The organism is Massilia putida (genome assembly GCF_001941825.1).
Classification (GTDB): domain Bacteria; phylum Pseudomonadota; class Gammaproteobacteria; order Burkholderiales; family Burkholderiaceae_D; genus Telluria; species Telluria putida.
On record NZ_CP019038.1, the window covers coordinates 2,520,956 to 2,749,867 of the forward strand.

At 63.7% G+C, this 228,912-nt stretch carries 218 protein-coding genes, 1 tRNA gene and 1 pseudogene (2 of these 220 only partly in view); 106 read left to right on the forward strand and 114 right to left on the reverse strand.

The genetic code is table 11. From position 1 onward, the window contains the following. Positions 1–306, reverse strand: the beginning of a protein-coding gene (rpiA, locus tag BVG12_RS13430; RefSeq protein ID WP_075792825.1) for a ribose-5-phosphate isomerase RpiA. The gene continues 372 nt to the left of window position 1, outside the view; only the first 306 of its 678 coding nucleotides appear in the window; the start codon lies at positions 304–306; its stop codon lies off the left edge, out of view. A gap of 116 nt (positions 307–422) precedes the next feature. On the opposite strand from rpiA, the gene BVG12_RS13435 reads away from it, so the two are divergent. From BVG12_RS13435 to BVG12_RS13445, 3 genes are read left to right on the forward strand one after another with little or no spacing between them, the layout of a single operon-like run. Continuing rightward, positions 423–1,913, forward strand: a complete 1,491-nt coding sequence (locus tag BVG12_RS13435) for a poly(ethylene terephthalate) hydrolase family protein (protein ID WP_075792826.1) — start codon at positions 423–425, stop codon at positions 1,911–1,913. A 42-nt stretch (positions 1,914–1,955) separates the two neighbouring features. Continuing rightward, complete coding sequence (locus tag BVG12_RS13440; protein WP_075792827.1) at positions 1,956–2,339, forward strand: VOC family protein; 384 nt, start codon at positions 1,956–1,958, stop codon at positions 2,337–2,339. Between the two features lie 49 nt (positions 2,340–2,388). Then, positions 2,389–2,943 carry a gamma carbonic anhydrase family protein gene (locus tag BVG12_RS13445; protein ID WP_075792828.1) on the forward strand — a complete coding sequence of 185 codons (555 nt, stop codon included), beginning with the start codon at positions 2,389–2,391 and terminating at the stop codon, positions 2,941–2,943. Here the strand turns inward: BVG12_RS13445 and BVG12_RS13450 are convergent. Beyond that, the gene (locus BVG12_RS13450) at positions 2,933–3,499 is read right to left on the reverse strand and encodes a DUF308 domain-containing protein (RefSeq protein ID WP_075792829.1); all 567 of its coding nucleotides are present in this window, start codon (positions 3,497–3,499) and stop codon (positions 2,933–2,935) included. The two genes, BVG12_RS13445 and BVG12_RS13450, sit on opposite strands and share 11 nt — an antisense overlap. A gap of 71 nt (positions 3,500–3,570) precedes the next feature. Next, positions 3,571–4,155 (reverse strand): TetR/AcrR family transcriptional regulator, encoded by a 585-nt coding sequence (locus BVG12_RS13455; RefSeq protein WP_075792830.1) that lies wholly within the window; start codon positions 4,153–4,155, stop codon positions 3,571–3,573. Positions 4,156–4,282: 127 nt separating this feature from the next. Between BVG12_RS13455 and BVG12_RS13460 the strand changes: the two genes are divergently transcribed. Further along, positions 4,283–4,666 (forward strand): hypothetical protein, encoded by a 384-nt coding sequence (locus tag BVG12_RS13460; RefSeq protein WP_075792831.1) that lies wholly within the window; start codon positions 4,283–4,285, stop codon positions 4,664–4,666. Positions 4,667–4,695: 29 nt separating this feature from the next. Here the strand turns inward: BVG12_RS13460 and BVG12_RS13465 are convergent, their stop codons facing one another. The 4 genes from BVG12_RS13465 to edd all read right to left on the reverse strand — a co-directional run bounded on the left by BVG12_RS13465 (position 4,696) and on the right by edd (position 8,403). Further along, positions 4,696–5,193 (reverse strand): hypothetical protein, encoded by a 498-nt coding sequence (locus BVG12_RS13465; protein ID WP_156895628.1) that lies wholly within the window; start codon positions 5,191–5,193, stop codon positions 4,696–4,698. Between the two features lie 75 nt (positions 5,194–5,268). After that, complete coding sequence (locus BVG12_RS13470; RefSeq protein ID WP_218921056.1) at positions 5,269–5,832, reverse strand: Rhs element Vgr protein; 564 nt, start codon at positions 5,830–5,832, stop codon at positions 5,269–5,271. A gap of 10 nt (positions 5,833–5,842) precedes the next feature. Then, on the reverse strand, positions 5,843–6,466 hold the full coding sequence (gene eda, locus BVG12_RS13475; protein WP_075792833.1) for a bifunctional 4-hydroxy-2-oxoglutarate aldolase/2-dehydro-3-deoxy-phosphogluconate aldolase: 624 nt from the start codon (positions 6,464–6,466) through the stop codon (positions 5,843–5,845). 20 nt (positions 6,467–6,486) lie between these two features. Then, a complete protein-coding gene (gene edd, locus BVG12_RS13480) occupies positions 6,487–8,403 on the reverse strand; it encodes a phosphogluconate dehydratase (protein WP_075792834.1) in 1,917 nt (638 codons plus the stop codon). A 350-nt stretch (positions 8,404–8,753) separates the two neighbouring features. Between edd and pgi the strand changes: the two genes are divergently transcribed. From pgi to BVG12_RS13510, 6 genes are all read left to right on the forward strand, one after another. Continuing rightward, the gene (pgi, locus tag BVG12_RS13485; protein WP_075792835.1) at positions 8,754–10,394 is read left to right on the forward strand and encodes a glucose-6-phosphate isomerase; all 1,641 of its coding nucleotides are present in this window, start codon (positions 8,754–8,756) and stop codon (positions 10,392–10,394) included. Positions 10,395–10,404: 10 nt separating this feature from the next. Next, positions 10,405–11,301, forward strand: coding sequence for an SMP-30/gluconolactonase/LRE family protein (locus BVG12_RS13490; protein ID WP_229503874.1), 897 nt, complete (start codon positions 10,405–10,407; stop codon positions 11,299–11,301). A 306-nt stretch (positions 11,302–11,607) separates the two neighbouring features. Further along, the gene (gene zwf / locus BVG12_RS13495; RefSeq protein WP_075792836.1) at positions 11,608–13,077 is read left to right on the forward strand and encodes a glucose-6-phosphate dehydrogenase; all 1,470 of its coding nucleotides are present in this window, start codon (positions 11,608–11,610) and stop codon (positions 13,075–13,077) included. Between the two features lie 10 nt (positions 13,078–13,087). Further along, positions 13,088–13,942 carry an SIS domain-containing protein gene (locus BVG12_RS13500; protein WP_075792837.1) on the forward strand — a complete coding sequence of 285 codons (855 nt, stop codon included), beginning with the start codon at positions 13,088–13,090 and terminating at the stop codon, positions 13,940–13,942. Then, positions 13,939–14,526 carry a YdeI/OmpD-associated family protein gene (locus BVG12_RS13505; protein WP_075792838.1) on the forward strand — a complete coding sequence of 196 codons (588 nt, stop codon included), beginning with the start codon at positions 13,939–13,941 and terminating at the stop codon, positions 14,524–14,526. The genes BVG12_RS13500 and BVG12_RS13505 overlap by 4 nt, the downstream gene beginning before the upstream one ends. Before the next feature lie 132 nt (positions 14,527–14,658). Then, entirely contained in the window at positions 14,659–14,928 is a 270-nt protein-coding gene (locus tag BVG12_RS13510; RefSeq protein ID WP_075792839.1) for a hypothetical protein, read from the forward strand. On the opposite strand, the gene BVG12_RS13515 is transcribed toward BVG12_RS13510, so the two are convergent. Then, on the reverse strand, positions 14,929–15,540 hold the full coding sequence (locus BVG12_RS13515; RefSeq protein ID WP_075792840.1) for an NAD(P)-dependent oxidoreductase: 612 nt from the start codon (positions 15,538–15,540) through the stop codon (positions 14,929–14,931). 151 nt (positions 15,541–15,691) lie between these two features. Between BVG12_RS13515 and BVG12_RS13520 the strand changes: the two genes are divergently transcribed. Beyond that, positions 15,692–16,084 (forward strand): winged helix-turn-helix transcriptional regulator, encoded by a 393-nt coding sequence (locus tag BVG12_RS13520; RefSeq protein ID WP_075796354.1) that lies wholly within the window; start codon positions 15,692–15,694, stop codon positions 16,082–16,084. 48 nt (positions 16,085–16,132) lie between these two features. Next, positions 16,133–16,324 (forward strand): hypothetical protein, encoded by a 192-nt coding sequence (locus BVG12_RS34030; protein WP_156895629.1) that lies wholly within the window; start codon positions 16,133–16,135, stop codon positions 16,322–16,324. On the opposite strand, the gene BVG12_RS13525 is transcribed toward BVG12_RS34030, so the two are convergent. Together BVG12_RS13525 and BVG12_RS13530 are read right to left on the reverse strand one after the other, a co-directional pair. After that, positions 16,317–17,615, reverse strand: a complete 1,299-nt coding sequence (locus tag BVG12_RS13525; protein WP_075792841.1) for an MFS transporter — start codon at positions 17,613–17,615, stop codon at positions 16,317–16,319. The genes BVG12_RS34030 and BVG12_RS13525 overlap by 8 nt on opposite strands. A gap of 16 nt (positions 17,616–17,631) precedes the next feature. Continuing rightward, positions 17,632–18,198, reverse strand: a complete 567-nt coding sequence (locus tag BVG12_RS13530; protein WP_075792842.1) for a TetR family transcriptional regulator — start codon at positions 18,196–18,198, stop codon at positions 17,632–17,634. A 147-nt stretch (positions 18,199–18,345) separates the two neighbouring features. Here BVG12_RS13530 and msrC point away from each other — a divergent pair, with 147 nt between their 5' ends. Together msrC and tal are read left to right on the forward strand one after the other, a co-directional pair. Continuing rightward, a complete protein-coding gene (gene msrC, locus BVG12_RS13535; RefSeq protein WP_075792843.1) occupies positions 18,346–18,843 on the forward strand; it encodes a free L-methionine (R)-S-oxide reductase MsrC in 498 nt (165 codons plus the stop codon). 184 nt (positions 18,844–19,027) lie between these two features. Next, positions 19,028–19,957 (forward strand): transaldolase, encoded by a 930-nt coding sequence (gene tal, locus BVG12_RS13540; RefSeq protein WP_075792844.1) that lies wholly within the window; start codon positions 19,028–19,030, stop codon positions 19,955–19,957. Positions 19,958–20,022: 65 nt separating this feature from the next. On the opposite strand, the gene BVG12_RS35660 is transcribed toward tal, so the two are convergent. Beyond that, positions 20,023–21,648 (reverse strand): methyl-accepting chemotaxis protein, encoded by a 1,626-nt coding sequence (locus BVG12_RS35660; RefSeq protein WP_156895630.1) that lies wholly within the window; start codon positions 21,646–21,648, stop codon positions 20,023–20,025. Between the two features lie 388 nt (positions 21,649–22,036). Here BVG12_RS35660 and BVG12_RS13550 point away from each other — a divergent pair, with 388 nt between their 5' ends. Together BVG12_RS13550 and BVG12_RS13555 are read left to right on the forward strand one after the other, a co-directional pair. Continuing rightward, the gene (locus BVG12_RS13550) at positions 22,037–22,879 is read left to right on the forward strand and encodes a TauD/TfdA family dioxygenase (RefSeq protein ID WP_169926815.1); all 843 of its coding nucleotides are present in this window, start codon (positions 22,037–22,039) and stop codon (positions 22,877–22,879) included. Between the two features lies 1 nt (position 22,880). Beyond that, positions 22,881–24,296 (forward strand): MFS transporter, encoded by a 1,416-nt coding sequence (locus tag BVG12_RS13555; RefSeq protein ID WP_075792846.1) that lies wholly within the window; start codon positions 22,881–22,883, stop codon positions 24,294–24,296. 13 nt (positions 24,297–24,309) lie between these two features. Here BVG12_RS13555 and tssK read toward each other — a convergent pair whose 3' ends face one another. Beyond that, positions 24,310–25,644 carry a type VI secretion system baseplate subunit TssK gene (tssK, locus tag BVG12_RS13560; protein ID WP_075792847.1) on the reverse strand — a complete coding sequence of 445 codons (1,335 nt, stop codon included), beginning with the start codon at positions 25,642–25,644 and terminating at the stop codon, positions 24,310–24,312. Between the two features lie 142 nt (positions 25,645–25,786). Here tssK and tssE point away from each other — a divergent pair, with 142 nt between their 5' ends. The 8 genes from tssE (at position 25,787) to BVG12_RS13595 (ending at position 35,147) form a co-directional block, all read left to right on the forward strand. Next, positions 25,787–26,266, forward strand: coding sequence for a type VI secretion system baseplate subunit TssE (gene tssE, locus BVG12_RS13565; RefSeq protein WP_075792848.1), 480 nt, complete (start codon positions 25,787–25,789; stop codon positions 26,264–26,266). A gap of 9 nt (positions 26,267–26,275) precedes the next feature. Continuing rightward, positions 26,276–28,096: a type VI secretion system baseplate subunit TssF gene (gene tssF, locus BVG12_RS13570; RefSeq protein ID WP_075792849.1), complete on the forward strand. Its 1,821-nt coding sequence runs from the start codon at positions 26,276–26,278 to the stop codon at positions 28,094–28,096. Further along, entirely contained in the window at positions 28,060–29,106 is a 1,047-nt protein-coding gene (gene tssG, locus BVG12_RS13575) for a type VI secretion system baseplate subunit TssG (RefSeq protein ID WP_083685022.1), read from the forward strand. The genes tssF and tssG overlap by 37 nt, the downstream gene beginning before the upstream one ends. A gap of 128 nt (positions 29,107–29,234) precedes the next feature. Beyond that, the gene (locus BVG12_RS13580) at positions 29,235–31,871 is read left to right on the forward strand and encodes a type VI secretion system Vgr family protein (protein WP_075792850.1); all 2,637 of its coding nucleotides are present in this window, start codon (positions 29,235–29,237) and stop codon (positions 31,869–31,871) included. Beyond that, positions 31,868–33,700 (forward strand): alpha/beta hydrolase, encoded by a 1,833-nt coding sequence (locus BVG12_RS13585; RefSeq protein WP_075792851.1) that lies wholly within the window; start codon positions 31,868–31,870, stop codon positions 33,698–33,700. Before BVG12_RS13580 ends, BVG12_RS13585 begins: the two co-directional genes overlap by 4 nt. A 2-nt stretch (positions 33,701–33,702) precedes the next feature. Continuing rightward, positions 33,703–34,170 (forward strand): Tli4 family immunity protein, encoded by a 468-nt coding sequence (locus BVG12_RS35110; RefSeq protein WP_156895631.1) that lies wholly within the window; start codon positions 33,703–33,705, stop codon positions 34,168–34,170. Positions 34,171–34,238: 68 nt separating this feature from the next. Then, positions 34,239–34,850, forward strand: coding sequence for a T6SS immunity protein Tli4 family protein (locus tag BVG12_RS35115; RefSeq protein ID WP_229503876.1), 612 nt, complete (start codon positions 34,239–34,241; stop codon positions 34,848–34,850). A 39-nt stretch (positions 34,851–34,889) separates the two neighbouring features. Continuing rightward, entirely contained in the window at positions 34,890–35,147 is a 258-nt protein-coding gene (locus BVG12_RS13595) for a PAAR domain-containing protein (RefSeq protein WP_075792852.1), read from the forward strand. A gap of 46 nt (positions 35,148–35,193) precedes the next feature. Here BVG12_RS13595 and BVG12_RS13600 read toward each other — a convergent pair whose 3' ends face one another. Then, the gene (locus tag BVG12_RS13600; RefSeq protein ID WP_075792853.1) at positions 35,194–35,817 is read right to left on the reverse strand and encodes a TetR family transcriptional regulator; all 624 of its coding nucleotides are present in this window, start codon (positions 35,815–35,817) and stop codon (positions 35,194–35,196) included. A gap of 217 nt (positions 35,818–36,034) precedes the next feature. Between BVG12_RS13600 and BVG12_RS13605 the strand changes: the two genes are divergently transcribed. The 4 genes from BVG12_RS13605 (at position 36,035) to BVG12_RS13620 (ending at position 43,078) form a co-directional block, all read left to right on the forward strand. Continuing rightward, complete coding sequence (locus BVG12_RS13605; RefSeq protein ID WP_075792854.1) at positions 36,035–37,261, forward strand: efflux RND transporter periplasmic adaptor subunit; 1,227 nt, start codon at positions 36,035–36,037, stop codon at positions 37,259–37,261. Between the two features lie 30 nt (positions 37,262–37,291). Beyond that, positions 37,292–40,447, forward strand: a complete 3,156-nt coding sequence (locus BVG12_RS13610; RefSeq protein WP_075792855.1) for an efflux RND transporter permease subunit — start codon at positions 37,292–37,294, stop codon at positions 40,445–40,447. A gap of 8 nt (positions 40,448–40,455) precedes the next feature. Continuing rightward, positions 40,456–41,871: an efflux transporter outer membrane subunit gene (locus BVG12_RS13615; RefSeq protein ID WP_075796357.1), complete on the forward strand. Its 1,416-nt coding sequence runs from the start codon at positions 40,456–40,458 to the stop codon at positions 41,869–41,871. 346 nt (positions 41,872–42,217) lie between these two features. Beyond that, positions 42,218–43,078, forward strand: a complete 861-nt coding sequence (locus BVG12_RS13620; protein WP_075792856.1) for a zinc-binding metallopeptidase family protein — start codon at positions 42,218–42,220, stop codon at positions 43,076–43,078. Between the two features lie 140 nt (positions 43,079–43,218). On the opposite strand, the gene BVG12_RS13625 is transcribed toward BVG12_RS13620, so the two are convergent. The 10 genes from BVG12_RS13625 to BVG12_RS13670 all read right to left on the reverse strand — a co-directional run bounded on the left by BVG12_RS13625 (position 43,219) and on the right by BVG12_RS13670 (position 51,843). Beyond that, a complete protein-coding gene (locus BVG12_RS13625; RefSeq protein WP_075792857.1) occupies positions 43,219–43,953 on the reverse strand; it encodes an aquaporin in 735 nt (244 codons plus the stop codon). Between the two features lie 57 nt (positions 43,954–44,010). Next, complete coding sequence (locus BVG12_RS13630) at positions 44,011–44,385, reverse strand: response regulator (protein ID WP_075792858.1); 375 nt, start codon at positions 44,383–44,385, stop codon at positions 44,011–44,013. An 85-nt stretch (positions 44,386–44,470) separates the two neighbouring features. Further along, entirely contained in the window at positions 44,471–44,863 is a 393-nt protein-coding gene (locus tag BVG12_RS13635; protein ID WP_075792859.1) for a VOC family protein, read from the reverse strand. 31 nt (positions 44,864–44,894) lie between these two features. After that, a complete protein-coding gene (locus BVG12_RS13640; RefSeq protein ID WP_075792860.1) occupies positions 44,895–45,473 on the reverse strand; it encodes a transglutaminase-like domain-containing protein in 579 nt (192 codons plus the stop codon). 4 nt (positions 45,474–45,477) lie between these two features. Further along, entirely contained in the window at positions 45,478–46,713 is a 1,236-nt protein-coding gene (hemW, locus tag BVG12_RS13645; RefSeq protein WP_075792861.1) for a radical SAM family heme chaperone HemW, read from the reverse strand. Then, positions 46,710–47,303: an RdgB/HAM1 family non-canonical purine NTP pyrophosphatase gene (rdgB, locus tag BVG12_RS13650; protein ID WP_075792862.1), complete on the reverse strand. Its 594-nt coding sequence runs from the start codon at positions 47,301–47,303 to the stop codon at positions 46,710–46,712. Before rdgB ends, hemW begins: the two co-directional genes overlap by 4 nt. A 33-nt stretch (positions 47,304–47,336) precedes the next feature. Next, entirely contained in the window at positions 47,337–48,536 is a 1,200-nt protein-coding gene (locus BVG12_RS13655) for an MFS transporter (protein ID WP_075792863.1), read from the reverse strand. Between the two features lie 13 nt (positions 48,537–48,549). Beyond that, positions 48,550–49,932 (reverse strand): sensor histidine kinase, encoded by a 1,383-nt coding sequence (locus BVG12_RS13660; protein ID WP_075792864.1) that lies wholly within the window; start codon positions 49,930–49,932, stop codon positions 48,550–48,552. Continuing rightward, positions 49,913–50,617, reverse strand: a complete 705-nt coding sequence (locus BVG12_RS13665; RefSeq protein ID WP_075792865.1) for a response regulator transcription factor — start codon at positions 50,615–50,617, stop codon at positions 49,913–49,915. The genes BVG12_RS13660 and BVG12_RS13665 overlap by 20 nt, the downstream gene beginning before the upstream one ends. A 26-nt stretch (positions 50,618–50,643) precedes the next feature. Beyond that, positions 50,644–51,843 carry an aminotransferase class I/II-fold pyridoxal phosphate-dependent enzyme gene (locus BVG12_RS13670; protein WP_075792866.1) on the reverse strand — a complete coding sequence of 400 codons (1,200 nt, stop codon included), beginning with the start codon at positions 51,841–51,843 and terminating at the stop codon, positions 50,644–50,646. A 553-nt stretch (positions 51,844–52,396) separates the two neighbouring features. Here BVG12_RS13670 and BVG12_RS13675 point away from each other — a divergent pair. Genes BVG12_RS13675 through BVG12_RS13690 form a run of 4 tightly spaced genes read left to right on the forward strand, consistent with a single transcriptional unit; the run spans position 52,397 to position 57,341 of the window. After that, the gene (locus BVG12_RS13675) at positions 52,397–53,713 is read left to right on the forward strand and encodes a carbohydrate porin (protein WP_075792867.1); all 1,317 of its coding nucleotides are present in this window, start codon (positions 52,397–52,399) and stop codon (positions 53,711–53,713) included. Positions 53,714–53,725: 12 nt separating this feature from the next. Continuing rightward, a complete protein-coding gene (locus BVG12_RS13680; protein WP_075792868.1) occupies positions 53,726–55,453 on the forward strand; it encodes an ABC transporter permease in 1,728 nt (575 codons plus the stop codon). 17 nt (positions 55,454–55,470) lie between these two features. Next, a complete protein-coding gene (locus tag BVG12_RS13685; protein WP_075792869.1) occupies positions 55,471–56,769 on the forward strand; it encodes an ABC transporter ATP-binding protein in 1,299 nt (432 codons plus the stop codon). A 5-nt stretch (positions 56,770–56,774) separates the two neighbouring features. Then, complete coding sequence (locus BVG12_RS13690; RefSeq protein WP_075792870.1) at positions 56,775–57,341, forward strand: DUF4337 domain-containing protein; 567 nt, start codon at positions 56,775–56,777, stop codon at positions 57,339–57,341. Positions 57,342–57,345: 4 nt separating this feature from the next. Here BVG12_RS13690 and rph read toward each other — a convergent pair whose 3' ends face one another. The 3 genes from rph to BVG12_RS13705 are packed head-to-tail and all read right to left on the reverse strand — an operon-like array spanning position 57,346 to position 60,028. Then, positions 57,346–58,080: a ribonuclease PH gene (rph, locus tag BVG12_RS13695; RefSeq protein ID WP_075792871.1), complete on the reverse strand. Its 735-nt coding sequence runs from the start codon at positions 58,078–58,080 to the stop codon at positions 57,346–57,348. Between the two features lie 25 nt (positions 58,081–58,105). Beyond that, positions 58,106–59,032, reverse strand: coding sequence for a PP2C family protein-serine/threonine phosphatase (locus BVG12_RS13700; RefSeq protein ID WP_075792872.1), 927 nt, complete (start codon positions 59,030–59,032; stop codon positions 58,106–58,108). 9 nt (positions 59,033–59,041) lie between these two features. Continuing rightward, positions 59,042–60,028: a serine/threonine protein kinase gene (locus tag BVG12_RS13705; protein WP_075792873.1), complete on the reverse strand. Its 987-nt coding sequence runs from the start codon at positions 60,026–60,028 to the stop codon at positions 59,042–59,044. Between the two features lie 176 nt (positions 60,029–60,204). On the opposite strand from BVG12_RS13705, the gene BVG12_RS13710 reads away from it, so the two are divergent. From BVG12_RS13710 to BVG12_RS13725, 4 genes are all read left to right on the forward strand, one after another. After that, positions 60,205–61,092: a YicC/YloC family endoribonuclease gene (locus BVG12_RS13710; RefSeq protein WP_075792874.1), complete on the forward strand. Its 888-nt coding sequence runs from the start codon at positions 60,205–60,207 to the stop codon at positions 61,090–61,092. A gap of 143 nt (positions 61,093–61,235) precedes the next feature. Further along, positions 61,236–61,883 carry a guanylate kinase gene (gmk, locus tag BVG12_RS13715; protein WP_075792875.1) on the forward strand — a complete coding sequence of 216 codons (648 nt, stop codon included), beginning with the start codon at positions 61,236–61,238 and terminating at the stop codon, positions 61,881–61,883. 123 nt (positions 61,884–62,006) lie between these two features. Then, the gene (gene rpoZ / locus BVG12_RS13720) at positions 62,007–62,210 is read left to right on the forward strand and encodes a DNA-directed RNA polymerase subunit omega (protein ID WP_056443456.1); all 204 of its coding nucleotides are present in this window, start codon (positions 62,007–62,009) and stop codon (positions 62,208–62,210) included. 99 nt (positions 62,211–62,309) lie between these two features. Beyond that, positions 62,310–64,559 (forward strand): RelA/SpoT family protein, encoded by a 2,250-nt coding sequence (locus BVG12_RS13725; protein ID WP_075792876.1) that lies wholly within the window; start codon positions 62,310–62,312, stop codon positions 64,557–64,559. Positions 64,560–64,768: 209 nt separating this feature from the next. Here BVG12_RS13725 and BVG12_RS13730 read toward each other — a convergent pair whose 3' ends face one another. The 6 genes from BVG12_RS13730 to greB all read right to left on the reverse strand — a co-directional run bounded on the left by BVG12_RS13730 (position 64,769) and on the right by greB (position 70,357). After that, positions 64,769–65,506 (reverse strand): hypothetical protein, encoded by a 738-nt coding sequence (locus BVG12_RS13730; RefSeq protein WP_156895632.1) that lies wholly within the window; start codon positions 65,504–65,506, stop codon positions 64,769–64,771. A 12-nt stretch (positions 65,507–65,518) separates the two neighbouring features. Continuing rightward, positions 65,519–65,875: a hypothetical protein gene (locus BVG12_RS13735; protein ID WP_075792877.1), complete on the reverse strand. Its 357-nt coding sequence runs from the start codon at positions 65,873–65,875 to the stop codon at positions 65,519–65,521. Further along, complete coding sequence (locus BVG12_RS13740; protein WP_075792878.1) at positions 65,862–67,724, reverse strand: carbamoyltransferase family protein; 1,863 nt, start codon at positions 67,722–67,724, stop codon at positions 65,862–65,864. The genes BVG12_RS13735 and BVG12_RS13740 overlap by 14 nt, the downstream gene beginning before the upstream one ends. A gap of 9 nt (positions 67,725–67,733) precedes the next feature. Continuing rightward, a complete protein-coding gene (locus tag BVG12_RS13745) occupies positions 67,734–68,654 on the reverse strand; it encodes an SGNH/GDSL hydrolase family protein (RefSeq protein ID WP_075792879.1) in 921 nt (306 codons plus the stop codon). A gap of 466 nt (positions 68,655–69,120) precedes the next feature. Next, on the reverse strand, positions 69,121–69,717 hold the full coding sequence (locus BVG12_RS13750) for a biliverdin-producing heme oxygenase (RefSeq protein WP_075792880.1): 597 nt from the start codon (positions 69,715–69,717) through the stop codon (positions 69,121–69,123). Positions 69,718–69,790: 73 nt separating this feature from the next. Beyond that, on the reverse strand, positions 69,791–70,357 hold the full coding sequence (gene greB / locus BVG12_RS13755) for a transcription elongation factor GreB (RefSeq protein ID WP_075792881.1): 567 nt from the start codon (positions 70,355–70,357) through the stop codon (positions 69,791–69,793). Positions 70,358–70,427: 70 nt separating this feature from the next. Between greB and BVG12_RS13760 the strand changes: the two genes are divergently transcribed. From BVG12_RS13760 to BVG12_RS13835, 17 genes are all read left to right on the forward strand, one after another. After that, entirely contained in the window at positions 70,428–71,024 is a 597-nt protein-coding gene (locus BVG12_RS13760) for a hypothetical protein (protein ID WP_075792882.1), read from the forward strand. A 62-nt stretch (positions 71,025–71,086) separates the two neighbouring features. Then, positions 71,087–72,544: a PAS domain-containing sensor histidine kinase gene (locus BVG12_RS13765; RefSeq protein WP_229503877.1), complete on the forward strand. Its 1,458-nt coding sequence runs from the start codon at positions 71,087–71,089 to the stop codon at positions 72,542–72,544. Then, positions 72,541–73,188, forward strand: coding sequence for a response regulator (locus BVG12_RS13770; protein WP_075792884.1), 648 nt, complete (start codon positions 72,541–72,543; stop codon positions 73,186–73,188). Before BVG12_RS13765 ends, BVG12_RS13770 begins: the two co-directional genes overlap by 4 nt. Positions 73,189–73,320: 132 nt before the next feature. After that, complete coding sequence (locus BVG12_RS13775; protein WP_075792885.1) at positions 73,321–74,901, forward strand: GGDEF domain-containing protein; 1,581 nt, start codon at positions 73,321–73,323, stop codon at positions 74,899–74,901. A 132-nt stretch (positions 74,902–75,033) separates the two neighbouring features. Next, complete coding sequence (locus BVG12_RS35530) at positions 75,034–75,165, forward strand: hypothetical protein (RefSeq protein WP_267877483.1); 132 nt, start codon at positions 75,034–75,036, stop codon at positions 75,163–75,165. A gap of 7 nt (positions 75,166–75,172) precedes the next feature. Then, positions 75,173–76,411 (forward strand): flagellin lysine-N-methylase, encoded by a 1,239-nt coding sequence (gene fliB, locus BVG12_RS13780; protein ID WP_075792886.1) that lies wholly within the window; start codon positions 75,173–75,175, stop codon positions 76,409–76,411. Between the two features lie 190 nt (positions 76,412–76,601). Beyond that, positions 76,602–78,059: a flagellin N-terminal helical domain-containing protein gene (locus BVG12_RS13785; RefSeq protein ID WP_075792887.1), complete on the forward strand. Its 1,458-nt coding sequence runs from the start codon at positions 76,602–76,604 to the stop codon at positions 78,057–78,059. Between the two features lie 87 nt (positions 78,060–78,146). Beyond that, entirely contained in the window at positions 78,147–78,512 is a 366-nt protein-coding gene (locus BVG12_RS13790) for a flagellar protein FlaG (protein ID WP_075792888.1), read from the forward strand. A gap of 185 nt (positions 78,513–78,697) precedes the next feature. After that, entirely contained in the window at positions 78,698–81,367 is a 2,670-nt protein-coding gene (fliD, locus tag BVG12_RS13795) for a flagellar filament capping protein FliD (protein ID WP_075792889.1), read from the forward strand. A gap of 34 nt (positions 81,368–81,401) precedes the next feature. Then, positions 81,402–81,857: a flagellar export chaperone FliS gene (fliS, locus tag BVG12_RS13800; RefSeq protein ID WP_075792890.1), complete on the forward strand. Its 456-nt coding sequence runs from the start codon at positions 81,402–81,404 to the stop codon at positions 81,855–81,857. Between the two features lie 15 nt (positions 81,858–81,872). Next, on the forward strand, positions 81,873–82,196 hold the full coding sequence (locus tag BVG12_RS13805; RefSeq protein ID WP_075796359.1) for a flagellar protein FliT: 324 nt from the start codon (positions 81,873–81,875) through the stop codon (positions 82,194–82,196). A 10-nt stretch (positions 82,197–82,206) separates the two neighbouring features. Next, a complete protein-coding gene (fliK, locus tag BVG12_RS13810) occupies positions 82,207–83,343 on the forward strand; it encodes a flagellar hook-length control protein FliK (protein ID WP_075792891.1) in 1,137 nt (378 codons plus the stop codon). Then, positions 83,330–83,695, forward strand: coding sequence for an EscU/YscU/HrcU family type III secretion system export apparatus switch protein (locus BVG12_RS13815; protein WP_075792892.1), 366 nt, complete (start codon positions 83,330–83,332; stop codon positions 83,693–83,695). The genes fliK and BVG12_RS13815 overlap by 14 nt, the downstream gene beginning before the upstream one ends. Beyond that, on the forward strand, positions 83,679–84,437 hold the full coding sequence (locus BVG12_RS13820; RefSeq protein WP_075792893.1) for a flagellar brake protein: 759 nt from the start codon (positions 83,679–83,681) through the stop codon (positions 84,435–84,437). The genes BVG12_RS13815 and BVG12_RS13820 overlap by 17 nt, the downstream gene beginning before the upstream one ends. A gap of 117 nt (positions 84,438–84,554) precedes the next feature. Continuing rightward, positions 84,555–85,256 (forward strand): RNA polymerase sigma factor, encoded by a 702-nt coding sequence (locus BVG12_RS13825; RefSeq protein ID WP_075792894.1) that lies wholly within the window; start codon positions 84,555–84,557, stop codon positions 85,254–85,256. A 79-nt stretch (positions 85,257–85,335) separates the two neighbouring features. After that, complete coding sequence (locus tag BVG12_RS13830) at positions 85,336–85,857, forward strand: DUF4142 domain-containing protein (RefSeq protein ID WP_075792895.1); 522 nt, start codon at positions 85,336–85,338, stop codon at positions 85,855–85,857. Beyond that, entirely contained in the window at positions 85,854–86,165 is a 312-nt protein-coding gene (locus tag BVG12_RS13835; protein ID WP_083685028.1) for a cupredoxin domain-containing protein, read from the forward strand. The genes BVG12_RS13830 and BVG12_RS13835 overlap by 4 nt, the downstream gene beginning before the upstream one ends. Positions 86,166–86,294: 129 nt before the next feature. Here the strand turns inward: BVG12_RS13835 and fliE are convergent, their stop codons facing one another. After that, positions 86,295–86,690 carry a flagellar hook-basal body complex protein FliE gene (fliE, locus tag BVG12_RS13840; protein WP_075792896.1) on the reverse strand — a complete coding sequence of 132 codons (396 nt, stop codon included), beginning with the start codon at positions 86,688–86,690 and terminating at the stop codon, positions 86,295–86,297. Positions 86,691–86,857: 167 nt separating this feature from the next. Between fliE and fliF the strand changes: the two genes are divergently transcribed. From fliF to fliR, 13 genes are all read left to right on the forward strand, one after another. Then, positions 86,858–88,543, forward strand: coding sequence for a flagellar basal-body MS-ring/collar protein FliF (fliF, locus tag BVG12_RS13845; protein ID WP_075792897.1), 1,686 nt, complete (start codon positions 86,858–86,860; stop codon positions 88,541–88,543). Continuing rightward, positions 88,543–89,547 carry a flagellar motor switch protein FliG gene (gene fliG / locus BVG12_RS13850; RefSeq protein WP_075792898.1) on the forward strand — a complete coding sequence of 335 codons (1,005 nt, stop codon included), beginning with the start codon at positions 88,543–88,545 and terminating at the stop codon, positions 89,545–89,547. Before fliF ends, fliG begins: the two co-directional genes overlap by 1 nt. Next, the gene (gene fliH / locus BVG12_RS13855) at positions 89,547–90,272 is read left to right on the forward strand and encodes a flagellar assembly protein FliH (protein ID WP_075792899.1); all 726 of its coding nucleotides are present in this window, start codon (positions 89,547–89,549) and stop codon (positions 90,270–90,272) included. Before fliG ends, fliH begins: the two co-directional genes overlap by 1 nt. Further along, complete coding sequence (gene fliI / locus BVG12_RS13860) at positions 90,269–91,657, forward strand: flagellar protein export ATPase FliI (RefSeq protein ID WP_075792900.1); 1,389 nt, start codon at positions 90,269–90,271, stop codon at positions 91,655–91,657. Before fliH ends, fliI begins: the two co-directional genes overlap by 4 nt. Before the next feature lie 35 nt (positions 91,658–91,692). Then, on the forward strand, positions 91,693–92,133 hold the full coding sequence (gene fliJ / locus BVG12_RS13865; RefSeq protein ID WP_075792901.1) for a flagellar export protein FliJ: 441 nt from the start codon (positions 91,693–91,695) through the stop codon (positions 92,131–92,133). A gap of 33 nt (positions 92,134–92,166) precedes the next feature. Continuing rightward, positions 92,167–93,459 carry a flagellar hook-length control protein FliK gene (locus BVG12_RS13870; RefSeq protein ID WP_075792902.1) on the forward strand — a complete coding sequence of 431 codons (1,293 nt, stop codon included), beginning with the start codon at positions 92,167–92,169 and terminating at the stop codon, positions 93,457–93,459. A gap of 227 nt (positions 93,460–93,686) precedes the next feature. After that, complete coding sequence (gene fliL, locus BVG12_RS13875) at positions 93,687–94,214, forward strand: flagellar basal body-associated protein FliL (RefSeq protein ID WP_075796361.1); 528 nt, start codon at positions 93,687–93,689, stop codon at positions 94,212–94,214. A 29-nt stretch (positions 94,215–94,243) separates the two neighbouring features. Beyond that, positions 94,244–95,227, forward strand: a complete 984-nt coding sequence (gene fliM / locus BVG12_RS13880; RefSeq protein WP_075792903.1) for a flagellar motor switch protein FliM — start codon at positions 94,244–94,246, stop codon at positions 95,225–95,227. Between the two features lie 18 nt (positions 95,228–95,245). After that, complete coding sequence (fliN, locus tag BVG12_RS13885; RefSeq protein WP_056136274.1) at positions 95,246–95,671, forward strand: flagellar motor switch protein FliN; 426 nt, start codon at positions 95,246–95,248, stop codon at positions 95,669–95,671. Beyond that, positions 95,668–96,480, forward strand: coding sequence for a flagellar biosynthetic protein FliO (gene fliO, locus BVG12_RS13890; RefSeq protein WP_083685031.1), 813 nt, complete (start codon positions 95,668–95,670; stop codon positions 96,478–96,480). The genes fliN and fliO overlap by 4 nt, the downstream gene beginning before the upstream one ends. Next, positions 96,480–97,232, forward strand: a complete 753-nt coding sequence (gene fliP / locus BVG12_RS13895) for a flagellar type III secretion system pore protein FliP (RefSeq protein ID WP_075792904.1) — start codon at positions 96,480–96,482, stop codon at positions 97,230–97,232. Before fliO ends, fliP begins: the two co-directional genes overlap by 1 nt. Positions 97,233–97,242: 10 nt before the next feature. Further along, positions 97,243–97,512 carry a flagellar biosynthesis protein FliQ gene (gene fliQ, locus BVG12_RS13900; RefSeq protein ID WP_075792905.1) on the forward strand — a complete coding sequence of 90 codons (270 nt, stop codon included), beginning with the start codon at positions 97,243–97,245 and terminating at the stop codon, positions 97,510–97,512. Between the two features lie 19 nt (positions 97,513–97,531). Then, positions 97,532–98,353 carry a flagellar biosynthetic protein FliR gene (gene fliR / locus BVG12_RS13905; protein ID WP_075792906.1) on the forward strand — a complete coding sequence of 274 codons (822 nt, stop codon included), beginning with the start codon at positions 97,532–97,534 and terminating at the stop codon, positions 98,351–98,353. Between the two features lie 99 nt (positions 98,354–98,452). Here fliR and flgL read toward each other — a convergent pair whose 3' ends face one another. The 12 genes from flgL to flgB form a co-directional block, all read right to left on the reverse strand. Beyond that, complete coding sequence (gene flgL, locus BVG12_RS13910; protein WP_075792907.1) at positions 98,453–99,682, reverse strand: flagellar hook-associated protein FlgL; 1,230 nt, start codon at positions 99,680–99,682, stop codon at positions 98,453–98,455. Between the two features lie 45 nt (positions 99,683–99,727). Then, complete coding sequence (gene flgK / locus BVG12_RS13915) at positions 99,728–101,521, reverse strand: flagellar hook-associated protein FlgK (protein ID WP_307189123.1); 1,794 nt, start codon at positions 101,519–101,521, stop codon at positions 99,728–99,730. Next, positions 101,467–101,676 (reverse strand): flagellar basal body protein, encoded by a 210-nt coding sequence (locus tag BVG12_RS35665; protein WP_307189124.1) that lies wholly within the window; start codon positions 101,674–101,676, stop codon positions 101,467–101,469. Before BVG12_RS35665 ends, flgK begins: the two co-directional genes overlap by 55 nt. A gap of 77 nt (positions 101,677–101,753) precedes the next feature. Then, a complete protein-coding gene (gene flgJ, locus BVG12_RS13920; protein ID WP_075792908.1) occupies positions 101,754–102,713 on the reverse strand; it encodes a flagellar assembly peptidoglycan hydrolase FlgJ in 960 nt (319 codons plus the stop codon). 21 nt (positions 102,714–102,734) lie between these two features. Then, positions 102,735–103,841: a flagellar basal body P-ring protein FlgI gene (locus tag BVG12_RS13925; protein ID WP_075792909.1), complete on the reverse strand. Its 1,107-nt coding sequence runs from the start codon at positions 103,839–103,841 to the stop codon at positions 102,735–102,737. A 2-nt stretch (positions 103,842–103,843) separates the two neighbouring features. After that, a complete protein-coding gene (locus tag BVG12_RS13930; RefSeq protein ID WP_075792910.1) occupies positions 103,844–104,491 on the reverse strand; it encodes a flagellar basal body L-ring protein FlgH in 648 nt (215 codons plus the stop codon). Continuing rightward, on the reverse strand, positions 104,488–105,270 hold the full coding sequence (flgG, locus tag BVG12_RS13935; protein WP_075792911.1) for a flagellar basal-body rod protein FlgG: 783 nt from the start codon (positions 105,268–105,270) through the stop codon (positions 104,488–104,490). Before flgG ends, BVG12_RS13930 begins: the two co-directional genes overlap by 4 nt. A 181-nt stretch (positions 105,271–105,451) precedes the next feature. Beyond that, complete coding sequence (flgF, locus tag BVG12_RS13940) at positions 105,452–106,192, reverse strand: flagellar basal-body rod protein FlgF (RefSeq protein WP_075792912.1); 741 nt, start codon at positions 106,190–106,192, stop codon at positions 105,452–105,454. Positions 106,193–106,350: 158 nt separating this feature from the next. Next, on the reverse strand, positions 106,351–107,877 hold the full coding sequence (locus BVG12_RS13945) for a flagellar hook protein FlgE (RefSeq protein WP_075792913.1): 1,527 nt from the start codon (positions 107,875–107,877) through the stop codon (positions 106,351–106,353). A gap of 49 nt (positions 107,878–107,926) precedes the next feature. Beyond that, complete coding sequence (locus BVG12_RS13950) at positions 107,927–108,634, reverse strand: flagellar hook assembly protein FlgD (protein ID WP_075792914.1); 708 nt, start codon at positions 108,632–108,634, stop codon at positions 107,927–107,929. Between the two features lie 30 nt (positions 108,635–108,664). Next, entirely contained in the window at positions 108,665–109,063 is a 399-nt protein-coding gene (gene flgC / locus BVG12_RS13955; RefSeq protein ID WP_036233823.1) for a flagellar basal body rod protein FlgC, read from the reverse strand. A gap of 2 nt (positions 109,064–109,065) precedes the next feature. After that, positions 109,066–109,494, reverse strand: a complete 429-nt coding sequence (flgB, locus tag BVG12_RS13960) for a flagellar basal body rod protein FlgB (RefSeq protein ID WP_075792915.1) — start codon at positions 109,492–109,494, stop codon at positions 109,066–109,068. Between the two features lie 171 nt (positions 109,495–109,665). Between flgB and flgA the strand changes: the two genes are divergently transcribed. The 3 genes from flgA (at position 109,666) to BVG12_RS13975 (ending at position 111,306) form a co-directional block, all read left to right on the forward strand. Then, on the forward strand, positions 109,666–110,364 hold the full coding sequence (gene flgA, locus BVG12_RS13965; RefSeq protein WP_075792916.1) for a flagellar basal body P-ring formation chaperone FlgA: 699 nt from the start codon (positions 109,666–109,668) through the stop codon (positions 110,362–110,364). Positions 110,365–110,525: 161 nt separating this feature from the next. Then, positions 110,526–110,828 carry a flagellar biosynthesis anti-sigma factor FlgM gene (flgM, locus tag BVG12_RS13970; RefSeq protein ID WP_075792917.1) on the forward strand — a complete coding sequence of 101 codons (303 nt, stop codon included), beginning with the start codon at positions 110,526–110,528 and terminating at the stop codon, positions 110,826–110,828. Positions 110,829–110,835: 7 nt separating this feature from the next. After that, on the forward strand, positions 110,836–111,306 hold the full coding sequence (locus tag BVG12_RS13975; protein WP_075792918.1) for a flagella synthesis protein FlgN: 471 nt from the start codon (positions 110,836–110,838) through the stop codon (positions 111,304–111,306). A gap of 7 nt (positions 111,307–111,313) precedes the next feature. On the opposite strand, the gene BVG12_RS13980 is transcribed toward BVG12_RS13975, so the two are convergent. Continuing rightward, the gene (locus tag BVG12_RS13980) at positions 111,314–113,770 is read right to left on the reverse strand and encodes a putative bifunctional diguanylate cyclase/phosphodiesterase (RefSeq protein ID WP_075792919.1); all 2,457 of its coding nucleotides are present in this window, start codon (positions 113,768–113,770) and stop codon (positions 111,314–111,316) included. A 320-nt stretch (positions 113,771–114,090) separates the two neighbouring features. On the opposite strand from BVG12_RS13980, the gene BVG12_RS13985 reads away from it, so the two are divergent. After that, a complete protein-coding gene (locus tag BVG12_RS13985) occupies positions 114,091–115,176 on the forward strand; it encodes a M35 family metallo-endopeptidase (protein WP_075792920.1) in 1,086 nt (361 codons plus the stop codon). On the opposite strand, the gene BVG12_RS13990 is transcribed toward BVG12_RS13985, so the two are convergent. The 9 genes from BVG12_RS13990 to flhB form a co-directional block, all read right to left on the reverse strand. Continuing rightward, positions 115,173–115,574: a hypothetical protein gene (locus BVG12_RS13990; RefSeq protein WP_075792921.1), complete on the reverse strand. Its 402-nt coding sequence runs from the start codon at positions 115,572–115,574 to the stop codon at positions 115,173–115,175. The genes BVG12_RS13985 and BVG12_RS13990 overlap by 4 nt on opposite strands. An 86-nt stretch (positions 115,575–115,660) precedes the next feature. Further along, entirely contained in the window at positions 115,661–116,395 is a 735-nt protein-coding gene (gene motD / locus BVG12_RS13995) for a flagellar motor protein MotD (protein ID WP_075792922.1), read from the reverse strand. 13 nt (positions 116,396–116,408) lie between these two features. Beyond that, complete coding sequence (locus BVG12_RS14000; protein ID WP_075792923.1) at positions 116,409–117,152, reverse strand: flagellar motor protein; 744 nt, start codon at positions 117,150–117,152, stop codon at positions 116,409–116,411. Beyond that, on the reverse strand, positions 117,143–117,862 hold the full coding sequence (locus BVG12_RS14005; protein ID WP_075792924.1) for an RNA polymerase sigma factor FliA: 720 nt from the start codon (positions 117,860–117,862) through the stop codon (positions 117,143–117,145). Before BVG12_RS14005 ends, BVG12_RS14000 begins: the two co-directional genes overlap by 10 nt. Positions 117,863–117,892: 30 nt before the next feature. Further along, positions 117,893–118,789, reverse strand: a complete 897-nt coding sequence (locus tag BVG12_RS14010; RefSeq protein ID WP_075796363.1) for a MinD/ParA family ATP-binding protein — start codon at positions 118,787–118,789, stop codon at positions 117,893–117,895. Beyond that, positions 118,782–120,257, reverse strand: coding sequence for a flagellar biosynthesis GTPase FlhF (gene flhF / locus BVG12_RS14015; protein ID WP_075792925.1), 1,476 nt, complete (start codon positions 120,255–120,257; stop codon positions 118,782–118,784). The genes BVG12_RS14010 and flhF overlap by 8 nt, the downstream gene beginning before the upstream one ends. 212 nt (positions 120,258–120,469) lie before the next feature. After that, on the reverse strand, positions 120,470–120,706 hold the full coding sequence (locus BVG12_RS34040) for a hypothetical protein (RefSeq protein ID WP_156895633.1): 237 nt from the start codon (positions 120,704–120,706) through the stop codon (positions 120,470–120,472). Positions 120,707–120,854: 148 nt separating this feature from the next. Continuing rightward, the gene (flhA, locus tag BVG12_RS14020; RefSeq protein ID WP_075792926.1) at positions 120,855–122,981 is read right to left on the reverse strand and encodes a flagellar biosynthesis protein FlhA; all 2,127 of its coding nucleotides are present in this window, start codon (positions 122,979–122,981) and stop codon (positions 120,855–120,857) included. A 121-nt stretch (positions 122,982–123,102) separates the two neighbouring features. Next, complete coding sequence (flhB, locus tag BVG12_RS14025; RefSeq protein ID WP_075792927.1) at positions 123,103–124,284, reverse strand: flagellar biosynthesis protein FlhB; 1,182 nt, start codon at positions 124,282–124,284, stop codon at positions 123,103–123,105. A 333-nt stretch (positions 124,285–124,617) separates the two neighbouring features. On the opposite strand from flhB, the gene BVG12_RS14030 reads away from it, so the two are divergent. Continuing rightward, entirely contained in the window at positions 124,618–124,926 is a 309-nt protein-coding gene (locus BVG12_RS14030; RefSeq protein ID WP_075792928.1) for a hypothetical protein, read from the forward strand. Positions 124,927–125,034: 108 nt separating this feature from the next. Here the strand turns inward: BVG12_RS14030 and rfbC are convergent, their stop codons facing one another. The 5 genes from rfbC to BVG12_RS14055 all read right to left on the reverse strand — a co-directional run bounded on the left by rfbC (position 125,035) and on the right by BVG12_RS14055 (position 131,326). Continuing rightward, complete coding sequence (gene rfbC, locus BVG12_RS14035) at positions 125,035–125,586, reverse strand: dTDP-4-dehydrorhamnose 3,5-epimerase (protein WP_075792929.1); 552 nt, start codon at positions 125,584–125,586, stop codon at positions 125,035–125,037. 9 nt (positions 125,587–125,595) lie between these two features. Continuing rightward, entirely contained in the window at positions 125,596–126,474 is an 879-nt protein-coding gene (gene rfbA / locus BVG12_RS14040) for a glucose-1-phosphate thymidylyltransferase RfbA (RefSeq protein ID WP_075792930.1), read from the reverse strand. Positions 126,475–126,483: 9 nt separating this feature from the next. Further along, the gene (rfbD, locus tag BVG12_RS14045; RefSeq protein ID WP_075792931.1) at positions 126,484–127,371 is read right to left on the reverse strand and encodes a dTDP-4-dehydrorhamnose reductase; all 888 of its coding nucleotides are present in this window, start codon (positions 127,369–127,371) and stop codon (positions 126,484–126,486) included. Then, positions 127,372–128,430, reverse strand: a complete 1,059-nt coding sequence (gene rfbB / locus BVG12_RS14050; RefSeq protein ID WP_075792932.1) for a dTDP-glucose 4,6-dehydratase — start codon at positions 128,428–128,430, stop codon at positions 127,372–127,374. A gap of 103 nt (positions 128,431–128,533) precedes the next feature. After that, positions 128,534–131,326 (reverse strand): YjbH domain-containing protein, encoded by a 2,793-nt coding sequence (locus tag BVG12_RS14055; protein WP_075792933.1) that lies wholly within the window; start codon positions 131,324–131,326, stop codon positions 128,534–128,536. Positions 131,327–132,170: 844 nt separating this feature from the next. On the opposite strand from BVG12_RS14055, the gene wbaP reads away from it, so the two are divergent. Beyond that, positions 132,171–133,652, forward strand: a complete 1,482-nt coding sequence (wbaP, locus tag BVG12_RS14060) for an undecaprenyl-phosphate galactose phosphotransferase WbaP (RefSeq protein WP_083685034.1) — start codon at positions 132,171–132,173, stop codon at positions 133,650–133,652. A gap of 97 nt (positions 133,653–133,749) precedes the next feature. Here wbaP and BVG12_RS14065 read toward each other — a convergent pair. The 24 genes and pseudogenes from BVG12_RS14065 to BVG12_RS14175 all read right to left on the reverse strand — a co-directional run. Continuing rightward, a pseudogene (locus BVG12_RS14065) lies at positions 133,750–134,847 on the reverse strand (glycosyltransferase family 4 protein); the annotation flags it as partial. Further along, positions 134,819–135,940 carry a glycosyltransferase gene (locus BVG12_RS14070; RefSeq protein WP_267877484.1) on the reverse strand — a complete coding sequence of 374 codons (1,122 nt, stop codon included), beginning with the start codon at positions 135,938–135,940 and terminating at the stop codon, positions 134,819–134,821. The pseudogene BVG12_RS14065 and the gene BVG12_RS14070, both read right to left, overlap by 29 nt. Next, on the reverse strand, positions 135,906–137,174 hold the full coding sequence (locus BVG12_RS14075) for a hypothetical protein (protein ID WP_075792935.1): 1,269 nt from the start codon (positions 137,172–137,174) through the stop codon (positions 135,906–135,908). Before BVG12_RS14075 ends, BVG12_RS14070 begins: the two co-directional genes overlap by 35 nt. Beyond that, entirely contained in the window at positions 137,175–137,990 is an 816-nt protein-coding gene (locus BVG12_RS14080; protein ID WP_075792936.1) for a glycosyltransferase family 2 protein, read from the reverse strand. Continuing rightward, a complete protein-coding gene (locus tag BVG12_RS14085; protein ID WP_075792937.1) occupies positions 137,987–138,943 on the reverse strand; it encodes an SDR family oxidoreductase in 957 nt (318 codons plus the stop codon). The genes BVG12_RS14080 and BVG12_RS14085 overlap by 4 nt, the downstream gene beginning before the upstream one ends. Next, positions 138,940–139,389 (reverse strand): dTDP-4-dehydrorhamnose 3,5-epimerase family protein, encoded by a 450-nt coding sequence (locus tag BVG12_RS34720; RefSeq protein WP_179966265.1) that lies wholly within the window; start codon positions 139,387–139,389, stop codon positions 138,940–138,942. Before BVG12_RS34720 ends, BVG12_RS14085 begins: the two co-directional genes overlap by 4 nt. Next, positions 139,390–140,472 carry a CDP-glucose 4,6-dehydratase gene (gene rfbG / locus BVG12_RS14090; protein ID WP_179966266.1) on the reverse strand — a complete coding sequence of 361 codons (1,083 nt, stop codon included), beginning with the start codon at positions 140,470–140,472 and terminating at the stop codon, positions 139,390–139,392. Continuing rightward, complete coding sequence (gene rfbF / locus BVG12_RS14095; protein WP_075792938.1) at positions 140,457–141,239, reverse strand: glucose-1-phosphate cytidylyltransferase; 783 nt, start codon at positions 141,237–141,239, stop codon at positions 140,457–140,459. Before rfbF ends, rfbG begins: the two co-directional genes overlap by 16 nt. Before the next feature lies 1 nt (position 141,240). Next, complete coding sequence (locus tag BVG12_RS14100) at positions 141,241–142,494, reverse strand: glycosyltransferase family 4 protein (RefSeq protein WP_075792939.1); 1,254 nt, start codon at positions 142,492–142,494, stop codon at positions 141,241–141,243. Beyond that, on the reverse strand, positions 142,491–143,456 hold the full coding sequence (locus tag BVG12_RS14105) for an NAD-dependent epimerase/dehydratase family protein (protein ID WP_083685040.1): 966 nt from the start codon (positions 143,454–143,456) through the stop codon (positions 142,491–142,493). The genes BVG12_RS14100 and BVG12_RS14105 overlap by 4 nt, the downstream gene beginning before the upstream one ends. After that, positions 143,453–144,124, reverse strand: a complete 672-nt coding sequence (locus BVG12_RS35670) for an acyltransferase (protein ID WP_307189114.1) — start codon at positions 144,122–144,124, stop codon at positions 143,453–143,455. Before BVG12_RS35670 ends, BVG12_RS14105 begins: the two co-directional genes overlap by 4 nt. Beyond that, entirely contained in the window at positions 144,121–145,680 is a 1,560-nt protein-coding gene (locus BVG12_RS14115) for a lipopolysaccharide biosynthesis protein (RefSeq protein ID WP_156895635.1), read from the reverse strand. The genes BVG12_RS35670 and BVG12_RS14115 overlap by 4 nt, the downstream gene beginning before the upstream one ends. Before the next feature lie 3 nt (positions 145,681–145,683). Next, entirely contained in the window at positions 145,684–147,483 is a 1,800-nt protein-coding gene (locus tag BVG12_RS14120) for an LIC12162 family transferase (RefSeq protein ID WP_075792942.1), read from the reverse strand. A 38-nt stretch (positions 147,484–147,521) separates the two neighbouring features. Next, a complete protein-coding gene (gene pseI, locus BVG12_RS14125) occupies positions 147,522–148,580 on the reverse strand; it encodes a pseudaminic acid synthase (RefSeq protein ID WP_075792943.1) in 1,059 nt (352 codons plus the stop codon). A gap of 25 nt (positions 148,581–148,605) precedes the next feature. Then, on the reverse strand, positions 148,606–149,133 hold the full coding sequence (gene pseH / locus BVG12_RS14130; protein WP_229503879.1) for a UDP-4-amino-4,6-dideoxy-N-acetyl-beta-L-altrosamine N-acetyltransferase: 528 nt from the start codon (positions 149,131–149,133) through the stop codon (positions 148,606–148,608). Beyond that, the gene (pseG, locus tag BVG12_RS14135) at positions 149,133–150,215 is read right to left on the reverse strand and encodes a UDP-2,4-diacetamido-2,4,6-trideoxy-beta-L-altropyranose hydrolase (RefSeq protein ID WP_075792944.1); all 1,083 of its coding nucleotides are present in this window, start codon (positions 150,213–150,215) and stop codon (positions 149,133–149,135) included. Before pseG ends, pseH begins: the two co-directional genes overlap by 1 nt. A gap of 5 nt (positions 150,216–150,220) precedes the next feature. Beyond that, a complete protein-coding gene (locus BVG12_RS14140; RefSeq protein WP_075792945.1) occupies positions 150,221–152,248 on the reverse strand; it encodes an aminotransferase class III-fold pyridoxal phosphate-dependent enzyme in 2,028 nt (675 codons plus the stop codon). Between the two features lie 3 nt (positions 152,249–152,251). Continuing rightward, positions 152,252–153,208, reverse strand: coding sequence for an aldo/keto reductase (locus tag BVG12_RS14145; RefSeq protein ID WP_083685046.1), 957 nt, complete (start codon positions 153,206–153,208; stop codon positions 152,252–152,254). Between the two features lie 8 nt (positions 153,209–153,216). Next, complete coding sequence (locus BVG12_RS14150) at positions 153,217–153,861, reverse strand: cytidylyltransferase domain-containing protein (RefSeq protein ID WP_156895636.1); 645 nt, start codon at positions 153,859–153,861, stop codon at positions 153,217–153,219. Beyond that, positions 153,858–155,015 (reverse strand): UDP-4-amino-4,6-dideoxy-N-acetyl-beta-L-altrosamine transaminase, encoded by a 1,158-nt coding sequence (pseC, locus tag BVG12_RS14155; protein ID WP_075796367.1) that lies wholly within the window; start codon positions 155,013–155,015, stop codon positions 153,858–153,860. Before pseC ends, BVG12_RS14150 begins: the two co-directional genes overlap by 4 nt. Positions 155,016–155,020: 5 nt before the next feature. Beyond that, positions 155,021–156,031: a UDP-N-acetylglucosamine 4,6-dehydratase (inverting) gene (gene pseB, locus BVG12_RS14160; RefSeq protein WP_075792948.1), complete on the reverse strand. Its 1,011-nt coding sequence runs from the start codon at positions 156,029–156,031 to the stop codon at positions 155,021–155,023. A gap of 66 nt (positions 156,032–156,097) precedes the next feature. Continuing rightward, complete coding sequence (locus BVG12_RS14165; RefSeq protein ID WP_075792949.1) at positions 156,098–157,306, reverse strand: GumC family protein; 1,209 nt, start codon at positions 157,304–157,306, stop codon at positions 156,098–156,100. A gap of 86 nt (positions 157,307–157,392) precedes the next feature. Continuing rightward, positions 157,393–159,306, reverse strand: a complete 1,914-nt coding sequence (locus tag BVG12_RS14170) for an SLBB domain-containing protein (RefSeq protein WP_169926818.1) — start codon at positions 159,304–159,306, stop codon at positions 157,393–157,395. A gap of 1,293 nt (positions 159,307–160,599) precedes the next feature. Then, positions 160,600–161,316: a pseudouridine synthase gene (locus tag BVG12_RS14175; protein WP_075796368.1), complete on the reverse strand. Its 717-nt coding sequence runs from the start codon at positions 161,314–161,316 to the stop codon at positions 160,600–160,602. A gap of 220 nt (positions 161,317–161,536) precedes the next feature. On the opposite strand from BVG12_RS14175, the gene BVG12_RS14180 reads away from it, so the two are divergent. Next, positions 161,537–162,040 (forward strand): hypothetical protein, encoded by a 504-nt coding sequence (locus tag BVG12_RS14180; RefSeq protein WP_156895637.1) that lies wholly within the window; start codon positions 161,537–161,539, stop codon positions 162,038–162,040. Positions 162,041–162,264: 224 nt separating this feature from the next. On the opposite strand, the gene BVG12_RS14185 is transcribed toward BVG12_RS14180, so the two are convergent. From BVG12_RS14185 to BVG12_RS14200, 4 genes are all read right to left on the reverse strand, one after another. Beyond that, on the reverse strand, positions 162,265–163,266 hold the full coding sequence (locus BVG12_RS14185; RefSeq protein ID WP_075792952.1) for a S49 family peptidase: 1,002 nt from the start codon (positions 163,264–163,266) through the stop codon (positions 162,265–162,267). A gap of 16 nt (positions 163,267–163,282) precedes the next feature. Continuing rightward, positions 163,283–163,681: a Rieske (2Fe-2S) protein gene (locus BVG12_RS14190; protein ID WP_075792953.1), complete on the reverse strand. Its 399-nt coding sequence runs from the start codon at positions 163,679–163,681 to the stop codon at positions 163,283–163,285. Beyond that, a complete protein-coding gene (locus BVG12_RS14195; RefSeq protein WP_075792954.1) occupies positions 163,678–164,337 on the reverse strand; it encodes an HAD-IIIA family hydrolase in 660 nt (219 codons plus the stop codon). Before BVG12_RS14195 ends, BVG12_RS14190 begins: the two co-directional genes overlap by 4 nt. Before the next feature lie 100 nt (positions 164,338–164,437). After that, positions 164,438–165,454 (reverse strand): RluA family pseudouridine synthase, encoded by a 1,017-nt coding sequence (locus BVG12_RS14200; protein WP_370662843.1) that lies wholly within the window; start codon positions 165,452–165,454, stop codon positions 164,438–164,440. An 894-nt stretch (positions 165,455–166,348) separates the two neighbouring features. On the opposite strand from BVG12_RS14200, the gene BVG12_RS14205 reads away from it, so the two are divergent. The 5 genes from BVG12_RS14205 (at position 166,349) to moeA (ending at position 174,524) form a co-directional block, all read left to right on the forward strand. Then, positions 166,349–169,528 carry an Rne/Rng family ribonuclease gene (locus BVG12_RS14205; RefSeq protein ID WP_075792956.1) on the forward strand — a complete coding sequence of 1,060 codons (3,180 nt, stop codon included), beginning with the start codon at positions 166,349–166,351 and terminating at the stop codon, positions 169,526–169,528. A gap of 279 nt (positions 169,529–169,807) precedes the next feature. Beyond that, positions 169,808–170,176 carry a VOC family protein gene (locus tag BVG12_RS14210; RefSeq protein ID WP_075792957.1) on the forward strand — a complete coding sequence of 123 codons (369 nt, stop codon included), beginning with the start codon at positions 169,808–169,810 and terminating at the stop codon, positions 170,174–170,176. A gap of 44 nt (positions 170,177–170,220) precedes the next feature. Further along, complete coding sequence (gene chrA, locus BVG12_RS14215) at positions 170,221–171,537, forward strand: chromate efflux transporter (protein WP_156895639.1); 1,317 nt, start codon at positions 170,221–170,223, stop codon at positions 171,535–171,537. Next, entirely contained in the window at positions 171,530–172,648 is a 1,119-nt protein-coding gene (gene moaA, locus BVG12_RS14220) for a GTP 3',8-cyclase MoaA (RefSeq protein ID WP_075792958.1), read from the forward strand. The genes chrA and moaA overlap by 8 nt, the downstream gene beginning before the upstream one ends. 4 nt (positions 172,649–172,652) lie before the next feature. Continuing rightward, on the forward strand, positions 172,653–174,524 hold the full coding sequence (gene moeA, locus BVG12_RS14225) for a molybdopterin molybdotransferase MoeA (RefSeq protein ID WP_075792959.1): 1,872 nt from the start codon (positions 172,653–172,655) through the stop codon (positions 174,522–174,524). A 28-nt stretch (positions 174,525–174,552) separates the two neighbouring features. Here moeA and BVG12_RS14230 read toward each other — a convergent pair whose 3' ends face one another. Genes BVG12_RS14230 through BVG12_RS14245 form a run of 4 tightly spaced genes read right to left on the reverse strand, consistent with a single transcriptional unit; the run spans position 174,553 to position 179,923 of the window. After that, positions 174,553–175,878, reverse strand: coding sequence for a DNA recombination protein RmuC (locus BVG12_RS14230; RefSeq protein WP_075792960.1), 1,326 nt, complete (start codon positions 175,876–175,878; stop codon positions 174,553–174,555). A gap of 16 nt (positions 175,879–175,894) precedes the next feature. Beyond that, positions 175,895–176,332, reverse strand: coding sequence for a group II truncated hemoglobin (locus BVG12_RS14235; RefSeq protein ID WP_075792961.1), 438 nt, complete (start codon positions 176,330–176,332; stop codon positions 175,895–175,897). 37 nt (positions 176,333–176,369) lie between these two features. Continuing rightward, positions 176,370–178,901: an ABC transporter permease gene (locus BVG12_RS14240; RefSeq protein WP_075792962.1), complete on the reverse strand. Its 2,532-nt coding sequence runs from the start codon at positions 178,899–178,901 to the stop codon at positions 176,370–176,372. A gap of 5 nt (positions 178,902–178,906) precedes the next feature. Then, a complete protein-coding gene (locus tag BVG12_RS14245; protein WP_075792963.1) occupies positions 178,907–179,923 on the reverse strand; it encodes an adenosine deaminase in 1,017 nt (338 codons plus the stop codon). 612 nt (positions 179,924–180,535) lie between these two features. Between BVG12_RS14245 and BVG12_RS14250 the strand changes: the two genes are divergently transcribed. The 17 genes from BVG12_RS14250 (at position 180,536) to BVG12_RS14330 (ending at position 200,931) form a co-directional block, all read left to right on the forward strand. Then, positions 180,536–182,458 carry a PrkA family serine protein kinase gene (locus tag BVG12_RS14250; RefSeq protein WP_075792964.1) on the forward strand — a complete coding sequence of 641 codons (1,923 nt, stop codon included), beginning with the start codon at positions 180,536–180,538 and terminating at the stop codon, positions 182,456–182,458. A gap of 226 nt (positions 182,459–182,684) precedes the next feature. After that, a complete protein-coding gene (locus tag BVG12_RS14255) occupies positions 182,685–183,956 on the forward strand; it encodes a YeaH/YhbH family protein (RefSeq protein ID WP_075792965.1) in 1,272 nt (423 codons plus the stop codon). A gap of 11 nt (positions 183,957–183,967) precedes the next feature. After that, the gene (locus BVG12_RS14260; protein ID WP_075792966.1) at positions 183,968–185,494 is read left to right on the forward strand and encodes a SpoVR family protein; all 1,527 of its coding nucleotides are present in this window, start codon (positions 183,968–183,970) and stop codon (positions 185,492–185,494) included. 570 nt (positions 185,495–186,064) lie between these two features. Next, positions 186,065–186,727, forward strand: a complete 663-nt coding sequence (locus tag BVG12_RS14265) for an energy transducer TonB (protein WP_075792967.1) — start codon at positions 186,065–186,067, stop codon at positions 186,725–186,727. An 83-nt stretch (positions 186,728–186,810) separates the two neighbouring features. Beyond that, a complete protein-coding gene (locus BVG12_RS14270; RefSeq protein WP_218921057.1) occupies positions 186,811–187,746 on the forward strand; it encodes a MotA/TolQ/ExbB proton channel family protein in 936 nt (311 codons plus the stop codon). A 3-nt stretch (positions 187,747–187,749) separates the two neighbouring features. After that, positions 187,750–188,178, forward strand: a complete 429-nt coding sequence (locus BVG12_RS14275; protein WP_075792969.1) for an ExbD/TolR family protein — start codon at positions 187,750–187,752, stop codon at positions 188,176–188,178. 79 nt (positions 188,179–188,257) lie between these two features. Beyond that, on the forward strand, positions 188,258–188,689 hold the full coding sequence (locus BVG12_RS14280; protein WP_179966267.1) for an ExbD/TolR family protein: 432 nt from the start codon (positions 188,258–188,260) through the stop codon (positions 188,687–188,689). A 70-nt stretch (positions 188,690–188,759) separates the two neighbouring features. Further along, a complete protein-coding gene (locus BVG12_RS14285) occupies positions 188,760–189,992 on the forward strand; it encodes a tetratricopeptide repeat protein (protein WP_075792971.1) in 1,233 nt (410 codons plus the stop codon). A 260-nt stretch (positions 189,993–190,252) separates the two neighbouring features. Continuing rightward, positions 190,253–191,224, forward strand: coding sequence for a bifunctional riboflavin kinase/FAD synthetase (locus BVG12_RS14290; RefSeq protein WP_075792972.1), 972 nt, complete (start codon positions 190,253–190,255; stop codon positions 191,222–191,224). Between the two features lie 88 nt (positions 191,225–191,312). Beyond that, the gene (gene ileS / locus BVG12_RS14295) at positions 191,313–194,201 is read left to right on the forward strand and encodes an isoleucine--tRNA ligase (RefSeq protein WP_075792973.1); all 2,889 of its coding nucleotides are present in this window, start codon (positions 191,313–191,315) and stop codon (positions 194,199–194,201) included. A gap of 54 nt (positions 194,202–194,255) precedes the next feature. Beyond that, positions 194,256–194,777 carry a signal peptidase II gene (gene lspA / locus BVG12_RS14300; RefSeq protein WP_075792974.1) on the forward strand — a complete coding sequence of 174 codons (522 nt, stop codon included), beginning with the start codon at positions 194,256–194,258 and terminating at the stop codon, positions 194,775–194,777. Between the two features lie 25 nt (positions 194,778–194,802). Further along, positions 194,803–196,023 (forward strand): bifunctional phosphopantothenoylcysteine decarboxylase/phosphopantothenate--cysteine ligase CoaBC, encoded by a 1,221-nt coding sequence (coaBC, locus tag BVG12_RS14305; RefSeq protein WP_075796370.1) that lies wholly within the window; start codon positions 194,803–194,805, stop codon positions 196,021–196,023. A gap of 32 nt (positions 196,024–196,055) precedes the next feature. After that, positions 196,056–196,505 carry a dUTP diphosphatase gene (gene dut, locus BVG12_RS14310; protein WP_075792975.1) on the forward strand — a complete coding sequence of 150 codons (450 nt, stop codon included), beginning with the start codon at positions 196,056–196,058 and terminating at the stop codon, positions 196,503–196,505. Between the two features lie 12 nt (positions 196,506–196,517). Further along, positions 196,518–197,615, forward strand: coding sequence for a M48 family metallopeptidase (locus BVG12_RS14315; RefSeq protein WP_075792976.1), 1,098 nt, complete (start codon positions 196,518–196,520; stop codon positions 197,613–197,615). A gap of 431 nt (positions 197,616–198,046) precedes the next feature. Further along, complete coding sequence (locus tag BVG12_RS14320; protein ID WP_075792977.1) at positions 198,047–198,943, forward strand: DMT family transporter; 897 nt, start codon at positions 198,047–198,049, stop codon at positions 198,941–198,943. After that, positions 198,940–199,818: a DNA-3-methyladenine glycosylase family protein gene (locus BVG12_RS14325; protein ID WP_075792978.1), complete on the forward strand. Its 879-nt coding sequence runs from the start codon at positions 198,940–198,942 to the stop codon at positions 199,816–199,818. Before BVG12_RS14320 ends, BVG12_RS14325 begins: the two co-directional genes overlap by 4 nt. Before the next feature lie 90 nt (positions 199,819–199,908). Further along, the gene (locus BVG12_RS14330; protein ID WP_075792979.1) at positions 199,909–200,931 is read left to right on the forward strand and encodes a hypothetical protein; all 1,023 of its coding nucleotides are present in this window, start codon (positions 199,909–199,911) and stop codon (positions 200,929–200,931) included. Positions 200,932–200,933: 2 nt separating this feature from the next. On the opposite strand, the gene BVG12_RS14335 is transcribed toward BVG12_RS14330, so the two are convergent. Both BVG12_RS14335 and BVG12_RS14340 read right to left on the reverse strand, forming a co-directional pair. Beyond that, complete coding sequence (locus tag BVG12_RS14335; RefSeq protein WP_075792980.1) at positions 200,934–201,350, reverse strand: T6SS immunity protein Tdi1 domain-containing protein; 417 nt, start codon at positions 201,348–201,350, stop codon at positions 200,934–200,936. A 160-nt stretch (positions 201,351–201,510) separates the two neighbouring features. Then, positions 201,511–201,587: transfer RNA gene (locus BVG12_RS14340), tRNA-Met, on the reverse strand. Positions 201,588–201,758: 171 nt separating this feature from the next. Between BVG12_RS14340 and BVG12_RS14345 the strand changes: the two genes are divergently transcribed. From BVG12_RS14345 to BVG12_RS14360, 4 genes are all read left to right on the forward strand, one after another. Then, positions 201,759–202,343, forward strand: coding sequence for an NUDIX hydrolase (locus BVG12_RS14345; RefSeq protein ID WP_075792981.1), 585 nt, complete (start codon positions 201,759–201,761; stop codon positions 202,341–202,343). 10 nt (positions 202,344–202,353) lie between these two features. Beyond that, positions 202,354–203,076, forward strand: a complete 723-nt coding sequence (aat, locus tag BVG12_RS14350; RefSeq protein ID WP_075792982.1) for a leucyl/phenylalanyl-tRNA--protein transferase — start codon at positions 202,354–202,356, stop codon at positions 203,074–203,076. A gap of 61 nt (positions 203,077–203,137) precedes the next feature. Further along, a complete protein-coding gene (locus BVG12_RS14355) occupies positions 203,138–203,866 on the forward strand; it encodes an arginyltransferase (RefSeq protein WP_075792983.1) in 729 nt (242 codons plus the stop codon). 67 nt (positions 203,867–203,933) lie between these two features. Then, on the forward strand, positions 203,934–204,977 hold the full coding sequence (locus tag BVG12_RS14360; protein WP_075792984.1) for a quinone-dependent dihydroorotate dehydrogenase: 1,044 nt from the start codon (positions 203,934–203,936) through the stop codon (positions 204,975–204,977). A gap of 95 nt (positions 204,978–205,072) precedes the next feature. On the opposite strand, the gene BVG12_RS14365 is transcribed toward BVG12_RS14360, so the two are convergent. The 7 genes from BVG12_RS14365 to BVG12_RS14395 all read right to left on the reverse strand — a co-directional run bounded on the left by BVG12_RS14365 (position 205,073) and on the right by BVG12_RS14395 (position 211,043). Continuing rightward, on the reverse strand, positions 205,073–206,005 hold the full coding sequence (locus BVG12_RS14365) for a CysB family HTH-type transcriptional regulator (RefSeq protein WP_075792985.1): 933 nt from the start codon (positions 206,003–206,005) through the stop codon (positions 205,073–205,075). Then, positions 206,002–207,075 (reverse strand): sulfate/molybdate ABC transporter ATP-binding protein, encoded by a 1,074-nt coding sequence (locus BVG12_RS14370; protein ID WP_075792986.1) that lies wholly within the window; start codon positions 207,073–207,075, stop codon positions 206,002–206,004. The genes BVG12_RS14365 and BVG12_RS14370 overlap by 4 nt, the downstream gene beginning before the upstream one ends. 1 nt (position 207,076) lies before the next feature. Continuing rightward, the gene (gene cysW / locus BVG12_RS14375; RefSeq protein ID WP_075792987.1) at positions 207,077–207,994 is read right to left on the reverse strand and encodes a sulfate ABC transporter permease subunit CysW; all 918 of its coding nucleotides are present in this window, start codon (positions 207,992–207,994) and stop codon (positions 207,077–207,079) included. A gap of 1 nt (position 207,995) precedes the next feature. Then, positions 207,996–208,838, reverse strand: coding sequence for a sulfate ABC transporter permease subunit CysT (cysT, locus tag BVG12_RS14380; protein ID WP_075792988.1), 843 nt, complete (start codon positions 208,836–208,838; stop codon positions 207,996–207,998). A 155-nt stretch (positions 208,839–208,993) separates the two neighbouring features. Continuing rightward, the gene (locus tag BVG12_RS14385) at positions 208,994–209,767 is read right to left on the reverse strand and encodes a sulfite exporter TauE/SafE family protein (RefSeq protein WP_075792989.1); all 774 of its coding nucleotides are present in this window, start codon (positions 209,765–209,767) and stop codon (positions 208,994–208,996) included. 221 nt (positions 209,768–209,988) lie between these two features. Next, positions 209,989–210,627, reverse strand: a complete 639-nt coding sequence (locus tag BVG12_RS14390) for a peroxiredoxin (protein ID WP_075792990.1) — start codon at positions 210,625–210,627, stop codon at positions 209,989–209,991. A 29-nt stretch (positions 210,628–210,656) separates the two neighbouring features. Continuing rightward, positions 210,657–211,043 (reverse strand): diacylglycerol kinase, encoded by a 387-nt coding sequence (locus BVG12_RS14395; RefSeq protein WP_075792991.1) that lies wholly within the window; start codon positions 211,041–211,043, stop codon positions 210,657–210,659. Positions 211,044–211,183: 140 nt separating this feature from the next. Here BVG12_RS14395 and BVG12_RS14400 point away from each other — a divergent pair, with 140 nt between their 5' ends. Then, positions 211,184–211,969, forward strand: a complete 786-nt coding sequence (locus BVG12_RS14400; protein ID WP_075792992.1) for an IclR family transcriptional regulator — start codon at positions 211,184–211,186, stop codon at positions 211,967–211,969. 129 nt (positions 211,970–212,098) lie between these two features. On the opposite strand, the gene pbpG is transcribed toward BVG12_RS14400, so the two are convergent. The 3 genes from pbpG to BVG12_RS14415 all read right to left on the reverse strand — a co-directional run bounded on the left by pbpG (position 212,099) and on the right by BVG12_RS14415 (position 215,009). Continuing rightward, positions 212,099–213,223, reverse strand: a complete 1,125-nt coding sequence (gene pbpG / locus BVG12_RS14405) for a D-alanyl-D-alanine endopeptidase (RefSeq protein ID WP_083685055.1) — start codon at positions 213,221–213,223, stop codon at positions 212,099–212,101. Between the two features lie 181 nt (positions 213,224–213,404). Further along, positions 213,405–214,100, reverse strand: a complete 696-nt coding sequence (locus BVG12_RS14410) for a nitroreductase (protein ID WP_075792993.1) — start codon at positions 214,098–214,100, stop codon at positions 213,405–213,407. Between the two features lie 9 nt (positions 214,101–214,109). Continuing rightward, positions 214,110–215,009 carry a DMT family transporter gene (locus tag BVG12_RS14415; protein ID WP_075796371.1) on the reverse strand — a complete coding sequence of 300 codons (900 nt, stop codon included), beginning with the start codon at positions 215,007–215,009 and terminating at the stop codon, positions 214,110–214,112. A 350-nt stretch (positions 215,010–215,359) separates the two neighbouring features. Between BVG12_RS14415 and phaP the strand changes: the two genes are divergently transcribed. Beyond that, positions 215,360–215,935, forward strand: a complete 576-nt coding sequence (gene phaP, locus BVG12_RS14420; RefSeq protein WP_075792994.1) for a TIGR01841 family phasin — start codon at positions 215,360–215,362, stop codon at positions 215,933–215,935. Positions 215,936–216,124: 189 nt separating this feature from the next. Here the strand turns inward: phaP and BVG12_RS14425 are convergent, their stop codons facing one another. The 10 genes from BVG12_RS14425 to BVG12_RS14470 form a co-directional block, all read right to left on the reverse strand. Beyond that, positions 216,125–216,850 (reverse strand): ABC transporter ATP-binding protein, encoded by a 726-nt coding sequence (locus BVG12_RS14425; RefSeq protein WP_075792995.1) that lies wholly within the window; start codon positions 216,848–216,850, stop codon positions 216,125–216,127. Continuing rightward, positions 216,847–217,614, reverse strand: coding sequence for an ABC transporter ATP-binding protein (locus BVG12_RS14430; protein WP_075792996.1), 768 nt, complete (start codon positions 217,612–217,614; stop codon positions 216,847–216,849). The genes BVG12_RS14425 and BVG12_RS14430 overlap by 4 nt, the downstream gene beginning before the upstream one ends. Further along, a complete protein-coding gene (locus tag BVG12_RS14435; protein WP_075792997.1) occupies positions 217,611–218,822 on the reverse strand; it encodes an ABC transporter permease subunit in 1,212 nt (403 codons plus the stop codon). The genes BVG12_RS14430 and BVG12_RS14435 overlap by 4 nt, the downstream gene beginning before the upstream one ends. A 12-nt stretch (positions 218,823–218,834) precedes the next feature. Beyond that, on the reverse strand, positions 218,835–219,764 hold the full coding sequence (locus BVG12_RS14440) for a branched-chain amino acid ABC transporter permease (RefSeq protein WP_075792998.1): 930 nt from the start codon (positions 219,762–219,764) through the stop codon (positions 218,835–218,837). A 289-nt stretch (positions 219,765–220,053) separates the two neighbouring features. After that, complete coding sequence (locus BVG12_RS14445; protein WP_083685058.1) at positions 220,054–220,596, reverse strand: adenine phosphoribosyltransferase; 543 nt, start codon at positions 220,594–220,596, stop codon at positions 220,054–220,056. Positions 220,597–220,604: 8 nt separating this feature from the next. Then, complete coding sequence (gene ispH, locus BVG12_RS14450) at positions 220,605–221,555, reverse strand: 4-hydroxy-3-methylbut-2-enyl diphosphate reductase (RefSeq protein WP_075792999.1); 951 nt, start codon at positions 221,553–221,555, stop codon at positions 220,605–220,607. A gap of 20 nt (positions 221,556–221,575) precedes the next feature. Then, positions 221,576–222,031 (reverse strand): FKBP-type peptidyl-prolyl cis-trans isomerase, encoded by a 456-nt coding sequence (locus tag BVG12_RS14455; protein WP_075793000.1) that lies wholly within the window; start codon positions 222,029–222,031, stop codon positions 221,576–221,578. A 114-nt stretch (positions 222,032–222,145) separates the two neighbouring features. Beyond that, positions 222,146–223,849, reverse strand: a complete 1,704-nt coding sequence (gene ltrA, locus BVG12_RS14460; protein ID WP_075793001.1) for a group II intron reverse transcriptase/maturase — start codon at positions 223,847–223,849, stop codon at positions 222,146–222,148. Between the two features lie 1,183 nt (positions 223,850–225,032). Then, positions 225,033–225,740, reverse strand: a complete 708-nt coding sequence (locus BVG12_RS14465) for an SDR family oxidoreductase (protein WP_075793002.1) — start codon at positions 225,738–225,740, stop codon at positions 225,033–225,035. After that, positions 225,737–226,747 carry a LysR family transcriptional regulator gene (locus BVG12_RS14470; protein WP_229503880.1) on the reverse strand — a complete coding sequence of 337 codons (1,011 nt, stop codon included), beginning with the start codon at positions 226,745–226,747 and terminating at the stop codon, positions 225,737–225,739. The genes BVG12_RS14465 and BVG12_RS14470 overlap by 4 nt, the downstream gene beginning before the upstream one ends. A gap of 78 nt (positions 226,748–226,825) precedes the next feature. On the opposite strand from BVG12_RS14470, the gene radC reads away from it, so the two are divergent. The 5 genes from radC to BVG12_RS14495 form a co-directional block, all read left to right on the forward strand. Continuing rightward, the gene (radC, locus tag BVG12_RS14475; RefSeq protein WP_075793003.1) at positions 226,826–227,500 is read left to right on the forward strand and encodes a RadC family protein; all 675 of its coding nucleotides are present in this window, start codon (positions 226,826–226,828) and stop codon (positions 227,498–227,500) included. A 35-nt stretch (positions 227,501–227,535) separates the two neighbouring features. After that, on the forward strand, positions 227,536–228,087 hold the full coding sequence (locus BVG12_RS14480) for an NADPH-dependent FMN reductase (protein ID WP_075793004.1): 552 nt from the start codon (positions 227,536–227,538) through the stop codon (positions 228,085–228,087). Positions 228,088–228,254: 167 nt separating this feature from the next. After that, positions 228,255–228,491, forward strand: a complete 237-nt coding sequence (gene rpmB / locus BVG12_RS14485) for a 50S ribosomal protein L28 (RefSeq protein WP_025511730.1) — start codon at positions 228,255–228,257, stop codon at positions 228,489–228,491. Between the two features lie 13 nt (positions 228,492–228,504). Continuing rightward, complete coding sequence (rpmG, locus tag BVG12_RS14490; protein WP_005665735.1) at positions 228,505–228,672, forward strand: 50S ribosomal protein L33; 168 nt, start codon at positions 228,505–228,507, stop codon at positions 228,670–228,672. 133 nt (positions 228,673–228,805) lie between these two features. Next, positions 228,806–228,912, forward strand: partial view of a hypothetical protein gene (locus BVG12_RS14495; RefSeq protein ID WP_075793005.1) — the 5' portion only. Its footprint extends 1,006 nt past the window's final position; the window shows 107 of its 1,113 coding nt (coding positions 1–107); it begins with the start codon at positions 228,806–228,808; its stop codon lies off the right edge, out of view.

Below are 228,912 nucleotides of genomic sequence, written 5' to 3' on the forward strand. Positions count from 1 at the left end.
GCGCGTCAGCGCTGCGCCGCCGCCCTTGATCATGGCGCCGGTGGCATTGATCTCGTCGGCGCCGTCGACGTAGACGGAAATCGATTCAACGTCGTTCAGGTCGAACACCTCGATGCCGTGACCGCGCAGGCGCGTCGCCGTCGCTTCCGACGACGCCACGGCGCCCTTGATGCGCGACTTGATCTTGCCGAGTTCGTCGATGAAGAAATTGGCGGTGGAGCCGGTGCCGACGCCGATGATTTCGCCGTCGACCACGTAATCGATGGCGGCGCGGGCTACCGCCTGCTTGAGTTCGTCCTGAGTCATGATGTTGGAAGGAGGTGAAGAAGAATCCGACATTTTAACGGATTCACATGTCGCGACAGTTTCCATGCCAATTCGGCATATAATCTTGCAACCAAAGAAACACCTGTCGACGACACATGTTCCGGATCCTGACCACCCTGCTGTTCGCCCTCGTCCTCGCCCACACCGCGACGGCCGCCGATTTCGGTCCATACCGCGTCGGCTTCCACGTCCGCCAGCAGTACGACCGGGCGCGCGTCTACCAGCATCCGCGCAATCCCGTCACGGCGCAGGCGACGAGCGGCGACCGTTCGCGGCCACTGCAGACGCTGATCTGGTATCCGGCCATCGGCACCGGCGGCGCGCTGACCTGGCGCGACTACGTGGCGACCGTGGCCACCGAGGAAGAATTCAGCCGCATGCCGGACCAGGTGCGCCGCGCCACCGACGCGCTCATCGACACGCGCGGCCCACAGCGCGACCTGCCGGGCCCCGTGCGCGCGCTGCGCGACGCGCCCGAGCGTCCGGGTAAATTCCCCGTCGTGATCTACGCGCCGAGCCACGGCGCCTACGCGATCGAGAACGCCGACCTGTGCGAATACCTCGCGAGCCACGGCTACATCGTGATCGCGACGCCGTCGCTGGGCCCGCGCGCGCACGCGATGACGGCCGACCTCGAAGGCGCCGAAGCGCAGGCCGCCGACATCGGCTTCCTCGTCGGCTACGCGCACACGCTGGCGCAGGCGGACACGAACCGCATCGCCGTCGTCGGCCACAGCTGGGGCAGCCTCGCGAGCGTGCTGGCCGCGGCCCGCGACGACCGCATCCGCGCCCTCGTCACGCTGGACGGCTCGCTGCGCGCCGCCTACGACTACGTGAACGGCGGCCCGCGCGCCGCCCGCTACGTCACGCCGGAGCGCCTGGGCATCCCGCTGCTGTACATGACGCGCCTGCAGGACGAAGGCACCATCGGCACCGAACTGCTGGCGCGCATCCGCTATGCCGACGTCTACCTCGCCACGCTGGACGCCGCCAGCCATCTGGATTTCTCGTCGTGGTCACAGCGCATGGCGCCGGACGCCGCCTTCGCCGGACGCACGCGTGCCCAAGTCGCGCAGGCGTACGGCGCGATGGCGCGGATGGTGGAACGCTTCCTCGACGCCCGCCTGAAGAACGACGCCCCCGCGCGCCGCCAGCTGGACGACGCCCTCGCCGCGAACCGTCCGCCGCCCGGCTTTATTTCGTTCGCCGTGCGCCGCGCCGCGGGCGCTCCGCCCACGCTGGACACGTTCCTCGAGCAATTGGGCCAGCAGGGTTTCGAACACATCGCCGCCATCTACGACCGCCTGCACGCGCAGAACCCGGACCTCGCCCTCGACCCGCTGCAGGCCCACGACTGGGGCATGAAGCTGCTGCGCGAACGCCGCCCGGCGGACGCCATGCAGGTGTTCCGGCTGGGCGTGAAGCTGTATCCGGAACGCTTCGACTTCCTCTACGACGGCCTGGGCCAGGCGTACGAGGCGACGGGCGAGCGCGACGCGGCCATCGCCAACTACAAGCAGGCGCTCGCGCTGGAGCCGGGGCAGGTTCACGCGCGCGAACGGCTGGGCGCGCTCGGTGCGCAGTGAGATGGGCGCAGTGAGATGGGATCAACGGGATCGGAGACCGGCATGAAACGTGTGACTGGCATCGGCGGCATCTTCTTCCAAGCAAAAGACCCGGCCGCACTGGGCGCCTGGTACAAGCGCCACCTGGGCATAGCCGTCCAGCCGTGGGGCGGCGCCGCGTTCGACTGGACGGACGACACGGGCAAACCCACGGGCGGCACGACCGCGTGGTCCGTCTTCCCGGCCGGCAGCGACCAGTTCGCGCCCGGCACCGCGCCCTTCATGATCAATTACCGCGTCCACGACCTGGCCGCCCTGCTGCGGGCGCTGCGCGACGAAGGCTGCAACGTGCTGGACAAGACGGACGACGGCGAGTACGGCAAGTTCGGCTGGGTCATCGATCCGGAAGGCAACAAGGTCGAGCTGTGGGAGCCGCCGGCCCCATGAATTGGAAACCTCCAAAGCTCGTCAAGATCACCCCTTAGCAGACTTCACCATGCCGCTCTCCAACTACCTCGACACCACCCCACAACTTGCCGAGCGCGTGTACGTGCATGCATCGGCGCAGGTCATCGGCAGCGTCCGTCTCGGCGCCGACAGCTCGATCTGGTGCAACGCCGTCCTGCGCGGCGACGTCAACGACATCGTCATCGGCCGCTGCACCAACATCCAGGACCTCACGATGGGCCACGTGTCCCACAAGACGCCCGCCAAGCCCGACGGCTCGCCACTCGTCATCGGCGACCACGTCACCGTGGGACACGCCGTGATCCTGCACGGCTGCCGGATCGGGAACGAATGCCTCATCGGCATGGGCAGCATCGTGATGGACGACGTCGTCGTCGAGGATCGCGTCATGGTCGGCGCCGGCAGCCTCGTCCCGCCCGGGAAGACGCTGGAAAGCGGATTCCTGTACGTGGGCCGGCCTGTCGTCAAGGTCCGGCCGCTGACCGAGGCCGAGATCGCGTACTTGCGCTATTCGGCCGAGCATTATGTGCGCGTCAAGGACAACTACCTGAACGGACAGGCACGCCTGGGCCCTAACGGCTGACGGCGCTCTTGCGGCGCCACGCCCCGGCCTGCAGGGTCAGCGCCGACACGAGGAAGTAGAACGCCCCGAAGCCCGCATACCCGGCGACGGTGGAAATCGACGGCACGACGGACGTCCCCGCCTGGAAGATGAAGACGGCGCCCGCCAGTGCCGACTGCGCGCCGCTCAGGATCATCGCCCATTGCGCGCCATGCGCCTTCCAGCGGCGCAGCCCCGTGCCGAGTTGCAGCACGCCGGACAGGATGGCCCAGGCGCCGAACACGGCGAGCACGCGGTTCATGCCGGGCAATGCGATGGCAACCGCGACCGCCACGGCCAGGCTGACGACGACGTTCAGGGCCTGGGTGCGGTTTGCGGCGAGGCCGCCATTCCGTGCACCGTCGGCCAGGTTCGCCAGCGCATCCCAGACGGGATAGGCCACGAGCAGCGCGGCGGCGGCACCCGGTGCATGCCGTGCCGCGCTCACGGCGGCGGCGACCCAGGCGAACGAAAACACCGCCCGGGTCAGGTAGTACAGCTTCAACCAGCGTTCCTCGGCCGCATGTGAGTCATTCATGGCTCTTCCTTCAGTTTGACTACCTACTAGTTGGTAGGCATATCGATTAAAAAAATGGGATGATCTCGGAACTAATTTTTTGCCGCCATGCGCTCCAGCTGCGGATCCATGATGACGCCGAACATGGCGGTATCGCCGTAAGCTCGTGCCGACAGCATCGCGCCATGCACCGTCGCCATGAACCCTTCCGCCTCCACGCGCGGCGCATGCGTCAGCGCGACGGTCCCTTGCTGGACGCCGCGCTCGAGCACGGACGTCAGCCATCCCGACAGGAAACGGAAATACGCCCGGATTTCCAATGCCACGTCGTCCGGCAACATCGGCAATTCGCTGGCCAGCAAGGCGCACACGCAGAAAGGCGCGCTCGCATCGCCGATGCAGCTTTTCCAGTACTGGATATATGCGCGCAACTGGTCGAGCGGCGCGGCGATGCCGTGCTCGAGGCTCCGGATACCTTCTTCGGCCGCTTCCCGGTAGCGGATGACGAGCGTCTTCACCAGGTCGACCTTGCTGGGAAAGTGGTGATGGATGCTGGCCTTGCGGATGCCCACCCTGTCCGCGATGTCGGCGTAGCTGAAACCGTGATAGCCGCCCGTCACGATCAACGAACGTGCGCAGGCCAGGATATCGTCGGAGGTGGTGGAGACTTTTTGCATGTCGAGAATCCTACCTTCTAATAGGTAGACCGTCAAGACTGGAGCGATAGACTGCTCCACGGCCGTGCGCGGTAGATGCCAGCCGACGAGTAGAATCGGGTTATCGAAACGATAACCGGAGACAACCGTGCCGAAACATCAGACACCATCGATCACATGGCTGGACGACGCCAGCCCGGACGATTACGAGGCCGCGGCCCACTACCTGGCCCTGGTCGACACGCAGAAAAACATCGACAAGGCCGTGGCCGACCTGAAGGCCGGCACGATCGTCGAATACAAGGCGACCGACCTGCTGCGCGCCGCCCAGCTCACCGTGCCCAAGGCGGACGACCGTCCGACCCGCGAGCAGATCAAGAAGATCGACCGGGGCGAGTCGGTCTCCCCGGTGCTCCTCGTGCGCGTGCCCGCGCTGAAAAAAGTGATCGTCGCGGATGGGTTCCACCGGATCTGCGCGGCATACCGCAGCGATCCCGACGTCATGCTGCACTGTAAGCTGGCCGGCGCCTGAACCGGGCCGGCCAGGACGGCACGCCCGCTTCAATCCCCCGGCGGCAAACACCCGTACATGCGCCGCCCTTCCCGCTCGCCATTCCAGATCTGGTGCACGACGGCACGCCCGTCGGGCTGGCGCGCGAGACAGAACCTGGCCTCGTAACTCGACGCCGCCCGCCCGTCGCCGCCCGGCCGCGCCTCGATGCGCAGGCTGTAGACCCGCCCCGGAGACAAGGGCGTCGATGCCGTGTGCGGCAGCGATGCCACCCTGCCGCCGTACGGCACGCACATGCCGAACGCCAGGGGGAAGGTGCGGTCCCTCGGCATCGTCATCTTCCACACCGGGCGCGCGCCCTCCCACACGACGATCGCCTGGAAATCGGGCGTGCCCAGGCGTTCTTCGCGCGGCGTGATGGTGAAGCACGGCCCGCCGCGCGGGCCTTCGCGCACCTCGGCCTCGCCCACGCGGGCATACGCCGACGGCGCCAGGACCGAGGCACACAGCAGCAACACGGGAACAGGAACGCGATAGGCAACGGACATGACCGACTCGCAGGGAGTGAGCGCAAGGCGACAGCCTACGACGGCACCGCCGTCGGATTTTGAGGCGACGCAAGCTCAGGCGGAGACGGACGTTACCATCCGTGCCAAGCGGCGTGCACTGCCGCGCGGCAGGTTGTCCGGGTCGCGCGGATCGGCGAGGAAGCGGGCCAGCACCTGTTCGTACAAGGCCAGCTGCCCCGCGTAGCGGCGCTGGCGCATGACGCGCGGGTTGCGCATGAATTTCAGTGCGAAATAATCGGCGAGCAGATCGCCCTGGGCTTCCATGTTGTAGTCGGCCAGGGTGGCGCCTTCACGCAGTTCGTAGCGGTACGCCAGGCCGATGCGGATGGCGCCGCGCAGCCGGACCGGGTAACCCAACTGGTGCTGCCACACGTGCACCATCTCGTGCATGAACCAGTGGATCGTGTGCGGGTCGCCCGCCGTGTAATCGGGCAGGAAGCAGGAGGGATGAAAATAGATGCTGCCGTTGGGCGTCATGGCGCAGTTTTTCGGCTGCACCAGCGGCAGGTAGCGGCGGCCGTGCACGCGTACGCGCGCGCAGTCGATGGCGCCGCCGAACAGCAGCGACGCCATGCGCATCTCGCCCGGGGTCAGGCCCCGGAGCAGGCGCCGCCTCATCGGATCGGGCTCAGGCGGCCTTCAGCGCGGCGGCCGATTTCGCCAGGTCGGTGATCAGGTCCCAGTCGCCGGCCTTCATCGCGTCGGCCGGGGTCAGCCAGGAGCCGCCCACGCACGCGACGTTTTTCAGTGCGAGGAATTGCGGCGCCGTCTCGATCGAGATGCCGCCCGTCGGGCAGAAGGTCACGTCCGGCAGCGGACCGCCGATCGCCTTCAGCATGCCGACACCGCCCGCCGGCACGGCCGGGAACAGTTTCAGCTGCTTGAAGCCGGCTTCGCGCGCGACCATCACTTCGGACGGGGTCATACAGCCCGGCAGCAGCGGCAGGCCGCTCTTCTTCGCGGCCTCGATCAGCGCAGGCGTGAGGCCCGGCGACACGCCGAACACGGCGCCCGCATCGCGCGACGCGGCGAATTCTTCCGGCTGGGTCAGGGTGCCGACGCCGACGATCGCGCCTTCCACCTGGGCCATCGCCCGGATCGCTTCCAGGCCGTGCTTGGTGCGCAGCGTGACTTCGAGCACGCGGATGCCGCCGGCGACGAGGGCCTTGGCGAGGGGGACCGCATGGTCCGGATCGTCGATCGCGATCACGGGGATCACGACGGCCGATTTCATGATGTCCAGCAGGGTCATATCGTTACTCATCGTTGTGCTCACTTAGATTTACGAAACAGGAAGTCTTCATCGGAACCCGGCATGATCTCACCGCTGTCGGTGCCTTCGTGCAGGGGAACGGTCGTGTCGATCGGCGACGGCAGCGGGAAGTGGGCGGCGCCCTCCTCGGCCGCGCTGACGGACTTGCGGAACACGTCGAACAGCTCGCGACCCATGCCGATGTGGTTGGAGCTCAGGTCGGCCGTCGCCATCTTGCGCGCGGCCCACACGTCTTCCGGCACCAGCGCTTCCAGCGTACCCTGCGTGGCGTCGACGCGGATGATGTCGCCGTCGCGCACGAGGCCCAGCGGACCGCCGGCCAGGATTTCCGGCGACACGTGGATCGCGGCCGGCACTTTACCGGACGCGCCCGACATGCGGCCGTCGGTGACCATCGCGACGTGGAAGCCGCTGTCCTGCAGGTTGGCCAGTGCCGGCGTCAGCGCGTGCAGTTCCGGCATGCCGTTGGCGCGCGGGCCCTGGAAGCGGATCACGGCGACGAAGTCGCGATTCAGCTTGCCGGCCTTGTAGGCGTGCATGAAATCTTCCTGCGAATCGAACGTCAGCGCCGGCGCCTCGACGATGTGGTGTTCCTTCTTGACGGCCGAGACCTTCATCACGGCGCGGCCCAGATTGCCCTGCACCAGGATCAGGCCACCGTTGTCGCTGAACGGGTTCGACGCTTTGCGCAGCACCGATTCGTCGCCGCTCTGCTCCGGCAGGTCGCGCCAGACGACCTTGTCGCCGTCCAGGAACGGTTCCTTGCAGTGGTTGCGCAGGCCGCGGCCGAGGATGGTGTTGACGTCGTCGTGCACGAGGCCCGCGTCCAGCAGTTCGCGGATGACGAAGGTCGGGCCGCCCGCGGCCTGGAAGTAGTTCACGTCGGCGTCGCCGTTCGGGTAGACACGCGTCAGCAGCGGCACGACCTTCGACAGTTCGTCGAAGTCGTTCCAGTCGATCACGATGCCGGCCGCGCGCGCGATCGCGACGAGGTGCAGCGTGTGGTTCGTGGAACCGCCCGTCGCGTGCAGCGCGGCGATGGCGTTGACGATGCATTTTTCGTCGACGATGTGACCGATCGGCATGTACTCGCCGCCCTGCTGCGAGATCTTGACGGCATGCTGGGCCGCGGCGCGGGTCAGCGCCTCGCGCAGCGGCGTGTCCGGATGGACGAAGGCCGCGCCCGGCAGGTGCAGGCCCATCATCTCCATCAGCATCTGGTTGCTGTTGGCGGTGCCGTAGAACGTGCAGGTGCCGGCGCTGTGGTAAGCCTTGGCTTCGCCTTCCAGCAGTTCTTCGCGCGTGGCTTCGCCCTTCGCGTAACGCTGGCGCACGGCGGCCTTTTCCTTGTTCGAGATACCGGTCGCCATCGGGCCGCCCGGCACGAAGATGCCCGGGATGTGGCCGAAGTGCAGCGCGCCGATCAGGAGGCCCGGCACGATCTTGTCGCAGATGCCGAGGTACAGGCTGGCGTCGAACATATTGTGCGACAGCGCGATGGCGGTCGACATGGCGATGGTGTCGCGCGAGAACAGCGACAATTCCATGCCCGGCTGGCCTTGCGTGACGCCGTCGCACATGGCGGGCACGCCGCCCGCGAACTGGGCCACGGCACCGACTTCACGCACGGCGTCCTTGATGACCTTCGGGTAGGCTTCGAACGGCTGGTGCGCCGACAGCATGTCGTTGTACGAGGAAACGATGGCGACCGACGGCTGCTTGTACTCGCGCAGCTTGAGCTTGTCGTTGGCCGGGAAGGCGGCAAACCCGTGTGCCAGGTTCGTACACGCCAGCACGCTGCGCTGCACGCCCTTTACGCGCGCGGCGTCCAGATGCGCCAGATAAGCCTGGCGCGAAGGCCGGCTACGCTTGATGATCCGGTTGGTGACCTGTTCTACTACGGGGTGCAGCGCCATGATCTGTTCCTTGTGAATTAGATTTCTGAAATTTTACTACGAAATGCGGATTGACGCTCGTCGTTCGCTCTAAATCGGGGGAGACGAACGCAGCATGTACGCACGCGTCACGGTCACGCGTGGGCACGGGTGCCCACCCTACGTTGCGGGTCGGCGCGTTGCGACAGGGTGGGCATGTGGGGCCGGGGGCCCACATGAAACGTGCCCGCGCGCCGAACCACCCGATGCGCATCGCGCCATTGGCCCCTGTGCGCAACACGACGGATTTGTGTAGTGAATTTACGCCTGCTTCCTGTATGATTCGATAACCTGCACAAAATGACATCATACCGTCCATTACGCCCATCACCATGCGCCAACCATTCCTGACCAGCACCGCCAGTTACCAGGCCCTCCAGACCCACGCCGCCGATGCGAAACAATGGCAGATGCGCGACCTGTTCGCGCAAGACCCGCAGCGCTTCGAGCGCCTGTCGAGTGAGGCGGCCGGGCTGTTCCTAGACTATTCAAAAAACCGCCTGGACGGGCGCACGCTTGCACTGCTGGCAAGCCTGGCGCGCGAGCGCGGCGTCGAGCGCCTGCGCGACGCGATGTTCGCCGGCGAGAAGATCAACCTGACGGAAAACCGCGCCGTGCTGCACACCGCCCTGCGCGCACCGAAGGACAAGCAGATCACGGTCGACGGCCAGGACATCACGGCCGACGTGCATGCCGTACTCGCACGCATCAGGACGTTCAGCGACGCCGTGCGCAACGGCCAGTGGCTGGGCCACACCGGCCGCGAAATCACCGACATCGTCAACATCGGCATCGGCGGTTCCGACCTCGGCCCGAAGATGGTCTGCCTCGCGCTGCGCCAGTTCGCGCATCCGCGCCTGACCATGCACTTCGTCTCCAACGTCGACGGCCACGACATGGACGCCGCATTGTCGCGCGTGAATCCGGAAACGACGCTGTTCATCATCGCCTCGAAGACGTTCACGACGGCCGAGACCATGATGAACGCGAACACGGCGCGCAGCTGGTTCCTCAAGCACGCGTCGGAAGAGGCGCTGGCGAAGCACTTCGTCGCGGTGTCGACCAACGTCGAAGCGATCAAGGCATTCGGCATCGATCCGGACAATATGTTCCCGTTCTGGGATTGGGTCGGCGGCCGTTATTCCGTCTGGTCGGCCATCGGCCTGCCGGTCGCGCTGTGCGTCGGCTACGGCTATTTCGCCGACTTCCTCGCGGGCGCGCATGCGCTCGACGAGCATTTCCGCACCGCGCCCATCGAGCAGAACCTGCCGATGATCCTGGCCCTCGTCGGCTTCTGGAACCGCGAATTCCTGGGCTGCCCGTCGGTGTCGATCGCGCCCTACCACCAGGACCTGAACCGCTTCCCCGCGTACCTGCAGCAGCTCGACATGGAAAGCAACGGCAAGCGCGTCACGCGCGCCGGCGACACCATCACGGACTACGCGACCGGCCCCGTGATCTGGGGCGACGTCGGCACGAACGGCCAGCACGCCTATTTCCAGTTGCTGCACCAGGGCACGGACGTGACGCCGATCGACTTCATCGCCGCGCTGCGTCCGGCGCACGAATTCCAGAACCACCACGCCGCGCTGCTCGCCAACTGCTTCGCGCAGTCGGAAGCCTTCATGAAGGGCAAGACGGCGGACGAGGTACGCCAGGACCTGGCCGGACAAGACCCGGCCGAGATCGAACGCCTCGTGCCGCACAAGACCTTCCCGGGCAACCGTCCGAGCAATACGATCCTGATGGAATACCTGACGCCCGCGACGCTGGGCGCCCTCATCGCGCTGTACGAGCACAAGACGTTCGTGCAGGGCGCGCTGTGGGACGTGAACAGCTTCGACCAGTGGGGCGTCGAATTGGGCAAGGTGCTGGCCAAGAAGATCGAGGCGGAACTGAACGGCGCATCGCATCCGGAGCAGCACGACGGTTCGACCAACGGCCTGATCGCCCGCGCCAAGGCCGCCGTCTGAGGAGGGTTTCATGAAGACCGAAAAATTCACCATCGCGCACGACGAGCCGATGCTCGTCGGCGAATCGGCGGTCTGGCATGCGGTCGAATCGGCGCTGTACTGGGTCGACATCGACGGCAAGTCCGTGCACCGCCTGCACCCGTCCAGCGGCAAGTACTCGCGCTGGAACACGGCAACGGAACCGTCGGCCATCGCGGTCGACCAGGACAACAACCTCGTGCTGGCCACGCGCGCCGGCTTCGTCTACCTGAACACGACGACGGGCGAGATCAGCGACATCGCGCCGGCACCGTACGACACGGCGATCGTGCGCTTCAACGACGGCCGCGTCGATCCTGCTGGCCGGTTCTGGGTCGGCACGATGTACGAGCCGCGCGACCAGCCGAAGGCCGAGATGTACGTGCTGGACAAGGGCCAGCTGCGGCTGGTCTGGTCCGGCGGCATGACGAACTCGAACGGCCTGTCGTTCAGCCCGGACGGCAAGACGATGTACCACTCCGACACGACGAGCCACCGCGTCGACGCGTACGACTACGACGTCAAGACGGGCACGGCGTCGAACCGCCGCAACCTCGTCACCTTCTCCGACGACAAGAAGGCGGCCGACTACGGCGGCCGTCCGGACGGCGCGGCGGTGGACAGCGAAGGCAATTACTGGTCCGCGATGTACGAAGGCGGCCGTATCGTCAAGCTGTCGCCGACGGGCGAGCTGCTGCAGGAAATCGAACTGCCGGTGCGCTGCCCGACGTCGGTCGCGTTCGGCGGACCGGACCTGCGCACTTTGTTCGTCACCAGCGCCAGCAAGGGCCGCTCGAACGACGAGCTGGCGAAGTATCCGCACAGCGGGAAGGTGCTCGCATTCGCCGTAGACGTACCCGGTATCGAACAAGCGGAATACCGAGTGTAGGATGACCGGGGCGCGCAGCCCGGGGCGCGCAGCCGGCTCCGCCGTCCACGCGTTCATGCGGCGCGTACCTGCCCGAACGCCTGATCCCTCCGACCGCGTGCGCGGCCACCCGGCCGTCGCGTATCGCCGCGTGGACGGCGCCCACGACGCGGCCATTCAGGCGCACGTGTGCAGCCGTCCACCCTACGCGCCATCCATCAAACGGATGTGGCACCATAGCCTTCACACCCTCGTGCGTAGTAAATTTTCTTGCACCTTCTATATTCGTGTAGTAAATTTACAGTATTTCACTCCTCGACAGACACCATGGCTCTTTCCGATTTCGATCTCGTTTTCTTCGGCGGCAGCGGCGACCTCGCGATGCGCAAGCTGTTGCCGGCGATGTATGCCCGTGACGTGTGCAACGACCTGCCCGCGACGGCGCGCATCATCTGCGTCGGCCGTGACGAGATGTCGCAGGAAGCGTTCATGGACATGGTGGAGACCAACGCGAAATCGCATGTGAAGGAACACGTCGACGCTAGCGCGTGGCAGACTTTCCTGAACCGCATCACGTATGTCGCCGTCGACGCGGGCAACGTGGCGACCTATGCCGCGCTGGCCGAAGCGTTGCGCAAGGATGCGTCGCTCACGCGCGTGTACTACCTCGCGACGCCGCCGCAGCTGTTCGCGACGATCTGCGAGAACCTGGCCGCGGTGGGCCTGGCCACGGCGAATTCGCGCGTCGTGCTGGAAAAGCCGCTGGGCCGCGATCTCGCGTCGGCCAAGCAGATCAACGCCGACGTCGGCAAGGTGTTCGCCGAATCGCAGATCTACCGCATCGACCACTACCTCGGCAAGGAAACCGTGCAGAACCTGCTGGCCCTGCGCTTCGGTAACATCCTGTTCGAGCCGCTGTGGCGCCGCGAGTGGATCTCGGACGTGCAGATCACCATCGCCGAAAAGATCGGCGTCGGCAACCGCCTGGGCTATTACGACAACTCGGGCGCGCTGCGCGACATGCTGCAGAACCACCTGCTGCAACTGCTGTGTATCGTCGCGATGGAACCGCCGACGTCGATCGCGCCGGACGCCGTCCGCGACGCCAAGCTGCAGGTGCTGCGCTCGCTGAAACGCTTCACGCCGACGACGCTGTCGCAGAACATCGTGCGCGGCCAGTACCGCTCGGGTTATGTCGACGGCCAGGCGGTGCCGGGCTACCGCGAGGAGCCGGGCGCGCCGAAACAATCGAAGACGGAAACCTTCGTCGCAATGAAGGCCGAAATCGACACGTGGCGCTGGGCCGGCGTGCCGTTCTACCTGCGCACCGGCAAGCGCATGGCCGACCGCCTGGCCGAGATCGTCGTGCGCTTCAAGCCGATTCCGCACTCGATCTTCAACCAACCCACGTCGAGCTTCCAGCCGAACAGCCTCGTGATCCGCCTGCAGCCGGACGAAGGCCTGTCGATGAACCTGATGGCCAAGACGCCGGGCGATTCCATGCGCCTGAAGCAGGCCGAGCTCGAACTCGATTTCCGCGAACAGTTCAAGTCCCCGCGTATGGAAGCGTACGAGCGCCTGCTGCTGGACGTCCTGCGCGGCCAGCTGACCTTGTTCATGCGCGGCGACGAGCTGGAAGCCGCGTGGGAATGGGTCGAACCCATCCTCGAATACTGGGAACAGGACGACACCACGCCGGTCCCGTACACGTCGGGCACGTGGGGTCCCGCCGCCGCTTCCGCACTGATCGGCCGCGACGGCCTGCAGTGGCGCGAAGAGGCGCTGCCGGAAGACTAAGGGAAACGCCGTGCTGCTCGATTCGATCCGTACCCAGCTCGACTCGCTGTCGAAGTCCGAACGCAAGGTGGCGCTCGCCGTGCTGGCCGCGCCCAGCGCCACCGTGAGCCAGAACATCACGGCGCTGGCGCGCAGCGCGCAGGTGTCCGAGCCGACCGTCGTGCGCTTCTGCCGCACGCTCGGTTACGACGGCTGGCATGAGTTCAAGCTGAAACTCGCGCAAGGCCTCGCGCTCGCGCTGCCCGGCGCGACCGAGCAGCCGGCGCAGGACGACCTGGCCGCGGACCTCGTCAACAAGATCTGCAGCCGCTCCATCAACACGCTGCTCGACCTGCGCAACAACCTGAAACCGGAGCTGATCCAGAAGGCGCTCGACATCCTGTCGCGCGCCAACAAGATCGAGTTCTACGGCCAGGGCACGTCCGGTTTCGTCGCGGCCGACGCGCAGCATAAATTCTTCCGTTCGGGCGTGCCGACCGTCGCTTACACCGACCCGGCGATCCACGCCATCGCGGCCGCGCTGCTGCGCGAAGGCGACGCGCTCGTCGCGATCTCCCAGCGCGGCAACAACCCGTCGCTCACGCGCTCCGCGAAACTGGCGCGCCGCGGCGGCGCGGACGTGATCGTGCTGGCGCCGTCCGGCACGCCGCTCGCGGATATGGCAAGCCTGTTGATTCCCATCGACCTCGTGTTCGCGATCGACCCGTACACGCCGATCTCCGCGCGGCTCGCCTACCTCGTCGTCATCGACGTGCTGGCGGTCGGCCTCGCGCTGCAGCGCGGTCCGGAATTCCGCAAGAAGATGCAGAACGCGCAGAAGGCCTTGCAGGAGTTCGACCTGCAGTTCGATTCGTTCATCGGATGACCTCCCCCGTCTTCTTCGAGGACGCTTCGGAATTCCGCGCCTGGCTCGCGGCCCACGCGCGCGAGGCGCGCGAGCTGCTCGTGGGCTTTCATAAGGTCGGCACCGGCAAGCCGTGCATGCGCTGGTCCGACTCGGTCGACCAGGCGCTGTGCTACGGCTGGATCGACGGCGTGCGCAAGGGCGTCGACGACGCCACGTACACCATCCGCTTCACGCCGCGCAAGGCCGGCTCGATCTGGAGCGCGGTGAACATCGACAAGGTCGCCAAGCTGCGCGAACAGGGCCTGATGACGCCGGCGGGCGAAGCGGCCTTCGCCCAGCGCTCGGAAGACCGCTCGCGCGTGTATTCGCACGAGCGCACGACGCCGGCCGAGCTGGCGCCCGAGGACCTCGCCCGCCTCCAGCGCCACAAGGCCGCGTGGACGTTTTTCGAAGCGTGCCCGCCCGGGGCCCGCAAGCGCATGCTGCATGTCGTGACGAGCGCAAAGAAGCCGGAAACGCGGGCGGCGCGGCTCGACCGGCTCATCGCGGCGTGCGCCGAAGGGCGCCGGCTCGACGAGTGGCAACCGGCGAAGAACGCCTGATACGGCCTTTTCCACCAGCGGCTGCTGCGCTTCCCATAGAACCTTATGCCATCGAGCGGGCATACACCGGTGAACTTCGTTGTTCGCCGTCGCGCCGCCGTTGGTGCGCGGTAAGCCGAAGGAGGATTCATCATGCGTACGACAATGGCAGTGACGCTCGCCCTGCTGCTGGGCGGCTGCGCAACCCAGGCGGAGCGGGCCGCGCAACAGCAGCGCGAAGTGGACGAGATGATCGCGGTGTACGGTCCGGCGTGCGAACGGCTGGGCAATGCGCGCGACTCCGAGCAGTGGCGCTCGTGCATCCTGTCGCTGGACACCCGGAACGCCTTGCGCTACCGGACCGCGCCGACGACGACCACCTGCTTCGGGCATCGCGGCTTCTTCAACTGCTCGACGTTCTGATCAATACCCGACCGTGAACCGCTGGCGCACATGCGCCGGCTTCTCGATCTCGTCGACGAGGGCGACCGCGTAGTCCTCGTACGAGATCGTGCTGCCCTTCTCGCCCACCAGCAGCTCATCCTTGGCCAGGCGGAATTTACCGGTGCGCTCGCCCGGCACGAACATCGCCGACGGCGAGATGAACGTCCAATCCAGGTCGCTCACGCCGCGCAGCGCGTCCAGGAATGCGGCGCCCTTGGTCGCCTCGTCCTTGTACGCGGCGGGGAAATCGGGTTGGTCGAGCAGGCGCTTGCCCGGTGCGACGAACAGGCTGGCCGCACCGCCCACGACGAGATAACGTTTTACGCCGGAGGCGCGCACGGCGTCGATGAGGGCTTGCGGATCGCTGTCGAGGAAGCGCACGGCGCTGACGACGGCGTCGTGGCCCTTCAGCACCCCGGCGAGGCCGGCCGGATCGGCGACGTCGCCGCGCGCCGCGGTCACGCCCGCTCGTGCCGGCACCTTCGAAGGATCGCGGACGATGGCCGTGACCTGGTGGTTGCGCGAAACGAGTTCGTTCAGGATGCGCGTGCCGACGTTGCCGGAAGCGCCGATGAGAGCGATACGTGCCATATGAGACTCCCTAAGTCTTTGGTTGAGAACAGGTCTAAAAACAAGACCGATGAGGCATCTTATGCTAGTCTTCACATGCCGCACAAGAAGTCAGCGCGGCGTGATCAGGTCAGCGCGAACTGACCGCTACCCCGGAAAAATCATGGCCAAGATGAATCTGCTGGCCGCCGACGGCGGCTTCGAACAACCCTGCCCCATCCGCGACGTGCTGGACCGCATCGGCGACCAGTGGAGCCTCCTCGTGCTCGACGCGCTCGAAGGCGGCACAAAACGCTTCAACGAATTGATGCGCGAACTGGGCGACATCTCCAAGCAGATGCTGTCGCTGACGTTGAAACGCCTGGAGGAGGACGGCTTCGTGCGCCGCACCGTGTATCCGGAAGTGCCGCCCCGCGTCGAATACGACCTCACGCCGCTCGGCCACTCGTTCCTCGTGCCGATGCGGGGTCTCGTCGCCTGGGCCGACGAACATCATCGCCTGGTGTGCGAGGCGCGTTCGCAATACCGGACCGCGGCGCCGGCCGTGCGGGCCGCCACGCGCTGATCCCGGCGGCGCGGCGCATCTTCACAAGCCCGTCTGCGAGGCCTGGCGTTGAGATTCCTTCAACTTCACCCGCCATCATGCACCTTCTCGCCGCAAGGCGCCTTCTCGCCACCGCCAGATCGTGCGCGACTCACGCTACGCGGCAAGCCGGGGCAATCCGTGAAGGTGCGGATCGGCGAACGCCTCGCGACCGTCAAGCGCGACCCGGCCGGACGCGCGCGGCTGGCCGCGCTCAGTTGACCGCACCCTCGGCCACCGGCACCGGGGCGGCCACGCGGCGCCGTCCCGCCAGCACGATCAGCGCGGCGACGCCGCACGCCGCGGCCGCCGTGTACAGGGCCGGCGAATACGAGAACGATATGGTGCGGATGCGGCCCGCGCCGTACGCCGCCACGGCCGCGCCGAGCTGGTGGCCGGCGAACACCCAGCCGAAGATCATCGGCGCGCGCTTGCCCCAGGCCTGCGCGGCCAGCTTGACGGTCGGCGGCACGGTCGCGATCCAGTCGAGGCCATAGAACATGGCGAACAGCGACAGGCCCGTGAGCGTGAAGTCGGCCGACGGCAGCCAGGCCAGCGACAGCCCGCGCACGCCGTAATACCAGCACAGCAGATAGCGGCTGTCGTAGCGGTCGGACAGCCAGCCGGACAAAATCGTGCCCACGAGGTCGAACGTGCCCATCATCGCCAGCACGGACGCGGCCGGGACGGCGCCCAGGCCCGCGTCGCCGCACAGCGAAATGAAGTGCGTCTGGATCAGGCCATTCGTCGACAGGCCGCAGATGAAAAAGCTGCCGAACAGGACCCAGAACACGCGGTCGGCGCGCACGCTGGCGAGCGTCGTGAACGGCGTGCGGATCGACACCGGTGCGCGCGCAGGGACGACGGGCGGTACGGTCGTATCGCCGCCATACGGTGCGAGGCCCAGTTCCTGCGGATGATCGCGCACGAACAGCAGCGCGAGGACCGCGACGAGCGCGCAGCTGGCCATCACGGGCAGCAGCGCCATGCGCCAGCCGCCGTGTTCGATCAACCAGGTGCCGATCGGCAGAAAGACGAGTTGCCCCGTCGCCGAGCTGGCGGTCAATAAACCCATCACGAGGCCGCGGCGCTGCTCGAACCAGCGGTTGGCCACGACGGCATTGAGCACGAGGGCCGTCATGCCGGACCCCACGCCCAGCATCACGCCGAGCAGCAGCACGAGCTGCCAGAAGTCCGTCATCTGGCGCACGAGGCCGAGGCCCGCCGCGATGACGGCGAGCGCCGTCACCATCACGTTGCGCAGGCCGAAGCGCTCCATCAACAGCGCGGAGAATGGCCCCATCAGGCCGAACAGCGCGAAGCGGACGGCCAGCGCCGTCGAGATCTGGTCGACGCTCCAGCCGAATTCGTGACTCAAGGGTTTCAGCAGCGCGCCCGGCAGGCCGAGCGCGGCGGACGACGACAGGGCCGTCAGGAAGGTGATCGCGGCGACGAGCCAGCCGTAGTGCAGGCCGCGGCGGCCCATCCAATGGGCGAGACGTGTGGAGAGCATGGGATTCCTTAATCGCTTAGTCGAGCAGGCGCGCCGTGGCGGCGTCCAGGATGTGGTGGGCATAGGCGTCGTCCTCGACGGCGCGCGCCAGCACGAGCGCGCCGACCATCGTGGCGAATGCGGCGAGCGCGTCGTCGGAAGTCGCGTCCGGATCCGCCTTGCGCATGGCGTCGCCAAGGATGTCGACGAACGTCTTGACGCCCGCCTCGAAGTGGCGCGGCAGTTCCGGGCCGTGACGGGCCGCATCCGGGCCGAGCGAGGCGATGACGCAGCCCGTCCCCGCGCGGCCGCGGTGCCCCGGCGTCAGGTAGCGGCGCACGAGGGCCGCGTAGGCGCTCTCGCCCGCTTCCGCCGCCGCGCGGCGCCAGCCGTTAATGCCGGTCTCCAGCGCACGGTCGCAGGCCTGGGCGATGAGGTCGTCCTTGTTCTTGAATTGTTTATAGAACGCGCCGTGCGTGAGGCCGGCGGCGCTCATCAGTTCCGCGAGGCCGATGCCGTCGAAGCCCCGTTCGCGGAACAGGCGGCTGGCGGCGTCGATGACCGCCTGGCGGTTTTCTTCCGCCTGGGTTCGATTGACTCGCATGGTTTCCTCCGGTGTGCGTTTCAATATGGATGTCAATCATAATCCATTTTGATGGATAGATGTCAAGCACAATCTATTTGGGAGCGCACCACCGGACGGCACGCTGCCGTAAAATACGCGCTTTCGACAACGCAGCATCCGTCCGCCATGCACATCAATCCCGAACGCAGCACCCGCCCCGACTACGACCTGCTGGTACGCCAGGTCGCCAGCGTCCTCGAAGGCGAGCGCGACCTCACCGCCAACGCGGCGCAATTCTCGGCGCTGGTCTACGACACGCTCGCGGACCTGAACTGGGCCGGCTTTTATCTGACCGTGCCGAGCAAATCGGGCGACGGCCAGGATCTGCTCGTCGGCCCGTTCCAGGGCAAGCCGGCCTGCGCCCGCATCCCGTTCGGCCGCGGCGTGTGCGGCACGACGGCCGTGCAGCGGCAGACCATCGTCGTGCCCGACGTGCACGCGTTCCCGGGCCACATCGCCTGCGATTCGGCGTCGAATTCGGAAATCGTCATCCCGCTCGTCAAGGACGGCCGGCTGGTGGGCGTGTTCGATATCGACAGCCCGTCGCTGAACCGTTTTTCCGATGAGGACAAGGCGGGGCTGGAGGCCATGGTGGCGGCGTTTTTGGACGCCACCGACTGTTAATACGCATGTGTGTGAAATAACGTCGGGTGGGTATTTGATGCTGGGGCATCAAGCATGTGCCCGCGCGTGACGTTTGCGTATCGCCGACGTTACGCCCGGGCTCGTTTAATTTGAGGCGCCGGCCTCAAATGCTCACCGTACATTTCCGGATACAATAGCTGCCTACACTTCTTTTGCGCCGATCATGAACCAACTCGAACAGCTCAAGCAGTACACCACCGTGGTGGCCGACACCGGCGACTTCCAATCGATCAAGGCCTACGCACCGCAGGATGCGACGACGAATCCGTCGCTGATCCTGAAAGCCGTCCAGAAGCCGGAATACCGTCCGCTGCTGGAAAAGACCATCGCCGACTTCCCGCAGGCGTCGACCGAGGAAATCGTCGATCGTCTCTTGATCGCGTTCGGCACCGAGATCCTGAAATTCGTGCCGGGCCGGGTGTCCACCGAAATCGACGCCGCGCTGTCGTTCGACACGCAAGCCACGGTCGCCAAGGGCCGCGAACTGATCGCCCTGTACGAAGCCGCCGACATCAAGCGCGAGCGCGTGCTGATCAAGATCGCGTCGACGTGGGAAGGCATCCGCGCCGCCGAGATCCTCGAGAAGGACGGCATCCGCTGCAACCTCACGCTGCTGTTCTCGCTGTGCCAGGCCGTCGCCTGCGCCGAAGCGGGCGTGCAACTGATCTCGCCGTTCGTCGGCCGCATCTACGACTGGTACAAGAAATCCACCGGCACCGACTACACGGGCGCGGACGATCCCGGCGTGCAGTCGGTCAAGCGCATCTACCAGTACTACCGCAAGTTCGGCTACAAGACCGAAGTGATGGGCGCGAGCTTCCGCAACACGTCGCAGATCCTGGAACTGGCCGGCTGCGACCTGCTGACCATCTCGCCGGACCTGCTGCAAAAGCTGGCCGACGCCGAAGGCACCGTCGAGCGCAAGCTGGTGGCCGACGCGAATGCCGACATCCAGAAGATCGCGCTGGACGAAAAGACGTTCCGCTTCATGCTGAACGAAGACGCGATGGCGACCGAGAAGCTGGCCGAGGGCATTCGCGCGTTCTGCGCCGATTCCGGCAAGCTGAAAAAGATGATCGGCGAAATGCGCTGAGCGCCGCCTTCGCGCAAATGAAAACGGCAGCCCGCGGGCTGCCGTTTTTCATGACCGGTCAGGAATCAGGCGCGCGCCAGCGCCGGCACCATCTCCCGCTCCGCGCGGCGCGCGGGTAGCTGCGGCGCGTCGAACGCTTCGAGGCGGAACACGCTGACCAGCTGGCCCAGCGCGGCCGCCTGTTCCTGCAGGCTCTGGGCCGTGTGGGCGGCTTGCTGCACGAGGCCCGCATTCTGCTGGGTCACCGTGTCCATCTGCGTGATGGCCTGGTTCACTTGCTCGATGCCGGCGCTCTGTTCGCGGCTCGCATGGCTGATCTCGGCCATGATCGCGTGCATCCGCTGCACGCTCTGGAGCACTTCGTTCATGGTCGCACCGGCTTCGCTGACGAGCAGATTGCCCGCCTCGACCTGCTGCACGGAGCTGCCGATCAATTCCTTGATCTCCTTGGCGGCGGCGGCCGAACGCTGCGCCAGGTTGCGCACTTCGGTGGCGACGACGGCGAAGCCGCGGCCCTGCTCGCCGGCCCGTGCCGCTTCCACGGCCGCGTTCAGCGCCAGGATATTGGTCTGGAACGCGATGCCGTCGATGACGGCGATGATGTCGACGATCTTCTGCGACGACGCGTGGATCGAACCCATCGTGTCGACGACGCGCGCCACGGCGGCACTGCCCTTCTGGGCGACGCCGGCGGCGTTGTCGGCCAGCGCGTTCGCCTGGCCCGCGTGGTCGGCGTTCTGCTTCACGGTCGACGTCAGCTGTTCCATCGACGCGGCCGTCTCTTCCAGCGAGCTGGCCTGCTGCTCGGTGCGCGACGACAGGTCCAGGTTGCCACCGGCGATTTCGTCGGAGGCGTGCGAGATCGTCTCGGTCGCGCCGCGCACGTCGCCGACGATCTTCGCCAGGTTGTCGCGCATGGATTTCATGGCATACAACAGGCTCGATGCGTCGCCGCTGCGCGTTTCCACCCGCACCGACAGATCGCCGGCGGCGATGCGCGTGACGATCTCGGTGGCGTAATCGGGCTCGCCGCCCAGGCGGCGCATCAGCCAGCCCGTGATGAACACGGCGCCGGCCGCCCCCAGCACGACGCAGCCCAGCACCAGCGACACAATCCACACGCGCGACGCGGCGTAACGTTGATTGCCTTCGACCGCCGCGGCGCGGCCGCCTTCGGTATACATGTCGACGATCTTGTCGACGTGGCCGCGGATCGCGACGATCAGCTTGTTCGACTCGCCGCGGATCAGCTTCTTGGCCAGCGCGTCATCGTCCACGCGCGCCGCCGCGCGGATCTTGACGTCCTCGATCATGTAGCGGTCCCACATCTCGAGCAGCTGCGCATACATCTGCTTTTCCTCGGGCGTTTGCTGCAGCTTCACGTAATCGCCCTGCATCTTGCGCAGGTCTTCCAGATCCTTCGCGATGACCTTGTCGTACTTATCCATTTCCGCCTGTTCGTTGGAAATGATGTATTGCAATTCACGTGTACGGATACGGGCGATCTGCGATTTGATGTCTTCGATGACGCGAATACTCGGCATCCAGTGCGCCGACAATTTCATCGAGGTGTCATTAACTTGTGCTAATTGCCAAATCGCGACAATACCGACAAGCGCAGTCAGCGCCAGCACGGCGGCAAAGGCAATTCCCAATTTCGTAGCGAGACGCAGACTTGATAAATATCTCATGTTGACCGTTCTGATATGTTGACTTGCATGTTACAATGTTTCCACCCATCAACTATGATACCCGACTCGGGATGTCTACACATCTTCATTTTCATTCCTGTCGATATTTTGCGACACGACGATCGTTAATTATCTTTTTGTAATAAGGTTATTTCAAGACACAAATACAACGATGTAAATGTCCGATATCTTTTAGAATATCTGTATTTCCATACAGCAACTTCCTGGAGCTTCCATGCTTTCGTCCATTTCCCGCCTCGGCAAAATCGCATTCGTTAAATCCGCCTTTTCATGGAACGCCGATCTCGATTCCATTTTCGAAATATTGTCGAATCGCTTCGATGGATTCAATGACAACGGTTTTTACGCCCATCCCGATGAAGTCGAATTGCGCAAGGAATTGGCGAAAGTCCCGACACTCGCCCATTTGGCCGAAAGCGTGCGCGGCCTGGATGCCCACGGCGTCGTGCTGTACAACCTCGGCCTGGCGCACCTGCCGGAAGATCGCCGCAACGCCGCGCTGTACGCGCTCACGCTGATGCTCGGCTACCCGACCTCCACCGACCAGCGCACGGGGCGCGTCGCCTGGGACGTGCGCGCCCGTCCGCTCGAGGAAATCGACGGCCGCTTCACGACGTTTTCCGAGCGCATCGGCAGCGCCGACATGCACACTGACTCCTCGTTCTATCCGATGCCGGAGGAGCAATTCATCCTGTACGTGGTGAACGCCGCCCGCTGCGAAGGCGGCCATTCGCTGCTGGTCGACGGCGAAGACATCTATCAAACGCTGCAGCAGACCGAGGAAGGCCGCAAGGCGTTCGACCTGCTCAGCACGACGCCGGTGCCGTTCCGCGTCCCGGCCATCTACGCCGCCGGCGACAACAACGTCGAGGTCAACGTGGCGCTCGTGTTCGGTCCTGCCAAACGTCCGGGCACGCGCTTCACGATGCGCTGGCGCTACGACTCCATCAAGAAGGGCCTGGCCGTGCGGCCCGACCTGGACACGCCCGAGCTGCGCGCCGCGCTCGAGTTGATGAACGACGTGGCCGAGAACCGCGCCGCGCGCTTCAAGGACCAGTTGCCCACCGACACGCTGATGCTGGCAGATAACCACCACATGCTGCACGGCCGCACGACCTACACGGACGAGCGCCGCCACCTGATCCGCATCCGCATTTCGGACGTGCCGAACGCCGAGCGCGTCGGCCCGTCGGGCGTCGTCAGGGATTGAAATGACCGAGACCGTGCTTGCCCGCGGCGCCGCCTCCGGCGCGGCGCCACAATCTGCCGCCGTCCCGGCCGACGGCCTGCCGCCCGCGCGCCGGCGCTGGGCGATGACCGCGCTGATGACGGGCGTGTCGATGGCATCGCTCGACACGGCGATCGCCAACACGGCCCTGCCCGAACTGGCCCGGCAGCTGCACGCCGGCGCCGCCGCCTCCGTCTGGATCGTCAACATCTATCAACTGGCGATGGTTGCTACCCTGCTGCCGTGCGCGGCGCTGGGCGAACGCATCGGCTACCGGCGCGTCGCGACGGCCGGACTGGGACTGTTCACGGTGGCGTCGCTGTTGTGCGCGCTGGCGTGGAACCTGCCGCTGCTCGTGGCCGCGCGCCTGCTGCAAGGCCTCGGGGCCGCCGCACTCATGGGCGTGACCACGGCCATGATGCGCGCCATTTATTCCTCCCGCCAGCAGGGCCAGGGCTTCGGCCTGAACGCGCTCGTCGTAGCGGTGGCATTCGCCGTCGGGCCCACGCTCGCGTCGCTGATCCTCGCCCTGGCCTCATGGCCGTGGCTGTTCGCCATCAACGTGCCGATCGGCGCTGCCGCCTTGATACTGGCGCGCCGCGTCCTGCCCGATAACGCCCCGGCCACGCACGGCTTCGACGCCTTTGCTGCGCTGTGCAATGCGGGCGCGTTCGGCCTGTTGATCCTGCTGCTGGGCGATGCGGCCCACGGCGCGGCGCCTGTACGCCTGGCCCTGGAAGCGGTGGGCACGCTCGCCTGCTTCGCACTGCTGCTGCGGCGCCAGCGCGGCCACGCGGCGCCGATCCTGCCGACCGACCTGCTGGCGCGGCCGCTGTTTGCGCTGTCCGCGCTGACGGCCGTGTGCACGTTCGCCGTCCAGAGCCTGGCCTTCGTCGCCCTGCCCTTCCACTTCGAGCAGGTGCTCGGCCGTTCGCCCGTCGAGACGGGCTTCCTGCTGACGCCCTGGCCCGTCCTGGTCGGCATCATGGGACCGGTTTCCGGCCGCCTGTCCGACCGCTACGCGTCCGGCCTGCTGGCCGGTATCGGCCTCCTGGTGCTGTGCGGCGGCGTGCTGGCGCTGCTGTGGATGCCGGACGCGCCGGGCACGGTCGATATCGCATGGCGCATGGCCGTGTGCGGCGCCGGGTTCGGCCTGTTCCAGGCGCCGAACATGAAAGCGATCATGGGCAGCGCGCCGCGCGAACGGGCCGGCGGCGCGAGCGGCATCGTCGCCACGGCGCGCCTGACGGGCCAGGCCTGCGGCGCCGCGCTGGTGGCCGGCTGCCTCGTCCTGTCGGAGCGCCACGGCACCACGTACGCCCTCGCGGCGGCGGCGGCCATCGCCCTGCTGGGCGCGGGCATCAGCTTCGCGCGGCTGCACAAACGCGTGCAGGGGTGACGCGCGCCCGGGGTCACTGCGTGAACGCGATCAGTTCGATGTTCAATTCACGCATCCCGGCCGGCGCATAGATCGCGATCGCTCCCGCTTTCAGCGCATTTTCGTAGAGGCCGTTCCTGGTCGACACCGAGAAGTAATAGGTGTCGGGTCGGACCGGCACCGCGGCCGGCACCTGCGGCATGTGCGTGAGCGTGATGCCGGGCAGTGCCGACGCCACGATCCGTTCGATATCGTCGGGCGATCCGATCTTGAACCGGATCGGTACGGCGGCCACCAGTTCGAGCGCCGGCATGTCCGCGCTGACGGCAAGGCACAGCTGCGTGTCCGGGGTCAGTGTCGACGCATCGAGTGCGCCCCTGTAGTGCGTGCGGCGATTGTCCTCCGCAATGAGCGGAATGGTGAAGTACTTGGCCGAGATGACGGTATCGACGAGATCCCGGATCACGGCATCGAGCTGCGCGAACGTGACGCCGGGGTCCGCATGGTCGTAGGCCGGCAGATCCGACGTCGTGTACCTGTCCGAAAAGGTCATCAAGCCACCGGCAAGCGCGAGCAGCTTTTCGTACAGCACCTCGGGATGCTGTACGCGGGAACGCGCACAGTGCTGCAGGGACGCGTTTGCGGTACTGACGATGTTCAGCATCCACCAGGACGTGATGTCGCCGGCATGGACCTCGAACGTGGACGCGTTCGTCTTCCGGTGCGAGGCGTGCAGCGACACGATCTTGGCGGCCAGTGCGCTCATCAAGCCATCGAGCAGCTGCTGGAGCGGACGGGCGGCGCTGACCGCGACGGACGGCGGGACGAACGCCGGATCCACCTCGAAACCGCCGCGCGGGGCGCGATGGATGCGCAGCACGGGAAAACCGACATGCCCATCCCGCGGCTCGGCATGCGACAGCAGCCGCACCCGTTTCTTCAGGAATGGCACCTCGATCGGGACCGCATCGCTGAACAGGTCCGCCGTCTCGGATTCGGCCAATGCATAGCGGCCGCCCTCCTCGGCATTGGCCCCATGGGGCCTGATGGTGGGAAGCGCGGCGTAAATCGTGAAGGTATTGATTTCCTGGGGCAGCCGGGTCAGGTCGAGCGGGACCGGCAACAAGTCCGTCGCGGGTGCCTCGTACACCGCGCCGTCCTGGAAGATCAGCGACATGGCCTGGGCTTCGAGCAGGTGATGGCCGAGTCCATCCATATTCCATTGCAGAAGGCGGACGCCCCAGAAATGCGGATTGAGCGCCGACGCCATCCTGAGCAGCCGGGTCTCGTGGTACAAGTCCTGTCGTTGGAAATGCTGGGGCCCCAGCGTCAGCCCTTCGGACCATAAGATCTTTGCTCCCAAGCTCATCGCTTCCTCCTCGTTCCAGGGTCAATCCACAAAGACTGCCTCGTCCCCTGCATAGGTCTGTTGAGAGGACGCAACTTTGTTTTCGACAGGACGGGAATAATGGCGCTTCCTGTGCCTCACGACGGCTTGAAAGGAAACCAGCATGCGGAATTTCACGCCAGGGTTGTTCGACCGTTTGGATGCCGATGACGACGTTCCATACCGCGAGTTCCGTGCACCCGCCAAAAAGAGCGACGAATGGAAGGAGAGCATCACCCGCGACCTGGAAGCGCTCCTCAATACCCGTTCCGCCCTGCTCCCCGACATGCTGGCCGGCTATCCCGAGGTCAGCGGCTCGGTCGTGAACTATGGCCTGATCGATTTCGCCGGCATGTGCATGACGAGCGACGTGGACCAGAAACGCATCTGCACCGCGGTCCGGCAGGCGATCGAACGACACGAACCGCGGCTGCACAAGGTGACGGCGACACTGCAGCCCCGGAAAGGCGCCATCAACCGGGTCGACTTCGTGATCACCGCCCAACTGAAGAATGCACCGGTGGCCGATCCGATGCATTTCAATGCCGTGTTCCAGCCGTCGCTCCAGCGGTACGCGATCCAAAGCGTGCGTAGCGCGCCTTAAGGCAAGACCATGGACGAATTGTTTGCGCAATACGAACGCGAGCTCGTCACCATGCGGCAGCTTTGCCGCGAATACGCCGAGCGCTACCCCAAAGTGGCGGCCAAGCTGCAGCTCGGCGGCGACGCCTGCGACGACCCGCATGTTGAGCGCCTGATCCAGTCCGTCGCCCTGCTCTGTGCCCGGGTGTCGAAGCGGCTGGACGACTCCTATCCGCAATTTACGGAGGCATTGCTCAACCTCCTGTTTCCGCACTACCTGAAGCCGTTTCCGTCCTGCGCGATCGTGCGCTTCGTTCCAACCGGCGCCGGCACGGCAAAGTTCCCGCGGGGGACACTGCTCGAGTCGGCGCCCGTCCGCGGCGTGCACTGCAAATTCCAGACCGCATATGATGTCGGGCCGTCCCCGGCCGCCATTACGTCCGCCTGGTTCGATGCGCTCATCCGCGCACCGTCTGCGACGCGGCTCCCGCCGGGCATGGCGACGGCTATCGGTATCGAATTCACGGTCTCGGCCGCATTCCCCGCCGGCACGCCCGCCCCCCTGAGGATCTATCTCGACGGTGATACCTCGTTCTGCGCAGCACTGCGCGATGCGCTATTCATGCGCGCGGCATCGGCGTACGTCCAGGCAGGAGCGGACGAGGCATGGCTGCCGCTCGCCGGGATACCGATCGCGGCGGTCGGCTTTGCCGACGACGACGCCCTCATCCCGTTCGATGCCCGCTCGCACGGCGCCTACCGGATTCTTGAGGAGTATTTCGCTTTCCCGGAGAAATTCAATTTCTTCGACATCGACCTGGCCGCGCTGTGCGCTCGGCTTCCCCCGGATTGCAGCCGTTTTACGCTGCACCTGGCGCTGGCGGGCGTCGCACCGGGCTCGGATCAGGCAAGGATGCTTGCCGGCCTGTCGGCGCAAAGCCTCCTTCCTGGCTGTACCCCGGTCACCAATCTGTTCAGGCAGCCGGGAGTGCCGATCGGATACACCCAGCGAACCGCGGACTACACCGTACTTGGTCATCCTGCTCATGCCGCGGCGTACGAGGTGTATTCGGTCGACAGGGTCCACATGGTGCAGCAGCGGGGCAAGGACATCGCACCCATCGAATTTCGCCCCTTCTATGCGCTCCGCCATGGTGAGAACGATGGGCACAAGGGACGCTACTGGATCTTGCGCCACGACGACACGCTCGCAGTCACCAGCCCGGGCCATGAAAAAGTCATCTCGCTCGTCGATACCCACGGCGAACCGCTCGCGGTCGAGCAAACAACGCTCTCGATCGATCTCACCTGCACCAACCGGGACCTGCCCTGCCTGTTGAAATGCGGGTCGCCTGACGGCGACCTGGCCATTCCCGGCGCGGCACAGGGCGCGAGGATACGTTTTCTTCGCAGGCCCACGCGTCCCCATCGTCTCGCAAATGGCCAAGGCATCCACTGGCGCCTCATCTCCCACCTGACGCTCAACCATCATTCCCTGGCACAAGAAGGGGCCGATGGCCTGCGGGAGATGCTGACGTTGTACGACGTAACCGGCTCGGCGGTATCGCGGCGGCAGATTGCCGGCATCGTTGGGCTTGAACACGCCGAGACGACCGCGTGGATCAGGCACAAGCGCGGGTCATCCCTGGCGCATGGGACCGAAGTGCGCCTGACAATCGACGAAGACGCTTTCGTCGGCGCCAGCCTGCACCTGTTCGTGCAAGTCATCGACCAGTTCTTTGCGTTGTACGTCCAGATGAACAGTTTTATCGAGCTGGTGATCCTGTCTCATCAATCCGGGGAGGAGCTGTTCCGATGCAAACCGCGAAGCGGCAGCATGCCACTGTCATGATCGAACACCTGCTCGCGGCGCCGCACCGGTACCGGTTCGCACAAATGCTGAACATCCTGCTCCGGACGCTGCGCCGACAGGGCATCCCGTACGCCCAGGCGTTCAACCGGGTACTGCGCTTCCGTAACAGCCTGTCGCTGGCTTTTCCGGCGAGCGAGATCGAGAGCGTGCAGGTCGAACTGGCCGACGCCGCCGGCACGCCTCGCATTTACATCACCTCCGCGTTCATCGGACTCCTGGGCGCAAGCGGCACCCTGCCCTTCCACGACACCGAACGGGCAGCCGCCAAGGAAGGCCGGGGTGCCGACGAAAGCTGGAAGCCGTTCATCGATCTGTTTTCGAACCGGGCCATCGGCCTGTTCTACGAGGCGTGGGGAAAATACCGTGTCGAACAGGGCCTGAATACGCGCTGCGAGGATGATCTGTTGCCGCTGCTGAATGCGCTCGGTGGCCTCCGGCCGAAGAGCTTCGGCCCCGCCAGGCCCTACGCATCCATTTCCTCGGAAATCGCCGGCTTCTACGCCGGAGCGCTCAGGACGCGGCCGATCGCTGCATCGACCGTGGAGCGTGTACTCAGCGAATATTTTGGCGTTCCTGTGCGTCTCGAAGAATTCGTCGGCGCCTGGGATCCGATACCGGCGAGGTTCCGCAGCACCCTCGGCGTCACCGCCCCCACGCTCGGCATCGGTGCCGCCTTGGGGGCACGCGCGTGGCGCAACGATTTGCGTGTCCGCCTTCATATCGGGCCCCTCGATGAGGACAAGGCGAAGGATTTTCTGCCGCATGGACGGTCTCACGCTGCATTGAAGGAGATGGTCGGTTTGTTTGCCGTGCCTTCCGTGCAGTATGAAATCAGGCTCGTGCTGGGGAAGCCGTGCCTCAAGCCGCTGACCTTGAGGACCAAAGGGCTGGATCGGAGACGCTTGGGCTGGAACTGCTTCCTGACTGGCGCGGAAGGCAAGGCGAGCCGGCCCGATGTTCGGTCTGTCCTGCGGCTGACGGGACGATAGGTCCGAGGTGCCCGTTTACGATTACAAAGCAGAGGTCGCTTTTTGCTGCTGATCAAGATTGCCCGTCGTCCTGTTGAGTACCTTAACCGACGGAAAATCAGATACCTGAAAACCATCGGAGGCACGACATGGATGGGAGCCAAGCGATCGCGGCGGGAACTGCGCTGTCGGTATTCAGTCACGATGCACAGCATGACCGCCTGATGCGCCTGGCCTTCCCCCGGGGTGACGGGCCCGACGCCGTTCTCCTGCCGAACCGGCTGACGGCGCACGAGGAAGTCTCCCGATGCTTCCGCTTCGAGGTCGAACTCCTGTCCGATGACGCACGGATTCCGTTGAAGGCGATGATGGCCAGGATGGTGACGATTTCCGTTGTGCGCGAAGACGGCTCGTTGCGCTACTTCAACGGCTACATCACCGAATTCCGGTTCCTGCGCACCGACGGCGGTTTTGCGTTCTACCACATGGTGCTGGAACCGTGGCTCGCATTCGCCAGACTCCGCAAGGACAACGTGTCTTTCCACGGCAAGAGCGTCATCGAACTGACCGAATTGACCTTCGCTCATTACCACCAGGCCGACTGGCATGTGGTCATGACCGGCGACGACCCGCGGATGACCTGCGTGAACCAGTACGACGAAACCGACTACAACCACCTGCACCGCCGCTGGGAAGACCTCGGGCTGCACTATTGGTACGAGCACCGGGCGGATGGACATACGCTCTGGCTCGGCGACAAGAGCACGCTCGCGCAGCCGATCGATCCGACCGGGATCGACGATTCCGGCGGGATCCCGTTCCGCGACAAGGCCGGTTCGCTCGAGGACGACGGCATCCGGGAATGGAGTCCGGTGCGACGCGTCGGCTCCGGACAGACGACCCTGGCCAGCTTCGACTACAAGAACCCGGTTGCGCAGCGCTCGAGCGCCGAGTCCCTGAACAACCAGGGTGACGTCTTTCCGTACGAGGTCTACGAGAACACGGGTTCATATGGCTTCCGCACTCACAGCGATGGCGAGAAGCTCGCGCAGCAGCGCATGGACGAGCACGACGCGAACACGCAATATTTTGAAGCGCGCGGCAACGATCGTACCGTCCAGCCAGGCCGGTGCTTCAAGCTCGGCGGCCACTTCAGCGCCGACCTGCAAGCCGCCAGGAACGGCGAAGCGCCGCGCGGCAGCATCGCCGACCGGGCTTACCTGATCCTCTCCGTCGACCACGAAGCCAGCAACAATTACCAGGCTGGGCCAGGCGCGCCATCGAATTACGAGAACAGCTTCCGGTGCGTGCGCAAGGATATCCAGTGGCGTCCGGGCCGCAACCATAACAGCCAGCCCTGCACCTGCCCCGCCATCCAGACGGCCATCGTGGTCGGGCCCGCCGGCTCTGACATCCACACCGATGGCTACGGGCGGGTCAAGATCCAATTTCACTGGGACAGGCTGGGCAATTACGACGAGAACAGTTCTCCCTGGCTTCGCGTCATGTCGCCGGGTGCGGGCAGCGAATTCGGGAATATTCGTCTGCCGCGGGTTGGTGAGGAAGTGGCGGTGGTTTATCTCGACGGGAATATTGATCATCCTGTGGTTCTTGGCGCGCTGTACAACTCCACCCACATGCCACCGTGGCAGTTGCCTGAGCAGCAGGCCTTGACCGGTCTGCGAAGCCGAGAACTCCAGGCGGGCGAAGGAAGCGGCAGAGGCAATCACCTGGTGCTCGACGACACGGCCGGCAAGATTCAGGCGCAGCTGAAAAGCGATCATCAGTGCAGTCAGCTGTCGCTGGGGCACATTACCCGGATCGAGGACACGACCGGCCGAACGGAACCCCGCGGCGAGGGGTGGGAACTGGCCACAAACGCGTGGGGCGTTGCACGTGCGGGCCAAGGCATGCTCATCACCACGGAAGCGCGGCCGAACGCTGTTTCCCACATCAAGAATATGGGTGAAACGATTCAGCGGCTGTCGACGGCGGCAGACCTACAAGAGCAGTTGACGGGGATGGCGCAGCACTATGGCGCTCAGGAGAAGCAGGAACCCCAGCAAGCGGACGCCGTTGAGGACCTCAAGTCCCAGAACCAGGGCATCCGGGGCGGCGGCAAAGGAGAGTTCCCGGAATTGACCGAGCCGCACCTTATCGTCGCGAGCCCGGCCGGGATCGAACTCAGCTCCGCGCAATCCACCCACATCGCCAGCAGCCGTCACACCGCCATCACCAGCGGCAAAAGCCTGTCGATCGCGAGCGTCGACGGGCTTTTCGCAAGTATTGGCAAGACCTTTCGGCTATTCGTGCACAAGGCCGGCATGAAGCTGATCGCTGCCGGAGGCAAGGTGTCCGTGCAAGCGCAAGAGGATGACGTGGAGGTCATTGCCAACAAGGTCCTTGAACTACTCAGTGAGACGGATTGGGTTGATATCCGCGGCAAAAAAGGCGTGCGGCTGCATGGCGTGAACAACATGGTCGAGATCGGTGAGCAGGTCCAATTCTTCACCTCTTCACCTGTGCTATTCCACGGCAACCTGGAAACGTTGCCTGCAAAAAGCGTATCGCAGGCTTTCAATGAACGCTCGTCCGACTATCGATTTGACCAGGAGGTCAACTTCGTCAACGCGAATATGAAACCGGAGAAGAACATCGCTTACGAACTCGTGCGCGGCGATGGAACAGTCATCGACGGAAAAACCTCAGCCAGCGGCAGCACCCAAGTTCAGAAATCAGGCAGTTTCGACTCCTACACCATCCGCTACAAGGGCGAATTACCATGAGCGACCAATCCGGACTGAATGAGCGAGGAAATCACCAGGGCGAATTCACGCAGGGTGTCGGCGGATGGGCCGAATACACGGTCTACATGACGGAAACATCTGACACAATCCGCCACGATGTCAAGCTACCGCCGCGCAAAGTTCTTCCTGTGATTTTCCTGCCAGGCGTGATGGGCAGTAACCTAAGGCTAAGCAGGGAACGGCAGAAAAAGCTGGACCGACTAGACAACCGGTCGTGGCGGCCGGACGATATGGTCGGCATCGTGAACGAGGTAGGTCTTGCGGCTTTCGACACTGACATTGGCGGATGGTACAAAAACGCCACGCCGGCGCAACGGCAACTCATGCTCGATCCGAACGAGACGGAAGTCGAGTACTACCACTATACCGAGAGCAAAGGACGTTTTGATCCCGAGGGCAAGGAAACGCTGGCGGCGGACCAGCGACATCAAAATGTTCCTGACAGTCTCCAGCCCATCCCACCCTTGATGGGGCCATCGCTACGAACGGGCCACCTGCCCAATCGCCGGTCGGCTACCGCCAAGCGCGAATCCCCGGCGCAGATAGCAAGATGGCGCGGCTGGAGCGAAGTCTTGTTCAAAGGGGCTTATGGCCAGATGTTGACAACGGCTGAAAGCTATCTTAACAACATGTTCGTTCATGACCGGATCAATCCGAATTGGCAGCGAGTCCTCGCAAACCCGAGCACCTTCGGCGCCGTCGATTTTGATACTGCGTTGACCGAGAAAGATCTGCGCAAAGTCGCCGCTTGCTGGTATCCGGTCCACGCCATGGGCTACAACTACCTGAAGAGCAACGGCGAATCTGCAAAGGTAATCGCAGACCGCATCCGCGGGCTTGCCACAGGCTACCAGAAACGGGGTTTCCAATGCGACGAGGTGATTATCGTAACGCACAGCATGGGCGGTCTTCTCGCACGCGCGCTCATCCATCCGAAGTATGGAAATCTGCTCAACGACCCCAGCGTCAAGGTACTCGGCATTTACCACAATGTGATGCCGACCATGGGCGCCGCTGCGTCCTACAAGCGCACGCGATTCGGCTTCCTTGAAGGACCTGGAACGATTGCTGAAATCGGGGCACGCGTTCTCGGAATCGATGGGCAAAATGCGACCGCCATCCTGGCCAATGCACCTGCTGCCCTAGAATTGTTTCCTGGATCGGCCTACGGCAAGGCGTGGCTCAAAGTTTTGGATGGATCAGGGCGCGAGATGTGGAGTTTGCCTAGTAACGAGGAAAGCGCCTTGGAAAGCATTTATCTGCAGCCTGCAGACAAGTGGTGGCGGCTATTCAATCCAGATTGGGTCAATCCCGGGCGCGTGAAAATAACAGCCGGCGGAGGCATTGAAGCCGTGCTGAAACGGGTTGAACTGGCTGCCAGGTTTGTCGAGGACATTAGAGCTACTTTTCACCCGACCAATTGCTATGCCAGCTTCTGTTCGTCGCCGGAACGCCCCAGCTATGGCGAGATCATTTTCAAAGTAGCCGACCGCGAAGTATGGGATGCCCGCAGCAACGACCTTCCCCCGGTCGAGAGCTGGAAGCTCTTGAGTGACGATGCCAGAGGGACGCTGAAAGTCCAGGCCGGCGCGCGCATGCTGACCCTCACGCTCCAGCCGCCAACAGCACCTGGGGACGAGACCGTACCCGCTGAGCGCTCTGCCAAACAGATCGTTGGCAAACTGTTCGTACACGGCCAAACTAAGGGCAAAAGTTACGAACATCAGAACAGCTACTCCGACCGTGACGTACTGGCGTCCCTGCTGTATTCCATCGTACAAATTGCCAAGACAGCGAAATGGGAGTGATCGTGAATACCAAGCCCTTTCTGAAGCGCAGCGCGATCTTGGTCGGCTCGCTCATCGTTCTGGGGTCGATATTTGGAAACTCCCGCAGCTACACTTACAAGGAGACTGCCGTGCCCACGCCAGTAAAGCTCAGTCCGCGTCTGCGAGCTCTATTCGAAAAAACGAAGATTCTCTGTTTTGGCCGCTATGCGATCGAGGTACCGCAAGAAGCGCAACTTGTTTGGGGGAGTACCTCTTTCCCTTCGGAAATAAAAATTATTTCCGGTGGCATCAATGAAGTAAAAGGTGTTGTTGAAAAAAGATTGCAACCCTCGAGCGCGCTGCCGATACAGCCGATGTTAAGTACAGCGGGCCCGGTCCAATCGATGATAGTTGGCAAATACGATATTATGAGGATGATTTATCGAAGAAATATAATCTTTATTTTTTCAACACATATGTCAGCAAAGGCAATCTTACATTTGTCTTAGGAGACGCGACCGAGAAAGGCGAATCCGAAAGTACGGTAATCGCGCGGCAGCTTGCGAAAGCAAAAAGCTTGAGGCTGCGCGGCGCTGAGGAAGTACCAGCCGAGTCGGGCTTCTGCATCGAACACGCATTCATGCGCGGCGATCAATATGATGAGCAAGAGATGGTAAATGTAGGTATTTACTTGCCCAGCCTTTCGGACGTGACATTCTCGATCAACTCGAACAAGGATGCCTACGCCGACATTGACAAGACCGAATTCGAGAAAACGGAACGCGATAAACTATCTCTGCTCGCCCGAATCAAAGCTGCGCAAAAGACCCAAGGCGCGTTGTACCCAAAGCGCGACGTCTTGCGCGAAGGAAAGCGCAACGTGCAGCACTGGAAAGGCGAGGAGTCCCTTATCCGCAGGCCTGACGGCGCTCACGATTTCGAATGGGCTTTCGTTGGTACGCCAACAGACGTCGCCAACCCGTCCGAGTTTCACGCCGCGATGTTCACCAAGGTTGCGGATAATACGGTCGGCGCAGCCAAGAAGGCATCCGTCAGCGACGACGAGGCTGTTGCGCTGTGGGACAAACTCCTCTCCGGCCTGAAATTCCGGGTTAAAGTGCCTGGAGCGCCGGAAGGTTCGTACTTTATACATCCAGGTAAAGCCGGAACTGCCTCCGCAAGCCATTGACCTTTGAATCACGGTCTCTGCTCAGGAACGAACGGACTCATGATGAAACATCACGGACGTAATGTAGTTCGCCTCAACGACAAAACCGATCACGGCGGCCAAGTCATCAGCGCATCCTCGGGCACAACCGTGATGGGCGTGGTCGCAGCACTTCAGGACGACATGACGCACTGTCCCAAGTGCAAGGGTGATTTTGCGATCAAGACCGACGGTACCGGGGCACGACACGAAGGCAAGTCGTATGCCTATGACGGGGACGTGACGGAATGTGGGGCGCGGCTGATAGCATCACCATGAGTTGAGTAATCGGCCGCGTGACTGCTTCCCACGACTCGTCAAAAGTTTAGCCGCGCCCGGTCCTTAAACCATCCAGATACGGATCAATCACACACTTCCCCAACGCAATCAGATCAAAGTCCTGCGGATCGAACATCCAATTGCGGATCAGCCCATCAATCATGATCCACAGCGCCAGCGCGACCCGCGTCGGATCGATCTGACGCGAAATCAGACCCTTGTCGGCGGCCAAGCCGATGCGGCGTTCCGCGCGCGTCATCCAGTTGGCCATATTGCCCTTGCGGCGCTGGCGCACCGCGTCCATCTCGCCGACGAATTCCACTTTCAGCGTCGCGATCTCGAACACGCGGCGCGCGCCCGGGTCGTTCACGGTCCGGTCCAGCACGGCCAGCATGTGGTTGCGCAGGTCGACGAGCGGGTCTTCCGATTCGGCCTGGTCCAGCACCTGCATCTCCGCTTCCAGCGGCAGGATCGCGCGCTCCATCATTGCGTTGAACAGCGCGCCCTTGTCGTCAAAATGCCAATAAATGGCTCCGCGCGTCACACCGGCTGCCGTTGCGATATGCTGCAACGTCGTGCGCGAAACACCTTGCTCTACGAACAATTTTTCCGCAGCATCCAAAATGCTGTCACGGGTCGCCGCCGCCTCTTCCTTGGTTCTGCGGGCCATCCGTCATACTCTCCGTTTTTATAGGTAAGAAACATTAAACATACACTCGTGATAGTATATCGGGGTTTTCCCAAAAGTCAGCGATAAACCCGAAGCCGTGCAAGAGGAAGCGACGAACGACCCGCGATGTGTTGCATTTTTTGAACGGTCGATCGAGCCCTGATCAACAGTGCCGCGGATCGGTTTTGTCCTTTTTTCCACAAGAAGGAAGCATTGAATGCGCTCTGCCCACTCCTCCCTCACCCTCACCAGGATCGCTGCGTGCACCCTGGTCGCCGTGGCCGCCTTGTCGGGCTGCGGGTCCAAGGATAACGCCCAGGCCGGTCCCGGCGCCGCCGGCGCCAAGATGCCGCCCCCGCAGGTCGGGGTGATCACCACCAAGTCCCAGCAGGTCGCGCTCGAGACCGAGTTGCCGGCCCGCGTCGAGGCGATCCGCACGGCCCAGGTGCGCGCCCGCGTCAACGGCGTCGTCCTCAAGCGTCTGTTCACCGAGGGCAGCTTGGTCAAGCAGGGCCAGTCGCTGTTCCAGATCGATCCAGAACCCTACCAGGCCCAGTTGAACGCCGCCCAGGCCGCGCTCGGCCGTGCCCAGGCCAACCTGACGTCGACCTCCGCCACCGTCGAGCGCTACAAGCCGCTCGTCGAGGCGCAGGCCGTCAGCAAGCAGGAATTCACGAACGCCGTCGCCGCCCAGAAGCAGGCCGAGGCGGACGTCAATTCGGCCAAGGCCCAGGTCCGCATCGCCAAGATCAATGCCGACTACGCGAACGTCTACGCCCCGATCTCGGGCCGCATCGGCCGCGCGCTCGTGACCGAAGGCGCGCTCGTCTCCGCGGCGGAAGCCACGCAGATGGCGCTGATCCAGCAGACCGACAACGTGTACCTGAACATCACCCAGTCCGCCGCCGAACTGCAGCGCCTGCGCAAGGATGCCGGCAACAAGGGCATCGGTTCGAGCGTCCCCGTGACGGTCGTGATGGACGACGGCACCGTGCTGGCGCAGAAGGGCAAGCTGCTGTTCTCGGACATCACCGTCGACCCGACGAGCGGCCAGATCACGTTGCGCGCCCAGGCCGCGAATCCGGACAACGCCCTGCTGCCGGGCCAGTACGTGCGCGTGCGCCTGGCCCAGGCCGAGCTGCCGTCGGGCATCCTGGTGCCGCAGCAGGCCGTCACCCGCGGCGGCCCGAACGGCGATACCGTCACCGTGATCGGCCCGGACAACAAGCCGGCCCCGCGCACCGTCAAGATCGGTTCGCAGAACGGCGACAACTGGGTCGTCACGGATGGCCTCAAGGAAGGCGAGAAGGTGATGGTGGACGGCTTCCAGAAGCTGCAGATGCTGCCGCCGGGTACGCCCGTGCAGCCGGTCGCGTGGACGCCGGTCGGCGCACCGGCGCCGGCAGCCCAGGCGGCCGCGGCCCCGGCCACCAGCCGCCAGTGAGCAGGCAAGGCTAGATAAACAGGAACCACAATGGCACGTTTTTTTATTGACCGCCCCATTTTCGCCTGGGTGATCGCGCTGTTCATCATGGTGCTTGGCGGCGTCGCCATCAAGCAGCTGCCGATCGCGCAGTATCCGACCGTGGCGCCGCCGTCGATCGTCGTCAGCGTCGCCTACCCGGGCGCTTCCGCGCAAACGCTGGAAGAATCCGTCATCTCCGTCATCGAACGCGAGATGAACGGTGCCGAGGGCATGATCTACATGGAGTCGACCAGCCAGGCCAACGGCACCGGCTCCATCACGATCAGCTTCGAGACCGGCACCAATCCCAACCTGGCCCAGGTGGACGTCCAGAACCGCCTGGCGCGCGCGACCCCGCGCCTGCCGGCCGCCGTGACCCAGCAGGGCGTGCGCGTCGACAAGGCGAGATCGAACTTCCTGCTGTTCACGATCCTGTCGTCCGACGACCCGGCCTGGGACACCGTCGCGCTGGGCGACTACGCGTCGCGCAACGTGCTGCCCGAGATCCAGCGGATCAAGGGCGTCGGCCAGGCCCAGCTGTTCGGTACCGAGAAGGCGATGCGCATCTGGATCGATCCGGCCAAGCTGGTCGGCTTCAACCTGTCGCCGTCCGACGTCAACACGGCGATCACCCAGCAGAACGCCCAAGTGGCGTCCGGCACGATCGGCGACCTGCCGGTGGCCAGGGGCCAGCAGATCACGGCGACCGTCGTCGTCACGGGCCAGCTGGCCACCGTCGAGCAGTTCGGCAACATCGTGCTGCGCGCCAATCCGGACGGCTCCACCGTGCGCCTGAAGGACGTGGCCCGCATCGAGATCGGCGGCCAGGCCTATACCACGTCGACGCGCCTGAACGGCAAGCCGTCGACCGGTATCGGCGTGCAGCTGTCGCCGACCGGTAACGCGCTGGAAACCGCGAAGCTGATCAAGGAACGCATGGGGCAGCTGCAGAAGTACTTCCCGAAAGGCATGAAGTACTCGATCCCTTACGACAGCACCAAGTTCATCCAGATCTCGATCAGCCAGGTGGTGGAAACGCTGATCGAAGCCGTGATCCTGGTGTTCATCGTGATGTACGTGTTCCTGCAGAACATCCGCTACACGATCATCCCGACCATCGTCGTCCCGGTCGCCCTGCTGGGCTCCTTCGCGACGCTGCTGGCGATGGGCTTCTCGATCAACGTGCTGACCATGTTCGGCATGGTGCTCGTGATCGGTATCGTCGTCGACGATGCGATCGTGGTGGTGGAGAACGTCGAGCGCATCATGTCCGAGGAAGGCCTGCCGCCGCTGCAGGCGACACGCAAGGCGATGGGCCAGATCTCCGGCGCCATCATCGGCGTGACGGTCGTGCTGATGTCCGTGTTCGTGCCGCTGGCGTTCTTCCAGGGCGCCGTCGGCAACATCTACCGCCAGTTCTCGATCGTGATGGTGTCGTCGATCGGCTTCTCGGCGTTCATGGCGCTGTCGCTCACGCCCGCGCTGTGCGCGCACCTGCTGAAACCCGTCGAGGCGGGCCACCACATGGAGAAGAAAGGCTTCTTCGGCTGGTTCAACCGCACGTTCACGACGGGCGCCAAGCGCTATGAAGGCTTCGTCGCCAAGATCCTCAAGCGGTCCGGCCGCGCGCTGGTCGTGTTCGTCCTGCTGGTCGGCATCGTCGGCCTGATGTTCGCGCGCCTGCCGAACTCGTTCCTGCCGAACGAGGACCAGGGCTACATCATCGCCAACATCCAGCTGCCGCCGGGCGCCACCGCCGAGCGCACGAACGTCGTCCTGCACGCGATGGAAGACTATGTGCTCAAGCAGCCGGAAGTCGCCGACATGGTCGCCGTGACGGGCTTCTCGTTCACCGGCCAGGGCCAGAACATGGGTCTCGCGTTCATCCCGCTCAAACCCTGGGACGAGCGCAAGGGCCAGGGCCAGGATGCGCAAGGCCTCGCGGGCCGCATCACCGGGCACATGATGGCGCTGCGCGACTCGTTCATCTTCGTGGTGAGCCCGCCGCCGATCCCGGAACTGGGCCGGGGCACGGGCTTCTCGTTCCGCCTGCAGGACCGCGGTGGCCTCGGCCACGCCGCCCTGCTCCAGGCGCGTAACCAGCTGCTGGGCATGGCCATGCAGAGCAAGGTGTTGACGGGCATCCGTCCGGAGGGCCTGGAAGACGCGCCGCAGCTGAAGCTGAACATCGACCGCGACAAGGCGCAGGCCCTGGGCGTGACGTTCGGCGCCATCAACACGGCGCTGTCGACGTCGCTCGGTTCCGCGTACGTGAACGACTTCCCGAACGCCGGCCGCCTGCAGCGCGTGATCGTGCAGGCCGACGCGCCCGAGCGCATGCAGCCGGAAGACCTCCTGCGCATCAACGCGCTGAACACGAAGGGCCAGCCGGTGCCGTTGTCCGCGTTCGCGACGACGCAGTGGATCACGGGTCCGATGCAGACGACCCGCTACAACGGCTATTCGGCGATGAGTATCACCGGCGACGCCGCGCAAGGCTATTCGACCGGCCAGGCGCTGGACGAGATGCAGGCGCTGGCCGCCAAGCTGCCGGCCGGCTTCGCGTACGAATGGACCGGCCAGTCGCGCGAGGAGATCCTCGCCGGTTCGACCGTGTTCGTGCTGATCGGCTTCGCGCTGCTGGCCGTGTTCCTGGCCCTCGCCGCGCTGTACGAGAGCTGGTCGATCCCGGTCGCCGTGCTGCTGGTCGTGCCGCTGGGCGTCCTCGGTTCGCTGCTCGCGGCGTCGATGCGCGGGCTGTCCAACGACGTGTACTTCAAGGTCGGCCTGATCACCATCATCGGCCTGGCCGCGAAGAACGCGATCCTGATCGTGGAATTCGCGAAGGACCTGCAGGCACAGGGCAAGTCGCCGTTCGACGCGGCGCTGCAGGCGGCGCACCTGCGCTTCCGTCCGATCCTCATGACGTCGCTCGCGTTCATCCTCGGCGTGCTGCCGCTGGTGGTCGCCAGCGGCGCCGGCGCCGCGTCGCAGCGCGCGATCGGTACCGGCGTGATGGGCGGCATGCTGACCGCGACGGCACTGGGCGTGTTCTTCGTGCCCGTGTTCTTCGTCGTCATCCGCGGATTCTTCAAGGGCAGCGAACGCCAGCGCAAGAAGTACGCGCACGAAGAAGAAAACACTGTCATCGACTCGAAAATCTGATGAACGACATGAAACGACTCACTCCTCTCGCGCTCGCGCTCGTGCTGACCGGCTGCGTGAACCTGGCGCCCAAGTATGAGCGGCCGCAAGCGCCGGTGGCGGGCGCCTTCCCGACCGTGGAAGGCACCGTCGGCAGCGGCAACGCCGTCGCGAACGAAGCGCCCGCCGCCATCACGTGGCAGCGCTTCTTCACCGACGCGCGCCTGCAGCAGCTGATCACGCTGGCCCTGGCCAACAACCGCGACCTGCGCGTCTCGATTCTGAATATCGAAGCGGCGCGCGCGCAATACCAGATCCAGCGCTCGAACGAGTTCCCGGCCGTGAACGCCGGCTTCACCGGCCAGCGCCAGACCACCGGCAAGGACAAGCCGATCAGCAGCGTCTACCAGGCCGGCCTGTCCGTGTCCGCGTTCGAACTGGACTTCTTCAGCCGCGTGCGCAACCTCTCGGACGCCGCGCTGGCGCAATTCCTCGCCACCGAGGAAGCGCGCAAGACGGCGCAGATCAGCCTGATCGCCCAGGTCGCCAACACCTACCTCACCTACCTGGCCGACGAGGAATTGCTGGCCCTGACGCAGCAGACCCTCAAGACGCGCGAGGAATCGCTGCGCCTGACCAATCTGCGCTTCGAGAACGGCGTCTCGTCGAAACTCGACCTGCAGCAGGCCGTGTCGCTCGTCGAGCAGGCGCGCACCACGCTGGCCCAGGCCCAGCGCCAGCGCGCGCAGGACGTCAACCTCCTGACCTTGCTGGTCGGCCAGCCGATTCCGGACAACCTGCCGGCCGGTGCCACGCTCGCGACGACGAACCTGCCCGACCTGCCGGCCGGGATGCCGTCCGACCTGCTGGCCGTGCGTCCGGACATCCGCGCCGCCGAGCAGCAGCTGATCGCGGCCAACGCCAACATCGGCGCGGCGCGCGCGAACTACTTCCCGCGCATCACGCTGACGGGCAGCGCGGGCAGCGCCAGCTCCGAGCTGTCCGGCCTGTTCAAGAGCGGCACCTTCGGCTGGACGTTCGCGCCGCAGGCGATCCTGCCGCTGTTCGACTTCGGCCGCACGCGCGCCGGCGTCGAGGGCGCCCGCGCCCAGCGCGACATCACCGTCGCGCAGTACGAGCGGTCGATCCAGACGGCGTTCCGCGAAGTGGCGGACGCGCTGGCCGGCCAGGCCACGTACAGCGAGCAGCTGCGCGCACAAAAGGCCGTGGCGGCCGCCGAGACGGAGCGCTTCAACCTGTCGGACCTGCGCTACCGCAACGGCACCGCCAGCTACCTGGACCTGCTGGATGCCCAGCGGTCGCTGTTCACCGCGCAGCAGCAAGCCATCCAGGCCAACCTGCTGCGCCTGCAGAACCAGGTCACGCTGTACCGTGTGCTGGGCGGCGGCTGGAGCGAGCCGGGGCCGGCGACGGCGGCGCGCTGACTCGCTAACCCGTCAGTTCCGGCATTGCCGAAAATGACTTTCCGGCATTGCCGACAATGACTTCCCGCGCCAGCGGGAACCCATACTGGGCCGGCTAGGACACTCTGCATGGAGTCCCGCTTTCGCGGGAACGACGTGGTGAGGGTTTATTTCCGCGCGCCATTGGCACGATCCCGACCGGGGCCGGCCGCGATTTCGGTATCATGAAATCGCAGGCCGGCCCCGGTTCTACATTGTATGCACGAGCGGCCCCGGCAGCCGTCGCCGGACGGCGTCCGCCAGGACCGCAACGCGCGCCGAGCCCGGCCTGTCCGGCACGGTCGCCTCATGCGCCGCGCCCCACGCCATGCGACATTTTTTTCGTGCACATTGGAAATCCATCGCTGCCATCGTCCTGCTCGTGCTGCTGGCGCTGGTGACGGTGAATCCCGGCACCGCCATGCCGATCCCGCCGCTGGCCACGCGCCTGCGCGCGCACGTGACCGCCCTCGCGGCCGGCACGGAGGAGGCGGCGGCACGGCGGGCGGCCGCCGCCTACATCGACGACGTGCTGCAGGCGGCCGGCTACACCGTGCAGGACCGCGCCGGCGCGGGCCATCGTCACAACATCGAAACGGTATTGTCCAACGTGGCGCCCGGCGCCAAGGCGGCACGCACGTTCATCGTCGGCGCCCGCTACGACGGGGCCCCCGGCGCCGACCCGGAGACGGCGGCCGTGCTGGAACTGGCGCGGCTGCTGGCGGACGTGCGCCCCAGCCGCGGCACCGAAATCCGCTTCGTGTTCTTCCTGGCGCCGAAAGCCGCCACGGCCGCCGCGCCCGCGAGTCTCGACGATCTCGCGCGCCTGCTTGCGGACGCGCCGGAGGAACGCCCCGGCAGCTTCATCGCCTACGTCGGCAGCCTCGCGTCGTCGCGCGACGTGCAGGACGCGCTGTCGGCCTTCCAGAGCGTCACGGGCGTGCCGCCGCACGGGCTGGCGACGCCGGCCTACATGCAGGGCGTGACGCTGCTCGACCGCGCCGCCTGGCGCCATCCCGAGGCCGGCATGCCCGCCCTCGTCCTCACGGACACGTCGTTCACGCGTTTCCCGTACCGCCAGGCCGACGCCGACGAACCGCCCGAGCAGGCCGTCTTTGCCGGCATGGCGCGCGTGGTGGACGGTCTTGCGCGCACATTGACGGCGCTGGCGGCGGGACAGCGCGGTTGAGGTTTCAGGGACTTCGAAAAACCGTCGCGAGCGGCGGCAGATTGGTCGGGGCGCACAGCCCGAGAAGCGCGGCTGTACGACGCGTACAGCGAGCATCGCAGACCAGATAAGCAACGCGCAGCAGGTTGCGCGACGTCCCTTCAGTCGGCCGTGGCGAATTCGGCCGGCGCCGCGGTGCCTGCCACCGTCGCGCCTGCCGGCGCGCGCGGATACAGCCAGCCGAAGACGAACGTCGCCGCCGCCGCGCCGGCCAGCTGGGCCAGCACATAGCCCGGCACGTCGGCGAGGCGGATGCCGGCGCAGGTGTCGGTCGCCGCGCGCGCCAGCGTGAGCGCGGGGTTCGCGAACGACGACGACGCCGTGAACCAGTAACCCGCGACGATGAACAGCGCCGCGGCATACGGCGTCACGTTCGGCCGCGTACGCGCGCAGCTGATGATGGTGGCCAGGAGCCCGAACGTGGCGACGCCCTCGCTCCACCATAGCGCGGCCCCCGTGCGGGCATGCGTCGCGGCGGCGAATGCCGGCTCGCCGAACATCCCATGCGCAATGGCCACGCCCGCGAATGCCCCGGCGACCTGCGCCGCGACATACGGCAGCGCCAGCGCGGCAGGCAGGTTGCGCTGCCAGACTTCGGACAAGGTGACGACGGGATTCATATGTGCGCCCGAGACGCCGCCGAACATGAGGATCAGCACGACGAGGCCGCAGCCGGAAGCGATCGAATTGACGAGCAGCGCGATGGCCGCGTTGCCGCCCGCCAGCCGGTCGCCCATGATGGCGGAACCGACGACGACGGCCAGCAGCAAGGCGGTCCCGAGCCCTTCGGCGACGAGGCGGCGGGCGGGGAAAAGGGTATGGTCCGAGTGCGTCATAAATGGGACCATTGTGCGCGAATGGTCCCGGGTCGGAGTACCGCCGCCGCGATATATTCAGTCGATACGCGGATGCGCGATGAGGGAAGAAACCAGCTCGAGGAGGTCGGCCATCGACACCGGCTTCGACAGGAAGTGCACTCCCTCGGGCATCGTGCCGGCCTCGATCGGATTGGCCGAGATGACGAGCGCCGGCAACGCCGGCTGCAGCCGGCGCAAGGCGTGGATCACCTCGACGCCGTTCATGCCGGGCATGCGGAAATCCGTGATGAGCAGATCGAACGGACCGGCCTCGCCGGCCCGCACTGCGTCGGCGCCGCTGCCGGCAATGACAACACGATAGCCGGCGATGCTCAGGTAGCGCTCGAATACATACAGGATGGCTTCTTCGTCATCCACGACCAGGATGCGCGGCGTTGCGGGGTCAGGCATCTGCCAACTTGCCTTTCATTGATACTCATGCAAGTTAGCTACTTTAACACATGGTTCTCAGGATACCCGACACATTTCGATCAGGCTATTTGGGACGGTACATGGCGCACAGCTTGTGGCCGTCCGGATCGCGCACATAGGCCAGGAACAGCGGCCCCAGGCTGCTCTCGCGCAGGCCCGGCGGCGCCTCGATCGACTTGCCGCCGTGGGCGACCGCCGTATCGTGGAAGGCTTGCACCTGCTCGGGCGAATCGCATTTGAAGCCGATCGTGGCGCCGTTCGCGCACGTCGCTTCCGCGCCGTCGATCGGTTCGGTGATGCCGAACGAGCTGCCATTGTGCCGGTAGAACAAGCGCAGATGGCCGGTCGGGGTACGGTTGGAGAACGGCTCGCCCGCGCCGAGGAGCCCCAGCACGGCGTCGTAAAAACGTTTGGAACGCTCGAGGTCGTTCGAACCGATCATGATGTGACTGAACATGCGTATCCTTTCGTGAGGGTGGATGCTGCGGTCAATCCAGGAGCGTGACGTCCGGCAGGTTGGCCAGCACCTGGTCCCACGTATCGTAGCATTCCAATGCCTCGATGACGACGGGTAGCGGTTCGGCCCAGACCTCCGGCAGCATGCGCTCGGCGCGCGCGCGGACCGCGAACGCCAGCCGTTCGAACGGCGGCTCGAAGCGCGCGTCGACGCCGGGCTTGTTGCCCCGCGCATCGATGCGGTACCAGCCGGCGTCCTTCAGATACACGGCGTTCAGGCCGTGCAGGCAGTATGGTGCGCCACCGTCGCCGACGGACAGGCGCTGGTAGCACAGTCCCGCCGGGATGCCGTTCGCCCGCAGCAGCGCGGCCAGCAGATGGCTCTTCGCATAGCAATAGCCCGTCTTGTGGCGCAGCACGTCGGACGCCTTGCACGTCACCGGATTCAGTTTGAAATCGACGCTGTGGCGGATGTCGTCGCGCACGAATTCGAAGCAGGCGCGCACGATGTCTCCTTCCGACGTGGCGCCTTCGGCCAGCTGGCGCGCGGTGGCCAGGACCTCGGGCGTATCGAAGTCGATGTACGTGCTTGCGGACAGGTAGCGTTGCATGAATTTACCCTTCGGGCAGGAACATCTCCTGCAGGTCGTTGAGGAAGCGCTGCCCCAGTTCCGTCGGCCGGATGACGCGGAAGTCGCGGTAGATGAGCCCCTTCGCCTCGGCCTCGTTCAACGCTTTTTCGATGGCGTTGATCGGCATGCCCGTGCGCTCGCCGAACAGGTTCGGATCGAACCCTTCCGTCAGGCGCAGCGTGTTGAGCATGAATTCGAACCCCATGTCGGCACGCGCGATCTCGTGTTCCTCGGCCACGGCATTGCCCTTCCCGGCCGCTTCCATGAACGACGCCGGCTGCTTGTAGCGGGCCTGGCGCAGCACGCGGTGCGGGAACGACAGCTTCGAATGCGCGCCCGCGCCGATACCCAGGTAGTCGCCGAACCGCCAGTAATTCAGGTTGTGGCGCGCACGGTGGCCCGGCTTGGCATAGGCCGACACTTCGTAGTGGTCGTAGCCGGCGGCGGCCGTGCGCGCGGCGATCATGTCCTGGATGTCGGCGGTGTCGTCGTCGCCCGGCAGCTCGGGCGGATACTTGGCGAAGACCGTGTTCGGCTCCATCGTCAGGTGGTACAGCGACAGGTGCGGCGGGGCGAATCCCAGCGCCATGTCGATGTCGGCCTGCGCCTCGGAAAGCAGCTGCCCCGGCAGCGCGTACATCAAGTCGAGGTTGAAGTTGTCGAAATTGGCCCGGGCGATCTCCACGGCCTTGATCGCCTCGTCGGCATCGTGGATGCGGCCCAGCGCCTGCAGGTGCCGACTGTTGAAACTCTGGATGCCGATCGACAGGCGGTTGATGCCGCTGGCGCGGAAGGCCTTGAACTTCTCGGCCTCGAACGTGCCGGGATTCGCTTCCATCGTGATCTCGGCGTCGAGATCGAGCGGCAGCAGGGTGCGCAGGTCCGACATGAGCCGGTCCAGGCCAGCCGCCGACATCAGGCTGGGCGTGCCGCCGCCGATGAACACCGTGTGGATCTTGCGGCCCCAGATCAGCGGCAGCGACTGTTCCAGGTCGGCGCGCAGCGCGTCCAGGTAGGCCTGTTCCGGAATCGGCTCCTTGCTCTCGTGCGAATTGAAGTCGCAATACGGGCATTTGCGGACGCACCACGGCCAGTGGATGTACAGCGACAGTGGCGGCAAGGCCGCCAGGTTCAGCGCGCCCGGTTGCAGGTATTGCAAGGCCGCTGTCGCCGCGTTGCGGGGCGCCGCGGCCGGGCCGACGGGCTTGATCGGAATCATGCGAGTTTCCCGAGCTTGTCGACCAGCGCGCGCAGCGCCTGGCCGCGGTGCGAAACGGCGTTCTTTTCATGCGGTTCCAGTTCGGCGGCGGTGCGGCCGAAATCGGGCAGCAGGAAATACGGGTCGTAGCCGAAGCCGTTGGCGCCGCGCGGCGTATCGATGATCTGCCCGCGCCAGACGCCGTCCGCGATCACGGGTTGCGGATCGTCTGCATGACGCACGTACACGAGCACGCAGTAGTAGTACGCCGATTTATCGGCGTGCGCCGCCAGGTCGGCGATCAGTTTTTCGTTGTTGCGCGCATCCGACTTCGGTTCGCCCGCATAGCGCGCGGAGTACACGCCGGGGGCGCCGCCGAGGGCGTTCACGCACACGCCGGAATCGTCGGCAAGGGCCGGCAGGCCGGTCAGGCGCGCCGCGTGGCGGGCTTTCTGCAGGGCGTTCTCGACGAAAGTGCCGAACGGCTCTTCCGCTTCGGGGACGTCGAACTCGCCCTGCGGATGCAGTTCGAAGCCGATCGGGCCGAGTAATTGGGCGAATTCCTTGAGCTTGCCCGCGTTGTTGGAGGCAAGGATGAGGCGTTGGGTCATTGCTGTCTCGGTCTGGACGAAGAACTGCGTATTTTACCGCTCATCCCGCGATCGGCGCATCCGGCCGGCGATCAGGACGGCGGCCAGCACGCTGAACGCCGCCCCCGCATGAAACGTCGCCGCGGCCCCCACGCGCTCCCACAGCACGCCGGCGACCACGCTGGCCGCCAGCATCGCCACGCCCGCCACCAGGTTGAACAAGCCGAAGGCCGTGCCCTTCAGGCTGGCCGGCGCCGACTGCGCCACCATCACGGCCAGCAAGCCTTGCGTCATCCCCATGTGCAGGCCCCACAGGCCGACTCCGAGCAGGACGGCCGGCCACTGGTTGCCGTGCGCGAGGACCAGGTCGGCCAGCACGAGGAAGCCGAGCCCGATGACGAGCAGGCGCATATGGCTCATCGAATCGGCCAGCTTCCCGAACGGATACGCGGACAGCATGTAGACCGCGTTCATCGCGACCATCACGAGCGGCACGAGGGCCGGCTTCATGCCGCCCTGCATGGCGCGCAGCACGAGGAAGGCCTCGCTGAACCGCGCCAGCGTGAACACGGCGCCGATCGCGACGACCCACCAGTAGGCGCCGGACAGCCGGGCAAGGCTCGCCCGGCTGATCGGATTGATGCCTTTCGACGCTGCCGCCCGCCGCGGCTCGCGCACGCCCAGCGCCAGCAACAGGACGGCCAGCACGCCCGGCACGAGGGCGATCCAGAAGATGCGGCGATAGTCGTTCGCCCACAGGAACATCAGGGCGGCGGCGAGCAGCGGTCCGGTGAACGCGCCGATCGTGTCGAGCGCCTGGCGCAGGCCGAACGCGGCGCCGCGGTCGTGCGGCGGCGCGATGTCCGCCACCAGCGCATCCCTGGGCGCGCCGCGGAGGCCCTTGCCGATGCGGTCGGCGAAGCGGGCCGCCAGGACGACCTGCGCCGACCCGGCGATGGCGAAGAACGGCTTGCTGGCGGCGCCGAGCGCGTAGCCGGCGACCGCCAGCCACTTGCGGTTGCCGAGATAATCACTGAGGCTGCCCGAGAACACCTTGACGATGAGCGCCGTCGCCTCGGCGATGCCTTCGATCAGCCCGATGGTCGTCACGCTGGCCCCGAGGCCGGCGACGAGGAACATCGGCAGCAGGCTGTGGACGATCTCGGACGAGATATCCATCAGCATGCTGACGAAGCCGAGGATCCAGATCGGGCGGGGAATGCGGCGCAGCGTCGCGAATCGTCGGCGCGCCATGTCGCGGGGGACGCTAGGCCTTCGGAAACACCATGCGCGCCTCGAACCCCGGATCGGCGCGGCGTAGCGCGAGGGTGCCCTCGTGCAGCTGGGTGATGGCGGTGACGATGGACAAGCCCAGGCCATTGCCCGGCAGGTGGCGGCTCTGGTCGACGCGGTAGAAGCGCCGCGTGATCTTGTCCATGTCTTCGGGCGGCACGCCCGGCCCGTAGTCGCGCACCGTCAGCGACGGCGCGCCGTCCACCGTGTCGACCTCGACATCGACGCGGCTGCCGCTGCGGCCGTATTTGATGGCGTTGTCGATCAGGCTCGCGAGGGCGCTGGCCAGCAGGTCGCGGTCGCCGCGGATGACCGTCTGCCGGCCGGAGAAGCGCAGCAGCACGCCCTGCTCTTCCGCGGCCGCTTCGTACAATTCCGTCATGTCGTGCGCGATGCCGGCGAGGTCCAGCTTTTCGAACGTGCCCGCGCGCACGCCGGATTCCAGCGCGGCGATCTGCAGCAGTTTGTCGAACAGCGAGATGACGCTGTCGATGTCCTCGATGGCCAGGCGCGCGTCGGCCATGAGCGCATCCGGGTCGGCCGAGGCCTGCAGCGCGCGGTCCAGGCGGGAGCGCACGCGCGACAGCGGCGTGCGCAGGTCGTGCGCGATCGAGTTCGACACGTGGCGCACGCCTTCCATCAAGGCTTCGATGCGGTCGAGCATGCGGTTAATGTCGTCGCCGAGGCGCGCGAACTCGTCGTTGCCCATCACGACGATGCGGCTGGACAGTTCGCCCGCCGCGATGCGAGCCGTCGTGCGGCGGATGCGGACGATGCGGGCTTCCAGGCGCGAACGGAAGAGCTGCGCGCCGAAGAACGCGAGCAGGATCGACACGGCGGCGCTGACGAGCAGCGCGCGCTCGACGACGTTGCGGATGGCATCGAGTTCGATCAGGTCGCGGCCGACGATCAGCCGGCTGCCGTCGTCGAGCCGCGTCGCGATCAGGCGCACGGAGACGGGCACGCCGTTGCGTTCCATCTGGCCGAACGCCAGTTCGCCGGTCGGCGGCAGCTCGCCGTACCAGCGCCCCACGTTGCCGGCCAGGACGTGGTTTTTGGCGTCGACGAGGCCTACGACTTCCGTGTCGGTGTCGATCAGGTCGTGCAGTTGGGCGTCGATCTCGCGCACGAGGCCGGGGCGGCCGGCGCGACTCCACGCATCGGCCAGGTGCGCCTCCACGTTCATGATCTTGTTGTCGATCGAGTGCTCGAACACGCCGACCGTGCCGAAATAGACGATGGCGGACAAGGTGGCCATCGAGGCGGCCACGAGCACGCCGTAGCCGACCGCCAGCCGGAAGGCGATGGAGCCACGCAGGCCCACGCCGGCGACGGGTTTAGCGTGACGTTGGGCCATACGTCGGCGCGGCGCTCAGCACATAGCCGGCGCCGCGCACCGTGTGGATCAGGGCCGGGCTGAAGTCCTTGTCGATCTTGCTGCGCAGGCGGCTGATCTGGACGTCGATCACGTTCGTCTGCGGATCGAAGTGGTATTCCCACACGCCTTCCAGCAGCATCGTGCGGGTGACGATCTGGCCTTCGTGGCGCATGAGGTATTCGAGCAGGCGGAATTCGCGCGGCTGCAGGGTGATCGTCGTGCCCTGGCGCGTGACGCGCATCGTGCGCACGTCGAGCTGCAGGTCGGCCACCTGCAGCAGGGTGACGTCGCGCGACCAGGCATTGCGCCGGCTGAGGTTTTCCACGCGCGCCAGCAGTTCCGACATAACGAACGGCTTGGTGAGATAGTCGTCGCTGCCGGCGCGCAGGCCGCGCACGCGCTCGTCGACGCTGTTCAGCGCGGACAGGATCAGCACCGGCGTGCCGTCGCCGCGGGCGCGCATCTGTTCGAGGATGCCCAGGCCGTCGACCTGGCCGGGCAGCATGCGGTCGAGCACGACGACGTCCCAGCGCGTTTCCTGCAGGCGGCGGTTGCCCGCCTCGCCGTTCGTCTCCGCCTGCACGGCGTAGCCGGCCGCGCGCAACCCGCTGCAGAGGTAGTCGCGGGTTTCGGTATCGTCTTCGATCACGAGGCAGTTCGGCATGATTCGGCTCTTGGTATCTAAATGGACTATATCATGGAGGCCAGGGACGCCATCACGGCCACGACGTGGTCGATCTGGGCGCGCGTATGCGCGGCATTCAGCATGAAACGCAGGCGCGCCTGGCCCACGGGCACGGCCGGGAACTGGATCGCGTCGACGTGGACGCCCTCGGCGCGCAGCGCGCGTTGAAACTTCTGGCAACGCTCGGCGTCGCCGATCAGCACGGGCACGATCGGCGTCTGCGTCGACGTGAGCGTGTAACCCAGCGGCTGCATGCGCTCGACGAAGTAGCGCTGGTTGTCCCACAGGCGCGCGCGGCGCTCCGGTTCTTCGTGCAGCAGGTCCAGCGCGGCCAGCAGGGCGTTGGCCTGGTCCGGCGGCGGCGGACACGTGAAGCCGTAGGCGGAACTCGTCAGGCGCAACACGTTGGCCATCTCGCGCTCCATCGCCACGAAACCGCCGATGGCGCCCAGCGCCTTGGACAGGGTCCCCATCTGCATGATCGTCGGGCTGTAGCAGCCGAAGTGCTCGGACGTGCCGCCCCCGTTCGCGCCCAGGATGCCGGTGGCGTGCGCGTCGTCGATGTACAGGATCGCGCCGTATTTCTCGGCCAGCGCGGTCAGTTCGGGCAGCGGCGCGATCGTGCCTTCCATGCTGAACACGCCGTCGCTGACGATGATCGGGCTCACGCCGTCGGCCGCCTTCAGCTGCGACTCGAGATGGTCCATGTCGGCGTGGCGGTAGGTGTGCTTGTCGGCGCCCGACATCAGGATGCCTTCGCGGATGCTGATGTGGTTGTACTCGTCCGTGAAGTAGGCGTACTTGCGGCGCTTCTTGGGCCGGTAGCCGTGGATGCGCGCCAGCAGGCCGACCTTGACGAGCGTGGACAGCACGCCGATGTTCGTCATGTAGCCCGTGACGAACAGCACGGCGTCGGTCTTGTGCTTGAGTTCACCCAGCCGGCGCTCCAGCTCGCGGTACACTGCCAGGTCCCCGCCCAGCAGGCGCGATTCGCAGTTGCCGACGCCGTAGCGCTCCAGGCCCGCCTTCGCGGCGCTCACGAGACGGGGGTGGTTCGCCAGCGCCAGGTAGTTGTTGGTGCTGAACGACACGGCCGCCTCGCCGTTCACGCGGAATACGGGGTCCGGCAACGTGTCGTGGACGGGCGTGTCGTGGTGAATGGCGTGGGTCTGCAGCCAGTCTGCAATATCGGCGAGGTCGTGCATGTTTCGGGGGCAGTGTCGGGAGTGGACGCGCTGCCGGATTGGCAAGGAGTGCGCTGCGATGCAGTATAGGCGAGCGGCGGAGCCGTAAAATTACGATCAGGTAATGTCACACACATTACCAAACGGTAATACCGCAGTAACACATACGCCGCTATCATCCGTCCCGGCCCTCCGATCTCCGCTCAACCCCGGTCCTCGCGCGCGCGCGCAGCTCCGCCCCGTCCGCACCATGTCATTGCGGTGCAATATTTAGTGTCCAGGATAGCGCACCAAAGCGCCCGGATATTTCCTTGACGCTAGAAAGGTCGGCCACGTAAAATCCGACCGTTTTCATTTCATGGAGTCCCTTTCATGGGCACTTGTTCGAGTGGCAGTTGTTGCCGGCTGAATGCCGGTCCAGCCCCGGCAAGATAACGCAGGTCTCCTCCTGCCGTCATCTCGCTTCAGGGCGAATGATGGTATCCGCGTCCCTTTGCACAGGGACACCGCATTCCACAACAAACGAATCACCAAGCGCGAATGAAAGGTATGCCGTTGACCAACGGAGATACCGATGTTTCGTTGTTTTACTTTTTACGCAGCCGCGTGGCTGCTGGCCGCGCCCGCCTGCTCGGCTGCCTCCGACCTCCCCGCGACCGAGGCCTGGAACGCGCACGTCCAGGCCACGTACGTGTGGCAGGCCAAACCCGCCTTCGACGCCGCCTACAGCGGCCCCGCCAGCCTCGCCCCGTGGCGCGAGACCGGCTATTCGTTCAGCGCCACGGCCGCCTTCGGCGTACGCCCGTGGCCGGGCGCGGAGCTCTACTTCGACCCTGAAGTCGTGCAGGGCAAGGCCATGTCCGGCCTGCACGGGCTGGGCGGCATGACCAATGGCGAGCAGCAGAAGACGAGCGGCACCAACCCGACGTTCTATCGCGCCCGGCTGTTCCTGCGCCAGACGTGGAACCTGGGCGGCGACATGCAGCCCGTCGAATCGGACATGAACCAGCTGGCCGGCAGCGTCGCGAGCCGCCGCGTCGTGCTCACGGCCGGCAACCTGGCCGTCTCCGACATGTTCGACGCCAACAGCCAGGCGCACGACGCCCGCAGCCAGTTCCTCAACTGGGCCCTCCTCGCCCACGGCGCCTGGGACTTCGCCGCCGACGCGCGCGGCTATACCTGGGGCGCCGCGCTCGAGTACTACGACGGCGACTGGGCCGTGCGCGCGGGGCGCTTCCTGCTGCCGCGGGAATCGAACGGATTGCCGCTCGACCGTCACATCTTCAGGCACTATGGCGATCAGGTCGAGCTGGAGCATCATCACACCTGGATGGGCCAGGCGGGCACCGTGCGCGTGCTGGCGTTCCGCGACCGCGCGCGCATGGGATCGTTCCGCGACGCGCTGGCGTCCGCCGCGCCGGGTGAAGCGCCCGACGTGGGCAATGTGCGGCGCGAGCGGAGCAAGACGGGCTTCGGCGTGAGCCTGGACCAGGCGGTGGGCGAGAACGCCGCCGTGTTCGCGCGCGCCAGCCGCAACGACGGGCAGTCGGAAACGTATGCGTTCGCCGAGATCGAGCGCTCGGTGTCCGTGGGCGCCACGCTGCAAGGCGCGATGTGGGGCCGCGGCGGCGACACGCTGGGCATCGCGGCGGTAGCAAACGGCTTGACGCGGGCGCACCGCGACTACCTGGCGGCCGGCGGCGTGGGCGCGTTCATCGGCGACGGCCGGCTGGACTATCATCCCGAGCACATCGCCGAGGTCTATTACAAGATCGGACTGGGCCAGCACGCGGCCCTGTCGCTGGACTGGCAGCACGTCGCCAACCCGGCCTATAACGGCGCACGCGGACCGGTCGATGTGTTCGGCCTGCGCCTGCACGGGCAATACTGACGGAGACGAGACATGTTCGAACTGTTCACCCCGGGCCGCACCGGCCGCTCGTTCCTCACGACGACCCCGAACCGCTGGGACTGGGCGCTGCTGCCGCTCGTCCTCGTCGTGCTGGCGCTGGCCGCGTATGGCGCGATGCAGATGGCGCGCCCGTTCGTGCTGGGCCAGCCGACGCCGATCTCGCTCGACCCTGCCTACCTGCCTTATTACCTGCTGCGCACGATCCTGCGCATGTTCAGCGCCCTGGGCGCCGCGCTCTTGTTCACGTTCGTGTTTGCCGTCGTCGCCACGCGCTGGAGGAGCGCCGAAAAGATCATGGTGCCCCTGCTGGACGTGCTGCAGTCGGTGCCGATCCTGGGTTTCCAGGCCATCGCCATCGCGCCGTTCATCGCCCTCTTCCCCGGCAACCTGCTGGGCGTCGAATGCGCCGCCGTGTTCGCGATCTTCACGTCGCAGGCGTGGAACATGGCGTTCAGCCTGTACCAGTCGATGAAGACGATCCCGCCCGAACTGGCGGAGGCGGCGCGCGTGTTCCGCCTGTCGCCATGGCAGCGCTTCTGGCGCCTGGACCTGCCGTTCGCGATGCCGGCCCTGCTGTGGAACATGATGATGTCGATGTCCGGCGGCTGGTTCTTCCTCGTCGCGGCCGAGGCGATCTCGGTGGCGGGCCAGGACATCAAGCTGCCCGGCATCGGCGCCTACATCGCCGTCGCCATCGAGCAGAAACAGGGCGCCGCCATCGCCTGGGCCATCGCCGCCATGTTCGCCGGCATCCTGCTGTACGACCAACTGTTCTTCCGTCCCCTGCTGGCGTGGGCCGACAAATTCCGCTTCGAGGAATCGCAGGGAGAGTATGCCCAGCAATCGTGGGTGCTCGACTGGGGGCGCCGCAGCGTGTGGATCCGCTCCCTCACCGACCGCATGTGGGCGATGCTGGCCCGCTCGCTCGGCTGGTTCGGCACGCGCGAGGCCGCCGATGCGGCGCCGCGCCAATCCCGCTTCGCGCTCTCGACCCGCACCGTCGACACGCTCCTCGTGCTGCTCGCGCTGCTGGGCGCATGGCGCTTCCTGATGTTCATCCACGCGCAGGTGGGCTGGGGAGAAGCGCTGCGCGTGGCGGGCCTCGGCTGCATCACGCTCGCGCGGGTGATGCTCCTGATCGGCCTCGCGTCGCTCGTGTGGGTGCCCGTCGCCGTGTGGATCGGCCTGCGCCCGCGCTACGCCCAGGCCGTGCAGGCGCTCGCGCAATTCCTGGCCGCGTTCCCCGTGAACCTGATGTTCCCCATCGTCGTGTACGCACTCGTGCACCTGCGCCTGAACCCGAACATCTGGCTCAGCCCGTTGATGGTGTTCGGCACGCAGTGGTACATCCTGTTCAACGTCGTCGCGGGCGCATCGACCTTGCCGAACGAACTGCGCCTCGCGGCCGACAACCTGGGGCTGACGGGCTGGCTGAAATGGAAGCGCGTGTACCTGCCGGCCGTGTTCCCGAGCTTCGTCACGGGCGCGATCACCGCGAGCGGCGGCTCGTGGAACGCGAGCATCGTGGCGGAGTACGTCACGTGGGGCAAGACGTCGCTCGTGGCCGATGGCCTGGGCAGCTACATCAAGCAGATGACGGACGCCGGCGACTTCCACCGCATCGCCCTCGGCATCGGCGTGATGTGCGTGTTCGTGATGCTGCTCAACCGCTTCTTCTGGCGCCGGCTGTATTTGCTGGCCGAAGACCGCAGCCGCTGATATCGAAGGAGAACAAAATGACCGACAAACTGATCGAACTGCAGGCCGTCAAAAAGGCCTTCCGCAGCGCCGACGGTGCTCCGCGCACCGTGCTCGAAGGCGTCGATTTCACGCTGGCGGACGGCGAGATCGTCGCGCTGCTCGGCAAATCCGGCTCCGGTAAATCCACGCTGCTGCGCATCGTCGCGGGCCTCGTGCCGGCCGACGCGGGCAAGGTCGAATACCGCGGGCGGCCGATCCGCGGGCCGCTGTCCGGCGTCGCGATGGTGTTCCAGTCCTTCGCCCTGTTTCCCTGGCTGACGGTGCAGCAGAACGTGGAGCTGGGCCTGGAAGCGCAAGGCATCGCGCCCGCCGTACGGCGCGAGCGCGCGGACGCGATGCTCGACCTGATCGGCCTCTCCGGCTTCGGCAGCGCGCTGCCGCGCGAACTCTCGGGCGGCATGCGCCAGCGCGTGGGCATCGCGCGCGCGCTCGTCACGCATCCGGACGTGCTGCTGATGGACGAAGCCTTCTCCGCGCTCGACGTGCTCACGGGCGAGACGCTGCGCGGCGACATCCTCGACCTGTGGGACGGCAAGCGGATTCCCACGCGCGGCATCCTGATCGTCTCGCACAACATCGAGGAAGCCGTCATGATGGCGGACCGCATCATCATCCTGTCGAGCGATCCGGGCCGCGTGCGCCACGAGATCCGCATCGACCTGCCGCGCCCGCGCAATGCCGACACGCCGGAAGTGCGCGCCCTCGTCGACGAGGTCTACGGCCTGATGACGATGCGCCCCGTCGCCGCCCCCGCGACGGCGCGCACGGCCACCATCGACTACCGCCTGCCGGACACGGACGTGGGCCGCATGGAGAGCGTGCTGGACCTGCTGGCCGGGGCCCCGTACGACGGCCGCGCCGACCTGCCGCAGCTGTCGGAAGACACCGAGCTGCCGGACGAGGAACTGTTCCCGACCTACGAGGCATTGGGCCTGCTGGGCCTCGCGCACGTCGAGCGCGGCGACATCGCCCTCACGGGCCTGGGCTTGCACTATGCCCAGGCCGACCAGGCGCTGCGCCAGGCGCTGTTCGGCCAGCAGCTGCTGAAAAACGTCCCGCTCGCGGCACGCATCCGCCGCCAGCTCGAAGACGAACCGGGCGGCGCGCTGCCGGAAGATCCGTTCATCGACCTGCTGGAAGACACGCTCGAGGCGGACCAGGCGAAGCGCATGCTGGAAGTGGCGATCGAATGGGGCCGTTACGGCGAATTGTACGAGTACGACTATCACACAGGCCGGCTGAAACTGCCGGGTACGGGCAACATCAAGGAGTGACACGGATGGAAGGCATCGAGATCACCGGCGACTCGAAGCTCGATCGCAAGGTCGCGCTGACCGTGGCGCTGCTGGCGTCCTTCATGGGCGTCTGCAAGATCAAGGACGACAACATCGTGCAGGCCATGCAGCAGGCACAGGCCGACAAGATCGACCACTGGGCCTTCTACCAGGCCCGCAACCTGCGCCAGGAACAGGCGCACACGACCTTGCTGCAGCTGCGCCTCGCCGCGTCCGGCCGCCCTTCGAGCGAGCAGGCGGGCTACACCGCCGCGATCGCGGAACTGGAGCAGCTGGAGCGCGACCAGGCGCAGAAGAAGAACGACGTGCAGGCGCAGGCCAAGCAGGACCAGGTGACGTACGACGCGCTGAACTACCGCGACGACCAGTTCGACCTGTCCGACGCGGCGCTGGCGCTCGCGCTGTCGCTGCTGGCCGTCACGACGCTGACGCGCCAGCGCTGGCTGTACCTCGCGGCGCTGGTGCCGACGGCGGTCGGTGTGTTTTACGGCGTGGCCGGGTTGTGCGGGTTGCCGTTTCACCCGGCGTGGTTGACGGGATTGCTGTCCTGAGTTTTTAGGCCGCCAGTCCCAACGCCCGCTTCTGTAAGGTGACCAGCTCCCGAATCCCCTGCTCCGCCAGATCGAGCAACCGGTTCATGCCCGCCCGGTCGAACGCCGCCCCCTCGGCCGTGCCCTGCACCTCGACGAAGTGCCCGGCATCCGTCATGACCACGTTCATGTCCGTATCGCAGCCGGAATCCTCGATGTAATCCAGGTCCAGCACGGGCACGCCGCCCACGACGCCCACCGAGATCGCGGCCACGAAGTGCTTCACGGGCACGGCCGGAACCAGCCCCGCTGCCACGAGGCGCGAGAACGCGTCGTAGGCCGCCACCATCGCGCCCGTGATCGACGCCGTACGCGTGCCGCCGTCGGCCTGGATCACGTCGCAGTCCAGGTGCAAGGTGCGCTCGCCGAACGCTTCCAGGTCGAATGCGGCGCGCAGCGAGCGGCCGATCAGGCGCTGGATTTCCTGCGTGCGACCGGATTGCTTGCCCCGCGCCGCCTCGCGGTCCATGCGCGTGTGCGTGGAGCGCGGCAGCATGCCGTATTCCGCCGTCAGCCAGCCCTGCCCTTTCCCCTTCAAGAAGCCCGGCACTTTTTCCTCGATGCTGGCGGTGCAGATCACCTTCGTGTCGCCGCACTCGATCAGCACGGAACCTTCGGCGTGCTTGGTGTACTGGCGGGTGATGCGGATGGCGCGCAGCTGGTCGACGGCACGGCCGCTGGGGCGGAGGGTTTGGGTCATGGATATCCTTCGTGTGAGTGGTGGGTTATTTCAGTATCTGCGACGACTTCTCGATCGCGTCGCGGATCTCGGCGATCGCCTTCTCGATGTCGTCCTCGTCGAACGGGTCGTCCGGGCCGGGCGCGGCCGGGGAATCGATGCGGCTCGCGACTTCGCCCTCGGGCACGGTCTGCGTCGAGACGATGCTCGGGTCGGCGGCAATCGCCGGCGTGTTCGTGCCCTGCCACTGGATGGCAAGCGCGGTCGTGTTGTCGCCGCGGGTGCCGGCAATGGCGGTGGCCATCGCGATCATTTCCGGCACGGCCTGCACGATGCTGTGCGCGGACATGCGGTGCGCGATCTCGGGGTCGGGCAACACCGACCACAGGCCGTCGGAGCACAGCAGCAGGATGTCACCTTGCTCCAGGCTGGCCTGGCGCGACAGCTCGACCTTCGGCGGCGTCGACGCGCCCAGGCAGTTGTACAGCTTGTTCCGGTCCGGGTGTGTGGCGCGCTCGCTCGCATCGGCCTGCCCCTTGGCGATCAGGTACTCGATGTGCGAATGGTCGCGCGTGCGCCCGAGCACCTGGCCGCGGCGCAGCCAGTACAGGCGCGAATCGCCGCAATGGGCCCAGACGGCGCTGTTGTGCTGCACGAGGCAGGCGACGATCGTCGTGCGCGGGCTGTCCGGCATGGCGTGCTCGCGGGTGTAGCGCAGGATGTCGGCGTGGGCCTGCTGCAGGGCCTCCTCGAGGAAGCGTTCGGGCTTACGCACGTACGGCGTGGCCTGGGCCTTGAAGCGCGTGGCGATGCTTTGCAGGGCGATCGTGGCCGCGACCTCGCCGCGCAGGTGGCCGCCCATGCCGTCCGCCAGCACGAGCAGCAGCGCTTCGCGCGTGTACAGATAGCCCATGCGGTCCTGGTTGAGTTTGCGGCCGCCGATATGGCTTTGCTGGTAGACGGAGAATTGCATGATGGTTCCTCAGGCACGTCCACGGCCGAAGCCGATGCGTTCGACGAAACCGCGCCAGCCGGACGACGGGGCCGCTTCCTCGGGTTCGATGGGCAGCGCCGCCGGCGCGGCGGACAGGCCGGCCTGCAGCACCTTCTGCACGGCGAATACGCTCTGCGGCCGCGCCAGCGGATCGAGGCTCAGGCAAGCCTTCACCATCGCCACCAGCCCCGGCGTGTAGGCGCCTTCCAGCCGCGCGATCTGGTCATCCATCGTGTCGGCCGCGCGGCGCTGGTCGGCCGGCTGCGGCGGCGCGCCCGCCATGCACGCGAACATGGCGGCGCCGATGCTGTAGATGTCCGTCCACGGTCCCAGCGCGTTCCCTTTCGCATACAGCTCGGGCGCCGCGAAGCCGGGCGTGTACATGGGCGCCAGGGTGGGCGAATCGGTATGGATGGTCTGGCGCGCGGCGCCGAAGTCGAGCAACAGGGGCGAGCCGTCGGTGCGCAGGTAGATGTTGGCCGGTTTCAGGTCGAGGTGCAGCAGCTTGTTCGCGTGGACTTCGCGCAGGCCCGCGCAGACGCCGTTGAAGACTTGCCGGATGAACGGTTCACCGGCGCGGCTTCCCTTGGCGACCAGGCGCGCGGCGTATTCCTGCAGCGAGTGGCCGGATTCGTAGGCCATCACCATATAGACCGTGTCATTGGCGCGGAAAAAATTTAACACCCGCACCACGTTGGGATGGACGATGCGCGCCAGCGCCCGCCCCTCCTCGAAAAAGCATTTCAGGCCGATGCGGAAGACGGGCAGGTTGGCCTTGGCGATGACGGGCGCCAGCTCGCCCGGGGGGCGCAACGTCAGGGCACTGGGCAGGTATTCCTTGATCGCGACGGCATTGCCATCGCCGTCATATGCAAGATAAACAATACTGAACCCGCCGGACGCAATTTTCTTTACAATGCGATATCCGCCAATTTCCAGCCCATCGGGCAGGGGAGCATTATTCTGGGCAGCCATTTGGGAAAGTATTCCTTGCTAAACACGGCGATTGTGTGGATAAATCACCGCTTTGTAAAGAATAAGGGAATCTCGCAAAACCACAGCGCGCGGCGCCGCCTGCACCGCGCTGCACGGACGGCCTGGGCGGCTTTGCGACATTCCGGAAATCGGGGACTCCATTGAGCATTTCTAGCATGACAGGTTATGCCGTCGCCACAAGCGAAGGCGCTGCCGGCACGCTGACGATCGAGATCAAGAGCGTCAATTCGCGCTTCCTCGACCTGCAGTTCCGCATCAACGACGATTTGCGCGCGCTGGAACCGGACCTGCGCTCAGCCATCATGGCCGCGATCACACGCGGCAAGGTCGAGGTCCGGCTGTCGTTCGGCCGCAAGGTCGCGACGGGCTCGCAAGCCCTCAACCACACGCTGCTGGCCGACCTCGCCCGGCTGCAGTCGGAGGTCACGCGCCACTTCGTGTCCGCGCCCCTGATGACGGTGGCCGAGCTGCTGCGCTGGCCGGGCGTGATCGAGGAAGCGCAGGTGGGCCAGGAATCGCTCCAGGCCGACGTTGCCGCCCTCGCCGCGAAAACGATTGCCGCCTTCGTCGACAGCCGCAAGCGCGAAGGCGCGGCGCTGGAAGCGATGCTGATCTCGCGCATCGAGGCGATGGAAGCCATCGTCAAGCGCATCACGCCGCTGATCCCGCAGGTCATTAACCAGTTCCAGCAAAAGGCCGTCGAGCGCATGCAGGACGCCCTCGGTCTCGCCGGCCACGGCAACCCGCAAGTCCTCACGCGCCAGGAAGTATTCGAACGGATCCGCCAGGAAGTCACGCTGTACGGCATCCGCATCGACGTCTCGGAAGAATTGTCGCGCCTGACCGCGCACCTGACCGAGACCCGCCACATCCTCAAAAAGGGTGGCCAGGTCGGCAAGCGCCTTGACTTCATGATGCAGGAACTGAACCGCGAAGCGAATACGCTGGGCGCCAAGGCCTCCGTCAAGGAATTGGCCGATGCGTCGATGGAGCTCAAGCTGCTTATTGAGCAGATGCGAGAACAAGTACAAAATCTCGAATAATCGCGGGCACGCCGCGGGCGTGCATGCGTCACGCGTGGGCACGGGGTGCCCACCCTACCGCGATTCGTAGGGTGGGCACCCGTGCCCACGCGGATTTAGAATTACCGATACATCAAGAATCACACGTAATAAAGGAACCCACCATGCTCACCTCCCCTTTCTCCGGCAGCCTGTTCGTCGTCGCCGCCCCGTCCGGCGCCGGCAAGTCGACCCTGGTCAATGCGCTGCTGGCTCAGGAACCGGGCATCAAGCTGTCGATCTCGACCACGACGCGCCCGCCGCGCCCGGGCGAACAGGACGGCCGCGAATACCACTTCACCACCGCCGAGGATTTCGTCGCCCGCGCCGACCGCGGGGAATTCCTGGAATGGGCCGAGGTGCATGGGAATTACTACGGCACGAGCCGCCTGACCGTGGAACAGGAAATGCGGACCGGCACCGACATCCTGCTGGAAATCGACTGGCAGGGCGCGCGCCAGGTCAAGAAGCAGTTTCCGGACGCGGCCGGCATCTTCATCCTGCCGCCGTCGATCGCGGCGCTGGAAGAGCGCCTGCACAAGCGCGGCACGGACGAGCCGCACATCATCACGCGACGCCTGCTGGCCGCGGGGGGCGAGATCGCTCACGCTCCCGAGTTCGAGTATGCTATCATCAACGAAGAGTTCAACGTCGCCCTGTCCGAGCTGCAGGCGATTGTCAAAGCGACACGTTCGCGCTTCGCCCAACAGGCTGCCCGCAACGCCTCGCTCTTTGCCCAGTTGGGAATCCACGTGCAACAGCCGCAAGCTTAGCCTTTTGGTGGGCACAGGTGCCCACCCTACGGCGGGTCATGCATTCGTAGGGTGGGCACCCGTGCCCACCAGCCGTTTGGGTGACGGAATTATCACTGAATCAATTCATCTGTAGGAGTTACCATGGCCCGCATCACCATCGAAGATTGCCTCAAAAACATCCCGAACCGCTTCCAGCTGACCCTGGCCGCCACGTACCGCGCCCGCCAGCTGCTGCAAGGCCACACCCCGAAAGTCGAAGCCAAGGACAAGCCGACCGTCGTCGCACTGCGCGAAATCGCCGCCGGCAAGGTTGGCCTGGAAATGCTGAAAAAAGTCCCGATGTAATATCGACGGTGCCTGAACGTTGATGATCCGTCGGTGGTCCATGAATCAGCCCGTGATTCTGTTATGCTGTTTCCATACTGCGGCTGATTGTCTTTACGTATGAGCTTATCCCCACCGGATTCCGTCCACTCGGGCACCAACAACACCAAGGCGAGCCGGCCCGGCCGGCCCGCCAACAAACCGCAGGAAGCCGAACCGGCGCCCGCTCCCGGCGTCGCGTCGATCACGCACTTGGCCGGCAAACTGGCCGAATACCTCACCCCCGTCGAACTCAAGCGCGTCAAGGAAGCCTACCGCTTCTCGGACGAGATGCACCTCGGCCAGGTCCGCAAGTCGGGCGAGCCGTACATCTCGCACCCGATCGCCGTCGCCGAAATCTGCGCCGACTGGAAGCTGGACGCCCAGGCCATCATGGCCGCGCTGCTGCACGACGTGATCGAGGACCAGGACGTCAAGAAGGAAGAACTGCTGGAGCGCTTCGGCCCGCAGGTGGCCGACCTCGTCGACGGCCTGTCGAAGCTGGAAAAAATCGAGTTCCAGAGCGTCGTCGAAGCGCAGGCGGAAAACTTCCGCAAGATGCTGCTGGCGATGGCCTCGGACGTGCGCGTCATCCTCATCAAACTTGCCGACCGCCTGCACAATATGCGCACGCTCGGCGTGATGGCACCGGCCAAGAAGCGCCGCATCGCGAGCGAGACGATGGAGGTCTACGTCCCGATCGCGCACCGCCTCGGCCTGAACGACATCTACCGCGAGCTGCAGGACCTGTCGTTCTCGCACCTGTATCCGCTGCGCTACCGCACGCTGTCGAAAGCGATCAAGTCGGCGCGCGGCAACCGCCGCGAAGTGGTCAAGAAGATCCTCGACGCGGTCAAGAACCAGTTGGCCGCGGCCGGCCTGCCGGCCGAAGTCTACGGCCGCGAAAAGACGCTGTACGGCATCTATAAAAAGATGCGCAGCAAGCACCTGTCGTTCTCGCAGGTGCTCGACGTGTACGGCTTCCGCGTCGTCGTCGACACGGTCCCGAACTGTTACGTGGCGCTCGGCGCCCTGCATGCGCTGTACAAGCCCATGCCCGGCAAGTTCAAGGACTACATCGCGATCCGCAAGATCAACGGCTACCAGTCGCTGCACACCACGCTGATCGGCCCGTACGGCACCCCGGTCGAATTCCAGATCCGCACGCAGGAAATGCACCGAACGGCGGAATCCGGCGTGGCCGCGCACTGGCTGTACAAGACGGGCGACCAGAACATGACCGACCTGCAGCAGCGCACGCACGCGTGGCTGCAGTCGCTGCTCGACATCCAGCAGCAGACGGGCGATTCCGCCGAATTCCTCGAGCACGTGAAGGTCGACCTGTTCCCCGACTCCGTCTACGTGTTCACGCCGAAGTCGAAGATCATCGCCCTGCCGCGCGGGGCCACGCCGCTCGACTTCGCCTACAGCATCCACACGGGCATCGGCGACCACACGGTGGCCGTCAAGATCAACCACGAACCGGCATCGCTGCGCACCGAACTGCGCAACGGCGACATCGTCGAGATCGAGACCGATCCCGATTCGCGCCCCAGCCCGACGTGGCTGAGTTTTGTACGCACCGGCAAGGCCCGCTCGGCGATCCGCCACCACCTGCGCACCATCAACCTGAACGAATCGGTCGAACTCGGCCAAGAACTGCTGAGCCAGGCACTGGGCCAGCTGGGCATCAAGGCCGAGCTGACGCCGTCGACCATCGATCGCCTGCTGGCGGAATCGTCGGCCAAGTCGATGGACGAGGTCTATGCCGACATCGGCATCGGCAAGCGCATGCCCGCCCTCGTGGCGCGCCACATCGTGAGCCTGCTGGGCGGCGACGTCACCACCGTCCCGGCCCAGCCGAGCAACGGCGGCGAGCTGGACCCGGTCACGATCTACGGCAGCGAAGGCGTCGCGGTCCAGCTGGCGCCGTGCTGCCTGCCGATCCCGGGCGACCACATCATCGGCCAGCTGCGCCGCGACCAGGGCCTCGTCGTGCACACGGCCGACTGCTCGCAGGCCAACCGCCTGCGTCTCAAGGAACCGGACCGCTGGATCCCGGCCCAGTGGGGTACCGAACTGAACCGCCGCTTCGACTGCCGCATCCGCCTGCTGATCAACAACGAAAAGGGCATCCTGGCCCGCGTCGCCGCCGAGATCGGCGAGTCCGACGCCAACATCACGTATGTCGGCATGGACGAGGACGACGAACACATGATGACCCAGCTGCGCTTCACGATCCAGGTCAAGGATCGCGTGCACCTGGCGCATCTGATCCGCAACCTGCGCCGCGTGGCCGGCGTCAATCGCGTGGAGCGCGAGCGGGCGTAAGGTGGACGGCTGCACACATGGCAGCTGAACACCGCACTGCCGACGCCGTCCACGCGGTGGTCCGCGGCGATCCCGTCGCCGCGGCCGTCAACGGCGCCGCCGCCTGACTCCGGCGCCGTTCGCGGATTCGACAGATCGGCCGGCACGTATCACTGCGTGGACGGCGCATCCGTTGTCGCCATTGCGCCGCTGGCGGTTGGACCGCCCACCTACAACGCCAACGTACACCGGAACCCGACGTATGGCCGCGCCGCGTGCGGCCGTTCGTCGATGACGGTAAATATGCCCGCGCCGTCCTGCGACGACCAGCTGCCGCCGCGCGCCAGCGCCCTGCCCCACCAGCTGCGCCCGGCCCGCGGCCACCAGCCCAGGCCCTGCTGCATCGGTGCGCCGGGCGGCGTCGCCAAGGTGGGCGAATCGGGTGCGAAGCTGTGCATGACGATGCCCTCGGCATCGCCCTGCGCGTCGTCGAACACCCAGCTGAACGCGTTGCCCGCGAAGTCGTAAATGCGTTCCCCGTTCGACAGCACATGCCAGCGCCGCTCGAGCGGATCGGGCGACACCACGCAGGCCGGCTGGGCCGCGTGGTACCGCCCGCGGTGCAGCCCCTGGAACAGCCGGCCCGCCCCGACGGCACCCCCACTCCAGTTGGCGGCTTGCGCGGCGAGATCGTGCGCGATGGCCAGCGCCTGCAATTCGGTCAGCAGCCCCAGGCCCGCCTGCGCGCAGGCGCGGCGCGCCGCGTGATAGCCGATGCGCACCCAGGGCGGCGCCGACGCGCTCAGCACGACCTCGTCATCCCGTCCGCGCGCCGCCAGCCAGCGCGCCACCGCAAACGCCGGCACGGTGACGCCGCAAGGCAAGGTGGTCGCAGGCACGGCAACAAAGCCTGCCGGCGAGGCTTGTGCGACCGCCACGGCGGCCATATCCGCATCGAGGTTGCGCATGCTTTCGGACACCTAGAACATCTGGTAGACATAGGGCGACAGCTCCGCCTGCGGCCGCGCCGCCACATACAGTGCGTGCAGTGCCCGCGCCGCCTCGGCCACCTGCGGCGCGAGCGCCGCCAACTCGGGATGGCCGTGCGCGCGCCAGTGCGCGGCGAGCCGCGCGCCGAACTCGTCGGCATCGAGGCACGACGGCGCGAGGAAACCGTCGAGGTCCATCGTCGTGCGCGTGCGCTGCGCGTAATAGCTGGTCAGGCGCGGATTCGGCCGCAGCGGGAACGGTGCCTGACCGGGCGCGCAGCCGGCGGTCAGCGCGTCGAACAGCGGCGCCGCGAGGTCCCGCACGGCCGCGTCGTCAATCGAGCTCATAGGTCTTCCTCCAGTCTTCGTCATCCGGGAGCTGCGGCTGCTCGCGGCGCCACAACACGATGTCTTCCAGCACCAGCAGATCCATCTCCGTGCGCATGAAGCAGCGGTAGGCGTCCTGCGGACTGCATACGATCGGCTCGCCGCGCACGTTGAACGACGTGTTCACGAGCAGCGGGCAGCCGGTCAACCGTTCGAACGCCTCGATCAGCGCGCGGAACTCCGGGTGACTGTCCTTGTCGACGGTCTGGATCCTGGCCGAGTAGTCGACGTGGGTGACGGCCGGCACGTCGCTGCGCGGCTGGTTGATGAGCGCCATCATGTCGTCGTCGCCGTTGTCGAACGCGCTCATGTCCATGGGCAGGCGGCGCATCCCGTTCACGGGGGCCACCATCAGCATGTAGGGGCTGTCGCCGTCGAAATCGAAATACTCGGCGCAGCGCTCGCGCAGCACGGCCGGGGCGAACGGGCGGAACGATTCGCGGAACTTGATCTTGAGGTTCATCGTGGCCTGGGTGCGCGGGTTGCGCGGGTCGCCGAGGATCGAACGCGCCCCCAGCGCGCGCGGCCCGAACTCCATCCGTCCCGACAGCCAACCCACGATCTTGCCGGCCGCGAGGTGTTCGGCCACGAGCGCCAGACGTTCGCCGCGGTCGGCGATGCGCCGGTACGGATAGCCCTTGCGGTCGAGGAAGGCGAGAATTTCGTCGCTCGAATAGCGCGGCCCGAGGTAGCTGCCGCGCTGGGCATCGCCCTCGCCGGGCGCGCGCCGGCGCGGCGCCTCGAATGCCATGTGGTGCGCCAGCAGCGCCGCGCCGAGCGCACCGCCCGCGTCGCCGGCGGCGGGCTGGATCCAGATGTCGTCGAAGATGCCGGCCGCGGCCAGCTTGCCGTTGGCCACGCAATTCAGCGCCACGCCGCCCGCCAGCACGAGCCGGCGCTCCCCGCTCAGGCGGCGCAGGTGACGCGCCGTCTTGAGCACGATGTCCTCCGTCACCTGCTGGATGCTGGCCGCGAGGTCCATCTCGCGCCGCGTGATCGGCGTCTCGGGCTGGCGCGCCGGGCCGTCGAACAGGTCGGCGAAGCGCGGGCCCGGCATCGCCATGCCGTCCAGCCAGCCGAAGTAAGCCATGTCGAGCCGGTACGACCCATCGGCGCGGACGTCGATCAGGTGTTCGCGGATCCGCCCGGCGTAGCGCGGCCGGCCGTATGGCGCCAACCCCATCAGCTTGTACTCGCCGGAATTGACCTTGAAGCCGCAAAAGCTCGTGACCGCGCTGTACAGCAGGCCCAGCGAATGCGGGTAGTCGATCTCGGCGAACAGCTCCAGCTTGCGGCCGTGGCCGATGCCGAGGGTGCTCGTGGCCCATTCGCCGACGCCGTCGATGGTCAGCACGGCGGCGCTGTCGAACGGCGACGGGTAGAACGCGCTGGCCGCGTGCGCCATATGGTGCTCGGCGAACAGCACGCGGCCGGCGCGCCCGAGCGTGCCCAGCGTCTGCCGCACGTGTTCGTTCACCCAGATCTTATCGCCCAGCACCGCGCCCGCCGCCTGCGCGAACAGGGCGCGCGCACCGGCCGCGTCGCCGTGGCGCGCGCCGGCGCAGGCGTTCTGCACGACGCGGTCGAACGTCAGCAGCGGATTGTCGTAGAAGACGATCGCATCGAGGTCGGCGGCGTCGACGAAGCCTTCCTCGAGGCAGTAGTTGATGGCGTTGACGGGGAACGACGGGTCGTGCTTGCGGCGCGTGAAGCGTTCTTCCTGCGCGGCCGCGACGATTGCGCCGTCCTGCACCAGCGCCGCCGCCGCGTCATGGTAATAGCCGGCGATGCCGAGAATGGTCTTGCCCATGATGCCTCCTCAGCTCGCGCGGGCCAGACCTGCGCCCAGCATGTCCGCGATGACGGGTGCGAGCGAACGCGCGAGGGCGTCGTGACCGGCCGGCGTGAAATGGATGTCTTTTTCCCAGCGCAGCCGGCGCCGCGCGGCGGGCGGGATGCGCAGCAGGTCGGGCAACGGATCGTGCAGGCGGCAGCCCGTTTCCGTGGCCAGCTCGGCAAAGCGGGCCTGGTAAGCCGCGGCATCGCACGTCTCGTCGAGGTGCTGCGGCAGCGGCAGCGGCATCAACAGGACGGGCCGGTCGAGCGCGCGGATCCATTGCGTCAGGATCGCGCGCATCAGGCGCCAGGACGGGCTGTCGGGCGAGTCGTAGTGCGGCAGCGGCTGATACTGGGTGAGATGCTGGACCATGTCGCGCATCCCCAGTTTCGTGACCATCTTGCGCAGCAGGAGGAAGCGCCCGCCCTGGTCGACCGCCGCGGCCTGCGCGGCATCGAGTTCGTGGTCCTCGTACGGTTCGCGCCGCGGCGGTACGTGGCACAGCTGCAGCGTATCGTTCTCCAGCCGGTAGTAGGGCTTGGCGTAGATGCGCTCCACGCCGTGCTCGTCGCGGTGCGGGCGGAATTGCGCGGCGACGCGCCGGATGTTCTCGACGAATACGGCGATCACGACGAGGTCGTGCTCGATATCGCGGGCGAATTCGCGCCAGATGAGGTATTGCTGGTCAGTCCCGGTCGACGACAGGCCGAAGTTGTAGAACTCGACGGACGGCATGCCGGCATCGGGCAGCCGCGCCTCCAGCAGGTCCGTGTAGCGCTGGCGGTTGGGCACGGCGTCGCCGGCCGTGAACGAATCGCCGAACACGAGCACCCGCCGATGCCCGGGCGTGCGCGCCCGCACGAACGGCCGGTCGGCGCGGAAACCCTGTTCGTTGACCTGCATGAGATATCCCCCGCCTTCATGCGGGATCCTGGCCCGCAGGCAGGGAATGTAGCGATAACCGACGACAGGATGGTATTCGTATAATTGCCTCATCATTTCCCCATGTGGTCTTTCGGACGAAATGATGATGCGTTATTTGAATATGACGATTTTATTCAACCTCAACTTTATCGACCGCCCCGGATTAATCGGCTCGTTTCCGCTTACATATTATTTTCAGAAAATATTTGAATATAGAAATAGAAAGAGCCGCCCATAGTCGGAACAGGCACTGACAGAGCGGCGGACGGCACGGCACAGGGTTTAATACCGGCTATTCCATTACGAAATTCCTGGTTGGAAAAAAACAGGAATGTGCCTGGAATCACCGACCTTCCGGCACCATGATCGACCATGCTTTATTTGCCATGCAAACGGGCACGGACAGCCGAACCGGTCGATTACCTGTGCCGGCGGCGCAATCGATTCAGGACTGTGGTGGACGCGATCCGGTGCGCAATTCGAGGATGCTGTCGAAGGCCGCGCACGCGCCCGCGCAGGCGTCCGCGATCTCGTCCGGCGTGCGCACGCCGGCGCGCAGCGCCTGCATGAAGGCGCGCCAGCGGGGGCCGGGACCGGCCGCGTCGCCTTTCAGGTAGCGCAGCCGGTGCGGCGCCAGGCGTTCGCGCAGGCGCTCGTACAGCACGGCGCCGCCCAGTTGCGAGCCTTCGATCACGTAGTGCACGCCCCAGCGGTAGGCGGGACTCGCTGCGGCCGGCCATGCGTCCGTGAACGTGACGACGTCGCCATGGAGCGACGCGCCCGCCTCGGCCAGATCGGTCTCGATCAGGCCGAGGCGGGCTTCGTGATCGAACGCCGGGCCATCCGCAAAGCGGGCCAGCCACGCCTGCAGCGGAGCCAGCCAGGCACGCAGCAGGGCCAGGTGGGCCGTGTAGTCGTCCAGGGAGGCGTCGGGAGAGCCGATGGGCAGGCCGCTGTCGAGCGCCGCATGGCGGCCGGCGGTGGCGGCGCGCAGGGCGGCCAGGGGATCCGCGGCATGCGCGGCATCTGGAGAGCGGTTCATGAGATCGGTGCGGTGAAACCGTCCATCTTAGCAGCGGCGGCACGATTGCGCCGCATGGCAGGGAGCGGGTCCGTCAATCTGCGGCCGGCGCCGGATACTCGACGCTCAGGATTTCCAGTTCATCATTGCCTTGCGGCGTGTGCAGCATGACGACGTCGCCTTCGCGCGCCTTGGTCAGCGCGCGCGCGACCGGCGAGACCCAGCTGATCTTGCCCTTGAGCGGATCCAGTTCGTCGATGCCGACGATGGTGACGGTATGCTCCTCGCCCGCCTTGTTGACATAGGTGACGGTGGCGCCGAAGAACACCTGGTCGTTGCCGTGATGGACGGACGGGTCCACGACGAAGGCGGAATCGAGGCGCTTGGTGAGGAAGCGGATGCGCCGGTCGATCTCGCGCAGGCGGCGCTTGCCGTAGATGTAGTCGCCGTTTTCCGAACGGTCGCCGTTGGACGCGGCCCAGTGCACGACGCGCACCACTTCCGGCCGGTCGACGTCGATCAGCTGCAGCAACTCATCCTTGATGGCCTGGTGGCCGGCCGGGGTGATGTAGTTCTTGGAGCCGGCAGGTATCGCCTGGGCAAGCGCCAGGGCGTCGTCATCGTCGTCGTTATCGGACTCTTTTACAAATGCCTTGTTCATGCGCCTATTGTAGCGCCTTCGACAACGCGCGCGCGCCTGTGCTTTGCCGGTTTTACCGTATCATGAGGCCATGACACGAGCCCTTCCACGCAGCCGGATGTTTGCGCCGCTGGTGTACCTGGCGGCGCTGGTGCTGCTCGTCGAGGAATGGTGCTGGGACACGGGCATGCGCCTGACGCGCGCCCTCGTGCGCTGGCCCGCGCTGGCGGCGCTGGAGGGCCGCGTGCGCACGCTCCCGCCGTACGGCGCCCTGTGCGCCTTCGTGCTGCCGGGCCTGCTGCTCCTGCCCGTCAAGGTGCTGGCCCTGGTCGCCATCGCCCACGGCCACGCGCTGTCCGGCATCGCGACCATCGTGGTGGCCAAGGTGGGCGGCGCGGCCGTCGTGGCCCGGCTGTACGTGCTGACGCTGCCGACCCTGCTGGCGGTCGGCTGGTTCGCGCGCTGCCACGGCTGGTTCATGGCCGCCAAGGCCCGTTGCCTCGATTATTTGCGCGCGAGCCGCGCCTACCATCTGGCGGGCCATGCTCTGCGCGGGCTGCGGGTCGGACTGAGGCGCGTGCTGCGCCGGCTCCGTCCACGGCCGGCCGATGCGCAAGGCCGCCATGCCAGCCGCACCATGCGGGTGCTGCGCCGCTTCGTGGTCCAGTGGCGCGCGCGCCGGCGCTAAGCGACAATGTTGACATGACCATGAGCCCCGACACGTCCAGACCGCTTGATCAGACGCATACGGTGAGGCCCGTTCTCGCCCCCGCCATGCAGGCGTCCACCACGGAAATCTACCTGTTCGATGCCGATACGCTGCATCTCGTCGACGTCAACCAGGCGGCGCGCCACAATCTCGGCTACGAGCTCAAGCAATTGTGCGGCATGACCCTGCTCGACCTGGCGCCGCAGCTCGACCGCGGCGAACTGGTCGCGCTGCTGGCTTCGCTGGGCCAGGAAATCGGCGACCAGGTCAGCCTGCGCACGCGCCACCGCCGGGCCGACGGCAGCACGTATCCGATCAAACTGTGCTTTTTGCGCATCGTGCGCGACGGCCGCTCGCTGATCCTCGCGATCGGCGACGATCTGTCGCTGGAACTGGCGGCGGGCATGGCGCTCGAGCAATACCAGGCGCGCTTCAACGCCGTCGTCAACCACACGCCCGGCCTCGTCTACCAGTTCGTGCTGCACGCCGACGGCACCATGGCCTACCCCTACCTGAGCGAGGGGTGCATGGCGCTGCTGGGCCTGTCGGTGTCTGAACTGCAACAAGACCCGGAGCGCTTCGTGCGGCTGATCCTGCCCGAGGACCGCAAAGGCTGGCACGACGCGATGGCGGCCTCGCAGGCGACACTGACCGCGTGGAACTGGGAAGGCCGCATCTGCGTCGAGGCCTGGAACGACGTCAAGTGGATCAGCCTGCGCGCCACGCCGCTGCCGCTGGATGGCGGCGGCGTCCAGTGGGACGGCATCATGACCAATGTCACCGCGAGCAAGCAGGAGCAGGAGGAGACGCGGCGTTCGCGCGCGCGCCTGGCCGAGCTGACGGACCATATCCAGCAGGTCAAGGAACAGGAACGGGCCCGCATCGCGCGCGAAATCCACGACGACCTGGGCGGCAACCTCACGGCGATCAAGATGGCCCTCGCCATGCTGGCGGCGCGCCTACCCGACGACGCGGCACTGCGCGACAAGGCCGATTACCTGGACGACCTCGTCGACCGCACGATCGAAGCCGTGCACCGCATCTCGCTGGACCTGCGTCCCAGCACGCTCGACCTGGGGATCGTGGCCGCCCTCGAGTGGCAGGCGCGCGAATTCGAGAAGCAGATAGGGATCGCCTGCATATTCCGCAGCGCCGACAAGGAAATCGACCTCGACCCGGACCAGGCGGCCGCGCTGTTCCGCATCGTCCAGGAAGCGCTGACGAATATCGCCAAGCATGCGCTCGCCACGCGCGTGACGATCAGCCTGCGCCGCCAGCGCCAGCACTTGACGCTCAGCATCTGCGATAATGGCCGCGGCATCACGCCCGCCGACCGCCTCAAGCCCCAATCGTTCGGCCTGCGCGGCATGAGCGAACGCGCCCGCGCGCTGGGCGGCACGCTCAGCTTGTCGCAGGCGCCCGGAGGTGGCACGATGGTCGTCGTCAAGATCAGGCTGGCCGCCCCCGCGGCCGGACGCAGCGAATCCACCCAAGCATGACAGAAAAAGCCAGCATCCGCGTTTTTATTGCAGACGATCACGCCATCGTACGTGAAGGCCTCAAGCAAATCCTAGCCGAACAGCGCGACATCGTCGTCGCCGGCGAAGCCGAGTCCGGTCTCGATGCGGTCAAGCTGTTCCGCAAATCGCGCTGTAACGTCATGCTGCTCGACATCTCCCTGCCCGACCGTAACGGCATCGAAGTGCTGAAACAGATCAAGAGCGAAAACCCGGAGCTGGCCGTGCTGATGCTGTCCATGCACCGCGAGGACCAGTACGCGATCCGTTCGCTGAAGGCCGGCGCCGCCGGCTACCTGACGAAGCAGAGCGCGCCGAAGGAGCTCGTCAACGCGATCCGCCAGGTGGCGGGCGGCCAGCGCTACGTCAGCGCCCAGCTGGCCCAGGTGCTGGCGGCCCAACTGGGCGAGAACCACGAGGCGCCCGTGCACGAGGCGCTGTCCGACCGCGAATACCAGACCCTCACCCTGATTGCCTCCGGCAAGACCGTCAGCGAGATCGCGCGCGAACTCTCCCTGTCGGTGAAGACCGTCAGCGAATACCGCTCGCGCCTGCTGGCCAAGATGAAGCTCAAGACCAGTGCCGAACTCACGCATTACGCGATCCGTAATCAGCTCATTGACTGACTTCGACTGACTTCGCGCCTTGTCAATACAGTCCGTGAGACTGAGTGGTGATTCCGCGCTTTATCGGCGATTTGATTTTGTGGCAGCGGCTTACCATGGCGACAATAAGAATTCCATATTGCAACGTCCAAAATGTCCAGCTCACAACGCCCGCCGGGGGTACCCGGCCTGAACCCGGCGGAAATCGCGCGCGAAGCGTTCCGCCGGCTTGCCACGCGGCGCATCGCGCCGACGCCGGACGCCTACCGCGAGATCTATAACGAGATCGCCGGCGTCGACGTCCTGCCGCCGGTGCCGCCGCCGCCTGACCCCGGCGCGGAGACCGTGCTGTCCGGATTTGCCCACAAGCTGGCCGACACGCCGGGCGAACTGGCCGAGTTCGGCGTCCGCTTCAACCGCGCCGTCAAGCAGCGCGACTGGGACGGCTATGCGCGCCTGCTATCGCAACTGGCCGAGAAACACCTGCGCCGCCATACCCACCCCGTCCTCGCGCTGGGCGCCGAGAGCGGCGAAGCGAAGCTGCTGCGCGACCTGCTCAGCCGCACGCTCACGTTCGCCGTCGCATCGCTGTTGTCGGGCACGCCGAACCTGTCGGGCGAGGCCGAATCGCTGGGCGCCGCCGTCAAGGTTGCGCACGGCGAGGATGCGCTGCAGGAAATCGCCGGGCGTTTGAAAGACTTGTGCTATCAGATCGAACTCAAGAGCGGCGACACGGCCGAGCAGCAGGAGTTGCTGCTGCGCCTGTTCAAGCTGCTGCTGGAGAACGTGTCCGAGCTGCTGGACGACGACAGCTGGATGCGCGGCCAGATCGCGGCCGTGCAAGACCTCATCGCCGGTCCGCTCGACCACCGCGCCCTGGAAGACGCCACGCGCAGCCTGAAGGACGTCATCTACAAGCAAGGCCAGCTGAAACACGGCATCGCGGACGTCAAGGCGACCGTCAAGAACATGATGATGACGTTCATCGACCGGCTCGGTTCGGTGGCGGCGTCGACCGGCGACTTCCACGAAAAGATCGGCGGCTTTTCCGAGCGCATCCGCGGTGCCGGCAACATCGAGGAACTCAACGAGGTACTGGAAGAAGTGCTGCGCGAGACGAAGCTCGTGCAGGCCGAGGCGATGGCGTCGCGCGACCGGATGCTGGCCGCGCACCAGGAGGTGCAGGAAGCGGAAGTCCGCATCCGCGACCTGGAAGCGAAGCTGCAGCATATGAGCGAACTGGTGCGCGAAGACCAGTTGACGGGCAGCCTCAACCGCCGCGGCCTGGACGATGTATTCGAACGCGAAAGCGCACGCGCCGACCGCCGCGGCACGCCGCTGTGCGTGGCCCTGCTCGACCTGGACAATTTCAAGAAGCTCAACGATACCTACGGCCACCTGGCCGGCGACAATGCCCTGCGCCACCTCGTGAAGGTCGTCAGGGAGACGCTGCGCTCGATGGACGTGATCGCCCGCTTCGGCGGCGAGGAATTCCTCATCCTGTTACCGGAAACGACTGTCGACGCGGCCTCCGCCGCGATGGTGCGCGTGCAGCGGGAATTGACCAAGCATTTCTTCTTGCACGAAAACGAGAAGATGCTGATCACGTTCTCGTGCGGCGTGGCCCTGCGCCATCAGAACGAGGACCAGGTCAGCCTGATGGCGCGCGCGGACCGGGCCATGTACCAGGCCAAGCAGAGCGGGAAGAATCGGGTGATCGTGGCGAGGGACTGATCTGGCACGCCTTCGTTACTACAGTCCGAGAGACTGAGTCGTGATTCCGCGTTTTATCAGCGGTTTGATTTCCTGGCGGCAGCTTACGATGGCTGCAATATGAATTCCATATTGCAACTGAAACGTCCCAAAATGTCCAGCCCACTTCGCTCGCCGGGGATTCCCGGCCTGAACCGTGCGGAAATCGCACGCGAAGCGTTCCGCCAGCTCGCCACGCGGCGCATGGCCCCGACGCCGGATGCCTGCCGCGAGATCTATAGTTAGGATTAACATGTCCATTCTGCATCCCACTAAAACCCTGCCCGCCCTGTTGCCGCGTTACGTGACGCGTTTCGCCTGCATCGGCTCCGCATGTGAAGACAACTGCTGTTCGGGCTGGCTGGTGACACTCGACAAGAAGACGTTCCATGCCTACCGCAACTCCACCCATCCGGAACTGAAACCGATATTCGCCAAGCACGTCAAACGCTCGCGCGCGACCGACAATGATGAGCTGCACTATGGCAAGATCACGCTCGATCCTGCCAGCCAAAGCTGCCCGGCCATGTCGTGCGGCCTCTGCGCCGTGCAAAAGAACCTCGACGAGAGTCATCTGTCGAACACCTGTTTTACCTACCCCCGCCAGACCCGTCGTTTCCGCGGCCAGCATGAGCAGGCCCTGAACCTGTCGTGCCCGGAAGCGGCACGCCAGGCGTTGCTGCACGCGGACGCCTTCGATTTCGTCGAAGACAGCATCACGATGCGGCAGGCGGACGTGATCGAGGGATTTGCCGGTTTCGGCCTGACCACTGCCGCAGTGAACGACGTTCGCATATTCTGTCTGCAGTTGATGCGCACGACCGATTTGGCGCTGTGGCAGCGGCTGGCGATCCTGGGCGTATTCTGCGAACGCCTGAACGCCACGCTGGCCAACGGACAACATGCCGCCGTGCCCGCCCTGCTGGACGATTTCGCCGCCCTGATCGAGCAGGGCAGCATCGTCGGCGCGCTGCACGACCTTCGCCCGAATCACGAAGCGCAGGCGATGGTGTTCTCGACCTTGCTGGCCGATCGGGGATTCTCCTCCACGTCCAGGATGCAGGCCGAGCAGGTGCACATGATCGGCGCCAACCTCGGCGCCGACGCGAGCGGCCAGACGACCGCGGACGCCCTCGTCGCCTCCTATACGCGAGGACTGGAACGCCTGGGACGCGCCCTGGAACAGGCGCCGCACCTGCTCGAGAACTACGTCCTCAACGAAATGTTCCTGACCTTGTTCCCGTGTTACGGCATCAACCCATTCGACGCCTATCTGCAACTGGTGGCGCGTTTCGGCCTGTTGCGTCTTATCCTGGCCGCGCGTTGCAACAACGATGGCGAATTGCCGGACGCGAACGCCCTGGTCAATACCGTGCACGTCTATTGCCGCCGTTTCCAGCACCAGAGCACGTTCGCGCGCCGCGTCAACGGGGCGCTGCATGCCAGCGGCTGGTCGAGCCTGGACAAGCTGTACGGTTTCCTCCGTAGCTGAACAACACGGGCGCGGAAAACAGAGCGGGCCGGCAGAAAAACAAAAAAATTCGCGTTAGGGCCTAAACTTTTTCCGTACAGCACCGTTACCTGCATCAACAGCGGTTTGATTGTCACGGAACAGCGTGGCAGACCAAAGTGAACGAGCGGCACGTCGCCGCACCACGTAAGACCAAGTTTGGAGAGACACCATGTCCTCGGCAATCAATACTAACATTGCATCCCTGAACGCTCAACGCAACCTGAGCACGTCGCAAGCCTCGCTGCAGACCTCGATCCAGCGCCTGTCGTCGGGCCTGCGCATCAACAGCGCGAGAGACGACGCCGCCGGCCTCGCGATTTCTGACCGCATGACGTCGCAGATCAACGGCATGACCCAGGCAACGCGCAACGCGAACGACGGCGTGTCGATGTCCCAGACGGCCGAAGGCGCACTCTCGAGCTCGGGCGACATCCTGCAGCGTATCCGCCAGCTGGCCGTCCAGTCATCGAACGCATCGAACACCTCGAGCGACCGCCAGGCGCTGCAGACCGAGGTGACGCAGCTGGGTTCGGAGCTGAACCGCATCGCCCAGACCACTTCGTTCAACGGCCAGAACCTGCTGGACGGCTCGATGGGCACCGCCACATTCCAGGTCGGCGCGAATGCTGGCCAGACCATCCAGGCCGCCGGCGCCAACTTCCTGACCAACGTCTACGGAAACAATAACATGGTGGCCGACGAGGTCGCCGTCAGCGGCACCGCCACCAACGCCAAAGCGAGCTCGCTGACGGTCAACGGGTCGATCGGCACCGCAACCATCACCACGGCGACTACGGACACGGCCAAGTCGATCGCCGCCAACATCAACAACAACACTGGCAGCACCGGCGTCACGGCCACGGCCAAAACCACCGCCAGCCTGGCGCTGGGCGTGAACAGCTCCTACCAGTTCACGATGCAGTCGGACAACGGTAGCCCGGTGACGATCTCGTTCTCGACGGGCGCAACCGTCAACTCGGCAACGGACTATGCCGCCGGCATCTCCGCGATCAACGCGCAGACCGCCAACACGGGTGTGACTGCCGAGTACGACCAGAAAAACAACAGCATCAAGCTGACCAATTCGACCGGTAACGACATCAACCTGGTAAACTCGGCGGCAGTCGGCACGTTCAACGTCGCGAGCTACACCGCCACCGGCTCGCTGACCACGGTGAACGACATGAAAGCTGCCGCCGCGAAGAGCTTCATCAACGGCACCGTCACGCTCGACTCGACCAACAGCTTCTCGATGACCGATGCCGGCAGTGGCTTTGCCCTGTCTGCCGGCGGTACCAGCTCGAAGCTGCAGTCGGTCGCGTCGATCGACATCTCCAGTTACAGCGGGGCGCAAACAGCGATCAAGATCGCCGACGCCGCCCTGTCGGCAGTCGACAAGCAGCGCGCGCAGTTCGGTGCCCTGGAAAACCGCTTCAGCAGCACGATCTCGAACCTGGCCAGCTCGAACGAGAACCTGTCGGCGTCGCGCAGCCGCATCACCGACACCGACTTCGCTTCGGAAACGGCGAACATGACCCGTGCGCAAATCCTGCAGCAGGCCGGTACCTCGATGCTGGCACAGGCGAACTCGCTGCCGAACGGCGTTCTGTCGCTGCTGCGCGGCTAAGCGTAAAGGCCGTAGCACTTCGATAGGTGTAGTGCAACGCCCCGGCCGGACGATGATCCGGCCGGGGATTTTCTGCTAGGGACTATCATGAACATCCAACCTCTCGGCTCGCCCTTCACCCAGAAACTCGACGACCGCACAGTTCCCGCCGCCGATTCTGCAGCCGGCACGACAGCAGCAAACCCCAGCAGGATGCAAACCGATCCAGCGGTGAAGACCGCCGCCCCGACCCGGGAGGAAGTCGACTCCGCCGTCAAGAAACTGAACGAGTCGCTCCCCGGCTCGTCGCAAACGCTGCAATTCTCGGTCGACCACGACAGCAAGGAGATCGTGGTCAAGCTGATCGACCAGAACACCCAGGAAGTCGTGCGCCAGATCCCGTCGGCCGAGGCGCTGCGGATCGCCAAGTCGATCGACAAGATGCAGGGCCTGCTGATCCACCAGAAGGCTTGACGGCGCAGACGCCGTCCCCGCCGCCATGACGCTGCCCCGCCTTGGGCGGCGTATCGGGTTGCGCCGTTCAGCGCACCCGCGCATATCCGCATCCTGCGGCGAAATTAGCACATATTTCCAGCTCTCAAGTACGCATTACTCCTGCCGATAATCACTTACATTAGTGGCTCAACAGGAGAATCGTGATGGGCATCAATTCCCCCGGCATCGGGTCCGGCCTTGACGTCAATGGGCTGGTCAGCAAGCTGATGGCGGCCGAGTCGTTACCGCTGCAAGCATATGACACGAAAACGGGCGTGCTGCAGGGCCGGATCGCGTCCTATGGCCAGCTGAGCGGTGCAATCGGCACCTTCCAGGGATCGCTTTCTTCCCTGAGCAATAGCTCGACCTTCCAGGCGCTTACCAGCAATTCGAGCGACACCACCATCCTGAGCGCCACGGCCACCAGCACCGCTGTGCCCGGCAGTTATCAGGTCAACGTACGCCAGTTGGCCAAGGCCCAAAGCCTGAACACCGCGGGCCAGACCAGCACGACCGCGACGATCGGCACGGGAGCCGCCGCCACGATCAGTTTCCAATTCGGCAGCGTCGGCGGCGGCAGCTTTGGCGTCAACGGTACCGCGCTTCCGACGACGACCGCGACCGGTGGCATCGCAAAAGGCGCGCTGTCCATCAATGGCACGACGATCGCGACCGATAGCACGACCAAGAGCGCCCTGGACCTCGCGAACGCCATCAACACCCTGACCGGCACCACCGGCGTCAGCGCCAACGTGACCGCGACCAAGACCGCCGCCGCCCTCTTCGGCAACGGTACGGCGAGCACCTTCGGCAACGTCGCCACCGGCGCCAGCAGCAGCTACGCGCTGACCGTGGGCGGCATACAGATCGCGACCCAGGGCGCAGGCGTCGCCGCGGGGTCCGGCGTGACCCCGGCGTCGATCGACGCCACCCTTGGCGGAAACAACGCGACCACGCAGGCGCTCACCGCGGCCGGCATCACCGTCAGCGGCACGGCCGCCGCCGGCACCCTGCAATTTACCGCGACAAACGGCGCCAACATCAACGTCACCGAGACGGTGAGCGGCAGCGTCACGGGGGGACTGGGCAACAGCGGCACGGCCAACAACGGCTCGAGCACGACCGCCACCGCTTCCGTCAGCCTGGTCTCGGCTGCAGGCACTCCGATCACGGTTGCAGGCTCGAATCCCGCAGCGGCAGGCTTGACCGCCGGTACCGGCGGCAGCTATACCGGTTCCAGCTTCACGCTGGACGGCACGCAGCCGCTCGGCACCGTCAACGTTGCCACGGGCAGCGGGACCCTGGCTGGCATCCGCGACGCGATCAACAATGCCAACGTCGGCGTGACCGCGAGCATCGTTTCGGACGGCAGCAATAATCCCTACCATTTGGTGCTGACCTCGAATAAAACCGGTGCCAACGCCGCCATGAAGATCACGGTCAGCGGGGCAGGCGGCGCCGCCGCGGATCCGGCACTGGCCAGCCTGCTGAACTACGACCCGTCCGGCACGCAGAGCATGCAGCAAACCAGCGCCGCCCAGGACACGCTTTTGAGCGTGAACGGCATCGCGGTCCAGGGTCACGGCACCGACGTCAGCGGCGCGATCGACGGCGTCACGATCAGCACCAAGCAGACCGGCACCTCGACGCTCACCATCGCGCGCGACACCAAGTCGGTGAGCGATGCGATCAACGGCTTCGTCAAGGCCTACAACACGCTGAACACGACCATCTCGAGCCTGAGCGGCTACGATCCGACCACCAAGAAAGCCGGCGCCCTGCAAGGCGATTTCACGGTCCGCGGCATCCGAAGCCAACTGCGCGCCCAGCTCGACACTGCAGTGCAAGGACAGAATGGCCTGACGACGCTGAGCCAGATCGGCATCAGCTTCCAGAAGGACGGTTCCCTCACGGTCGACTCGACCAAGCTGAACACAGCGATGACGAGCAACTTCAACAGTATCGCCGGCCTGTTTGCCGCCGTCGGGCAGGCCAGCGACGGCCTGGTCACGGTCACCGGGTCCTCGGCCAAGACGCAGCCCGGCAATTACGCGCTCAATATCACGCAGATGGCGACGCAGGCCACGCTCGCCAGCACCGGCGTTCTGCCCGCGACCACGACGATCGCGGCCAACACCACCTGGTCGGTAACGCTGAACCAGACCAGCCCGACGACCGCGAGCAAGGTGCAAAATATCGCGATCCCGGCCGGTAACTACAGTCCCAGCGCGCTGGCCGCGCTGCTGAGTTCCTCGATCAACGGCAACTCGGGTTTCGCCGGGACCGGCGATACCGTGGCCGCATCGATCGATTCAACCGGCCATCTCGTGCTGTCATCCACCAAATGGGGCAGCGGCTCCAACCTGACCCTGTCCGACGTTACCGGCTCCACGGTCGCCGGCGTGTTCGGCACCGCCACCCCCACCACCGGGCTGGACGTGGCCGGCACCATTGGCGGCGTCCAGGCCACCGGCAACGGCCAGACGCTGAGCGGCGCGGCCGGCTCGGTAACCGAAGGCCTGCAACTGAGCATCAACGGCGGCAGCATCGGCGCGCGCGGCACCGTCAACTTTTCACAGGGCTACGCGGTCCAGCTGACGAGCCTGACCACCGGCTTCATCGGCACGAGCGGCTTGATCACATCCAGGACGAGCGGCCTGAATGATTCGATCAAATCCATCACCGACCAAAAAGCGTCATTCCAGGCCCATCTGGACAGTATGCAAAAAATATACACCGCACAATTCACCGCACTCGACACCATGGTGGCATCGATGCAATCGACGCAGAGCTATCTGACCCAGCAGCTCGCGTCGATCGCCGCCAACCGCTAGCCGTAATCGGCTCTGATCAATTGGAGAGAATCACATGTTTGGAACCATGAAACGCGGCGTCAACGCCTACGCCAATGTCGACCTCGAGACCGGAATTGCCTCGGCCTCCCCGCACAAACTCATCGTCATGCTGTATGACGGCGCGCTGGTCGCGTTGCGGACAGCCAAGACCAACATGGTGGCTCGCAACATCCCAGCCAAGGGCGCCGCGATTTCGAAGGCCATCACGATCATCGACAACGGCTTGCGGGTCTCGCTCGACAAGGAAGCCGGCGGCGCAATCGCCGAGAACCTCGACGCGCTGTACGACTACATGAGCCGACGTCTGTTCCAGGCCAACCTGCAAAACGACGTCGCCATCCTCGACGAAGTGCACGGCCTGCTGGCCGACCTGCGCGAAGCCTGGGTCGCGATCGGGGACAAGGTCCAGCAGCCCGCGGCCGCGGCGCCCACGGCCATGCCGAAAGCCCCGACCCTGGCGAGCGCATAAATGGGAGCCGCAACGATGATGACGAATGCCGAAATCGCGTCCCTGTACGAAGCCATGGTCGGCATCACCGACGACATGCTGGCCGCCGCCACCGCGAACGACTGGGACCGCCTGGTCCAGCTCGAACACCAGTGCGCCGCCTGCGTGCGCCAGCTCAAGGACAACGGCGACAGCCCGCTGGCCGGACAGGAGCGCGTGCGCAAGGCGAACGCCATCCGCAAGATGCTCGACTCCGACCGCAAGATCCGTGACCTGACCCAGCCGTGGATGGCGAAGCTGCAAGCCATGATCAGCAACAAGACCGTCGAACGCCGCGTCGCGCGCGCCTACGGCGTCTGATCCGTGAACGATGCTGCCGCGCGATAGCGTCTCGCTGACCCAGGTCGCGCCCGCGCGTCCTGCCCTCCCGGTCGGCGACCCGCGCCAGCAAGCGTTTACCCGCGCCCTCGCCGGCCTCGTCGGCCAATCGATGGCGGCCGACGTGATGACGAAACTGCCCGACGGCAGCTTCGTCGTCCGCATCAACGACATGGCGGCGCGCATGCCGCTGCCCGCAGGTGCCCAGGTCGGCACGCAAGTCCCGTTGACCCTCGTCGCCCTCACGCCCCGTCCCACGTTCCAGCTCCAGACGGACCAGGGCACCGCGGCCTTTGCCGAAGCCGGCCCGCCGCTGCCGGAAGGCGCCAGCCCGCAATCCGCCCCGCTCGCTTATCTGGAAGGCAAGGAAGCCGCCGCGCTGACGCGCACGGCCGCCTTGCTGGCCGGCGCGCGCGGCCTTTCCCAACTGCCCGGCGGCACGGCGGACGGCGCCAACACATCGATCAGCTCGGCCGGCAAGGCGCTGGGCGACGTCATCGCCGCCGCGCAGAAAGCCGAGACGCAGGCCAGCGCCGCGATCGGCCGCACGCCGCTGCTGGGCGCGCCGACCGGCGACGCCGACGCCATCGCGAAGGCGCTGCGGGATGGCCTCGGCAACAGCGGCCTGTTCTACGAATCGCACGTGGCCGAATGGGCCGCGGGCACCCGCTCCCGCGCCGATCTCGCGGCCGAACCGCAGGCGCGCGGCATGCCGCCGCCGCTTGACCCGAACACGGCCCAGTTCATCAATCTGCAGCTGAACGCGCATGAACAGGGACGCGTCGCCTGGCAGGGCCAGCTGTGGCCGGGCCGCGACATGCACTGGGACGTCGAGCGCGATGCCTCCGGCCGCCAGGACGGCGACGGCGGGCCCGGCGCCACATGGCAAAGCAGCCTGCGCCTGCGCTTCGGCGCGCTGGGCGAGGTGGCGGCGCGCGTCGTGCTGTCCGGCGACCAGTTGCACATCCGCCTCGATGCAGCGGATGCCGGCATCAAGAGCCTGCTGGACGGCTACCGCCCGCGCCTGGCGGAGGCGCTGGACGCAGCCGGGACGCCGCTGACCACGCTGGCCATCCACGACATCGCACCGAAAGACGAACCAGGCGAACCAGGCGATGGACAAGGATAAGGCCGCGCGCCGCCAGAGCGCCGTCGCGCTGGCCTATGGCGCCGGCGATGCGGCGCCGAAAGTCGTCGCCAAGGGCAAGGGACTCGTCGCCGAACAGATCATCGTCCGCGCCCAGGAGGCCGGCGTGTTCGTGCACGAATCGAAGGAACTGGTGGCGTTGCTGATGGAAGTCGACCTCGACCGTCAGATTCCGCCCGCGCTGTACCGGGCCATTGCCGAACTCCTGGCCTGGCTCTATTATATTGAATCCGCGCAAGTTTCCGGGCAGATAGCACCGCCGGCACCCGACACGGCACGGCTCCTCCCACCCCAAGAAAGCACCCCCGTTGACACAAATGCAAGCAATCACTGACGCCGAATTAGAAGCCTGGCACGACTACGAGGTCGAGTCGTCCAGGGAGATCGTGGCCCTGCTGCGCCAGATCGCCGAAAAGAACCAGTTGATCCGCATGCTGATCAAGGGCGAGGCCGACGTCTGCGTCACGTCGCTGCTGCACGTGGATCCGGACGAGGGCACCGTCATCATCGACCGCTCCGTCAGCCCCGAACAGAACACGCGCATCGTGGCCGCCGGCACCGTGCGGTGCGATACGTCGCTGGACAAGATCCGCATCGTGTTCGGCCTGGACAACCTGCGCGAGGTGCAATTCGAAGGCGGCACGGCATTGCAGGCCGCCATCCCTGCCAGCCTGATCCGCCTGCAACGGCGCGAGTTCTACCGCATGCCGACGCCGGTGACGAACCCCGTGCGCGCGACGATTCCCCTGCCGGCCGAGCTGGGCGGCGACGTCGCCGTGTTCCCGCTGGCGGACATCAGCTGCGGCGGCATCGCGATCTACGACAACAAGATGCAGCTCGGCACGACCGTCGGCGAAACCTACGCCAACTGCCGCATCGACCTGCCGGAAATCGGCCCCGTCACTTGCTCGCTGCAAGTGCGCAATTCGATGGACATGACGCTTCTAAACAACAAGACGAGCCGCCGCCTGGGTTGCCAATTCGTCGACATCTCGCGCGGCAATCTCGCTGCCGTGCAACGCTACATCACCAAGCTCGAACGCGAGCGCAACGCGCGCCTGGCCGGGCTGGCCTGAACCGGGGTCAGAGCCCGATTTTAGGCAATTGCTTAAAATCGGGCTCTGACCCCGGTTGGCGGGAACGCCAGGCTGCTGACCGGCATCCAATCTTCAGGCATACGACCAGGAGATCCCATGCACGCCGCCGCACCGAATCCTTCATCCCTCGACGACGACGCGCTGCTGCGCCGCATCCGCGCCGGCGACCGCGACGCGTTCACGCTTCTCATGCGGCGCTACAACCGGCGGCTCTACCGCGTGGCGCGCAGCGTCCTGCGCGACGACGCCGAAGCCGAGGACGCGCTCCAGGATGCCTACCTGCAAGCCTTTCGCGCCCTGCCCGCATTCCGCGGCGAGTCCGCGCTCGGCACCTGGCTCACCCGTATCGTCGTCAACGCCGCCCTGATGCGCCAACGCAAGACCGGGCGGCTGGCCGAGGTCATCGAGCTGGGCGCCGATTTCGGCACCGACGATGCCGCCGGGCCGCATTACCCGGACGACAGCCAGGGCGAACGCGAGCAGCCGGAACTGGCCGCGCTGCGCGCCCAGACGCGGCGCCTGATCGAAACCGGCATCGACAAGCTGCCCGGCGTCTTCCGCACGGTATTCGTGCTGCGCGCCGTGGAGGAACTGACGGTGGAAGAAACGGCGGCCACACTGGACATTCCCGAGGCCACCGTGCGCAGCCGTTATTTCCGGGCCCGGGCCATGCTGCGCGAAGCGCTCGCGCGCGAGATCGATTTTGCCATCGAGGACGCGTTCGGCTTCGACGGCGAACGCTGCGACCGGATCGTGGACGCGGTACGGCGCCGGCTCGACGCGGAATGGGGCATCTGACGGGCGGCGGGAACGTGGACAGCTTGGCATGCATCCAATGGGTTGTTCCACCTTTTCCAACCCAATGAAGGATGCTGCCATGAACAAATTCACCCCGCTGCTGCTGTCTTCCCTGTTCGCCGCGAGTCTTGCCGCCCCCGCCCACGCGGCCGGGCCGAACGATGCGCAGATCGCCGCGATCGTCGTCGCCGCCAACTCGGTCGACATCGACGCCGGCAAGCTGGCCGAATCGAAGACGAAGAACAAGGACGTGCGCGCCTTCGCCGAGCGCATGGTGGCCGACCATTCCGGCGTCAACCAGCAGGCGACCGCGCTGGTGCAAAAACTGCACGTGACGCCCGAGGACAACGACACCAGCAAGAGCCTGACAAAGGACGGCGCGGCGATGCACACCAAGCTCACGGGCCTGTCCGGCAAGGCGTTCGACAAGGCCTATGTCGACAATGAAGTGACGTACCACGAGACCGTGCTCGGCGCCCTCGACAAGACGCTGATCCCGAACGCTTCCAATGCCGAGCTGAAAGCCCTGCTCGTCAAGGTCCGCCCGGCCTTCGTGGCGCACCTGGAGCACGCGAAGCATCTCCAGGCCGAACTCAAGTGAGACGGCTGCTCATCGCATTGCTATGGCTGCCCGCGCTGGCGGGCGCGGCGGAACACCATGTCGTGATCGACGCCATGAAGTTTTCGCCGCAGGTCGTCCAGGCCAGGCCCGGGGACACGATCGTCTGGGAAAACCGCGACATGTTCGCTCACAACGTGACGGCGGCCGCGGCCAAGGTGAGCTCGGGCGACCTGGCGCCCGGGAAGACGTGGCGGTATGTGGTGCGGGCAGGTGCGTCGTTTGATTACCTCTGCACCTTGCACCCGGTGATGAAGGGACGGGTGGATGTCGCGAAGCCATCACACTGAAAACCGTCGTTCCCGCGCAAGCGGGAATCCATGCTGAGTGGGCCACAGTAGCTCAGTATGGAGGGAATAGTGCCGGGGGCACTATTCCCGCTTACGCGGGAATGACGGTGTTTACGTGCTTGGTTTGTCTTACACCTGCATGTTCATGATGTCGTGATACGCCGACACCAGCTTATTGCGCACCTGCACGGTCGACTGGAAGCTGATGCTGGCTTTCTGCATCGCGATCATCGTGTCGGACAGGCTGACGGCATCGTCGCCCGCGGCGAAGCGTTTCCCCATGTCGTCGGCCTGGTTCTGGGCGTCGCTGACGTTTTGCAGCGCCCCTTTCAGTGCATCGGAGAAGCTGACCTTGCTCGATGACTCGGCCGCATCCGTGGCCGAGGGCTTGCCGATGCCGCCGATGCCGAGGCCGCCGCCCAGCGCATCCGCGGCGGACGCCGGCCCGGCCGGCTTCTGCGCGGCCGCCTTCAGTTGCGCCATCATCGCCTCGATCCGGCTGCTGTCGATGCCGCCGATATTCATGTCCGTTCTCCCGGTTCTCGCAAAACAATACGATTCAGGCTGTCAGAATATCAGCGCACGGGCAACGATTGCCCTCGAGCAGCGCCGTAAACATGGCCTTATTCCGGAGTTTGAATGTTGCCGTACGGCTCCATAATGGCGTTCATAAACCCATTCCCTCCCCCAACATGGCAACGACAGCGGAAGAACTCCTCGACAGCGACATCGCAACTCCGGCCGAAGAGAAGCCGAAGTTCTGGCAGACGACGATCGGCAAACGGGTGGTCATCGGCGGCGCCATCGCCGTCGTGGTGGCCATCGTCGCCGCCCTGTGGCTGTGGACGACGGCACCGGAATACCGCGTGCTGTTCTCCAACTACACCGACAAGGACGGCGGCGCGATCACGGCATCGCTCGACCAGATGGGGGTCAAGTACAAATTCTCGGACAGCGGCAGCGCGATCCTGGTGCCGGCCGACCGCATCCACGACCTGCGCCTGAAACTGGCCCAGCAAGGCCTGCCCCGCGCCGGCAACGTCGGCTTCGAACTGCTCGAAAACCAGAAACTGGGCACGTCGCAATTCGTCGAACAGGTCAACTACCAGCGCTCGCTGGAGGGCGAACTGGCCAATTCGATCCAGTCGCTGGCGGCCGTTTCTTCGGCCCGCGTGCACCTGGCCTTGCCGAAGCCGTCCGTGTTCGTGCGCGAACAGCAGAAGCCGACCGCGTCCGTGCTGCTGAATCTGCAGCCGGGCCGCGCGCTGGACCAGGCCCAGGTCAGCGCCATCGTCCACCTGGTCGCATCGTCGATCCCGGAACTGACGCCCGCTAACGTCACCGTCGTCGACCAGAACGGCACCCTGCTGTCGGACAACGCCAACAAGAACGGCAAGCAGCTCGACCCGAACCAGCTGAAATACGTCGAAGCGCTGCAGCAGAACATCGTCAAGCAGGTCGAATCGATCATCGCCCCGCTCGTCGGCCAGAACAATGTCCGCGCCGAAGCGACGGCCGAAGTCGACTTCGCCCAGACCGACACCGCGGCCGAGATGTACAAGCCGAACTCGCCGCCGGAACCGCAGGCGATCCGCAGCCAGCAGACGTCCGAGCAGACCGGGCCTGGCAGCACGAACCCGTCCGGCATCCCGGGCGCGCTGTCGAACCAGCCGCCGGGCGTGGCCACGGCCCCGATCGACGGCAACGCGCCGGCGCAGGCGCAGAACACGACGACCGGCCCGAGCCGCAAGGATGCGACGACGAATTACGAAGTCGACAAGACCGTGCGCTACGAACAGAAGCCGATGGGCGGCATCAAGCGCCTGACGGTGGGCGTGGTGGTGAACTACCGCCGCTCGATCGATCCGAAGACGGGCAAGGTCGTCGTCAAGCCGCTCACCGCCGCCGAAGTCGCGCAGATCAACGAACTGGTCAAGCAGGCGATGGGCTACAGCCAGGCGCGCGGCGACACGCTGAACGTGACCAACGCGCCGTTCGACGGCGTCGACAAGCCGGACGAAAAGGCGCCGGACTGGTACAAGGACCCGTCCAACCTGCCGCTGGCGAAAGACATCGCACGCTACGTCTTCATCGCCCTCGTGCTGGCCTTCCTGTGGTTCCGCTTCGTGCGGCCGCTGCTCAAGCCCGCGATCAAGAAATTCGACGAAGCGGTGGCGATCCCGCCCGAGCCGGAACCGGAAGAGCCGGAACCGGAGCCGGAACCGGATCCGAACGAGGAAGCCCGCATCCAGCGTGAAGCGGAAGAGCACCAGAAGGTCCAGGTCTACAAGAGCAACCTGGAAATGGCGAAAGACATGGCGAAGAACGATCCGCGCATCGTGGCCAATGTGATCAAGGAATGGCTGGGGACTGAGTAATGAGCGACAAGGACAAGGAAAACACGACCAAGGCAGCCATCCTGATGCTGGCCCTGGGCGAGGCCGAAGCGGCCGAGGTGATGAAGTTCCTCGGCCCGCGCGAAGTGCTCAAGCTGGGCGGCGCCATGGCGCAGATGAAGGCCGTGCAGCACGAGGAAGTCCTGAGCGTGCTGGGCGAATTCCGCGAGCGCGTCGACCTGCAGTCGACCGTCGGCCTCGATTCCGACGAGTACATCCGCCAGGTGCTGACCAAGGCGCTGGGCGACGACAAGGCGGCCGTGCTGCTGAACCGCATCCTGGGCGGCAAGGACGCTTCCGGCATCGAGAGCCTGAAGTGGATGGACTCGCCGTCCGTCGCCGAACTGATCCGCAACGAACACCCGCAGATCATCGCCACGATCCTGGTCCACCTCGAACGCGACCAGGCCTGCGAAGTGCTGGCGCACTTCACGGACCGCCTGCGCAACGACGTCGTGCTGCGTATCGCCACGTTGGACGGCGTGCAGCCTGCTGCTTTACGCGAACTGAACGACGTGCTGACCAAGCTCCTGTCCGGCAACGAGAACATCAAGAAGTCGTCGCTGGGCGGCGTGCGCACGGCGGCCGAGATCCTGAACTTCATGAGCGGCGAGCAGGAAAGTTCTGTCATGGAGAACATCAAGAACTACGACAACGACATGGCGCAGAAGATCATGGACGAGATGTTCGTGTTCGACAACATCATCGACATCGACGACCGCGGCATCCAGTTGCTGTTGCGCGAAGTGCAGTCGGAGATGCTCATCATCTCGCTGAAAGGGGCGTCGCAGGATTTGCGCGATAAAATCTTCAAAAACATGTCGCAGCGTGCGGCGGAAATGATGCGCGAAGACCTGGAATCGAAAGGTCCCGTGCGCCTGTCGGAAGTGGAAACCCAGCAGAAGCAGATCCTGCAAATCGTCCGGCGCCTCGCCGACGAAGGCCAGATCGTGCTCGGCGGCAAAGGTGAGGACTCGTTCGTCTGATGGCAATCTCGAAAGAATTCCAGTCGGCATATCAACGCTGGGAAATGACGTCGTTCGGCGACGAGCGCCCCAGCGCGCAAGCCCAGCGTGCGGCCGAAGTGGCTGCGGCCGCGGCCGCCGCGCGCGCCTACGAACCGCCTCCGCCACCGCAGCCCGCCGTCCAGCTGCCGACCGCGGAAGAGCTGGAAGCCATCCGCGCCGCCGCCCGCGAGGAAGGCTATGCCGAGGGGCTCGACGCGGGCCAGGCCGAAGGCCATGCGGCCGGCTACGAAGAGGGTCTGGCGCTCGGCCGTGCCGAGGCGGCCGAGGAACTCGAACACCTGCGCCAGCTGGCCACGACGTTCGGCGACGCCGTCACGCAGGCCGACGACGCCATCTCCAACGACGTGCTGGAACTCGCGCTGCACCTGGCGCGCGGCATGGTGCGCACGGCGTTCGACGTCAAGCCCGACCTGATCCTCCCCGTCGTGCGCGAAGCCATCGATTACCTGCCGAACCTGCAACAGCCGGCCCTCTTGATTCTGCATCCGGAAGACGCGCTGATCGTGAAAAGCGGCATCGGCCATGAGCTCGACAAGAGCGGCTGGCGCATCGTCGAGGACGAGACCATCGCGCGCGGCGGCTGCCGCGTCGACACGGCCAGCAACCAGATCGACGCCCAGATCGGCTCGCGCTGGCAGCGCCTGACGCATGCGCTGGGCAAGGACCTGGATTGGCTCGGATGAACGCACATACGGGCCGCTGGAAGTCCTACCTGAAGGACTGCGGCAACGTGGTCGATTTCGTCGAGCCGATGCAAGTGTCGGGCCGCGTCACGCGCGTCGCGGGCCTCGTGATGGAATGCGTCGGCCTCAAGCTGGCGGTCGGCAGCGCGTGCATGATCCCGGTCGCGTCCGGCGCGCGTATCGAAGCGGAAGTCGTCGGCTTCGAAGGCGATCGCCTGTTCCTGATGCCGCAGTCGGACGTCGAAGGCGTCGTGCCCGGCTCGCGCGTGTTTCCGGTCGAAGCGAGCGTGCCGAAGCCCGGCACCGTGGCGCATCCGCGCCGCCGTCCGATGGACCGCGCGCGCCACCTGCCCGTCGGCTGGGGCCTGCTGGGCCGCGTCGTCGACGGCGCCGGCCGCCCGCTGGACGGCAAGGGTCCCGTCGTCACCGAACATATGGGGCCGCTGAACGCGCGTCCCATCAACCCGCTCGACCGCGCACCGATCTCGGACACGCTGGACGTGGGCGTGCGCGCCATCAACTCGATGCTCACGGTCGGCCGCGGCCAGCGTCTCGGCCTGTTCGCCGGCACGGGTGTCGGCAAATCGGTTCTGCTCGGGATGATCGCGCGCTACACGACGGCGGACGTGATCGTCGTGGGCCTGATCGGCGAACGGGGCCGCGAGGTCAAGGAATTCATCGAACAGATCCTCGGCGAGGAAGGCCTGGCCCGCTCGGCCGTCGTGGCCGCGCCGGCCGATGCGCCGCCGCTGATGCGCCTGCAGGGCGCCGCGTACGCCACCGCCATCGCCGAGCACTTCCGCGACGAGGGCCGGAACGTCCTGTTGATCATGGATTCGCTCACGCGTTATGCGATGGCCCAGCGCGAGATCGCGCTCGCCATCGGCGAACCGCCGGCGACCAAGGGTTATCCGCCGTCGGTGTTCGCGAAACTGCCCGTGCTGGTGGAACGCGCGGGCAACGGCCAGGCGGGCGGCGGCTCGATCACGGCGTTCTACACCGTGCTGTCCGAGGGCGACGACCAGCAGGACCCGATCGCCGACGCGGCGCGCGGTATCCTGGACGGCCACATCGTGCTGAACCGGAAACTGGCCGAGGCGGGCCACTACCCCGCCATCGACATCGAACAATCGATCTCGCGGGCGATGCACGGCATCACGTCGCGCGAGCACCAGCACGCGGCGCGCACCCTGAAGCAACTGTACTCGCGCTACGAGCGCTCGCGCGACCTGATCAGCGTGGGCGCCTATGCGCCGGGCACGGATCCGGTGCTGGACAAGGCGATCGCGCTGCACGAGCGTATCGAGGCATTCCTGTGCCAGGAAATCCATGACAACGTCGGCATGTTGCAGAGCTTGGGGGAATTGACCTCGCTGTTCGGCTGATTGGCCGGAACGACCATCGGTATACTTGACCTACCATGGCCAACGCATCCGCACTCGACACCCTGATCGACCTCGCCCAGCGCGAGTCCGACGCCTGCGCAAAGCGCCTGGGCGTCGCGCTCAAGGCCGTCGAGGATGGGGAACAAAAGCTGCAGATGCTGCTCGGCTACCGCGACGACTATGCGAACAAGCTCGACGCGGCGCAGATGGCGGGCATCACACCGTTCGCGCACCAGAATTTCGTCGCCTTCCTCGGCAAGCTGGAACAGGCGATCGACGGCCAGCGCGAGGTGCTCAAGCACGCGCGCGTCAAGGCCGACATGGAAAAAAAGGGATGGCAGGAAAGCGAGCGCAAGCGCCTGTCGTATCGGACCCTGAACGAGCGCGCGGCGCTTCAAGCCCTCGCGCTGGAAAGCAAGCGCGACCAGAAAATGATGGACGACTTTGCAGCACGGACGGCGCGCGCCAAGCGTTGACCGGCGCCTTGAATAACCGAAGCGACAAGCGACATGACCACGACTTCCATTACCCAACAGCTCAACTCGACGTCCGGCGTCAACCAGCGCACCAACGGCGCGAACGCCAACGCCGCCAGCGACGGCAGCCAGTTCAGCGCCATGTTGTCCGGCGAAATGGAACGCAGCAGCGCCGCGCTCGCGTTCATGCCGGCCCCGGCGCCCGCTCCGGCCCCGAAACAGGACGCGGCCAAGCCGCAAGAAACCGACAAGCCCGCCCAGGCCGACGCAACGCCGCAGCCGCCCGCCAAGCCGGCGGACAAGGCCGAGGCGGGCGAAGCGAAAGACGACGCCGCCGACAAGTCCGACGACAAGTCCGATGACGACGCCGCCGCCAAGACCGGCGACCCGGCCAGCGCCATGCTCGCGCTGATGGCCAGCCTGCACAAGCCGGGCACGGACGCCAAGACGACGACGGCCCAGGCCTTCGATGCGCTCTCCGGCAAGGGCAAGCGCACGGACGCCGGCCAGCTGGCCGCGCTGCAGGCCGCGATGAAGTCGGTATCGAAGGAAGCCGGCACGGACGCGGCCGGCGCCAAGACCTTCTCCGCCACGTCGATCAAGAACCCGGCCCTGGCCGCGGCCGGCGCCGATCTCGGCGCGGACAAGGCCGCCGCGGCCACGGCCGACCTGCGCGGCACGGCGGGCAATATCAAGCTCGATGCCAAGCCGCAGCTGGATGCCGCCGACTTCACCCTGCAGCAGGCGCGCGACGCCGCCCTGCTCGCGCAGAAGGAACAGGCCCCGACGGCGATCGCCACCGCGGCCGCGCAGCTGCAGTCGGCGACGCTGGAAGCCGCCCAGGCCGCTGCCGCCAGCGAAGAGCTGACGGCGCACGTGGGGACGGATGCGTGGAACGACCAGGTCGGCCAGAAGGTCGTCTACATGGTCGGCGCCGAAGACCAGACCGCGTCGCTGACCCTGAACCCGCCGGACCTGGGGCCGTTGCAGGTGGTGCTGTCCGTCTCCAACGGCCAGGCCGACGTGACGTTCTCGTCGAACCAGCTGGAAGTCCGCCAGGCGCTGGAAAACGCCCTGCCCCGCTTGCAGGAAATGATGAGCGAGAGCGGCATCGCGCTGGGCAATGCCACCGTCAACGCGGGCATGTCGAACGGCGGCCAGGCGCAGCAGGACCAGGCCGCGGCATCGAGCGGTTTCGGCCGGGGCAACAATGGCCGCGGCCATGGCGGCAACGATGCGGGAACCGTGGTGGGCGAAGCCACGGTCCGGCCGGCCACGCGCACGGCGGCCATCGGCGACCGCGGGATGGTCGATACGTTCGCATAAACAATTTCAGCAATATCGGCCGTCGGGTGGGGTGATCGATGCGGGGCATCGATCACCCCACCGTACGTTTGGATAAAGCCTCGACAACAAATCCGTCAAGAAACAACGAGATACCCCAGGTTCCTCCCTCTTTTCGACCGTTGCCGCTGCTCACTTTTTCCCGATAATGACATAATGACGGCACGATCCAACAGTGGGACCGAATACTCTTGAAAGCGAATCCAAAAATCAAAGCCGATCCGAAAGCGGATGTGGCAGCCCCAGCAGTCACCGGCAAAGGCAAGCTGCTCGTCATGATCGGCGCGGCCGTGCTCGTGCTAGCCCTGGGCGGCGGCGCCGGCTGGTACTTCCTGCACAAGAGCAGCACTGAAAGTGCGGCGGCCGAGCCGGCCAAGAAAGACCACGCGGCCGGCAAGAAAGCGAAGAAAAAAGACGACGCCAAGCCCGAATACGTCGCGATCGAGCCCTTCACGGTCAATCTGCAACCGGAACACGGCGACCAGTATCTGCAGGTCGCGTTCACGCTGCAGGTCGACAGCGCGGAACAAGTCGAGCTCATCAAGGCCAATATGGCCAAGGTGCGCAGCCGCGTGCTGCTGCTGTTGTCGGGCAAGAAAGCGTCCGATATCAGCACGGTGGAAGGCAAGCAGCAGCTGGCCGGCGAGATCCTCGCGGCGGTCAACGCACCGTTCGTCGAACACGGCGACGAACAGGAAGTGTCGGACGTTCTCTTCACTTCCTTTATCATCCAGTAAAGCAGAAGTCATTACGGTAAAGCTGCATCATGGCCGATAATTTTCTCTCACAGGAAGAAGTCGATGCCCTCCTCAAAGGGGTCAACGGCGATCAGGACGACGTCGCGACGCCTGAAGACACCTCGGGAGTCCGCACGTATAACCTGGCAACGCAGGAGCGGATCGTCCGCGGCCGCATGCCGACGCTCGAGATCATCAACGAGCGTTTCGCCAGGTATCTGCGGGTCGGCCTGTTCAACTTCCTGCGCCGCTCCGCCGAGGTGTCGGTGGGGTCGGTGCGCGTGTCGAAGTACAGCGAGTTCATCCGCAACCTCGTCGTGCCGACGAACCTGAACCTGATCCACATGAAGCCGCTGCGCGGCACGGCGCTGATGGTGTTCGACCCGGGCCTCGTATTCCTGCTCGTGGACAACCTGTTCGGCGGCGACGGCCGCTTCCACACGCGCGTGGAAGGCCGCGACTTCACGCAGACCGAGCAGCGCATCATCATGCGCATCCTCGACATCGTGTTCGAGGCATACGCCAAGTCGTGGGAACCGGTGTATCCGATCGAATTCGAGTACATCCGCTCGGAGATGAACACGCAGTTCGCCAACATCGCCACCCCGAATGAAGTCGTGGTATCGTGCACTTTCACCATCGAGCTCGGCTCGGTGTCGGGCCAGATCCACTTCTGCATGCCCTATTCGATGGTCGAACCGATCCGCGACGCGCTGACGTCGAGCATCCAGGGCGAGGCGCTGGAAGTCGACAAGCGCTGGATCCGCCTGCTGACGCAGCAGATCCAGGTGGCGGAAGTGGAACTGGTTGCCGTGCTGGGCCACGGCAAGGCGAATTTCGACGAAATCCTGAACATGAAGGTCGGCGACGTGATCCCGATCTCGGTCCCGGAAACGCTCCAGGCCACCGTGGACGGCGTGCCCGTCATGGACTGCAGCTACGGCGTGTTCAACGGACAATATGCGCTGAAGGTCGAAAAACTGCTGGCGAACAGCGAAACCTTCAACAAGTAAGCAACACAGGAGAGAAACATGTCCGATACTCAAGACGACCAAAGCAGCCTCGACGACGATTGGGGCGCGGCGATCGCCGAGCAGGCCGCCGCGGAAGCTGCTGCACTGGCCAGCCAGCAGCAGGCAGCGTCGGCCGCCGTGTTCAAGGATTTCTCGAACAAGGGCCCGCGCCCGGAAACGCCGAACGACATCGACTTCATCCTCGACATCCCCGTCCAGCTGACGGTGGAACTGGGCCGCACGAAGATCGCCATCAAGAACCTGCTGCAACTGGCGCAGGGTTCGGTGGTGGAACTGGACGGCCTGGCGGGCGAACCGATGGACGTGCTCGTCAACGGCTGCCTGATCGCCCAGGGCGAGGTGGTGGTCGTGAACGACAAATTCGGTATCCGCCTCACCGACATCATTACCCCGTCCGAGCGCATCCGCAAGCTCAACAAATGACGGCGCGCCTGCTGACCATCCTTGCCCTGAGGTTGATCCTCACGCTGCCGCTGACCGCTTGCGCGGCCCAGCAGCCGGGGCCTGGGCAGGCAGCGGGGCCATCGGCGGCTGCGACGACCAGCGCCGGGCAGGATACGCGGCCGGCCGCGCCGGCGCCGGCGCCCGCCGTGACGGAACCGGCCGCGGCGCCGGCACACCAGGCGGCGCAGCCAAGCGCCCCGTCCGCAGCGCATCCCCGCGCCATGGCAGGCACGAAGACCGGCGCCGCCACGTCGCCCGCCACCGCCGCCCCGCCGGCGCCCACCGTCCAACCCGATACCGCTGCCGCGCCGTCCGGCATGGCGGCACCCGCCAACCCGGCCGCACCCGACGTCGCCGCGCCCCGTCCCGCTACGCCGGGCGTCGCTACGCCGGGCGTCGCCGTTCCGCCCGTCACGATGCCGTCCGGCTCGTCCACCGGCAGCCTGCTGCAGACGCTGTTCGCGCTGATCCTCGTGCTGGCCGTGCTGGGCGCGCTCGCCTGGTTCCTCAAGCGCTACGGACCCAAGGTCGGCGGCGGCAATGCCAATCTGCGCGTCGTCGGTTCGCTGAATCTCGGCGGCCGCGAGCGCATCGTGGTGGTCGAAGTCGGCAATGAATGGATCGTGGTCGGCGCATCACCCGGCCGCATCAACGCGCTGGCGACCATGCCGCGCCAGGACGGGCAACACGGCGACACGGGTGGCGCGAACGCGACGCTCGCGCCGCATGCTCCCGCGGCGCACAGCTTCGCCGACTGGCTCAAACAGACGATCGACAAACGCAAGTGATGCTCAATAAACGACTCCTGCTGGGATCAGCAATGCTGGGCCTGGTAGCACTGCCGCTGGCGGCGGCGGTGGCCGCGCCCGCCATCCCCGCTTTCACGACGAGCCCGGCCCCGGGCGGCGGCACCGCGTATTCTTTGCCGGTGCAGACGCTGCTCCTGATGACGGCGCTGACCTTCATCCCGGCCGCCCTGCTGATGATGACGAGTTTTACCCGCATCATCATCGTCCTCTCGCTGCTGCGCCAGGCGCTCGGCACGCAGACGGCGCCGCCGAACCAGGTGATGGTGGGCCTCGCGCTGTTCCTGACCTTGTTCGTGATGGGCCCGACGTTCGACCGCATCTACACGGAAGCCTACGTGCCGCTGCAGGAAAACCGCATCCAGATGGGCGAGGCGATGGACAAGGCCGCCGCGCCGCTGAAGGGTTTCATGCTCAAGCAGACGCGCCAGTCCGACCTCGCCCTGTTCGTCAAGATCTCACGCACGCCCGCGCTGCAGGGCCCGGAAGACGTGCCGCTGCGCGTGCTGATCCCGTCCTTCATCACGAGCGAACTCAAGACGGCGTTCCAGATCGGCTTCGCCATCTTCATCCCGTTCCTCATCATCGACATGGTCGTCGCGTCCGTGCTGATGTCGATGGGTATGATGATGATGTCGCCGGCCGTGATCTCGCTGCCGTTCAAGCTGATGCTGTTCGTGCTCGTCGACGGCTGGCAATTGCTGCTGGGCTCGCTGTCCCAGAGTTTCTACTGAAGAGGACCATATGACTCCGGAAAGCGTCATCGCAATGGGCCGCACGGCCATGGAAGTCACGCTGATGGTGTCGGCGCCACTGCTGCTGGTCGCGCTCGTCATCGGCCTCGTCGTCAGCATCTTCCAGGCCGCCACGCAGATCAACGAGCAGACCCTGTCCTTCATCCCCAAGCTGGTTGGCGTGTTCATCGCGCTCGTGCTCGCGGGGCCGTGGATGATCACGGTCATGACCGACTACATGCGCAACCTCTTCAGCGGGATTCCGCAGATGATCGGTTGACGCGCGCCTCGACTCGTCGATGATTTCGTTCACCACGACGCAGCTGTATGCGTGGATCGGCGGCCTCTTGTGGCCGTTGACGCGCATCCTCGGGCTCGTCGCGGTGGCGCCCGTGTTCGGCAACACGGCCGTGCCGATCCTCGTCAAGACGACGCTGGGCGTGCTGCTGGCCGGCATCATCGCGCCCTCGCTGCCGGCCGTGCCCGCCGTCGATCCGACGTCGTGGGCGGGGCTCATGATCGTCGCGCAGGAACTCCTGATCGGCGTGGCGATGGGCTTCGCCATGCGCCTCGTGTTCGCCGCCGTCGAATTCGCCGGCGAAGTCGCCAGCTCGACGATGGGCTTTTCCTTCGCCACCTTTTTCGATCCCAGCTCGGCCGGACGCTCGTCGGCCATCAGTCAGTTCCTCGCCCTCGTCGCGACGATGGCCTTCCTCGCCATGAACGCCCACCTCGTGCTGATCGAGGCGCTGGCGGAAAGCTTTTTCACGTTGCCGATCTCGGCCACGCCGATGTCGCTGTCCGCGCCGCTGGAGATGGTGCGCTGGGGCAGCCACGTGTTCTCGGCCGGCCTGCAGATCGCGATGCCGATCGTCGCCGCCATGCTCATCACCAACATCGCGCTGGCGATCCTGACGCGCGCGGCGCCGCAGCTGAACCTGTTCGGCATCGGCTTCCCGATCACGCTGGGCGCCGGGTTCCTCGTCATCAGCCTGACCTTGCCGTACCTCGGCACGCCGCTGCAGAACCTGTTCAACCAGGGGATCGAGGCGGGGCGCAAGATCCCCCGCGTCGGGGCGCAGCGGCCCGGGCCACGGCAGATACCGACGCCACCGCGGTAGGCGGCTCACCGAGTCCACGCGTAACGTTTGCGAAATTCGGGGTCAGAGCGAGATGCACGGTTCGGTGGACAGGACTAGGGGGAGGTCCAGCCCCCGAATTTACGAGATGTAGTTAAAGAGCGACAGGCCGGACATCGTCTTGAACGACACCTGCGCCGCCTGCAGCGTCTGCTGCTGCTGGGTGTACAGCGAAATCGCCTTCACCATGTCCAGGTCCTGCAACCCGCTCAGTGTGGTCTGGTACTGGATGTTGAGGTCGTCGCCGGTACTGTCCAGGTAGTCGACTTCCTTCAGGCGCGCGCCCACGGATGCTTGCACGGTCAACACGTTGTCCAGCGCATTCTTCATGTTCTGGCTGGCCATGCTCAGATTGTTGGCCAGCGCGGCCTTGCCGGTCGAGCCGTCGGCCGGGGCACGCAGGGTCTTGATCAGGTCGGTAACCGTCGTGAACACCGACTGCTTCTGGCTCGGCTGGACGCTGAACGTGTCGCCGTTGGCCGGATCACCCTTGATGTCGAACGAGATCCCGTCGAAGGAGATTGCGGCGCCCGCCGTGTACGGCTGGTTGCTCAGCACGGCGCTTGCCGGCGACACCGAATTGTCCGTCACCGTATAGGTCGTCACGGCCGGGGCCCCCGCGACCTTGAAGGCGATCGAATAATCGTGGCCCGTCAGCTTGCTCCGGTCGGATACCGCGCCCGGGGCGATGATGCCCGAGCCCGTGTTGGTCGCCGCGGCTTGCGCCACGAACGTGCCGTTTCCGGTGGCGTTGGCTTCGAAAATGGCGCTGCCGTTTTCGCTGATGGCCATCTTGCGCGCCGACCCCACTTGCAGGCTCCGCTGGCCCTGGTCGCCCTGGTAGGCGGCGCCCGTGGGCGTCTGGGTGAACGGCTGCGTCGTCGTCTGGTAGCCGGAGAACAGGTAGGTACCGGAACCATCCGTCGTGTTGGCCAACCCGATCATGTCGGTCAGGCGCCCTTCCAGCTCGGTCGCCAGGGCCTCGCGGTCGCTCTGGCTATAACCGCCGTTGCCGGCGGTGACGATCAGGGACTGGATGTTCTGGATCTGGGTCGTGACGTCCTGCAGCGTCTTGTCGACCATCGACAGCGACGATTTCGCATTCGTGCGGTTGGTGCCGAACTGCGTGTTCATCGACTGCGACTGGGTCAGTTCCAGCGCTTTCGCGGAACCAATCGGATCGTCGGCGGCCGTCAGCATGCGCTTGTTCGTCGACAACTGCATCTGCGTCTTTGCCATCTGGCCCTGCAGCGTGTTGATCTGCGTGGTGCCGGCCTGGAAAATCGCGTTCGTGCTGATACGTAGGGTCATGGCGTCGTTCCGCTTCGTTCGCTGGTGGTTGCTCGGTTACCGGTCTCAGTGACCGATCTGCAGCAATGCGTTGAAGATCGTGTCGGCGATCTGCATCACCTTCCCCGACGCCTGGTAGGCCTGCTGGTACTTGAGCAGGTTGGCCGCCTCCTCGTCGAGGTTCACGCCCGAGACGTCGTTGGCGGCCGACTGCGCCTGCGTCAGCTGGGCCGCGGCGGCCGCCGCATTGGCCTGCACTTCGCGCGTCTTGTTGCCGACCGTGCTGACGAGCGTGGCATAAGCCGACTGGTACGTCGCCTTGCCGCCGTCCAGGATGTTCTTCGACTGCAGGTCCCCCATCAGGCTAGCGTTGCGGGTATCGCCCAGGCCCGTGTTCGGCGCGATCGTGAAGGTGTCGCCGTTGGCCGGGGCGCCGTTCATCGTGAAGCTCATCCCGGCCACCGTGTAGCTGGCGCCGTCCTGGAACGGCACGTTCGAGCCGGCCGGATACGACGTCGTGGTGCCGTTCACCGTCATGCTGATGGCATTGCCGGCCGGGAAGCCGGACAGCGTGGCCGTAGCCTTGTTGTAGGCGAGCGTGACAGGCCCGGCCAGCGGCGCAGCCAGGTAGTTCTTGTCGATCGAACCCGCGCTGATCTTGCCCGACCCGCTGTTGGTCATCGGGACGCTCGTGGCGATCGGTGCGGCGGCCGCGATCTGCGCACCGTCCGTCAACGCCAACTTGAAGTTGGCGGCGCCGCCCAGGGTGGGACGCACGAGGAAGTTGTCGCCCGAATCGGCCGTGCCCGTGACGGAAAACGCGAGGCCGTCGACCACTTGCGGCTGGGTCTGAGGGAACGGCGAGATCACCGTCTTCTTGTTGTCCGACAAGCGGTACACGTTGTAGTTCGTGCCGTCGAAATCGACCTTGTAGTCGCTCGTCGTGAGTTGCGTGGCGTCGACGACCGCGGCCGTGATCGCTGTCGTGCTCGTCTGGTTGTTGTTGACGTTCTTCGTCACCTCGGCCGGCGCGACCGTGAAGATGTCGCCGCCCGGCTTGCCGTTGCCGTCCAGGCCCAGCCGGTTCTGGTCGTTCATCGTCGAGGCCAGCGCGATCGCGACGCGACCCAGTGAATTCTGGGCCGCATCCAGCGACTGGCTGCGGAATTGCAGCACGGCCCCCAGTTCGCCGCCCGTGAGCGCGCTCTCGGCCATCGGCGTGACTTTGCCCTGGACGACGTAACCGACCGTGACGCGCGTCTGGTCCGTCGGCGAATTCGTCGCGGCGAGCTGGAACGCGCTCCTACCGACGACGAGCGGCTGGCCATTGCCGATCGACACTGTGAGGCTGTTGTTATCGCCCGGTACGACGGTGGCCTTGACCTGTTTATTCAGGTCCATGATCAACTGGTCGCGCTTGTCCAACAGTTCGTTTGGCGGGTTCAGGCCGCGGCTGTCCGTCAGCTTGCCGATCTGGTCGTTCAGCTGGGCGATCTGCTTGGCATACGTGTTGATCGTCGTGACGCTGGCCGTCAGCTGGGTGTTGACGCCCTTGCGGATCTCGTCCAGACGGCCGTTCATGCTCTGGAAACGGGCGGCCAGCGTATCGGCCGACGTCATGAAAGAACCGCGCGACGACACGCCGGCGCCATCGCCCGTGAGGTTCTGCACGGCCGAGAAGAAATCCTGCAGCGCCGGCGACAGGCCCGACGTCGTGTCGGCCAGCAGGTTGTCGACCTGCTGGACCTGGGCCTGGTACGCCTCAAGCCCGCTGCTCGATGCCTGGGCCGTGCGCACCTGGGCGTTCAGGAAGTCGTCCGAGTAGCGCTTGACCTGGGAGATTTGGGTTCCGGTGCCGATGTAGCCGTTGGCCCCCCCATCGAGGTCGAAGCGGCTTGCACCACTGCCTCGCGGCTGTAGCCCGCGACGTTGGCGTTGGTGATGTTGTTGCCGGTCGTCGCCAGGGCTGCCTGGGCCGCGTATAAACCGGACTTGCCGATGCTGAGGAGGGACATGATGGTTTCTTTCTGCTATGTCATTGACGGCAGGTTTCGCCAAAACTTTATTCTTGCTAACCGTTCAACAACTCCTGTCATGCGAGCGAGTGTTTGATGATGCGCGACAACTTGGCCGCGTACTGCGGATCGGTCGCATAGCCGGCACGCTGCAGGCCGTGCGCGAACGTGGCCGCGTCGCCGCCGTGCGCCAGCACTTTTTCGTAGCGCGGGTTATTGCTCAGCATCTTGGCGTAATCCTTGAACGCGTCGGCGTAGGAATCGTAGGCGCGGAACTTCTCGACCCGGCTGTGCGGCTTGCCGTTGATGTATTCCGTCGTGACGGCCGTCGCGACCTTGCCCTTCCAGCCCGGGCCGGCCTTGATGCCGAACAGGTTGTTGCTCGAACTGCCGTCCGCATTGCGGATCACGCGGCGGCCCCAGCCGGTTTCGAGCGCGGCCTGGCCCATCATGAACTTGGCCGGCACACCCGTCACGTGTTCCGCTTCCTCGGCGGCGTCGGCCAGCTTTTCCTGGAACGCGCGCACGTGCGCCGGCTTGTTCGCATTGTCCGTGCCGCGCGCGCTGCCGGTGACGCCGGCCGCGCCCGCGCTTGCTGCGCCGTCGGTCGGCATCGAGTCCGGATCGCTCTGCATGCGCAGGGCGGCAGCACCGCCGGCGCCGCCTGTCTCGGTGTCGCCGCCGATGCCCAGCGCCTGCTTGTTCATGTCCTGCATCAGTTGCTGGCCCTTCTGCTGCACGGTCAGCTGGCGCACGAGCACGTCGGCCAGGCCGATGCCGCGCTTGGCCATCTTTTGGCTCATCTGCTGGTCCAGCATGGTCGTGAACGTCTTGGACTCCTGGCTGTCCAGCATGCCGTCCTGCGGTGTCGCGTCGCGCATGCTCTTCATCATCATGTTGACGAACATGGATTCGAACTGCGTCGCCGCACCCTTCAGCGCTTCCGGCGAGCCGGCCTTCGCCGACTGCTTGAGGTCGCCGAGGCTGTTGGTGTCGAGCGCGAATTTACCGGACAGGTCAGGAGTGGAACCGAGCATGATGGCCTCGCTGGTTATCGGTTAGATGATCTCGAGCTCGGCGCGCAGCGAACCGGCCGCCTTGAGCGCCTGCAGGATCGCGAGCAGGTCTTGCGGCGTGGCGCCGATCGCGTTCATCGCCTTGACGACTTCGGCCAGCGACGCGCCGCCGTTCAGCATGATGACCTTGCCGGCATCCTTCTTGACGGACACCTGCGGGGTCTTCGTGACGGCGGTGCTGCCAAACGAACCCGCGGGCGGCTGGCTGACCTGCGTGTCGGCGCCGATGCTCACGGACAGGTTGCCGTGCGCGATCGCGCAAGGCTCGAGCGTGACGGCGCGGTTCATGACGACGGAACCCGTGCGCGCGTTGAGGATGATCTTCGCGGCAGCTTCGGCCGGCTTGACGTCCAGGCTTTCCAGGATGCCGAGGAAGCTGACGCGCTGGTCGCTCGACGACGGCACGCGCACGCGGATCACGCGGCCGTCCAGCGCCGTGGCGATGCCCGGGCCGAACTTGTCGTTGACGGCTTCCACGACGCGGCTCGCGGTGGCGAAATCCGTCGTGTTCAGTTCCAGCTTGACCTGGTTGTCGGCGCCGAGGTTCGACGCGACGGCGCGCTCGACCGTGGCACTGGCCGAGATGCGGCCGACCGACAATTGATTCACCTGCACCTGCGCACCGCCGCCCGACACACCGGCGCCGCCGACGAGCACATTACCCTGGGCCATCGCATACACCTGGCCGTCCGCGCCCTGCAGCGGCGTCATCAGAAGCGTGCCGCCGCGCAGGCTTTTCGCGTTACCCATCGACGAGACGGTCACGTCGATCGTCTGGCCCGGCTGGGCGAACGCCGGCAGCGACGTGGTGACCATCACGGCCGCCACGTTCTTCAGCTGCAGCTGGGTGCCGGCCGGCAGGCTGATGCCCTTCTGCTGCAGCATCGCCATGATCGACTGCACGGTGAACGGCGTCTGCGTCGTCTGGTCGCCCGTGCCGTCGAGGCCGACGACGAGGCCGTAGCCCGACAACTGGTTCTGACGGACGCCGCCGATGCTGGCGAGGTCCTTCAGACGCTCGGCGTGGGCGGTCGTCGCCATCAGGGGACCGAGCAGCGCTGCGCAGAGTGCGATGGTTTTCAGGTTCATGATCAAAACGGGAGTAACGACTGGAAAAAGCGCGACATCATCGACGTCATCTCGGCGCGGTCGATCTGGCTGTTGGTGCGGTATTCGACGCGGGCGTCGGCGACCAGCGTCGACTGCACGACATTGCCCGGCTGGATCGAGTCCGGATTCACCATGCCCGAGAAGCGGATGAACTCGACGCCCTTGTTCATGGCAATCTGTTTTTCGCCCACGACGATCAGGTTGCCGTTCGCCAGGACTTCGGACACCGTCACGCCGATCGTGCCCGTGAAGGCGTTCGACGCGGTCTGCGTGTCGCCGTCGGCGAACTTGGTGCCGGCGCTCGTGGCGACCGTGGCGCCCAGGCGGCCCTGCAGCGGACCCGGCACGCCCACGTTGACGCTGCCCGACTTGTTGCCGGTGCTGGCGCCGCTCTTGTTGGCCGCCGTCTTCTCGACGATGGCGACCGTGAGGATGTCGCCGATGTGGCGCGCGCGCCGGTCCTCGAACATCGGACGGAACGTGTTCGCGTTGTAGATCGCACCTTCCGTCGGCGCGCCAGCGTCGGCCAGCATCGGCCGCACCGAGGTCGGGCCCTTGACGATCGACGTCGGGGTGGCTGCGCAGCCGGCCAGCGCCAGCGCGCACACGGTGAAGCTGAACGTTTTCATAACTGGGAAATCTTCTGCAGCATCTGGTCGGACGTGGTGATGGCCTTGCTGTTGATCTCGTACGCGCGCTGCGTCTGGATCATGTTGACCATCTCTTCGACGACGTTGACGTTGGACGTTTCGACATAGCCCTGCATCAGCACGCCGTTGCCGTTCGTGCCCGGGGCGCCGGCCTGCGCGGTGCCGGACGAGCCCGTCTCGGCATACAGGTTCTCGCCGAGCGATTCGAGGCCGGCCGGGTTGACGAAGTTCGACACCTGGATCGAGCCGATCTGCGTCGGCGCCACGGCGCCGGGCGTCGTGACGGACACGGTGCCGTCGCGCGCAACGGTCATCGACAGCGCGTTGCTGGGCACGGTGATGGGCGGCTGCAGCACATAGCCGCTGGAGGTGACGAGCTGGCCGTTGGAATCGGTCTGGAACGAGCCGTCGCGGGTGTAGGCCGTGGTGCCGTCCGGCATCAGGACCTGGAAGAAGCCCGAGCCGTTGATCATCACGTCCTTCGAGTTGCCGGTCTGCTGCGGATTGCCCTGCGTGTGGATGCGCTCGGTGGCGACGGCGCGCACACCGGTACCGATCTGCAGGCCGGACGGCAGCTGGGTCTGTTGCGAGGATTGCGCGCCGGGCTGGCGCACGTTTTGATACAACAAGTCCTCGAACACGGCACGCGACTTCTTGAAGCCGTTCGTGCTGACGTTGGCGAGGTTGTTGGTGACGACGTCGAGGTTGGTCTGCTGCGCTTCGAGACCGGTTTTCGCGATGTACAGCGAACGGATCATGGTGTTCTCCTATGGCGCCTGCAAACCTGCTGTGCGTCGTATCGTCGGGCTGCGATGCTCGCTGTACTTTCGTACAGCTGCGCTTCTCAACCAACGCTACTGCCGCCCGCTACGGTTTTCAGGGGCCTTACACGGCGACGGCAAACCCGTCACCCACCATGGAATTATGTCCCAGGAGAAATCAAGTCAAAGCGAGGATCTGCGTCGCTTTCGCCGCGTTATTCTCCGCGTTCTTCAACAAGCTCATTTGCGTCTCGAGAGAACGTGCCAAAGAGATCATGTTCACCATCGAGTCGACGGCCGAGACGTTGCTGCCTTCCAGCGCGCCGCTCGTGACCGTCACGGCCGGGTCGGCCTGTGCCTGGCTCCCGTCCTGCATCCGGAACAAGCCGTCGTCGCCGCGCACCAGTTGCTTCTGGTCCGGATTGACGAGCTTGAGGCGGCCGACGACGGTGGAAGTCGCCGGCACGGTGTCCGTCGTCAGCGACGACACCGAACCGTCCTTGCCGACGGAGACCGTCGTGTTCGGCGGAATCGCGATCGGACCGCCCTCGCCCATCACGGTCTGGCCGTTGGCGGTCTGCAGGATGCCGTTCGGGCTGATCTGCAGCGCACCGTTGCGCGTATAGGCTTCGGTGCCGTCCTGCATCTGCACGGCGATCCAGCCCTGGCCCTTGAGGGCCACGTCGAGATCGCGCCCCGTCACCTGCAGCGGACCGGCCGTGAAGTCGGCGCCGACCGTGTTATCGACGACGAACGCCCGCGTCGGCAAGCCTTCGCTGACGACGGGCACGGCGCGGAACGTGTCCAGCTGCGCGCGGAAACCCGTCGTGCTCAGGTTGGCCAGGTTGTTCGACGTGGTGGCCTGCTGCTCCAGGATGTGCTTGGCGCCGGTGGCGGCCGTGTAGATCAGGCGGTCCATTTATTCTTCTCCGAAATTCGCACGTCGCTCCCGCGAAGGCGGGAACCCATGCCGAGCATCGAACATCGTGACTTCCGAACCCGTCGCGACGACTCCAACCATACGGCTCCGGTACCTCGGCATGGATTCCCGTTTGCGCGGGAATGACAGTTCAGTCATTAACGCAGGTTCACCAGGGTCTGCAGCACCGAGTCCTGCGTCTTGATGGTCTGGGCGTTGGCCTGGTAGACGCGCTGGGCCGTGATCATGTTGACCAGCTCGGCCGTCAGGTCGACGTTCGAGCTTTCCGTCGCGGACGACTGCAGCACGCCGAAGCTGCCCGTGCCTGCCGTGCCCAGCAGTGGCGTGCCCGAGGCCGACGTTTCGACCCAGGAGTTGTTGCCGATCGGCTCCAGGCCGCCCGAGTTCGTGAAGTTGGCGAGGACGATCTGGCCCAGCGGTTTGGTCTGGCCGTTGCTGTACTGGCCCAGCAGCGTGCCGTCGGCGCCGGCCGAGAAGCGCTGCAGGTGGCCGGCCGTGTAGCCGTCCTGCGTGGTCAGTTTTTCGCTCGTGTCGGCGCCGTACTGCGTGCTGCCGTTGAAGCCGAGCTTGATCGACAGGGTTTCCTTGGCGCCCGTGGCCGGGTACACCGGGAACGACACGTTCAGCGGCAGGGTCTGCGGCGACATCAGGGCAGCCGACAGCGCGCCGTTCGAGTCGAATTTCAGGGTGCCGATCGGGATCGACGGCACGGACACGGCGGCGGAGACGGCCTGGTCGACCTGGTCCGGCGTCGCGCCGACCGTGTTGCCTGCACCGGTGGCGGCGGTCTGGATGGCGGTGACGGTGGCCGCGGTGGCGCCGGCCGTGCCGGCGGCGCCGCTGACGGCGGCCGATACGGCGGCGGCATAGTTGGACAGGGCCGTGGCGATGGCGGCCGGATCTTGCGGCGATGCCTTCGTGGCGGCGGTCCAGGCGCTGCGGGCGGCCACCGCCGTCGGGTCGCTCGAGCCGGCCTTGGCCACGTTGACGTTGGTGATCTCGGTGCCGTCGGCGCCGGCGTACACGTCCCAGGTGCCCGAACCGGTCTTCACGTAGTACATCGACATCGTGTGCTCGTTGCCCAGGGTGTCGTACACGCTGACCGGGACCTGCTTGTTGTACGTGGTCGCGTCGTTGGCGTTGAACGGGAAGTTGGTCGGCGCCTTCTCGCGCGAGTCGAGGTTGATCGACGTGTCGACCTTGGTGGTGGCCACCGGCTTCATGTCGACCGTGCTGATCTTCAACGGGGTCGGCGTGCTGGCCAGGATCTGGCCGTTCGCGGCGACGCCATAGCCCGTCACGTTGGCGCCCTGCGGCGTCACGACGTAACCGTTCTTGTCCAGCGAGAACTGGCCGTTGCGGGTGTACTGGACGGCGCCGCCGATCTCGGTGCGGAAGAAGCCGCCGCCGTTGATGGCGATGTCGAGCGGGTTGGCCGTCGTCTCGATATTACCCTGGGTGAACTGCTGGGCGATGGACGCAACGCTCACGCCGATCCCGGCCTGGGTCGCGCCGGCGCCGTTCAGCGAGCGCGCGTAGACGTCGGCGAATTCCGTGGTCGAGCCCTTGAAGCCCACGGTGCTCGAGTTGGCGATGTTGTTGCCGATGACGTCCAGCGATTTCGCCGCGCTGTTCAAACCGCTGAGGCCTTGTTGGAAGGACATGTTGTGCTCCTGTTGTTCGTTCGATGCGTTGTCGTTGCGTAAGCGGCGCTTACAGGACTTGCTTGATGTCGGCCAGCGTGAGCGCGCCCTTGTTGGACAGGTTCAGCTTGACGCCATCGGCATTGTTGGTGGTGACGCTCGCGACGCTGTCGAGCGACAGGCCGGTGGCGTCGGTCAGGGCGGCGCCGCCGCGCGTCGCTACGACCTTGAAGGTGTAATTTCCGTCCGCCAGGGTGATGGGCTTGCCGCTGCTGTCCAGTTTGGTCGCATCGGGCACGCCGTCCCAGGCGAGCGGCACGACGCCGGCCTTTTGCGCACCCAGATCCATCGTCTCGACCTCGTTGCCCTTCGCGTCGCTGATGACGACCTTGACGTTGTCGGCATCGCTGGCCAGGTTCACGCCCAGCACGCCCTTGCTGCTCGCCAGGGTGACGCTGTTGCCGTTCACGAGCACGCCGCGGCCGATCAGGTTCGTCGCCTGCATGGCTTCCGACGTCTTGTAGCTGGACTGCAGCGATTCCAGGGTCGTGTTCAGCTTGTTCACGCCCGTCACGGTCTGCAGCTGCGCGAGCTGGCTCGTCATCTGGGCGTTGTCCATCGGGTTCAGCGGATCCTGGTTCTGCAGCTGGGTCACCAGCAGCGTCATGAACTTGTCGGTGTCCGCGGAGACGCTGTCCTTGTTGGTCGTCTTCTTCGCGTTCATCGTCGACATCAGGTCGGTGATGGGCGTGCTGGTGGTGTCGGTTACGGTCGCCATGGGAGCGTGTCGGTGTGAGGGTTAATCTGGTTACTGGCCGAGGGTCAGCGTCTTGAGCAGCATGGTCTTGGCCGCGTTCATGGTCTCGACGTTCGTCTGGTACGAGCGCGAGGCCGACAGCATGTTGACCATCTCGTCGACCACGTTCACGTTGGGCATCGAGACATAACCCTTGTCGTCGGCGAGCGGATTCTTGGGGTCGTACACCTGCTTCAAGGGCGACGCGTCCTCGACCACCTCACGCACCTTGACGCCCGTGCCGCTGTCCATCGGGACGGCCTCGAACACGACCTGCTTGGCGCGGTAGGCCTCGCCCGTGGCGCTCGTCGCGCTGTCGGCGTTGGCGAGGTTGCTGGCCGTCGTGTTCAGGCGCTGGGCCTGGGCGCTCATGGCCGAGCCGGCCACGTTGAAGACATTAAATAAGGACATGATTACTGGCCTCCCTGGATGGCCGCGAGCATGTTGCGGATCTGCTGGTTGATCATCGTGATGCCGGCTTCGTAGCGCAGCGCGTTGTCGGCGAACTGGGTGCGTTCCGTATCCATGTCCACCGTGTTGCCGTCGACGGCGCCCTGCCTCACCGTGCGGTACAGCACGGGCGTGGCACCGTCCGCCAGCGTCTTGCCGTCGGCCGCAGCCTTGGCGCTCGGATAATGCGCGGCGGACGTCGTCGCCAGCGGCGCCGAGTTCGTCGCACGCGCCAGCGCACCTTGCAGGGCGCTGGAAAAATCGATGTCGCGCGCCTTGAAATTCGGCGTGTCCGCGTTGGCGATATTCGACGCGAGCAATTCCTGGCGCTGCGAGCGCAGGCTGAGCGCGGTTTCATTGAAACGCAGGTACTCGTCGAGTTTGCCGATCATGGTGGCTCCGTTTTTTCCAGGTATCTGGTGGTGGACAGCATGGATCATACGGACCTGTCGAGTCTTCCAATCGGGCAATAAAGAGACCCAAAACCCGGCTATTCGGCGATTCGACGGCGGCGCGCCGGACCTAAGATGGCAGCGTCGCAAAAACCCGCACACGTTCACAACATGAAACGCAAGCTCCTCACCGCCCTGCTCATCGGCGCCGCCTCGCTGGCATCCGCGCAGACGACACCCGTCGGCCGCCAGAACGTCAACACCCTGCGCACCGTCGTCGAGCAATTCCTGCAGACCCAGACGGCCGGCCTGCCCGGCACCGTGACGGTGAAGGTGGGCGCGATCGACGCGCGCACCGCCCTCGCCGCCTGCCCGGCGCCGGAAGCGTTCCTGCAGCCGGGCGCGCGTGCCTGGGGCAAGACGACGGTGGGCGTGCGCTGCACGGCGCCGTCGAACTGGACGATCTTCGTGCAGGCGCAAGTGAACGTGCAGGCTGAATATGTCGCCGCGGCACTGCCGCTGGCCCAGGGCCAGGCGATCGAGCAAAGCCAGCTCGTATTGGTGAAAGGCGACATCGCCACCATGCCGAACGGCATCATCACGGACATGGCGCAGGCGATCGGTCGCACGCCGACCGTGTCGCTGGCGGCCGGCACGCCGCTGCGCCTCGACACGCTGCGCAGCAAGCCCGTCGTGCAACAAGGCCAGGCCGTACGCTTGGTTTCGAACGGCAATGGATTTTCAGTATCGACCGAAGGCAAGGCCATCGGCAACGCCGGCGACGGGCAGATCGTGCAGGTGCGCACCCCGTCCGGCACCGTCATCAGCGGCACGGCGCGGACCGGCGGCATGGTCGAGGTGGCGTTTTAAGGCAGCAAAGGGGACACTGTCATCACGGATCGTTCGCAGGGACTTTGAAAAGTGGGGCAAGCGCCCGCACTTTGTTTGATGTCCCCTAAAGTTTTCGGCAACAAGGCCGTTACTGAAGGCAGATCCCGGGCTTTCTGCTCCGACCTGAGAAGGATGATGCTGTGAAAATCAACGATACACTCAAAAGCAACGCAGGCGTGCAGGCCAACAATTCGGCCACGACTGCGAAGAGCAGCGACGCGGCCGCCGCAAAAACGGTCTCGCCTGCGGCGACCGACACCGTACGCCTGTCCTCGCAAGGCCAGGCGCTCGCGGCCGGCGGCACCAATCAAGTGTTCGACAGCAAGAAGGTTGAACGCATCAAGGCGGCCATCGCGGATGGCCATTTTCAAGTGAATTCGGAGAAAGTGGCGGACGGCCTGTTGGACACGGTGCGCGACCTGCTGCATTCCCGCAAACAGTAGATAACCCATGGCCATTGCATCCCCTGGCGCAACCCTGCGCGAAGAACAGCAAGTGATCGGTTCCATCGTGGAACTGATGAAAACGGAGCAACAGCTCCTGATCAGTGCGGATGCGGATGGCCTCTCGACCATCACCCCCAACAAGCTGCAACTGGCGCAGCGCGCGTCGACCTTGTCGCGCGTACGCCACAAGGCCCTCGCCGCCGCCGGCTTTGCCGCAGGCGAAGCCGGGATGGAGCCGTGGCTGGCCGTGGGCGGCAACGACGCCCTGCGCGCCGAGTGGAACCGCCTGCTGGAACTGACCCGCCAAGCCAAGGAGCTCAACCGCGTGAACGGCATGCTCGTCAACCGCCAGCTGAGCCAGGCCCAGGCCGCGCTGAACGAATTGCGCGGTCCCGCCGGCAATGCGGCCGGCGTCTACGGGCCGGGCGGCCAGACCGTGTCGGCGGGGCCGTCGCGGCGGTTCGCGGTCGGCTGATCCGCTCTTACGACGCGACGGTGACGTCGGGCATACGTTCTCCGGTCAACATCCGCTCGATCTGCTCCGGCCACACCGGCGGGCTGAAGTAATAGCCCTGGATTTCGTCGCACCCGTTCTCGCGCAGGAAGGCCACCTGCTCGGCCGTCTCGACACCTTCCGCCACCGCTTCCAGGTTCAGCGTATGCGCCAGCGCGATGATGGCGCGCGCGATCGCGGCATCGTTCGTGTCGGCCGTCACGTCGCTCACGAAAGAACGGTCGATCTTCAGCACGTCGATCGGGAAACGTTTTAGATAACTGAGCGACGAATAGCCGGTGCCGAAATCGTCGATCGACAGCGCCACGCCGAGCGCCTTCAGCGAACGCAGCACGCTCGCCGCTTCGGCCGTGTCGCGCATCACCGTGCTTTCCGTGATCTCGATCTCCAGGCAAGCCGGCGGCAGGCTGCTCCGTTCCAGCGCCGCTTGCACCCGCTGCGCCAGGCCGGCCTGCTGGAACTGGCGCGCCGACAGGTTCACGGAAACGCGCAGCGGCGGCAATCCCTGCGCGCGCCACGCGGCCGCGCGCGTGCAGGCTTCGTCCAGCCCCCACATGTCCAGGTCGTCGATCAGGCCGGTCTCCTCCGCGAGTGGAATGAAACGCGCCGGCGGCACGAGGCCCAATACCGGATGACGCCAACGCACGAGCGCTTCCACGTCGCGCACGGCGCCGCTCGCCAGGTCGACGCGCGGCTGGTATTGCAAAGCGAACTGGTTGCGCTCGATGGCATGGCGCAGCAGCCCTTCCAGGTCGACGCGTTCGCGGATCGCCTGCGCCATCGCATCCGAGTGGAAGCAGTGGCGCGCCGGGCCCTCGGCGCGCGCAGCGGCCATCGCCACCTGGGCCATCTGCAACAGTTCGGGCGCGCCGCAGGCGCCATCCGGCAGCAGCGCGATGCCGACGCTGGCGGCCAGGAACACGCGCTCCCCGCCGATCGCGAACGGCTCGCGCATGGCGTCCAGCAGGCGGCCGGCCAGCGCCGCCGCCGCGTCCTGGCCGGATTGCTTTTGCACGACGATGAATTCATTGCCGCCCTGGCGCGCCAGCATGTCGCCCGGATGCAGCAGACTCGACAGCCGAACGACGCATTCGCGCAGCACGTCGTCGCCGCCGCCATAGCCGTAGCCGCTGTTGATCTTGCGGAATTCGTTCAGGTCGAACACGAGCACGGCCAGCGTATGGCCGCCCTGGCACGCGCCGGCGATCGCTTCGTCCAGGGTTTCGAGGATGCGGGCGCGGTTCGGCAGGCCGGTTAGCGCGTCGTGCGTGAGCTGTTCGACGAGGGCGCGTTCGAGCCGGCGCCGCTCGGACAGGTCGCGCACGATGGCGACTTGCTGGCCGCTCGGCATGCCGGCGCGGCGCACCTCGGCCGGGAACGCGGTGCCGTACACGCGGCGGCATTCCAGTTCGGCGTCGCCGGCGCCGGGCGGCACCAGCACGTCCAGCGGCAGGCCGGCGGCCGTCTCGCGCGCGACGCCGAACAGGTTTTCCGCGCGCGCGTTCATCATCGTGATGCGCCCTTCCGCGCCAACCAGCAGGATGGCGTCCGGCGCGCATTCCATCAGGCTGCGGAAGCTGGCCTCGCTCTCGGCCAGCGAACGTTCCGAACGCTGCAGGCGCAGATACGGCGCCTGCACGGCGGCCACCCAGATCGCGCGGTGCAGGCACAGGTAGGCGATCACTTTGTACACGTGGCCGACCATGCACATCACGTCATCCGGCCGCGCGTACAGCGTGAAGCTGACGCCGCCCAGCGCTATCACCGCCGCCGCCGCGGCCAGGTAGCGGTCGGTGCGCAGGCGGGTGACCAGCGCGCGCCGCAGCAGGAACAGCGCGGCCACGCCATTCATCGCGATCAGCACGACTTCGACACCGATCTTGAACGGCGTCAGGCCCCGCCCCGGCACATAGGTCGGGGGCAGCGCCACCGGATCGGCCAACGCCAGCCAATAGCCAAGCACGACCATGCCCAGCGCCGCCGCCAGCGCCCAGCCGCGCACGCGCCGGCCGACGATCCGCTCGCGCGGGGCAAACGCGGCGACGAGCAGCGCGCCCGCGCTGACGACCCGCGCCAGCAGCCAGAATTCGATGCCGCGCCCGGCCGAGCCCGGTCCCGCCAAGCCGGGCATGCCTTGCACGGACATCAAGTGGCCGATGTCGAGCAGCGCGACCACCAGCGCGGCCGGCGACAGCAGGGCCACGCGGATCGGCATGTCGCGGCCGATGCCGTGCCAGCCCGTGGCAAACACGAGCATCGCGACGACCACCGAGACCACTTCCATGGCGGTGTGCGCCGTCAGGTACCAGCGCGGGTCCCACGGCAACAGCGCCGCGTGGCCGAGCGCGAGCCAGGCCATGAATGCGGCCAGCAGCGCCGTCAGGATGGACAGCCGTACCGCGGACGAAATCCTGCGCGGCCTCATGCGGCCCTGCCTGCGGCGGCGCCGGTCGTGTCGTGCTCGATAGTCATGTGATTGAGGCGAATGGCGCCGTGGGCAAAGCCGCACGAGCCTGGATGAAAGAAATTCTCTGAAGAAATTTTTATGTCCAGAGAATCAATAAATGATAGCAAGTTATCAAATGTTGATCGAGCAATATCTTCTCTCAAGATCATGAATGTTGCGCAAATGCATCAAATTGCATGCACGCAACCGAGTACCGCAACGATAAATGTTGCGATGCAGCAATACAAACATCTGGAAGCCGCGTTACAAAGGCGATTTGCACCGTATCGGGAGGCACAATGAACGGTAACGCGCGCTGGACCGGTGGCATGCTCGCCGCCCTGCTGCTGAGCGGAGACGCCCGGGCGGCGGCGCCAGGCGGCATCGTCGTCGACGTGACGCCGGCCCGGCAAAACCTGACGCGCAGCGACGACGTCGTCGTGACGGTGACGCTCCGCAACACGTCGCACGCGACGCTTTACGTGCCGACGTGGCAGACACCGTTCGCGGGCGTGCAGGCGCCGCTGTTCGACGTGACCCGCGACGGCCTGCCCGTCACCTACCTGGGCATCCGGGCCAAGCGCGCCGCACCTACGCCCGGAGCGCCGGACCGCGCCGATGTCATCGCGCTCGGACCCGGGGCGGCGCGCAGCGCGCGCGTCGAACTGTCGGCCCTGTACCGCATGGACATCACGGGCGCCTACAGCGTGCGCTACCGCGCCGACCATCTGCAGGTGGTTGGCCGGCCGGATTCGGCGCGACCGCAAGGCCTGGCCGAAGCGCCGCAGCCAGCCGCCGTCTGGATCGCCGGACGCCTGCCGCGCGGGATGCCGGAACCGTCTCCTGAAGCGCGCCCTGCCGGCGGCGGCCTCGCCTACGCGCACTGCTCGAACGCGCAGCAGGAAAGCATCGCCGGCGCGGTGCAGGCCGGCCTGGCGATGGCGCAGGATGCCGACGCCTACCTGCAGGGCCAGGCGCTGGCAACGCGTTACACCGGCTGGTTCGGCCCGGTGGACAATGCACGGGCGACGACCGTCGCCCGCCACTTTGCCGCGCTCCGCGAGGCCTTCGCCACCCGGCCGATCACGGTCGACTGCGCGTGCACCCGGTCGTGGTATGCCTACGTCTATCCGAACGAGCCGTACACGATCCACGTCTGCAAGGCGTTCTGGACGGCGCCCCTGACGGGCACGGATTCGAAAGGCGGGACGCTGCTGCACGAGATGAGCCATTTCACCGTCGTGGCCGGGACCGACGACTGGGTCTATGGACAGGCCGCGGCGGCCGCGCTGGCGGGCAGCGATCCCGACCGTGCGATCGACAATGCCGATTCGCACGAATACTTCGGCGAGAACAACCCGTACCGGAACGTGCGGCCCGATTAAGGCGTGATGTGGCGGAACATCACGGGTTCGGTGACGAACGGCGTCGTGGCTTCCGGATGGTGGATGTCGGCCAGCGCCAGGCCCGAGAAGCGCAATTCATAGGTATGGTCGCCGGGACGGAAGGCATAGTCGGCCGTGATGTCGATGGTGTGCGCATGGGCGGAATGCGGCGGCAGCTCGAACCAGTCGGACGCGCCGCGCGCGGCGTTGGCGCCGACGTAGGCGATAGGCGCCCCACCCGGATGCGCGCGCACGTCGAACAGGCGGCCGGCGGGCCGGACATCGGCAGCCAGCGCCTGCGGCAGCCAGACCCGGCGCTCGCCGCGGTTCTCCGCCCGGAAGGTGATCCATACCTTGTCATGCCTCGCATCGACGCTCAGGCTTGCATGCAAATTCATCCCGCCTCCTTGTTCGTTCGACATTGCTGTCGGGCCGGAACGATTGTAACCCGCACAACGCGGTAGGGTGGGTGTTTGATGCCGTCCTACGTGGCGGTACCGGACAGGATCGTGACGGCCACCCGCCGGTTGCGCGCCCGCCCGACCGGATCATCGTTCGATGCGATCGGCCGGTTCGCCCCGCGCCCGACGGCCGCCAGGCGTTCCTCGGCCACGCCGCTCGCCGCGAACAGGCGCACGACGGTGGTGGCGCGCACGGCCGACAATTCCCAGTTCGATGCGAACGCCGGGTTGCCGATCGGCGTATTGTCCGTAAAACCTTCCACTTCGATGCCGTGCGTATCGTCCTTGAGCAGGTCGGCCACGGTACGCAGGGTTTCCCGGGCGGTCGGTGTCAGGCCGGCGTCGCCTTCGTCGAACAACACGCTGGCATTGATCTCCAGCGTGACGCCGCGCGCGGTCCGCGTGACGCGCACCTTGCCGCTGTTGACGAGGGGTTTCAGGATGCTGTCGAGCTTTTTCGCCAGCAGGTCGAGGCGTTCGCGGTCGCGTTTGGCCGCTTCCGCCCGTTTGTGCGCCAGGATGTTCGACAGCGGCAGCGCGTCCACCTCGACCATCGTATTCGACCGGTTCGACGCGCCACGGCCGCCGAAGGCGTCGCCCAGCGATTCCGACAACACCGTGTACTTGCCGATATTGACTACGGACACCGCGTACATCACGACGAAGAACGCGAACAGCAAGGTGATGAAGTCGGCGTAGGAAATCAGCCAGCGCTCGTGGTTCTCGGTGTCCTGTTCGTACGGTCTGCGGCGCGCCATGGATGTCGGGGCGTCAGTGCTGCGCCAGCAGGCACGCCACGCGCTCTTCGATCACGCGCGTGTAGTCGCCGGTAGCGATGTCGTGGAAGACGTCGGTCAGGATCTCGTACTCGGCCACGCGCTCGGCGACGATGCCCTTGATCTTGTTGCCGACCGGGTAAAAGAACAGGTTCGCGAGGCCGACGCCGTACACGGTCGACACGAACGCGACGGCGATGCCGGCGCCCAGGCGCGAGGGGTCCGACAGGTTTTCCATCACGTGGATCAGGCCCAGCACGGCGCCCAGGATGCCCACCGTCGGCGCATAGCCGGCCGCGGATTCCCAGATGCGCGCGGCCTGGCGCTCGCGGAATTCGTAGTTGTTGATTTCCGTATCCAACAAGCTGCGCAGCTTGTCGGGCTGGATGCCGTCGACGACGAGGCGCAGCCCCTTCTGGATGAACGGATCGGCCTTCGCCATGTACTGTTCCAGCGACAGGAGCCCGTCGCGTCGCGCCGACAGGCTCCACAGGTGGATTTCGCGGGCCAGCGCCTGGCGGCGGTCGGGCGGCGTGACGAACACCCAGCGCAGCATGCGCACGCCGCGCACGAAGGCGCGCGACTTCGTCTGCAGCAGCACGGCGCCGAACGTGCCGACGACCACGATGGCGAAGGCGGCCGGCTGGATCAGCGAGGAAAACTTGCCGCCGTCGAGCGTGTGCCCGACGACGATTCCGGCCAGCGCCAGTGCGAGACCGAGCAGGCTGGTCAGGTCCACGAACGCTCCCGCAGATAGGTCCGCAGGCGCGCCACGGCCTGCGTGTGCAGCTGCGAGACGCGCGATTCCGACACACCCATCACGGCGCCGATTTCCTTGAGGTTGAGTTCTTCTTCGTAGTACAGGCCCATCAACATCTTCTCGCGCGGCGGCAGCGCGTCGATGGCGTCGATGACGGTCTGGCGGAAGTCCGTGTCGAGCAGGCTCTTCAGCGGATCATCGTCGTCCACGGCATAGCGGTCGAGGAAGCTGTCGTTGCCGTCTTCGTCGTGGAAGTCCTCGTAGTAGACGAGCTGGTGGCCGCCGGAATCGCCCAGCAGATCCTGATAGTCGGCCAGGGACAGCTTGAGCGACTTCGCCACCTCGGATTCGCTCGGCGGACGGCCCAGTTGCTGCTGCAGCGAGGCCATGGCCTGCTCGACCTTGCGCATATTGGCGCGCGTGGAGCGCGGCATCCAGTCGCTGCTGCGCAGCTCGTCCAGCATGGCGCCGCGGATGCGCAGCACCGCATAGGTCTCGAACTGCGCGCCGTGGTTTTCCTCGTAGCGGTTGATCGCGTCGAGGAGGCCCATCATGCCAGCCTGTATCAGGTCATCGACTTCGACGGACGGCGGGAGCTTGGCCTTCATCTGGTGGGCGAGACGCTTCACCAACGGCATGTGCTCCGTCAGCAAAGAGTTCTTGTCCGCTTTCCCTTTGACCGTGTACATGGTTCCAGTAATTAATTATTCTTCGCCGCTTCAAGCGGCCCGTCCCTGCTGCATCCCGTTGCGCGCGAAGCGCCCGGCCAGGCGGCGGAACGCCACCGATGCGCCGGCCAGCGGGAATGCGTCGACCACGGCGCGCCCGAGGCGCGCGGCACGGTGCAGGTACTCGTCCGCCGGCACGGAGCCCATGGAGCTCAACGTTACTGCCAGGTAACGAGTTGCCGCAGATGACATATTATCGTATACCACCTTCGCCTCGGCTTCGGTAGCGCCCGTCACAAGAATACCGAACGGACGGCGGCCGAGATGCTGCGACAGCCGCTTGATCAGCGCATACGCGTTCGTGATCGACGCGGCGCTCGTCGAGACCTGCACGACGATCTCGGACGAGTCCATGATCGGCACCGGGAACGTACCGTCTTCCGAAAATTCGCCGTCGACCATGACGATGCTGCCGGACGATTGCTGGACGAGGACGTCGAAGGTTTTGGCGAGGCGCCGCATCTCGTCCGCCGCGCCTCCCGTCGCTCCCGCGAAGGGGGGAGCCCAATCTTGCTGGCGTACCCGGCTGTTCGAAGACACTTGGGTCCCCGCCTGTGCGGGAACGATGTTTTTATGCGCCATCTTTACCACCGAAAAGCCCTGCGGCACCGGATGGATCACCTGATTCAGCGCGCATTCCTGGCGCGCCACCTGCAGCAGGCTCGGGCCGCGGTCGACGCCGAGGCGCTGGGCCACGCCATACTCGCGCGTGCAGGCGTCGACGATCATCACGTCATTGCCGGACTGGGCCAGCGAGGCGCCCAGGTTGACGAGCATGGCGCCCTTGTCGTCCTGCGGGGTGGCGGAGAGGAACGTCACGATGCGGGGCTTGGGGCCCGCCAGCATCCGGCGCAGGCCCTCCGCCTGGTCGAAGTCGAAACTAGCCAACATACACCTCGCGCAGCGAACGGTCGTTGTTCAGGTTGCCGAGGCCCGACATCATCAGCGGCAGGTCGGCATCCGCGATCTGGGCGGCGGCGTCGCGCTTGGCGCGGAAGGCGCGGTCGACGAGCATCGCGCGGTCGGCCAGGTGCAGGTCTTCCGGCACGCGCTGGCCGGTGGAGATGTAATACAGGTTCAGCTTCTGGCGCACGAGCACATCCAGCACGTTGCCGATCGAGACGGCCTCGTCCAGCTTGGTCATGATGCAGCCGGCCAGGCCGGTGCCCTGGTAGGCGCGCACGACTTCGTTCAGCGTCTCGTTGGTCGACGTCGCGTTCAGGCACAGCAGGCGCTTCACGTCGGCGCCGGACTCCGTCAGCATGGCGACCTGCTCCGTCACCATCTGGTCGCGCTGCGACATGCCGATGGTGTCGATCAGCACCGTGTGCTTGTTGCGCAGTTCCTTCAGGGCGATGCGCAGGTCGGCCTCGTCCTTCACCGAGTGCACCATCACGCCGAGGATCTTGCCGTAGATGCGCAGCTGCTCGTGGCCGCCGATACGATAGGCATCCGTCGTGATCAGCGCCAGCTTTTCCGGACCGTGGCGCATCACGCAGCGGGCGGCCAGCTTGGCGGTGGTCGTCGTCTTGCCGACGCCGGTCGGGCCGACCAGCGCGAATACGCCGCCGCGGTCGAGGATGGCGTCCTCGTCGGCCATCGTCGTGATGTTGCGCGACAGGACAGTCTTGACCCAGCGCAGCGACTCGGCGGCATCCTTACCGGCCGGCAGCTTGTCGACCAGGTAGCGCGACAGGCTCGCCGAGAAGCCGGCGGCCAGCATCTCGCGCAGCACGGTGGCCTTCTGCGGCTCGCGCTGCTGGGTGCTGCCCCACGACAGCTCGGCCAGCTGGGTTTCCATCATGCCGCGCATGGCGCGGATCTCATTCATCATGCCGTGCATTTCGGCGGCGGCGGATTCTTTTGCCTGGGCGATCGCGGCCGACATCATCGCCGTCATCGCGGCCATGTCGAACGCCGGCGCCTCCGCCGCTTGCGGCGCGCGGCGGTTGGCGTACGTCGGCGGCACGGCTTGTGCGGCCGGCTCGTCCAGGTCATACAAGGAATTAAGCGACGAATTCAGCGGCTGGCGCGGCGCCGGCGCTTCCTGGAACGGACGGGCCTGCGGCGCTTCCTGGAAAGTGCGCGCGGGGCGAGCGGCCGGGCGCGGTGCCGGTGCCGGCTCCAGGTCGTCGAACGACGGTTCCTGCATATTCAGGTTCGGACGCGGCGCCGCCATCTCCGTTTCCAGCGCCGGCGCAGCCAGCGACGCGACGTCTTCATTGTCCAATGCGAGGATCTCGACCACGCCATCCACGGGACGGTTCGACAGGATGACCGCGTCCGGTCCCAACGCCTCGCGCACTTTGCGCAGGGCCTCGCGGGAAGTCGCCGCTGTAAATTTCTTCACGTTCATCGTTGTTCTCCGCTCTTCCTGGCTTGGTAGTTCGCTGTCCGTCACGTGGGCACAATGGCCCATTCACGGGGAGAATTATTGACGATGCCGGTGGGAAACGATTGGGGGAACAGGCGGGGGAAAGAGCCCTATTTCTTCAAGGCAGGCTCAGGAACAGTGCTGGGAGGGAGTTTCAACAAAGACCAGCCTGGCGGCTGGTCCGGGTACGGAGGTCAGCTCCAGCTGCGTCGATATTGCTGGGCGCGCTCTTGCTCTTCAAGCCACTCTATGGCGTGCTCGACGTTGGAACAAGGAATGTTGCCCTCTTCCAGTGCAGCGCGTATTTTCCATTCCGGCTGGCGGGCCAGAATGGCACGGAATGCCTCACGCGAATAGATCGGCGCCACTGAACGGGAAGAATGTTCGGGTTTGACACAACCGTTACCACGGCCAAAATTGAATTGAATCAACGATTCCCCCCGTAACGTATGGAATCAAATCGTAGCACTCCGCCATGTAAAAAAACGTTAAGTAACGTACCAACTCGACATAAAACAAAAAAATATCTGTATGTTGAGCAAAACTACCACGCGGTTCGTGGCTGATCCATGCGCCGGATCAAGCCGCGCCCACCAAGCTCGTTACGCGAATGGTCTTCGATTCCGGAATCTCGGAATGCGACAGCACTTTCAACTGAGGCAACGCCCGCCGCAGGAAACGCGACAACAGCGTGCGCAACGGCCCCGGCACCAGCAGCACCGGCGTCAGGCCCATCGCTTCCTGCTGCTGCGCCGCGTTGGCGGCCTGCTGGACGATGGTGTCGGCCAAGCCGGGCTCAATGCCGGTGCCGTCGCCGCCCGCGTTCAATGCCTGCACGAGCAACCGTTCGAGGCGATTGTCCAGGGTCATCACGGACAGTTCGTTCGTGCCCGGGAACAACTGCTGCACGATGGCGCGGCCCAGCGCGACGCGCACCAGCGACGTCAGGTCGTTCGGATCCTGCGTGCTGCCGCCGTGCTCGGACAGGGTCTCGATGATCGTGCGCATGTCGCGGATGTGCACGCCTTCCTGCAGCAGGTTCTGCAACACTTTCTGCAGCGTCGACAGCGACACGACCTTCGGCACCAGATCCTCGACCAGCTTCGGCGCATCTTTCGCCAGGTGGTCGAGCAGCGCCTGCACCTCCATCCGGCCCAGCAGTTCCGATGCGTGCGTCGTGATCAGGTGATTCAGGTGCGTGGCGATGACGGTGCCGGCGTCGACGACGGTATAGCCCATGCTCTGCGCGTCGTCCTTCAGGGCGGCGTCGATCCAGATGGCCGGCAGTCCGAACGCCGGATCCGTCGTCACGAGGCCCGGCAGCGTGCCGGTGGCCATGCCCGGATTAATCGCCAGAAACTGGCCGTTCATCGCCTCGCCGCTGCCCACTTCGACACCCTTGAGCGTGATGCGATAAGCCGACGGTTTCAGCTCCAGGTTGTCGCGGATGTGCACGGGCGGCGCCAGGAAGCCGACTTCCTGAGCAAACTTCTTGCGGATACCCTTGATGCGCTTCAGCAGTTCGCCGTTCTGGCCCTTGTCGACGAGCGGGATCAGGCGGTAGCCCACTTCCAGGCCGAGGGTATCGACCGGCAGGACGTCCTGCCAGCTCGCCTCTTCCTGCTCGGCCGGCGTGGTGGCCGCGGCCGCGGCACCGCCCGGCGTGCCGGCCGGTCCCGCGCCGCCCGCGCCTTGTGCTTGTTCCGACGGCATATTCTTGCGGCGCTTTTCCAGCAGATACCCGCCGCCGAACAGCGTGCTGCCCAGCAGCAGGAACACGAGGTTCGGCATGCCCGGGATCAAGCCCATGCCGCCGATGATGCCGCCCGTGATGTACATGACTTCCGGTTTCGCGAACAACTGGCCGACGACCTGCGCGCCCACGTCCTTGTCGCTGGCCACGCGCGAGACGACCATACCGGCCGCGATCGAGATGATCAGCGACGGGATCTGCGCGACGAGGCCGTCGCCGATGGCCAGCAGCGTGTAATTCTTGATGGCGTCGGCAAACCCCATATCGTGCTGGACCATACCCACAATCAGGCCGCCGACGACGTTGATGACGGTCACCAGGATGCCGGCCACGGCATCGCCGCGCACGTATTTCGACGCACCGTCCATTGCGCCGTAGAACTCGGCTTCCTGCGCCACTTCGGAACGGCGGAGCTTGGCGTCCTGTTCGCCGATCAGGCCGGCATTCAGGTCGGCGTCGATCGCCATCTGCTTGCCGGGCATCGCGTCCAGGGCGAAGCGTGCGCCCACCTCGGCGATACGGCCCGCGCCCTTGGTGACGACGGTGAAGTTGATGATGGTAAGGATGATGAAGACGACCAGACCGACCGTGTAGTTGCCGCCGATCAGGAAGTGACCGAACGCTTCGATCACCTTGCCCGCCGCGGCGCCGCCCGTATGACCCTCGGTCAGCACGACGCGGGTCGAGGCCACGTTCAGCGACAGGCGCAGCATCGTCGTCACCAGCAGCACGGCCGGAAACGCCATGAAGTCGAGCGGCTTGACCGTGTACAGCGCGGTCAGCAGCACGATCACGGACATCGCGATGTTAAAGCTGAAGAACAGGTCCAGTGCAAACGCCGGCAACGGCAGGATCATCATTGCCAGCAGCAGGATGATCAGGATCGGCGCGGCCAGCGCGTTGCCGCGGGAACCGATCTTTTGCAGCCAGGGAGGCAGTTTGAAACCGTTCATTGAAGCTCCGTCATTCAGGGATACGACATTATTGCTGATGCCTGACGGAAACTAGGCAGGAAGGAGACGGGAAAAACCGGCGCAATTCGGCAGGAAGGCGGCCGATTGCGCCGGTCCTGGGTCAATGCGGCTTGCGGCCGCCCGGTGCGCCGGGCTTCTGCGAAGCGGGGTTGAACGGGTCCATCTCGGGCGGGACCGGCAGCTTGCTCGGACGGTCCGGATACTGGTCGAGGGTACCCTTGCTGTACGCACGCAGCTGGTAGACATAGGCCAGCACTTCGGCGACGGCCGAGTACAGCGCTTCCGGGATCTCGTCGTCGATGTCGGTGTGCTTGTACAGCGCACGGGCCAGTGCCGGGGCTTCCAGCAAGGGGACCTTGTTTTCCTTGGCGATCTCGCGGATCCGCGCCGCGACCTCGTCGGTACCCTTGGCCACGACGCGCGGCGCGCCCCGCTGCCCTTCCCCATACTTGAGCGCGACGGCGAAGTGGGTCGGGTTGGTCACGACGACGTCGGCGGTCGGCACGTTGGCCATCATGCGTTTCTGCGCCATCTGGCGCTGCATCTGGCGGATCTTGCCCTTGATCTGCGGGTTGCCGTCCGATTCCTTCGATTCCTGGATGACTTCCTGGCGCGTCATCTTGAGCTTGTCGGCGTAATGCCACATCTGGTACGGACCGTCCAGGATGGCGATGGCGCCCAACGCGCCGACCATCGTCAGAAAAGCCTTGGCGAGCAGGCTGCCCAGGTGCGGCGCGGCCGTGCCGAACGGTTCGATGACGAGGCCGATCACGGCATCCTTCTGGCTCATGACGACGAACCACGCGACGGCGCCAACGAGAAGCGTTTTCGCGACGGCCTTGAGCAATTCCACGAGCGCATTGGTCGACACCATATTGCCCAGCCCGCGCATCGGATTGAGCTTGCCGAAATTGGGCATAAACGCCTGGGCGCTGAAGTTCCAGCCGCCGATCAGCATGGGCGACGCCAGCATCATCAGCATGACGGCGCCCGCCAGCGGCAGGCAGGCCAGCAGCACGCCGCCAATGTCCGCGCCGATGCGTTCGATGAGGGCGTTGGGGTTGTAAATCTGTTCGCGATCGAGCGACAGCCCGCGCTCCAGCATGGCCGACAGCTTGTTGACGATACCACCGCCCATCATCCACAGGCCGGCGCCGGCCGTCATCAGCACGGTGAACGTGGCCACTTCGCGCGAACGGGGAATGTCGCCGTCTTCGCGCGCTTGCCTCAGCCGTTTCTCTGACGCTGGTTCGGTCCGTTCTGCGTCGCTGTCTTCTGCCATGCTGTGCTCCGTTGGTTCAGGCTGGCATTATTCCAGACGTTGCCCAAGAGCTAGAGAAGAAGAAGGCGGCGAAACAGCCTGTATTTCACTTCCGAGCGGATCTCACAGGCTCACCGTATGCGGACACGCAACATAAATCGGCAAAACTGGTAGGAATGTCTTTCACTATCTGTCAAAATTGCAAATTGCTTATGTCGAAAAAAGATCACATTTTTGGCTGAGCTGGATGTCAAGTCGGCATTTGATGCGTCAAAGCAATGTCTAGTTGCTATATAATTGGCGAGCAACATTGCCTTGTGCAGGTGCCCCGTTAATTGAATAAAAGGATACGAAATGAAGAAATTCCTCGTCACGACCGCAATTCTGAGCCTGCTGTCGGCCCAGGCATTTGCTCAAGAAGCTGCTACCAGCAACGCAGGTAACACTGCCGCCGCAGGTCAGACCGGTACTGCTTCGGGCACCGCTGCCGGCACCGGCACCGCAAGCACGGGCGCTGCCGCCGGCGCCGCCTCGTCGGGTGGTTTCCTGGGTGCAGGCGCGATCGCCGGCCTGTCGACCGGCACGCTGGTCGCCGTGGGCGCCGCTGTCGCTGCCGTGGCTGTTGCCTCGTCGGACAACGGTTCGACCACCACTCACCACTGATCGCAATCGGGACGCTTGCGCGTTCCGTTGCGTCCAGTTGCAAAGAAAACGGCCGCACACGCGGCCGTTTTCTTTGCCATTGCGGCGCAATATCGCGCCACAACGCGATCAGTCGAAGAGCTCGGCCTGCGCCAGCAACTTGCCAGCATGGTCTTTGGCCGCCAACTGCGGTGGCGCATCAATGGGCCACTCGACACCGATGGCCGGGTCATTCCACAGCAGGCTACGCTCATGTTCCGGATACCAGTAATCGGTCGTCTTGTAGAGGAACTCGGCAGATTCGCTCAGCACGACGAAACCATGTGCGAAGCCGGGCGGCACCCACATCTGCCGGCAATTTTCCGCGCTCAGTTCAACCCCCACCCACCGCCCGAAGGTCGGCGACGATTTGCGCAGGTCGACGGCGACGTCGAATACCTTGCCCTGCACCACCCGCACCAGCTTACCTTGCGCATGTTGGATTTGATAATGCAGCCCGCGCAGCACACCCTTGGCCGACTTGCTGTGGTTGTCCTGCACGAACTGAGCATCGACACCGGTGGCCTGTGCAAATTCGCGCGCATTGAAGCTTTCATAAAAGAAGCCGCGCGCGTCGCCAAAGACTTTCGGCTCCAGCACCAGCACGTCGGGGATGGCGGTCGGGGTAACGGTAAGAGGCATAGGCTCGAATTATTTCAACAAATTCAAAAGATAGCTGCCGTAGCCATTCTTGGCCAGCGGCGCCGCGAGTTTCTGCAAATCGGAGGCATCAATCCAGCCCTGGCGATACGCGATCTCTTCCGGACAGGCCACCTGCAGCCCCTGTCGTTTCTGGAGGGTCGCAATGAAGCTCGCAGCCTCGAGCAGGCTATCGTGCGTGCCGGTATCGAGCCAGGCGAAGCCGCGGCCCATGATCTCGACGTTCAGCGTGCCGCGCTCGAGGTAGCAGCGGTTGACGTCCGTGATTTCCAGCTCGCCGCGCGCCGACGGCTTGATGTCCGCCGCCACATTGCAAACGTCGTTGTCGTAGAAGTAGAGCCCGGTCACCGCATATGACGACTTCGGCGTTTTCGGTTTTTCTTCGATGCTCAGGGCGCGCTGGTCCGCGCCGAACTCGACGACGCCGTAACGCTCCGGATCGTGCACGTGGTAAGCGAACACGGTGGCGCCATCGGTGCGGTCGTTTGCACTGTGTAATTGCTTGACCAGATCGTGACCATAGAAGATGTTATCGCCAAGGACGAGCGCACTCGGATCGTTGCCCACAAAATCCTTGCCGATGATGAAGGCCTGAGCCAAGCCGTCCGGCGACGGCTGGACGGCGTACTGGATGTTCATGCCCCAGCGGCTGCCGTCGCCGAGCAGATCGGCGAAGCGCGGCGTGTCCTGCGGGGTGCTGATGACGAGCACGTCGCGGATACCGCTCAACATCAACGTGCTGAGCGGGTAATAGATCATCGGTTTGTCATAGACCGGCATCAGCTGCTTGCTGACGGCCTGGGTCACGGGATACAGCCGCGTGCCGGAGCCGCCGGCCAGGATGATGCCTTTACGATTCGATTGGGACATGGCTGCCTCTCACAGAATTTGCTGGAGCACGTGACGCACACCTTCCTGCCAGGGTGGCAGGCGCAGGCCGAACGTCGTGCGGAAGCGGGTCGTGTCGAGCCGCGAATTGAGGGGGCGCTTGGCCGGGGTCGGATACTGCTCGGTGGACAACGGCGCGACCGCGTCGACCGTCGCCTTCAGGGTTTTGCCCGCGGCGAGCGCCTCGCCGATGACGAATTGCGCATAGCCGTGCCAGCTCGTCTCGCCGCCGGCAGCCACGTGGTAGGTACCGTAGGGGAAGCCGGCGCCTTTCGCACGCACGTGCTCGCGCACGAGGTGGGCGCTGAGGTCGGCCAGCAGCGCGGCCGAGGTCGGTGCGCCGAACTGGTCCGCGACGACGTTAAGCTTGTCGCGCTCGCCGGCCAGGCGCAGCATCGTCTTGGCAAAATTGCCGCCGTGCGCACCCACGACCCAGCTCGTGCGCAGGATCAGGTGACGCGGATTGGCGGCCGCCAGCCCCTGCTCGCCTTCGAGCTTGGTGCGGCCATAGACGCTCTGCGGCCCCGGCGCGTCGCTTTCCGTGTAAGCGCCCTGCTTCATGCCGTCGAACACGTAATCGGTCGAATAGTGCAGCACCAACGCTCCGAGCTTCGCGCCCTCCTCGCCCAGGATCGCCGGCGCGATCGCGTTGACGGCGCGGGCCGTCGCTTCGTCGGACTCGGCCTTGTCGACGGCCGTGTAGGCCGCCGGGTTGACGATGACGTCCGGCGCGACGCGGCGCACGAGGTCGCGCAAGGCGTCGGCGTCGGCCAGGTTGCAATCCTGCGTGCCGACCGCGACGACCTCGCCGAGCGGCGCCAGCGCGCGCTGCAGTTCGAAGCCGAGCTGGCCATTCTTGCCGGTCAGGAGGATCTTCATTCACGCACCGTATTGTTGGCCGACCCAGGCGCGGTAGCTGCCGCTCGTCACGTGCTGGACCCACTCCTGGTTGTCGAGGTACCACTGCACGGTCTTGCGGATACCGGTCTCGAACGTCTCGGCCGGCTTCCAGCCCAGCTCGCGCTCGAGCTTGGTCGCGTCGATCGCGTAACGGCGGTCATGGCCCGGACGGTCGGTCACGAAGGTGATCTGGGTCGCGTACGACTGGCCGTCCGCGCGGGGGCTCAATTCGTCGAGGATCGCGCACAGGGTGCGCACGACGTCGAGGTTCGCCTTCTCGTTCCAGCCGCCGACGTTGTAGACCTCGCCCAACTGCCCCGCCTCCAGCACGCGGCGGATGGCCGAGCAATGATCCTTCACGTACAGCCAGTCGCGGATCTGCTGACCGTCGCCGTAGATCGGCAGCGGCTTACCGGCCAGCGCATTGTGGATGCACAGCGGGATCAGTTTTTCCGGGAAGTGGTACGGGCCATAGTTATTTGAGCAATTGGTCGTCAGCACCGGCAGGCCGTACGTGTGGTGATAAGCGCGCACAAGGTGGTCGCTGGCCGCCTTGCTGGCGGAATACGGGCTGTTCGGCTCGTAGCGGTTCGTCTCGCGGAAGGCCGGGTCATCCTTGCCGAGGGAGCCATAGACCTCATCGGTCGAGACGTGCAGGAAGCGGAACGCGGCCTTGCGGTCGTCCGGCAGTGCGTCCCAGTATTCGCGCACGGCCTCGAGCAGGTGGAAGGTGCCGACGATATTCGTCTGGATGAATTCGCCCGGGCCGTGGATGCTGCGATCGACGTGGCTCTCGGCCGCGAAGTTCACGACGGCGCGCGGCTGGTGCTCCTGCAGCAGGCGGCGCACGAGATCCACGTCGCCGATATCGCCGTGCACGAAAACGTGCTGCGGATTGTCGCGCAGGCTCGCCAGGTTCTCGAGGTTGCCGGCATAGGTCAGCTTGTCGAGGTTGATGACCGGCTCGTCGTTCAGGGCGCACCAGTCCAGTACAAAATTACTGCCGATGAAGCCCGCACCGCCTGTCGTCAAAATCATGTATGCACTCTCCGGTTGACGGGTCACGCACGAACCGGCCGGGCCACGCCGAACCGGCCGGCCCGAGAATCCGGCGGTGTCGCACGATCCCCAATTTCAATAATCAATAACTGCCGTACCAAGCAACGCCGACCGATTTCGCACCTGGCGTCACCGCGACATTCGAACGCGTATCCGTGCGCTGGGCCTGCCACAGCCAGCCGCCGACCGCCATGCCGAGCACACCGCCGGCGACGACATCAGACACCCAGTGCTGGCGGCCCGCCGTACGGCCCAGCGAACCGGCGGCGGCCAGGCCGTACAGCCAGGGCGCGTCGTACTCCTGGGCGAACGGTGTCACCGCCGCGAACGCCACGGTGGCGTGATTCGACGGGAACGATGCATCCGATCGGTTCACCGCCCTGCCCCACTGGCCCTGTTCCTCGTTCGGCCGTGCGCGTCCGGCGATATGTTTTGCCCCGATCGACAGGGCTGCGGCCCCGACGACAGATTCCAGCGAGATGATACCAATGTTTTGCATTCGCGCATCGCCGAACGCGACCGCACTCGCGGCCGCGCCAGTCAGCACAAGGGGCGTCGCCTTGCCGACATTGTTCCAGGCGCGCGCAACGCTCGACCCCTGGTGCTTCTTCATGAAGCGGTCGACCGGCTTGTCGAGCAAGGCGCCGGCCAGGATCGCGCTGCCACCGATGACGGCACCATTGGCCCATTGCGGCAGCGTCGGCGTCGTTTTGACCGACTGTTCCACGCGCATACGGAACAAGGGCCACGGGTTCGGCATGACATCGACAGGCGGATTCACGGCCGGCAAGTTCTGTTCGTCGCGCCGTTCGGCGAAGTTGCCGAGGCCGTCGAACGTGTTCATGTCGCGGCGTGGTTGCTCGACCAGGTCATAGAGGTCGCCCGGGCTCGCGACCATCTGGCCGACGTCGCGGGTCCACGGCGCAAGACTCATCCCGGCTGTCGACTGGGTGTCGGCCGTGAGCATGATATTCAGCGGGACGGAAAGGAATACCCCCTTGTCGTTATAAGGGTTGGTAGGTGTTCCCGGACTGGTAATATCATGGCCGTTTGTCTTGGTGTACCACACGCCGAGTTCCATTCCTGAGGGGAAACGTCGCTTGAACTCGACGCGCACGCCTTCGTCGCGCGCCAGGAAACGCCCGGCCCGTGCGGTTGCCGTGATGTCATAGGGCAGACGATAATGTAGTGATGCCAGACCGGTGACGGTCTTGTAATCCAGCTTATCCAGCCACCCTCGATAACCTCGCTGCTGAAGCGCATCGACCGCCAAGTCCGCTGCCCAGCGGCTATCCTTGGGCAGGTACAGAACCTGCCCCCCGACGCCCCGGTACATCTCTTCATAAAAACCGGCTGAGAAACGAGCGTAAACCCGCTCGGTCGGCATCACGTATTTATTGAGCAAAAGACGGTTGAGCTTGAGCCTGTCCCCGCGCTTGTATTCGGCAATGTCGGTACGGACATGCGGAAGAAGGCTGTTGGATGCCTGTGTGACTCCCGACACGTTCTCGAATAAGTTGAGACGCAATGCGCTGTTCAGGTACAGCCCTTCATCCAGACGGCGATCGTAGGTGATACCCATCGCGAGTTCATAACGCAACGCGCCGCTCGGATCATTAAAGAAAAACCCGAGCTTGGGTGCAGCCTTGAAGCGGTTCGCTTCACGGTCTTCCGAGGCCACCTGGACAACGTTACCGTCCCTGCCCGTCTGGACCTGCAAACGCTCGCCGTCCGTGATCTCCGCCAGCAGTCCGGCATGGTCGTTATCGATGTGATCGTCGGGACGCGCTTGGCGTACAAGCACCGTCTGAAGGAAAGCCTCGCGGTCGATGAGCCCTGTCAAATAGTCGGACAGGCGCTGCAGGTCGAAAAATTCATACGTCGCAATCGGCTGTTCGAGACGGGTATACGTGATGTAAATTCCTCGCGTACCGGCTGGCGCATAGGCAAGCACGGTTCGCGCAGCGCGACCGACCGCCCGCCCCATATTGGAAATTCGCGAGTTCGTCAACGACAGCTTGATGTAATGTCCGTCAAATTCGACCCGAACATTGCGAAAATCCTGCTGCACCAGGGCCTGTATCAATGCCGTCGCATGCTGACCGTTCGCCTGCCACTCGTCCGCCGACACGCGCGGCGGCGCTGCGTCAGCCTTGATGTACGCAGGCTCAGTCAGCTTAGGAATAAATTCACGCGCGGAAAATGGAATAGCCAAGTAAGCGTTGGCGCTGAAATGGTCGCGATGACGCGACAGCTGTGCGCCAAGCCATCCCCAGCGGTATTCGAGGCCGAGAGCCGGGCCGGACGCATGGTGGCCTGCCCCTGTCTGGGCAGCATGAATTTCTTTCTGGTAGTCGATCGCGTCGTACTCTGCCACCACGGCCCATTGGGGAGCGGACAACGGCGCCCAACGCACGCCGGCGAAGACACCCTTGGGGCGCTTATGCCCGTAACCGATACTCGCTTCAATGTTGCCCGCACCAAAACTCTTCGATGCGACAATGTATTGCCCCTTGAACAACTCCGTACCTTGAAGGTCCGAAGCGCCTACCGAGACCGCAGGCAAGGATGACGTTTCGTTCCACAAGCGCAACTTGGCGTCGACCACCTTGTCTTTGTAGCGGCCGTAGTTCTTGCCGTAATTTTTATCAGGATTGCCAAAGGCGGGGATGCCGGTAATCGACACATACCGGCCAGTCACCTGAAGAAAAGGAAGGATCGTCGCGGTCGCCCAGGTGTCACCGTATGGACTGTCGTAGCTGTAGCCAACCGAAAAAGTGCCGTCAGCTTCGGTCCAGGCACTCGGCATGTTGATATAACCGGACTGCCCGGTCAGCGTGGGTGTCGCGCCAAACGCCTGGGCGGCGCCCAGCATCAAACATCCGCACCACGTGAACGTTGTGTAATTTCTAAATCCTGTCAGCACTCGATCGATCCAATGATGGTTATCGGCTGCCGCTGTTCAAGAAGTAGGGACGCCGCGTTGAAACAAACACGGAGTTTATCATTGGTAACGAACACGGCCAAGTAGCTGTGGCGCGCGAAACTGACGTTCATGCAATAATAGATGCAAATTGGCAATTATTGAAATACCGGCCAAACGAAATGAAGCGTGAAAATTTGTGAGAATTATATTCCGAACTTAAATTAGACAATCCTTTGTTTTCGTTTTAATTATTCTGTTAAAAATCGCCATTATTGAAAATAGCCGAACACGGGCCGGCGCCGGTTCATTACAAGCCAGGTCACGGTGAGAAATGGTGACTTGGCGGTATGTCAAGCATCACGAACAGAAAGACGCGCTGACCCATGTTAGACAATAAGCACGCCGGAGCTTGGGCAACGATGAGCCTAGTTCAACCCGTGCGTCTTGGTGAGATTGACTCGGGCGCCTGGGCGCTGACAAAACAAAATCGAACAAAAAACGACCACTTTTGGCCTCTACTCTGTCGTTTTTCCATTCCATGTGACAGATATAATTGCTTTGCGCTCGATCCGTTAATAAAATGTTGCATGTAGCCATGTGACTTTTGACATGGCCCATGCCGTATACTTGGCGATCTTCGGATTTCGAACATACCTCGGCTCGCAATCTTGCATTCTTCTCATCTGATCTGTTGCGCCCCGACAGGCAGTCGTTCCCTTCAGATGCTGGCGGACCGTGTTTCCGCGCCACGTGGGCTGTGAACGAGCGTGCGGTCCCATCAAGCTTTCAAACCATGAAACCCATTGAATCTATCTTCTTACAAAAAACCAAGTGGTATAGCGATCGCCGCTTTGAAAAGTGGTTACTGCTGTGGACCGACATCGTCGCAGTCGCGCTGGCGTTAGTCCTTGCGGTAGCGGCGGCAGCGGCGTTCCGTGATGCGGCGACGCGCACGGCGGTCGTCGCCAGCGCATTCAGCTCCGCCCGACTGCAAGGTTATGCTGCCCTGCTCGGCGTTATGGTCGTCGCATTCTGGTCCAAAGGACACTACTCCAAGCGTAAGCCGTTTGCTAACGAAGTCAAAGATGTACTTAAGGTTACGCTTACCTTGGCACTGGTCGATGCTGCGCTGATGTTCCTCACGAAATGGCAGTTTTCACGAGCGGTGATGCTGGTTAACTGGACCTTGGCGCCGGTGACCATCGTGCTGGCACGTTGGGCAATCAAGCGCGTCCTGATCGTTGCGGGCGGCTGGGTGCGCCCCATGGTCATCATTGGCTATGGCGAAAATGCCATTGAAACCGCTCTGGCGTTCAAGGATGAGCCGATGATGGGGCTGCGTCTCTCCGCCTTCCTCATTCCGGCTGGTAAACCGAAGCTGGAACATCAAATTCGTGACCGCAACGGCAATATCGTTCCATCGATCACGCTCGGCCGCGACCCCAGCCAGGTGCTGGCGCAACTGGGCAATCCGCATGTGGTGTTGGCGCTTGAGCAGGGCGACATCGACAGCCATCAGGAAATGATTCTTCGCCTGAATCGCTACAATCGAGAAGTCCAGATCGTTCCCGCACTGCGCGGCCTGCCCTTGTACGGCATGGAGGCAAACCACTTCTTTGCCCATGAAGTGCTGTTGCTTACGATGCGCAACAACCTGGCGCGCCGCTTCCCGCAACTGGTCAAGCGATGTTTCGATCTGGCCGTTTCGGCCTCGGTGCTGGTGCTGGGTTCGCCGATGTTCCTGTTCATTGCGCTACGGGTCGCCAGCACGGGCCGACCGATTTTCTTCGGTCATACGCGGGTCGGCCAACATAACAAGCCCTTCCAATGTTACAAGTTCCGGACAATGGCACCGAACGCGGACACGCTGCTGGCCGAACTGCTGGCTACTGATCCTGAGGCGCGTGCCGAATGGGAGCGCGACTTCAAACTGAAGAACGATCCACGGATCACCTCGATCGGACGCTTCCTCCGCAAGACCAGCTTGGACGAAATCCCGCAACTGTGGAATGTTTTGAAGGGTGATATGAGCCTGGTCGGCCCGCGGCCGGTCGTCACGGCAGAACTGGAGCGCTACGGTTCGCAAGTGGACTTTTATCTTGAAGCGAAACCGGGCATTACCGGACTATGGCAGATCAGCGGCCGCAACGACGTAACCTACGATACCCGCGTCTATCTCGACGCTTGGTACGTAAAAAACTGGTCACTGTTTAACGATATCGTCATCCTGCTCAAAACCGTCAAAGTCATCTTCCGCACGGACGGGGCATACTGAAAGGAACCGGGGCACGACCCCGGTTCCTTTTTTGTCATGCTGCGCGCTGGAAGTTAACGCCTTCCTTGCCGCTACGCTCGAAACATTCTTGCACGAATGAGGTGTACTGGCGGCAGAATTCGGCAACGCTGAAGCGCATCGCGTTCTCCCGACAATACTCGGGGCGGATTGCATGTCGTTGCGCCTCGAACCGCGTAACCGCGTCGACGATGGAGGCCGGCGTCTGCCGATCGAAGAACACCCCCGTCGGACGAGAATGCTGGCCGACGCTTCGTACTGTTTCCAAGGCGCCGCCCTTGCCGAAAGCAATCACCGGCGTGCCGCAAGCTTGGGCCTCGACCGGGGTAATGCCGAAATCCTCCTCGGCGGCGAATACAAACGCAGCCGCGCCCTGCATCAGTTCCTTCAGCTTGGCGAACGATTGGTATCCCAGGACCTCCACGTTCGCGCCCGCCGCGGCCGTCACTTTCGCCATGTCGGGACCATCGCCGACCACGACAAGCTTCTTGTCGGGCATGGCCGCGAACGCCTGAACAATCAGGTCCATCTTTTTGTACGGGACCAGACGCGATGCGGCAAGATAGTAATCCTGTTTTTTCTCGCAAAACGTGAACGCCTCGACATCGACTGGAGGATAAATTACGGTAGCTTCCCGGCGATACACTTTCCAGATACGCCGAGCAATAAACTCGGAATTCGCGATAAAGTAATCCACACCGTTGGCAGTACGGAGATCCCATAGCCTCATGTAGTGAAGAATCATGCGCGCGAGTACGCTCTTGAGCCCACGTGTCAGTCCGGATTCCTGCAAATACTGATGCTGCAAGTCCCAAGCATAACGAATCGGCGAGTGTACATAACAAATGTGCAGTTGGTCGGGCCCGGTCAGCACGCCTTTCGCAACCGCGTGCGAACTCGACAGGATGACGTCGTAGCCCGACAAATCAAGCTGCTCGGTTGCCAGAGGCATCAACGGCAGATATTGACGATACTTAGTCTTGGCAAACGGGAGTTTTTGAATAAAGGTCGTGGTTGCGGATTTTCCTTGAACAAAATTCCGCTCCTCATCGCTGAGAAAATCGACCACCGAGAAGAGATCCGAGGTCGGGAAGCAGTTGATTATCTGCTCGAGTACTCGCTCCGAGCCGGCGTAATTAACCAGCCATTCATGTACTGCGGCACTGCGCATTTTTTTCTTCCATTTTCATGTTAGTTATGAGTTCCCGATATACGCCCTCGATTCGAGTACACATAACGTTGACTGAATACAGTGAACGTGCACGCTCTTGCGCCGTCCGCATGCAACGTCCGTATAGCAAAGGTTCCGCCATTAATCGTGCAACCGCATTCGCGCCCTGCTCCGCATCATTTAGAGGAAAGAGAAAACCCGTATTCTCTGGCTCTACAATATCCTGATTACCAACGACGTCCGAAGCGACAGCAGGGAGCCCGGCAGCCATGGCTTCCAGCAAGGTCAGCGGCATGCCCTCACCATGCGAGGCAGACACGAAAATGTCTGCTCGTTGTAGCAGTTCGGGAACGTCATCGCGAAAGCCCATAAAACGCACGCGCTCCGCCAGGCCTTCGCGGGATGCCAATTCCTTTAAGGACACAGACTGATCGCCATCGCCGATAAGCCACAATTCAATGTCGAGCCCCCTTCGCGTCAGTGCCCCCGCTATTCGTATAACACCATCCACGCCCTTTTCCGTTTCGTGACGAGCAACATTGATCAATATCCAAGGTTGACCTTTCGCTCGCGGACGCGGATGCCTCTCCGGACCGAGGATGACTCCATTGGGAACGACTATATTCTTGGTCTTGCGAAGGACTCCTGCCTGTCTGCATACCGCCGCCTCTGACGCGGACACATTAAGGGCCACTGCCGTACATCGCGCAAGCAAGCGCTCAATAGCCAGATACGCGTAGCGTTTCAGTGGTGGGAGATGTTTATAGTGAAATCCATGAAATGTGTGCACGACCGGACGCCGGGTCATCCATCCAAGCAGACGACCATAGATACCCGCTCCTTTACCGTGGCTATGGATGAGCACTATGTTTTCCCGCTTGACCAGCCGCACCAATGCCAAAAGACTACCTAACGAAAAACGTCGGAATGGCAAATCATGCAAGGTTGCGTGTTCCGCGAACCGCTGTGTATAGGTCTGTCCCAACGGTGCAGCCACGACGAAGGTACGGTATTGAGCCAAGCCTTTCATCAACGATAACATATGCTCGGGCCCACCACCGTAATCAGCTCGAACAGACAATAGTAGAATTTTTTGCACGAATGTGGACTAAATACCAAAAAACAAGACTGAAATTAATCAGGTAAATGAATGTAAACTCGTAGGTGACTTTAATGCCTAAGTGAACGAAATTGGGCAACAATGCAAATCCCACCCACCCACCTTCATTCATCAGCTTCCTAAATCCGATCCGCCACCATTGGGCAATGATGAGCAGAACACTGGATGAGAAAAGTATCAACCCCAGCAGACCACCACGTTGCAAATTCGACAGAAAAGCATTCGCGGAAACATAAAAATCATCGCGGACGAAATCGTATCCTGAGCCAACAAGCAGAGTAAATCCATGCAGCAACCCTAGACCGTGCTCCAAACCAGTTGCTTCCAGTTCGATCGTACCTTGTTTCGTGCTGACGATATCGTCCAATACCCCGACACCTGACTGAAAGAAACCATACAGTACGAGGACCGCAAAGCCGCCGAGAAAAGTCTTCTTCAACAGACTGCGCTCACGGCACAACCAGAGCACAACAAATGACACCAATACAGACACCAAACCTGCGACTGATGTCGACGCAATAAGCCCGCAGATGATGATTACACACGCGACTGTGTAGGAAACCTTGTATTTAGACTGGGCACGCAGGAAAAGGGCATAAAACAAGATCGGCTCCAGAAAAAATGCAAAAGCGGCCGATTCATTAAAAAACGACGATATTCGATAAATTACAACACCGGCCAGACGCATCGGAAATCTGTAGTTGGTCGGCCACATGTATCCGAAAATCCCGAGATCGGCAAAATCAACATCAACTACTGGAACATGGACGATAACGGCATTGGGCACGCCGGACAACTGTGTTACAACATGGAACAGCACGCTGGTCACGGAGTAAAATACGGCCAACAGAATGAGCAGCCGCAAATAGATCTTGAATTGCCAGAATTTCCGAATGTTAAGAAAAAATAAAATAACAAACAATATACGGATCAGCCGAGACGAGGCAAAACCAATCGACGTCAGGCCCACTACACTGTGCACCAGAAAATAGAGGGCCCAGCTTGACCAGAAAGCGCAATAGATCAGCCTGGCGGCCCCCTTTTTAAAGGGCAGGAACAGCAAATTCAAGATCGCGTCATGATTCGCAATAAAGAGCAAGCCGATGAGGGCGAGCGCGATCTCGTTGACGAAGCCGATACGATAGATGATCAGGGACGGGTCATAAAACGAGAGCAACAACAGGCATATGATGCCAATAACGGGATTCGCCATCTAAATTGCTTTCAGCACGATACCTGCATAGACAACCCGGACTGCAGAGCGGACGACAGCGAGCAGATATCTCGGTGACACTGTCTTAAGAGTTAAGCCTCGGATTAGAACATTCAAGTGCTTGCGCGCCATCTTCACACGCGAATTACTTGCTGCCGATGGGTGCACTCGGTAAAGGAGCAGGCATTCATCGATGTAGGCAATTTCATGCTCACGCGCCAATCTCAACCACATCTCGTAATCTTCCACCGCAATGAGTTCACGCTCCTCGCGAAAGCCGCCCAGCGCGTCCCAATCGGCACGTCGCAACAGAACGGATGAATTTGGAATGAAATTTCCGATCAATAAATTACGATAGTAATCGGTGTGAACCCGTTTCATCATCCATGGGGTTGCACGCTGGCTGAGCGTAGTAAAAACGGCGGCATTACAATAGCACATTGCTACGGCCGGCCTGTTGCTAAGCAAAGTGACCTGTTTCTCCAGCTTTGTCGGCTGCCATACGTCGTCGTCGTCGCATAATGCGATATATTCGCCGCGTGCTTGCCGAATACCAAAATTCCGATTTACAGCAATAATGCCACCGTTCGGATTCCGGTAATATCGGACGCGCGGGTCGTTCAACCCGGCCACATACTCGGCAGTGCCGTCTTCCGACATGTTATCGACAATGATGAGCTCGAAGTCGCGATAGGTCTGTGCCAGGATCGAATCGACGGTTTCCTTGAGTAAGTCCTTCCGCCTGAAGGTCGGCACCACAACCGTGACTTTGGGCGTGTGCCCGCTCGCATCGGTATCCAATCCCGAATCGATCATGTCTGCTTCCCGAATGCGTCACGGCACAGCAACAAGGTTGCGTCGATCTCATCTTCGACGCCGCCCACCGGCGAAAAGCCGGCCGCCTTGAGTTTGTCGATGGCGTACAGTAAGTCTGGAGCTGTTTCGCCCGGTGCGGGCATCGGTCGTTCGACCGGCGGCAGGAAACCGAGTACAGCCTCGCAGCGGCGCGCCACGACGGAAGCGAGTTCGAACATGCTCAGCACGCATTGTCCGCCGAGGTTGAACAGGCCATCCTGCAACTGGTCGCTAGGCAAGGCAATGAAATGTTCTACACAGCGGGCAACATCGGCCAAGGTGACGAAGTCGCGGCGCTGCAGTCCGCTGGACTTGAGCACGAGCTTGCCCGTCGTCACGGCTTGACGGCACAAGTCGTTGGCGATGAGCGTCCAGCGATTTACCTCGGGATCAATCGGGGCGCCGAAGCCGTTCGACAGGCGTAACACGACACCTTCGATCTTACGCTGGTCATACGCTGCTAACACGAAATCTTCCGCCACCTTGTGCGTAATTGCATAAGGATGGATGGGGCGTGGCAAAGTCCGTTCGTTAATGTGACCCGCCAAGGGTGCGCCATACACATGTGCCGTCGAAAAATAAATGAAGCGGCGCACGCCGGCTTGTTGGGCAGCCATCAGCAGGCGGACGGTATCATTGCCGTTCACCTCGAGCGCCCTGACCGGATCGCGCGCGCTGTCGATTTCGTTAAGCGCGGCAAAATGAACAACGGTATCGATGCCCGTAAGCAGAGCCGTTGCATCATCCGCAGTGTCCCAGCCTGCTACCGCTCCGCGCGTCAACCATGCCGGCGCGCTTGCTGGAGGTGTGCGCGAGGTCAGCCGCAAGTCCAGATTCGGCGACGCTGCCAAGTGTCGTGCGACCCGGCCGCCAACATAGCCCAGGCCACCAGTAATCAATATTGCCTGAGTCATCGGTGCTTGATTTCCCAGTTGTAGGGAATGCTCGGGTCGAAGGGATCGAGGCGGTCGATTTCATCCGTGCGGTGACCGATATCGGTGCAGTTGGCGACGATCGCCATTTCCTGGCCAATTCCTTTAAACCCGTTCCAAACCATAGGCGGCACGGTCACACGGCAATAATTGTCGGGGCCCATGAAGATTTCCTGCAGTTCGCCACGGGTCGGGCTATCTGGCCTGTCGTCATACAGAACGAATTTGATATTGCCGTGCGGGACGGCGTAATTCAACACCATCTCTTTATGGATATGCCAGCCTTTGATGGCCCCCGGGTGAACGCAGGAAAAATAGATTTCACCGAAGCCGTGAAACCCCGGAGAATCCTCGCGCATCATGTGCATGATTTTGCCCCGTTCGTCGAGAATTTGTTTCAACGGGGTGATGATGACGCCTTCGATCATTTACGACTCCATGTACGCTAGGATTTGTTGAGTAGAAATACTCAGAGCGTCTCCGCCCTGATGGACTTGCCGGTACCACGAGACGGTTTCGGACACTGCACGGTCTGCATTCCATTTCGGGCGCCAGCGCATCAATTGGTGCGCCTTGTCGCAATTCAGATGAAGCAGCGTCGCCTCATGGGGCGCGTTTGCCTGCTGCGCAACCACGACTTCGCCTTCACCCCAGGTTTGCACGACCATTTTCGCCAACTCACCGACGGTGCGAATCGATTCCGAATCCGGCCCAAAATTCCATGCACCCGCAAACCGCTGCGGCTCATCCAGCAGGCGCGCTGCGGTCATCAAATATCCTGACAGGGGCTCGAGCACGTGCTGCCAGGGACGCGTGGAATGGGGATTGCGCAGATGGATCGCCTGGCCCTGGCGAAGCGCACGAATCGAGTCCGGCACAATACGGTCCAGGGCCCAGTCGCCACCGCCGATTACGTTACCGGCACGCACGGTGGCGGCCCCGAAACCCGGACGCTTGCGGAAGAAAGAATCCTGGTAGGACGAGAACACCAGTTCCGCAGCGGCCTTCGACGCGCTGTAAGGGTCATGTCCACCCAACTCGTCATTCTCGCGGTAGCCCCAGATCCACTCGTTATTCTTGTAGCACTTGTCGGAAGTAACATACACGAGCGCCTTCAGCGAGGACGATGCGCGCGCGGCCTCCAGAACGTTGACTGAACCGGCGACATTGGTATCGAAGGTCAGCTTGGGCTCATCGTACGAATAGCGCACGAGGGGCTGTGCTGCCAAATGGAACAATACCTCTGGCTGGAAACGGTCGAACACGGCATTGAGCGCTGCGGCGTCGAGGATGTTACCGTCGACGTGCTCGATGATCTTGTCCAGACCAAGCAGGTTGAAATGGTCCTCCGGGCCTTCCGGTGGTAGCGCATAGCCCAGGACTTGCGCCCCAAGTTGATGCAGCCACAGGCACAACCAGGAGCCCTTGAAACCGGTGTCGCCAGTGACGAGAACGCGCTTGCCCTTAAACGCGTGATGGAAGGCGTCTACCATGCTTACCACTTGATCCATGGAGCCTCACCCTTGGCCACGAGGCCGTTCAAGTACGTGTAATCGCGATAGGTATCCATCGGTTGCCAGAACCCGTCGTGCTCATAGGTCATCATTTGGCCGTCGGCCACCAGCCGGCGCATCGGATCAGTTTCAAACACGACGTCATCGCCCTCGTCGAGATAGTCGAAAATCTTACGGCTGCATACGAAGTAACCACCCGAAATACGCCCACCGGTCGCTTGCGGCTTCTCGTTAAACTCAGTGACGAGGCCCTCCGGAGAATGCATCAGTTCACCAAAACGGCCGGGCGGACGGACACCGCTGACCGTCAGGATGCGGCCATGGCTCATGTGGAAATCGACCAACTTGGCAATGTCGATATCGCCTACGCCATCACCGTAAGTCAACATGAAATGCTCGTCGTTGCCGATATATTTGCGGATCTTGCGCACGCGAGCGCCAGTCATGGCGTCGGCGCCGGTATCGGCCAGCGTCACGCGCCAGTCGATCTCCTCGTGTTCGGTGTGATATTCGATGCGATTGGCCGCGCCCAGCGTCAACGAGAGGTCTCGGGTATTCGATTCGTAGTTCAGGAAGAAGTCCTTGATGACCTGTCCCTTATAGCCCAAGCACAGCACGAAGTCCTTGTGACCGTACATCGAATAATATTTCATGATGTGCCACATGATCGGGAAGTTCCCCACGGGAATCATCGGCTTGGGCAGGTTTTCATTCACGTCACGGATTCGGGTGCCCTGTCCGCCACAGAGTATTACAACTTTCAATTCATTCTCCGGTTAAAAGCGTTTTATAAAGATTTAAGTAACGAGTAACTGCGACGCTGGCAGTAAATTGCTCGGCGAATTTTGTACGCGCTCGCCTGCCCAACTGGTCGAGACTTGCCCTGTTGTTGATGAATGATGCGATGCTGTGCGCCAGCATCATATGGTCATCCGGATCGACCAGCGCTCCGGTCAAGCCATCGTCGATCTGCTCCGGCGTACCGGCGATACGACTGGCAATCACGGGCTTACCGAGCCCCATTGCTTCGATAATGACGTTAGGGAAATCTTCATTTGCGACCGAGGGCAGCAGCATAACATCAAGGGCCTGAATAAAATCAAAAACGTGTTGCTCGACCCCCACGAAGCGCACCCATTTCTCGATTCCAAGTTCCCGAACCATGGCCTGTAGCTCAACACGTTCCGGGCCGTCCCCCTCAATCAGGAACAAGGGCATATTTTCCGGATCGACCAAGTCCCGCAAGACGGCTATCGCGCGAAAGAGAACGCGGTGGCCCTTGCGCCATTCAAGGAGCGCCACCATACCGAAAACCAGCGTATCGCCGCTCACGCTAAGGCGTTCACGGGTTTGTCCGCGTGTCTCGATGTTCGCGCGCGACGCGATGCCGTTATGTAAAGTCGCGAACGAGGCGGACGGCAAGCGGAGGACAGCTTGCAGTGCCCGGCCGGCGTTATGCGAGCCTGTCACGAAACGATCCACGCAGCGCCCTACCAAATAGTCGAGCGGGCGGTCCAGCCACCAGTAGCGATAACGTTCCCTGCCTTGGGCAATATTGTTCACCACCATGATCACATGGCGCACACCGCAAAGTCTCCCCGCAATTGCAGCCGAAAGACAAGATAACGCCGCCGGATAACCTCCGTTGTTAATGTGTAGGATGTCGATGCCGCGTCCACGCCAGGCGCGCGCCAGCACGAGTACGTTCCAGATAAGGACCCAATAGCGGACCAGCAACAGATAATTCAGAACACGCACGGCCAGGCCCAACGGCCTCGGCAGGTGCGGCGCATGTCGCGTGAATACGGTGCCGGACAGCAGCGGATAACGCTCCAACGGCGGTGGCGTGCGCACCCGGCCACGCAGTCCGGCTTCGTAGCGTGCGCTCCAGCGGCAACTGAACGAAATCTCGTATGCTGCGCTTACGGTCGGATCGTTGAAGAAATTCGCCAGCATGTTCTCGCAACCGGCGAAAAAGTCGCAGTCGCTGTGATAATGCAGTTTTGGACGGGCGCTCATGAATTCCTTTGCCGGTACCAGGCAATCGTTTCCCGGAGTCCCGCCTCGAGCGAGGTACGCGGGGTCCACTGCAGCAGCGCGCGCGCCTTCGACACGTCCAACAGATATTCCATCGGTTCGCCGGTACGGTAAGGCACCGTACCTCGACGCACCAACCCTTCGATGCCCAATTGTGCCTCGACCTGTTCTACAAGGCCCGCGATCCGAGTCGCGGTGCCGCTGCCGACATTGATGATTTCACCGTCGACCCCGTCACATGCACCGGCACACAGGATCGCCTCGACCAGATCGCTGACATACACATAGTCGCGCGTCTGCTCGCCGAGCGTCATGTCAAACGCTTCACCGCGCAGCAAAGTCTGGATCAGGGCAGGCAAGAACATGTCGTCATGCTGGCCAGGGCCATAGGCGACCGACGGACGAACGACCACCACGGGAAGTCCGAAACTGCTGTGCATGAGCTGCGACAGCTGGGTCGCGCATTGTTTCGAGAACGAATAAGCGCTGATCGGCCCTTCCCGCATCGACTCGTGGAACGGGGCGGGATTGCGGCCATATTCTTCGCCTGTGCCGAGCACGACAATCCTTCCGAGTTCACCCCGGTCGAGCGCTGCGTACAGCAAATTCAGCGTACCCATGAGATTGGCCTCGATCGTCTTGTCGAATGCCTCTCGCGTCAGGTTGCGCTCGCGAGCACCCGCCAGGTGAAAAACCAGATGGGGAGCCCAATCGCTCAACGTGGCAGACACAAAATCGCGATCCTGCAACTCGCCTCGGAATATTTTCCCCACGTGTGGCAAGGGATCCGAGCCGCGGCTCAAAATGGCCAGTTCGCCCCCGAGAGCGCCAAGCATTTCCACCAGATGCCGGCCAATGAAGCCGGTAGCGCCGGTGACCAAAATGCGTTTGCCGCGATAAGCGCCGGACAGTTGTTTGGCCAGTGAATCAATCATATCGGTCATTCTTCTTCGGTAGCCGGTACACCGTGTGCAGTCGGGTCACGGCGTGGCTTTTGCATGTCGGCTGGGATTTGCCTGACGACCCGTGCCGGACTGCCGGCAACCACGGTCCAAGGCGGAACGTCAGAGGTCACGACGGACCGCGCGGCGACGACAGCGCCTTCACCGATCGTCACCCCCTTCAGTACCACGACGTCGAACCCGAGCCAGACATGGTCTTCGATGACGATAGGCGCAGTCTTCACGGTTGACCAGTTCTTGCCGTTCAGTAGGTTCCCCGAACTCCAGCTGCGCAGATGTCCGGCATGATCTTCCATGCGTGAACGGTAATCGATGGAGTGCGCATCGTGGTCGTAAACGGTGCAGCCCCAGGAAATCATGACGTCATTCCCGATTTTGATACCGCTGCGGGAAATAAGTTGGGTTCCCCCTCCGATATACACGCGATCACCGATTTCGATGGCGCCCTGCTCACTTTCGAAGAAAGCTTGGCAATACATGATGCAGTCGTTACCGGCGATAAAGCCCGTCCGTTTTCGCGGGACGAGAAATTCGACTGAAAACGATTTACCAAGATATGAGGCTCCCATCGTTATATGGGGATTCCTGCGAACGACCTTGTACGGATCGTAGAACAATTTGCGCCAAACCTTGCGAACTAGGCCGATCAATTCGACACCTCCACCTTTACATTTGAACGCCGAGTCAGTTTGTCAAACAACGCGCGAAGATGGGCACGATCCAGCCCGATCAACCACGGTAACTGCCATATTGCCAACGCCGTCATGACTGTATACAGCACACCGGTCATCAGACCGGGTAGCACCAGGTCGGAGAAATGCGTACCGTTAACTGTCCAAACGGCAAGCACCGCATATTTAGCGATATAGCCGAATGCGATCAGCAGAGTGATACCGACCACCTGAAAGGCCCAGTCGAATTTCCAACCGCAGCTGCGCGCAATAATCCAGGCCTGCAGGTTGACCGAGCACACGCCGAGCACGACCATCTTGAGCGCGAGGCCGACTGCTCCCAGCCCGAGGCCCGGAACAAATGATCCTGACTGCGGCGCCAGGACGAGATAAGAGAGGGGAATTGACGCCAGCATGGCGAGCGCGCTGACCGTCATATATTTCTTGGTCTGGGCGCTCGCATATAACATCGTGCCGCCGATCTGCCCCATCGATTGGTGGATCGGGTACAACAGCATGATTGCCAGCACTGGCCATGCCGGCAAATATGCTTCACCCAGCACAATGCCAACAATCTGCTTCGCCCACGGCAACAGGAACCCCGTCAGCAGTGCCCCCAACATCACCAGGCTACGATTGACCTTGCGGTAAAGTCGCGCTACGCGTGACATGTCTTTTTCAGCCCAAGCCGCGGCAATTTCTTTCCAAAATACGTTCAGGATGGATGCGGTTGCCAGAAGGCTGATAGCGGAAATCTGGTTCGCTATCTGGAAATAACCCTGTTGAACAGCTCCACCAAACCGTTGAAGCATCCATTTGTCGGCGAAGTCGAAGGCAAAACTGAGCAAGGATAAGGCGATCAGAGGTCTGCAATAGTTCAGGTATTCACGCATGGTTGCGCGAATCGAGAACGTGGAATCGAACGGTCCGGTGCTGCCACGCAGGCGCCAAACCGCGACCAACGTCGCAAACACATATTGAACGATCAGAAGCCAAAGTACCTTTTCGATACTGACCGTGCCCAGCGCCGCCAGCAGCGCGACGCTGGACAAATAAATCACCGCCACCATCATATTCAGCGTTTGTACCGCGACGGTCCGTCGCCCCGCTTCACCAACCTGGCCGACGGTCTGCCAAACCTGCTGTTGCATGAAGGACGCGACGAACGCGAGCACCACCAAGCCGCGGTCGTGTCCGATCCATACTTTGTCGAACACACTTTGTGGAAGCAACAAGCCGAGCAGGAGCAGCGCAACAAAAAATTGACACGCCAGCCAGCCAAAATACAGCAGGTAAAACGCCCAGCTTCGGGTGCGTTGCGACAGGAACGTGAAGAAAGCTGTCGATCCGCCCATGTCCAGCAACGGCCGAAGCGCGATAAAACTCCCGAGCAGGAACATCAGATCGCCATAGGCGGATGGCCGCAATGCACGCGCGATGACGAGGCCGGTCGCAAATGTTATCGCGGCCCGCACGACGTTCGAGCCGATCGAAATCAGCAATCTGGTTTTGACGGATACGGAATGAGCGCTCACCTGTTACTCCGGCTGAGCGTCGGCAAGCACCGCGATGCAACGGTCAAGTTCGGCCTGCCACACGGCGATTGCGTCCGCATCGGTATGGGCGAAGCGCGCACGGAACGTGGCGACGGCCCGTTGCCGCGCAGGCTTATTCCACCACGCGGCGACATCATGCTGGATCGCATTGACAGCCGCTGCTGCGGCTTCCGGACTGTCGAACAGAATGCCGGCTTCGCGCAACTGCGCATAGCTGTCCACGGCTTCAGGGCGCAATTCATTGGCCCCATGATCCCAGAACAGGATGGTTGGAATACCCGCAGCGAGCGCTTCGATGAACGTCGTGGACAAATGGTCGCAGATATAAAGCGCGCAATGATCCAGGCTTTGCTGGAAAGACACATCCCAGCTTTCGACCTGCAGTTCCGGGAACTCATCACGCAAGCGTTCAGCCACACCCCAGCCGGTATCTTCCCGGTGCGGACGAAGACGCAACTGCCGGAATACATTCCGATCAAGGCTGGCTGCGAAACGCTGCTGCCAGTCGAGGTAGCGCTTGAAATCACCGGGTGTCCAGGGGAATTGCACCAGATAGCGCGGCATCGTCGTGGCCACCCATAGCATGCCCGATTTAGCCGATGCGTCCGCGCTCGGGCCACGCCCGATCAACTTGGGTGCCGGCATCGGAACGACGCATGCCGGCCTCCCCTCTCGCTTCCAACCCCAGGTGAAGTAGCGGTCCACGATCGCGGTTTCATGGTCCTCGCTCGGCATCGATGCCAGCGCACCATAGTTGCCGCCGTGTTGGCATCCAAGTAGCACGGCCCCCCGTTCAGCCATCGCCGCCGACCACTGCTTGAACACCTCGTCGTAGTACCAGGCGTTGGCGCTGAACACGGCAGTCACCCGCTTTGGAAAATTACCCCGGGCGGCCTTGCCGATGTCGCCATAAATTTCGACAAGGGACTTGGGCAAATCCCCGGGCAGAAGCGTTGCGATGCAACGCTCGAACTCGGCGTCGCCGAACGGCAGGCCCTGCAGCCGATCGCGTAGCGCCGGCTGCACCGGGCAATCGGAGAATTCGCCCGATGCGCCGAGCACCGGCAGGACGCGACCGGGACGGCTGGAAGCAAGCGACGCGAGCACGGATTTCGAGAAATAGGAATCCTTCAGAAGCACGGAACGACAGATACGCGAGGCCGCACGCGCATACGACCGGCTTGCGATCCTGGCCGCGGTCTGCTTCCATGAAGGCTCGCTCGCCTTCACATATTGGACTCGCTGCGTTATGTCGCCGCCGCCCTGGCGGAACTTCAGACCCAAGGCGCTCAAAAGGCGGCTGTAGATCTGAAGATTGTAAGTATCTTCAATCAGGTAGGCGGCAAAGTCGTGCGTGCTTGCGGGCACGACATGTGCGCTCTCGGCCAGGACGATGGTGTCGAATCCTGGATATTGTGCGAGCGCCATCTTGAGACTGAGGTAGCGCTCGAACAATGCAGAAATGTAGACATGCAACCACGGTCCAGCGACGATGCGCCAATAGCGGAGACTGTGAGATTGACCATGCAACCCGTTAAGCGCCTCTGCCAGGACCGGCAAGATCCGCTCGTAGCATGCATGCACCTGATGGTAGGCTTCCTTGGCTGCGCCTTCCGACATGAATGGATCCGGCATGAGTTGCCCGTCCAATTGCTGCCACGACCGCTTGCGCTCATGCAGCAGGCACCACGGGCCAAGGAATACGATGGGTTTGGAGGTATCCCAGAACTCTTCCAACGCAGTAGTAGCAAGGAAGACCTCTTTTTCCCGGTTTCTCGACATAACGGATCCAAAGAACAATCAGATACTGCGACCGCCGCTCAATCGGCCAGCAATGCGAACGTAAGGGCGGTATTGGCCGCGATATCCATCGCCGCTTTTTTTCCGATAACGTCTTCGAGGAACTTGGGCGCGAGGCCAAAACCGGGGCGCACGCTACGTACCGCATCGGCGGTGATCACATCGCCCTGCTTGAGATCCTTGACGATGTACAAGGAACGGCGGAACTGGGCATTGCCCTGTTCGCTCGACTTGCGGCCGTAATCCACCTGGCCCAAGGCAAGCCATGCGGTTTTACTTCCGTGGCACAGGTGGGCCATTTCGGCCGGCTCCAGCGAGAAGCTGTCATCGGGACCGCCGCCATTGCGGTCGAGGGTGAAGTGCTTTTCGATGATCGACGCGCCCATCGCCACGCTTGCGATGGCGGTCGTGTTATCCAGCGTGTGATCGGACAGGCCAGTGACCAGGCCGAAGCGCGCGATCATGTCAGGGATCGTCCGCAGGTTGTAGTCCTCGGCCGGGGCCGGATAACCGCTCACGCAATGCAGGATCGCCAATTCCTTACAGCCGCCCTCGCGTGCCGCGTTGATCGCTTCCTCGATCTCTTCCGCGTCGGCCATGCCGGTGGAGATGATCATCGGCTTGCCGGTGCCGGCAACGTACCTGATCAACGGCAGGTCGACCGCCTCGAACGAGGCTATCTTATATGCTGGGGCGTTCAGGTCTTCCAGCAAATCCACTGCGGTGGTGTCGAACGGCGAGCTGAAAATGGAAATGCCCAGCTTACGCGCATAATCGAACAGGGGCGCATGCCATTCCCATGGCATGTGCGCCTCCTCATACAGCTCATACAACGTCCGCCCATCCCACAACCCTCCGCGAATGCGGAAGTCCTCATGTTCGCTCTTGAGTGTGATCGTGTCTGGACGATAAGTCTGAAGCTTGACCGCATCCGCGCCGGCCTGCTTCGCCTTTTCGATGATGGCCATCGCCGTTTCCATTCGACCATTATGGTTGGCCGAAAGTTCGGCGATCACATACGGCGGGAAATCAATACCGATGTTGCGACCGGCGATTGCCACTTTAGGATTGATCGACATGATGTGTTATTCCTATTCTCTTCTCTTACAAGCAGGCCTGCCATTCACGTTGCAGCAGACCAAAGCAGATAACGTCGTGGTAGCGCTCTTCGTCGTGATGCTGGTCGCGCAGCACGCCCTCCTGACGGAACCCGAGCGCCTGGTGAAAGCGCAGCGACTTCGTGTTGTAGGCCAAGACCTGACCGCACACTTTATGCAGGCCGAGGCGGTCAAATGCGTAATGCAGCGTGGCCCGTCCCAGGCGGCGACCGGTACCCGCGGGGGCGCCTGGCGCAGCATAAAAACCCCAATCCGCGATCCCACCACTCCCGAGTTCCCCAAGGTTGACGAACCCGGACGCCTGCCCGTCCGCTTCGAACACCAGCAAATGCCTGCGCGGATCCTGGCTCGCGCGCTCGAACCATTGCCGGTGCTGCTCTAAGCCAATCTCTTGACGGGTATACATGTAGCGACGGACATCTGGATGATTTCTCCACGCCAACACCAGTTCGAGGTCTGCATGGATCATCGTGCGCAGGGTATCCAAGACTCCCGCCTTCGGGTTGCTTTCCATCACATCCCCAGCGCGTGCAACAGGCGCTCTACGCCGTGTCCATCGACTAAAGCGCTGGCGGCGTCGCTGATCTGGCGCAGACGGTCGGGTTGCATGACGTCCGTCAATGCCGCAGGTAAGCGCCGGGGTATATCGCCCACATGGCCCAACAACAGCGCGGCGCCGACATCATCAAGGGCGGCCGCGCTGGATTCCTGGTTGGCGGCCAGGATAACCATCAATGTCGGCAACCCGAGACAACAGCGTTCCCATGAAGTGCTGCCGGCGGCGCCGATCGCCATATCGCTGTCGGCCATGCGCTCAGCCATGTCCGAAATGTTGACCAGTACCTCAGTTGCCCAGGACATCCGAGTTGCGAATGCCTGCACCTCGGCGATCCAGGGCGCCTGCATGCCCATGACCACGCTGATGCGGCAGTCCGGTGGCAAGTCTGAAGCGCACAGGGCTGCCAGTACTGCCCCGGTCGCATTTGGCTGATCCACTCCGCCCATATTGACAAGGATGTGTCGCAATGTCGCGCCGTTCCGGCGCGCCAGGCTGACCGGGCGCAGTCGGGCAAACTCAGGCCGCAACAATGCATAGGCCGGCCCCGCCAGCACGCTGCAGCCGTCAGGCACCAGTGCACTGTAATGGGCTGCGGCCCGCCCGAGATTCTGGTCGACCAGCAGATCACACGCGTGGGTGCGGTCCGCCAGGTCATCGATGACCAACAGTCTCGTACCCGCGACCGAGACGAAGCGCTCCCAACGCTCGTCGAGCGCGTAGTGGTCGAGCACGATCCAATCCGGCTTCATTGTCACTGCCAGTGCACGGGTTCGTTCCGCGTCGCTCTCCCAGGTGCACCCCAGCCAGGACGCATGCACAGGACCGTCGTCGTCGGGCGGCGCCGCATGACCGGCAACAAGCGCAGTCACCTCGAACCCGCGCTGGCGCACCAATTCGATGAGATGTCCATCGTGTTTGCGGCTGACGAAATGACAAGACACGCCGCGCGCGCGCAGTGCGGTCGCCAGCGTCAGGCAGCGCATGATGTGCCCACTGCCAATCGAGACAGAAGCGTCTACGCGGAACAGGAACTTCATCTGGCTCAGTTCAGACGCTTGAAACCCGCGTGGCAAACCGGGCCCTTGAGCAGGCTCATCACATCGCGCCCCTCTTCGCATTCTTTGATCAAGCCGAAGATCGGATCCAGCTCGGCAAAGAAGCGCTCGACCACATCGGGCGTATGGGCAGTGCTTACGTAAACGCTATTACCTGCCAGGTAACCCTTAGCCAGCATTTCCTGAGTGATTAATGTCTTGTATGCAAGGGCGTTCTCGCTTTGGAACGAGAATCCGGTGAGCGCGGGCAGGCCCCAATGGTCGATCTTCAAGCCGTTCTTGTCGGCCAATTGCTGCCATTTTTCGCGGATCTGCAAGCCGGTATTGGTAATCGTCTCCCAGGACTTGGTCCGCTCCATCACGTCGAGCGTACGGAGTGCGGCGGCCGGGCCGATCCGCTCCGTCCAGAACGTGCTACTGATGAAGGTGGACTGCGCCGCCTCCATGACTTCCCTACGGCCGATCGTTGCGGTGATTGCATACCCGTTGCCCAGCGCTTTGCCGAACATGGCCATATCCGGCTCGACGCCGTACAGCTTATGCAGGCCGCCGAACGCCTGACGGAAGCCCGACGTACATTCGTCGAAGATCAGTACGATTTTGCGTTCGGTAGCAAGTTTACGCACTTTTTGAAGGAAGTTGTCTTCGGGCCCTTTATTCCGCACGACCTCCATTTTGATAACACCAATGTCGTGGGTATTAACCAACGCTTCCAGCTCGGCGTAGTTATTGTAATTAAATGGGAACACCGTGCCGCGCAAGTTCTGCGGCACGCCGGCTGGATCTAGGCCCGGAAGCAGGTGGCCGGCCAGGTTCTGGTCGTCGCCCAGGTTGGCCGACAGGTACCAGTCATGCCAACCATGATAGCCGCACACAGCAACCTTATCGCGACCTGAGGCTGCTCGTGCGATCCGGATTGCGATCGCGTTGGCCTCGCCCCCCGACCGGGCCAAGCGCACCATGTCGGCCCAGGGGTGGAGTTCGATCAGCTTTTCAGCAAGATAAACCTCTTCTGGGCAGTTGAAAGTAGACATATTGCCATCGGCAACAACTTGCTGTACCGCTGCATCGACTTCCGGGTGACCGTAACCAAGGGTGTTCGTGCCGATGCCCATGATGGACATGTCGGTGTACTCCTTGCCATCGAGGTCCCAGACTTTGCACCCCTTGCTCTTGCTGAAATATGCAGGCCACTGCTCCGGCAAGAACATTTCTGCACGTTTTGACAGCAACATATTGCCGCCCGGAATTACTTGTTTAGCACGTTTCCACAGTTTTTGGCCGGCGCTCATGCTAGCTCCTTCATTTCTAATTATTTGCTGGTTAGCTTCAAACAATTCCGGATGAGTTTGACGTAATTTCAGGACTTGTTGCCAGGTTATGTCGGTTCGGTACGAAAAGTGTGCAAATACCTTGCGGATTACCTCCAGATCAGCAGGTTCGTCAACAGTCCAGCGCAGCGCTGACAAGTCCTCGTCATTTACCATGCATCCCTTGCTGAAGCATGTTTGCTCGCGTAGATAGGGAGTCACATGCTCGCGATCGAATGGTTTGTCAGTCTCACGTGCGGCGCGGGCAAGCGCGGCATATTTAAACACTTCGATATCGAGCCCGTCAGGAAAAGTGGGCGGCGCAACGTTGCTGAAATAGTCGACTTGAGCCTGTTTGAAACGACGTATCGCCTCATCCACCAGTGCTGGATCGACCAAGGGGCAATCTCCCGTAATGCGTACGATCACATCCGCTTCGACCTGCTCTGCTGCACATAAAAAGCGGTGCAATACATCGTTCTCACTGCCCTGTATGCAGCGGTAGCCCAGCGCACGAACATGTTGTGCCAGTGGCAAATTACGCGGATCTTCCGACGTCGCGACTACAATTTCATCAACCTCGACAGCGCCCGCAAGACGCCCGAGCAGCAATTCGATCATTGGCTTGTCGCCAATGAGCTTCATGACCTTGTTCGGCAGACGCGTCGAGCCCATGCGAGCTTGAACAATAGCAACAATTTTCATGTCTTAATTGTGTTTCGGCCACAAAGCCGGATTCAGTATTGCGGGGTCATCGATAGCAAATTGAGCGAAATCGATGCGCGGGACAGGTGGGAAAGACGCAAACAATTGTTGAAGTTGGGCCACCGATTCAACACCAACGATCACTCGGTCGATTTCGGGAATACCTAACAGGAAGTGCAGTGCCGCATGGGCCGCACTGATCCCGGCCGTACCTGCGATCGAATGAAATTGATCGAGTACTGGCTTGACCTGATCAAAATACGAATTCAAATTTAGCGGATCGGCCAATAACAGGCCCTGAAGAAATGATGAGCGTACGTGAATCCTGACACCGGCGGCAGCCAATCGAGCCAGGGCGCCGGACGTCAGTGGCCGCTGATCGAGCACGTTCATTGGCAGTTGCACCAGATCCATCGGAAACTTCACATGGATTTGCTCGGCAATTTCGCCACTGTAGACAGACACACCGATGTGGGCGACTCGTCCTTCGTCTTTAAGCTTAAGCATTTCTTCGTAAAGACGCTCACCGCCAGGGGCCAGCAAATTCGGAGCGTGGTGGATCAGCAATCCGTGCAAGCTTGGCGTACGCAAAAGGCGCAGTGACTGCTCAAACGCCGAGCGTAGTGTCCGCGCATCGTGCTCAGTGATCGCAGCATCGGAAAAACGAGGGGTTTTCGTGATGATTTCGAACGTCTGAAGGCGCTCACCACAAGCTCCCAGCGCCATTTCCGAATCGCCGTATAAGTGGGCAGTATCAATACACGACAATCCAAAATCGCGAGCTTGCTCAAGGATTTTTGCCAGCTCTACATCCGACGGTTTGCCATCTACGTTGAAGCGGCCATAATTCATGCCGAACTGGGCTGCCCCCAGCCCACAACGGCCGAGCAGTGTAGCGTCTGCGGATCTTTGCCAATCGATCATGCGTGATTCAAGACGCAGTTCGTAGATACGTTGCATCAACGTGTTTAAAGAAAGTCAGACAAACCACTTTCAACAAGGGCCTTGACGTTTTCGTAATCTGATGGGTAGTCGACAGTGATGCGATACTTATTCAATGGCTGATCGCCAGCAACGTTGCAGACGAGCGGAGAGCCTTCGAGAGCACGCCGAATAAAGGGCGTTACGTGCTCACGGTCATAGGGGTCAACCGCGCAGCGTTGCGCTTCCTCGAGGATCGCTCGCGAAAATACCTCGACATCCATACCTCGCGGATACGTACGCTCGATCGTATTGCTGACAAATTGCAAATCTCGGGACGTTAAATATGTACCGATAACACGGTCCACGATGGCGGGGTCAATGAGTGGACAATCCGCCGTCACACGCACCACGACGTCCGCACAGGTGTATTTGGCCGCAGCTGCATATCGCGACAGAACATCCTCTTCACTTCCGCGAAAGACAGCGACTGCCTGTGATTCACAAAAACTTACAATAGCGTCATCGTCAGGGGCCGCCGAAGTCGCAACTACAATCCCATCGGCACGATGCACCTGACGGAGGCGATCAATCAAATGCCCAAGCATAGGCCTGCCTGCCACAGGCATCAGGGCCTTACCTGTCAGACGCCGTGAACCCATTCGCGCCTGAACAATCACAACTACTTTCAACGAAGCATCTCCGCAAGAGCATCAATCACGCGGTCCTGATTGCTGAAATCCAAACCCGAATACATGGGCAGACTGATGGCTTCGGCATAATATTGTTGCGCCTGCGGAAACTCATCGCCCCTGAATCCCAATTTGCGGTAATAAGGCTGCGTGTGTACTGGAATATAATGGAGGTTTACGCCGATGCCGCGCGCACGTAACGCGTCAAACACTTCCCGATGAGTATGTTTGAGCGCGTTTAATTGAAGGCGGATGACGTACAGATGCAGCCCCGAGTACGTGTCGGGTAATTGGTAGGGAAGCGTTACCGGTAAGTCAGCTAATAAGCGGTCGTACCGGCGCGCTAGCGCATGACGCGCCGCGACGAATTCGTCCAACCGATGCATCTGGCTCACACCTAGCGCTGCCTGCAAGTCCGTCATCCGGTAGTTGAAGCCCAACTCAATCTGCTGATAGTACCAGGGCCCGTCGGCCGCATGCGTCATCTGTGCCTCGTCGCGCGTAATGCCGTGGCTGCGGTAGAGTGCCATTTTTGCCGCAAGGTCGGCATCATTGGTCACGGCCATGCCGCCTTCTGCGGTGGTCACAATTTTTACTGGATGAAAGCTGAATACCGTGATATCGCTGTAGCGGCAGTTGCCCACCGGTTCGCCAAGGTAACGCCCCCCGATTGCATGCGACGCATCTTCAATGATGCCAAATCCATATTGCTGACCGAGCGCATGAATTGCCGCCATGTCGCAGGGTTGGCCGCACAGGTGCACGGGAATGACTACCTTCGGCAACTTCCCGACACGTGCCGCTTCGGCCAGTTTGCTCGCCAAGCAGTCGACATCCATATTGTAAGTACGTGGATTAATATCGACGAAATCCACCTCGGCGCCGCAATAACGAGCACAATTCGCACTGGCAACGAAAGTGATCGGCGTCGTCCAGACGATATCGCCCGGTCCTACGCCGAGTGCGAGGCAGGCAATATGCAGGGCACTCGTGGCGCTATTCACCGCCAGCGCGTGCTTTGCGGAACAATATTCGGCCACACTCCGTTCAAAGGCCGGTACCGCCGGGCCCTGGGTAAGGAAGTCCGACCGCAATACCGAGACAACAGCCTCGATATCCGACTCAGAAATATCCTGTCGACCGTAGGGAATCATGCTCATCAGATGCTATGGTTCGGATCGACGTGATCCTTGATTAACTGCCGCAAATCCGGGACGCTCAAAAAGTGCTCGTTCGTGCCGCTGTCATAGCTGAAGCCGGGTGGCACCGCCTTGCCGCCCATATCGGCACAGTATTGCTGCAACGTATATGCACCGCTCATCGGAAGAATTGCATAATACTTGCCAATATCTACCGTGTTAAAACTGTCGCTGGCAGTGATCATTTCCTCGTGAATTTTTTCACCAGGACGCACGCCGATAATCGGACGCTCACATTCGGGGCCGACCGCTTCCGCCACGTCGACGACACGATACGACGGGATCTTCGGAACCAATACTTCGCCACCCCAGGCATGTTCCAGCGACCACAACACCATGTCCACGCCCTCCTGCAGACTGATGTTGAAACGAGTCATCGCCTCGTCCGTGATCGGCAATACACCGGTAGCACGGCGCTCCAGGAAAAACGGGATAACGGAACCGCGGCTACCCATTACGTTCCCATAACGCACCACGCTGAAACGAATATCGCGATGTCCCTTGATATTATTAGCGGCAACGAACAATTTGTCCGAGCACAGCTTGGTGGCGCCGTACAGATTGATGGGTGCGGCGGCCTTGTCGGTCGACAACGCCACGACACGGTGCACATTGCTGTCCAAGCAGGCTTCGATCAAATTTTGCGCGCCCAGGACGTTCGTCTTGATGCATTCGAAAGGATTGTATTCAGCCGCCGGCACCTGTTTCAAAGCCGCAGCGTGAACGACGACGTCGATACCCTCGAGTGCGCGACGCAGGCGTGCCTCGTCGCGCACGTCTCCGATAAAGTAACGGATACCTTTATATTTGCTTTCCGGGAATTCCTGTGCCATTTCGAACTGTTTCAGTTCGTCGCGGGAAAAAATAACCAGACGCTTGATGTCGGGGTAACGCTGAAGCACCGTGCGCACAAACGCTTTGCCAAAAGATCCGGTACCACCGGTAATCAGGATCGACTTATCGTTCAACATAAATGTATTCCAAAAAATTAAAATCTTCGAAGTTCAGAGTGCAAGGATTCTTTCGCGACAAACGGATCAGCGGCTTTTCCAACGCAGATTCTTGCGCAAGTCCATCAGGCGCTGATGCTCCTGCGAGCCGACGCGACTCGCGACCCCATCCTTCCATTCCTTGTAAAACGCCCTGCACACCGCAATAAATCCGGCAATCAGCGCGCCCAAAAAGACCATGATGGTACGTTTGGGCTTGCTCTTGCGATCGGGCTCGACGGCTTTATCCAATATCTGAAGTACGCCCCGGTCTTTAGCCTCGTCAAGCTTAGCGATTTCAAACTGCTTCGCCAAAACTTCGAAAATTGCCTCGTTGTATTTTACGTCTCGCAACTTTCGAACATACTCAAGACCGACTTCCGGCATGCGGCTCGTTGCCACACCAATATCGCCTTTACCTGCGTTAACGCCCGTCTCGGCTTTGCTCAACTGAGCGCGCAGCCCATTAAGTTCTTCCTGCAAGCGTATATATTCAGGGTTATTTCCGGTGGCAAAGGTGCGCATGGCGCCGAGTTGAACTTCCTTTGCCGCAATTTGAGCTCGCAAGTTTGCTGCTGCGACAATAAGGACCTCAGCCTGACCTTCCGGCCGGATCAATCCAGTTTTCTCCTGAACTTTTTTAAGCGCCACCTCCGATTCCGCGAGGTTGAGTTTCGCCTGCTTCAATTGCTGTTCGAAGAAAACCCGCCGCTGCGCTGCGTCGCTCAACGCAAGCTCAGACATCAGTCGCTGTAGCTCTTCCACATATCCATTAGCAAGGCCGGCGGCACGCTTTGGATCAGTGTCGTCGACGTCAATGCTTATCAAGCCGTCTTTTCCCGCAGCGAAAGTACTAACGCCGGCCAACACTTTAAGGGTATCGCTGTGGAATGTGGTTTCATAAACCCGGTCGAGCTCGAACCTCTTGATCAAGCGATCGCCGACAGTACGACTACCGAGCATTCCAACATAGATGTCGGCGGGATTCTTAATCCCGAGAGAATTGCCTGCCAAGCCACCCAATGATCCCAATTGCCCAAGTATCATGGTTGCGGCCGACTGGGACTGCTGAGGTGGGAGAATTTTTGCCGAGGCGGTATAGATATTTGGCATCGCCATGCTGATACCGGCAACCAAGGCCGCGGCAACCAGGGTGGTGCCAATAATTGATTTCTTATATTTAGCAATGACAACAAGAAGATCGAGGATATGAATATCCTCCTCTTCGTGTTGCGATTGATCTTGCCTTGCTTTCATACCTACTTGCTCAGACATCATTACTCTCAGGATCTAGGGTTGCCACGTGCGCCAGTTGAAGTGGCGATTACGAAGGGCGATTACGATCAGCCTTTCAACACCTTCAAGCCAGCCGCGCCGAGTCCGAACTGATAAAAGATCGTGGTCCATTCCTTGAACGACTGGATCCAGGAGCCGTGTTCGATCTTTTCCGGCACGATGACAGTATCGCCAGGATTGACAATGTCGCCACCCAAGCCACTAGAAAACCAGCCTGAGCTGTGATTGCTCTTGGCAGTACCGTCGGCCCGAATCACGTATGTTTCATCCTTGTCGGCAGAATTTGTATAGCCGCCTGCAAGCGCAAGGTAGTCGCTAACCGTGCGACGAGGACGATACACGATCGAATTGGCCTGATAAACAGCGCCAACAACCTCGACCGTGCCCGGTTTGCGTGGAATGTAGACGGTATCCCCATCCTGCAATGGCAAATCAGGTAAATCCTTCACTTGCGCATTACTGTCGGCCAGTTCGAGAACGATCCTGCCCTCTGCTTTCACTTGCCTCATGCGTTGCGCAACCCGGCGCTGACGTTCGATTTCAGCGTTGACGGCCGCGACGTTACTCTGATCAGAAGTGTGCGCCAGCCGCTCCGCAGCCGCGTTATCCAGATCATGCTCGAAGCGGTCGGCAGCCTCGTTCAACTTGATCTGCTGGGAACGCCGTACCGATTCGCGCACCAGACGGGTGGCGAATAAATATCCATTTTCAGTCGGGCCGCCGAGGCGTGCGATCAGTTCGCGCAGCGTCTCGCCTTTGCGAAGCTCGAACACACCGGATTGCTTGACTTCACCGGAGACTTTGACATATTCGCGTTGGATTTGAATCTGAACCGGTACGGCGCCTGGGGAAAACACACGCAGGATGTCGGCCGGACGTACTGGGATTGGAGCGAGTCTCTGTGCCAACGCCTGGTTATCAGCTGACAGCTCGGCCACAGTTTGGTAGCCGTTGTTAACACTTCGCTCAACGACAATCGGCTTGCCTTCAGCACTCGAATCGAATCCGCCGGCCCAGCGCACGACGTCGGCCAAGGACGATTGACCCTTCAATTCGAAGATCGCCGGTTGCTTTACATCCCCGGTCAGAGCAACAAGCGGACCCACTTCAGGGATATAAATCAGATCGCCGTCACGCAGCGGCACATCCTTGCTCTTGTCGCCGTTGACCAGCATGTCATACAGGTCGAGCGTGGTGACCACCTGATTTCCACGTTTCAATTGAATGTTTCGCATGGTGCCCGACGGATCCGGCCCGCCAGATGCAAATAACGCATTCAAAAGTGTACTCATCGCGCTCAAGGTATAAGTCCCGGGACGCGCTGCGTGGCCGGCCACGTAGATCTGCACGGCACGCGACTGCGCGATACTCACCGTGAGTTCAAAATTCTTGAATACCTTCGAGACCGCATTGGTCAGGTAGGCCTGCAGATCGCGATATTTGACACCCGCAACGTTTACGCTCCCAACGCGTGGAATATTGATGGCGCCGCGTCGATCGACCGTGACCGTCACATCCATATCCATCATGCCCCAACCACGAATCTGCAATTCGTCACCGGTACCGATCGTATAGTCAGGATTGACAGGTGCCGAGTCAAGTGGCGCGAACGTAGTCGGCACATCCGCAAATAATCCGGCGCCAAAAATCGTCAGGTTCTTCCCGGTGACGGCCGTTGCATAAACCTCGAAAGCCCCTTTTTCAGAAGGAGCCGACTTGGCCGGACGGGTAAGAATTGGTGCGGGCTGCCTTGAAACAGCGTCGCGCGATGTACCGGCGTTAGAGTTTCGCGGGGAGGCAATCACCGGCAAGCTTGAATTATTTGCCGGCAGAGGTTGCAGTGCGGCACCAACTGCAGATTGATCCTGCCCCATCGCTTGTGCTGAGCACATCTGGCCGAAGCCCAAACAACCTATTACCAGCAGGGTTTTCAAGGAGTTGACGAAATTTCGCTTTTCCATTCTCTTCTTTACCTGGGACACCATCGCAACTACGCACGCATCAATCTAAATATTGCTTTGAGGCGCACCTGTAATGAACTGCATAAGCTATAAAACATTTATAGCGGAACCAAACTGCACTCGATGACACATCGGATAGGACTGAGGGATATCCGACCGACGAACAAAAATCTGTCGCCAAACTTTAGGAGCAAAATATCCTTGGGTTACTCTTCGCATCTCAGCAAAAAACTCACAACTCAGGCTTTCTTTACAGCTCTCAATACCGCCCGGAGATAAAACGTGGCACTAAAAATATGCAAAACCGAGATGATTCTGCATTTCGGATACGCCAGGATTTTGCAACCGGATTATTCATTTAACAGCGATGCAGCTCAGATCGGCCGGCATCCGTTGTCAATTAGGCAGCAATAACTGGAGATACTTGTTCCATATCGGCACTTCCGCCGCATAGGGTACTCTTCGCCCTCAGAAAAACCGAAGCACTTAAAGTATCAAGGAAAGCAACGAAGTATTGAGAACCCGCAGAGAGACCCAGATGGACTGGAACGCACACCTAAGAGACCGACTCTATATGCCTAAGTTAGCCCACCATTCTACCTGATAGCACCAAGGTTAGGAATCTTTTGTTGGGTATATGCCGCCACAACACGTTGGGTAGCTCGAGACTCCAGTACATACACAACGCAGGTGAAACCCAACTTTGGACGCTCGTGACGACACTCAAGAGACGATGGATGCGCTGTTCATGATATTGCCAGAAGGCATTTGAGGCGTGATTTTTTGATAGAATTAATGAAAAAGTTATTATGCAAGAAATAACGCCATGTGCATTTCATTATATTGGTTTTGACAACAAAAAAACGCGATATGCAAGCTCTGAAAACGAGATCGCGCTAAATTTTGCCGTGCTACCTTTTATAACCCTGCAATTTTCCGCTTGATGGTCTACTGATGAGCAACGCTGGACTTGCGGTGAATCGGCCTATCCGTGATTTAAGCACCGGAGTCGATGCTCTGCTATCAAGGTGTATGCAGTGCAGCACTTCCGGCGCGGTTATCCGATAGGTAACACGAGGTCACCGCGCCCATCTAGTCGACGATGTCGCAACTGTCATCAGCGGCAGCTTCCTTGATGCCTTCCACACGCGTTCCGGCACGGCTCCACCGTCACCGCTCGAGCCCGCCCCTGCGCATAGACCGGCTCCAGCTGCCGACAACGTCCACATCTGACCATTCGATTGGCGTACCAGACCGAGACTAAGAAAGCCGGGATACCAAAACCTGCTGAATTCAGCCCGGCACCAGCAGATCCAGTTGCTCCTGCTCCAGATAACACCACTCCCCTTCGTGCAGACCCAACGAGTCGAGCGTCAGTCCGCCGATTTGCGAGCGATGCAAGGCCGCGCAATGGTTGCCGGCCGCAGCCAGCATGCGCTTAACCTGGTGATATTTCCCCTGCTCCAGCGCGATCTCCAGTTGATGATCGCCCCGCTGCACGCACGACTGGACCGCCAGCGGCGCAGGCTCGTCGTGCAATTGCACGCCGGCCAGCAACTGGTCCACGAGCGCCTGGGTGACAGGGTCCTGGGTCGTGGCCTGGTAGACCTTGGGAATATGGCGCTTGGGTGAAGACTGCGCGTGAATGAAGGGGCCGTCGTCCGACATCAGCAGCAGGCCTGTCGTATCGTGATCGAGCCGTCCGACAGGTTGGACGTCACGCCACGTGAACTGCTCCGGAAGCAAGGTGAGGACGCCGGGATGGTGACTGGGCTTGCGCGAACACTCGAAGTTGGACGGTTTGTTTAAGGCGATATAGACGTGCTCGCGATATGTCCATTCTTCGTCGAAGACGGTCAGCACGAGACCGTTCGTCTCCACCAAGGTCTTGTAATTGTCGTGGACTTCGCCGTTGATCGTGACGTCGCCGTCCTCGATCAAGGCCCGGCAATACTTGCGCGTACCAAAGCCTTGCGATTGGAGAACGCGGTCGAGGGATAGTTTACTCATGGGGCGAGACTGTAGCAGAAGGATTGCAAGCGTCAAAGTTCAGCAATCCGGCGGTTTCAACTCGAAGCAAGAACTCGTTTGACACATCTCAAGAATTGACTGTGTCCCGTTGATACACTGAAACCTGATTAGGAATCGACCTACAGTTACTGCGTGTAGGACTAAAGGTGGGCCGCACCATCTGGCACATCAGATCGAAAACCCCAACCACGAGGCAAAAGTGCAGATCGAAAAAAAACAGAACCACAGCACCCCGTCTTCGTTCGCAGCCAAAAGCAGCGGGACGAAGGTGGCCCAAGAATATGCCGCAACCTTCCCAACCCGGCTTGCGCTGGCGCGCTGGACGCGCGGTGGTGACATCCCTCATGTACATTGTTTCGAACACCAGTTACCGATGCGCGCCGCGTGGTACGAGCAGGCACAACGCCGTTTCCAGGCCTGGCTCGAGTCCGGCGGCTTTCATGAGCCTGAGCCGGGTTGTCTTGATAGCGTTATCGCCGAGGCAGCACAACAAGGCGACAAGAACACTTTGCTCAGCAAGAAGGTCGTCGTGCATGGCGGTCCGCGGTCGGTCTCCCGGACAACGGACGCGTCGGCAGCAAACGGGGCGGTACGCGAAGACGGCGGCGACACCCGGCATCGTCAGACTGCGTCGGACATGGCATCGCATTTTCCTGACATGAAATCGTTTCCAGACACCCCCGGCAGCGAGCGCCAAAAATGAAAACGACGGCGTAGGCCGTCGTTTCCTTCCCGATTGGGACTCCAGCTTGAGGAATTGAATTCTCTCGAAACCGCACGGATGCGGGTCTGAAGCGGATCCGGCAACGTCAAGAACAGGCTGGTTTGCGTGACGTTCGCGCCGAAACAGCTACACACCAACTATAGACTACCGCCCGTAAGTTTCAAGCCAAATATTGAGACTGATCAGTTGTTCAATGCCCGTGCTCAGCGCAAGCTGGGTACGGCACCCCGATACATCGAATGGACCGCACCGGCGCCGACCGACGCGCCAAATTTCTTCAGCACCCGTTCCGGCAAACCTTCGTGTGCCGTGTAATCGATGATGTCTTCCGCCTTCACGACCTCGCGCGCGACCGTGTCCACGGTGCCGAAGCCATCCGCCAGCCCCATCTCGACCGCCTTTGCGCCAGTCCAGTAGAGGCCGGAGAAAATTTCCGGGTTTTCCTTGAGGCGCTTGCCGCGGCCGGCGCGCACGACGGCGATGAATTGCTCGTGGATCTCATTGAGCATTTCGAGCGCATGCTGCTTCTGCTTGTCGGACTGCGGACTGAACGGATCGAGGAAGCCCTTGTTCTCACCGGCCGTCAGCAGCCGGCGCTCAATGCCGAGCTTGTCCATCAGGCCAGTGAAGCCGAAGCCGTCCATCAATACACCGACAGACCCGACGATACTCGCCTTGTTGACATAAATCTTGTCGGCCGCCGCGGCGATGTAATAGCCGCCCGATGCGCAGATCTCGTCCACGACCACGTACAGGGGCTTGTTCGGATAGCCCTTCTTGAGACGCTGGATCTCATCGACGATGATGCCGGCCTGCACCGGGCTGCCGCCCGGACTGTTGATGCGCAGGACAACGGCTGCCGAGCCCGGGTCGGAAAACGCCTTGTTCAGCGACGGGATCACGGTGTCGGCAGCGCCGCTGCCTTCGTCCTCGATGGCGCCGTCGATCTCGATCAAGGCGGTGTGGCGGCCCAGCGCCTCAATGTCCGAACTACCGAAGTTGAAATCGAAATAAGCCCAGATCGCGAAAAATGCGAGCAAAAGAAAGGATAGTTTGAAGAAGATGCCCCAGCGGCGGGCGGCGCGCTGTTCACGCACGGTCGCGAACACGAGACGCTCCAGGGTCTCGCGTTCCCAATTGCTGAAGGTCGCCGGAGCGGCCGTTCGGTTGTCGTTCGGATTGTCGTTCCTGGTGTTGTCGCTCATAAATACCTGGTGATGATTACCCCGTGTGGCTGTCGGTCAGGCCGGGACCCGTCGGACGGATGTGCTGGTCCGGCTGCCAGTAAATGCGGTTGTCGGCTTCGCGCACGACGATCGGCCGCAGCTTGCCGCCGCGGCAAGGTCCACCCGCGCAGATGCCGCTTTCCGGTGCGTAGATGGCGCCATGTGTCGAGCACATCAGGTAAAGCTTGCCGGACTCGAAAAACTCGCCCTTGAACCAGTCCAGTTCGATGGGTACGTGGGCGCAGCGGTTCAGGTAAGCGTAGATCTTGCCGCGAAAACGCACGACGAAGCCGGTCGCATCCTCGCCGAATGCACGCACCGGGAACCGGATGCCCTTGCCGCCCTCTTCGACGGTGGCCGCTTCGCAGATATAGACGTCTTCGGTGCCGCTCATGCGTTCTCGACCAGCCATTGGTGCAGCTCCGGCACGTTCTTCGCCGTGAAGACGGGATGACATGCCTGCAATTGCTGGACCGGATGGGCGCCATACTCGACGGCGATGCCGGAGGCGCCGGCATTGTTTGCCATAAGCAAGTCATGCGTCGTGTCGCCGATCATAACGGTACGTCGCATGTCCTGGCCGAGTTCCCTTGTCAATTCTTGCAACATTGCAGGGTGCGGTTTGGAAAATGTCTCGTCCGCGCAACGGGTTGCGTCGAACAGGGAAAGCAGGCCCGCCGCGTTCAGAGCGCGGTTCAAACCGACCCGGCTTTTGCCTGTCGCAACCGCCAGGAAATAGCCCTGCTGAGACAGCTCATCCAGCATTGTCCGCACGCCCTGGAACAGGACGAGCTCATGGTCCTTCGTCAGGAAGTGGTAGCGATAGCGCTCGACCATGCGCGGATACATGGCCGGGTCAATATTCGGCATGACCGCTTGCATGGCTTCGCCCAGGCCAAGACCGATCACATGCGAGGCCGCGGCATCGCTCGGTACGGCCAGGCCCAGGTCCTTGGCTGCGGACTGTATACATTTGACGATGGTGGCGGTGCTGTCCATCAGCGTGCCGTCCCAGTCGAAGACAATCAGATCGAATTGCTTTCTTGCCATGTCTCCCGGCGCTCGTGGCGCCGGCTCCTCATTTCCGCCTGCAAAAAACCGGACCGCCGGCAGGATCTGCCGCTGGCGGGACCGGGTTCCGGTTGGCGCGTTATCGATTGGTGGTGCGTGTCTTAAGTTCCTGCGCTGGCCCCAAGCTTACCAAGAAACGCTCGCATTCCGCCGGCAACGGGGCCTTGAGGGTCAACGGCTTGCCCGTCTCCGGATGCTGGAACGTGATCTGGTAGGCGTGCAGGAACATGCGACGCAATGCGCCGCGCGCGTCCGTTGCCTTCTGAAGCTGCTTGTTGAGTGCAAAATCGCCGTATTTCTCGTCACCGAGGATAGGAAAGCCACTCGACGCCAGGTGCACGCGGATCTGGTGCGTGCGGCCCGTCTTGAGTTCCGCCTCGAGCAGCGCGTAGTCCTGCCACTTGCGCACCAGATTGAACACGGTGTGCGATTCCTGGCCGCCGGCCTGCACGACGACGCGGCGTTCGCCGTCGGGCGTCGTGTATTTATGCAGCGGCAACTTCACGTGCTGGCGCGGATTGCGCCAGTCGCCCGCGACCATGGTCAGGTAGCGCTTGTCGGTCTTACCGTCGCGCATTTGCTCGTGCAAGCTCGTCAACGCGGAACGTTTCTTTGCGAGCAACAGCAACCCGGACGTTTCGCGGTCCAGGCGGTGCACCAGTTCCAGGAATTTCGCGTCCGGCCGTGCAGCGCGCAATTGTTCGATAACGCCGTACGACACGCCCGATCCGCCGTGCACGGCCACACCGGCCGGCTTGTCGATCACGAGCAGGTGGGTGTCCTCGTGCACGATGGCAAACTCTGCGCCGGGAACGGTGGCGGCGCCAGCGGGCCGCTCGGCCATGCGCACGGGCGGGATACGGACGATGTCGCCCGTCGCCAGGCGGTATAACTGATCGATACGCCCCTTGTTCACACGCACTTCGCCGGAGCGAAGGATGCGGTAAATGTGGCTTTTGGGAACACCCTTGCAGACGCGCAGCAGGTAATTATCGATGCGCTGGCCCGCTTCTTCCTCGGTGATTGTGACAAACTGAGCAGTGGCAGGGGGGCGGCTATCTGTCTGTGATGAAGGGGGAACAACATCGTTTTGCATGGTCATTCGCTCTGTCTTCCCAGAAATTCTCTCTAAGTCCTTCATTTTGAATATATAATCGACAGGCGGCGGTCAAACCTCTGCTGGTGTAAGAATTAAAACGATATTTTACACAGGGGCGTCTCCATCGGCCCCGCCAAAATGCAAATTCGATGGAAAAAAAAAGGAATCCCGAAACCGGCGCAAGCGGCAGCATTGTCGCGGCATCGCAGCGACAATGCGAAAGCGCAGCGGCGGATTTCACGGGATTTCTAGACGTGTACGCACATTCCTGTGCGAACCTGGGTTGCACCGCAGTTGCAATCGGGTAGCCGCACAGGATGCAGGATTGGATTGTTTGGAATTTTAAGGATAAGTACCGGCAAGCCGGCCCCAGGGTCGGCTCGCCGGGTGATGGTGTCGATAACGCTTGCCGTTTCGCCCGACCTGAAGTTAGAACCTCGAAGCCGTCGTGAGCGGTAGTAGTGTTGTTGGAGACAGTGATCCGGGAAGGTCATGCAGGTGCGCGGCGCGCACCGCCATCTTCAAGGTCCGGATCGCGCCCTGGCAGCATCGCATTGCCCGGCTGTTCCGGGGTTCCACAGGCAGCTATCGCGCTCTGGAATCAAGGCTGATATTCGCCTGATTCGCCGGCCGGTATGCATGCCGACTGAAAGTCTGGCTGCGTCGCACCGCTTGCCTGCCCTGCGCCGCCCCGATCGGGCCGCCCGGGCCGAGCAAGACGTTCGTGCGCGCGGCAATTACGTTCGACGCCACTGCGCCCTGTGGCCGGCAAAGCCGTGTCACGCCGCGGGCATACCACCGCCAACACTCCCTTCCCGCGTACATCCCTGTACTTTCGCCGCTCTGTATAAGACGGCATGAAACGGCCCACGGGTCGCGGAGTTCATAAAAATGAAACGTATGTTGTTTAACGCTACGCAGCAAGAGGAGCTGCGCGTAGCGATTGTCGACGGCCAGAAACTGATCGACATCGATATCGAGACCGCTGGTCGTGAACAGCGCAAATCAAATATCTACAAAGGCGTCATCACCCGCATCGAACCCTCCCTCGAAGCCTGCTTCGTCAGCTATGGCGAAGAACGCCACGGCTTCCTCCCCTTCAAAGAAGTTGCCCGCTCCTATTTCCGCGACGGCGTCGACGTCCGTAACTGCACGATCAAGGAAGCCCTGCGCGAAGGCCAGGAAATCATGGTCCAGGTGGAGAAGGAAGAGCGCGGCAACAAGGGCGCGGCCCTGACCTCGTTCATCTCGCTGGCCGGCCGCTACCTGGTCCTGATGCCGAACAATCCGCGCGGCGGCGGCGTGTCGCGCCGCGTCGAAGGCGAAGAACGCCAGGAATTGCGCGAGACGATGGACAAGCTGGACCTGCCGCAGGGCATGTCCGTCATCGCCCGCACCGCCGGCATCGGCCGCACGGTCGAAGAACTCCAGTGGGACTTGAATTACCTGATGCAACTGTGGCGCGCGATCGAAGGCGCCGGCAAGTCGGCCCCGGGTCCGTTCCTGATCTATCAAGAGTCCTCGCTGGTCATCCGCGCCATCCGCGACTATTTCCAGCCTGACATCGGCGAAGTCCTGATCGACACGGACGAAATCTTCGACCAGGCCCAGCAGTTCATGAGCCACGTGATGCCCGACATGGCGCACCGCGTGAAGCGCTACACGGACGACGTGCCGCTGTTCTCCCGTTTCCAGATCGAACACCAGATCGAAACCGCGTATTCGCGTACCGTCCCGCTGCCGTCCGGCGGCGCGATCGTGATCGACCACACGGAAGCCCTCGTCTCCATCGACGTCAACTCGGCCCGCGCCACCCGCGGTTCGGACATCGAGACCACCGCCTTCAACACCAACTGCGAAGCGGCCGACGAAGTGGCCCGCCAGCTGCGCCTGCGCGACCTGGGCGGCTTGATCGTCATCGACTTCATCGACATGGAAGTCGCCAAGAACCAGCGCGAAGTCGAACAGCGCCTGAAGGATGCCTTGCACCATGACCGTGCACGCGTCCAGATGGGCAAGATCTCGCGCTTCGGCCTGATGGAATTGTCGCGCCAGCGCCTGCGTCCGTCGCTGTCGGAAGGCTCGCACGTGACGTGCCCGCGCTGCTCGGGCACCGGCCACATCCGCGACACGGAATCGTCCGCCCTGCAGGTGCTGCGCATCATCCAGGAAGAAGCGATGAAGGAGAACTCGGCCGCGATCCACGTCCAGGTCCCGGTCGACGTCGCCGCGTTCCTGCTGAACGAAAAGCGCGGCGAAGTGCTCAAGATCGAGACACGCCACCGCATCGCGGTCATCCTGATCCCGAACAAGCACCTGGAAACCCCTCACTACAAGCTCGAGCGCATCAAGCACGACGATCCGCGCCTGGACGACACCGGCGCCAGCTACACGCTGGCCGAGTCGGCCGACACGGACATGGCCTACGCCAAGCGCCAGAAGGAAGAAGCCAAGCCGCGCCAGGAAGCCGTCGTCAAGACCATCACCCCGGCCCAGCCGGCACCGATGGTCGACCGCCAGCCGGCCAAGCCGGTCGAGGCACCGGCGCCCGCCTTGGCCGCCGCTGTTCCGGTCGCACCGCCTGCGGCGGAAGGTTTCTTCGCCAAGTTGCGCAACTTCTTCTTCGGCCGTCCAGTCCCGATCGCACCGCCGCCCGCGCCGGTCGCACCGCCCAAGCCCGCTGAAGCAACTCCGGTTGCCGGCGAGCGCGGCGAGCGCAATGGCCGCGGCCAGCGCAATGCCCGCGGCGGCCGCAACGGCGCCGGCACCGGTAAAAACCGCGCCGAGCGCGAAGACCGCGAACTGAAATCCGCAGGCGCCGAGGAAGGCGCCAAGCCGGTCGAGACCGAAGGCAAGCCGGCACGTCCGCCGCGCCAGCCGCGTCAACCGCGCGAAGCCCGCGAGCCGCGCGAGCAGGCGGCCGTCACCGCCGACGCCCAGCCGCAAGCCCCGCGCGGCGAACGCGCGGAACGTGGCGAACGTCCGGAGCGCGGCGAGCGTCCGGAACGCGCACCGCGCCAGCCGCGCCAGCCGCGCGAGGCCGGTGAACGCACCGAACGCGCCGAGCGCGCACCGGTCGCCGAAGCCAAGAGCGAAGAGCTGAACGCGGCCCAGGCCGTGGCGGCCCAGGCGGCCATCACGCTGGCCGGCGAGCCGGAGATCCCCGAGGCGCTCAAGCCGGTGACGTCGACGCCGGTGACGACCGCCGAGGCGGCGACCGCCGGCCCGAACGCCGATGAATTCGAGACGGACGCGCAGGGCGACGAACCGCGCCGCCGTCGCCGTCGTGGCGGACGCAACCGCAACCGCCGCGACCGCGACCAGATCGAGGGCGCCGAGCACGAGGCCATCGAGGGCGAGGCCGCCCCGGCCTTCGCGCCGGTGGCCGACGAGGAAGCGGCCAAGGTCCAGGCAGAAGCGAAAGCTGCGAAGGTCAATCGCGACGGCGACCGACCTGAGGCGAAACCCGCCAAGGCTGTTGCACTGGGCCCGTGGCCGTTCCCGACCACGGAATCGGTCAAGGCCGCCGCTGTGAAAGCCGCCGCCGAACAGGCTGCGGCCGAGCAGGCGGAAGCCGCCCGTGTCCAGGCTGAGCAGGCGAAGGCCGAGCAGGAGCGGCTCGAGGCTGCCCGTGCAGCGGCGCCGGCCGAGACGGCCGTGCAAGCCGAGCCGGCCGTCGAGGCAGGCGCGGCCGCCCAGACGCCGTGGCCGTTCCCGACCACCGAGTCGGTCACCGCCGCCGTGGCGCACAAGGCCGAGCAGGATGCCGCCGCACAGCCGGCCGAAGTGCCGGTGCCGGCTCCCGCTCCGGTTCCGGCTCCGGTCGAGGCTGAGCAAGCCGCCGTCGCGCCAGCGCCGGTCGCCGCTGCACCGGCACCGGTTGCCGCCGCCAACCTGAACGAACTGCTGGAGAAAGCCGGCCTGACGCTGGCGTCGACGGATCCGGAAAAGCTGCGCGCCGCCCAGGAAGCGGCCGCGCAGGTGGAACAGCCGGTCCGTCCGCGCCGCACGCGCAAGCCGGCGCCGCCGCCGGTCAACGAGCCGCTGATCCAGGTGGATACGCGTCAGTAAGCACGGCGACGTCTCGACGTGAAAAGGGGAGCTTCGGCTCCCAAAAAGGAAGCCCCCGGCTTCCTTTTTTTCTTTGCTAAAATGACAGCGTCGAAAAAGGCAGGATCGTTTTTGGTAAGCCCGATCCCTTCGCGCTCAGCGAGCCGCGAAGTTCTGTTCCATGCGTTCGCGCATGAGTACCCGCGACGAACCGTCCGGCGCCCTTGCGCCCAACGGGTTCGTTCGCGCGTGCCTGATCTTGGCAATCGTCCCGAGCGAGCCCACTCATCGGAGCATGCCATGCAACTCAACCATCTCGACCTTCCCGTCCCCGACGTCGCGGCCACCGCCGCCTTCTTCACGACCCATTTCGGCTTCCGCCTGTGCGAGACGCGCGGCAACAACGGTTTCGCCCTGCTCCTGGGCACGGGCGGGTTCGCGCTCGTCCTCACGCGGCGCCGCGGCGCCGAGGCCCAGGACTTTCCGGACACGTTCCACATCGGCTTCCTCGTCGAGTCCGAAGCGGCCGTGCATGCGCTCCACGCGCGGCTGCAGGCGGCAGGCGTGCCGGATCTGCCGCCCGTCTCGTTCCAGCGCGGCGCGACGCTGTTCTATGTGCACGCGCCGGGCGGGGTGCTCGTGGAAGTGAGCCATCGCTCATCCGTTTGATGCGTGTAAGATGAGCAACCCGATCAACGTCCTGCTCATCCGCCTTGTCCGACCTGCCCTTCCGCAACGCCCTGCGCTACTGGCTCAAATTGGGGTTCATCAGCTTCGGCGGCCCGGCTGGACAGATCGCCATGATGCATGCCGAGCTCGTCGAACGCCGGCGCTGGATTTCCGAGCGGCGTTTCCTGCACGCGCTGAATTACTGCATGCTGCTGCCGGGACCGGAAGCGACGCAGCTCGCGATCTACATCGGCTGGCTGCTGCACCGCGTGCCGGGCGGGATCGCGGCCGGTGTGTTGTTCGTGCTGCCGTCGCTGCTGGTCCTGATCGCGCTGTCGTGGATCTACATGGCGTGGGGCCACCTGCCCGCCATCGCCGGCATCATGGACGGCATCAAGCCGGCCGTCGTCGCCATCGTGCTGGCGGCGGCGTGGCGCATCGGCAGCCGCACATTGAGAAATGGCCTCTTGAACAGCGTCGCGCTGGCCGCCTTCATCGCCATCGACGTGCTCGGCGTGCCGTTTCCGCTGGTCGTGCTGGGCGCGGCGCTGGTCGGGATGATCGGCGCGCGGCTGCGGCCGGCGCTGTTCGAAGTGAACGGCACCCACGCGGCCACGCCGGACGGATCGCCTCACCCGCCGGCACTGATCGACGACGCGACCCCGACGCCGGCCCACGCCCGCTTCAGCTGGCGCCGCCTGGCCACGGTCGGCATCGCCGGCTGCGCCATCGGATGTGCGGGCTGGGGCGCGCTCGCATTCGCCTGTGGCCCGGACGGCGAACTGCCGCGCATGGCCGCATTCTTCGGCAAGATGGCGCTGATGACGTTCGGCGGCGCCTATGCCGTGCTGCCCTACGTCGTGCAGCAGGCCGTGGAGCACTTTCACTGGCTCGACGCGGCCCAGATGATCGACGGCCTCGCGCTGGGCGAAACGACGCCGGGTCCGTTGCTCATGATCGTCGCCTTCGTCGGCTTCGTGGGCGGCTGGACCCACACGCTGTTCGGCCCCGGCGCGCGCTTCCTGGCCGGTGCGGCGGCGGCCTGCGTGGCGACGGCGTTCACGTTCCTGCCGTCGTTCGTGTTCATCCTGGCGGGCGGGCCGTTCGTCGAGTCCACGCGCGGCGACGTGCGGCTGACGGCGCCGCTCACCGCGATCTCGGCGGCCGCCGTCGGCGTCATCGCGAGCCTGGTCGTGTTCTTCGGTGCCCACGTCTTTTTCGTGCACGGCGCGCCGCGTCCCGACGCGATCGCCATCGGCGCGGCGGCCGCGGTGGCGTTATTGCGCTACAGAACGGGGACCATCAAGACCATCCTTGCCTGCGCCCTGGCCGGCCTTCTGCTATCTTATTGGCATGGCTGAAAAAATCATCATGATGGCCGACGCGCGCGCGCCCGCGCTGGCCGTCCCCGACACGCTGGAGACACCGAACGGCCTGCTCGCCGACGCCCTCGGGCGTCCCCTGCACGACCTGCGCATCTCGGTCACGGACCGCTGCAACTTCCGCTGCGTGTACTGCATGCCGAAGGAAGTCTTCGACAAGGACTACGCTTACCTGCCCCATGCGGCCCTGCTGAACTTCGAAGAGATCGCGCGCGTGGCGCGGTTGTTCGTCGCCCACGGCGTCGAAAAGATCCGCCTGACCGGCGGCGAACCGCTGCTGCGCAAGAACCTGGAGCGCCTGATCGAACAGCTGCGTGCCATCGAGACGCCGTCCAGCCGCCCGCTCGACCTCACGCTCACCACCAACGGCTCGCTGCTGGCGCGCAAGGCGCAGACGCTGAAGGATGCTGGCCTCGACCGCGTGACGGTCTCGCTGGACGCCATCGACGACGCCGTGTTCAAGCGCATGAACGACGTCGACTTCGCCGTCTCCGACGTGTTGGAAGGCATCGACGCCGCGCATGCCGCCGGCCTCGGTCCCATCAAGGTCAACATGGTCGTCAAGGGCGGCATGAACGACGACCAGATCCTGCCGATGGCGCGCCACTTCAAGGGCACGCCGGCGATCCTGCGCTTCATCGAATACATGGACGTGGGCGCGTCGAACGGCTGGAACATGGCGGAAGTCGTCCCGTCGCGCGAGGTCGTGCGGCGCATCGCGGCCGAGATGCCGCTCGAACCGGTCAGCGCCAATTACGCGGGCGAGACGGCCGAACGCTGGCGCTATGTCGACGGCACGGGCGAAGTCGGCATGATCTCCAGCGTGACGCAAGCCTTCTGCCGCGACTGTTCGCGCATCCGCCTGTCCACCGAGGGCAAGCTGTACACGTGCCTGTTCGCCACGCGCGGCCACGACCTGCGCGAGCTGCTGCGGGCGGGACGCACGGACGAGGAGATGCAGACGGCCATCGCCCGGCTCTGGCGCGCGCGCGACGACCGCTATTCCGAGACGCGCACCGTCAACACGGCGGGCCTGTCGCCGCGGGCGGCGAGCGACAAGAAAATCGAAATGTCCTACATCGGCGGATAACCATATGAGCAAGGAATCCATCAGCGGCCTGATCCTCGCCGGCGGCCGCGGCACGCGCATGGGCCACGTCGACAAGGGCCTGCAGCCGTTCGGCGGCACCACGATGGCGGCGCATGTGCTGGCGCGCCTCGAACCGCAGGTCGCGACGGTCGCCATCAACGCCAATCGCAACCTGGACGCCTACGCGGCCTATGGCGTGCCCGTCTGGCCGGACGACACGCCGGACTACGCGGGCCCGCTTGCGGGCCTGCAGGCGGGGCTGCGCCGCTGCGCGACCACGTATCTGCTCACGGCGCCGTGCGATTCGCCGTTCCTGCCGGCCGACCTGGCCGAACGCCTGGAGGGCGGGCTGCGCGCGAACGACGCCGACCTCGCCGTCGCCGTCACCGAGGAAGACGGCCGGCGCCAGGTCCATCCCGTGTTCTGCCTGCTGAAAGCCAGCCTGGAACCGGTGCTGTCGGCCTACCTGGACGGCGGCGGGCGGCGCATGGATGGCTGGTACCCGCAGATCAAGGTGGCCGAGGTCGTGTTCGACGATGCCGACGCCTTCCGCAACATCAACACGCTGGACGAGCTGCGCCAGCTCGACACGAAGCCGTCCGCGCCGCGGCTGGCCGACGTCGTCAGCTGTTTGTCCGCGTACGATCCGGACGCCCTGCCCGTGCGCGACGCCCAACGCATCATCCGCGAATTCGTCACGCCCGTGCGCGCGACGGAGATGGTGGCGTTGCGCGCCGCGCTGGGCCGCGTGCTCGCGGCCGACATCACCTCGCCGATCGACGTGCCGTCCCACGACAACTCGGCGATGGACGGCTACGCGCTGCGCGGCGCCGACCTGCCGGCGGACGCGCCTGCGCGCCTGCGCGTGATCGGCACGGCGTACGCCGGCCGCCCCTTCGGCGGCGCGCCGCAACCGGGCGAATGCGTGCGCATCATGACGGGTGCCGTGATGCCCGCCGGCTGCGACAGCGTCGTGCCGCAGGAATTCGTCAGCGTCGAGGACGACACGATGATCATCGCGCCGGGCACCATCCGCGCGGGCGACAACCGCCGCCTGGCCGGCGAAGACCTCAAGGCCGGCAGCGCGGCCCTCCGCGCCGGGAAGATCGTGCGGCCGGCCGACCTCGGACTGCTCGCGTCGCTGGGCGTGGCGGAAGTGCCCGTGCAACGCCGCCTGCGCGTGGCGTTCTTCTCGACCGGCGACGAACTGCGCTCGATCGGCCAGCCGCTGGACGAGGGTTGCGTCTACGACAGCAACCGCTACACGATCTACGGCATGCTGCAGCGCCTGGGTTGCGACCTGATCGACATGGGCGTGATGCGCGACGATCCGCGGGCGCTGGAACAGGCCTTGCGCGACGCGTGCGAGAACGCCGACGCCATCATCACGTCGGGCGGCGTCTCGGTCGGCGCGGCCGATTACACGAAGCAGATCATGGCGCGGCTGGGCGACGTCACGTTCTGGAAGATCGGCATGCGCCCGGGCCGCCCGCTGGCCTTCGGCCGCATCCACTCGAACGGCCGCAGCGCCTTGTTGTTCGGGCTGCCGGGCAATCCGGTGGCGGTGATGGTGTCGTTCTACTTCTTCGCGCGCGACGCGCTGCTGCGCATGATGGGGGCCGATGCGCCCTTGGCCCTGATGCGCGCGCGATCGAACGCCACGATCCGCAAGAAGCCGGGCCGCACGGAATACCAGCGCGGCTTGCTCGAGCGCGACGCGGACGGCCAGCCGACCGTCACGATCACGGGATCGCAGGGGTCGGGCATTCTGCGCTCGATGTCGGAGGCGAATTGCATGGTGGTGCTGCATGATGAGCAGGGAACCGTGCAGGCCGGCGACATGGTCGACGTTTTATTATTCGAGGGTTTGATTTGAACGATTGAATGCGGTAGGCACGCCGCATTCAATCGTCGCCATCGACGTTCGACGCACCCAACATCAACTGCGCCGCCTCGCTCGGCAACGCCTCCACCGACTTGAGCTTGCGCGCCATCTGGCGGCTGCGCACCTCGGCGCTTTCGATGTTCTTCGCGGCGCGTTCCAAGGTCAGCTTGGTCTGCGCCAGCACGTCGCCGAACTTGCCGAACTCGGTCTTCACGGCGCCCAGCACCTGCCACACTTCGGACGAGCGCTTTTCCAGCGCCAGCGTGCGGAAGCCCATCTGCAGGCTGTTGAGCAGCGCCGCCAATGTCGACGGCCCCGCGATCGTCACGCGCAACGTGCGCTGCAGCTCGTCGGCCAGACCGGGGCGGCGCATCACTTCGGCGTACAGGCCCTCGGTGGGCAGGAACAGGATGGCGAAATCCGTCGTCGCCGGCGGCGCGAGGTATTTGTCGCAGATGGTTTTCGCCTCGCCGCGCACGGCGCGTTCCAGCTCCGCGCCCGCGCGCGCGACGCCGTCGGCATCGCCCTGGTCGGCCGCTTCCAACAGGCGTTCGTACTGCTCTTTCGGGAACTTGGCGTCGATGGGCAGCCACAGCGGAGGACCGCCGTCGACGACGCCCGGCAGCTTGATCGCGAATTCCACCCGCGCGTTCGAGCCGCGTACCGTCTCGACGTTCTTGGCATACTGGTCGACGGTGAGCACCTGCTCGAGCAGCATCTCGAGCTGCACTTCGCCCCACGTGCCGCGCGTCTTCACGTTGACGAGCACGCGCTTCAAATCGCCCACGCCCACGGCCAGCTGCTGCATCTCGCCCAGGCCCTGGTGCACCTTTTCCAGGCGGTCGGACACCTGGCGGAACGATTCCGTCAGCCGCGTCTCCAGCGTCGCGTGCAGCTTTTCGTCGACGGTCTGGCGCATCTCCTCGAGACGCTTGGCGTTATCGCTCTGCAGGTCGCGGATCTTCGTCTCGAGCGTCGCGCGGATCTCCAGCATGCGCTGCGCGTTCGATTCCGTCAGGTTCGCCAGCGCGCCGTTCAAGGTGTCGGAAAAACGCTTGAGCGCGCGCGCCTGTTCCTCGCGGCCGCCCTGGGAATTCAACTGGATCTGATGGCGCATGCCGTCCAGCTGCTGCACGGTGGCGGCCTGGTTTTGCGCGAGGTGCGCGGCCAGTTCCTGGCGCGTGGACTGTGCGCTGTTCTGCAATTCCTGGCGCAGCTCGCGCTCCAGGCGTTCGAAGGCGTGGCGCTCGTCGCCGCCACGCCGCGCACGCGTCAACAGGACGACCTGCAGGCCGAGCACGGCCAGCAGCGCCACCGCAAGCACGATGAATTCGAGGGTCGACATCTGTGTCAGTGCGCGCTCAGTGTGGTCGATTCCGCATCCAGTCCGCCGTCTGATAAAAGGATTGCATCAGCGCGAGGCGCAGGTCGTAGTCGTAGCCGAGATCTTCCAGCGCCATCGCCATGCAGCGCAGCCACTGGTCGCGCTCGGACGTGCCGATCGCGAACGGCAAGTGACGCGCGCGCAGCATCGGATGGCCGTAGCGTTCGATGAAGAGGTTCGGCCCGCCCATCCAGCCGGACAGGAACATGAACAGCTTGTCGCGCGAGCTGTCGTTGGGGACGGGGTGCATCGCGTGGATGCCGGCGAAATCCGGCTCCAGTTGCATCAGGTCGTAGAAACGGTCGACCAGTTCGCGCAGGCGGGTTTCGCCGCCGATGATCTCGTACAGGCTGCGGGTCTCTTCCTGCGGTTCCTGCGCGTCCTGGGAATCTTGGGGTGCATGGGTATCGGACATTCATCCATGATAGCGCAACGCACGCACCACGGGTATGTCAGGCCTCCCGTAAGGTCTGCAACGGTGGCTGCCGCAACACATTACGCAACCCGAGCCAGCCGCCGACGAGCGCACACACGGCCCCCACGACCAGCCCCGCGACCCACACCTGCGGATCGAACGTCCATGGAAACTTGAATTGGTATGTGGCCAACGCCCAGCCCAGCGCCGCCGCGCCCGATGCCGCCAGCAGGCCGGACAAGCCGCCGACCAGCACGAACTCGATGCGCTGCGCCTGCGCCAGCTGGCCGCGCGTGGCGCCCAGCGCGCGCAGCAGGCCCGCTTCGCGCGTGCGCTCGGCCTGCGATCCCATCAGCGCCGCGTACAGCACGAGCACGCCCGAGGCCAAGGTGAACAGGAACAGGAATTCCACGGCGACGACGACCTGGTCGAGCACTTCCTGCACCTGGCGGATGATGCCGCTGACGTCGATGACGGTGAGGTTCGGCCACGCGCGCGTCAGCGTGTTGGCCAGCCCGATGCCGCGCGCCGGCAGGTGAAACGCCGTCATGTACGTCGTCGGCGCGCCCTCCATCGCGGCCGGATTGATGATGACGAAGAAGTTGGCGCGCATCGATCCCCATTCCAGCTTGCGCAGGCTCGTGATCTTCGCGTCGACGATCTGGCCGCCCATATCGAAGCGCATCGTGTCGCCCAACCTGAGGCGCAGCGTGTTCGCCAGACCCTGCTCCACGGACGCTTCCGCCACGCCCGGCGCGTCGCGGTACCAGCGGCCTTGCACGATCTCGTTCGACGCCGGCAGGTCGTTCGTGGACGACAGGTTGAATTCGCGCTCGGCAAGGCCTTTCGCACGCTCGTCCGTGTACGTGGTCGCCGTGACAGCGTTGCCGTTCACGGCGACGAGGCGGCCGCGGATCATCGGGTACAAGGTGACGTCGCGCACCCCGGCCGCGCGGATCGTGCGTGCGACGCCGTCGCGCTGGTCGGGCTGGATGTTGATGATGAAACGGTTCGGCGCATCGGGCGGCGTGGCCAGGCGCCAGGCCGCCATCAGGTCGCCGCGCACGACGGTCAGCACGAGCAGCGCCATCAGGCCCAGCGACAGCGACACGATCTGCACGACCGTCGCGCCGGGACGCCGCTGCAGCGACGTGATCGCGAAACGCCAGCCCTGGTGGCGGAACGCGCCGCGCAGGCGGCGCAAGCCGAAGAGCGCGAGCCAGCCGACGAGCGCGAACAGGCCGAACGCGCCGCCGAAGCCGCCGGCCGTGAGCAATGCGAGCTGCAGGTCGCCGGCTTGCCACAGCAGCAGGCCGGCGAAGACCGCCGTACCGAGGCCGTACGTGGCCAGCGCGAGCGGCTTCGGCGCGGCCTGCTCGCGCCGGATCACGCGGTTGTGCGGCACGTTGCGCAGCTGCAGGACCGGCGGCAGCGCGAAGCCCACGAGCAGCAGCATGCCGGTGGCGACGCCTTGCAGCGCGGGCAGCGGCGACACGGGCGGCAGCTCGGCGGGGATCAGGCTCTTGACCATTTCGAGCAGCACGAAGTGGGCGCCGAAACCGACGAGTACCCCGAGCACGCTGCCCGCGAGGCCGACGATGGCGAATTCGATGAGGAACAGCAGCCCGACCTCGTTCTGCGTCATGCCGAGGCAGCGCAGCATGGCGCAGGCGTCCAGGTGGCGCTGCATGAAGCGGCGCGCGGCCATCGCGACGGCCACCGCGGCCAGCATCGCCGACAGCAGGCCGACGAGCGACAGGAAGCGCTCGGCGCGGTCGATCGTCGAGCGCATCTCGGGGCGGCCGTTTTCCAGCGTCTCGATGCGCACGCCGCGCACGTTGTCGCTGGCGATGCGCGCACGCAGCCAGCGCTCGTAATCCGCGACCGCGGCCTGGTCGTCGGGCGACTTCGCCGCCACCTGCATGCGGTACGTCACGCGCGCATAATTGTCGACGAGGCCCGTGGCTTTCAGGTCGGCCAGCGCCAGCATCACGCGCGGCGCGAAGTTGGCGAACGACGCGCCGCGGTCCGGTTCCGAGGCGATCAGGCGCGCGACCTTGAAGCTTTTATCGCCCAGCTGGATCGTCGAGCCGACCTTGATCCGCAGCGGCGGCAGCAGGTTGACGTCGACCCAGACCGTGCCGGGGGCCGGCGTGTCGTGCGTGATGTCGCCGAGGGCTTCGCTGGCATCAATCGGACTCGTCGTCACGCGCATGGCGCCGCGCAGCGGATAGCCCGTCGACACGGCCTTCACGGACGCCAGCAACGCCTGCGACGCGTCGCCCTGCCCCGCCTGCGCCATGCTGGGAAACGTCACCGTATCGGCCAGCACCAGGCCGCGCCGCGCCGCTTCATCGCGCCAGTCCTGGGACAGCGGCTGGTCGGCGTTCACGAGCAGGTCGGCGCCGAGCAGCTGGCGGGCGTCTCGGTTCAGGCCAGCGCGCATGCGGTCGACGAAGAAGCCGACGGCTGCCAGCGCCGACACCGCGACCACCAGCGCCACCAGCAGGAAGCGCAGTTCGCCGGCGCGCCAGTCGCGTGCGGTCATGCGCAGGGATTGGCTCAGCATGGTCGTCACGCCGCCTGGGCGGCGTCGAAGAACGCGTCGACTTCGGCAAGGTAAGCGCGCTTGCGCTCGGGCTCGAGGAAGGCCGCGCTGAAACTGTTCTTCGCCAGCTGGCGCGCGTGGCGCATGTCGAGCGGCAGCGCGTCGAACGCGGCCAGGTAGTTCTCGTTGACGTAGCCGCCGAAATAGGCCGGGTCGTCCGAGTTCACGGTGGCGACGAGCCCCGCGTCGAGCAGGCGGCGCAGATTGCTGTCGCCCATGACGTCGAATACGCGCAGCTTGAGGTTCGACAGCGGGCACACGGTCAGCGCCATCTGCTCGCGCACCAGGCGCGCCACCAGGTCGGGATCCTCGAGGCAGCGCACGCCGTGGTCGATGCGTTCGACGTTCAGCACGTCCAGCGCGCTCTCGATATAGGCCGGCGGGCCTTCCTCGCCGGCATGCGCGACGAGGTGCAGGCCGAGGTTGCGGGCGCGCTCGAACACACGCGCGAACTTTTCCGGCGGATGGCCGACCTCGGATGAATCGAGGCCCACGCCGATGATCTTGTCGCGGAACGGCAGCGCTTCTTCCAGCGTGGCAATAGCTTCTTCCTCGGACAGGTGGCGCAGGAAGCACATGATCAAGGTCGCGCTGATGGGTCCTTCCTGGCAGGCGCGCCAGATGCCGTCGACGACCGTCTTGAACGGCACGCCGCGCGCCGTATGCGTCTGCGGGTCGAAGAAGATTTCGGCGTGGCGGACGTTGTCGGCCGCGGCCCTTGCCAGATACGCCATCGTCATGTCGTAGAAGTCCTGTTCGGTCAACAGGACGCTTGCGCCGGCGTAATAGATGTCCAAGAAAGATTGTAAGTTAGTGAAAGCGTACGCTTGTCGCAACGCTTCGACGGATGCATATGGAAGCGACACCTCGTTCCTTTGCGCCAGCTCAAAAATCAGCTCGGGCTCGAGGGAACCTTCGATGTGGATGTGCAATTCTGCTTTCGGCATCGCCTGCAACACGTGGCGCAGCTGTTCGTTCAGCATGGATTCTCCGAATGGAATGGATTCAAGGAAGCAGTGTAGCGCATGGATGCAAGCCTCTCATTTCACTGGAGAATTCCAGGGTATATCGCTGCGCCATACGCGTGCGCCACTGCTTAGCAAGATGGTGCACTATTTACTTACCAATTAATAAACACGATTGTGGCTGACGGGATCAAGAATCCTGTTTGGAAATCATGTCGATATTACCAAAACAGGTGTAAAGACAATGTTCGCAATCCTATTTAAAATGGTTATTTTCTTATTTGTTTCAATGACTTAGCAAAACGACGCACAAGTGCACGACACTGTTTTGACTTCGAGAACTAATAGGCAGATAATAAATTTCATAAGCGTAAGAAGACGCTCTCAGCGGGCGCTAACAAACCGGCGAGGGACCTCGCCACCAGCGCGGATCCACGAACAGCGGGCTCCACGAGGTCCCGGTGAAACCGGATGAAAACAAAGAACATCGCCCTTCGTTTTGTGTCAGATCTTCTGACCCCAAAACAGACGGCGACCCCAACAAGAACACCTGCCAAAACCGGGGCTTGGGCGGCCATCCTAGTAGGCCGCCGGACAGTGATCAGTGTTAGCACATTAGAGGACATTCACATGACCATTTTTGATAACTACGCAGCCCGCTATGAGCGTACCCGGGAAGAGGAATACTCCCTGTCTGAGTACCTTCAGCTTTGCAAAAAAGATCCCCTGACTTACGCCAGCGCTCCCGAGCGCATGCTGGCCGCAATCGGCGAACCCACCCTGGTCGACACCCGCCTCGACCCGCGCCTGTCGCGCATCTTCGCCAACAAGGTCATCAAGGTTTATCCCGCTTTCCGTGAGTTCTACGGCATGGAGGAAGTGATCGAACAGGTCGTTTCCTATTTCCGTCACGCGGCCCAGGGCCTCGAAGAGCGCAAGCAGATTCTTTATCTGCTGGGACCGGTCGGCGGCGGCAAATCGTCCATCGCGGAAAAACTGAAGCACCTGATGGAACAGGTGCCGTTCTATGCGCTGAAAGGCTCGCCGGTGAACGAATCGCCGCTCGGCCTGTTCAACGAGGAAGAGGACGGCGCCATCCTCGAAGAAGACTACGGCATCCCGCGCCGCTTCCTGCGCGCGATTCCGAGCCCGTGGGCCGTGAAGCGTCTGCACGAATACGGCGGCGACATCAACAAGTTCCGCGTCGTCAAACGCTATCCGTCGATCCTCAAGCAGGTCGCGATCTCGAAGACGGAACCGGGCGACGAAAACAACCAGGATATTTCTTCGCTGGTCGGCAAGGTCGACATCCGCAAACTGGAAGACTACGCGCAGGACGATCCGGATGCGTACAGCTATTCCGGCGGCCTGTGCCTGGCGAACCAGGGCCTGATGGAATTCGTCGAGATGTTCAAGGCGCCCATCAAAGTGCTGCACCCGCTGCTGACGGCGACGCAGGAAGGCAATTACAAGGGCACCGAGGGCTTCGGCGCGATCCCGTTCGAAGGCATCATCCTGGCGCACTCGAACGAATCGGAGTGGAAGACCTTCCGCAACAACCGCAACAACGAGGCATTCCTCGACCGTATCTATATCGTCAAGGTGCCCTACTGCCTGCGTGTGTCGGACGAGATCAAGATCTACGACAAGCTGCTGCGCAATTCCTCGCTGGATAAAGCGCCATGCGCACCGGGGACGCTGCGCATGATGGCCCAGTTCGCGATCCTGTCGCGCCTGAAGGATCCGGAAAACTCGAGCATCTATTCGAAGATGCTGGTCTACGACGGCGAGAACCTCAAGGACACCGATCCCAAGGCCAAGTCGCTGCACGAATACGTCGACTATGCCGGCGTGGACGAAGGCATGAACGGCCTGTCGACCCGCTTCGCCTTCAAGATCCTGTCCAAGGTCTTCAACTTCGACAATACCGAAGTGGCGGCGAACCCGGTGCACCTGCTGTATGTGCTGGAACAGCAGATCGAGCGCGAGCAATTCCCGGGCGAGACCGAGCAGCGCTACATGTCGTATATCAAGGAGCACCTGGCGAACCGCTACGTCGACTTCATCGGCAAGGAGATCCAGACGGCCTACCTGGAAAGCTATTCCGAGTATGGCCAGAACATCTTCGACCGCTATGTCACGTTCGCCGATTTCTGGATCCAGGACCAGGAATTCCGCGATCCGGACACGGGCGAGAGCTTCGACCGCGAGACGCTGAACGCCGAGCTCGAGAAGATCGAGAAGCCGGCCGGCATCTCGAACCCGAAGGATTTCCGCAACGAAATCGTCAACTTCGCGCTGCGCGCACGGGCGACGAACGGTGGCAAGAATCCTGCGTGGACCAGCTATGAGAAGTTCCGCACCGTGATCGAGAAGAAAATGTTCTCGAATACCGAGGAACTGCTGCCGGTGATTTCGTTTAACGCGAAGGCCAGTGCCGAAGATGCAACCAAGCACGCCGACTTCGTTGCCCGTATGGTCGAAAAAGGCTATACGCCGAAACAGGTTCGTTTGTTATGCGAGTGGTACTTGCGCGTACGCAAGTCCTCATAAAGGAAACCTGCACTCCGCGCAGTGTTTGCTTCGCGGGGGCGTGAGAAACCGTGGCGGACGGAAGCACAGGTGGCCGAGAAGCGCAGCCGTACTTGCGGTACGGCGAGCATCGCAGGCCGCCTGTGCGACGCGCAGCAGGTTTATCACGCCCCCCACTAAAGCGCGTTAATATGTGGGGGACCGGGAAGGAATCCGGCCCGCCGCGAATTTCAGCAGGAGGCCTGTTTTGACTTACCTCATCGACCGACGCTTGCAGGGCAAGAACAAGTCTGCGGTCAACCGCGAACGATTCTTGCGTCGCTATAAGGCGCAAATCAAGGATGCGGTGGGCCGGGCGATCAAGGGTCGCTCGATCACCGACGTTGAAAATGGCGAGAAAGTTTCGATTCCCGTCAAGGATGTGAGCGAGCCGCATTTCGGGCACGCACATGGCGGTGTCTGGGAAACCGTCAACCCCGGCAATACCGAATACCAGAAAGGCGACACGATCAACCGTCCCCGCGGCGGTGGCGGCGGCGCCGGACGCGGCAAGGCCGGCAACAGCGAGCAGACGACCGAAGACGATTTCATCTTCGAGCTCAGCCGCGAAGAATTCATGAACTACTTCTTCGAAGACCTCGAGCTGCCGAATATGGTCAAGACGCAGCTGACCCAGGTCGTCGAATACAAGAACCAGCGCGCCGGCTACAACATCTCCGGCACACCGTCGAACATTCACGTGCTGCGCTCCCTGCGCGGCGCGCTCGGCCGGCGCATCGCGGTGGGCGGTCCGTCCCGCAAGCAACTGACGGCGCTCGAACACCAGTTGCGCGATCTGCAGGAGCAAGGGGTGGAGGATGACGACCCCATCGTGCTGGACCTCAAGCACAAGATCCACCACCTGCACACGCGCCTGCTGGCGATCCCGTTCATCGATCCGATCGACCTGCGCTACAGCAACCGGATCAAGATCCCGAAGCCGTCCACGGCGGCCGTCATGTTCTGCATCATGGACGTGTCCGGATCGATGGACGAAAGCCGCAAGGACACCGCCAAGCGCTTCTTCATCCTGCTGTACCTGTTCCTCAAGCGGGTCTACGAACACATCGACGTCGTCTTCATCCGCCACCACACGGCCGCGGCCGAGGTCGACGAAAACGAGTTCTTCCACTCGCGCGAATCGGGCGGTACCGTCGTGTCGTCGGCGCTGCACCTGTTGAACAAGGTCATCAGCGAGCGCTACAGCAATGGCGACTGGAACAGCTACGTGGCGCAGGCCTCGGACGGCGACAACTGGGACAACGATTCCGTGCTGTGCAGGCAGATCCTGACCAATGCGATCATGCCCAAGGTCCAGTACTACACCTATGTCGAGATCACCGACGGACCGCCCCAGAACCTGTGGGAACAGTACGCCGAGGTGGCGGCCACGCACCAGAACTTCGCCATGCAGAAGATCGTGACGCCGGCCGACATCTACCCGGTGTTCCGCGAATTGTTCAAGAAGCAGCCCAAGTAGCGAGGCCCGCTATGCCAAGAGACCCCAACAACCCGCGCGCCCTGCCCGAGCAGTCCGAATGGACGTTCGACCTGATCGAGCAGGCGCACGAGGAAATCCGCCGGGTGGCCAGGAAGTTCGGCCTGGACACCTACCCCAACCAACTCGAGATCATCACGGCCGAGCAGATGATGGACGCGTACACGTCCGTCGGCATGCCCGTGTCGTACAACCACTGGTCCTTCGGCAAGCATTTCCTGACGACGGAAAAGAGCTATAAGCGGGGCCAGATGGGGCTCGCCTATGAAATCGTCATCAACTCGAATCCCTGCATCGCTTATCTGATGGAGGAAAACAGTCTGACGATGCAGGCGCTCGTGATCGCGCACGCGGCCTATGGCCACAATTCCTTCTTCAAAGGCAATTATCTGTTCCGGACCTGGACCGATGCCGACGCCATCGTCGACTATATGGTCTTTGCGAAGAACTATATTGCCGAGTGCGAACAGCGGCACGGCATCGACGCCGTCGAAGAGCTGCTCGATTCCTGCCATGCGATCCAGAATTATGGCGTCGACCGCTACAAGCGGCCAGCCAAGCTGTCGGTCGCGCAGGAAGCGGCGCGCCAGAAAGAGCGCGAGGAATACATGCAGTCGCAGGTCAACGAGTTGTGGCGCACCCTGCCGCGGCGCGAGGAACAGATCAAGGACCAGCCGCCGCCGCGCTTCCCGCCCGAGCCCGAGGAAAACCTGCTCTACTTTATCGAGAAGTACGCGCCGCTGCTGGAACCCTGGCAGCGCGAACTCGTCAGAATCACGCGCAAGATCTCGCAGTATTTCTATCCGCAGCGCCAGACCCAGGTCATGAACGAGGGCTGGGCGACCTTCTGGCACTACACGATCTTGCAGGAACTCTATAAAGAAGGGATCGTCGGCGACGGTTTCATGCTGGAATTCCTCCAGAGCCACACGAACGTCGTCTACCAGCCGCCGGCCACCAGTCCTTATTACAACGGCATTAATCCCTATGCGCTCGGGTTTGCGATGATGACGGACATCAAGCGTATCTGCGAAGACCCGACGGACGAGGACCGGGTCTGGTTCCCCGACATCGCCGGCAGCGACTGGCTCAAGACCCTCGATTTCGCCATGCGCAACTTCAAGGACGAGAGCTTCATCGCCCAGTACCTGTCGCCCAAGCTGATCCGGGAATTCCACTTCTTCGCCGTACTGGACGACGACCGCAGCGACAAGCTGACGATTTCGGCCATCCACGACGAGGCCGGGTACCGCTACGTGCGCCAGCAGCTGGCCGATCAATACAATATCGGCAACCGCGAGCCGAACATCCAGGTCTGGCAAGTCAACACGCGGGACGACCGGGCGCTCACGCTACGTCATACACAGTTCCAGCGCCGCCCCCTGAACCAGCAGGCGCATGAGGTTCTCAAGCACGTCGCACGTCTTTGGGGGTTCGATGTGCGCCTCGAGACCGTTGACCCATCCGGGCGTGTCGTCAGCAGCCTGGAGTGCCGCCGCGAGAAGCGCGCACGTTACTGACTCTCCTGCCCGCGCTGCTCGGCGCGGGCATTTTTTTCTTCCATCCTGTTGACACCCTCCTCCCCTTGTGATGTAGTTCAACTAACAGCTGACGTCGTTAGTGAGCCATATCAATCACCGGTATCCGCATAAGATCTTGTTATGGCCAACCCCTCTGATCTAGGGGGAAAACCGTTTCAACAGTACGCACTTATGCACGGAATTTCGATATAGTTAGCAGAAACGCCACGATGATTTCGTATGATATTTGCTGATTTGCAAAAATTTACATGGAAAATTCGGCATTTTGGCGTCGGCCGCTTTATTTTCCACACATTACGAAAGGGGCCCCACCACATTGCAAAACAACTAACTTCCACCTCCATCGGCACGCCTGCGCCTGTTCCATATTGATGACTTTTCTTGCCTGTTTTTACAGACAAAAAGCCTCTCTTTGAGGGTGTAAAAATGTATGTGCAAAAAAGAATTCGTAGGTATAATTCGCCGATGTCCCGGATGCGGCTCTTAGCTTTTTGTCGTGTTTTGTGGGTTTGGTAGCAACAAAAAAAGGTTGGTATTGGAGAAAGCAGGATGAATTTTTCGCATGAGAAGAACCCCGGGAAGAATTTGACTGGTATCGCCATTGTCGTCGTCTTGCACCTGATCGTTGCTTACGGGATCGTCACTGGTCTCGGCAAAAAGATGATCAGCAAGGTGACCGAGGCAGTGGAGACCAAGATCGTTGAAGACGTAAAACCGCCGCCACCTCCGGAGACGCCGCCACCGCCGCCGCCGCCGGAAATGAAGGCGCCGCCTCCGCCGTTCATCCCGCCGGTGGAAGTGCAAGTGCAGACCCCGCCGCCGCAGCAGAATGTGATCGCCAACGCGACGCAGACGAAACCGGCGACGAACGAAATCATCAAGGCACCGCCGGCACCACCGAACGCGCCCCCGGCAACCAAGCCGGCCGGCCCGGCCCGGACCCCGGCAGTTGCAGACTTCAATACGTGCTCGAAGCCGGAGTATCCGAAATCGTCGCTGCGTAACGAAGAAACGGGTGTGTCGACGATCTCGTTCCTGATTGGTGCGGACGGCGGCGTGAAGGATTCCAAGGTCACGAAGTCCAGCGGCTTCCGCGACCTGGATAAGGCTGCTCAGCTGGCACTGGGCAAGTGCCGGTTCAAACCGGCAACTGAGAACGGCCAGGCCATCGAGTCCTGGCAGCCGGTACAGTACGTCTGGACGCTGGAATAACCAGAGGCAGCGTATCGTCTCAACGCAAGATTTTCGTTGTCATTAGTTCAGCGAACTGTTCATTTTAAATTTTTGGAGGAAGCATGTTTAAGAATACCCGTTTGTCCGCTACCGTTGCGGCTCTCCTGTTCTCGGTCACTGCGGCATCGGCACTGGTGTCCGCTCCGGCCTTCGCCGACGCTCCGGCTTCGGCAGCAGCGAGCGCCCCGGCAGCGGCACCGGCGGCTGACGCAGCAGCACCGGCAGCCGACGCTGCCGCTTCGGCACCGGCAGCGGCTCCGGCAGCTGGCGGCGAAGCCAAGAAAGAAGAAGTCGAGAACCCGTTCGGCCCCGCGGCTGTGTGGAACGGCGGCGTCGTGTCGCGCGGCACGCTGATCATCCTGGCGATCATGTCGATGGGTTCCTGGTACATCATGATCACCAAACTGATCGACCAGATGAAGATCTTCAAGCAGTCGAAGGAAACCAACCAGAAGTTCTGGAAAGCCCCGTCGATCGCCGCAGGCTCCGCTCAACTGACCGACGGCTCGCCGTTCCGCTTCATCGCTGAAACCGGCACCAAGGCAACCCAGCACCACGACGGCGCTCTGCTCGAGCAGATCGACCTGTCGACCTGGGTGACCATGCAGATCCAGCGCGCCGTGGACAAAGTCCAGTCGCGTCTGCAGGATGGCCTGTCGTTCCTGGCAACCGTCGGCTCGACCGCACCGTTCATCGGTCTGTTCGGTACCGTCTGGGGTATCTACAACGCACTGACCAACATCGGTATGACCGGTAACGCATCGATCGACAAGGTCGCAGGTCCGGTGGGTGAAGCACTGATCATGACCGCATTCGGTCTGTTCGTCGCAGTTCCGGCCGTTCTGGGCTACAACTGGCTGGTCCGTCGCAACAAGGCGGCAATGGAAGACGTCCGCTCGTTCGGCGCTGACGTGCACTCGGTCCTGATCTCGGGCGCAATGCACACCTCGGAAGCTGCACGTGCTCAAGGCGCCAGCACCGCTAAAAAGGTTGGCTAAACCATGAGCATGAGTGTTGGCTCCGATAGCGGAGATGAAGATGCAGTGATGTCAGAGATCAACACCACGCCCCTCGTGGACGTGATGCTGGTTCTTCTGATCATCTTTCTGATCACCAGCCCGGTTGTCCTCCACCTGCAGAAGATTAACCTGCCGATCGAGACCAACCAGGTTGTCAAGACCACGCCGGAAGACGTGAACATCGTCGTCAACAAAGATGGCGAGATGTACTGGAACCAGAAGCAGCTGAACAACACCGACGAACTGTTCGAATTCCTGGCCAAGGAATCGGTGAAAGTCCCGCAGCCGGAAGTGAAGATTCGTGGCGACCAGCAAACCCGCTACGAAGCCATCGGCAAGGTGCTCTACACGGCCCAGCGTGCCGGGATTCAGAAGGTCGGTTTCATCACCGAACCGCCTGATAAGGGCTGATCCTTCAGGACACAACCCGCCAGCGTGATAGTGGTTGCACCGCTATCACGCTGGTTCCCAAGATTTGAAAGGAAACACCATGGGTATGAACGTTGGTTCGTCCGGTGCTAAATCAGCCGATCCGGAACCGATGATGGAAATGAACATGACGCCGCTGATCGACGTCATGCTGGTGCTGATCATCATGATGATCATCACCATTCCAAAACAAAACCATTCGGTTAACTTGAATATGCCGGTTGGCAATCCGCCGCCGCCGACCAAGGAACCGGTAGTGATCACGATCGACGTGGACTTCGACGGTACTATCCTCTGGGATAACACCCCGGTTCCGGATCGTGCCACTCTCGAAGCAAAGCTGGCCAACGTGGCAGCCCAACCTGATCAGCCGGAAGTGCATCTGCGTCCGAACAAGCTGGTCGAATACAAGGTTGTCGCTGGCGTGATGGCATCGGCCCAGCGTCTTGGCGTGACCAAGATCGGCATGGTCGGTAACGAACAGTTCCAGTAAATCGCTTTGGCTATAATGAACACGGCAGGGTTTCCCTGCCGTGTCTATTTTGAATGAAAGAATTTCGCTAATGTCCAAATTCCGCCTCGCACATCTCGGCCTCGTTCTGGCCGCACTCGGATTCACCGCCGCTGCACCGGTCGTCGGCCTGGCTCCCGCCTACGCGGCTGAGACCCTTCGCCCGGAAATCGGCAAGCCTCTGCAGGAAGCCCAGCAGCTGATGAAATCGGGCAAGAACAAGGAAGCCATGGCCAAGCTGCGCGAGCTCGACAAGGTCGGCGGCAAGTCGGCGAACGAAACGTACCTGATCGAACGCACCCGCGCCGGTGCCGCCTCGGCTTCCGGCGACTACGAAGCCGCCGCCAAGGCCTTCGAATACCTGATCGGTTCGGGCAAGCTGTCGGCCGCTGAAAAAGCCCAGTTCTCGGAAGGCCTGATCGGCATCTACATGCGTGCCGGCGACCTCGGCAAGGCCAACGCCGCCATCGAACGCCAGCTCAAGGAACACGACGATCCCAAGCTGCGCGCCTACCTGATGCAGAACTATTACAAGCAGGGCAACATCAAAGCCCTGGAAGAAGAACTGCGTTCCGCCGAGAAGAACGGCCGTCTGAGCGAAGACCAGCTGGGCATGCTGGCCAACATCCAGCTCAAGAAGAACGACAAGGCTGGCTACGTCAACACCATCGAAAAACTGGCTGCCAACTATCCGAAAGCCCAATACTGGACCGACCTGCTGAACCGTGTGCAGGGCAAGCCGGGTTTCTCGGGTCGCCTGTCCGTGGACGTCTACCGTCTCAAGCTGGCCAACAACCTGATGAAGAAGCCGAGCGAGTTCATGGAAATGGCCCAGCTCGTGCTGCAGGCCGGCGCACCGGCTGAAGCCCTGAAGGTCATCGACAAAGGCTACAAGGCAGGCGCACTGGGCACCGGCCCGGACGCCGCCCGTCACCAGCGCCTGAAGGACCTGGCCGAGAAGACCCTGGCCGACCAGAACAAGAACCTGGCCGCCACCGAAGCCCAGCTGACCAAGGACGGCAACGACGACGGCCTGGCCTCGCTGGGTTACGCACTGGTCCAGTCGGGCCAGGTCGACAAGGGCCTGAAGATGATGGAAGCCGCTTCGAAATCCAAGGACCTGAAGCACCCGGAAGACGTCAAGCTGCACCTGGGTGAGGCGTATGCCGTCGCCGGCAAGAAGTCGCAGGCCATCAGCACGCTGAAGTCCGTCGGCGGTACCGACGGCACGGCGGATCTGGCCCGTTACTTCATCATGGCGATCAACAAGCCGATCTCCGGCTAAGCCATCCCTGCTCCACGCATGCCGGCTACCCACGGGTGGCCACATAAAGCGCAGCCCGCTCACGCCGGCTGCGCTTTTTTCTAGGGTGCACGACTTGCCGTCCACGCATTCAACGTACATCTGAACTGTCGCGGCCAGTTTTGAAGCCGGTCGAACGCGTGGACAGCGGCGCTGGTCACCCTACCAGCCAAGTCATTGCGCTGTGCAACATGTCCTTTGCCGTATAATCTGGTATTTCGCCTAGAAGCACGAACCATCCCATGAAGGTATTTCGCGGACTTCCCAACGACAGGGCACGCGCGCCTTGCGCACTCACGATCGGCAACTTCGACGGTGTCCACCGCGGGCACCAGGCACTGCTGGCCCACGTGACAGCGAACGCCCGCCGCCTCGGGCTGGAAGCCGCCGTGATGACCTTCGAACCCCATCCGCGCGAATATTTCGCCCAGCGTAGCGGCGATATGTCAAAGGCGCCGGCGCGTATCGCCAACCTGCGCGACAAGCTCGAATCGCTGGGCAATGCCGGCGTCGACCGCGTCATCGTCGAGCACTTCAACGAGCATTTCGCGTCGATGTCGCCGGAAGAATTCACCGAGCGCGTGCTCGTCGAGGGCTTGCACGTGAAATGGCTGATGGTCGGCGACGACTTTTGCTATGGCGCCCGCCGCGCCGGCAACGTCGCCCTGCTGGCCGAGGCCGGCAAACGCTACGGCTTCGAAGTGCACAGCCTGCCGGCCGTGCTGCACGACTCCACCCGGATCTCGTCCTCGGCCGTGCGCGCCGCCCTCGCCGCCGGCGATTTCGACGCCACGCGCGCCCTGCTCGGCCACCCGTATTCGATGTCCGGCCACGTGATCCATGGCCAGAAGCTGGGCCGTACGCTCGGCTTCCCGACCTTGAACCTGCGCGTGGCGCACCGCCCCGCGCTGGCCGGCATCTTCGTCGTGCAGGTGCACGGCCTCGCCGATCAGCCGCTGCCGGCCGTCGCCAGCCTCGGCGTGCGTCCGACCGTCGAAGACGCCGGCCGCATGCTGCTGGAAGTCCATATCTTCGACTGGGCGCAGCCGTGCTACGGCAAGCTCGTGCGCGTGGAATTCCTCGCCAAGCTGCGCGACGAGGAAAAATACGTCGACCTCGCTACGCTCACGGCCGCCATCGAGTGCGATGCCCAGCAGGCTCGCGCCTGGTTCGCGCGGCGCGCCGGCGCCCTCACGGCCACCGACCGAATTTGACCGGGACTTCCGCGGTCTCATGTCCGCCAACGGCGCCCGCGCGCCGTCCCGTCGTCACGAACAACAGCAGTCCACTTTAGAAATCACCATGTCCGATACCAAGCAAGGCCAAAAAGGCCAACAAGGCAACAAGAAGCCGGAGAGTAAATACCCGGTCAACATGACCGACACCCCCTTCCCGATGCGTGGCGACCTCGCCAAGCGCGAACCGGGCTGGGTCAAGCAATGGCAGGACAAGAAGATCTACCAGCGCATCCGCAAGGCGGCCGCCGGCCGTCCGAAATTCGTCCTGCACGACGGTCCGCCGTACGCGAACGGCGACATCCACCTCGGTCACTCTGTCAACAAGATCCTCAAGGACATGGTCGTGAAATCGCGCACCATCGCCGGCTTCGACGCACCGTATGTGCCGGGCTGGGACTGCCACGGCATGCCGATCGAGATCCAGATCGAAAAACTGTACGGCAAGAACCTGCCGACGGCCGAGGTGCTGCAAAAGGCCCGCGCCTACGCGCTCGAGCAGGTCGACCGCCAGCGCACCGGCTTTATCCGCCTGGGCGTGCTGGGCGAGTGGGAGAATCCGTACCTCACCATGAACTTCAGTAACGAGGCCGACGAACTGCGCGCCCTCGGCACGATGCTCGACAAGGGCTATGTCTACCGCGGCCTGAAGCCCGTGAACTGGTGCTTCGATTGCGGCTCGGCGCTGGCCGAGGCGGAAGTGGAATACCAGGACAAGCGAGACCCGGCCATCGACGTCGGCTTCCCGTTCGCGGAAAGCGACAAGCTGGCGCAGGCGTTCGGCCTGCCCGCGCTGCCCGCGGGCGACGGTTTCATCGTGATCTGGACGACGACGCCGTGGACGATCCCGTCGAACCAGGCGCTGAACGTGCATCCGGAAGTGACGTACGCGCTCGTGAAAGCCGATCGCAACGGCAGCCCGGTGCTGCTGATCGTGGCGAAAGACCTGGCCGAAAGCGTCCTGCAGCGCTACAAGCTGGAAGGCGACGTCGTCGCGACGACCACCGGCGACAAGCTGGGCGGCATCCGCTTCAAGCACCCGCTGCACGCGGCCGATCCGTTCTACGACCGCACGTCGCCCGTCTACCTGGCCGAGTACGTGACCACCGACAGCGGCACGGGCGTCGTCCACTCGGCCCCGGCCTACGGCCTGGAAGACTTCCAGTCGTGCAAGGCGCACGGCATGAAGGACGACGAGATCCTGAAGCCGGTGATGGGCGACGGCCGCTTCGCGAGCACGCTCCCACTGTTCGGCGGCATGACCATCTGGGAAGCCAGCAAACCGATCTGCAATGCCTTGAGCGAAGCCGGCGCCCTGTTCGAACTCAAGATGTTCGACCACAGCTATATGCACTGCTGGCGCCACAAGACGCCGATCGTCTACCGCGCGACGAGCCAGTGGTTCGCCGGCATGGACATCAAGCCGAAGGACGGCGGCCCCACCCTGCGCGAATCCGCGCTGGCCGGCATCGCCGAGACGCAATTCTTCCCCGACTGGGGCCAGGCGCGCCTGCAAGGCATGATCGCCAACCGTCCGGACTGGACCCTGTCGCGCCAGCGCCAGTGGGGCGTCCCGATGGCCTTCTTCCTGCACAAGGAGACCGGCGAGTTGCATCCGCGCAGCTTGGCGCTGCTGGAGCAGGTGGCCAAGCTGATCGAGGAAGGCGGCATCGAGGCCTGGCACAAACTCGACCCGCGCGACCTGCTGGGCGATGAAGCCGCGATGTACGAAAAGAACCGCGACACGCTGGACGTGTGGTTCGACTCCGGCACGACGCACCAGACCGTGCTGCGCGGCTCGCACGCGCAGCAGTCGCACTTCCCGGCCGACCTGTACCTGGAAGGCTCGGACCAGCACCGCGGCTGGTTCCACTCGTCGCTGCTGACGTCGTCGATGCTGAATGGCGCACCGCCGTACAAGGCGCTGCTGACGCACGGCTTCACGGTGGACGAGCATGGCCGCAAGATGTCGAAGTCGCTCGGCAACGTGCTGTCACCGCAAAAGATCAGTGACACGCTGGGCGCCGACATCCTGCGCCTGTGGGTCGCATCGACCGACTACACGGGCGAACTGGCGCTGTCCGAAGAGATCCTCAAGCGCGTGACGGAAGCCTACCGCCGCATCCGCAACACGCTGCGCTTCCTGCTCGCGAACACGTCGGACTTCGATCCGGCCAAAAACGCCGTGCCGGTGGCCGAGCTGATCGAGATCGACCGCTACGCCATGGCCGAAACGGCGCGCCTGCAGGCGGACGTGGCGAAGCACTTCGAGCGCTACGAATTCCACCCGGTCGTCGCGCGCCTGCAGAACTTCTGCTCGGAAGACCTGGGCGGCTTCTACCTCGACATCCTCAAGGACCGCCTGTACACGACCGGCGTGAACTCGCATGCGCGCCGCTCGGCGCAGACCGCGCTGTGGCACATCGCCCACGCGCTGCTGCGCATCATGGCGCCGATCCTGTCGTTCACGGCCGAGGAAGCATGGGCCGTGTTCGCGGGCGAGCAGGCTTACAAGGACAGCGACGAAACGATCTTCACGCAGACGCTGTGGACGTTCCCGCAGATCGGCGACGCCGGCGCCCTGCTGGACAAGTACGCGCTGCTGCGCGCCGTCCGCGCCGACGTCACCAAGCAGCTGGAAGAAGTGCGCGCATCCGGCGCGATCGGCTCGTCGCTGCAGGCGGAACTGGTCATCAAAGCCGCCGGCGACAAATACGCGACGCTGGCCAGCCTGGACGATGACCTGAAGTTCGTGTTCATCACGTCGCAGGCCGCCGTCGAACAGGTACCGGACGCGTCCGCGGAAGCCGTCACGGTGACGCCGTCCGATGCCGCCAAGTGCGAGCGCTGCTGGCACTACCGCCGCGACGTCGGCCACGACCCCGCGCACCCTGGCCTGTGCGGCCGCTGCACGAGCAATCTGTTCGGCAGCGGGGAAAGCCGCCGCTTCGCCTGATGCACGCACCACCCGGGCCACGCGGCCCGGGTTTTTCACTTCACGACCATCGACATGGCCAGCAAAAAAAAACCAACATTCTCCGCCGTCTCGTCCCGTTCGGGTGGCAGCCTCACCCCATGGCTCGGCATCGCCTTCATCGTCATCCTGCTCGACCAGATCAGCAAGATCACCATCACGCGCACCTTCGGGCTTGGCGAGGAGAAGCCGATCACGGGCTTCTTCAACCTGGTGCTTGCGTATAACAAGGGCGCGGCCTTCAACTTCCTGTCCGACCAAAGCGGCTGGCAGCGCTACCTGTTCGCCGGCATCGCCATCGCGGCCGTCGCCTTCATCATCTACCTGCTGCGCAAGCACGCGGGCCAGCGCATGTTCTGCTGGGCGCTCGCGCTGATCATGGGCGGCGCACTGGGCAACCTGATCGACCGCATCGTGCACGGCCACGTGATCGACTTCCTCGATTTCTACTGGCGCGGCCTCGGTCACTTCCCGGCCTTTAACATCGCGGATACCGCCATCTCGATCGGCGCCTTTTTGTTCATCATCGATGAACTGCGCCGCGTGAACAAGCATTGAACCCATCGCGGAGGATTCCATGAGCATGGACCTGAAGGGCAAGAAGATCGTCCTCGGCCTGTCCGGCGGGGTCGCCTGCTACAAGGCTGCGGAACTGTGCCGCGCGCTGACGAAGGAAGGCGCGCACGTGCAGGTCGTGATGACCGAGGCGGCCACCCACTTCATCGGCACCGTGACCATGCAGGCGCTGTCCGGCCGCAGCGTCTACACGGACCAGTGGGACGGCCGCATCCCCAACAACATGGCGCACATCGACCTCACGCGCGATGCCGACGCCATCCTCGTCGCGCCCTGCTCGGCCGACTTCCTGTTCAAGCTCGCGCACGGCGCCACCGACGACCTGCTGTCGACGCTGTGCCTCGCGCGTCCGCACCACGTGCCGCTGCTCGTGGCGCCGGCGATGAACGTCGAGATGTGGGAAAAGGCACCCACGCAGCGCAATGTCGCCCAGGTGCGGGCGGACGGCGTACGCATCCTCGGCCCCGCGGCCGGCTCGCAGGCCTGCGGCGAGACAGGCATGGGCCGCATGCTGGAGCCCGACGAACTGCTCGACGAACTCGTCGCCTCGTTCCAGCCCAAGCTCCTGGCAGGAAAACGCGTCCTGATCACGGCCGGCCCGACCTATGAAGCGATCGATCCCGTGCGCGGCATCACCAATCTGTCCTCCGGCAAGATGGGTTATGCGATCGCGCGCGCCGCGCGCGAGGCGGGCGCCGAGGTCACGCTCGTCTCCGGCCCGACCGCGCTGCCGACGCCGCACGGCGTGCGCCGCATCGACGTGCAGAGCGCGCGCCAGATGCTGGACGCCGTCATGCAAGCCGTCTCCGGCCAGCACATCTTCGTGGGCGTGGCGGCCGTCGCCGACTGGCGCGTCGACAATGCCAGCGCGCAGAAGATCAAGAAGGACGGCAGCGGCGACGCTCCGCAGCTGCACTTCACGCAGAACCCGGACATCCTCGCAAGCGTGGCCGCGACCACGTCGCTGAACGGCTGGCCGTATTGCGTCGGCTTCGCGGCCGAATCCGAGAACCTGATCGAATACGGCGCCGTCAAGCGCGAGAAAAAAGGCATTCCTCTGCTCGTGGGCAATATCGGCCCGCAGACGTTCGGGCAGGATGAGAATGCGATCGTGCTGTTCGACGAAAGCGGCCACACGGTGCTCCCGCGCGCGACCAAGCTGGAACTGGCGCGCCAGCTCATCTCCGAGATCGCCAAGCGGCTGGAACAACGTTCGCTGCTGGCCTGAATCATCCCAAGTATCCGACACACCGAAGCTCCATGAAGAACATCGACCTGAAAATCCTCGACCCGCGCATGAAAGACTTCCTGCCGGCCTACGCCACCGCCGGCAGCGCGGGCCTCGACCTGCGCGCATGCATCGAGGCCCCCCTGACCATCGAGCCCGGCCAGACCGTGCTCGTGCCCACCGGCCTCGCCATCCACATCGGCGATCCGGGCTATGCGGCCATGATCCTGCCGCGTAGTGGGCTCGGCCATAAGAACGGCATCGTTCTGGGTAATCTGGTAGGCTTGATCGACTCCGATTACCAGGGCCAGTTGATGGTCTCGACCTGGAATCGCAGCCAGTCGACGTTCACGTTGCAGCCGATGGACCGGTTGGCGCAGCTGATCGTGGTGCCTGTCCTGCAGGTGGGTTTCAACGTCGTGGAGGATTTCGCAACGAGCGACCGGGGCGCAGGAGGATTCGGCTCCACCGGCAAACATTAATATGAGGAGCACATGACCGGACATCTTCGTCAGCGCCCCGCGGGCTTCAAGGTATCCGCGCTGGGCATCGCCGCAGCCCTGCTGCTGTCGGCCTGCGCCACGCAGGCACCGCGCGCGCCAGGCACCACGCCGCGCATCACCGAACGCCACGTGGAAGCCCCTGCCCTGAGCCCGCAGATGGCCGCCGCCGCCGACACCCTGACGAAGATGGCAGGCCTGCAGGACCGGTTGTACAAGGTCGCCGCGCCCCTGCTGATCCAGAATGCCGAATTGTGCAAGGGCCAGGCCCGCAACCTGCTGGGCTTCACGGCGAAGAACCGCTGGTCCTACCCGGGCGAATACAACGAAGCCGCCCACGTCGCCTTCGGCATGGACGAACACCTGCAGGTGACGGGCGTGCTGGCCGGCAGCGGCGCCGCGCGCGCGGGCCTGCAGACGGGCGACGTCCTGCTCGCCGCGGGCGGCAAACCACTGCCGACGGGAGAACATGCCTTGTCCCAGGCCGGCGCCATCTTCGCCAAGATCATCGCGTCGCAGGCCAGCCTGCCGATGACGGTCGAACGGCGCCAGAGCGAGCGCCAGCTGACGATCCCCGTCACGCGCGCGTGCGCCTTCGCGATCGAACTGGGCAACTCGGACAACGTCAACGCGTACGGCGACGGCTCGCGCGTGCTCGTCACGCGCGGCATGATCAACTTCACGCATGACGACGACGAACTGGCCTTTGTGCTGGCCAGGACGATGGCCCACAACATGCTGGGCCACCCGGCCGCGCAGCGCAACAGCGCGACGATCGGCAGCATCATCGACAACCTGAAAAGCATCACGCCCGACACGTCGATGCTGATCGGCAGCGGCGGCATCAAGGCGATGCCGGCGGAAGCCGACGCCGCGGCCGACCGCCTCGGCATCTACCTCGCCGCGCGCGCCGGCTACGACGTCAAGGATGCGCCCGCGTTCTGGACGCGCCTGGCCGAGACGTATCCGCCGAGCGTGTTGAACGGCTACAGCGCCAATCATCCGGCGCTGCCGCAGCGCTTGGCGGCCGTGGAAAAGGCGGTGGGGGAAATCAAGGCGAAACGGTCCGCGAAGAAGCCGCTGGTGCCGTGACCGCGCAACGATTCGCGTGATCGACGAGGGCCGCGTGTGCGGCCCCGCTTATTTTCGCGTGGGCTCGTTTCATTTGAGCCCCCGGCCTCAAATGCCCGCCCTGCCCGCAACGCCGACGTAGGTTCGGCACCCGTGCCCACGCGTCCAGGCAGCCGCAAATAAGCCCGCCGCCAGTCCGTTCCGCGCCGCTTGAACGCGTGGACGGCGAGCCGTCCACTCTGCCCGCAACGCCGACGTAGGGTCGGCACCCCGTGCCCACGCGTCCAGCCAGCCGCAAATCGGCCCGCCGCCAGCAGCACCTCCGCGCTTTTTGTATCATTACCAATTCCTCCGTCCCGTCGCGCAATTCGAGCGCAAGAAACGGGAAGGCGGAGGATGCCCGCGCGCCCTATCATCCGGCGCCGGCCCGACCTGATACCGATCCAGGAACCATGAACACTGCCAACCTCCTGCGCCTCATCGTGCTTGCCGCCATCTGGGGCGGCTCCTTCCTCTTCATGCGCATCTGCGCGCCGACCTTGGGCCCCGCGGTGCTGATCGAATTCCGCGTGCTGTTCGCGGCGCTGTTCCTGGCCGCCGTCGGCGTCGTCCTCAAGAAGCGCCTCGACCTGCGCGCGCACTGGAAGCACTACTTCATTCTCGGCTTCTTCAATTCGGCGTTCCCGTTCCTGCTGTTCGCGTTCGCGGCGCGCACGTTGCCGGCGTCCGTGCTGGCCGTGCTGAACGCCACCGCGCCGATGTGGGGCGCGCTGCTCGGCGCCGTCTGGAGCCGTCAGGCGATCCGCGCGCGCACGGCGCTGGGCCTCGTGCTGGGCACCGTCGGCGTCGCGCTGCTCGTCGGCTTCGACCACGCGACGAGCCGTCCCGGCGCCGGCCTCGCCGTCGCCGCCGCGCTGGTGGCAGCCTTGAGCTACAGCGTCGCGAGCCTGTATGCGCGCACCGCGAAGAGCGTCGAGCCGTTCGCCAACGCGCACGGCACCATGTGGACGTCCGCGCTGATGGTGCTGCCCGCCCTGCCCCTGTTCCCGCCCGCCGGGCTGCCTTCCGCCGGCATCGTCGGCGCCGTGATCGCGCTGGGCGTGCTGTGCAGCGGCATCGCCTACATCCTGTACTTCAAGCTGATCGAGCAGGTCGGCACGACGTCCGCCCTCACCGTCACGTTCCTGAGCCCCGTCTTCGGCATCCTGTGGGGCCGCCTGTTCCTCGGCGAGGCGATCGGCTGGTACACGATCGTCGGCTCCGCCATCGTGCTGGTCGGCACCGCGTTCGTCACCGGCTTCACGCCCCGCTTCGGCCGCGCCGCGCCGGTGCAGGCATGCGGCAAATGAACCGCCACACGATCGCGCTGCCGGCCGGCTATCGCCACACGGACGCCTTCACCTTCCACGGCCGCGACGCCGATGCGCTGGCCGAACAAGTCGATACTGACGCCGGGCGCATCCGCAAAGGCGTGCTGCTGGACAGCGTGCCGACCGTGCTCGACATCACGCTGCACGCGGACCGCGCCGAGTGCGTCGTCGCCAGCGACGGCGCAGCCCCGATCGAGGCCGTGCACGACGCCCTCGCGAACATGCTGGGCCTGCGCATCGACCCTGCGCCGTTCGAGCAGGCGGTGCGGGACGATCCGCTGTTCGGGCCCCTCGTCGCGCGCCAGCCGGGCCTGCGCGTGATCCAGTCCGCCACCGTGTTCGAAGCGCTGACGTGGGCCATCATCGGCCAGCAGATCAACCTGCCGTTCGCGATCGCGCTGCGCCGCACGTTCGTCAAGCTGGCCGGACGCGTCCATTCGAGCGGCCTGTGGTGTTATCCGGAAGCGGCCGACGTGGCCCGCCTCGACATCGAGCAACTGACCAGTCGCAAGTTTTCCGGCGCGAAGGCCGAGACGCTGCTGCGCTTCGCCCGCCTCGTGGCCGATGGCGCGCTGTCGCTGGACCGCACGGCCGATGCAACCGGCGTGAGCGAGCGCCTGCTCGCGGTGAAGGGCATCGGTCCGTGGACCGTCAACTATGCACTGCTGCGCGGCTGGGGCTATGCGGATTGCTCGCTGCACGGCGACGTGGCCGTGCGCAATGCCATCGGCCGCCTGCGCGGCACGGAACGTCCCGACATGCGCGAGGCCGAAGCATTTCTCGAAGCCTATCGCCCGCACCGCACGATGGCCGCGGCGTATCTCTGGGCCAGCCTGAACCAGCCGGCCGGCTGACGCAACCGCAACGCATGTCTTGTGCCGCCACAAGGCACGGGCGCTCCGCTTGTCCAGACTGCCCGTAGACGGACTCGAGCGGAGGTAGTCATGAAAGCGAAGACATGCATGGCGGCCATGCTGATGGTGCACGCCGCCCTGGCCCAGGCCGACACCATCGACCCCGACAACCACGGCGCGTATCTGTCGCTCGCCTTCGGCAACGGCCGCATCTACGGCGGCAACGCGAGCGGCTACCGCTGGATGCGCGGGCGCACGTTCGAAGTCCGCGCCGGGCGCCAGCAGGACGACGTGTTCGGCCTCGCCCTGCCGCCCGGCTGGACCATGCGCATCGACTTCGTCCATTACAACGAAGGTCATCCGGACAACAACCACCGCGACGGCTTTGCGCTGCAATGGCTCGCAGTACACCGCTTGTCCCGCATGTGGACGGGCGAACTGGGCGTGGGCCCGTACCTGAGCATGAACACCACCGAGATCGCGACGCCGACGGGTAACACGCAGATCGACGACGCGCGGCTCGGCGCGCTCATCAGCGTCGGCCTGCGCCTGGCCGTACCCGGACCGTCCGGCACGCACGTGCGTCTCGGCTACAACCACGTGGCCATGCACACCGTGCACCGGTCGGACGCGCTCGTGCTGGGCATCGGACGCCAGTTCGGCCCGGCCGAGCCCGCGCCCGACGTCGTGCCGGACGGCCGGCTGTGGCTCGGCGGCACGTTCGGCACGTCGATCACGAATATGGCGGGCACCCATGGCGCGCATGCGGGCGTGCTGGAGGCGCGGCAGTATGCCGAGCGCTGGGGCATCGGCTATAAATTCCTGTTCGAAGGCGACGACGGCGCGCGCGTCGACCGGCGCGGGATCGCGGGCCAGCTGTGGTATGTGCAGCCCGCGACGCCGCGCTTGTCGATGAGCGCCGGCCTCGGCCCGTATTTCGCGGCGAACCGGCGCGACGGCAACCGCACGGCCACGGATCTTCTGATCAGCTTCCAGGCCGAACGCGCGTTGTCCGCGCGCACGCGGGCCATCATCAACTTCAACCGCATCAAGACCTTTCGCAAGACGAACGACCGCGACCTGTTCCAGATCGGCCTGCTGCAACGTTTTTAGTCCTACCCCAGCCAGCGCGGCAGGCCGTCGAACTGCTGCGCGCCTTCGCCAGAAAAACGGATCAGCTCGTGCAAGGGCACCATGGCCAGGTTGTCGCGCCCGTAGTGCCCGCCCAGCGCGCTGGGTATTTTCAGACAATACTTGCGCCCGGCCGTGAGGGGCCCCAACGTCGTCTCGGCCAGGCGCACCTGATCGGGCATATACCAGCCGTCGAGGAATTCCTGGTTGTACGACAGCGCATCGAGGGCGGCGCGGTCTTCGGCCACCGGTTCGCAACGCAGGTCTTGCGGCGACAGGCGCCAGTACATGCCGTCCTCGTCGCGGACGATCAGATTGCCGAAGGCGTTCTCGCCCAGCACCTCGACGGCGTGGAGGCCGGTCCAGCCCCACGCCTCGTTGATGTCTTCCACAGTAATCATTCGTTAGCTCCGCTTTCAACGCACACGGAGACTTCGACCGGGCCGGGCGGCGCGCGTTGCAGGGAATGCGGGCATGGTTGAGACGGGTCGAACGGGCGAACCCGGCCGGCCCAAAACGAAAAAGCCGCTGATCCGGAACAGGATCAGCGGCTTTGGAATCTGGTTGCGGGGACAGGATTTGAACCTGTGACCTTCGGGTTATGAGCCCGACGAGCTGCCAGACTGCTCCACCCCGCGTCTGATGCTTTGCATTATACGCACCTTCGGCACTTTAGGCAATCGCGGTTCTCCGACTCCCCGCGATCGCAGCATAAGCTGCCTTTCGCGCCGTGCGAATCGCAGGCGGATTGCGGCACAAGGGGGCCGATACAATGGTAAAGTAAAGGCAATTCAATTCATCCGTTTCCTATGAAATTCTGCTCCGAGTGCGCCCACCCGCTCACGGTGGCCATCCCCGAAGGGGACAACCGTCCGCGTTTCGTGTGCACCAATTGCGGCACCATCCATTACCAGAACCCGAAGATGGTGATCGGCTCGATCCCCGTGTGGGAACAGGACGGCGAACTCAAGGTCCTGCTGTGCAAGCGCGCCATCGAGCCGCGCTACGGCTACTGGACGCTGCCGGCCGGTTTCATGGAAAACGGCGAGACCACGAGCGCCGCCGCCTTGCGCGAGACCGAGGAGGAAGCCGGCGCCAACGTCGAGCTGGGCAATCTGTTCACCTTGCTGAACGTCGTGCACGTGCACCAGGTCCATATGTTTTATCTGGCGCGCCTCGTCGACCTCGATTTCGCGCCGGGCATCGAAAGCCTGGACGTGCAATTGTTCAGCGAAAACGAGATCCCCTGGAGCGACCTGGCCTTCCCCACCATCCGCACGACGCTCGAACTGTTCTTCGCCGACCGTGCGAAGATGCGCGAAGGCCGCGGCACCTACGGATTCCACACGCACGACATCACGGGACCGATGCGCCCGCCCGTCCAACCCGACTGACCGCCTGACCATGATTCCCTGGCTCGAGGCCCATACGCCGTTCCCCGACGTGTCCGAAGCGTTGACGACCGACGCTCCGGGCCTGCTCGCGGCCGGGGCGGACCTCTCGCCGCAGCGCCTGCTGCAGGCATACCGGAACGGCATCTTCCCGTGGTTTTCCGAAGGCCAGCCGATCCTCTGGTGGAGCACCGATCCGCGCATGGTGCTGTACACCGACCGCTTCAAGATCAGCGACAGCCTCAAAAAAACCTTGCGCAAGATCGAGCGCAGCCGCCAGGCGGGCGGGCCGTGGGTCGTGCGCTTCGACGGCGCCTTCGAGGCCGTGATGCGCGCCTGCGCCGCGCCCCGCAAGGACGGGCCGGGCACGTGGATCTCGGAAGACATCATCGCCGGCTACACGGGCCTGTTCCGCATGGGGTACGCGCACTCGTCCGAGGTGTGGCTGGACGGCGAGCTGGTGGGAGGCGCTTATGGCGTGTGCATCGGCCGCATGTTCTATGGCGAATCGATGTTCGCGCGCGTGCCGGACGCCTCTAAAGCGGCGCTGGCCTACCTGGTCGCCTTCTTGCGCAGCCACGGCGTGACGATGATCGACTGCCAGCAGGAGACGGGCCACCTGGCCTCGCTGGGCGCCGTCCCGATCCCGCGCCGGGAATTCCTGCAGCACTTGCGCTGCGCGATCCAGGAACCGCCCATCGAACGGTGGGAAGTCGCGTCACCGTTGACCACCTAACGGTGCGCGGCGCCGTCTTTGGCTACAATGGGTTCCACACACGTCGTTCCGAGAGCTTTGCATGACGCACCTGAATGATCTGCCATTTTCCACGCTGCAGTTCTATACCACGGCACCGTATCCTTGCAGCTACCTCGACGCACGCCAGGCCCGTTCGCAGGTCGCCACCCCGTCGCACCTGATCAATGCGGACGTGTATTCGGAACTCGTGCGCAACGGCTTCCGCCGCAGCGGCATCTTCACGTACCGCCCGTATTGCGACGGCTGCCGGGCCTGCATCCCCGTGCGCGTGGCCGCCGAGCGCTTCACGCCCAACCGCAGCCAGCGGCGCGCCTGGAAGCGCCACGACGACCTGACGGCCATGGTCGCCAACCTGTCGTTCTCCGACGAGCACTATGCGCTGTACCTGCGCTACCAGACCACGCGCCACGTGGGCGGCGGCATGGACCAGGACAGCCGCGACCAGTACGCGCAATTCCTGCTGCAGAGCCGCGTCAACACGCGCCTCGTGGAATTCCGCGAGCCGGACGGGCTGCTGCGCATGGTCTCGATCATCGACGTGCTGTCGGACGGCCTCTCGTCCGTCTACACGTTCTTCGACCCCGACGTGCCGGGCGCCTCGTTCGGCACGTACAACGTGATGTGGCAGATCGGCCAGGCGCGCGAGCTGGGGCTGCCCTACGTCTACCTGGGCTACTGGATCGAACAGAGTCCGAAAATGGCGTACAAGATCAATTTCAGGCCGCTGGAAGCTCGTATTGACGGCGTGTGGGGTGTGCTGGACCGTTGATGGGCGGAGAAAGTGCGGCGTTGCTTCCACACAAGGTAAAATGTCGCGAATTCTCGATTAGGCCACCATGTCCGACAAACTCCTGTACGCCCTCGCCCGTCCCCTGCTCTTCTCCCTCGATCCCGAAACGGCCCACAACGTCACCCTGCCCGCCCTGCGCCGCGCGGCGGCCCTGGGCCTGACGGGCATCGTCAGGAAGCCGAAGCCGGATCCGCGCACGGTCATGGGCATCACGTTCCCGAACCCGGTCGGCCTGGCCGCCGGTCTGGACAAGGACGGCGCGTACATCGACGGCCTGGCCGCCCTCGGCTTCGGCTCCATCGAGATCGGCACCGTGACCCCGCGCGCCCAGCCGGGCAACCCGCGCCCGCGCATGTTCCGCCTGCCGGCCGCGCGCGGCATCATCAACCGCATGGGGTTCAACAACGGCGGCGTCGACGCCTTCGTCGCCAACGTCCAGGCCTCGCGCTTCTACCAGGAACGCCAGGGCGTGCTGGGCCTGAACATCGGCAAGAACGCCGACACGCCCATCGAACGCGCCGCCGACGATTACCTGGCCTGCCTGCGCAAGGTGTACCCGTACGCCAGCTACGTCACCGTCAATATTTCGTCGCCGAATACGAAGAACCTGCGCCAGCTGCAGGGTGCGTCCGAACTGGATGCCCTGCTGTCGCAGCTGAAGGAAGAACAGTCGCGCCTGGCCGACAAATACGGCCACTACGTGCCGCTGGCGCTGAAGATCGCGCCGGACGTCGATGGCGACCAGATCCGCAACATCGGCGGCGCCCTCGTCCGCCATGGCATCGACGGCGTGATCGCCACCAACACGACCTTGGCCCGCCGCGACGTGGAAGGCATGCGCCACGCGGCCGAACAGGGTGGCCTGTCGGGCGCGCCCGTGTTCGAACAGTCGAACATCGTGATCCGTGCGCTCAAGGCCGAAGTCGGCGACGCCGTGCCGATCATCGGCGTGGGCGGCATCCTGAGCGGACGCGATGCGAAGGCCAAGATCGATGCGGGCGCCCAGCTCGTGCAGCTGTACAGCGGCCTGATCTACCGCGGGCCCGCGCTCGTGCGCGAGTGCGCGGACGCGCTGCGTGGGCAGCGCTGAAAGAGCGTTTGCTCATGCACGTCGTCCCCGCGGAGGCGGGATAGCGCCCCCGGCGCTATCCCCAAGTATGGCGTTGGTTTACGTAGCCGGGACGCCTACTCCGCCGCCACCGGATGCAGCGCCTTCTCGATATCCGTCTTGGTAAATCCCTGCGCGAAGCGCTCGATGAAGTCGTAGGCATACGCGCGCAGGTACGCACCGCGGCGCACCGCAAGACGCGTCACGTTCGGCGCGAACAGGTGCGACGATTCGATCGCGCGCAGCCCGCGGTCGCGGCCGTGGTCGAACGCCATCGAGGCGACGATGCCCACGCCCATCCCCAGCGACACATACTGCTTGATGACGTCCGAATCCATCGCCGTCAGCATGATGTCCGGGCTCACGCCCGCGGCGGCGAACGCGGCATCGATGTGGCTGCGGCCCGTAAAACCGACGTCGTACGTGATCAGCGGGAATTCGGCGAGGTCCGACAGCTTGATCGGCGACTGCTGCAGCAGCGGATGGCCATCCGGCACGACGACGAGGTGGCTCCAGCGATAGCACGGGAACGACACGAGGTCGGGGAACGTCGACAGGCCCTCGGTCGCGATGCCGATGTCGGCGCGGCCCGACAGCACCCATTCGGCGATGTGTTCCGGCGCGCTCTGCTGCAGGGCGATGCGCACGTTCGGGAAGGCCGTGCGGAACGCCTGCACGACCTGCGGCAGCGCGTAGCGCGCCTGCGTGTGGGTGACGGCGACGGTGAGCGTGCCGCTGTCCTGCGCGGCGTATTCGCTGCTGGCCTGCTGCAGGTTCTCGGCCTCCACGAGCAGGCGCTCGATGATTTTCAGGATGCCCTTGCCGGGATCGGTGAGCCCGGTCAGGCGCTTGCCGTTGCGCTCGAAGATCACCACGCCCAGCTCGTCCTCCAGTTCGCGGATCTGGCGCGACACGCCCGGCTGCGACGTGAACAAGGCATTGGCCACGTCGGTCAGATTGAAATTGCGGCGCGCGGCTTCGCGCACCGAACGCAACTGCTGGAAATTCATATGTCCGCTCCCTGATCAACAAATACGTGCATGCGCTTGGGTTTCACCAGCAGCGTCTCGCCGTCGCGCAGTCCCAGTTCGCGGTAGCGCTCGTTGGGGATGACGGCCTCGATGATCTGGGCATTGTCGGCGCGCTCCAGGTCCAGCTGGGCCAGCGGGCCGATCGCGTGCGCGCGGCGCAGTTTGACGGCGACGCCCTCGCCTCCCGCCACATAGCGCTCGACGTCGAGGTCGTGCGGACGGACGTAGGCGATGCCTTCCCCGTTCTTGACGTCCGCGTACTGCGGCGCGTGGAACGTGGCGTCGCCGCTGGCCAGCACGCCGTCGTTCACGCGGCCGTGGAACAGGTTGACGTTGCCCAGGAAGCCGTAGACGAACGGCGAGGCCGGGTGGTTGTAGACGTCGCTCGGCGTGCCCAGCTGCTCGACGTGCCCCTTGTTCATCAGGACGATCTGGTCCGCCACTTCGAGCGCCTCTTCCTGGTCGTGCGTGACGAAGATCGACGTCACGTGCAGTTCGTCGTGCAGCTGGCGCAGCCAGCGGCGCAGTTCTTTCCGCACCTTGGCGTCGAGTGCGCCGAACGGCTCGTCCAGCAGCAGTACGCGCGGCTCCACGGCGAGGGCGCGCGCGAGCGCGATGCGCTGGCGCTGGCCGCCGGACAGCTGCGGCGGATAGCGGTCGGCGATCCAGTCCAGCTGCACGAGCTCCAGCAGCTTCTTGACCTTCTCGCGGATCTGCGCTTCCGACGGGCGCTCGCGGCGCGGTTTCACACGCAGGCCGAACGCGACGTTCTCGAAGACGGTCATGTGCTTGAACAGCGCGTAGTGCTGGAACACGAAGCCGACCTGGCGCTCGCGCACGTGGCGTGCCGAGGCGTCGTCGCCATCGAGCAGCACGCGGCCCGCGTCGGGGAACTCGAGGCCGGCGATGATGCGCAAGAGGGTCGTCTTGCCGCAGCCGGACGGGCCCAGCAGCGCCGTCAGCTCGCCGTCGGCAAACTTCAGCGACACGTCGTCCAGGGCCGTGAACTGGCCGAACTGCTTGCGGATATGTTGGACTTCGATCGTCATGTCATTGCTCCGTGGTGTGGTCCTGCACGCTGGCCTTCTGGGCCTGGTGCATGCGCCATTCGATAAAGGTTTTCACCGCCAAGGTCACGAGGGCCAGCAGGGCCAGCAGCGACGCGATCGCGAACGCGGCCATGAAGTTGTATTCGTTGTAGAGGATCTCGACCTGCAGCGGCATCGTGTTCGTCTCGCCGCGGATGTGGCCGGAGACGACGGACACCGCGCCGAACTCGCCCATCGCACGGGCATTACACAGGATCACGCCGTACAGCAGGCCCCACTTGATGTTCGGGAGCGTGACCTTGAAGAAGGTCTTCCAGCCGGACGCGCCCAGCACGAGGGCTGCCTCTTCCTCTTCGCTGCCCTGCGCCTGCATCAGCGGGATCAGTTCGCGCGCGACGAACGGGAACGTGACGAAGATCGTCGCGAGCACGATGCCGGGCACGGCGAACAGGATCTTGATGTCGTGGTCCATCAGCCACGGGCCGAACCATCCCTGCGACCCGAACAGCAGCACGTAGATCAGGCCCGCGATCACGGGCGACACCGAGAACGGCAGGTCGATCAGCGACAGCAGGATGCTCTTGCCGGGGAAGTCGAACTTGGCGATGGTCCACGCGGCGGCCACGCCGAACACGAGGTTCAGCGGCACGGCGATGCCGGCGGCGGTGAACGTCAGCCGGATGGCCGACAGCGCGTCCGGATCGAGGACGGCTTCCTTGTACGTGTCCCAGCCCTTCTTGAGCGCTTCGGTGAACACGGCCACGAGCGGCACGAACAGGAACAGCGTGAGGAAGACCAGCGCCACAAAGATCAATGCGTAGCGCACCCAGCCCGGCTCCAGCGTGTTGGTGGCCTTGCGCGGCGCATTGGCGACCACGGCAGCCTTGTCTTTCAGGTGATTGTCGAGGACGGCACTCATGTCACTTCCCCGCGCGCTTGCGCGCCCAGGCCTGCAGCAGGTTGATGGCCAGCAGAAGCGCGAACGAGGCGACCAGCATCACGACGGCGATGGCCGTGGCGCCCGTGTAGTCGTACTGCTCCAGCTTGGTGATGATGAACAGCGGCGTGATCTCGGACACCATCGGCATGTTGCCGGCGATGAAGATGACGGAACCGTATTCGCCGGTGGCGCGCGCGAACGCGAGGGCAAAGCCCGTCATCAGCGCGGGCACGACGCTCGGCAGGATCACGCGGGTGAACGTCTGCCACGGGCTGGCGCCCAGGCTCGCGGCCGCCTCTTCCAGCTCGCGTTCCGCGTCTTCCAGCACCGGCTGCACCGTGCGCACGACGAACGGCAGGCCGATGAAGGTGAGCGCGATGACGACGCCCAGCGGCGTGAACGCGACCTTGATGCCGGCTTTCTCCAGGTACTGGCCGATCCAGCCGTTGGACGAATACAGCGCCGTCAGCGTGATGCCGGCGACGGCCGTCGGCAGCGCGAACGGCAGGTCGACCAGGGCGTCGACGAAGCGTTTGCCGGGGAACTGGTAGCGCACGAGCACCCACGCGACGATGCCGCCAAACACGACGTTGATGGCGGCGCCGATGAGCGCGGCGCCGAAGCTCAGCCGGTACGACGCCATCACGCGCGGCGACGAGACGGCGCTGACGAACGCATCCCAGCTCATCGTGAACGTCTTGAGGAAGATCGCCGACAGCGGGATCAGCACCAGCAGCGCCAGATAGAAAATCGTGAACCCGAGCGAGAGCCCGAAGCCGGGTATCACCCGGTTGGCGCTGCTGCGCGACAGTAAAGTGGTCATCGTACGCCTTATTACAATTTCTTCTAACGGATCGAAATAATCTCATCAGAATGACATATTGCAAACGAAGCATTCCTCATTTGCATAGAAGATTCCCGTATTAGCAGACCCAAAAAGCAGGAAAGGCGCCTTGCGGCGCCTTTCATCGGTTCAGCTCAGTGGAGCAGCTTGACCGCCACTCCTGCCAGCGTCATCGCCAGCACGCCCCGTAATATTTTTTCCGGCACGGCCCGGGCCGCCCAGGAGCCGAGGGTGATCCCGGGCACGGAGCCGACCAGCAGCGTCATCAGCAACATCCAGTTGATCGACCCCAGCCACCAGTGGCCGACCGCGGCGATGGCGGTCAGGGGTACGGCATAGGCGATGTCGGTGCCGGCCACCTCGGCCGGCGTCAGGCGCGGGTACAGCATGACGAGCAGGGTCGCGCCGATGGCGCCTGCGCCGATCGACGAGATCGTCACGAGCGTGCCCAGCAGCGCGCCGGACGCGACCGTGGCAATGGTCAGGCCCCGGCCCTGCAGCTGGCGCGACGGGCTGGCGTTGACCCAGGCGAGCATCTTGCCGCGGAACAGGATGGCCACGACGGTCAGCAGCACGGAGACGGCGATCGAATAGCGGATCACCTTGCCGATCGCGGCATTGAGCGGACCGAAATACTGCAGCGCCAGGGTGGCGACGAGCGCGGCCGGCAGTGCGCCGAGGCACAGGCGGCCGACGATATCCCAGTGGACGGTGCCGCGCGAGCGGTGGGTGACGGTACCCGCGCTCTTCGTGATCGAGGCGAAGGCGAGGTCGGTGCCGACGGCGACGGATGGCGTGACGCCGAACAACAGCGTCAGGAGCGGCGTCATCAGTGAGCCACCGCCAACGCCAGTCATGCCGACCAGCAGGCCGACGGCGAATCCCGACAAAACGAATTGAATGGACATACTTTACCCCCAGGTTGGCCCCAAGGGTAACGGTCCTCAGCCGTAAAACAAACAACACGTTCCTTATTTGCTTATGCGGCCGGTGCGTGATCGCGGAACAACGCAGGGTGGGCTCTGCGGGCCCACGCGGACTTTGGCATACGCCGGCGTTAGGCGTGGGCACGTTCATTCGAGGCCCCCGGCCCCCATGCCCATCCTGCCAATAATAATGCGCTACGCGCTTACTTATTGGGCTGCGGCGTCAGGCGCAGATACGGCTTCGGCGCAGTGAAGCCCTTCGGATATTTCTGCTTCAGCTGTTCCGGATCCTGAACGGTCAGCGGGATGATCACGTCATCGCCATCCTTCCAATTGCCCGGCGTCGCCACAGTGTAGCCGTCCGTCAGTTGCAGGGCGTCGATCACGCGCAGCACCTCGTCGAAGTTGCGGCCGGTGCTCATCGGGTAGGTGATGATCAGGCGCACTTTCTTGGCCGGATCGATCACGAACAGCGAACGCACGGTCGCCGTCGCCGACTGGTTCGGGTGGATCATGTCGTACAGCTGCGAGACCGATTTGTCGGCATCGGCAATGATCGGGAAGCCGACGACGGTCTGCTGGGTTTCCTCGATGTCCTTGATCCATGCCTTGTGCTGCTCGGCCGGGTCGACGGACAGCGCGATCGCCTTGACGTTGCGCTTGTCGAATTCGGGTTTGAGTTTTGCCGTCAGGCCCAGTTCGGTCGTGCACACCGGCGTGAAGTCGGCCGGGTGCGAGAACAGCACCACCCACGAATCGCCCGCCCAGTCGTAGAAGCGGATACGGCCGATGCTGGAATCCTGTTCGAAGTCCGGCGCCGTGTCGCCCAAACGTAAAGTCATCATGTTCTCCTTTGGTTGAGAGGGATACTTCAAAAAAAGCGGTTGTACAGGACGACGGCCCAGGTGGCGGCCGCGATCGCGATCGCCAGCGCCACTGCCGCGCTGCCCAGGTCCTTGGCGGCCTTGGACAGCGGATGGCGCTCCAGCGATACGCGGTCGACGACGGCCTCGATGGCCGCGTTGATCAATTCCACGAGCAGCACAAGAGCCAGCACGACGATCAGCGCCAGTTTCTCGAACGCGGAGATCTTCAGCAGCAGCGCGACGACCGTCGCCGGCACGGCCACCATCACCTCCTGGCGGAACGCATGTTCGTGCTGCCACGCCGCCCGGAAACCCTCGATCGAATAGCGGAAAGCGCCCACGATACGGCGTAGTCCGCCCTTGCTCTTGAACTCGCTACTTGGTTGATCCATGTATTTTCGTCAATCTGTACAGAAGCGCCATTATGCCCACACAGCTCCGCCCCCGCGCAACACCAAACTGACAGGATTACCAATTCTTTTCACATTATGGTATAAAGTAGAGAAATATACCGCACCGCACCAACCACATCATGAAAATGGAAACCCCAGAACCGGCCAAGACTTCCATCCAGGTGATCGAGCGCATGGTGGCGCTGCTCGACGTGCTGGCCAGTTATCCCGATCCCGTCAGCCTCAAAGAGTTATCGAAGATCTCGGGCCTGCACCCGTCGACGGCGCACCGCATCCTGAACGACATGGTCGTGACACGTTTCGTCGACCGCGTGGAGCCGGGTACCTACCGACTCGGCATGCGCCTGCTCGAACTGGGCAACGTGGTCAAGAGCCGATTGTCCGTGCGCGAGGCCGCCGTCGACCTGATGCGGGCGCTGCACAACAAGACCAAGCAGACGGTCAACCTGTCGGTCCGCCAGGGCGACGAGATCGTCTACATCGACCGCGCCTTCTCCGAGCGCTCCGGCATGCAGGTCGTGCGCGCGATCGGCGGCCGCGGTCCCCTGCACCTGACGTCGACCGGCAAGCTGTTCCTGTCGATCGACGAGCCGAAAGCGATCCGCGCCTACGCCACGCGCACGGGTCTCGCCGGCCACAACAAGAACTCGATCACGGACCTGACGCGCCTGGAACGCGAACTGTCGCTCGTGCGCGCACGCGGCTATGCGCGCGACAACGAGGAGCTGGAACTGGGCGTGCGCTGCATGGCGGCCGGCATCCACGACGACAGCGGCAAGCTGGTCGCGGGCCTGTCGATCTCGGCCCCGGCGGACCGTCTGCAGGACGAATGGCTGGAAGACCTGGTGAACACGGCGGCGCAGATTTCCGCGACGCTGGGACACCGGGCCGGCGCGCCGAGCTGACGCCGGGCACACCCTGATACCGTCATTCCTGCGCGGGCGGGAATCCATACCCGCGTAAAGTATGGCGCGGCATGGAGGGAATAGTGCCGGGGCACTATTCCCGCTTTCGCCGCAATGACGCGTTGAAGATTACTGGACCACCGGCGCCGTCGCGGCGGAAGACACCGTCGCCGGCACCGTCGCCGACACGGTCACCGGCACGCCGGCCGCAGCCGTCGCCGGGATGCCGGCCGGCTTGAGCGCTTCGAGCCAGCGGCGCATACGGCCGGCGTCGGCCGTGCGCGATTGCTTGCCCTTCGAATCGAGGAACACCATGATCACGTTGCGGCCCTGGATCATGGCCTGCATCACGAGGCAGCGCCCCGCTTCGTTGATGAAGCCCGTCTTCTGCAGGCCGATGTTCCAGTCGGGCGAGGCGACGAGGTAGTTGGTGTTGTGGTACTGCAGCGCGCGGCCGCTCGCTTCGACAACATAGTTCGGATCGGTCGTGTACTGGCGCAGCAGCGGTTCCTGGTGCGCCACCTTGACGAGCTTGGCCAGGTCGCGCGCGCTCGACACGTTCTGGCTCGACAGGCCGCTCGAATCCACATAATGCGTATCGTTCATGCCGAGTTCGCGCGCCTTGGCGTTCATCGCCTCGACGAAGGCGGTGATACCGCCCGGATAATTGCGACCCAGCGCGGCGGCGGCGCGGTTCTCCGAACTCATCAGTGCAATGTGCAGCAGATTGCCGCGCGTCATGCGGGCACCGACGGGCAAACGCGAGCTGGTGAATTTGTGGCGGTCGACGTCGGCCTCGGTGATCGTCAACACCTCGTTCAGGTCTTGCTGGGCTTCGACGACGAGCAGGCCCGTCATCAGCTTCGTGATGGAAGCGATGGGCAGCGCGACGGCGGCATTCTTTTCGAACAACACTTCCGAACTCGTCTGGTCCATCACGTACGCGACGTTGGAACGCAGGTCGAGCGGGTCGTGCGTGTGGTTCAGGCCGGCGATGTCGCCGGCGCTGAGCATGGCGACGGCCGGCGCGGCGCGGCGGAAGCGCTGGTACACGACGCGGCGCTTGCCGTGCACCATCTCGATCCGGCGCACCATGCGCTCGCGGTTGTCGTCCGCGATGACCTTGGCCAGGTCGGTGCGCTTGACCCTGACCCGCTTGGCGGCAGCCGCGTGTCCCTTGTGCTTGGTCGCGGCTGCGGCGGGTTCGAGCACCAACATCATGGAAATGGCGGCTGCCAACGCGAGCTTAAGCATCTGAAAATCCTTGAACGCGAACTGAAGAGCACTAAATGCAGTGTAGCGGAAGACGATTGGAGTGCAAGTGCGCACCACGCGAATGTACCACCTGCGCCCGCTTTTTTCTACACTGAAAAAAGTTATGCGTTGTAGAAATCTCTTGATTTTTCAATAGCTTGCCGACAACTGCTCACGTGTGTTACTCGATGAAGCGTGCAAACGCGGACACCGGTTCGCGTTCCGTAACGAGCGTGTTTTCGACCTTGTCCGGATCGGCGTAGCCGAGCGCCATGCCGCACACGATCATCTCGTTCTCGGGCAGTCCAAGCTCGTCGGCGATGATGCGGTGGAACTGCGTGAACGCGGCCTGCGGACAGGTGTCGAGACCGCGCCCGCGCGCGGCGACCATGATGTTCTGCAGGAACATGCCATAGTCGAGCCAGGAGCCCTGCTCCATGACGCGGTCGATCGTGAAGATCATGCCGACGGGCGCATCGAAGAAGCGGTAGTTGCGGCCATGCTGGGCCGCCATGCCGGCCTTGTTGTCGCGCGTGAGGCCCAACAGCGCATACAGATCCCAGCCGACCTTGCGGCGCCGGTCGACGAAGGGCGACACCCACTCGCGCGGATAGTAGGCGTATTCCTCGACGTGCGTGCGCGACTCGGCCGGGTCGGCGTACGCGGCCAGGATGCGGTCGCTCAGGCGCTCCTTCGCGGCGCCCGTCAGCACGTGGACTTTCCACGGCTGCGTGTTCGTGCCGGACGGCGCGCGTGCCGCCACTTCCAGGATGGCTTCCACGTCCTCGCGCGCGACCGGCGTCGGCAAAAAGGCACGGATCGAGCGCCGCGACGTGATGGCGGCGTCCACGATGCGTTGTTGTTCGGTACTGATCATTCGGTCTCCTTATTTTTTGACGACAAATGCGACGCCCAGCACCGCGACCACCATGCCGGCCAGGCCGAGAACACTGAGCTTCTCGCCGAACATCAGCCAGGCCATCAAGGCGGTAGTGGGCGGCGTCAGGTACAACAGGCTCGTCACGCGGGTCGCGTCGCTGCGGCGGATGAGGTTAAACAGCAGGAAGATGGCGCCGATCGACAGCGCCAGTATCGACCACAGCAGCGCGCCCACGAACTGCGGCGTCCAGTGGACGGCGTCCATGCGCGGCCCGAAGCCCTCCAACAGTACGGCGAACGGCAGCAGGACCAGCGCCGTCGTCACGTATTGGATCACGGTGCCGGTGCGCAGGTCGAATTGCGGACAGAAACGTTTCTGGTACAGCGTGCCGGCCGTGATCGACAACAGGGCCAGCACGCACAACGCGATCGCCGCCGGCGCCAGGCCGTTCAAGTGGATCTTGGCCGCCACGACGAGGCCGACGCCGCACAAGCCCAGCACCAGCCCCAGCCATTGACGCGGCCGGACCTGTTCCCCGATCAGCGGCGCGGCGATGGCCGTCAGGATGGGCTGCATGCCTACGATCAGCGCGGACAATCCGGCCGGCATGCCGAGCTTGATGGCACACCACACGCCGCCCAGGTACCCGGCCTGCAGCAGCAGCCCGGCCAGCGCCACGTGCCCCACCCGCCCGCGCGGCCACGCGGCGCCCGTCACCAGCACGACCGGCAGCAGGACCAGCACGGCGCCGAAGCAGCGCAGGATCAGGAAGGACAGCGGGGGCGCATACGGCAACCCGTATTTCGCGGCGATGAAACCTGTGCTCCAGAGAAAGACAAAGAACAGCGGTATCGGGGACAGCCGGCGCGCGTGCCGGATGGCCGTGTTTGCGGTCGTATGAGACATCGTCAAAAAGAAATGATTGGAGGCCAAGTCTAGCATGGGCGCATGGTGCCATCGGCGCTTGCTGCAAAGCACTAAAGTGTTGTAACGGCGCAAACAAAAACCGCGCAAACGTTTGTTTTCGTTGATCTTACTCAAGAGATTGCGGTTCAATTGTGCGACGCATCAAAAGTGCTTGACGCATAATCGGAAAACGTGAAAAATGGCTTCATGTTGCGGCGCACAATCGCCGAATCTTTATTAAGTAGTCCCCTGAGTTTTTCTCTGTAACACCGCTTCACTGGTCCCAAAGCAGGTGTCCCAAGGCACCTCTAAAGCAAAGTTCACATAACGATCCATTACTGGAGAACCATATGTTTGCATTCCCTGAGCAGTTTTCGAACGCGACCAAAGCCAACCTCGAATCCCAGTTCGCCCTGTTTTCGGCCCTGACCTCCAAGACCTTTGAAGGCGTGGAGAAGCTGGTGGACCTGAACATCAACACCGTCAAGGCCGCACTCGAGGAATCGTCGGCAACCACGCGTCAGCTGCTGGCTGTCAAGGATGCCCAGGAATTCTTCACCGTGTCGGCTTCGCAAGCCCAGCCGGCTGCTGAAAAGGCCCTGGCCTACAGCCGCCAGGTGGCCTCGATCGCTGCCGACACCGGCGCCGAGTTCTCGAAAGCCGCCGAAAGCCAGTTCGCCGAAGTCAACCGCAAGGTGATCTCGCTGGTCGACGAAGTGACCAAGAACGCCCCGGCCGGTTCGGAGACCTATGTCTCGGCCCTGAAAACCGCCATCAGCAACGCCAACGCCGGCTACGAACAGTTCACCAAGACGACCAAGCAGGCCGTCGAGGCGATCGAGTCGAACCTGAACGCCGCCGTGTCGCAGTTCACGCAAGCCACCCGCAAGGCTGGCGCTGCCGCCAACTCGGCCGCTGCTGCCTAAGCTTCACCGCGCGGCTTCCCCCTCCAACGGAAGCCAAACGGCCCGGACCGCGCAAGCGGTTCCGGGCCGTTCGTTTTAGTTGCGCCCAATACGTCGTTCCCGGGCTAGGCGCCCCCCTTGGCGGGAACCCATACTGAACTGACCAGGACGCTCAGCATGGATTCCCGCTTGCGCGGGAATGACGTTACATCATTCCCCCAAGTACGCCGCCTGCACGCGCGGATCATTCAGCATGTCCTGCGCATTGCCCGTCATCGTGATCGCGCCGGATTCCATCACGTAAGCGCGGTGCGCCGCCTGCAGCGCCAGCTTCGCGTTCTGTTCCACGAGCAGGATCGTGATGCCCTGCTTCGACACGTCGCGGATCACCTCGAAGATCTTCTCGACCATGATCGGCGCCAGGCCCATCGACGGCTCGTCCAGCAGCAACAGGGTCGGATGGCACATCAGCGCGCGCGCCATCGCCAGCATCTGCTGCTCGCCGCCGGACAGCGTGCCGGCCAGCTGGCCCGAGCGTTCCTTCAGGCGCGGGAACACGGTGTACCACTTCTCGATGTCGGCATCGATGCCGGCCTTGTCGTTGCGCGTGTAGGCGCCCATCAACAGGTTTTCATGGATGGTCATGCGCGTGAACACGCCGCGGCCTTCCGGCACCATGGCCAGCTTCTGCTCGACGAGCTTGAACGATTTATTGGGGGTCAAAGGCTGGCCGAGATAGGCGATCGTGCCTTCGACCTTGCACGGCGGCAGCGTGCCGGTAATGGCCTTCAGGGTCGTCGTCTTGCCCGCGCCGTTGGCGCCGATCAGCGTGACGAGTTCGCCGCGGTTGACTTCCAGGTCGACGCCCTTGACGGCCTTGATGCCGCCGTACGCCACCTTCAGGCCGGCAATCTTGAGAACGTTATCGGGCTTCAAGCGGCACCTCCGAGATAGGCTTCGATGACGGCAGGATTCTTCTGGATCTCGGCCGGCAGCCCTTCCGCGATCAGCTTGCCGTATTCCAGCACCGAAATGCGGTCGCACAGCCCCATCATGAGTTTCACGTCGTGTTCGATCAGCAGGATCGTGATGCCCGCGTCCTGGATCTTGACCAGCAGTTCGCGCAGCGCCACCTTTTCCGTCGCATTCATGCCGGCCGCGGGCTCGTCCAGCGCGAGCAGCTTCGGTTCCGTCGCGAGCGCGCGTGCGATCTCCAGGCGGCGCTGGTCGCCGTACGACAGATAGCGTGCCGTGCGCTGGCCGAACTGCCCGATACCGACGAAGTCCAGCAACTCCTGCGCGCGGGCGCGGATCGCCGCCTCTTCACGGCGTGCGGCCCCGTGGCGGAAGATCGCGCCGAACACGCCCTGGCGCGTGCGCACGTGACGCCCGACCATCACGTTTTCCAGCGCGGACATTTCGCCGAACAGGCGGATGTTCTGGAACGTGCGCGCGATGCCGGCCTTGGCGACGGCGTGCGGGGCCGACGGCGAATACGGCTTGCCATCCAGCTCGAACGTGCCCGTGTCCGGCTGGTACAAGCCCGTGATCACGTTGAAAAAAGTGGTCTTGCCGGCGCCGTTCGGGCCGATCAGGCCGTAGATCTGGCCCTTGGCGATCTTGATGCCGACGTCCGTCAGAGCCTGCAGGCCGCCGAAGCGTTTATTGACGCCGGAGATATTCAGGAGAATCTCGCTCATGCCTCGTTCTCTTCCTTTTCCTCTTTGGCGATCGCCGCCGCCGGGCGGTCTTCCTTCACGGGCGACGGCCACAGGCCGGCCGGACGGTTCAGCATGATAAAGACCATCGCCAGGCCGTACAGCAGCTGGCGCAGCACCTCGGCCTCGATGAGGACCTTGCCGAACAGTGCCTGCTGCGCCGGTTCGACGACGTGGCGCAGCACTTCCGGCAGCGCGGCCAGCAGCACGCCGCCCATCACGACGCCGGGAATGTGGCCAATGCCGCCCAGCACGACCATCGCCAGCACGGCGATGGATTCCGTCAGCGCGAACGATTCCGGCGACACGAAACCCTGGAACGCGGCGAACATGGCGCCCGCCACGCCGCCGAACGACGCGCCCATCGAGAACGCGAGCAGTTTCACGTTGCGCGTGTTGATGCCCATTGCCTTCGCGGCGATCTCGTCCTCGCGGATCGCGACCCAGGCGCGGCCCAGGCGCGAATGCTGCAGGCGGCTCGTCATGAAGATCGTCACGATGCACAGCAGCAGGAACAGGAAGTAGTAGGCATTCACGGACGGCATGCCGAACCCGCCGATATACACCGTCGCGCGCGAGCCCGCTTCGCCCGCCAGCGACACGCCGAAGATCCGGATCGGATCGATCAGGTTGATGCCTTGCGGGCCGTTGGTGACATTGATCGGATCGTTCAGGTTGTTCATGAAGATCCGGATGATCTCGCCGAAGCCGAGCGTCACGATGGCGAGATAGTCGCCGCGCAACTTCAGCGTCGGCGCCCCCAGCAGCGCGCCGAACAGCGCGGCCACGAGCCCCGCCAGCGGGACGATGAACCAGACGGACAAGTGGATGCCGTTCGTGCGCACGTCTTCGCCAAAGGTGCGCACGATGGCGTCCTGCAGCTCGGGGTGGTAGTTCACGACGGATTCCAGCAGCGCCGCGAACTGCGGCGACGCCAGCAGGCCGGTCAAATACGCGCCGACGGCGAAGAATGCAATATAGCCCAGGTCCAGCAGGCCGGCGAAGCCGACCACGATGTTCAGCCCGAGCGCCAGCATGATGTACAAGAGCGCCATGTCGATGATGCGCACCCACGAGTTGCCGAACTGCGCGGCCACGAACGGGAAGACCAGCATCACGGCCAGCAGCACGGCCATGCTGGCGTAGGACTGGCGGGGTTTGTGCGCGGTGTCGAAGGTCAGGAGAGCCATGTTCCGTTCTCCTTACGCGCGGTCGGCCACGCGCTCGCCCATGATGCCGGACGGACGCACGGTCAGCACGAGGATCAGCACGATGAACGCGAAGATGTCCTGATAGTGGCTGCCGAGGAAGCCGCCGGTCAGGTCGCCGATGTAGCCGGCCCCCAGGCTTTCGATGATGCCGAGGACGATCCCGCCGATCATGGCGCCATAGATATTGCCGATACCGCCCAGCACGGCGGCCGAGAATGCCTTCATGCCCGGCACGGTGCCCATCGCGAACTGGATCGACGCGTAGTTCGCGCCCCACATCACGCCGGCGACGGCCGCCAAGGCGGCGCCGATGGCGAACGTGGCGACGATGACGCGGTTCGAATCGACGCCCATCAGGCCGGCCACGCGCGGGTTCTCGGCGACGGCGCGCATCGCGCGGCCCATCCGGGTCTTTTCGACGAGGACGACGAGGCCGACCATCGCGGCGGCCGCCAGCACGAGCAGCAGCACCTGGGTGTGCGAGATCACGGCGCCGCCGATATTGACCGGATCGGACGACAGCAATTGCGGGAACGGCAGCGGGCTGCGGCCCCAGATCATCATGGCGAAGGTCTGCAGCAGGATCGACACGCCGATCGCGGTGATCAACGGCGCGAGGCGCGGCGCGTTGCGCAGGCGGCGGTAGGCGATGCGTTCGATGAGGACGTTCACGATCATCGTGACGGGGATGGCGCCGGCGATGGCGATGGCCAGCTGCACGCCGCCGGGCAGGCCGGGAAAGGCACCGTCCAGCAGTTTCAGGATCGACAGGCCGACCATGGCGCCGATCATCAGCACGTCGCCGTGGGCGAAGTTGATGAGGTTGAGCACGCCGTAGACCATCGTGTAGCCGAGCGCGACGAGCGCATACATGCTGCCCAGCACCAGCCCGTTCAGGATCTGTTGGACAAAAGTTTCCATGCTTGTGTGGTTTCCTTTCGAACTAACAAAAACGGCACCCGGGGTACGAGTGCCGCTAGTCAAGCAACATAATTCCGAGCGTCATCATAGCGAGTTTTAGAAAAACTGACATCGGAAAATGAAAACCCCGTCGTTTTCGGCATTGCCGGAAACGACTTCCCGCGAAGGCGGGAACCCATACTGAACAACAGAATTCGGTACGTCGACGACAATACGGCGTCATTGAAGACTCGACTTCGGAACCTCAGCATCGATCCCGCCTGCGCGGGGATGACGGTGTTAAGAAACTTTATACGTCCCGCAACGTAATGACCGGCATCGTCAGATCGCGCTTGTCCTTGAAGAACGCGACGTCGAACAGCGCCGCGGCGCCCACGACCTCCTTGCCGATGCGGCGCAGCAGGGTCGCCGCCGCCTCGATCGTGCCGCCGGTCGCCAGCACGTCGTCCACGATCAGCACGCGCCGGCCCTTGATGCGCGCCGGCTGGATCTCGATCGTCGCGCTGCCGTATTCGCGGCGGTAGTCGATGCCGATCGCGTCGCCCGGCAGCTTGCCCGGCTTGCGCGCCATCGCGAAGCCGATGCCGCGCTGGTACGCGAGCGCGCCCGCGAGCATGAAGCCGCGCGCATCCATCGCGAGGAGGAAGTCGACGTCCAGGTGGGCCGCGCGCTCGTTCAGCGCGTCGATGGCCAGCTGCCAGTGGTGCGGGTTGTCGAAGACGCAGCCCACGTCGATGAAATTCACGCCCGGTTCCGGGTAGTCCTGGAAGAATTCCAACGGAATGGCAGCGAAATCGGCGGGCGAGCGCGGGCGCAGGTCGAATACGTTCATCGGATCGCTCAGGCCGCGGCGGACGCCTTGCCGCCGTCCAGGCCCTTGGGCAGCGGGAACGTGACGTGCTCCTCCACGCCCTCGAGCGCACGCACGCTGGCGGCGCCCAGGTCCTTCAGGCGCTCGATCACAGCCTGCACGAGCACTTCCGGCGCCGACGCGCCGGCCGTGACGCCGATGCGCTTCTTGCCGGCGATCCAGGCCGGGTCGATGCCGGCGGCGTTGTCGACCATATAGGCCGGCGTGCCCTTCTTTTCCGCCACTTCGCGCAGGCGGTTCGAGTTCGAGCTGTTCGGGCTGCCGACGACGATCACGACTTCGACCTGCGGCGCCATGAATTTCACGGCTTCCTGGCGGTTCGTCGTCGCGTAGCAGATGTCGCCCTTCTTCGGCTCGATGATGTTCGGAAAACGTGCTTTCAGCGCGGCGATGATGTCGAGCGTGTCGTCGACGGACAGCGTGGTCTGCGAGACATAGGCCAGCAGATCCGGGTTGGCGACGTTCAGCGTCGCGACGTCCTCGACCGTCTCGACGAGGTGCATGCCCTCTTCCGCCTGGCCCATCGTGCCCTCGACTTCCGGGTGGCCGGCGTGGCCGATCATGACGATCTCCGCGCCCTGCTTGCGCATCTTGGCCACTTCCACGTGCACCTTGGTCACCAGCGGGCAGGTCGCGTCATACACTTTCAGACCGCGCGCTTCGGCTTCCTCGCGCACCGCCTTCGACACGCCATGCGCGGAAAACACGAGCGTGTTGCCGGCCGGGACATCGTCCAGGTCTTCGATGAAGATGGCGCCCTTGTTGCGCAGATCGTTGACGACGTAGGCGTTGTGGACGATCTCGTGGCGCACGTAGATCGGCGCGCCGAACTGCTGCAGGGCGCGCTCGACGATCTCGATCGCACGGTCGACGCCGGCGCAGAAACCGCGCGGCTGGGCTAACAGGATCTCGTTTTCCATGTATCGGTGATGGGCTGTGGTTAGAGCACGGAAATCAGCTGGACTTCGAATTTGAGCGGCTGGCCAGCGAGAGGATGGTTGAAGTCAAACACGGCGTCGTTCGCGCGCATCTCGCGCAGCACGCCGGCAAAGCGGCCGCCGCCCGGCGCACGGAAATCGACGAGGTCGCCGACCTGATAATCGGCGTCCGGTTCCGAGTTCTCGTCCAGAGTCTTCTTCGTTACGACCTGGATCAAATCGGGATTGCGCTCGCCGAACGCATCAAGCGGAGTCAGGTCGAACGTCGTGTGCGTGCCTTCTGCGAGGCCGAGCAGGCGCTGCTCCAGGAACGGGGCGAGCTGGCCCTGGCCCAGCAGCAAAGTCGCCGGCGTGCTGCCGAAGGTCGTGATGAGGTCCGTGCCGTCGGCGGTGGCAAGACGATAATGCAGGGTCAGGTACGACGATTCGGTGACGACGGGAGCGTTAGTGGAGGACATTGTTGCGTGTTCGGTTGACGTGGAGGGTAGGAAGGGCCTGTTACCAGAACCCCTCCCCCCTAAGAACCGTGCTTGCGACTTTCACCGCACACGGCTCAAGCATAATAAAAGCTCCTATACAGGAGCCGGTTTCACAACTTGTAGATTAAGGCTGTGCACTTGGGCGTGACAATTTGGGTGCAATAATACGCGATTTCCAAGGGCATCGCTGCCCCCGGCCACACGGTAGACTATGTGATGGTCGTGCCATCCGGTCTCCATGTCCATCTCGTATCCACACAGCGCACACAAGCCGCGTTGCTCCAAGTACAACGTTGAGAGCTGCTTCCGGTAACGCAAGTTTTTCAACATGCGCTCCTGACGCAGATCTTCACCGTACTTTTCCCATTGCGGATCGTAAGGATGGAACTCTCCTTTGATCTTCTTGTGGCGTTCGATGGCTGTCCCCGCGAGCGAGTACAGTTCCATCACCTCCTTGCTTCCGTCAGCTGCGACAACGTCCACAGCAAAGACCCACTTCCGATCACCAACCGTCCGCCAATACTTCTTGCGAACCCAATTGGCACTCTTGTTTGGGTGTCTGCGCTTGGCCCACCGCATGAGCCGCCAAAACAGCAGCCAGTCCATGCGTGAGAAGGCTTCCTTGGCAACGACGGGACTGTGGTACTGCGCCCAGCCCCTTAACATCGGGTTCAGCAGTCGGATTAGATCCTCCTGCTTCACCATCAGACGTTCGCCGATCACCTTCCTCAGCTTTTCATAGAACTCGTTTGTGTTCTTCTTACTCGGCTTAATGAGCAGTTTCCCCTGATACTTCCGGAAATTCCACCCTAAGAAGTTAAAGCCTTCGTCGATGTGTACGATTTTGGTCTTGGCTTGGGATAGTCGCAATCCCCGCGCTGCGAGAAATGCTTCGATCCATGGCCGGACTTCTGTTTCCAGTAGCTCTTGTGAAGCCCCGGTTACTACGAAATCGTCCGCATATCGTATGACCCCGACTTTCAGCTTTTCGACTTTTTTCTTACCGAACCTGGAACCGAGGTGCTGAAATAGCTCCTCCTCAAGTCCGTTTAGCGTCCAATTTGCCAACGCAGGGCTGATAACGCCACCCTGCGGGGTTCCTTCCTCGGTTGGCAACAATCGCGCCCGGTCAATAACCCCGGATTTCAACCATTTCCGGAGAATCGTCTTGTCCATACGAACATGATCAATTAACCAGTTGTGGTTGATATTGTCGAAGAAGCCTTCGATGTCTGCATCTAGCACCCATTGCGCCGATGTTTTCCGGCAAGTCTGGAGAAAGATTTGCAGCATCGCGTCCGCCGTTGAGCGATTTTTCCGGAACCCGTAAGAGTTCGGGTCGCTCACCGTTTCCAGTACCGGATCGAGCGCCAGCTGATGCAAAGCTTGCATGGCGCGATCTTTCATGGTCGGGATACCCAGTGGGCGTTCCTTTCCATTGGCCTTAGGAATATAGACCCTCCGTAGTGGCAGGGGCCAATAGCGGCGCTTCTCCAACTGTGCAATTGCGGCGAACTTTTGCGCTGGTGTGTCCCACAGTTTCTGGTCCACCCCTGCGGTACGCTTGCCTTGATTCTCAGTCACTCGTCTAACTGCCAGCGCTTTCGCACTGAACGAGCGGGTCAGCCACCGTTGCAGAGATTTGACCCTGCGCCAATTGCCTTCCTGTGTTGCCTTCGTTAAGCGAATCTGCATGACTCTTACGTTCTTCTGAACGCGCCGCCAGTCGATGGCGGCCCAGTCCATGGGAACGTCCGAGGACGCAGAATCGATTGCATGGCATTCGATTACTTTCATTGCTGAACCTCGTCGTAATAATGCCCGCCGAGGACGCAGCTTTCCCCGAAGGGAAAGTACATCCCTTCGGGGTTGTTGAACTACTTATCGTCTATGTAGTCGCTTGCGACTATTACACCTGATGGAAGTCTGCACGCTTTCACGTTGGGACAAATTTTGAATCCCTATCCGACCCATTACAGGCCGGCCTTCGCTTTTTCCATCCTCCCATACCCGCTCCGCCAAGGGCTCCCCTTCGGGTTTTTCCTTCGAGTTGCTTGCCTGCCTCGATGTTTTGAGGCAGGCGACGAATCGGGCTTACCACGTTCCCTGCGGTACCAGCACGGCCAGACTGCGCCGCACATGGCTGTTTAGGGTCTGACTATCCCCCGGTGGTTTTATGACGACGTGTCCCCAGTTTGCACAGAGACATCCAACCACATACCGTTTTGGTCCAGGCCGCCAGCAGCTTGGGCCTGTCAATAGTCACGAGGGTTCCAACGTCAGTTCACATTACGTTACCCGTGCAGCCTCACCTAGCACCCGACCGCCTTGCTGCTGGCAGTTCATGCCCTCACACTCGCGTGGAGGGCACCGTTTTCACGGGGTTACATTACCGTCGAAGCTTCGGCACCGATCTGTTACCAGAGCAGCCCGTTCAAGTGGGTGACGGGTGGTCGTACACCCGGTCACAGCCCTTCCCTGTCCGGAGAAGGATGTGACAAGGCACCGCAGAACTTGCGCGATATTGCTTTCCATCTTGCTAGACATGGTTGAGATTCCATGCGTCGGACTTTTAATTTGCAAAGAGTCCGCTGCTTCCGATACTGCTGAAAATATTTTCAGAATCGTTGCAGAGAAACAACACATAAACTGCTTTGTGGGCAGAAATGCGAACCAAACTAGGCTTGATCATTGATCTAGCTGTGTTCGACTCGAGTTTTTGAGCAATGTGTTTGTTTGCTTTTTGACCCAAAATTGCGGACGCAATTAGGGAGCCCTCGGTGTTTACATGCCAGCCCCATGAGATTTTAATAATAAAATCAAGGACTTACCGATCGGCTTGCAGGATGGATACAACTTTAGCTAACTGCCGCAAAGGCGGCGATCGCGACCACGTGTCGCACGCAAACCGCTATTGTAAGCGTTCCGTGCCGCTCCCGCCTCAGCCGTCGTCATTTTGTCGTGGCCGGGAAACGCGGGCTCAGCGCCGCAGCTTCCAGCCGCCATCGACGTCGATCACGCTGCCGGTGATAAAAGTATTACCAGCAAGCATGACGATGACCTCGGCCACGTCCGCCGCCGTTCCGACACGCCCGGCGGGCACGGCCGCGCCCATTTCTTCGAACAAGCGGCTGCGCTGCGCGTCCGGCACGCGGTGCCACCACGGCGTATCGATCACGCCCGGCGCCACCATATTCACGCGCAACGGCTGCAGTTCCGACGCCAGGATGGGCAGCATCGCCTCCAGCGCCCCGTTGATGGCGGCCAGGCCGGCCGTTCCTGGCTGCTGGGCGCGGGCGGAGATGGCGCCGACCAGCGTCGCGGAACCGCCCGCCGCGATGCCGGTCAGGCTGGCTTGTAACACGTTCAGCTGGGGCCAGAACTTGCCGTCGAAGCCGGTCCGCAAGTCGTCCAGCGCCAGCTCGCGGAACGCGCCGGCCCCGGACGCGCCGGACGCGCATACGACCAGGTGATCGAACGGGCCGTGCCCGGCGAAGAACGCATCGCATTGTTCGCGCCGGGCGGCATCGAGCTGGACGAAGCGGATGCCGGGCACCTCGAGGGCGGCGCCTTTCGCGGCGTCGCGCCCCGTCACGGTGACGCTGGCGCCCGATGCCGCAAAGCGGCGGGCGCTTTCCAGGCCGATGCCGGACGTGCCGCCGATGACGATGATGCGCTGGTCTTTCATGGTCTGCCTTTCATGATGGGTTGCAATGAAAAGCAGTGTAGGAGCGGCCGCGCGCCGGCGGAAATCATATCCGCCGATACGACCCATCGGGGCCGCCGATCACGCGGCGATGCGATCAACCTGTTCGCGCAGCCAGGCCAGCGCCGGGTCGGCATGGAAGCGCGGATGCCAGGCCGCGTACAGCGCAAAACCCCGGCTCTCGAACGGCAGCGGGAAGCTGTCGAGCACGCCGGCATGCCAGGCCGCCAGCCGCGACGGCACGGTGGCGACGTGGTCGGACTGGCACAGCAAGCGGGCACGAGCGCGAACGATTGCACGGACAGCACGACGTTGCGGCTGCGGCCCAGCGCCTGCAGATGCTCGTCCATGAAGCCGTGCAGGCTGCCGCCGCTCGTGGAGACGAGCACGTGACGGAGGGCGCAATACGCGTCGAGGGCCAGCGGCGCCGTGCCGCGCGGATGGCCCTTGCGCTGCACCATGACGAAATGCTCGTCGAACAAGAGCCGGGCGCGCATATTCTCCGGGACCATGCGTTCCGAACCGATCAGCAGGTCGACCTCCCCGTCCTGCAGCTGCGCCGCGATCCGGGCGCCGTCGGCCATCCGGAATGCCAGGCGCACGCCCGGCCCCGCGCATTGCGCCAGCCGGCCGGCCAGCGGCAGGCCCAGCACGACGGTCGACAAATCGCTGGCCGCGATCTGGAACGTGCGCTGCGCGGTGGCGGGATCGAAGGCCGGCTGTCCGCGCACGATGCCGGCCAGCTGGTCGAGGGCCGCGCGCACGGGTTCGGCGAGGTCGAGGCCGCGGGTCGTCGGCGTCATTCCGCGGCCATTGTCGGCGGGCAGCAGCAGCGGATCGTCGAACAGCTGGCGCAGGCGCGCGAGCTGACCGGACACGGCGGACTGGCTCAGGTGCAGCCGCCGGGCGGCACGGGTCACGTTCGCTTCCGTCAGCAAGGCGTCGAGCGTGACGAGCAGGTTCAGGTCGAAGGCGCGGAGGTCGTTCATGCGCTTATTATTGCGCATGCCCAAGCCAGCGGTTTCCCGTCGCGCGAATAATGCACGCTCGCATAGGGAGGAGCTCGGATGGGTATCGAAGACTGGCCGGAACAGACCCGGCCGCGCGAACGGCTCGTGCGCGAAGGGGCGCAGGCCCTGTCGGATCCGGAACTGCTGGCGCTGCTGCTGCGCGTGGGCGTACGCGGCAAGAGCGCAGTGGAACTGGGCCGCGACATCCTGCGGCATTTCGGCTCGCTGCACGGCTTGTTCGGCGCCAGCCTCGACGATGTGTCCGAGGTGCATGGCCTCGGCATGGCGAAATATGCCCAGTTGCAAGCCGTGATGGAACTGGCACGGCGCGCCATCGCCGAGCAGTTGCAGAGCGGAGAAGCGTTCGGCTCGCCCGAACTCGTCAAGCGCTACCTGCGCATCAAACTGGGCGGCCAGCGCCACGAATCCTTCGTCGTGCTGTTCCTGGACGTCAAGAACCGGCTCATTGCCGACCGCGAACTGTTCCGCGGCACGCTCACACAGACGAGCGTCTACCCGCGCGAAGTCGTCGTCGAAGCCCTGGCGCGCAATGCGGCCGCCGTGATCCTCGCGCACAACCACCCGTCCGGGCTGCCGGAGCCGAGCGACGCCGATCTGCGGCTGACGCAGGCGCTGGTCCAGGCGCTGGGCCTCGTGGACATCCGCGTGCTCGACCATTTCATCGTCGCGGGCCCGCTGGTGCATGCATTCTCGGAGCACGGACAGATCTGAGCTAGCATGCTGTTTTCACCGTGACAGATGAGCCCATGACCCTACGCATCCTTGCCCTCTGCGGCAGCCAGCGCGCCCGTTCGATGAGCGGCGGCGTGCTGCGCGCCTGCCGCGACCTCGCGCCGGCCGGCGTCGCCATCGACCTCTTCGAGCAGCACAAGGATTTCCCGCTGTTCAATCCCGAGCGCACCGACCAGCCCTCCGGCGTGCTGGCTCTGCAGGACGCGATCACGGCGGCCGACGCCCTCCTCATCGCCAGCCCAGAGTATGCGCACGGCGTCACGGGCACCCTCAAGAACACGCTCGACTGGGTCGTCGGCCACGCGCCGTTCGCGGGCAAGCCGGTCGCCGTGCTCAATCCGTCGTATCAATCGTTCCACGCGGACGAGGCGCTGAAGGAAACGCTGCGCACGATGTCGGCCGACCTCGTCCTCGACGCCTGCCTGCGCATTCCCGTCATCGGTTCCGGCGTGGATCCGGACCGGATCGCGGACATTCCCCGCTTCGCGACACCCATCGCGGCCGCGCTGCGCGCACTCGTGGCGCATATCGGACGCACCGCCGCGGCCCCGATAACCCGGGAATAATGGTGTGTAAACAGGACCTTACGAAGCAAACATTGCGAGAATTCACGATTGTTAAATTTCGTAGATTTATCGAGAAACAATTTTTTTCCGCAAGTTGTTGATTACGCGACGGTTTTCAAGCTATACTCTCGTTTTCCGATTGTGGAAGTTTATTCAAGGAGTGCGCTATGGCACGTGTTTGCCAAGTTACTGGCAAGGGTCCGATGGTTGGCAACAACGTCTCCCACGCCAACAACAAAACCAAGCGTCGTTTTCTGCCGAACCTGCAGAACCGCCGCATCTTCGTAGAATCCGAAAACCGCTGGGTCTCCCTGCGTATTTCGAACGCCGGCCTGCGCGTCATCGACAAGCTCGGCATCGACGCTGTGCTGGCCGACATGCGCGCCCGCGGCGAGAAAATCTAATTAGGGAGTCATCATGGCAAAAACTGGCCGCGACAAGATCAAACTGGAATCGACCGCAGGTACCGGTCACTTCTACACCACGACCAAGAACAAGCGCACGATGCCGGCGAAGATGGAAATCACCAAATTCGACCCGAAAGCACGCAAGCACGTGATCTACAAAGAAACCAAGATCAAGTAATCTGGTTCTTTGCTTCAGAAAAGCCGCCCACTTCGCAGTGCGCGGCTTTTTGTTTTTCTGGGCCATTGATTGGAGTCATTCGATTCACGTGGCCGCGCCGCTATAGTCGAACGTCCCCTTCGCTGGAGAACGCATGATGAGGCACTTTCGACTGTCGCTGCTGCCCGTCCTGGCCTGTCTGGCCGCCTGCTCCACGCCCTACCGCCCAGCCATCGTCGTGCACGACAGCGCGACGTTTCC

Bases quoted from the DNA above. Each gene is read 5' to 3' on its own strand.
- BVG12_RS13435 (WP_075792826.1), top strand. From the start codon at position 423: ATGTTCCGGATCCTGACCACCCTGCTGTTCGCCCTCGTCCTCGCCCAC.
- BVG12_RS13440 (WP_075792827.1), top strand. From the start codon at position 1,956: ATGAAACGTGTGACTGGCATCGGCGGCATCTTCTTCCAAGCAAAAGAC.
- BVG12_RS13445 (WP_075792828.1), top strand. From the start codon at position 2,389: ATGCCGCTCTCCAACTACCTCGACACCACCCCACAACTTGCCGAGCGC.
- BVG12_RS13450 (WP_075792829.1), bottom strand. From the start codon at position 3,499: ATGAATGACTCACATGCGGCCGAGGAACGCTGGTTGAAGCTGTACTAC.
- BVG12_RS13455 (WP_075792830.1), bottom strand. From the start codon at position 4,155: ATGCAAAAAGTCTCCACCACCTCCGACGATATCCTGGCCTGCGCACGT.
- BVG12_RS13465 (WP_156895628.1), bottom strand. From the start codon at position 5,193: ATGTCCGTTGCCTATCGCGTTCCTGTTCCCGTGTTGCTGCTGTGTGCC.
- BVG12_RS13470 (WP_218921056.1), bottom strand. From the start codon at position 5,832: ATGAGGCGGCGCCTGCTCCGGGGCCTGACCCCGGGCGAGATGCGCATG.
- eda (WP_075792833.1), bottom strand. From the start codon at position 6,466: ATGACCCTGCTGGACATCATGAAATCGGCCGTCGTGATCCCCGTGATC.
- edd (WP_075792834.1), bottom strand. From the start codon at position 8,403: ATGGCGCTGCACCCCGTAGTAGAACAGGTCACCAACCGGATCATCAAG.
- pgi (WP_075792835.1), top strand. From the start codon at position 8,754: ATGCGCCAACCATTCCTGACCAGCACCGCCAGTTACCAGGCCCTCCAG.
- BVG12_RS13490 (WP_229503874.1), top strand. From the start codon at position 10,405: ATGAAGACCGAAAAATTCACCATCGCGCACGACGAGCCGATGCTCGTC.
- zwf (WP_075792836.1), top strand. From the start codon at position 11,608: ATGGCTCTTTCCGATTTCGATCTCGTTTTCTTCGGCGGCAGCGGCGAC.
- BVG12_RS13505 (WP_075792838.1), top strand. From the start codon at position 13,939: ATGACCTCCCCCGTCTTCTTCGAGGACGCTTCGGAATTCCGCGCCTGG.
- BVG12_RS13510 (WP_075792839.1), top strand. From the start codon at position 14,659: ATGCGTACGACAATGGCAGTGACGCTCGCCCTGCTGCTGGGCGGCTGC.
- BVG12_RS13515 (WP_075792840.1), bottom strand. From the start codon at position 15,540: ATGGCACGTATCGCTCTCATCGGCGCTTCCGGCAACGTCGGCACGCGC.
- BVG12_RS13520 (WP_075796354.1), top strand. From the start codon at position 15,692: ATGAATCTGCTGGCCGCCGACGGCGGCTTCGAACAACCCTGCCCCATC.
- BVG12_RS13525 (WP_075792841.1), bottom strand. From the start codon at position 17,615: ATGCTCTCCACACGTCTCGCCCATTGGATGGGCCGCCGCGGCCTGCAC.
- BVG12_RS13530 (WP_075792842.1), bottom strand. From the start codon at position 18,198: ATGCGAGTCAATCGAACCCAGGCGGAAGAAAACCGCCAGGCGGTCATC.
- msrC (WP_075792843.1), top strand. From the start codon at position 18,346: ATGCACATCAATCCCGAACGCAGCACCCGCCCCGACTACGACCTGCTG.
- tal (WP_075792844.1), top strand. From the start codon at position 19,028: ATGAACCAACTCGAACAGCTCAAGCAGTACACCACCGTGGTGGCCGAC.
- BVG12_RS35660 (WP_156895630.1), bottom strand. From the start codon at position 21,648: ATGAGATATTTATCAAGTCTGCGTCTCGCTACGAAATTGGGAATTGCC.
- BVG12_RS13555 (WP_075792846.1), top strand. From the start codon at position 22,881: ATGACCGAGACCGTGCTTGCCCGCGGCGCCGCCTCCGGCGCGGCGCCA.
- tssK (WP_075792847.1), bottom strand. From the start codon at position 25,644: ATGAGCTTGGGAGCAAAGATCTTATGGTCCGAAGGGCTGACGCTGGGG.
- tssE (WP_075792848.1), top strand. From the start codon at position 25,787: ATGCGGAATTTCACGCCAGGGTTGTTCGACCGTTTGGATGCCGATGAC.
- tssF (WP_075792849.1), top strand. From the start codon at position 26,276: ATGGACGAATTGTTTGCGCAATACGAACGCGAGCTCGTCACCATGCGG.
- tssG (WP_083685022.1), top strand. From the start codon at position 28,060: ATGCAAACCGCGAAGCGGCAGCATGCCACTGTCATGATCGAACACCTG.
- BVG12_RS13580 (WP_075792850.1), top strand. From the start codon at position 29,235: ATGGATGGGAGCCAAGCGATCGCGGCGGGAACTGCGCTGTCGGTATTC.
- BVG12_RS13585 (WP_075792851.1), top strand. From the start codon at position 31,868: ATGAGCGACCAATCCGGACTGAATGAGCGAGGAAATCACCAGGGCGAA.
- BVG12_RS13595 (WP_075792852.1), top strand. From the start codon at position 34,890: ATGATGAAACATCACGGACGTAATGTAGTTCGCCTCAACGACAAAACC.
- BVG12_RS13600 (WP_075792853.1), bottom strand. From the start codon at position 35,817: ATGGCCCGCAGAACCAAGGAAGAGGCGGCGGCGACCCGTGACAGCATT.
- BVG12_RS13605 (WP_075792854.1), top strand. From the start codon at position 36,035: ATGCGCTCTGCCCACTCCTCCCTCACCCTCACCAGGATCGCTGCGTGC.
- BVG12_RS13610 (WP_075792855.1), top strand. From the start codon at position 37,292: ATGGCACGTTTTTTTATTGACCGCCCCATTTTCGCCTGGGTGATCGCG.
- BVG12_RS13615 (WP_075796357.1), top strand. From the start codon at position 40,456: ATGAAACGACTCACTCCTCTCGCGCTCGCGCTCGTGCTGACCGGCTGC.
- BVG12_RS13620 (WP_075792856.1), top strand. From the start codon at position 42,218: ATGCGACATTTTTTTCGTGCACATTGGAAATCCATCGCTGCCATCGTC.
- BVG12_RS13625 (WP_075792857.1), bottom strand. From the start codon at position 43,953: ATGACGCACTCGGACCATACCCTTTTCCCCGCCCGCCGCCTCGTCGCC.
- BVG12_RS13630 (WP_075792858.1), bottom strand. From the start codon at position 44,385: ATGCCTGACCCCGCAACGCCGCGCATCCTGGTCGTGGATGACGAAGAA.
- BVG12_RS13635 (WP_075792859.1), bottom strand. From the start codon at position 44,863: ATGTTCAGTCACATCATGATCGGTTCGAACGACCTCGAGCGTTCCAAA.
- BVG12_RS13640 (WP_075792860.1), bottom strand. From the start codon at position 45,473: ATGCAACGCTACCTGTCCGCAAGCACGTACATCGACTTCGATACGCCC.
- hemW (WP_075792861.1), bottom strand. From the start codon at position 46,713: ATGATTCCGATCAAGCCCGTCGGCCCGGCCGCGGCGCCCCGCAACGCG.
- rdgB (WP_075792862.1), bottom strand. From the start codon at position 47,303: ATGACCCAACGCCTCATCCTTGCCTCCAACAACGCGGGCAAGCTCAAG.
- BVG12_RS13655 (WP_075792863.1), bottom strand. From the start codon at position 48,536: ATGGCGCGCCGACGATTCGCGACGCTGCGCCGCATTCCCCGCCCGATC.
- BVG12_RS13660 (WP_075792864.1), bottom strand. From the start codon at position 49,932: ATGGCCCAACGTCACGCTAAACCCGTCGCCGGCGTGGGCCTGCGTGGC.
- BVG12_RS13665 (WP_075792865.1), bottom strand. From the start codon at position 50,617: ATGCCGAACTGCCTCGTGATCGAAGACGATACCGAAACCCGCGACTAC.
- BVG12_RS13670 (WP_075792866.1), bottom strand. From the start codon at position 51,843: ATGCACGACCTCGCCGATATTGCAGACTGGCTGCAGACCCACGCCATT.
- BVG12_RS13675 (WP_075792867.1), top strand. From the start codon at position 52,397: ATGTTTCGTTGTTTTACTTTTTACGCAGCCGCGTGGCTGCTGGCCGCG.
- BVG12_RS13680 (WP_075792868.1), top strand. From the start codon at position 53,726: ATGTTCGAACTGTTCACCCCGGGCCGCACCGGCCGCTCGTTCCTCACG.
- BVG12_RS13685 (WP_075792869.1), top strand. From the start codon at position 55,471: ATGACCGACAAACTGATCGAACTGCAGGCCGTCAAAAAGGCCTTCCGC.
- BVG12_RS13690 (WP_075792870.1), top strand. From the start codon at position 56,775: ATGGAAGGCATCGAGATCACCGGCGACTCGAAGCTCGATCGCAAGGTC.
- rph (WP_075792871.1), bottom strand. From the start codon at position 58,080: ATGACCCAAACCCTCCGCCCCAGCGGCCGTGCCGTCGACCAGCTGCGC.
- BVG12_RS13700 (WP_075792872.1), bottom strand. From the start codon at position 59,032: ATGCAATTCTCCGTCTACCAGCAAAGCCATATCGGCGGCCGCAAACTC.
- BVG12_RS13705 (WP_075792873.1), bottom strand. From the start codon at position 60,028: ATGGCTGCCCAGAATAATGCTCCCCTGCCCGATGGGCTGGAAATTGGC.
- BVG12_RS13710 (WP_075792874.1), top strand. From the start codon at position 60,205: ATGACAGGTTATGCCGTCGCCACAAGCGAAGGCGCTGCCGGCACGCTG.
- gmk (WP_075792875.1), top strand. From the start codon at position 61,236: ATGCTCACCTCCCCTTTCTCCGGCAGCCTGTTCGTCGTCGCCGCCCCG.
- rpoZ (WP_056443456.1), top strand. From the start codon at position 62,007: ATGGCCCGCATCACCATCGAAGATTGCCTCAAAAACATCCCGAACCGC.
- BVG12_RS13725 (WP_075792876.1), top strand. From the start codon at position 62,310: ATGAGCTTATCCCCACCGGATTCCGTCCACTCGGGCACCAACAACACC.
- BVG12_RS13730 (WP_156895632.1), bottom strand. From the start codon at position 65,506: ATGCGCAACCTCGATGCGGATATGGCCGCCGTGGCGGTCGCACAAGCC.
- BVG12_RS13735 (WP_075792877.1), bottom strand. From the start codon at position 65,875: ATGAGCTCGATTGACGACGCGGCCGTGCGGGACCTCGCGGCGCCGCTG.
- BVG12_RS13740 (WP_075792878.1), bottom strand. From the start codon at position 67,724: ATGGGCAAGACCATTCTCGGCATCGCCGGCTATTACCATGACGCGGCG.
- BVG12_RS13745 (WP_075792879.1), bottom strand. From the start codon at position 68,654: ATGCAGGTCAACGAACAGGGTTTCCGCGCCGACCGGCCGTTCGTGCGG.
- BVG12_RS13750 (WP_075792880.1), bottom strand. From the start codon at position 69,717: ATGAACCGCTCTCCAGATGCCGCGCATGCCGCGGATCCCCTGGCCGCC.
- greB (WP_075792881.1), bottom strand. From the start codon at position 70,357: ATGAACAAGGCATTTGTAAAAGAGTCCGATAACGACGACGATGACGAC.
- BVG12_RS13760 (WP_075792882.1), top strand. From the start codon at position 70,428: ATGACACGAGCCCTTCCACGCAGCCGGATGTTTGCGCCGCTGGTGTAC.
- BVG12_RS13770 (WP_075792884.1), top strand. From the start codon at position 72,541: ATGACAGAAAAAGCCAGCATCCGCGTTTTTATTGCAGACGATCACGCC.
- BVG12_RS13775 (WP_075792885.1), top strand. From the start codon at position 73,321: ATGTCCAGCTCACAACGCCCGCCGGGGGTACCCGGCCTGAACCCGGCG.
- BVG12_RS35530 (WP_267877483.1), top strand. From the start codon at position 75,034: ATGTCCAGCCCACTTCGCTCGCCGGGGATTCCCGGCCTGAACCGTGCG.
- fliB (WP_075792886.1), top strand. From the start codon at position 75,173: ATGTCCATTCTGCATCCCACTAAAACCCTGCCCGCCCTGTTGCCGCGT.
- BVG12_RS13785 (WP_075792887.1), top strand. From the start codon at position 76,602: ATGTCCTCGGCAATCAATACTAACATTGCATCCCTGAACGCTCAACGC.
- BVG12_RS13790 (WP_075792888.1), top strand. From the start codon at position 78,147: ATGAACATCCAACCTCTCGGCTCGCCCTTCACCCAGAAACTCGACGAC.
- fliD (WP_075792889.1), top strand. From the start codon at position 78,698: ATGGGCATCAATTCCCCCGGCATCGGGTCCGGCCTTGACGTCAATGGG.
- fliS (WP_075792890.1), top strand. From the start codon at position 81,402: ATGTTTGGAACCATGAAACGCGGCGTCAACGCCTACGCCAATGTCGAC.
- BVG12_RS13805 (WP_075796359.1), top strand. From the start codon at position 81,873: ATGATGACGAATGCCGAAATCGCGTCCCTGTACGAAGCCATGGTCGGC.
- fliK (WP_075792891.1), top strand. From the start codon at position 82,207: ATGCTGCCGCGCGATAGCGTCTCGCTGACCCAGGTCGCGCCCGCGCGT.
- BVG12_RS13815 (WP_075792892.1), top strand. From the start codon at position 83,330: ATGGACAAGGATAAGGCCGCGCGCCGCCAGAGCGCCGTCGCGCTGGCC.
- BVG12_RS13820 (WP_075792893.1), top strand. From the start codon at position 83,679: ATGCAAGCAATCACTGACGCCGAATTAGAAGCCTGGCACGACTACGAG.
- BVG12_RS13825 (WP_075792894.1), top strand. From the start codon at position 84,555: ATGCACGCCGCCGCACCGAATCCTTCATCCCTCGACGACGACGCGCTG.
- BVG12_RS13830 (WP_075792895.1), top strand. From the start codon at position 85,336: ATGAACAAATTCACCCCGCTGCTGCTGTCTTCCCTGTTCGCCGCGAGT.
- fliE (WP_075792896.1), bottom strand. From the start codon at position 86,690: ATGAATATCGGCGGCATCGACAGCAGCCGGATCGAGGCGATGATGGCG.
- fliF (WP_075792897.1), top strand. From the start codon at position 86,858: ATGGCAACGACAGCGGAAGAACTCCTCGACAGCGACATCGCAACTCCG.
- fliG (WP_075792898.1), top strand. From the start codon at position 88,543: ATGAGCGACAAGGACAAGGAAAACACGACCAAGGCAGCCATCCTGATG.
- fliH (WP_075792899.1), top strand. From the start codon at position 89,547: ATGGCAATCTCGAAAGAATTCCAGTCGGCATATCAACGCTGGGAAATG.
- fliI (WP_075792900.1), top strand. From the start codon at position 90,269: ATGAACGCACATACGGGCCGCTGGAAGTCCTACCTGAAGGACTGCGGC.
- fliJ (WP_075792901.1), top strand. From the start codon at position 91,693: ATGGCCAACGCATCCGCACTCGACACCCTGATCGACCTCGCCCAGCGC.
- BVG12_RS13870 (WP_075792902.1), top strand. From the start codon at position 92,167: ATGACCACGACTTCCATTACCCAACAGCTCAACTCGACGTCCGGCGTC.
- fliM (WP_075792903.1), top strand. From the start codon at position 94,244: ATGGCCGATAATTTTCTCTCACAGGAAGAAGTCGATGCCCTCCTCAAA.
- fliN (WP_056136274.1), top strand. From the start codon at position 95,246: ATGTCCGATACTCAAGACGACCAAAGCAGCCTCGACGACGATTGGGGC.
- fliO (WP_083685031.1), top strand. From the start codon at position 95,668: ATGACGGCGCGCCTGCTGACCATCCTTGCCCTGAGGTTGATCCTCACG.
- fliP (WP_075792904.1), top strand. From the start codon at position 96,480: ATGCTCAATAAACGACTCCTGCTGGGATCAGCAATGCTGGGCCTGGTA.
- fliQ (WP_075792905.1), top strand. From the start codon at position 97,243: ATGACTCCGGAAAGCGTCATCGCAATGGGCCGCACGGCCATGGAAGTC.
- fliR (WP_075792906.1), top strand. From the start codon at position 97,532: ATGATTTCGTTCACCACGACGCAGCTGTATGCGTGGATCGGCGGCCTC.
- flgL (WP_075792907.1), bottom strand. From the start codon at position 99,682: ATGACCCTACGTATCAGCACGAACGCGATTTTCCAGGCCGGCACCACG.
- BVG12_RS35665 (WP_307189124.1), bottom strand. From the start codon at position 101,676: ATGTCCCTCCTCAGCATCGGCAAGTCCGGTTTATACGCGGCCCAGGCA.
- flgJ (WP_075792908.1), bottom strand. From the start codon at position 102,713: ATGCTCGGTTCCACTCCTGACCTGTCCGGTAAATTCGCGCTCGACACC.
- BVG12_RS13925 (WP_075792909.1), bottom strand. From the start codon at position 103,841: ATGAACCTGAAAACCATCGCACTCTGCGCAGCGCTGCTCGGTCCCCTG.
- BVG12_RS13930 (WP_075792910.1), bottom strand. From the start codon at position 104,491: ATGAAAACGTTCAGCTTCACCGTGTGCGCGCTGGCGCTGGCCGGCTGC.
- flgG (WP_075792911.1), bottom strand. From the start codon at position 105,270: ATGATCCGTTCGCTGTACATCGCGAAAACCGGTCTCGAAGCGCAGCAG.
- flgF (WP_075792912.1), bottom strand. From the start codon at position 106,192: ATGGACCGCCTGATCTACACGGCCGCCACCGGCGCCAAGCACATCCTG.
- BVG12_RS13945 (WP_075792913.1), bottom strand. From the start codon at position 107,877: ATGTCCTTCCAACAAGGCCTCAGCGGTTTGAACAGCGCGGCGAAATCG.
- BVG12_RS13950 (WP_075792914.1), bottom strand. From the start codon at position 108,634: ATGGCGACCGTAACCGACACCACCAGCACGCCCATCACCGACCTGATG.
- flgC (WP_036233823.1), bottom strand. From the start codon at position 109,063: ATGTCCTTATTTAATGTCTTCAACGTGGCCGGCTCGGCCATGAGCGCC.
- flgB (WP_075792915.1), bottom strand. From the start codon at position 109,494: ATGATCGGCAAACTCGACGAGTACCTGCGTTTCAATGAAACCGCGCTC.
- flgA (WP_075792916.1), top strand. From the start codon at position 109,666: ATGAAACGCAAGCTCCTCACCGCCCTGCTCATCGGCGCCGCCTCGCTG.
- BVG12_RS13975 (WP_075792918.1), top strand. From the start codon at position 110,836: ATGGCCATTGCATCCCCTGGCGCAACCCTGCGCGAAGAACAGCAAGTG.
- BVG12_RS13980 (WP_075792919.1), bottom strand. From the start codon at position 113,770: ATGAGGCCGCGCAGGATTTCGTCCGCGGTACGGCTGTCCATCCTGACG.
- BVG12_RS13985 (WP_075792920.1), top strand. From the start codon at position 114,091: ATGAACGGTAACGCGCGCTGGACCGGTGGCATGCTCGCCGCCCTGCTG.
- BVG12_RS13990 (WP_075792921.1), bottom strand. From the start codon at position 115,574: ATGAATTTGCATGCAAGCCTGAGCGTCGATGCGAGGCATGACAAGGTA.
- motD (WP_075792922.1), bottom strand. From the start codon at position 116,395: ATGGCGCGCCGCAGACCGTACGAACAGGACACCGAGAACCACGAGCGC.
- BVG12_RS14005 (WP_075792924.1), bottom strand. From the start codon at position 117,862: ATGTACACGGTCAAAGGGAAAGCGGACAAGAACTCTTTGCTGACGGAG.
- flhF (WP_075792925.1), bottom strand. From the start codon at position 120,257: ATGAACGTGAAGAAATTTACAGCGGCGACTTCCCGCGAGGCCCTGCGC.
- flhA (WP_075792926.1), bottom strand. From the start codon at position 122,981: ATGAACGGTTTCAAACTGCCTCCCTGGCTGCAAAAGATCGGTTCCCGC.
- flhB (WP_075792927.1), bottom strand. From the start codon at position 124,284: ATGGCAGAAGACAGCGACGCAGAACGGACCGAACCAGCGTCAGAGAAA.
- BVG12_RS14030 (WP_075792928.1), top strand. From the start codon at position 124,618: ATGAAGAAATTCCTCGTCACGACCGCAATTCTGAGCCTGCTGTCGGCC.
- rfbC (WP_075792929.1), bottom strand. From the start codon at position 125,586: ATGCCTCTTACCGTTACCCCGACCGCCATCCCCGACGTGCTGGTGCTG.
- rfbA (WP_075792930.1), bottom strand. From the start codon at position 126,474: ATGTCCCAATCGAATCGTAAAGGCATCATCCTGGCCGGCGGCTCCGGC.
- rfbD (WP_075792931.1), bottom strand. From the start codon at position 127,371: ATGAAGATCCTCCTGACCGGCAAGAATGGCCAGCTCGGCTTCGAACTG.
- rfbB (WP_075792932.1), bottom strand. From the start codon at position 128,430: ATGATTTTGACGACAGGCGGTGCGGGCTTCATCGGCAGTAATTTTGTA.
- BVG12_RS14055 (WP_075792933.1), bottom strand. From the start codon at position 131,326: ATGCTGGGCGCCGCCCAGGCGTTTGGCGCGACACCCACGCTGACCGGG.
- wbaP (WP_083685034.1), top strand. From the start codon at position 132,171: ATGAAACCCATTGAATCTATCTTCTTACAAAAAACCAAGTGGTATAGC.
- BVG12_RS14075 (WP_075792935.1), bottom strand. From the start codon at position 137,174: ATGGCGAATCCCGTTATTGGCATCATATGCCTGTTGTTGCTCTCGTTT.
- BVG12_RS14080 (WP_075792936.1), bottom strand. From the start codon at position 137,990: ATGATCGATTCGGGATTGGATACCGATGCGAGCGGGCACACGCCCAAA.
- BVG12_RS14085 (WP_075792937.1), bottom strand. From the start codon at position 138,943: ATGACTCAGGCAATATTGATTACTGGTGGCCTGGGCTATGTTGGCGGC.
- BVG12_RS34720 (WP_179966265.1), bottom strand. From the start codon at position 139,389: ATGATCGAAGGCGTCATCATCACCCCGTTGAAACAAATTCTCGACGAA.
- rfbG (WP_179966266.1), bottom strand. From the start codon at position 140,472: ATGGATCAAGTGGTAAGCATGGTAGACGCCTTCCATCACGCGTTTAAG.
- BVG12_RS14100 (WP_075792939.1), bottom strand. From the start codon at position 142,494: ATGAGCGCCCGTCCAAAACTGCATTATCACAGCGACTGCGACTTTTTC.
- BVG12_RS14105 (WP_083685040.1), bottom strand. From the start codon at position 143,456: ATGACCGATATGATTGATTCACTGGCCAAACAACTGTCCGGCGCTTAT.
- BVG12_RS14120 (WP_075792942.1), bottom strand. From the start codon at position 147,483: ATGTCGAGAAACCGGGAAAAAGAGGTCTTCCTTGCTACTACTGCGTTG.
- pseI (WP_075792943.1), bottom strand. From the start codon at position 148,580: ATGTCGATCAATCCTAAAGTGGCAATCGCCGGTCGCAACATCGGTATT.
- pseH (WP_229503879.1), bottom strand. From the start codon at position 149,133: ATGGAAAGCAACCCGAAGGCGGGAGTCTTGGATACCCTGCGCACGATG.
- pseG (WP_075792944.1), bottom strand. From the start codon at position 150,215: ATGAAGTTCCTGTTCCGCGTAGACGCTTCTGTCTCGATTGGCAGTGGG.
- BVG12_RS14140 (WP_075792945.1), bottom strand. From the start codon at position 152,248: ATGAAAATTGTTGCTATTGTTCAAGCTCGCATGGGCTCGACGCGTCTG.
- BVG12_RS14145 (WP_083685046.1), bottom strand. From the start codon at position 153,208: ATGCAACGTATCTACGAACTGCGTCTTGAATCACGCATGATCGATTGG.
- pseC (WP_075796367.1), bottom strand. From the start codon at position 155,015: ATGATTCCCTACGGTCGACAGGATATTTCTGAGTCGGATATCGAGGCT.
- pseB (WP_075792948.1), bottom strand. From the start codon at position 156,031: ATGTTGAACGATAAGTCGATCCTGATTACCGGTGGTACCGGATCTTTT.
- BVG12_RS14165 (WP_075792949.1), bottom strand. From the start codon at position 157,306: ATGAAAGCAAGGCAAGATCAATCGCAACACGAAGAGGAGGATATTCAT.
- BVG12_RS14170 (WP_169926818.1), bottom strand. From the start codon at position 159,306: ATGGAAAAGCGAAATTTCGTCAACTCCTTGAAAACCCTGCTGGTAATA.
- BVG12_RS14175 (WP_075796368.1), bottom strand. From the start codon at position 161,316: ATGAGTAAACTATCCCTCGACCGCGTTCTCCAATCGCAAGGCTTTGGT.
- BVG12_RS14185 (WP_075792952.1), bottom strand. From the start codon at position 163,266: ATGAGCGACAACACCAGGAACGACAATCCGAACGACAACCGAACGGCC.
- BVG12_RS14190 (WP_075792953.1), bottom strand. From the start codon at position 163,681: ATGAGCGGCACCGAAGACGTCTATATCTGCGAAGCGGCCACCGTCGAA.
- BVG12_RS14195 (WP_075792954.1), bottom strand. From the start codon at position 164,337: ATGGCAAGAAAGCAATTCGATCTGATTGTCTTCGACTGGGACGGCACG.
- BVG12_RS14200 (WP_370662843.1), bottom strand. From the start codon at position 165,454: ATGCAAAACGATGTTGTTCCCCCTTCATCACAGACAGATAGCCGCCCC.
- BVG12_RS14205 (WP_075792956.1), top strand. From the start codon at position 166,349: ATGAAACGTATGTTGTTTAACGCTACGCAGCAAGAGGAGCTGCGCGTA.
- BVG12_RS14210 (WP_075792957.1), top strand. From the start codon at position 169,808: ATGCAACTCAACCATCTCGACCTTCCCGTCCCCGACGTCGCGGCCACC.
- moaA (WP_075792958.1), top strand. From the start codon at position 171,530: ATGGCTGAAAAAATCATCATGATGGCCGACGCGCGCGCGCCCGCGCTG.
- moeA (WP_075792959.1), top strand. From the start codon at position 172,653: ATGAGCAAGGAATCCATCAGCGGCCTGATCCTCGCCGGCGGCCGCGGC.
- BVG12_RS14230 (WP_075792960.1), bottom strand. From the start codon at position 175,878: ATGTCGACCCTCGAATTCATCGTGCTTGCGGTGGCGCTGCTGGCCGTG.
- BVG12_RS14235 (WP_075792961.1), bottom strand. From the start codon at position 176,332: ATGTCCGATACCCATGCACCCCAAGATTCCCAGGACGCGCAGGAACCG.
- BVG12_RS14240 (WP_075792962.1), bottom strand. From the start codon at position 178,901: ATGCTGAGCCAATCCCTGCGCATGACCGCACGCGACTGGCGCGCCGGC.
- BVG12_RS14245 (WP_075792963.1), bottom strand. From the start codon at position 179,923: ATGCTGAACGAACAGCTGCGCCACGTGTTGCAGGCGATGCCGAAAGCA.
- BVG12_RS14250 (WP_075792964.1), top strand. From the start codon at position 180,536: ATGACCATTTTTGATAACTACGCAGCCCGCTATGAGCGTACCCGGGAA.
- BVG12_RS14260 (WP_075792966.1), top strand. From the start codon at position 183,968: ATGCCAAGAGACCCCAACAACCCGCGCGCCCTGCCCGAGCAGTCCGAA.
- BVG12_RS14265 (WP_075792967.1), top strand. From the start codon at position 186,065: ATGAATTTTTCGCATGAGAAGAACCCCGGGAAGAATTTGACTGGTATC.
- BVG12_RS14270 (WP_218921057.1), top strand. From the start codon at position 186,811: ATGTTTAAGAATACCCGTTTGTCCGCTACCGTTGCGGCTCTCCTGTTC.
- BVG12_RS14275 (WP_075792969.1), top strand. From the start codon at position 187,750: ATGAGCATGAGTGTTGGCTCCGATAGCGGAGATGAAGATGCAGTGATG.
- BVG12_RS14280 (WP_179966267.1), top strand. From the start codon at position 188,258: ATGGGTATGAACGTTGGTTCGTCCGGTGCTAAATCAGCCGATCCGGAA.
- BVG12_RS14285 (WP_075792971.1), top strand. From the start codon at position 188,760: ATGTCCAAATTCCGCCTCGCACATCTCGGCCTCGTTCTGGCCGCACTC.
- BVG12_RS14290 (WP_075792972.1), top strand. From the start codon at position 190,253: ATGAAGGTATTTCGCGGACTTCCCAACGACAGGGCACGCGCGCCTTGC.
- ileS (WP_075792973.1), top strand. From the start codon at position 191,313: ATGTCCGATACCAAGCAAGGCCAAAAAGGCCAACAAGGCAACAAGAAG.
- lspA (WP_075792974.1), top strand. From the start codon at position 194,256: ATGGCCAGCAAAAAAAAACCAACATTCTCCGCCGTCTCGTCCCGTTCG.
- coaBC (WP_075796370.1), top strand. From the start codon at position 194,803: ATGGACCTGAAGGGCAAGAAGATCGTCCTCGGCCTGTCCGGCGGGGTC.
- dut (WP_075792975.1), top strand. From the start codon at position 196,056: ATGAAGAACATCGACCTGAAAATCCTCGACCCGCGCATGAAAGACTTC.
- BVG12_RS14315 (WP_075792976.1), top strand. From the start codon at position 196,518: ATGACCGGACATCTTCGTCAGCGCCCCGCGGGCTTCAAGGTATCCGCG.
- BVG12_RS14320 (WP_075792977.1), top strand. From the start codon at position 198,047: ATGAACACTGCCAACCTCCTGCGCCTCATCGTGCTTGCCGCCATCTGG.
- BVG12_RS14325 (WP_075792978.1), top strand. From the start codon at position 198,940: ATGAACCGCCACACGATCGCGCTGCCGGCCGGCTATCGCCACACGGAC.
- BVG12_RS14330 (WP_075792979.1), top strand. From the start codon at position 199,909: ATGAAAGCGAAGACATGCATGGCGGCCATGCTGATGGTGCACGCCGCC.
- BVG12_RS14335 (WP_075792980.1), bottom strand. From the start codon at position 201,350: ATGATTACTGTGGAAGACATCAACGAGGCGTGGGGCTGGACCGGCCTC.
- BVG12_RS14345 (WP_075792981.1), top strand. From the start codon at position 201,759: ATGAAATTCTGCTCCGAGTGCGCCCACCCGCTCACGGTGGCCATCCCC.
- aat (WP_075792982.1), top strand. From the start codon at position 202,354: ATGATTCCCTGGCTCGAGGCCCATACGCCGTTCCCCGACGTGTCCGAA.
- BVG12_RS14355 (WP_075792983.1), top strand. From the start codon at position 203,138: ATGACGCACCTGAATGATCTGCCATTTTCCACGCTGCAGTTCTATACC.
- BVG12_RS14360 (WP_075792984.1), top strand. From the start codon at position 203,934: ATGTCCGACAAACTCCTGTACGCCCTCGCCCGTCCCCTGCTCTTCTCC.
- BVG12_RS14365 (WP_075792985.1), bottom strand. From the start codon at position 206,005: ATGAATTTCCAGCAGTTGCGTTCGGTGCGCGAAGCCGCGCGCCGCAAT.
- BVG12_RS14370 (WP_075792986.1), bottom strand. From the start codon at position 207,075: ATGACGATCGAAGTCCAACATATCCGCAAGCAGTTCGGCCAGTTCACG.
- cysW (WP_075792987.1), bottom strand. From the start codon at position 207,994: ATGAGTGCCGTCCTCGACAATCACCTGAAAGACAAGGCTGCCGTGGTC.
- cysT (WP_075792988.1), bottom strand. From the start codon at position 208,838: ATGACCACTTTACTGTCGCGCAGCAGCGCCAACCGGGTGATACCCGGC.
- BVG12_RS14385 (WP_075792989.1), bottom strand. From the start codon at position 209,767: ATGTCCATTCAATTCGTTTTGTCGGGATTCGCCGTCGGCCTGCTGGTC.
- BVG12_RS14390 (WP_075792990.1), bottom strand. From the start codon at position 210,627: ATGACTTTACGTTTGGGCGACACGGCGCCGGACTTCGAACAGGATTCC.
- BVG12_RS14395 (WP_075792991.1), bottom strand. From the start codon at position 211,043: ATGGATCAACCAAGTAGCGAGTTCAAGAGCAAGGGCGGACTACGCCGT.
- BVG12_RS14400 (WP_075792992.1), top strand. From the start codon at position 211,184: ATGAAAATGGAAACCCCAGAACCGGCCAAGACTTCCATCCAGGTGATC.
- pbpG (WP_083685055.1), bottom strand. From the start codon at position 213,223: ATGCTTAAGCTCGCGTTGGCAGCCGCCATTTCCATGATGTTGGTGCTC.
- BVG12_RS14410 (WP_075792993.1), bottom strand. From the start codon at position 214,100: ATGATCAGTACCGAACAACAACGCATCGTGGACGCCGCCATCACGTCG.
- BVG12_RS14415 (WP_075796371.1), bottom strand. From the start codon at position 215,009: ATGTCTCATACGACCGCAAACACGGCCATCCGGCACGCGCGCCGGCTG.
- phaP (WP_075792994.1), top strand. From the start codon at position 215,360: ATGTTTGCATTCCCTGAGCAGTTTTCGAACGCGACCAAAGCCAACCTC.
- BVG12_RS14430 (WP_075792996.1), bottom strand. From the start codon at position 217,614: ATGAGCGAGATTCTCCTGAATATCTCCGGCGTCAATAAACGCTTCGGC.
- BVG12_RS14435 (WP_075792997.1), bottom strand. From the start codon at position 218,822: ATGGCTCTCCTGACCTTCGACACCGCGCACAAACCCCGCCAGTCCTAC.
- BVG12_RS14440 (WP_075792998.1), bottom strand. From the start codon at position 219,764: ATGGAAACTTTTGTCCAACAGATCCTGAACGGGCTGGTGCTGGGCAGC.
- BVG12_RS14445 (WP_083685058.1), bottom strand. From the start codon at position 220,596: ATGAACGTATTCGACCTGCGCCCGCGCTCGCCCGCCGATTTCGCTGCC.
- ispH (WP_075792999.1), bottom strand. From the start codon at position 221,555: ATGGAAAACGAGATCCTGTTAGCCCAGCCGCGCGGTTTCTGCGCCGGC.
- BVG12_RS14455 (WP_075793000.1), bottom strand. From the start codon at position 222,031: ATGTCCTCCACTAACGCTCCCGTCGTCACCGAATCGTCGTACCTGACC.
- ltrA (WP_075793001.1), bottom strand. From the start codon at position 223,849: ATGAAAGTAATCGAATGCCATGCAATCGATTCTGCGTCCTCGGACGTT.
- BVG12_RS14465 (WP_075793002.1), bottom strand. From the start codon at position 225,740: ATGAAAGACCAGCGCATCATCGTCATCGGCGGCACGTCCGGCATCGGC.
- BVG12_RS14470 (WP_229503880.1), bottom strand. From the start codon at position 226,747: ATGAACGACCTCCGCGCCTTCGACCTGAACCTGCTCGTCACGCTCGAC.
- radC (WP_075793003.1), top strand. From the start codon at position 226,826: ATGGGTATCGAAGACTGGCCGGAACAGACCCGGCCGCGCGAACGGCTC.
- BVG12_RS14480 (WP_075793004.1), top strand. From the start codon at position 227,536: ATGACCCTACGCATCCTTGCCCTCTGCGGCAGCCAGCGCGCCCGTTCG.
- rpmB (WP_025511730.1), top strand. From the start codon at position 228,255: ATGGCACGTGTTTGCCAAGTTACTGGCAAGGGTCCGATGGTTGGCAAC.
- rpmG (WP_005665735.1), top strand. From the start codon at position 228,505: ATGGCAAAAACTGGCCGCGACAAGATCAAACTGGAATCGACCGCAGGT.